The sequence below is a fragment of the Nocardioides yefusunii genome (genome assembly GCF_004014875.1).
Lineage (GTDB): Bacteria > Actinomycetota > Actinomycetes > Propionibacteriales > Nocardioidaceae > Nocardioides > Nocardioides yefusunii.
In genome coordinates this window covers 3,090,925-3,321,610 of the sequence record NZ_CP034929.1, presented here as the reverse complement: position 1 = coordinate 3,321,610, position 230,686 = coordinate 3,090,925, and the positions used below count along the sequence as shown (strand labels likewise).

199 protein-coding genes, 7 tRNA genes, 1 other RNA gene and 1 pseudogene (1 of these 208 cut by a window edge) are annotated in these 230,686 nt (G+C 69.4%); 110 read left to right on the top strand and 98 right to left on the bottom strand.

Translation table 11 applies throughout. From position 1 onward, the window contains the following. Window positions 1-179 precede the first annotated feature (179 nt). The 8 genes from rpmH to EOV43_RS15205 all read left to right on the top strand — a co-directional run bounded on the left by rpmH (window position 180) and on the right by EOV43_RS15205 (window position 6,000). Window positions 180-317 (top strand): 50S ribosomal protein L34, encoded by a 138-nt coding sequence (gene rpmH, locus EOV43_RS15240; RefSeq protein WP_128222047.1) that lies wholly within the window; start codon window positions 180-182, stop codon window positions 315-317. 35 nt (window positions 318-352) lie between these two features. After that, window positions 353-703 carry a ribonuclease P protein component gene (rnpA, locus tag EOV43_RS15235; RefSeq protein WP_128222046.1) on the top strand — a complete coding sequence of 117 codons (351 nt, stop codon included), beginning with the start codon at window positions 353-355 and terminating at the stop codon, window positions 701-703. Further along, window positions 700-951 carry a membrane protein insertion efficiency factor YidD gene (gene yidD, locus EOV43_RS15230; protein ID WP_128222045.1) on the top strand — a complete coding sequence of 84 codons (252 nt, stop codon included), beginning with the start codon at window positions 700-702 and terminating at the stop codon, window positions 949-951. Before rnpA ends, yidD begins: the two co-directional genes overlap by 4 nt. A gap of 36 nt (window positions 952-987) precedes the next feature. Beyond that, window positions 988-1,941 (top strand): membrane protein insertase YidC, encoded by a 954-nt coding sequence (gene yidC, locus EOV43_RS15225; protein WP_239022330.1) that lies wholly within the window; start codon window positions 988-990, stop codon window positions 1,939-1,941. A gap of 69 nt (window positions 1,942-2,010) precedes the next feature. Continuing rightward, the gene (locus EOV43_RS15220) at window positions 2,011-2,532 is read left to right on the top strand and encodes a Jag family protein (protein ID WP_378529078.1); all 522 of its coding nucleotides are present in this window, start codon (window positions 2,011-2,013) and stop codon (window positions 2,530-2,532) included. Then, window positions 2,529-3,302, top strand: coding sequence for a 16S rRNA (guanine(527)-N(7))-methyltransferase RsmG (rsmG, locus tag EOV43_RS15215; protein ID WP_239022151.1), 774 nt, complete (start codon window positions 2,529-2,531; stop codon window positions 3,300-3,302). Before EOV43_RS15220 ends, rsmG begins: the two co-directional genes overlap by 4 nt. A gap of 665 nt (window positions 3,303-3,967) precedes the next feature. Further along, window positions 3,968-4,963, top strand: coding sequence for a ParA family protein (locus EOV43_RS15210; protein ID WP_128222042.1), 996 nt, complete (start codon window positions 3,968-3,970; stop codon window positions 4,961-4,963). Continuing rightward, the gene (locus EOV43_RS15205) at window positions 4,960-6,000 is read left to right on the top strand and encodes a ParB/RepB/Spo0J family partition protein (protein ID WP_128222041.1); all 1,041 of its coding nucleotides are present in this window, start codon (window positions 4,960-4,962) and stop codon (window positions 5,998-6,000) included. Before EOV43_RS15210 ends, EOV43_RS15205 begins: the two co-directional genes overlap by 4 nt. Window positions 6,001-9,084: 3,084 nt before the next feature. On the opposite strand, the gene EOV43_RS15200 is transcribed toward EOV43_RS15205, so the two are convergent. Both EOV43_RS15200 and EOV43_RS15195 read right to left on the bottom strand, forming a co-directional pair. Continuing rightward, on the bottom strand, window positions 9,085-9,861 hold the full coding sequence (locus tag EOV43_RS15200) for a lysophospholipid acyltransferase family protein (protein ID WP_128222040.1): 777 nt from the start codon (window positions 9,859-9,861) through the stop codon (window positions 9,085-9,087). Window positions 9,862-9,962: 101 nt separating this feature from the next. Further along, on the bottom strand, window positions 9,963-11,177 hold the full coding sequence (locus EOV43_RS15195; protein ID WP_128222039.1) for a pyridoxal phosphate-dependent aminotransferase: 1,215 nt from the start codon (window positions 11,175-11,177) through the stop codon (window positions 9,963-9,965). A 120-nt stretch (window positions 11,178-11,297) separates the two neighbouring features. Here EOV43_RS15195 and EOV43_RS15190 point away from each other — a divergent pair, with 120 nt between their 5' ends. Beyond that, window positions 11,298-11,984, top strand: coding sequence for a GNAT family N-acetyltransferase (locus EOV43_RS15190; protein ID WP_128222038.1), 687 nt, complete (start codon window positions 11,298-11,300; stop codon window positions 11,982-11,984). Window positions 11,985-11,987: 3 nt separating this feature from the next. Here EOV43_RS15190 and trxA read toward each other — a convergent pair whose 3' ends face one another. The 5 genes from trxA to EOV43_RS15165 all read right to left on the bottom strand — a co-directional run bounded on the left by trxA (window position 11,988) and on the right by EOV43_RS15165 (window position 19,490). Next, window positions 11,988-12,311, bottom strand: coding sequence for a thioredoxin (gene trxA, locus EOV43_RS15185; protein WP_128222037.1), 324 nt, complete (start codon window positions 12,309-12,311; stop codon window positions 11,988-11,990). A gap of 97 nt (window positions 12,312-12,408) precedes the next feature. Beyond that, window positions 12,409-13,371 carry a thioredoxin-disulfide reductase gene (gene trxB / locus EOV43_RS15180; RefSeq protein ID WP_128222036.1) on the bottom strand — a complete coding sequence of 321 codons (963 nt, stop codon included), beginning with the start codon at window positions 13,369-13,371 and terminating at the stop codon, window positions 12,409-12,411. A 115-nt stretch (window positions 13,372-13,486) separates the two neighbouring features. Further along, the gene (locus tag EOV43_RS15175; RefSeq protein ID WP_128222035.1) at window positions 13,487-15,451 is read right to left on the bottom strand and encodes a protein kinase domain-containing protein; all 1,965 of its coding nucleotides are present in this window, start codon (window positions 15,449-15,451) and stop codon (window positions 13,487-13,489) included. Between the two features lie 140 nt (window positions 15,452-15,591). Beyond that, window positions 15,592-17,436 carry a murein biosynthesis integral membrane protein MurJ gene (murJ, locus tag EOV43_RS15170; protein ID WP_239022150.1) on the bottom strand — a complete coding sequence of 615 codons (1,845 nt, stop codon included), beginning with the start codon at window positions 17,434-17,436 and terminating at the stop codon, window positions 15,592-15,594. Continuing rightward, window positions 17,433-19,490, bottom strand: coding sequence for a DUF6049 family protein (locus EOV43_RS15165; RefSeq protein WP_128222034.1), 2,058 nt, complete (start codon window positions 19,488-19,490; stop codon window positions 17,433-17,435). The genes murJ and EOV43_RS15165 overlap by 4 nt, the downstream gene beginning before the upstream one ends. 292 nt (window positions 19,491-19,782) lie before the next feature. Here EOV43_RS15165 and EOV43_RS15160 point away from each other — a divergent pair, with 292 nt between their 5' ends. Together EOV43_RS15160 and EOV43_RS15155 are read left to right on the top strand one after the other, a co-directional pair. Then, complete coding sequence (locus EOV43_RS15160; protein ID WP_128222371.1) at window positions 19,783-21,204, top strand: CCA tRNA nucleotidyltransferase; 1,422 nt, start codon at window positions 19,783-19,785, stop codon at window positions 21,202-21,204. Between the two features lie 96 nt (window positions 21,205-21,300). Next, window positions 21,301-22,260 (top strand): oxygenase MpaB family protein, encoded by a 960-nt coding sequence (locus EOV43_RS15155; RefSeq protein ID WP_128222033.1) that lies wholly within the window; start codon window positions 21,301-21,303, stop codon window positions 22,258-22,260. Window positions 22,261-22,323: 63 nt separating this feature from the next. On the opposite strand, the gene EOV43_RS15150 is transcribed toward EOV43_RS15155, so the two are convergent. After that, window positions 22,324-25,071, bottom strand: coding sequence for an Ig-like domain repeat protein (locus EOV43_RS15150; RefSeq protein WP_128222032.1), 2,748 nt, complete (start codon window positions 25,069-25,071; stop codon window positions 22,324-22,326). A 184-nt stretch (window positions 25,072-25,255) separates the two neighbouring features. Between EOV43_RS15150 and EOV43_RS15145 the strand changes: the two genes are divergently transcribed. Continuing rightward, window positions 25,256-25,738 (top strand): SRPBCC family protein, encoded by a 483-nt coding sequence (locus tag EOV43_RS15145; RefSeq protein ID WP_128222031.1) that lies wholly within the window; start codon window positions 25,256-25,258, stop codon window positions 25,736-25,738. Window positions 25,739-25,789: 51 nt separating this feature from the next. After that, complete coding sequence (locus tag EOV43_RS15140) at window positions 25,790-26,782, top strand: 1-aminocyclopropane-1-carboxylate deaminase/D-cysteine desulfhydrase (protein ID WP_128222030.1); 993 nt, start codon at window positions 25,790-25,792, stop codon at window positions 26,780-26,782. 200 nt (window positions 26,783-26,982) lie between these two features. Here EOV43_RS15140 and EOV43_RS15135 read toward each other — a convergent pair whose 3' ends face one another. The 3 genes from EOV43_RS15135 to EOV43_RS15125 all read right to left on the bottom strand — a co-directional run bounded on the left by EOV43_RS15135 (window position 26,983) and on the right by EOV43_RS15125 (window position 30,353). Then, entirely contained in the window at window positions 26,983-28,380 is a 1,398-nt protein-coding gene (locus tag EOV43_RS15135; protein WP_128222029.1) for a hypothetical protein, read from the bottom strand. A 239-nt stretch (window positions 28,381-28,619) separates the two neighbouring features. Continuing rightward, window positions 28,620-29,702: an inositol-3-phosphate synthase gene (locus tag EOV43_RS15130; RefSeq protein WP_128222028.1), complete on the bottom strand. Its 1,083-nt coding sequence runs from the start codon at window positions 29,700-29,702 to the stop codon at window positions 28,620-28,622. Window positions 29,703-29,771: 69 nt separating this feature from the next. Further along, a complete protein-coding gene (locus EOV43_RS15125; protein WP_128222027.1) occupies window positions 29,772-30,353 on the bottom strand; it encodes a PadR family transcriptional regulator in 582 nt (193 codons plus the stop codon). A 127-nt stretch (window positions 30,354-30,480) separates the two neighbouring features. Between EOV43_RS15125 and EOV43_RS15120 the strand changes: the two genes are divergently transcribed. The 3 genes from EOV43_RS15120 to EOV43_RS15110 all read left to right on the top strand — a co-directional run bounded on the left by EOV43_RS15120 (window position 30,481) and on the right by EOV43_RS15110 (window position 36,709). Then, window positions 30,481-32,808: a transglycosylase domain-containing protein gene (locus EOV43_RS15120; RefSeq protein ID WP_164878742.1), complete on the top strand. Its 2,328-nt coding sequence runs from the start codon at window positions 30,481-30,483 to the stop codon at window positions 32,806-32,808. Window positions 32,809-32,862: 54 nt separating this feature from the next. Then, window positions 32,863-34,380: a glycosyltransferase family 87 protein gene (locus EOV43_RS15115; RefSeq protein WP_239022149.1), complete on the top strand. Its 1,518-nt coding sequence runs from the start codon at window positions 32,863-32,865 to the stop codon at window positions 34,378-34,380. Window positions 34,381-34,462: 82 nt separating this feature from the next. Further along, on the top strand, window positions 34,463-36,709 hold the full coding sequence (locus EOV43_RS15110) for a hypothetical protein (protein WP_128222026.1): 2,247 nt from the start codon (window positions 34,463-34,465) through the stop codon (window positions 36,707-36,709). A 106-nt stretch (window positions 36,710-36,815) separates the two neighbouring features. On the opposite strand, the gene EOV43_RS15105 is transcribed toward EOV43_RS15110, so the two are convergent. The 5 genes from EOV43_RS15105 to EOV43_RS15085 all read right to left on the bottom strand — a co-directional run bounded on the left by EOV43_RS15105 (window position 36,816) and on the right by EOV43_RS15085 (window position 41,186). After that, complete coding sequence (locus EOV43_RS15105; protein WP_128222025.1) at window positions 36,816-37,907, bottom strand: alanine racemase; 1,092 nt, start codon at window positions 37,905-37,907, stop codon at window positions 36,816-36,818. Between the two features lies 1 nt (window position 37,908). After that, window positions 37,909-39,090 (bottom strand): lipid II:glycine glycyltransferase FemX, encoded by a 1,182-nt coding sequence (locus tag EOV43_RS15100; RefSeq protein ID WP_239022148.1) that lies wholly within the window; start codon window positions 39,088-39,090, stop codon window positions 37,909-37,911. 126 nt (window positions 39,091-39,216) lie between these two features. Next, window positions 39,217-39,696 (bottom strand): hypothetical protein, encoded by a 480-nt coding sequence (locus EOV43_RS15095; RefSeq protein WP_128222024.1) that lies wholly within the window; start codon window positions 39,694-39,696, stop codon window positions 39,217-39,219. Window positions 39,697-39,875: 179 nt separating this feature from the next. Beyond that, on the bottom strand, window positions 39,876-40,289 hold the full coding sequence (locus EOV43_RS15505; protein ID WP_164878741.1) for a hypothetical protein: 414 nt from the start codon (window positions 40,287-40,289) through the stop codon (window positions 39,876-39,878). 69 nt (window positions 40,290-40,358) lie between these two features. Beyond that, window positions 40,359-41,186, bottom strand: coding sequence for a deoxyribonuclease IV (locus EOV43_RS15085; protein WP_128222023.1), 828 nt, complete (start codon window positions 41,184-41,186; stop codon window positions 40,359-40,361). Window positions 41,187-41,454: 268 nt separating this feature from the next. Between EOV43_RS15085 and rpsF the strand changes: the two genes are divergently transcribed. The 4 genes from rpsF (at window position 41,455) to rplI (ending at window position 43,224) form a co-directional block, all read left to right on the top strand. Continuing rightward, on the top strand, window positions 41,455-41,745 hold the full coding sequence (gene rpsF / locus EOV43_RS15080; RefSeq protein ID WP_128222022.1) for a 30S ribosomal protein S6: 291 nt from the start codon (window positions 41,455-41,457) through the stop codon (window positions 41,743-41,745). Between the two features lie 117 nt (window positions 41,746-41,862). Beyond that, window positions 41,863-42,459 carry a single-stranded DNA-binding protein gene (locus EOV43_RS15075; RefSeq protein WP_128222021.1) on the top strand — a complete coding sequence of 199 codons (597 nt, stop codon included), beginning with the start codon at window positions 41,863-41,865 and terminating at the stop codon, window positions 42,457-42,459. A 73-nt stretch (window positions 42,460-42,532) separates the two neighbouring features. Next, entirely contained in the window at window positions 42,533-42,769 is a 237-nt protein-coding gene (rpsR, locus tag EOV43_RS15070; protein ID WP_128222020.1) for a 30S ribosomal protein S18, read from the top strand. Between the two features lie 14 nt (window positions 42,770-42,783). Then, the gene (gene rplI, locus EOV43_RS15065; protein WP_128222019.1) at window positions 42,784-43,224 is read left to right on the top strand and encodes a 50S ribosomal protein L9; all 441 of its coding nucleotides are present in this window, start codon (window positions 42,784-42,786) and stop codon (window positions 43,222-43,224) included. A 94-nt stretch (window positions 43,225-43,318) separates the two neighbouring features. Here rplI and EOV43_RS15910 read toward each other — a convergent pair whose 3' ends face one another. Continuing rightward, a complete protein-coding gene (locus tag EOV43_RS15910) occupies window positions 43,319-44,476 on the bottom strand; it encodes a collagen-like triple helix repeat-containing protein (protein WP_128222018.1) in 1,158 nt (385 codons plus the stop codon). A 147-nt stretch (window positions 44,477-44,623) separates the two neighbouring features. Next, a complete protein-coding gene (locus EOV43_RS15055) occupies window positions 44,624-45,958 on the bottom strand; it encodes an MATE family efflux transporter (RefSeq protein WP_128222017.1) in 1,335 nt (444 codons plus the stop codon). Between the two features lie 486 nt (window positions 45,959-46,444). Here EOV43_RS15055 and dnaB point away from each other — a divergent pair, with 486 nt between their 5' ends. Next, entirely contained in the window at window positions 46,445-49,042 is a 2,598-nt protein-coding gene (dnaB, locus tag EOV43_RS15050) for a replicative DNA helicase (protein ID WP_128222016.1), read from the top strand. 102 nt (window positions 49,043-49,144) lie between these two features. Here dnaB and EOV43_RS15045 read toward each other — a convergent pair whose 3' ends face one another. Beyond that, on the bottom strand, window positions 49,145-50,437 hold the full coding sequence (locus tag EOV43_RS15045) for an oxygenase MpaB family protein (RefSeq protein ID WP_128222015.1): 1,293 nt from the start codon (window positions 50,435-50,437) through the stop codon (window positions 49,145-49,147). Window positions 50,438-50,716: 279 nt separating this feature from the next. Between EOV43_RS15045 and EOV43_RS15040 the strand changes: the two genes are divergently transcribed. Further along, window positions 50,717-51,709 carry an esterase/lipase family protein gene (locus tag EOV43_RS15040; protein WP_128222014.1) on the top strand — a complete coding sequence of 331 codons (993 nt, stop codon included), beginning with the start codon at window positions 50,717-50,719 and terminating at the stop codon, window positions 51,707-51,709. A gap of 11 nt (window positions 51,710-51,720) precedes the next feature. Here EOV43_RS15040 and EOV43_RS15035 read toward each other — a convergent pair whose 3' ends face one another. From EOV43_RS15035 to EOV43_RS15020, 4 genes are all read right to left on the bottom strand, one after another. Continuing rightward, window positions 51,721-52,515, bottom strand: a complete 795-nt coding sequence (locus EOV43_RS15035) for a hypothetical protein (protein ID WP_128222013.1) — start codon at window positions 52,513-52,515, stop codon at window positions 51,721-51,723. Next, window positions 52,512-53,072 (bottom strand): RNA polymerase sigma factor, encoded by a 561-nt coding sequence (locus EOV43_RS15030; RefSeq protein ID WP_239022147.1) that lies wholly within the window; start codon window positions 53,070-53,072, stop codon window positions 52,512-52,514. Before EOV43_RS15030 ends, EOV43_RS15035 begins: the two co-directional genes overlap by 4 nt. A gap of 246 nt (window positions 53,073-53,318) precedes the next feature. Then, complete coding sequence (locus EOV43_RS15025) at window positions 53,319-54,968, bottom strand: hypothetical protein (protein ID WP_128222011.1); 1,650 nt, start codon at window positions 54,966-54,968, stop codon at window positions 53,319-53,321. Further along, a complete protein-coding gene (locus tag EOV43_RS15020; protein ID WP_128222010.1) occupies window positions 54,968-55,474 on the bottom strand; it encodes a SigE family RNA polymerase sigma factor in 507 nt (168 codons plus the stop codon). Before EOV43_RS15020 ends, EOV43_RS15025 begins: the two co-directional genes overlap by 1 nt. Before the next feature lie 199 nt (window positions 55,475-55,673). Here EOV43_RS15020 and EOV43_RS15015 point away from each other — a divergent pair, with 199 nt between their 5' ends. Beyond that, the gene (locus EOV43_RS15015) at window positions 55,674-56,186 is read left to right on the top strand and encodes a 2'-5' RNA ligase family protein (RefSeq protein WP_128222009.1); all 513 of its coding nucleotides are present in this window, start codon (window positions 55,674-55,676) and stop codon (window positions 56,184-56,186) included. Between the two features lie 66 nt (window positions 56,187-56,252). Here the strand turns inward: EOV43_RS15015 and EOV43_RS15905 are convergent, their stop codons facing one another. Both EOV43_RS15905 and EOV43_RS15010 read right to left on the bottom strand, forming a co-directional pair. Next, window positions 56,253-56,384, bottom strand: a complete 132-nt coding sequence (locus EOV43_RS15905; protein WP_277745797.1) for a hypothetical protein — start codon at window positions 56,382-56,384, stop codon at window positions 56,253-56,255. Between the two features lie 99 nt (window positions 56,385-56,483). Beyond that, window positions 56,484-56,897, bottom strand: coding sequence for a hypothetical protein (locus EOV43_RS15010; RefSeq protein WP_128222008.1), 414 nt, complete (start codon window positions 56,895-56,897; stop codon window positions 56,484-56,486). 448 nt (window positions 56,898-57,345) lie between these two features. Between EOV43_RS15010 and EOV43_RS15005 the strand changes: the two genes are divergently transcribed. The 9 genes from EOV43_RS15005 to EOV43_RS14965 all read left to right on the top strand — a co-directional run bounded on the left by EOV43_RS15005 (window position 57,346) and on the right by EOV43_RS14965 (window position 66,346). Then, complete coding sequence (locus tag EOV43_RS15005; RefSeq protein WP_128222007.1) at window positions 57,346-58,311, top strand: ABC transporter permease; 966 nt, start codon at window positions 57,346-57,348, stop codon at window positions 58,309-58,311. Further along, a complete protein-coding gene (locus tag EOV43_RS15000) occupies window positions 58,311-59,201 on the top strand; it encodes an ABC transporter permease (RefSeq protein WP_128222006.1) in 891 nt (296 codons plus the stop codon). The genes EOV43_RS15005 and EOV43_RS15000 overlap by 1 nt, the downstream gene beginning before the upstream one ends. A gap of 65 nt (window positions 59,202-59,266) precedes the next feature. Then, a complete protein-coding gene (locus tag EOV43_RS14995) occupies window positions 59,267-60,835 on the top strand; it encodes an ABC transporter substrate-binding protein (RefSeq protein ID WP_128222005.1) in 1,569 nt (522 codons plus the stop codon). A gap of 8 nt (window positions 60,836-60,843) precedes the next feature. Beyond that, entirely contained in the window at window positions 60,844-61,857 is a 1,014-nt protein-coding gene (locus EOV43_RS14990) for an ABC transporter ATP-binding protein (RefSeq protein WP_128222004.1), read from the top strand. After that, the gene (locus EOV43_RS14985) at window positions 61,854-62,915 is read left to right on the top strand and encodes an oligopeptide/dipeptide ABC transporter ATP-binding protein (protein ID WP_128222003.1); all 1,062 of its coding nucleotides are present in this window, start codon (window positions 61,854-61,856) and stop codon (window positions 62,913-62,915) included. Before EOV43_RS14990 ends, EOV43_RS14985 begins: the two co-directional genes overlap by 4 nt. Next, window positions 62,912-63,364, top strand: coding sequence for a DUF3598 family protein (locus EOV43_RS14980; protein ID WP_128222002.1), 453 nt, complete (start codon window positions 62,912-62,914; stop codon window positions 63,362-63,364). Before EOV43_RS14985 ends, EOV43_RS14980 begins: the two co-directional genes overlap by 4 nt. After that, on the top strand, window positions 63,364-64,395 hold the full coding sequence (locus EOV43_RS14975; RefSeq protein WP_128222001.1) for a nitrilase-related carbon-nitrogen hydrolase: 1,032 nt from the start codon (window positions 63,364-63,366) through the stop codon (window positions 64,393-64,395). The genes EOV43_RS14980 and EOV43_RS14975 overlap by 1 nt, the downstream gene beginning before the upstream one ends. Window positions 64,396-64,497: 102 nt before the next feature. Further along, the gene (locus EOV43_RS14970) at window positions 64,498-65,235 is read left to right on the top strand and encodes a VOC family protein (protein WP_128222000.1); all 738 of its coding nucleotides are present in this window, start codon (window positions 64,498-64,500) and stop codon (window positions 65,233-65,235) included. A gap of 46 nt (window positions 65,236-65,281) precedes the next feature. Then, the gene (locus EOV43_RS14965; protein ID WP_128221999.1) at window positions 65,282-66,346 is read left to right on the top strand and encodes a VanZ family protein; all 1,065 of its coding nucleotides are present in this window, start codon (window positions 65,282-65,284) and stop codon (window positions 66,344-66,346) included. 39 nt (window positions 66,347-66,385) lie between these two features. Here the strand turns inward: EOV43_RS14965 and EOV43_RS14960 are convergent, their stop codons facing one another. The 10 genes and pseudogenes from EOV43_RS14960 to EOV43_RS14920 form a co-directional block, all read right to left on the bottom strand. Next, window positions 66,386-68,047, bottom strand: a complete 1,662-nt coding sequence (locus EOV43_RS14960; protein WP_128221998.1) for an alpha/beta hydrolase — start codon at window positions 68,045-68,047, stop codon at window positions 66,386-66,388. 136 nt (window positions 68,048-68,183) lie between these two features. Further along, window positions 68,184-68,951, bottom strand: a pseudogene (locus EOV43_RS14955) (YitT family protein); the annotation flags it as partial. Window positions 68,952-69,104: 153 nt separating this feature from the next. Then, on the bottom strand, window positions 69,105-70,007 hold the full coding sequence (locus EOV43_RS14950) for an S-4TM family putative pore-forming effector (protein WP_128221996.1): 903 nt from the start codon (window positions 70,005-70,007) through the stop codon (window positions 69,105-69,107). A 12-nt stretch (window positions 70,008-70,019) separates the two neighbouring features. Beyond that, complete coding sequence (locus EOV43_RS14945) at window positions 70,020-70,889, bottom strand: nucleotidyltransferase domain-containing protein (RefSeq protein ID WP_128221995.1); 870 nt, start codon at window positions 70,887-70,889, stop codon at window positions 70,020-70,022. Between the two features lie 97 nt (window positions 70,890-70,986). After that, window positions 70,987-71,544, bottom strand: a complete 558-nt coding sequence (locus EOV43_RS14940) for a hypothetical protein (protein WP_128221994.1) — start codon at window positions 71,542-71,544, stop codon at window positions 70,987-70,989. Next, the gene (locus tag EOV43_RS14935) at window positions 71,525-73,657 is read right to left on the bottom strand and encodes a hypothetical protein (protein WP_128221993.1); all 2,133 of its coding nucleotides are present in this window, start codon (window positions 73,655-73,657) and stop codon (window positions 71,525-71,527) included. Before EOV43_RS14935 ends, EOV43_RS14940 begins: the two co-directional genes overlap by 20 nt. Further along, window positions 73,644-75,296, bottom strand: coding sequence for a hypothetical protein (locus EOV43_RS14930; RefSeq protein WP_128221992.1), 1,653 nt, complete (start codon window positions 75,294-75,296; stop codon window positions 73,644-73,646). Before EOV43_RS14930 ends, EOV43_RS14935 begins: the two co-directional genes overlap by 14 nt. A 37-nt stretch (window positions 75,297-75,333) precedes the next feature. Next, window positions 75,334-76,833 (bottom strand): tyrosine-type recombinase/integrase, encoded by a 1,500-nt coding sequence (locus EOV43_RS14925; RefSeq protein ID WP_128221991.1) that lies wholly within the window; start codon window positions 76,831-76,833, stop codon window positions 75,334-75,336. 83 nt (window positions 76,834-76,916) lie between these two features. Beyond that, the gene (locus EOV43_RS15495; RefSeq protein ID WP_164878740.1) at window positions 76,917-77,090 is read right to left on the bottom strand and encodes a hypothetical protein; all 174 of its coding nucleotides are present in this window, start codon (window positions 77,088-77,090) and stop codon (window positions 76,917-76,919) included. 125 nt (window positions 77,091-77,215) lie between these two features. Continuing rightward, the gene (locus EOV43_RS14920) at window positions 77,216-78,052 is read right to left on the bottom strand and encodes a hypothetical protein (RefSeq protein ID WP_128221990.1); all 837 of its coding nucleotides are present in this window, start codon (window positions 78,050-78,052) and stop codon (window positions 77,216-77,218) included. A gap of 303 nt (window positions 78,053-78,355) precedes the next feature. Between EOV43_RS14920 and EOV43_RS15605 the strand changes: the two genes are divergently transcribed. The 4 genes from EOV43_RS15605 to EOV43_RS14905 all read left to right on the top strand — a co-directional run bounded on the left by EOV43_RS15605 (window position 78,356) and on the right by EOV43_RS14905 (window position 80,583). Beyond that, window positions 78,356-79,051 carry an alanine:cation symporter family protein gene (locus EOV43_RS15605; protein WP_206611352.1) on the top strand — a complete coding sequence of 232 codons (696 nt, stop codon included), beginning with the start codon at window positions 78,356-78,358 and terminating at the stop codon, window positions 79,049-79,051. Beyond that, the gene (locus EOV43_RS15600) at window positions 79,033-79,800 is read left to right on the top strand and encodes an alanine/glycine:cation symporter family protein (protein ID WP_206611351.1); all 768 of its coding nucleotides are present in this window, start codon (window positions 79,033-79,035) and stop codon (window positions 79,798-79,800) included. Before EOV43_RS15605 ends, EOV43_RS15600 begins: the two co-directional genes overlap by 19 nt. Before the next feature lie 76 nt (window positions 79,801-79,876). Continuing rightward, the gene (locus EOV43_RS14910) at window positions 79,877-80,098 is read left to right on the top strand and encodes an amphi-Trp domain-containing protein (protein ID WP_128221989.1); all 222 of its coding nucleotides are present in this window, start codon (window positions 79,877-79,879) and stop codon (window positions 80,096-80,098) included. A gap of 95 nt (window positions 80,099-80,193) precedes the next feature. Beyond that, window positions 80,194-80,583: an SRPBCC family protein gene (locus EOV43_RS14905; protein WP_128221988.1), complete on the top strand. Its 390-nt coding sequence runs from the start codon at window positions 80,194-80,196 to the stop codon at window positions 80,581-80,583. A gap of 81 nt (window positions 80,584-80,664) precedes the next feature. Here the strand turns inward: EOV43_RS14905 and EOV43_RS14900 are convergent, their stop codons facing one another. Genes EOV43_RS14900 through EOV43_RS14890 form a run of 3 tightly spaced genes read right to left on the bottom strand, consistent with a single transcriptional unit; the run spans window position 80,665 to window position 82,010 of the window. After that, window positions 80,665-81,060 carry a DoxX family protein gene (locus tag EOV43_RS14900; protein ID WP_128221987.1) on the bottom strand — a complete coding sequence of 132 codons (396 nt, stop codon included), beginning with the start codon at window positions 81,058-81,060 and terminating at the stop codon, window positions 80,665-80,667. Window positions 81,061-81,094: 34 nt separating this feature from the next. Further along, window positions 81,095-81,484, bottom strand: a complete 390-nt coding sequence (locus EOV43_RS14895; protein ID WP_128221986.1) for a hypothetical protein — start codon at window positions 81,482-81,484, stop codon at window positions 81,095-81,097. A 13-nt stretch (window positions 81,485-81,497) separates the two neighbouring features. Then, window positions 81,498-82,010, bottom strand: coding sequence for an FBP domain-containing protein (locus tag EOV43_RS14890; RefSeq protein ID WP_128221985.1), 513 nt, complete (start codon window positions 82,008-82,010; stop codon window positions 81,498-81,500). A gap of 62 nt (window positions 82,011-82,072) precedes the next feature. Here EOV43_RS14890 and EOV43_RS14885 point away from each other — a divergent pair, with 62 nt between their 5' ends. Together EOV43_RS14885 and EOV43_RS14880 are read left to right on the top strand one after the other, a co-directional pair. Further along, a complete protein-coding gene (locus EOV43_RS14885; protein ID WP_128221984.1) occupies window positions 82,073-83,383 on the top strand; it encodes an SGNH/GDSL hydrolase family protein in 1,311 nt (436 codons plus the stop codon). Between the two features lie 101 nt (window positions 83,384-83,484). Then, window positions 83,485-83,712 (top strand): hypothetical protein, encoded by a 228-nt coding sequence (locus EOV43_RS14880; RefSeq protein ID WP_128221983.1) that lies wholly within the window; start codon window positions 83,485-83,487, stop codon window positions 83,710-83,712. Window positions 83,713-83,756: 44 nt separating this feature from the next. Here EOV43_RS14880 and EOV43_RS14875 read toward each other — a convergent pair whose 3' ends face one another. Continuing rightward, a complete protein-coding gene (locus EOV43_RS14875; protein ID WP_128221982.1) occupies window positions 83,757-84,200 on the bottom strand; it encodes a dihydrofolate reductase family protein in 444 nt (147 codons plus the stop codon). 99 nt (window positions 84,201-84,299) lie between these two features. Between EOV43_RS14875 and EOV43_RS14870 the strand changes: the two genes are divergently transcribed. Continuing rightward, window positions 84,300-85,058, top strand: a complete 759-nt coding sequence (locus EOV43_RS14870) for an acyltransferase (protein ID WP_206611350.1) — start codon at window positions 84,300-84,302, stop codon at window positions 85,056-85,058. A 213-nt stretch (window positions 85,059-85,271) separates the two neighbouring features. Then, window positions 85,272-86,750: an MFS transporter gene (locus tag EOV43_RS14865; RefSeq protein ID WP_128221980.1), complete on the top strand. Its 1,479-nt coding sequence runs from the start codon at window positions 85,272-85,274 to the stop codon at window positions 86,748-86,750. A 79-nt stretch (window positions 86,751-86,829) separates the two neighbouring features. Here the strand turns inward: EOV43_RS14865 and EOV43_RS14860 are convergent, their stop codons facing one another. After that, on the bottom strand, window positions 86,830-87,522 hold the full coding sequence (locus EOV43_RS14860; RefSeq protein WP_128221979.1) for a GNAT family N-acetyltransferase: 693 nt from the start codon (window positions 87,520-87,522) through the stop codon (window positions 86,830-86,832). A gap of 206 nt (window positions 87,523-87,728) precedes the next feature. On the opposite strand from EOV43_RS14860, the gene EOV43_RS14855 reads away from it, so the two are divergent. The 9 genes from EOV43_RS14855 to EOV43_RS14815 all read left to right on the top strand — a co-directional run bounded on the left by EOV43_RS14855 (window position 87,729) and on the right by EOV43_RS14815 (window position 98,774). Then, a complete protein-coding gene (locus EOV43_RS14855; RefSeq protein ID WP_206611349.1) occupies window positions 87,729-88,652 on the top strand; it encodes a methylenetetrahydrofolate reductase in 924 nt (307 codons plus the stop codon). Between the two features lie 359 nt (window positions 88,653-89,011). After that, a complete protein-coding gene (locus tag EOV43_RS14850; protein WP_128221978.1) occupies window positions 89,012-89,524 on the top strand; it encodes a hypothetical protein in 513 nt (170 codons plus the stop codon). Between the two features lie 461 nt (window positions 89,525-89,985). Continuing rightward, complete coding sequence (locus EOV43_RS14845; RefSeq protein WP_164878739.1) at window positions 89,986-90,744, top strand: metal-dependent hydrolase; 759 nt, start codon at window positions 89,986-89,988, stop codon at window positions 90,742-90,744. Window positions 90,745-90,871: 127 nt separating this feature from the next. Continuing rightward, on the top strand, window positions 90,872-92,419 hold the full coding sequence (locus EOV43_RS14840) for an ABC transporter substrate-binding protein (protein ID WP_164878738.1): 1,548 nt from the start codon (window positions 90,872-90,874) through the stop codon (window positions 92,417-92,419). Then, window positions 92,416-93,498, top strand: a complete 1,083-nt coding sequence (locus EOV43_RS14835; protein WP_128221975.1) for an ABC transporter permease — start codon at window positions 92,416-92,418, stop codon at window positions 93,496-93,498. The genes EOV43_RS14840 and EOV43_RS14835 overlap by 4 nt, the downstream gene beginning before the upstream one ends. Continuing rightward, the gene (locus tag EOV43_RS14830) at window positions 93,495-94,409 is read left to right on the top strand and encodes an ABC transporter permease (protein ID WP_128221974.1); all 915 of its coding nucleotides are present in this window, start codon (window positions 93,495-93,497) and stop codon (window positions 94,407-94,409) included. Before EOV43_RS14835 ends, EOV43_RS14830 begins: the two co-directional genes overlap by 4 nt. Next, the gene (locus EOV43_RS14825; RefSeq protein WP_128221973.1) at window positions 94,409-95,473 is read left to right on the top strand and encodes an ABC transporter ATP-binding protein; all 1,065 of its coding nucleotides are present in this window, start codon (window positions 94,409-94,411) and stop codon (window positions 95,471-95,473) included. The genes EOV43_RS14830 and EOV43_RS14825 overlap by 1 nt, the downstream gene beginning before the upstream one ends. Beyond that, window positions 95,470-96,441, top strand: coding sequence for an oligopeptide/dipeptide ABC transporter ATP-binding protein (locus EOV43_RS14820; RefSeq protein ID WP_128221972.1), 972 nt, complete (start codon window positions 95,470-95,472; stop codon window positions 96,439-96,441). The genes EOV43_RS14825 and EOV43_RS14820 overlap by 4 nt, the downstream gene beginning before the upstream one ends. A 212-nt stretch (window positions 96,442-96,653) precedes the next feature. After that, window positions 96,654-98,774: a methyl-accepting chemotaxis protein gene (locus tag EOV43_RS14815; RefSeq protein ID WP_128221971.1), complete on the top strand. Its 2,121-nt coding sequence runs from the start codon at window positions 96,654-96,656 to the stop codon at window positions 98,772-98,774. 146 nt (window positions 98,775-98,920) lie between these two features. Here the strand turns inward: EOV43_RS14815 and EOV43_RS14810 are convergent, their stop codons facing one another. From EOV43_RS14810 to EOV43_RS14795, 4 genes are all read right to left on the bottom strand, one after another. Next, window positions 98,921-99,733, bottom strand: a complete 813-nt coding sequence (locus tag EOV43_RS14810; RefSeq protein ID WP_128221970.1) for a class I SAM-dependent methyltransferase — start codon at window positions 99,731-99,733, stop codon at window positions 98,921-98,923. A 71-nt stretch (window positions 99,734-99,804) separates the two neighbouring features. Beyond that, the gene (locus EOV43_RS14805) at window positions 99,805-100,917 is read right to left on the bottom strand and encodes an NAD(P)-dependent alcohol dehydrogenase (RefSeq protein ID WP_206611348.1); all 1,113 of its coding nucleotides are present in this window, start codon (window positions 100,915-100,917) and stop codon (window positions 99,805-99,807) included. Continuing rightward, on the bottom strand, window positions 100,914-101,429 hold the full coding sequence (locus EOV43_RS14800) for a thioesterase family protein (protein WP_128221968.1): 516 nt from the start codon (window positions 101,427-101,429) through the stop codon (window positions 100,914-100,916). Before EOV43_RS14800 ends, EOV43_RS14805 begins: the two co-directional genes overlap by 4 nt. A gap of 211 nt (window positions 101,430-101,640) precedes the next feature. Next, a complete protein-coding gene (locus tag EOV43_RS14795; RefSeq protein ID WP_128221967.1) occupies window positions 101,641-102,501 on the bottom strand; it encodes a prephenate dehydratase in 861 nt (286 codons plus the stop codon). A 140-nt stretch (window positions 102,502-102,641) separates the two neighbouring features. On the opposite strand from EOV43_RS14795, the gene EOV43_RS14790 reads away from it, so the two are divergent. After that, window positions 102,642-103,040, top strand: coding sequence for a DUF4446 family protein (locus EOV43_RS14790; protein WP_239022146.1), 399 nt, complete (start codon window positions 102,642-102,644; stop codon window positions 103,038-103,040). A gap of 72 nt (window positions 103,041-103,112) precedes the next feature. Here EOV43_RS14790 and EOV43_RS14785 read toward each other — a convergent pair whose 3' ends face one another. Together EOV43_RS14785 and EOV43_RS14780 are read right to left on the bottom strand one after the other, a co-directional pair. Continuing rightward, window positions 103,113-104,018 carry a hypothetical protein gene (locus EOV43_RS14785; protein WP_128221966.1) on the bottom strand — a complete coding sequence of 302 codons (906 nt, stop codon included), beginning with the start codon at window positions 104,016-104,018 and terminating at the stop codon, window positions 103,113-103,115. A gap of 113 nt (window positions 104,019-104,131) precedes the next feature. After that, a complete protein-coding gene (locus EOV43_RS14780) occupies window positions 104,132-105,709 on the bottom strand; it encodes a bifunctional phosphatase PAP2/diacylglycerol kinase family protein (RefSeq protein WP_239022145.1) in 1,578 nt (525 codons plus the stop codon). Window positions 105,710-105,743: 34 nt separating this feature from the next. On the opposite strand from EOV43_RS14780, the gene serS reads away from it, so the two are divergent. From serS to EOV43_RS14760, 4 genes are read left to right on the top strand one after another with little or no spacing between them, the layout of a single operon-like run. Continuing rightward, window positions 105,744-107,027 carry a serine--tRNA ligase gene (gene serS, locus EOV43_RS14775; protein ID WP_128221965.1) on the top strand — a complete coding sequence of 428 codons (1,284 nt, stop codon included), beginning with the start codon at window positions 105,744-105,746 and terminating at the stop codon, window positions 107,025-107,027. A 4-nt stretch (window positions 107,028-107,031) separates the two neighbouring features. Continuing rightward, window positions 107,032-107,916 (top strand): HAD family hydrolase, encoded by an 885-nt coding sequence (locus EOV43_RS14770; RefSeq protein WP_164878737.1) that lies wholly within the window; start codon window positions 107,032-107,034, stop codon window positions 107,914-107,916. Continuing rightward, the gene (locus EOV43_RS14765; RefSeq protein WP_128221963.1) at window positions 107,916-108,752 is read left to right on the top strand and encodes a Cof-type HAD-IIB family hydrolase; all 837 of its coding nucleotides are present in this window, start codon (window positions 107,916-107,918) and stop codon (window positions 108,750-108,752) included. The genes EOV43_RS14770 and EOV43_RS14765 overlap by 1 nt, the downstream gene beginning before the upstream one ends. 46 nt (window positions 108,753-108,798) lie before the next feature. After that, window positions 108,799-109,476 (top strand): hypothetical protein, encoded by a 678-nt coding sequence (locus EOV43_RS14760; protein ID WP_128221962.1) that lies wholly within the window; start codon window positions 108,799-108,801, stop codon window positions 109,474-109,476. A 23-nt stretch (window positions 109,477-109,499) separates the two neighbouring features. Here the strand turns inward: EOV43_RS14760 and EOV43_RS14755 are convergent, their stop codons facing one another. The 3 genes from EOV43_RS14755 to EOV43_RS14745 form a co-directional block, all read right to left on the bottom strand. Beyond that, the gene (locus EOV43_RS14755; RefSeq protein ID WP_128221961.1) at window positions 109,500-109,988 is read right to left on the bottom strand and encodes a hypothetical protein; all 489 of its coding nucleotides are present in this window, start codon (window positions 109,986-109,988) and stop codon (window positions 109,500-109,502) included. A 37-nt stretch (window positions 109,989-110,025) separates the two neighbouring features. Then, window positions 110,026-110,673: a bacterial proteasome activator family protein gene (locus EOV43_RS14750; protein WP_128221960.1), complete on the bottom strand. Its 648-nt coding sequence runs from the start codon at window positions 110,671-110,673 to the stop codon at window positions 110,026-110,028. A gap of 113 nt (window positions 110,674-110,786) precedes the next feature. Then, window positions 110,787-111,770 (bottom strand): NAD(P)H-quinone oxidoreductase, encoded by a 984-nt coding sequence (locus EOV43_RS14745; RefSeq protein ID WP_128221959.1) that lies wholly within the window; start codon window positions 111,768-111,770, stop codon window positions 110,787-110,789. Between the two features lie 140 nt (window positions 111,771-111,910). On the opposite strand from EOV43_RS14745, the gene EOV43_RS14740 reads away from it, so the two are divergent. The 3 genes from EOV43_RS14740 (at window position 111,911) to EOV43_RS14730 (ending at window position 114,984) form a co-directional block, all read left to right on the top strand. Next, complete coding sequence (locus tag EOV43_RS14740; protein WP_128221958.1) at window positions 111,911-112,750, top strand: carbon-nitrogen hydrolase family protein; 840 nt, start codon at window positions 111,911-111,913, stop codon at window positions 112,748-112,750. Between the two features lie 9 nt (window positions 112,751-112,759). Further along, window positions 112,760-114,613, top strand: a complete 1,854-nt coding sequence (locus EOV43_RS14735; protein WP_128221957.1) for a hypothetical protein — start codon at window positions 112,760-112,762, stop codon at window positions 114,611-114,613. A gap of 140 nt (window positions 114,614-114,753) precedes the next feature. Then, a complete protein-coding gene (locus EOV43_RS14730; RefSeq protein WP_128221956.1) occupies window positions 114,754-114,984 on the top strand; it encodes a biotin/lipoyl-binding carrier protein in 231 nt (76 codons plus the stop codon). 110 nt (window positions 114,985-115,094) lie between these two features. Here EOV43_RS14730 and EOV43_RS14725 read toward each other — a convergent pair whose 3' ends face one another. From EOV43_RS14725 to EOV43_RS14715, 3 genes are all read right to left on the bottom strand, one after another. Beyond that, entirely contained in the window at window positions 115,095-115,295 is a 201-nt protein-coding gene (locus tag EOV43_RS14725) for a hypothetical protein (RefSeq protein ID WP_128221955.1), read from the bottom strand. 65 nt (window positions 115,296-115,360) lie between these two features. Beyond that, window positions 115,361-116,173, bottom strand: a complete 813-nt coding sequence (locus EOV43_RS14720; protein ID WP_128221954.1) for a sulfite exporter TauE/SafE family protein — start codon at window positions 116,171-116,173, stop codon at window positions 115,361-115,363. After that, complete coding sequence (locus EOV43_RS14715; RefSeq protein WP_128221953.1) at window positions 116,170-117,534, bottom strand: MBL fold metallo-hydrolase; 1,365 nt, start codon at window positions 117,532-117,534, stop codon at window positions 116,170-116,172. Before EOV43_RS14715 ends, EOV43_RS14720 begins: the two co-directional genes overlap by 4 nt. Before the next feature lie 180 nt (window positions 117,535-117,714). Here EOV43_RS14715 and EOV43_RS14710 point away from each other — a divergent pair, with 180 nt between their 5' ends. The 8 genes from EOV43_RS14710 (at window position 117,715) to EOV43_RS14675 (ending at window position 126,630) form a co-directional block, all read left to right on the top strand. Then, a complete protein-coding gene (locus tag EOV43_RS14710; RefSeq protein WP_128221952.1) occupies window positions 117,715-120,081 on the top strand; it encodes an SCO7613 C-terminal domain-containing membrane protein in 2,367 nt (788 codons plus the stop codon). A gap of 179 nt (window positions 120,082-120,260) precedes the next feature. Continuing rightward, the gene (locus EOV43_RS14705; RefSeq protein WP_164878736.1) at window positions 120,261-120,869 is read left to right on the top strand and encodes an RNA polymerase sigma factor; all 609 of its coding nucleotides are present in this window, start codon (window positions 120,261-120,263) and stop codon (window positions 120,867-120,869) included. Continuing rightward, window positions 120,862-121,872: a hypothetical protein gene (locus EOV43_RS14700; protein ID WP_128221950.1), complete on the top strand. Its 1,011-nt coding sequence runs from the start codon at window positions 120,862-120,864 to the stop codon at window positions 121,870-121,872. The genes EOV43_RS14705 and EOV43_RS14700 overlap by 8 nt, the downstream gene beginning before the upstream one ends. Window positions 121,873-121,895: 23 nt before the next feature. Next, window positions 121,896-122,783, top strand: coding sequence for a hypothetical protein (locus EOV43_RS14695; RefSeq protein ID WP_128221949.1), 888 nt, complete (start codon window positions 121,896-121,898; stop codon window positions 122,781-122,783). After that, on the top strand, window positions 122,776-124,050 hold the full coding sequence (locus tag EOV43_RS14690) for a peptidoglycan-binding protein (RefSeq protein ID WP_128221948.1): 1,275 nt from the start codon (window positions 122,776-122,778) through the stop codon (window positions 124,048-124,050). The genes EOV43_RS14695 and EOV43_RS14690 overlap by 8 nt, the downstream gene beginning before the upstream one ends. Continuing rightward, the gene (locus tag EOV43_RS14685; RefSeq protein ID WP_206611346.1) at window positions 124,047-124,742 is read left to right on the top strand and encodes an ABC transporter ATP-binding protein; all 696 of its coding nucleotides are present in this window, start codon (window positions 124,047-124,049) and stop codon (window positions 124,740-124,742) included. The genes EOV43_RS14690 and EOV43_RS14685 overlap by 4 nt, the downstream gene beginning before the upstream one ends. Next, window positions 124,730-125,947, top strand: a complete 1,218-nt coding sequence (locus EOV43_RS14680; RefSeq protein WP_206611345.1) for an ABC transporter permease — start codon at window positions 124,730-124,732, stop codon at window positions 125,945-125,947. Before EOV43_RS14685 ends, EOV43_RS14680 begins: the two co-directional genes overlap by 13 nt. 239 nt (window positions 125,948-126,186) lie before the next feature. Next, complete coding sequence (locus tag EOV43_RS14675) at window positions 126,187-126,630, top strand: hypothetical protein (protein ID WP_128221947.1); 444 nt, start codon at window positions 126,187-126,189, stop codon at window positions 126,628-126,630. A 172-nt stretch (window positions 126,631-126,802) separates the two neighbouring features. On the opposite strand, the gene EOV43_RS14670 is transcribed toward EOV43_RS14675, so the two are convergent. Continuing rightward, complete coding sequence (locus tag EOV43_RS14670) at window positions 126,803-127,117, bottom strand: hypothetical protein (RefSeq protein ID WP_128221946.1); 315 nt, start codon at window positions 127,115-127,117, stop codon at window positions 126,803-126,805. A 371-nt stretch (window positions 127,118-127,488) separates the two neighbouring features. On the opposite strand from EOV43_RS14670, the gene EOV43_RS14665 reads away from it, so the two are divergent. Both EOV43_RS14665 and EOV43_RS14660 read left to right on the top strand, forming a co-directional pair. Then, window positions 127,489-127,755 carry a metal-sensitive transcriptional regulator gene (locus EOV43_RS14665; RefSeq protein ID WP_206611344.1) on the top strand — a complete coding sequence of 89 codons (267 nt, stop codon included), beginning with the start codon at window positions 127,489-127,491 and terminating at the stop codon, window positions 127,753-127,755. A gap of 184 nt (window positions 127,756-127,939) precedes the next feature. Continuing rightward, window positions 127,940-128,833, top strand: coding sequence for a hypothetical protein (locus EOV43_RS14660; RefSeq protein WP_128221944.1), 894 nt, complete (start codon window positions 127,940-127,942; stop codon window positions 128,831-128,833). 70 nt (window positions 128,834-128,903) lie between these two features. On the opposite strand, the gene EOV43_RS14655 is transcribed toward EOV43_RS14660, so the two are convergent. The 3 genes from EOV43_RS14655 to EOV43_RS14645 all read right to left on the bottom strand — a co-directional run bounded on the left by EOV43_RS14655 (window position 128,904) and on the right by EOV43_RS14645 (window position 130,066). Next, window positions 128,904-128,993, bottom strand: a tRNA-Ser gene (locus EOV43_RS14655). 92 nt (window positions 128,994-129,085) lie between these two features. Next, window positions 129,086-129,544 (bottom strand): tRNA adenosine(34) deaminase TadA, encoded by a 459-nt coding sequence (tadA, locus tag EOV43_RS14650; RefSeq protein WP_277745801.1) that lies wholly within the window; start codon window positions 129,542-129,544, stop codon window positions 129,086-129,088. A gap of 6 nt (window positions 129,545-129,550) precedes the next feature. Next, entirely contained in the window at window positions 129,551-130,066 is a 516-nt protein-coding gene (locus EOV43_RS14645; RefSeq protein ID WP_128221943.1) for a tRNA adenosine deaminase-associated protein, read from the bottom strand. Between the two features lie 176 nt (window positions 130,067-130,242). Between EOV43_RS14645 and upp the strand changes: the two genes are divergently transcribed. From upp to pntB, 3 genes are all read left to right on the top strand, one after another. Continuing rightward, window positions 130,243-130,884 carry a uracil phosphoribosyltransferase gene (gene upp, locus EOV43_RS14640; RefSeq protein WP_128221942.1) on the top strand — a complete coding sequence of 214 codons (642 nt, stop codon included), beginning with the start codon at window positions 130,243-130,245 and terminating at the stop codon, window positions 130,882-130,884. 267 nt (window positions 130,885-131,151) lie between these two features. After that, window positions 131,152-132,681 (top strand): Re/Si-specific NAD(P)(+) transhydrogenase subunit alpha, encoded by a 1,530-nt coding sequence (locus EOV43_RS14635; protein WP_128221941.1) that lies wholly within the window; start codon window positions 131,152-131,154, stop codon window positions 132,679-132,681. Window positions 132,682-132,683: 2 nt separating this feature from the next. Next, on the top strand, window positions 132,684-134,120 hold the full coding sequence (pntB, locus tag EOV43_RS14630; RefSeq protein WP_128221940.1) for a Re/Si-specific NAD(P)(+) transhydrogenase subunit beta: 1,437 nt from the start codon (window positions 132,684-132,686) through the stop codon (window positions 134,118-134,120). Window positions 134,121-134,241: 121 nt separating this feature from the next. On the opposite strand, the gene EOV43_RS14625 is transcribed toward pntB, so the two are convergent. After that, window positions 134,242-134,976, bottom strand: coding sequence for a VIT1/CCC1 transporter family protein (locus tag EOV43_RS14625; protein WP_128221939.1), 735 nt, complete (start codon window positions 134,974-134,976; stop codon window positions 134,242-134,244). Window positions 134,977-135,160: 184 nt separating this feature from the next. Next, the gene (locus tag EOV43_RS14620) at window positions 135,161-136,306 is read right to left on the bottom strand and encodes an acyl-CoA dehydrogenase family protein (RefSeq protein WP_128221938.1); all 1,146 of its coding nucleotides are present in this window, start codon (window positions 136,304-136,306) and stop codon (window positions 135,161-135,163) included. Window positions 136,307-136,600: 294 nt separating this feature from the next. Between EOV43_RS14620 and EOV43_RS14615 the strand changes: the two genes are divergently transcribed. After that, window positions 136,601-138,262, top strand: coding sequence for a sensor histidine kinase (locus EOV43_RS14615; protein WP_164878735.1), 1,662 nt, complete (start codon window positions 136,601-136,603; stop codon window positions 138,260-138,262). Window positions 138,263-138,272: 10 nt separating this feature from the next. On the opposite strand, the gene EOV43_RS14610 is transcribed toward EOV43_RS14615, so the two are convergent. Further along, window positions 138,273-138,905: a pyridoxal 5'-phosphate synthase gene (locus tag EOV43_RS14610; RefSeq protein WP_128221936.1), complete on the bottom strand. Its 633-nt coding sequence runs from the start codon at window positions 138,903-138,905 to the stop codon at window positions 138,273-138,275. A 106-nt stretch (window positions 138,906-139,011) separates the two neighbouring features. Further along, window positions 139,012-139,704, bottom strand: coding sequence for an NAD-dependent deacylase (locus EOV43_RS14605; protein ID WP_128221935.1), 693 nt, complete (start codon window positions 139,702-139,704; stop codon window positions 139,012-139,014). Window positions 139,705-139,839: 135 nt separating this feature from the next. On the opposite strand from EOV43_RS14605, the gene EOV43_RS14600 reads away from it, so the two are divergent. Then, on the top strand, window positions 139,840-140,697 hold the full coding sequence (locus EOV43_RS14600; RefSeq protein ID WP_164878734.1) for a DUF1707 SHOCT-like domain-containing protein: 858 nt from the start codon (window positions 139,840-139,842) through the stop codon (window positions 140,695-140,697). Window positions 140,698-140,702: 5 nt separating this feature from the next. On the opposite strand, the gene EOV43_RS14595 is transcribed toward EOV43_RS14600, so the two are convergent. Next, the gene (locus tag EOV43_RS14595) at window positions 140,703-141,467 is read right to left on the bottom strand and encodes a DNA alkylation repair protein (RefSeq protein ID WP_206611342.1); all 765 of its coding nucleotides are present in this window, start codon (window positions 141,465-141,467) and stop codon (window positions 140,703-140,705) included. A 114-nt stretch (window positions 141,468-141,581) separates the two neighbouring features. Here EOV43_RS14595 and EOV43_RS14590 point away from each other — a divergent pair, with 114 nt between their 5' ends. The 5 genes from EOV43_RS14590 to EOV43_RS14570 all read left to right on the top strand — a co-directional run bounded on the left by EOV43_RS14590 (window position 141,582) and on the right by EOV43_RS14570 (window position 147,755). Beyond that, a complete protein-coding gene (locus tag EOV43_RS14590) occupies window positions 141,582-142,082 on the top strand; it encodes a SigE family RNA polymerase sigma factor (protein WP_128221933.1) in 501 nt (166 codons plus the stop codon). Further along, entirely contained in the window at window positions 142,079-143,035 is a 957-nt protein-coding gene (locus EOV43_RS14585) for a hypothetical protein (protein WP_128221932.1), read from the top strand. Before EOV43_RS14590 ends, EOV43_RS14585 begins: the two co-directional genes overlap by 4 nt. A gap of 124 nt (window positions 143,036-143,159) precedes the next feature. Beyond that, the gene (locus EOV43_RS14580; RefSeq protein WP_164878733.1) at window positions 143,160-143,597 is read left to right on the top strand and encodes a SigE family RNA polymerase sigma factor; all 438 of its coding nucleotides are present in this window, start codon (window positions 143,160-143,162) and stop codon (window positions 143,595-143,597) included. A 35-nt stretch (window positions 143,598-143,632) separates the two neighbouring features. Beyond that, a complete protein-coding gene (locus tag EOV43_RS14575; protein WP_128221930.1) occupies window positions 143,633-144,445 on the top strand; it encodes a (2Fe-2S)-binding protein in 813 nt (270 codons plus the stop codon). A gap of 142 nt (window positions 144,446-144,587) precedes the next feature. Next, window positions 144,588-147,755 (top strand): DEAD/DEAH box helicase, encoded by a 3,168-nt coding sequence (locus tag EOV43_RS14570; protein WP_164878732.1) that lies wholly within the window; start codon window positions 144,588-144,590, stop codon window positions 147,753-147,755. A gap of 52 nt (window positions 147,756-147,807) precedes the next feature. Here EOV43_RS14570 and EOV43_RS15900 read toward each other — a convergent pair whose 3' ends face one another. The 4 genes from EOV43_RS15900 to EOV43_RS14560 form a co-directional block, all read right to left on the bottom strand. Then, window positions 147,808-147,939 carry a hypothetical protein gene (locus tag EOV43_RS15900; protein ID WP_277745796.1) on the bottom strand — a complete coding sequence of 44 codons (132 nt, stop codon included), beginning with the start codon at window positions 147,937-147,939 and terminating at the stop codon, window positions 147,808-147,810. A 196-nt stretch (window positions 147,940-148,135) separates the two neighbouring features. Further along, on the bottom strand, window positions 148,136-149,278 hold the full coding sequence (locus EOV43_RS14565; RefSeq protein ID WP_164878731.1) for a N(5)-(carboxyethyl)ornithine synthase: 1,143 nt from the start codon (window positions 149,276-149,278) through the stop codon (window positions 148,136-148,138). Further along, entirely contained in the window at window positions 149,275-149,409 is a 135-nt protein-coding gene (locus EOV43_RS15895; RefSeq protein ID WP_277745795.1) for a hypothetical protein, read from the bottom strand. The genes EOV43_RS14565 and EOV43_RS15895 overlap by 4 nt, the downstream gene beginning before the upstream one ends. Window positions 149,410-149,780: 371 nt before the next feature. Further along, window positions 149,781-150,725: a 1,4-dihydroxy-2-naphthoyl-CoA synthase gene (locus EOV43_RS14560; RefSeq protein WP_128221928.1), complete on the bottom strand. Its 945-nt coding sequence runs from the start codon at window positions 150,723-150,725 to the stop codon at window positions 149,781-149,783. Between the two features lie 56 nt (window positions 150,726-150,781). Here EOV43_RS14560 and EOV43_RS14555 point away from each other — a divergent pair, with 56 nt between their 5' ends. Then, window positions 150,782-151,222 (top strand): nitroreductase family deazaflavin-dependent oxidoreductase, encoded by a 441-nt coding sequence (locus tag EOV43_RS14555; protein ID WP_128221927.1) that lies wholly within the window; start codon window positions 150,782-150,784, stop codon window positions 151,220-151,222. Between the two features lie 74 nt (window positions 151,223-151,296). On the opposite strand, the gene EOV43_RS14550 is transcribed toward EOV43_RS14555, so the two are convergent. The 5 genes from EOV43_RS14550 to EOV43_RS14530 are packed head-to-tail and all read right to left on the bottom strand — an operon-like array spanning window position 151,297 to window position 166,084. Continuing rightward, entirely contained in the window at window positions 151,297-152,502 is a 1,206-nt protein-coding gene (locus EOV43_RS14550) for a glycosyltransferase (protein ID WP_128221926.1), read from the bottom strand. Window position 152,503: 1 nt separating this feature from the next. Continuing rightward, window positions 152,504-153,460, bottom strand: coding sequence for an alpha/beta fold hydrolase (locus EOV43_RS15775; RefSeq protein WP_239022325.1), 957 nt, complete (start codon window positions 153,458-153,460; stop codon window positions 152,504-152,506). Window positions 153,461-153,469: 9 nt separating this feature from the next. Then, window positions 153,470-153,850 carry an acyl carrier protein gene (locus tag EOV43_RS14540; RefSeq protein ID WP_128221924.1) on the bottom strand — a complete coding sequence of 127 codons (381 nt, stop codon included), beginning with the start codon at window positions 153,848-153,850 and terminating at the stop codon, window positions 153,470-153,472. Continuing rightward, the gene (locus tag EOV43_RS14535; RefSeq protein ID WP_128221923.1) at window positions 153,831-158,537 is read right to left on the bottom strand and encodes a type I polyketide synthase; all 4,707 of its coding nucleotides are present in this window, start codon (window positions 158,535-158,537) and stop codon (window positions 153,831-153,833) included. Before EOV43_RS14535 ends, EOV43_RS14540 begins: the two co-directional genes overlap by 20 nt. Then, entirely contained in the window at window positions 158,534-166,084 is a 7,551-nt protein-coding gene (locus tag EOV43_RS14530; RefSeq protein WP_128221922.1) for a type I polyketide synthase, read from the bottom strand. Before EOV43_RS14530 ends, EOV43_RS14535 begins: the two co-directional genes overlap by 4 nt. Window positions 166,085-166,576: 492 nt before the next feature. On the opposite strand from EOV43_RS14530, the gene EOV43_RS14525 reads away from it, so the two are divergent. Beyond that, on the top strand, window positions 166,577-168,112 hold the full coding sequence (locus tag EOV43_RS14525) for a wax ester/triacylglycerol synthase domain-containing protein (RefSeq protein WP_128221921.1): 1,536 nt from the start codon (window positions 166,577-166,579) through the stop codon (window positions 168,110-168,112). After that, window positions 168,112-169,551, top strand: a complete 1,440-nt coding sequence (locus EOV43_RS14520; RefSeq protein ID WP_128221920.1) for a wax ester/triacylglycerol synthase family O-acyltransferase — start codon at window positions 168,112-168,114, stop codon at window positions 169,549-169,551. The genes EOV43_RS14525 and EOV43_RS14520 overlap by 1 nt, the downstream gene beginning before the upstream one ends. 3 nt (window positions 169,552-169,554) lie before the next feature. On the opposite strand, the gene EOV43_RS14515 is transcribed toward EOV43_RS14520, so the two are convergent. From EOV43_RS14515 to EOV43_RS14485, 7 genes are all read right to left on the bottom strand, one after another. Then, complete coding sequence (locus EOV43_RS14515; RefSeq protein WP_128221919.1) at window positions 169,555-170,211, bottom strand: ACT domain-containing protein; 657 nt, start codon at window positions 170,209-170,211, stop codon at window positions 169,555-169,557. Between the two features lie 140 nt (window positions 170,212-170,351). Further along, window positions 170,352-172,226 carry an exodeoxyribonuclease V subunit alpha gene (recD, locus tag EOV43_RS14510; protein ID WP_128221918.1) on the bottom strand — a complete coding sequence of 625 codons (1,875 nt, stop codon included), beginning with the start codon at window positions 172,224-172,226 and terminating at the stop codon, window positions 170,352-170,354. Then, the gene (locus EOV43_RS14505) at window positions 172,223-175,747 is read right to left on the bottom strand and encodes a UvrD-helicase domain-containing protein (protein WP_128221917.1); all 3,525 of its coding nucleotides are present in this window, start codon (window positions 175,745-175,747) and stop codon (window positions 172,223-172,225) included. The genes recD and EOV43_RS14505 overlap by 4 nt, the downstream gene beginning before the upstream one ends. After that, complete coding sequence (recC, locus tag EOV43_RS14500; RefSeq protein WP_128221916.1) at window positions 175,747-179,157, bottom strand: exodeoxyribonuclease V subunit gamma; 3,411 nt, start codon at window positions 179,155-179,157, stop codon at window positions 175,747-175,749. The genes EOV43_RS14505 and recC overlap by 1 nt, the downstream gene beginning before the upstream one ends. Before the next feature lie 75 nt (window positions 179,158-179,232). Next, the gene (locus EOV43_RS14495) at window positions 179,233-180,006 is read right to left on the bottom strand and encodes a hypothetical protein (RefSeq protein WP_128221915.1); all 774 of its coding nucleotides are present in this window, start codon (window positions 180,004-180,006) and stop codon (window positions 179,233-179,235) included. Window positions 180,007-180,108: 102 nt separating this feature from the next. Beyond that, window positions 180,109-180,184, bottom strand: a tRNA-Arg gene (locus tag EOV43_RS14490). Window positions 180,185-180,339: 155 nt separating this feature from the next. Beyond that, window positions 180,340-180,415, bottom strand: a tRNA-Arg gene (locus tag EOV43_RS14485). A gap of 634 nt (window positions 180,416-181,049) precedes the next feature. Between EOV43_RS14485 and EOV43_RS14480 the strand changes: the two genes are divergently transcribed. Then, a complete protein-coding gene (locus tag EOV43_RS14480) occupies window positions 181,050-182,888 on the top strand; it encodes a phosphoenolpyruvate carboxykinase (GTP) (protein ID WP_128221914.1) in 1,839 nt (612 codons plus the stop codon). A 304-nt stretch (window positions 182,889-183,192) separates the two neighbouring features. Next, complete coding sequence (locus EOV43_RS14475) at window positions 183,193-184,368, top strand: IS30 family transposase (protein WP_128222061.1); 1,176 nt, start codon at window positions 183,193-183,195, stop codon at window positions 184,366-184,368. Window positions 184,369-184,643: 275 nt separating this feature from the next. Here EOV43_RS14475 and EOV43_RS14470 read toward each other — a convergent pair. Then, window positions 184,644-184,736, bottom strand: a tRNA-Ser gene (locus EOV43_RS14470). Window positions 184,737-184,823: 87 nt separating this feature from the next. Further along, window positions 184,824-185,270 (bottom strand): hypothetical protein, encoded by a 447-nt coding sequence (locus tag EOV43_RS14465; protein WP_128221913.1) that lies wholly within the window; start codon window positions 185,268-185,270, stop codon window positions 184,824-184,826. 194 nt (window positions 185,271-185,464) lie between these two features. Here EOV43_RS14465 and EOV43_RS14460 point away from each other — a divergent pair. Then, a tRNA-Ser gene (locus tag EOV43_RS14460) sits at window positions 185,465-185,552 on the top strand. A gap of 63 nt (window positions 185,553-185,615) precedes the next feature. Here the strand turns inward: EOV43_RS14460 and EOV43_RS14455 are convergent. Then, entirely contained in the window at window positions 185,616-185,930 is a 315-nt protein-coding gene (locus EOV43_RS14455) for a hypothetical protein (protein WP_128221912.1), read from the bottom strand. A gap of 101 nt (window positions 185,931-186,031) precedes the next feature. Between EOV43_RS14455 and EOV43_RS14450 the strand changes: the two genes are divergently transcribed. Further along, window positions 186,032-186,937 (top strand): AAA family ATPase, encoded by a 906-nt coding sequence (locus EOV43_RS14450; RefSeq protein WP_128221911.1) that lies wholly within the window; start codon window positions 186,032-186,034, stop codon window positions 186,935-186,937. A 1-nt stretch (window position 186,938) separates the two neighbouring features. Then, window positions 186,939-188,366 (top strand): vWA domain-containing protein, encoded by a 1,428-nt coding sequence (locus tag EOV43_RS14445; RefSeq protein WP_128221910.1) that lies wholly within the window; start codon window positions 186,939-186,941, stop codon window positions 188,364-188,366. A 30-nt stretch (window positions 188,367-188,396) separates the two neighbouring features. Here the strand turns inward: EOV43_RS14445 and EOV43_RS14440 are convergent, their stop codons facing one another. Both EOV43_RS14440 and EOV43_RS14435 read right to left on the bottom strand, forming a co-directional pair. After that, entirely contained in the window at window positions 188,397-188,951 is a 555-nt protein-coding gene (locus tag EOV43_RS14440; protein ID WP_128221909.1) for a LytR C-terminal domain-containing protein, read from the bottom strand. Next, a complete protein-coding gene (locus EOV43_RS14435) occupies window positions 188,948-189,280 on the bottom strand; it encodes a type II toxin-antitoxin system VapB family antitoxin (protein WP_128221908.1) in 333 nt (110 codons plus the stop codon). Before EOV43_RS14435 ends, EOV43_RS14440 begins: the two co-directional genes overlap by 4 nt. 79 nt (window positions 189,281-189,359) lie before the next feature. Between EOV43_RS14435 and EOV43_RS14430 the strand changes: the two genes are divergently transcribed. Then, window positions 189,360-191,024 carry a helicase HerA-like domain-containing protein gene (locus tag EOV43_RS14430; protein WP_128221907.1) on the top strand — a complete coding sequence of 555 codons (1,665 nt, stop codon included), beginning with the start codon at window positions 189,360-189,362 and terminating at the stop codon, window positions 191,022-191,024. A 15-nt stretch (window positions 191,025-191,039) separates the two neighbouring features. On the opposite strand, the gene EOV43_RS14425 is transcribed toward EOV43_RS14430, so the two are convergent. Both EOV43_RS14425 and eccCa read right to left on the bottom strand, forming a co-directional pair. After that, on the bottom strand, window positions 191,040-191,696 hold the full coding sequence (locus EOV43_RS14425; RefSeq protein WP_128221906.1) for a hypothetical protein: 657 nt from the start codon (window positions 191,694-191,696) through the stop codon (window positions 191,040-191,042). Window positions 191,697-191,772: 76 nt separating this feature from the next. After that, on the bottom strand, window positions 191,773-195,456 hold the full coding sequence (gene eccCa, locus EOV43_RS14420) for a type VII secretion protein EccCa (RefSeq protein ID WP_164878652.1): 3,684 nt from the start codon (window positions 195,454-195,456) through the stop codon (window positions 191,773-191,775). A gap of 298 nt (window positions 195,457-195,754) precedes the next feature. On the opposite strand from eccCa, the gene EOV43_RS14415 reads away from it, so the two are divergent. The 4 genes from EOV43_RS14415 to EOV43_RS14400 are packed head-to-tail and all read left to right on the top strand — an operon-like array spanning window position 195,755 to window position 198,003. Next, window positions 195,755-196,084, top strand: a complete 330-nt coding sequence (locus tag EOV43_RS14415) for a WXG100 family type VII secretion target (RefSeq protein WP_128221904.1) — start codon at window positions 195,755-195,757, stop codon at window positions 196,082-196,084. Between the two features lie 11 nt (window positions 196,085-196,095). Further along, window positions 196,096-196,389, top strand: coding sequence for a WXG100 family type VII secretion target (locus EOV43_RS14410; RefSeq protein ID WP_164878653.1), 294 nt, complete (start codon window positions 196,096-196,098; stop codon window positions 196,387-196,389). A 22-nt stretch (window positions 196,390-196,411) separates the two neighbouring features. Beyond that, the gene (locus EOV43_RS14405) at window positions 196,412-197,779 is read left to right on the top strand and encodes an EsaB/YukD family protein (protein ID WP_164878654.1); all 1,368 of its coding nucleotides are present in this window, start codon (window positions 196,412-196,414) and stop codon (window positions 197,777-197,779) included. Then, on the top strand, window positions 197,776-198,003 hold the full coding sequence (locus EOV43_RS14400) for a hypothetical protein (protein WP_128221901.1): 228 nt from the start codon (window positions 197,776-197,778) through the stop codon (window positions 198,001-198,003). Before EOV43_RS14405 ends, EOV43_RS14400 begins: the two co-directional genes overlap by 4 nt. Window positions 198,004-198,084: 81 nt before the next feature. Here the strand turns inward: EOV43_RS14400 and EOV43_RS14395 are convergent. Then, window positions 198,085-198,172: transfer RNA gene (locus EOV43_RS14395), tRNA-Ser, on the bottom strand. A 197-nt stretch (window positions 198,173-198,369) separates the two neighbouring features. Between EOV43_RS14395 and ffs the strand changes: the two genes are divergently transcribed. The 6 genes from ffs to EOV43_RS14365 all read left to right on the top strand — a co-directional run bounded on the left by ffs (window position 198,370) and on the right by EOV43_RS14365 (window position 204,477). Beyond that, window positions 198,370-198,459, top strand: an RNA gene (ffs, locus tag EOV43_RS14390) — signal recognition particle sRNA small type. A gap of 77 nt (window positions 198,460-198,536) precedes the next feature. Beyond that, on the top strand, window positions 198,537-200,867 hold the full coding sequence (locus tag EOV43_RS14385) for a DNA polymerase III subunit gamma and tau (protein WP_128221900.1): 2,331 nt from the start codon (window positions 198,537-198,539) through the stop codon (window positions 200,865-200,867). Between the two features lie 72 nt (window positions 200,868-200,939). Further along, window positions 200,940-201,290 carry a YbaB/EbfC family nucleoid-associated protein gene (locus EOV43_RS14380; protein ID WP_128221899.1) on the top strand — a complete coding sequence of 117 codons (351 nt, stop codon included), beginning with the start codon at window positions 200,940-200,942 and terminating at the stop codon, window positions 201,288-201,290. A gap of 4 nt (window positions 201,291-201,294) precedes the next feature. Beyond that, the gene (gene recR, locus EOV43_RS14375; RefSeq protein ID WP_128221898.1) at window positions 201,295-201,903 is read left to right on the top strand and encodes a recombination mediator RecR; all 609 of its coding nucleotides are present in this window, start codon (window positions 201,295-201,297) and stop codon (window positions 201,901-201,903) included. Window positions 201,904-202,162: 259 nt separating this feature from the next. Continuing rightward, a complete protein-coding gene (locus EOV43_RS14370) occupies window positions 202,163-203,440 on the top strand; it encodes an aspartate kinase (RefSeq protein ID WP_128221897.1) in 1,278 nt (425 codons plus the stop codon). Further along, on the top strand, window positions 203,437-204,477 hold the full coding sequence (locus tag EOV43_RS14365) for an aspartate-semialdehyde dehydrogenase (protein WP_128221896.1): 1,041 nt from the start codon (window positions 203,437-203,439) through the stop codon (window positions 204,475-204,477). Before EOV43_RS14370 ends, EOV43_RS14365 begins: the two co-directional genes overlap by 4 nt. Window positions 204,478-204,789: 312 nt before the next feature. Here the strand turns inward: EOV43_RS14365 and EOV43_RS14360 are convergent. Next, a tRNA-Pro gene (locus EOV43_RS14360) sits at window positions 204,790-204,863 on the bottom strand. A 113-nt stretch (window positions 204,864-204,976) separates the two neighbouring features. Next, window positions 204,977-205,912 (bottom strand): metallophosphoesterase, encoded by a 936-nt coding sequence (locus EOV43_RS14355; protein WP_206611340.1) that lies wholly within the window; start codon window positions 205,910-205,912, stop codon window positions 204,977-204,979. A 26-nt stretch (window positions 205,913-205,938) separates the two neighbouring features. Between EOV43_RS14355 and EOV43_RS14350 the strand changes: the two genes are divergently transcribed. Then, on the top strand, window positions 205,939-206,403 hold the full coding sequence (locus tag EOV43_RS14350) for a GatB/YqeY domain-containing protein (protein WP_128221895.1): 465 nt from the start codon (window positions 205,939-205,941) through the stop codon (window positions 206,401-206,403). A gap of 136 nt (window positions 206,404-206,539) precedes the next feature. Here EOV43_RS14350 and EOV43_RS14345 read toward each other — a convergent pair whose 3' ends face one another. Beyond that, window positions 206,540-208,963 (bottom strand): transglycosylase domain-containing protein, encoded by a 2,424-nt coding sequence (locus tag EOV43_RS14345; protein ID WP_128221894.1) that lies wholly within the window; start codon window positions 208,961-208,963, stop codon window positions 206,540-206,542. A 313-nt stretch (window positions 208,964-209,276) separates the two neighbouring features. Between EOV43_RS14345 and EOV43_RS14340 the strand changes: the two genes are divergently transcribed. Next, entirely contained in the window at window positions 209,277-209,594 is a 318-nt protein-coding gene (locus EOV43_RS14340) for a WhiB family transcriptional regulator (RefSeq protein ID WP_128221893.1), read from the top strand. A 73-nt stretch (window positions 209,595-209,667) separates the two neighbouring features. Here the strand turns inward: EOV43_RS14340 and bagB are convergent, their stop codons facing one another. From bagB to EOV43_RS14325, 3 genes are all read right to left on the bottom strand, one after another. Then, window positions 209,668-210,879, bottom strand: a complete 1,212-nt coding sequence (gene bagB, locus EOV43_RS14335; RefSeq protein WP_128221892.1) for an ArsA family ATPase — start codon at window positions 210,877-210,879, stop codon at window positions 209,668-209,670. Beyond that, entirely contained in the window at window positions 210,876-211,922 is a 1,047-nt protein-coding gene (bagA, locus tag EOV43_RS14330; protein ID WP_239022144.1) for an ATPase BagA, read from the bottom strand. The genes bagB and bagA overlap by 4 nt, the downstream gene beginning before the upstream one ends. 121 nt (window positions 211,923-212,043) lie before the next feature. Continuing rightward, window positions 212,044-212,835, bottom strand: a complete 792-nt coding sequence (locus EOV43_RS14325; RefSeq protein WP_128221891.1) for an IclR family transcriptional regulator — start codon at window positions 212,833-212,835, stop codon at window positions 212,044-212,046. A gap of 156 nt (window positions 212,836-212,991) precedes the next feature. On the opposite strand from EOV43_RS14325, the gene EOV43_RS14320 reads away from it, so the two are divergent. Continuing rightward, entirely contained in the window at window positions 212,992-213,771 is a 780-nt protein-coding gene (locus EOV43_RS14320; protein ID WP_128222357.1) for a CoA transferase subunit A, read from the top strand. A 1-nt stretch (window position 213,772) separates the two neighbouring features. Continuing rightward, window positions 213,773-214,408, top strand: a complete 636-nt coding sequence (locus EOV43_RS14315) for a CoA transferase subunit B (RefSeq protein WP_128221890.1) — start codon at window positions 213,773-213,775, stop codon at window positions 214,406-214,408. Window positions 214,409-214,481: 73 nt separating this feature from the next. Here EOV43_RS14315 and EOV43_RS15890 read toward each other — a convergent pair whose 3' ends face one another. After that, the gene (locus EOV43_RS15890; RefSeq protein ID WP_277745773.1) at window positions 214,482-214,610 is read right to left on the bottom strand and encodes a hypothetical protein; all 129 of its coding nucleotides are present in this window, start codon (window positions 214,608-214,610) and stop codon (window positions 214,482-214,484) included. 200 nt (window positions 214,611-214,810) lie between these two features. On the opposite strand from EOV43_RS15890, the gene EOV43_RS14310 reads away from it, so the two are divergent. Next, window positions 214,811-215,890 (top strand): LLM class flavin-dependent oxidoreductase, encoded by a 1,080-nt coding sequence (locus EOV43_RS14310; RefSeq protein ID WP_239022143.1) that lies wholly within the window; start codon window positions 214,811-214,813, stop codon window positions 215,888-215,890. A 71-nt stretch (window positions 215,891-215,961) separates the two neighbouring features. Here the strand turns inward: EOV43_RS14310 and EOV43_RS14305 are convergent, their stop codons facing one another. From EOV43_RS14305 to EOV43_RS14295, 3 genes are all read right to left on the bottom strand, one after another. Then, the gene (locus EOV43_RS14305) at window positions 215,962-217,320 is read right to left on the bottom strand and encodes an MFS transporter (protein ID WP_128221889.1); all 1,359 of its coding nucleotides are present in this window, start codon (window positions 217,318-217,320) and stop codon (window positions 215,962-215,964) included. Between the two features lie 21 nt (window positions 217,321-217,341). After that, window positions 217,342-217,851, bottom strand: coding sequence for a Cys-tRNA(Pro) deacylase (ybaK, locus tag EOV43_RS14300; RefSeq protein WP_128221888.1), 510 nt, complete (start codon window positions 217,849-217,851; stop codon window positions 217,342-217,344). A gap of 117 nt (window positions 217,852-217,968) precedes the next feature. Then, on the bottom strand, window positions 217,969-219,066 hold the full coding sequence (locus EOV43_RS14295) for an NAD(P)H-binding protein (RefSeq protein WP_128221887.1): 1,098 nt from the start codon (window positions 219,064-219,066) through the stop codon (window positions 217,969-217,971). A gap of 133 nt (window positions 219,067-219,199) precedes the next feature. On the opposite strand from EOV43_RS14295, the gene EOV43_RS14290 reads away from it, so the two are divergent. From EOV43_RS14290 to EOV43_RS14270, 6 genes are all read left to right on the top strand, one after another. Next, window positions 219,200-219,691, top strand: coding sequence for a hypothetical protein (locus tag EOV43_RS14290; protein WP_128221886.1), 492 nt, complete (start codon window positions 219,200-219,202; stop codon window positions 219,689-219,691). A 108-nt stretch (window positions 219,692-219,799) separates the two neighbouring features. Then, complete coding sequence (locus EOV43_RS15490; protein WP_164878655.1) at window positions 219,800-219,955, top strand: Sp36 family protein; 156 nt, start codon at window positions 219,800-219,802, stop codon at window positions 219,953-219,955. Next, the gene (locus EOV43_RS14285) at window positions 219,955-220,425 is read left to right on the top strand and encodes a RidA family protein (RefSeq protein WP_128221885.1); all 471 of its coding nucleotides are present in this window, start codon (window positions 219,955-219,957) and stop codon (window positions 220,423-220,425) included. Before EOV43_RS15490 ends, EOV43_RS14285 begins: the two co-directional genes overlap by 1 nt. Before the next feature lie 143 nt (window positions 220,426-220,568). Continuing rightward, a complete protein-coding gene (locus EOV43_RS14280; RefSeq protein ID WP_128222355.1) occupies window positions 220,569-221,423 on the top strand; it encodes an NUDIX hydrolase in 855 nt (284 codons plus the stop codon). After that, window positions 221,420-222,241, top strand: a complete 822-nt coding sequence (locus EOV43_RS14275; RefSeq protein WP_338323501.1) for an MBL fold metallo-hydrolase — start codon at window positions 221,420-221,422, stop codon at window positions 222,239-222,241. Before EOV43_RS14280 ends, EOV43_RS14275 begins: the two co-directional genes overlap by 4 nt. Window positions 222,242-222,532: 291 nt before the next feature. Beyond that, window positions 222,533-224,053 (top strand): acetyl-CoA hydrolase/transferase family protein, encoded by a 1,521-nt coding sequence (locus EOV43_RS14270; RefSeq protein WP_206611339.1) that lies wholly within the window; start codon window positions 222,533-222,535, stop codon window positions 224,051-224,053. A gap of 111 nt (window positions 224,054-224,164) precedes the next feature. On the opposite strand, the gene EOV43_RS14265 is transcribed toward EOV43_RS14270, so the two are convergent. From EOV43_RS14265 to EOV43_RS14255, 3 genes are all read right to left on the bottom strand, one after another. Further along, window positions 224,165-227,128 (bottom strand): hypothetical protein, encoded by a 2,964-nt coding sequence (locus EOV43_RS14265; RefSeq protein ID WP_128221884.1) that lies wholly within the window; start codon window positions 227,126-227,128, stop codon window positions 224,165-224,167. Then, entirely contained in the window at window positions 227,125-227,634 is a 510-nt protein-coding gene (locus EOV43_RS14260; protein ID WP_128221883.1) for a SigE family RNA polymerase sigma factor, read from the bottom strand. The genes EOV43_RS14265 and EOV43_RS14260 overlap by 4 nt, the downstream gene beginning before the upstream one ends. A gap of 143 nt (window positions 227,635-227,777) precedes the next feature. After that, window positions 227,778-228,455, bottom strand: a complete 678-nt coding sequence (locus tag EOV43_RS14255; protein WP_128221882.1) for a Crp/Fnr family transcriptional regulator — start codon at window positions 228,453-228,455, stop codon at window positions 227,778-227,780. 357 nt (window positions 228,456-228,812) lie between these two features. Between EOV43_RS14255 and nth the strand changes: the two genes are divergently transcribed. The 3 genes in view from nth to EOV43_RS14240 are tightly spaced (each overlapping or abutting the next) and all read left to right on the top strand, a layout consistent with a single transcriptional unit that may run on beyond the window. Then, on the top strand, window positions 228,813-229,472 hold the full coding sequence (gene nth / locus EOV43_RS14250) for an endonuclease III (protein ID WP_128222352.1): 660 nt from the start codon (window positions 228,813-228,815) through the stop codon (window positions 229,470-229,472). After that, window positions 229,469-230,089: a TlpA family protein disulfide reductase gene (locus tag EOV43_RS14245; protein WP_128221881.1), complete on the top strand. Its 621-nt coding sequence runs from the start codon at window positions 229,469-229,471 to the stop codon at window positions 230,087-230,089. Before nth ends, EOV43_RS14245 begins: the two co-directional genes overlap by 4 nt. Beyond that, window positions 230,086-230,686 carry the 5' portion of an NUDIX hydrolase gene (locus EOV43_RS14240; protein WP_128221880.1) on the top strand. It continues 176 nt past the right edge of the window, so 601 of the gene's 777 nt are visible here — the first part of the coding sequence; its start codon is at window positions 230,086-230,088; the stop codon falls past the right edge of the window. Before EOV43_RS14245 ends, EOV43_RS14240 begins: the two co-directional genes overlap by 4 nt.

Genomic DNA, 230,686 nt, shown 5'->3' with positions numbered 1-230,686 from the left:
GCGTACATTTGCAAGGTCACCCGATGTCCACTTGTTGTCGACCGGTGCCGCACGTCCACGGAAAGAATCACTCCCACATACGGGCGTGTTCCGCGGGAGAGCGGTGCCAGCCGAAACCTCGGCGGTACAGCTTTTCGTCGGAGTGGACACCCGTTGAAACCAGACCCTGGAGAACTCTCGTGAGCAAGCGTACGTACCAGCCGAACAACCGTCGCCGTCACAAGGTGCACGGCTTCCGTCTGCGCATGCGCACCCGCGCAGGCCGCGCCATTCTCTCGGCGCGCCGCAACAAGGGCCGCAAGAGCCTGACCGTCTGACGGCCGGTCCCACGACCGACGTAGACGTGTGATCCGTGCTGCCACGTTCAGCGCGTCTCACGCGCAGTGAGGCATTCCGGCTCGCGACCCGCAGGGGTACGCGGGCCGGTTCTCGCACGTTGGTGCTCCACTGGCTCCCCGACGCAGACCTCGAGTCCGCGGAGGTGGGCTTCGTGGTGAGCAAGGCCGTGGGCAACTCCGTCGTTCGCAACCGCGTCAAGCGGCGACTGCGACACCTGACCCGGGAGCACCTCAAGGAGCTCCCGGGTTCTGGCGTACTCGTGGTCAGGGCGAATCCGGCATCAGCAGAGGCAGATCACGAGACACTCACCAGAGACCTCGTGAAGTCACTCGGACGCCTGGTCGCTGACGGGCACAGGTCGTGAAGTACCTCCTCATCGGGCTGTTGAAGGTCTACCGGACCCTCATCAGCCCTTTGTACGGTCAGGTCTGCCGCTATCACCCGAGTTGCTCGGCGTACGCGCTCGAAGCCGTCACCGTGCACGGGAGCCTGAAGGGCTCCTGGCTCGCCGTACGCCGCCTCGGTAGGTGCCACCCGTGGTCCCCCGGCGGATACGACCCTGTTCCTCCCCGCCGCGACAAGGCGGGAACGACCCCTACACGAGGAGCCTGAGTGTTCTCCTTCTTCGGAGCCATCGGCAGCGCCATCATGACGCCGCTCTACTACGCCATCTCCGTGGTGATGGTGGCCTTCCACAAGCTTGCGAGCCAGGTCTTCGCACCCGACAGTGGTGCAGCCTGGGTCATCTCGATCGTCGGTCTGACGCTCGTCATCCGCGCGGCCCTGATCCCGCTGTTCGTCAAGCAGATCAAGTCCACGCGCAACATGCAGGAACTGCAGCCCAAGGTCAAGGAGCTGCAGAAGAAGTACGGGCACGACCGCGAGAAGCTCGCCCAGGAAACGATGGAGCTCTACCGCGAGGCGGGCACCAACCCGTTGGCCTCGTGCCTGCCGCTCATCATCCAGATGCCGATCTTCCTGGCTCTGTTCCGACTCCTTGACCACGCTGCTGACGGCAAGGCCAAGGGCATCATGAGCGTCGAGCAGGCCGAGCAGTTCGCCTCGGCCGAGCTCTTCGGCCACATCCCGATCAAGCTGACCCTGATCAACAATGACGGCAACCTCTGGGTGATCATCGCCGCCGTCGCGCTGGTCCTCGCCATGACCGCCACCACGTTCCTCACCCAGCGTCAGCTGATGACGAAGAACATGTCGAAGCAGGCCCTCGAGGGCCCGATGGCGCAGCAGCAGAAGATCCTGCTCTACGTCCTTCCGCTCGTCTTCGGCATCGGTGGCATCGCGTTCCCGATCGCGGTGCTCATCTACTGGACCACCTCGAACCTGTGGACCATGGGCCAGCAGTTCTACGTCATCCGCAACAACCCGACGCCCGGTACTCCGGCCGCCGAGGCCAAGGTCAAGCGTGACGCCGAGAAGCGCGCCCGCAAGGGCCTCGCCCCGCTCGAGGGTGACGTCGTCGCCGGCACCGTCGTCCTGGAGAAGGACGACGAGCGCCGCCCGGCCCAGCGCCAGCAGCCGAAGAACCAGCCGCGTTCGCAGCGCACCGGTGGCCAGAAGAGCCCCAACAAGAAGAAGCGCTGACCCACACCGATGTCCGCGGCGGGTGCCTGTGAAGGCCGAGCCGCAGTTCCCTACACAGCAGGAGCAGTTGTGAGCGAGACCATCAACGACGGCGTCGTCGAGGAGCAGGTGGAGACCACCCCGCGTCCGAGCAAGCTCGAGCGACTCGAGGCGGAGGGCGACATCGCCGCCGACTACCTCGAGGAACTCCTCGACATCGCCGACCTCGACGGCGACATCGACATGGACGTCGAGGGCGACCGTGCCTCGGTGTCGATCGTCGGTGGCGACCTGTCCCAGCTCGTCGGCCGCAACGGCGAGGTGCTGGAGGCCCTGCAGGAGCTCACCCGTCTCGCGGTCTACCGCGAGACCGGCGAGCGTTCCCGCCTGATGCTGGACGTCGCGGGTCACCGCGCCGCCAAGCGTGAGGAGCTCATCGCCCTCGCCACCACGCTCATCGCCCAGGTGAAGGAGACCGGCCAGAAGGTCTCCTTGGAGCCGATGAGCTCGTTCGAGCGCAAGGTCGTCCACGACCAGGTCACCGCCTCCGGACTCGTCTCCGAGTCCGAGGGTGCTGAGCCCCGTCGCCACGTGGTGATCCTGCCGGCGTGAGCAACGAAGCTGCCTCGGGCGCGGCTGACGACGCCCGCGTGACGCCCCCCCTGCCGGCTCTTCCGGAGTCGGTGCGGGGGGTGTTCGCGTCCGACCGACTCGACGACCTCACCCGCTACGCAGAGATGCTGGCGACCGACGGCGTCGTGCGTGGCCTGATCGGGCCTCGCGAGGTCCCGCGACTGTGGGACCGACACCTGCTCAACTCCGGCGTCCTGATGGCCGAGCTGCCCGAGGGCTCCTCGGTCGCCGACATCGGCACCGGTGCGGGCCTGCCCGGCATGGTGGTGGCGATCGGTCGCCCCGACCTGCGGGTGACCCTGGTGGAGCCGCTGCTGCGTCGCACCACGTTCCTCAACGAGGTCGTGGAGACGTTGGGACTCACCAACGTCGAGGTGGTCCGTGGCCGCGCCGACGCGCTGCACGGAGAGCGCACCTTCGACGTCGTCACCTCGCGTGCGGTCGCTCCGCTGGACCGCCTCCTGGAGTGGTCGATGCCGCTGGTGGCCCCGCACGGTCGCCTCGTCGCCCTCAAGGGTTCCTCGGTGAGCGAGGAGATCGAGATCGCGCGCCCGGTGCTGGAGAAGTTCCTGTGCGCCGAGCCCGTCGTCACGGCTCTGGGCGAGGGCATCAGCGAGGTCCCCACCAACGCGATCCACATCAGCTGGGCGGACCCGGGTCGTCTTCCGTCGCACCTGATCCGCAAGGCCGGTGCGTCGAAGAAGGCGAAGAAGAAGTCCGGCAAGGGCGGCAAGAAGCGCGTCGTGTGACGCCCTTCGTCGCCTGACGTCGACATGGAAGGGCCGGCCATCTCTCCCGAGGTGGTCGGCCCTTCGGCGTTCGGCACGCAGGACCAGGAAACCCCGGTACCTGAGATTGGTGAAGCACGCCTGCGCCGTTGCATGGTGTGACGGGACGTGTGGTTCCCCGAGGTATCTCTGGGCACGCAAGTAGTTGAATCACAGATCACTCTGATTGCGCCATGCACACCTTCGCGTCCATGGGGCAAGATGTCAGTGAGCCGGACGCCTCACAGGGGGACGCGGGCGGCTGTGTCGACATGGCGATCAAGGGTTTTCCACCGCTCACCTCCGGCCATCGAGCGTAACAATCCACAGATTTAGGGAGTTATCCACAAGTGGAGTCTCGTCAGTACTCACTGGACTCGAAGATGGAGGACGCCACGGTTTCACGTGAAACCACGGCCCATCTGATCGATGCGCTGGGCGGCCTCGGAGCCGAATCAGCAGACGACCACGAGATCGACCCTGGACTGGGCATGCGCCAGGCGCGTCGTCCGATGAGTGATCCCTATGATGCTCTTCTCTCGGGATTGCAGCCCGAACCGTCTGCGGCGCCCGCACATGGTGGAGAATTGCGCAGGACGGCCGGCGGCGGCGCCGGTCGAAATGATGCCACCCCAGGAGTGTCCTCCATGACTTCCAGCGCCCAGGCGACGCCCGCTCCCGCGGCCAAGCCCGCCCGTCCGGCCTTCCGGACCGCGGCCCAGATCGCCGAGTCTGGGAGCACCGGCTTTGACGACAGCACTCCGTTGGCCCGCGCTGCGGAGCACTCCGTCCTCGCGCGTCACGGCAAGCTCTACCTCAACGGCCCGCCGCGCGGTGACCGCACGCGCATCATGGTGGTGGCCAACCAGAAGGGTGGCGTCGGCAAGACCACCTCGACGGTCAACCTCGCCGCAGGCCTGGCACAGCTCGGCCAGCGGGTCCTCGTCATCGATCTGGACCCGCAGGGCAACGCCTCCACGGCACTCAACGTGGACCACCACCGTGGCACCCCCTCCACCTACGACATTCTGGTCGAGGGTGCGGCACTCGAGGACGTCATCACCGACTGCCCCGACCTGCCCAACCTGAAGGTCGTCCCGGCCACGATCGACCTCGCCGGCGCCGAGATCGAGCTGGTCAGCGTCGTTGCCCGCGAGAGCCGTCTGCAGCGAGCCATCGAGGCGCACCCGCTGGTCGGCACCGCGGCCGAGGTCGGCGAGGACCGCTTCGACTTCGTCATCGTCGACTGCCCGCCGTCACTGGGACTCCTCACGCTCAACGCACTGGTCGCAGGCCAGGAGATGGTCATCCCCATCCAGGCCGAGTACTACGCGCTGGAGGGTCTTGGACAGCTCCTCGAGACCGTCGAGATGGTCCGTAAGCACCTCAACCAGCGCCTGCGCGTCTCCACGATCCTCGTCACCATGTACGACGGCCGCACGAACCTCGCGGCCAACGTCGCCAGCGAGGTGCGTGAGCACTTCCGTGACATCGTGCTGGACTCGATGATTCCTCGCTCCGTTCGTGTCTCGGAAGCGCCGTCCTACGGGCAGACTGTGATGACCTACGACCCGGCCTCGCCGGGAGCGCTGGCCTACCTGGCTGCTGCGCGCGAGATCGCTACACGGGGGAGCAAGGCATGAGTGGGCAGCCCAAGCAGGCTCGACGCGGTCTGGGACGTGGTCTCGGTGCGCTGATCCCGACCGCCGTGGTCGAGGAGGAGCAGCCCGCTGTCCACTCCGTCGCTGCCGTCACGATCGCTGAGTCGCGTCCGGAGGCGTTGGACGCCACCGGCACTCCCGTGCCGCCCCTGAAGGCCGCCAAGCCCCGTCAGACGCGCTCTGGGCGCCCGCAGATCCCGCCGATGGAGATCGCGACCCCCGCCGTCGGAGCGCACTTCCGAGAGCTGTCGATCACCTCGATCCGCCCCAACAAGTGGCAGCCGCGAGAGGTCTTCGAAGAGGAGGCACTCGCCGAGCTCGTCCACTCGATCACCGAGGTGGGTCTGCTCCAGCCGATCGTCGTCCGTCCTGACGGCGACGGTTCGTTCGAACTCATCATGGGTGAGCGCCGTTGGCGTGCCTCCCAGCTGGCCGGCCTCACCGCGATCCCCGCGATTGTCCGTGAGACCGAGGACGGCGACATGCTCCGGGACGCGCTCCTGGAGAACCTCCACCGCGCCCAGCTGAACCCCCTTGAGGAGGCGGCTGCGTACGGCCAGCTCCTGGAGGACTTCGGGTGCACGCACGAGGAGCTCGCCCAGCGGATCGGCCGTTCGCGTCCGCAGATCTCCAACACGCTGCGTCTGCTCAAGCTGACTCCGGCCGTGCAGCGCCGCGTTGCTGCCGGCGTCCTGTCCGCCGGGCACGCGCGTGCACTGCTGGCGCTGGACGACGGCGTCCTGCAGGACCGCCTCGCACAGCGCGTGGTCGCTGAGGGGATCAGCGTCCGTGGCCTGGAGGAGATCGTTGCCCTCGGCGTGGAGGACGTGAAGGAGCCCGTCAAGCGCGAGCCGAAGCAGATCGCGCCCCAGGCACTGGAGCTCGCGGACCGTCTCGGCGACCGCTTCGACACCCGTGTGAAGGTGGACATGGGCAAGAACAAGGGCAAGATCACCGTCGAGTTCGCGACGCTTGAGGACCTCCAGCGGATCGTCGACCTGATGGACCCCAACTCCTGAAAGGTCTCTGACCTGCAGTTTCATCGGAGGGTGCTCGCAGTGCGGGCGCCCTCCGATGCATTTTCGCCTACATGGCAGCGAATCGATTAGTACATGAACAGATAAGACGGCTTGCATATAAATCGACAAAGAGATGTATGCATGTGTGGCTACCGCGGGTGGCCCTGTGATGGCCCCGTGGTGGCCCCGTGGTGGGCTGCTCCAGGGGGCGGGCCGCGTCCTGATCGGCCCCGAAGTAGGCCTGGATGGCGCACGTCGGAGTGCCGCGGGGCAGAGGTGGGCGTGCGAGGCAGGTCCGGGGTGCACGTGAGGAGAACTCGCACCGGGAACTGCGCCCGTGAACACGGACCGTCGAGGATGCCTTCGCGCGCCGAGACGCCTTGGGGTCGAGCTTCGTGCACCGTTGGATTCGTGCACCACTGGATTCGTGCACCACTGGATTCGTGCACCACTGGACCTTGGCGGATGCCCAGGCGTGATGCGTGATCGAGAGGCTCAGTGGACACGGACCCAGAATGACTCCATTGCTTGATCGATGTGTCGACAAAACGTTTGATGGTGGCATCGACAAGTGCTGCGGTGACATCTCTCCAGTGGTCCGGGTGGCGGCGAGGGCTGGAGTCGCGGCCGTGGTTCGCACGGTGGTGCCAGGGCCATACCAAGGCGATGCCGCCGTGATGCCAGGGTGACCGCGATCCGTGGGCGACGATGTCATCGCCCGCTGACAGCATGGAACTGGATCTGCTCCCCGGCTGCTCCCCGGCGGTGCACTGAGTCCATGAAGTCAATTGAGAATCATTCTCATAGTTCTCTCAGGGCCATTTTGAGGCGAGTTGACCACGTGCCCCAGGGGTGCAACTCGGCTCAGTTTCGAGGCGCTTTCAGGGTGTTTTGTTGAGCAATGCAACAGATTTAGCGTTGATCAGTGTGGCTCGGTTGAAGTGGCAAGAGGTCGCCGAGAGCTGATGGCGTCGTCCGGCAGATGCCTCGACTGTCTCGAACGAGGTGCCGGAGTACCCGCCACCTAGCTGGTCGGCACTGCGTCCGAGCCACTCGGGCTCGAATCTCCCGGGGCCTGCGGGGCCTTGCGGGTTGCCCGGCGGGGGCGCGAAACCTCTGTCGACGAGGCCTGGGGGCAGTTGGTTCGGGATGAAAAGTCGTGTCAGATCGCGGTGCGCGTGCCTTCGATGCGCCTTGGGAGGAGTCCACTGAGGGCCGCGAGCGACCCGGGTGGGGATTCGAATTGGCCCTGTGAAGTCGAGCGGAGTCCTCGCGACGGGCGTCGCCCGTGGCCTCAGGGGGTCACTTTGCCAGGGGGATGCCGGGATGGGTGGAGGTCGCGGGGGAGGCGTTGGATGCCCCAAGTAGCCCGCGTGGAGGGCAGTGAAAGACCTCTGGGGATGTGCTCGAGGGTGAAGGAGAGATGTGACGAGTCATGCCTTCGGCGCCTTTCGGGCCCTCAAGGACTGACAGGGAGCCCCCCTCCAGGGCGATGTGAGGGCCCTGTGTCCCGTACTCGGACGCAGATTTCTCGGGCCAAGCGGGGACGCCTGAGGGTATCCGGTGCGCCGTGGGCGACGCCATCGATGCGTGTGTGGGGTCCGGAGTGGCGTGTGTCGGGCACGCGCGAGGTCGCGGTGGGGCCACGGGAGGGGCTGGTTCAAGGAGGGGTGGATGGGCTGAAGGCCTCTGGTTGGGACGATCGAGGTGCTGTTGAAGCGGGAAGTGGCAGGGAAACGGGACCGCGAACGTGGCCAGTTCGGCGTTCTGGCAGGCCGGTCACCGGACCCCCGGAGACGCAGGCCGAGGGCTCTGCGCGGCTCCGGCGGACAGTGGGGCAGGTGGTGTCGCGCTCGCGTCTGGGCACCTGGAGGGTGTTCGAGTGCAGGGCCGAGGGATCGAAATGGGGTGACCGAAAGCGTCGTGGGATGCGGTGTCAGGAGTTCACTGGGGCTCTCTATGTGTGCGTGTTTCACGTGAAACATTGCGACCTGAGCGGGTGTCGGCGGCCCACATGCAGCGAGTGTGGACCAGTGATCGGCGCCCGGGGGGGGGCTGATTGGGCGGGCACTCGCGGGGCACTCGGGTGGCTACCTGGCCCGTGTTTCACGTGAAACATCGACTGTCGTCGTGCATGAAGGAGCAGAGATTCGCCGCTTCGCGGACGCCATTCGGGGCACCGAAGGGAAGGGATTGAAGGCCGCATTCAGGGGAGTGGGTGACGACAACGGACTGGCTTCCGCATGGCCATCGGAACACCTGGGAAAGGCCGGAGCGTCGTCTGGTGACCGACAGTGAGGCGCGCTGTGGTCCGTCGGATCGGAGAGTCGGAGCTGATCATCAGGGGGCGCGAGGGTGGCCGGGTCACGCCGAGTCGCGCCATAGTGCCGTGTTAGGAGGCCTTGGTGGCGGTGATGCGCTGAACCGATGTGGTCGGTCGAGCCCTCTGAACTCGCTTGCCGCGAGTCCCCAAGGTCGCTGCGGGGAGATCCATGAGGGCGTGGATCCGGGTCCGCTGTGCCCGCGCGAGGAACACGGATCGGCGCGGTGAACATCTGGGTGCACTGCGCAGGGGGCGGGGAGAGGTGCGCTGACGACCGCGCCAGAGTGCGATGTTGATGCCTGCGAGGGCGCGTTGGATCCGGCAGGGAGGACTCTCCCGCGCTTCCGGGGAGGGGCAATCGGCGGCGCGCCCTGGTGTCGCAGCAAGTGGACCGCGTGAGCCTCGCGGACGCTCTCAGGGCGTCCGGATCCGGTGCGGGTCAAGGGGCGATCGCCTGTCGAGTGCGGGGCCGTGACGAGAAGGGGAGGGGAGCATGGTGCTCCCGGTGCATCACTGGGCGGTGGGTCACGGAGAGAGAAGTAGGGGCCAGGAGAGAGCCCGAGAGCGCTCTACCGATGGGCAGTGGCACGCATCAGAGGGTGGGTCCGTGGTGCTGGCGGAGTGAGGCAGTAGGAACGACGGAGCCCCTCACCGCGGTGGCGGCGAGGGGCTCCGTCATGAGAGGTCTCGGGCGACCCGAGTGCTCTGACCATCAAGCGGGCATTCGATGTTTCACGTGAAACATGCCCGCCCGGTGGGCTTCACTTCTTCTTCGCAGCGCGCTTCTCTGCACGTCGACGGGCGCGCTCGCGGCGCTCTTCGTCGTCCATCTCCTTGGCGCGCTCCAGGGTCGGGGCGCCGCCGCCGAGGCGAGCTGGAACCCACCAGGAACCAGCCGGCTGCTCGGACTCAGGGAAGGTCGCGACGGCCTCGTCAACCAGTCCGGAGAGGATGCCGTGGAGGCGTTCGGTCTCAGCGTTGGCGTCGTCGCCGGTCGGGACGAAGGGCTCGCCGACGATGATCGAGATGCGCTTGCCGCGCTTGAAGTCCTTGGGGCGGTCCTTCGTCATCATCATCTGGGTGCCCCACAGGGCCACCGGAATGATCGGGACGCCGGCCTCCTGGGCGATGCGGACGGCACCGCTCTTGATCTCTTTCAGTTCCATCGCACGCGAGATGGTGGCTTCGGGGAAGATGCCGACGAGCTCACCCTTCTTGAGGAAGTCGACGGCGTGGTGGAAGGAGGCGATGCCGTCACCGCGGTCCACCGGGATGTGGTGCAGGGAGCGCATGATGGGGCCGCCGACGGGGTGGTCGAAGACCTCCTTCTTGGCCATGAATCGGACCAGGCGACCGCCGGCGGGCTGGGCCGCGAACCCGCCGTAGACGAAGTCGACGTAGCCGATGTGGTTGAAGGCGAGGAGCGCGCCACCCTCGCGCGGGATGTTCTCCGCACCGGTGACGGTGATCTTCTGACCCAGGACCTTGAAGAGGGTCTTGGCCGCCACGATGACGGCGGGGTAGGTGATGTCGCGCATGCGTCGAGGAACTCCTGCACTCGGGGACGAGGGCCCTGGGCCCTGCGCGGCGCCGTGTGGCGCCTGCGCAGAGCCTAGGGCAGGGAAGGGGGCCGATACCGTCAGCGTCGGGTGGCGAGGAAGTCGGCGATGCGGCCGATCGCTTCCTCGAGCACGCTGGCGTCCGGCAGGGTGACCAGTCGGAAGTGGTCGGGCTTGATCCAGTTGAAGCCCGTGCCGTGGGTGACGAGCAGCTTCTTGGAACGCAGCAGGTCGAGGACGAACGCTTCGTCGTCGTCGATCGGGTAGACCTCGGGGTCGAGCTTCGGGAAGACGTAGAGCGCACCCATCGGCTTCGTGCAGGAGACGCCGGGGATCTCGTTGAGCAGGCGGTAGGCCAGCATCGACTGCTCGTAGAAGCGGCCGCCGGGACCGATGTACTCCTCGACCGACTGGTAGCCGCCCAGTGCCGTCTGGATGGCGTGCTGGCCCGGGACGTTGGCACACATACGCATGTTGGCCATCAGAGTCAGACCCTCGATGAAGTCGGACGCGAGGTCCTTGGGTCCGTTGATCATCACCCAGCCGGCGCGGTAGCCGCAGACCCGGTAGGCCTTGGAGAGACCCGAGAAAGTGAGGACCAGGACGTCGTCCCCGGCGATCTTCGCGAGGTGGTGGTGAACCGCGTCCTCGAAGAGGATCTTCTCGTAGATCTCGTCGGCGAAGATGACGAGGTCGTGACGACGAGCGATGTCGACGAGGCCGCGGAGGGTCTCTTCGGAGTACACCGCGCCCGTGGGGTTGTTCGGGTTGATGACGACCAGGCCGTGGGTGTTCTCGGTGATCTTCGATTCGATGTCGGCGAGGTCGGGGTTCCAGCCGTTCTCCTCGTCGCAGACGTAGTGGACCGGGGTGCCACCCGAGAGCGACACGGCGCCGGTCCAGAGCGGGTAGTCCGGGGCCGGGACGAGGATCTCGTTGCCCTCGTCGACGAAGGCCTGCAGCACCATCGTGATGAGCTCGGAGACACCGTTGCCGATGAAGATGTCGTCGACGCCGACGTCCAGCAGGCCGTGCGACTGGTAGTAGTTCATGACGGCGGTGCGAGCCGAGTAGATGCCCTTGGAGTCGGAGTAGCCCTGGGCCTCCGGCAGGTGGGCGACCATGCTCGACAGGATCGCGGGCGGCGCCTCGAAACCGAACGGGGCCGTGTTGCCGACGTTGAGCTTCAGGATCTTGTGACCCTGTGCCTCCATCCGCTTGGCCTCTTCGAGGATCGGACCGCGGACGTCGTATCGGACGTTCTGAAGCTTCTTGCTCTGTCGAATCGGGCGCACGACCTCATCCTCTCAGGTGCAGGTCCATCTACGATCGAATGAGCACGTCTGACGTGTCACAGGGCGTGTCACAGGGCGTGTCCCCGGAGTCACCTCCGGTGACGCGAGAAGGAGGACGCGATGAGCCGCACCACCGTGCCGTTGACCCCCGCGCTGTGGGACGCGCTTCCCGACGATGTCGCCGGTGCGCTGCCGTGGACCCGCCTCCGCGAGGACCCCCGTCATGCAGAACGGGACGGGCGGGAGTGGATCGAGGTGGTGCTCGCGGAGCGCGGAACGTGTGGCCGGGCTCTGGTGTGGGACGACCGCGTCGTCGGAGCGCTCGTGCACGCACCGGCCTCGCACCTGCCCGGACTGGCCCAGGTCCCCGCAGGGCCCCCGGCGGACGACGCGGTGGTGCTGGTGGCCGTCTGGATCGCTCCGGAGGCTCGTGGTGGTGGTGGCGCCCGAATGCTGCTGCAGGCGACCGCACGCGACCTCGTCGTGCGCGACGTCGCCGGACTGGAGGCGTACGGGGCGAGCCGCCGGTGGCGTGGCCGGGCAGCGCGTCACGGCGTCGTCCTGTCGACCCGGTTCCTGGGGGCCGTCGGCTTCACCCCGCGACGACGACGCGGTGGCGTCACCCGGATGCGGATGGAGTTGCGCGGGACTCGGTGGTGGACCACTGAGCTTCAGGCCGTCCTGGCGCGGACGTGGACGGCGCTGCGACCGGGAGGTCTGCGACCCGGGGCCGTGGGCGCAGAAATGACACCGGCCGCCGGTCCCGACACGAGGTCGGGCACGGCGGCCGGTGGAAGATCCGGGTGAGGATCAGATGAGGCCCTCGAGCTCCTTGAGGATCATCGACTTCGGCTTGGCGCCGACGATCGACTTCACGAGCTCACCACCGGAGTAGACGTTGATCGTCGGGATGCCGGTGACGCGGTACTGGGCCGGGGTCACGGGGTTCTCGTCGACGTTCATCTTCAGGAAGGTCATCTTGTCGCCGTGCTCGCCAGCGATCTGGTCGAGGATCGGGGCGACCTGACGGCACGGCCCGCACCACTCGGCCCAGAAGTCGACGAGGACGGGCTTGTCGGACTTGAGCACCTCGGCGTCGAAGGTGACGTCGGTGACGGCGGAGAGGTTGGACATCAGTGTTCCTCACTGGTTGGTTCGTCTGGGGCGCGGTGACGCCCACGTACAAGTGAACACCACGGCGGGGAGGTGTGTTCCCCGCCGTGGTGGGAAATCAGTTGGCGGCGGCCTCGGCGGCAGCCTGGTCCAGCATGGCGATGTGGCGCTCGGCGTCCAGCGCAGCGGTGCAGCCGGTGCCGGCGGCGGTGATCGCCTGCTGGTAGGTGTGGTCGACCAGGTCGCCGGATGCGAAGACGCCGGTGAGGTTGGTGGCCGTCGACGGGGAGGCGACCTTCACGAAGCCCTCGTCGTCGAGCTCGACCTGTCCCTTGAACAGCTCCGAACGCGGGTCGTGGCCGATCGCGATGAACAGACCGGTGATGGCCAGGTCGCGCTTCTCGCCGGTGACGGTGTCGTTGAGGACGACGCCGGAGAGCTTGTCCTCGCCCTGGATCTCGGCGACCTCGGCGTTCCAGATGATCTCGAGCTTCGGGTCGGCCTCGGCACGGTCGACCATGATCTTCGAGGCGCGCAGCTCGTCGCGGCGGTGGATCAGGTAGACCTTCTTCGCGAAGCGCGTCAGGAAGGTGGCCTCCTCCACGGCGGAGTCGCCGCCGCCGACGACGGCGATGGTCTGGTCACGGAAGAAGAAACCGTCGCAGGTCGCGCACCACGAGACGCCGCGGCCCGAGAGCTCGTCCTCGCGGGGCAGACCGAGCTTCCGGTAGGCGGAGCCGGTGGCGAGGATGACGGTGCGGGCGTAGTGCGTCGCGTCGGCGGTCTTGACGACCTTGATGTCGCCGGTGAGGTCGACCTCGACGACGTCGTCGGTGACGAGCTCGGCACCGAAGCGCTCGGCCTGGGCGCGCATCTCGTCCATCAGGGCCGGGCCCATGATGCCGTCACGGAAACCGGGGAAGTTCTCCACCTCGGTGGTGTTCATCAGGGCGCCACCGGCGGTGACCGAACCCTCGAAGACGAGGGGCTCGAGGTTCGCGCGGGCTGCGTACACGGCTGCGGTGTAGCCCGACGGACCGGAACCGATGATGATCACGTTGCGGGGCTGGATGTCGCTCATGGCGCGGGGAGTCTCCTGGGTCGAACGGCGGTGCGGGTCGTCTGGTGCAACCGATCGTAGGCGCTCGGTGTTCCCGCACCCGAAGGATCACCGCGCCCCGTCCCCGGGGAACGGCTCAGGCGGTGACGCGGATCTCCGCGATCTTGCCGCGGTAGCCGCCGTCCTGGACGGGCAGCTGGGTCAGCCACACCACGGCGTAGCGACCGGACGCGGACTCCGGGGGAGTCAGGTCGAGGGTGCCCTCACCGGCCGCCTCGGCGACCGAGTCGAGCCCGGCGACGTCGGCGGGCTTCCCGTCGGTGAGGAAGAGCTGCAGCGTGTGGGAGCCGCCCAGGACGTCGACCTCGAAGGAACGCACCGACCGGCTCTCGCCGAGGTCGACCACCAGGCCGACGCCGTCCTTGAGACCACCGGGGCCGAACTGCTGCAGGTAGGTGGAGGTGCCCCAGAACGTTGCCACGTCCCCGTCGACGGACTTGGGGGTGTCGGCGGGGTACTCGACGCCGGCGGAGTCGGCCGGGTCGAGGTCGGTGACCACGAGGTCGCCGAGCGGACCGGTCACCGAGGGGCTGGGGGTGCTGGTGGGGACAGGTGCTGCCGAGGGGGCAGGGTCCTTGTCCCCGTCACCCTGCGGGTGCAGGACGAGGACGACGACGAGCAGCACGAACGCGGCGATCCCCACGCCCCAGGCCAGACGCAACCAGGTGCGTCCCGGAACGGGGGTGGGCGCAGCGTCGATCGGCGGGATCGCACCCGACGTGGTGGAGCCGGGGCCGGTGGAGTCGCTGGACCAGAAGTCCTCGGGCAGACGCGGTGGGGTGGAGTCGCCGGTGCCGAACTCCTCGCGCTGACGTTCGTGGTGCTGGCGTCGGGCGAGGTCGGCGGACTCGGGCGCGAACAGCGGACGCGGTGCTGCATCCGCCGGGGTCTCCGGTGCTGGACGTTCGGGGTTGTGGGTGCGGACCCACTCGACGTCGTCGTCCTCGTCGTGGAAGACCGGCAGGCCTGCCTCGGTGGGAGCTGTGATGCTGCTGGGCCCGGCCGGGACGGTCTGGTGCACCGGCGTGGCCGGAGCCTCCTGGGGGACGACCTCGACGGCCCCCTCCGGTGCGGGCTCGGTGACGGCTGCCGGTTCGACCGCGGCTGCGGGCGTGTGCCGGCGGTCGGTGGGCAACGGCTGGATCACCGGCGGGGGCAGCACGAAGCCGCTGCGTTCGGCGGTCTCGTCCTCCGCCGGGGCGAGATGCCACGGCGCGGGGCTGAGACCGGCCGGACGGATCGGAGCGGAGTGCGTGGCATGGGCGGCGAGGTCGGGTTCGTACTCGCCCAGGAACTCCTCCAGGGCGTCGCGCAGGCCGGCGGCGGTGGTGAGGTCGTGCGCCTCGCGTCCGCCCAGCACGGCGTTCAACGCCGGGATCGGGATCGAGCCGGTGGAGGTGCTGGAGAAGCCGTTGAGCCCTTGGTCGCAGATCTGGTCCAGGGGGCGCGGGATCCCGGCACGCACCTGACGCGGACGCAGGAACCGTCCGCCTTCGCGCGGTGCCTGGGGGACCTGCGAGGTGAGACGGCCGGGCCAGCGTCCGGTGAGTGCGGCATGCAGCAGAGCGACGAGATGGGTGACGTCGTCGGCGGGGACGGAGAGATGGCCCATCAGGGCGGCCTCGACGCCGGAGCCGATGATCCGGATCGAGCCGTTCTCGTCGATCAGGACGTTCTCGGGGACGAGGCGTCCGTGCACGGTGCCGGCGGCGTGCGTCGAGGCGACGGTGTCGGCGGTCTCCGCGACCAGCCAGGCGGCGCGGGCCGGGGAGAGGGGGCCGTTGACCTCGAGTGCGACGTCGAGCGAGGTGCCCTTGCCCCACTCGTTGACGACGTAGGCGTGGGTGTCGGTGCGGTTGCAGTCCAGGACCCGCAGGGTGCGCTGGTCGGTGAGGGTCGCCGAGCGGCGGGCCGCACCGATGACGGCGTCGGCGCGGACGTCGTCGACGGGGAGGACGTGCACGCTGACCGGGCGGTGCAGGAGTTGGTCGTGCGCGTTCCAGAGACAGGCGCCGTCGGCCTCGACCAGCAGGTCGACCATGCGGTACCTGCCGGCCAGTACGTCCCCAGCACGTACGGTCCCGGCCACGTCTTCACCCCGGATCTCTCGACGCCTCCGCCCGCGGAGCTGCCCGTGCCCGGATCGCACTGATCCGGGTCACGAGCGTCATCCTATGCCCGTCACCGGCGCTTGAGGCGGCGACGCACGGAGTGGACCACTGGGTCGACGAGCTCGCTGACCTCGGTGATCCGGAACAGGCGGGTCAGGACGTAGTACACGACGAGGTGGACGACGCCCACGACGCCGCCGCGGACCAGCGAGAGCGCCGGGGCCGGGTCGTCCTTCCATCCCAGGAACGCCCACCACACGGCGGTGGCCACGGCCAGGGCGATGCCGACCGCGAGCAGCATCCGGACGGCGTAGCGGATCATCCGGGAGCCGTCGAGCCCGCCGAGGGTGCGGCGCAGCACGAACCAGCTGACGAGTGCTCCGGCGGCGTAGGCCAGGGCGTACGCGGCGGCGAGTGCGCCGGCTCCCTGGTCGCTGTCGAGGGCGTGCACCAGGGTGATCGCGGCGACCACGTTGACGGTTCCCACGACGAGCTGGATCAGGAACACGGTGCGGGTCTGCTCCAGGGCGTAGAAGCCGCGGAGCATGAAGTAGTGCAGGGTGAAGAAGACCAGCGCGACACCGAAGAAGGTCAGGGTGGGGCCGTAGGCGTCGGCGGACCCCTTGGAGGCGCCGTAGCCGTAGAGGACGTTGCCGATGTCGGTGCCGACCACCGCGAGGATCGCGGCGAACGGCAGCGTGACCACCAGGGCGGTGCGCAGCGTCGAGGTGAGCGTCAGGGCCAGGTCGCGGTGCTGGGACCCGGCGGCCTGGGCGGAGAGCCGGGGCAGCAGGGCGGTCACCAGGGAGACCGTGATGACCCCGTGCGGGAGCAGCATGATCATGTACGAGTTGGCGTAGACGGTCTGTCCGGCGAGGCCTTCGGCGGTCTCGCCGGAGAGCAGTCGCACGACGACGGTGTAGGCGATCTGGTTGACGACGATGAACAGCACCGTCCACACCGCGAGCTTGGCGGTGTGGCGCAGGCCGGTGCCGCGGAAGTCGAAACGAGGACGGAACCGGTAGCCGGCCTTGCGCAGGAACGGCACCAGCACGAGCAGCTGGACCACGATGCCGAGCGTCGAGCCGCCGCCCAGGAGGGCCATCTCGCCGGCGGTGTAGGCGAGGTCGGTGCTGTAGACGCCGCCGTCGGGGACGGTCGTGACGGGACCGAACGCGACCAGGTAGCTGACCAGCATGACCACGGAGATCACGTTGTTGGCGATCGGCGCCCACATCATCGGGCCGAACGAACCGCGCGCGTTCAGCACCTGACCCACGAGGGTGAACATGCCGTAGAAGAAGACCTGCGGCAGGCACCAGCGCGCCAGGGTGACGGTGCGGTCCAGCGCGACTGACATGTCGGCCTCGTACCACTGCGGCGAGAGGAAGATCTTGAGCAGCAGCGGCGCGAGGGCCACGAGCAGCAGGGTGACGGCGCCCAGGAACAGCAGCGCCAGCGTCATGATCCGGTCGGTGTAGGCCTGACCGCCGTCGTCGTCGTTCTTGAGGGAACGGACCAGCTGCGGGACGAGGACGGCGTTGAAGACGCCTCCGGCCAGCAGGATGTAGAGCATGTTGGGGATCGTGTTCGCGACCTGGAACGCGTCGGCGGCGACCCCGACGGAGCCCAGTGCTGCGGCGAGCAGGATCGAGCGGATGACGCCGGAGAAGCGGGAGAACACGGTGCCGACAGCCATGACCGCGCTGGACGCGAGGATCGATTGCTTGGTTGATTTGTCGACATGTGTACTCGTCGATTCATCGTCGACGTGGGGGGCGGGCTGACCCGGCTCGGGCGTCAGCACCTCGACGTCGACCGCCTCCATCACGCGGGTGGCAGTCACCTCGTCCTCGCCCGAGGAGTCAGCGGGAACGTGCGGGGGGTGGGGTCCGGACGGACCGCTCGTGGTCATGCGACTCCTTGATCGCGGCGCGACGCCAGTCCCCGACGGAACAGGCGCACGCCGATGGCACCGAACAGCAGGGCGGCACCGCCGCCCATGAACAACAGGAGGATCCCCGACACCTGCGAGGAACGGACCGGGAAGTCGCCCTCGGCACCGATCGGAACAGCGTCCTGCGACTTCACCTTCATGGTCACCCGCGAGACACCCTGTTGGACGTCACTGGCGTCCAGGAGCAGGCGCTGTCGCGACCTCGCCGCGATCCGCACCTCCTCGGGAAAGTCCAGTGTGATCGAGTCACCCGAGTCGGCCTCCAGCTGCACCCGCACCGCGACCCCGAGGTCGTTGTGCAGGGTCACACCGATCCAACCGCTCGAACCGGACAGCGTCGCCACCGGCGGGACAGTGATGTGGACCCCGGAGATCAGTTCCGTCAGGTGTGCGCGGGCAGCCCGGGTCCGGGAGCGCGACGCCTCCACGGCGTCGCGCGAGTGGTAGGACAGGTTGCTCCACGCGACCTCGCGGGCCTGCGTGTCCATCGAGGCAGGCTTGTCGAGGATCGACTCCAGCAGCACGCCCTTGTCGTACAGGGAGGCCCCGATCTTGACGTTCTTGCGCGGCAGCAGTGCCTCGCGCTGCTCGTCGCTGAGCCGGAACGCCGCGGTGGGCAGCACCGGGTCGGAGCCGCCGGGCGTGGCGACCTGGGTCAGGGTGCGGGCCTTGAGGAGCTTGTCGGAGAACAACGACAGCAGCGCGTCCGCGCCCTCGCCGGCGTCCCACGACGCCGGAGGCACCACGACGAGCGGAGTGTCGTTCCCGGCCAACGTGCGCAGCACCGCCTCGCTCGCGGTGCGCTGACGCACCGCGATCGGCGAACCGACGTCCTCAGGGCCGGGGCCACCGTCGGTGACACCACCCGAGGTGGTCACGAACCGCAGTCCGTCGACGGTTCCGGTGCCGGGCATGGGGGAGAAGTCGTCACCCGAGACGGCGCTGTCCTCGACCAGGACCACTGTCTCGGGCAGGAGCTTCGCCAGGCTGGTCGCCGGCAGGATCCCGTCGACGGGAGCGACCACGGGGGTCGACTCGATGCCGAGAGCCGTGAGGGTGGAGAGACCGCGCTGCTGCGAGGCGAGCATCGACTTCGGCGCCTGACGCGTCATCGCAGCCACGTCGACGTCGCCGTAGGGGAGCGCGAACACGTCGGCGTCCTCCGAGCCCAGCACCCGACGGAAGTCGACGAGCCAGGCACGGGCGGCCCTGGTGAGGTCGTCGAGTTCTTCGTCGGCGTCGGTGTCGGTGCCGGTACCCGCCTCGGAGGGACTGAGGTCGAAGCCACGGTTGCCGGTCGCCAACTGCTGGACGGCCCGGGGGACGGCCGGGTCGACCAGCCACGAGAAGGGGGAGTCGAGGGTCTCGGCGAGCGCGAGCAGCTCGCTGAGCTGACCGTCAGGAGCCAGCGCGCGCGCCCATGCCCCGACGTCCTCGATCGATCCGTCGGCGGCGTGACTTACCTGCATCCGCATGGGGAGCACCAGTGCCGCGGGCAGCGCCTTGGTCTTCGCGGTGGCGACCGGCACGAAGGTGCGTGCCCGCCCGTCGGTGAGCCCGTCCCGCGGCACGGTCGCGGTCTCACCGCTGGCGTGCACGCCCACCCAGTAGACGCCGGCGCTCGACGAGAGCGCGCTGCGCGGAATCGTCGCGGTGTACGTGGCGGTCTCGCCCGGCGCGAGGGAGTCGACGGTGGTGAGGGAGGCGGGGTCGGTGAGTCGGTCCCCGACGTACTCGGAGTGTCCCAGCGCGGCGTCAGCAGCCAGCCCGATCCGGTCGGTGGTGGGCGTCGCGGATCGGAACGGCGCGACGTTGACGGCCGTCCAGGTCTCGTTGCTGGTGTTGGTGACGGTGCCGCGGATCTTCAGCGGGGTGTCGTCGTCGGGCTGCACGACGGACGGGGTGAGTGCGTCGATGGTGAGGGTCAGCGGGTCGGCCTCACGGTCGACGGAACCGTCGTGGTCGGCGTGGGCCACGCCGGTGGCGCAGGTCAACGTGAGGAGCGCGGCCACGGCGAGTGAGGCGGTGGACCTGGCGGCGGATGCACCCGGGCGCAAGGGTCCCCCGACCCTGTGGGCGCGACGGGGGAAGGCGGTACGGGGCACGGGACGACTCTAGTTGTTGCACCCCCGAGCCGTACGTCGTCCGCGCTGGCGCGCGCGGGGCAGAGGGGTGCGTCACGCGGGGTCGGGCACGGGGGCTCGCCCCGGGGTGGGACGCAGGACGCAGTGAGTCGCGTGCCGACCGGTGGGACACCTAGACTTTCTCGACGTGTCGGATCCCGTTGAGCTGCCCCCGTTGAACATGGTCGAGGTCCAGCAGGCGGTCAATGCCGAGCTGGACCGCGTCGGCTCCGTCCTCGACGAACTCGGTGCCCGTTTCGCGGCCGCCGGTCACGCCCTGCACCTCGTGGGCGGTCCGGTGCGTGACGCGATGCTGGGTCACATCAAGAACGACCTCGACCTCACCACCTCCGCGATGCCCGAGCAGACCGAGAAGCTGCTCAAGGGCTGGGCCGAGGCGACCTGGGACATGGGTCGCGCCTTCGGCACCATCGGTTGCCGCAAGGGTGAGTGGGACATCGAGATCACCACCTACCGCGCCGAGACCTACGATCCGGACTCCCGCAAGCCCGAGGTCGACTTCGGCGACAACCTCGCCGGAGACCTGGGCCGCCGTGACTTCACCGTCAACGCGATGGCCGTCTCGATCCCGGACCGTGAGTTCGTCGACCTCTTCGGCGGCATCAACGACCTCGCTGCCCGCGTCCTGCGCACCCCGGGACGTCCCGAGGACTCCTTCTCCGACGACCCGCTGCGGATGATGCGCGCGGCCCGTTTCGCCGCGCAGCTCGGCTTCGACGTCGCCCCCGAGGTGGTCGAGGCGATGACCGCGATGGCGTCGCGGATCGAGATCATCTCCGCCGAACGCGTCCGCGACGAACTGGTCAAGCTGATCTGCTCCCCCTACCCGCGCAAGGGCCTCACGCTCCTCGTGGAGACCGGTCTGGCCGCACTGGTCCTGCCCGAGCTGCCGCGTCTGGCGCAGGAGCGCGACGAGCACGAGCGCCACAAGGACGTCTACGAGCACACCCTGACGGTGCTGGAGCAGACGATCGAGCAGGAGGACCGCCTCGGCGGCCCCGACTTCATCGCTCGTTTCGCCGCCCTCATGCACGACGTCGGCAAGCCCAAGACCCGCAAGTTCGGCGACGACAACACCGTCACCTTCCACCACCACGACGTGGTGGGCGCCAAGATCACCCGCAAGCGGATGCGTGCGCTGCGCTTCTCCAACGACGAGATCGACGCGGTGGGCAAGCTCGTCGAGCTGCACCTGCGCTTCCACGGCTACGGCACCGGTGAGTGGACCGACTCCGCGGTGCGCCGCTACGTCCGCGACGCCGGCGACCAGCTGCTGCGTCTGCACATCCTGACCCGTGCCGACTGCACCACCCGCAACACCCGCAAGGCCAACCGTCTGCGTCGCATCTACGACGAGCTGGAGGCCCGGATCGCGGAGCTCGCCGAGAAGGAGGAGATGGAGTCGGTCCGTCCCGACCTCGACGGCGCGCAGATCATGGCGATCCTGGGGATCAAGCCCGGCCCGGTGGTCGGTGAGGCCTACAAGTTCCTCCTCGAGCTGCGTCTCGACGAGGGTCCGCAGTCCTACGAGGCTGCCGAGGCTGCACTGCGTGCCTGGTGGGAGCAGCGCTCCGAGGGCTGAGCGCCGTCCGCGGTGGTCTGCGTCGTCGCAGGTCACCACTCAGATCGTTGCGAATCACGGTTCACATGGGCACCTCGGCTGCCCTACGTTGGCTGCATGGGACGACGTACCGGAAGCGACCGACGTACGACGCGCGGGCGCCTGCCCGGCGACCACTGGGCGCGGTACGTCCGCACCCTGGACCCCGACACTGACCACGTCGAGATCCAGCGCAAGATCGCGATGCACGAGTTCCCCTGGGACATGACGCAGGCGCTGAGCTTCGCGCTGTTCCGCACCTACGCGGTGCCCGGGATCGGCCGGCTCCTGCACGAGACGGGGCAGTTCACCGGCGACACCCAGAAGCGGTACGACGACACGACGCTGCTCCTGGAGCCGCCGGTGCGGTACGGATTCTCCGACCCCACCGCGCGGGCCGCGATCCGTCGGATCAACCAGATGCACCACGCCCACGACATCCCCGACCACGAGATGCGGTACGTGCTGAGCACGTTCGTGGTGGTGCCCAAGCGGTGGCTCGACGTCTACGGCAAGCGGCCACTGACGGCCCGTGAGGTCCGGGCCAGCGTCAACTACTACCGCGAGCTGGGTCGGCACATGGGGATCCGGGAGATCCCGGAGAACTACGCCGGGTTCGCCCGCCTCATGGACGAGTACGAGGCCCAGCACTTCGCCCACGACGCCGGGGGAAGGGCGGTCGCCGACGCCACCCTCGACCTGCTGACGACGTTCTACCCGCGCCCGTTGCGGGGCGCTGTGCGGCTCTTCAGTCTGGCACTGATGGACGACCCGCTGCTGGAGGCGTTCGGCTACTCCAAGCCTCCGCGGGCGGTGGTGGCGATCTCTCGCGGCGCGCTCCGGGCGCGGGGGCGGCTGCTGCGCCACTTCCCTGCGCGCAAGGAACCGTTCAGTGTGGAGCAGAGCCCCAACGTGAAGGGGTACCCGCAGGGATACCGGGTCGAGGAACTCGGCACGTTCGGTGCGGCGTCCGGCCTGCCCGGGGTACCCGGCTGCCCGGTCGCGCACGACGTGCGGCCGGCCTCTCCGGCTGCCTGAACCCACCGACTCCCGTCCTGCCCCGGCTGCCGGGCCGTGGCAGGACGTGGCAGGACGGAGTGCTCACTTCTTCGCGGCGGCCTTCTTCGCGGCGGCCTTCTTGGCGGCGGCCTTCTTGGCGGCGGCCTTCTTGGCGGCCTTCTTCTTCGCCTTCTTGGGCGCCGTGACCTTGACGTTCTTCGTCACCGTGAGGGGCTTGAACGACGACGTGCCCAAGTAGGAGATCGTCACCTTGCGGGTGCCGGCCTTCATCGTCGGCAACGTCACCGAGAACTTGCCCGCCGAGGTCAGCTTCGTGGTCGCGACCTTCTTGGAGCCGACCTTCACCTGGACGGTGCCGGTGACCTTCTTCCAGTCATTGGTGAAGCGTCCGGTGAGCTTCACCTTCTGCTTCGTGGTCGCCTTCTTGGCGAGCGTGAGGGTGCGCTTCGGCGTCAGCTTCGCGCCACGGACACCGTCGGAGGTGACCTCGACGGGGTAGCGCCCGGTGGCACGCACCTCCACCCGGACCCGGAGCACTGCGTTGATGTCGGAGACCCGGACGTCGTACTCAGGGCCGGTGGCACCCGAGATCGCCTTGCCGTTGCGGAGCCACTGGATCCGGACGTCGGCGTCACGCAGGTTGGTCCAGGTGCCACGGTCGGCGACCAGCGTCGTGCCGGCCGCGGCGGAGCCGGTGATCCTGGGTGCCTTGGTGTTGACCGGGGCCGGCGCCTTGCCCACCACGACGGTGCGCTGGGCGACGGCACTGTTGCCGTGCTCGTCGGTGACGGCGTAGAAGAGCGACGAAGCGCCGGGGAAGGCGGTGTTCACCTGGCCGGTGATGTCGATCTTCGAGGTCAGGTCAGCGCCGCTGCTGGACCGGGCGTGCACCGAGGCCAGCGGGTCGAAGGTGCTGTCCGCGCCGACGCTGCTGCGCAGCGGGACGGAGAGCCGCGGCGGGGTGGTGTCGTCGCCGCGTCGGGCCACGAACCAGGTGGAGGCGGCGTCGAGCAGCAGGTCACCGGTGGCGTCGTCGGTGCTGGACGCGGTCCAGGCGTAGGTGGTGCCCGGGGCCAGACCGTCCCACCGGACGACCGCCGGCTCGGAGCCCGTCGTGGTGACGGTCCCGATCGGGGTGGACGTCGGGTCGAGGCTCAGGAGACCGTCCGTGCCGAACGACGTCGCACGGGAGGTGAGCTGCACCGGGACCCGGAAGTCGTCCTCGCGACCGTCGTACCGGTTGTGGGTGTCGGCGTCCGTCGACCCGAAGCGGCCACGGTAGGGGGAGTAGGTGTCGACGCTGATCTCGGAGCGCTCCACGTCGAACTGCAGCAGCCGGACGAACGAGGCGCCCAGCTTCTGCAGCGAACGCGGGCTCTGACCGCTCAGGGTGTCGAAGCCGACCTGGCTCGCCTGCCACCCGTGGTTCTGGTAGTTCGCCAGCATCTCCACGACGTGGTTGCCGGTCTTGCCGATGTCGGTGCGCACGTCCACCGCGACACCGGACTTGTGGCCGTACAGGACCAGCGCGATGTTGGGGTTCTTGGCGACCACCGAAGTGCGCAGGCGCGGGCCGTCGCCGAGCAGTTCGCCGCCGCGGCCGTTGGGCTGGACGCTGGCGGTGCCGTAGGCGTGAGTGAGCAGGATGCCGTTGCGGTCGGGGAAGCGCGCGAAGACCTGGTTGGCCCACGCGATCTCGTCCCAGTTCACGCTGAACCCGAGGGAGACGGCGACGAAGTCGAGGCCACCGGCGGTGAAGGTGACGTAGGAGTTGTCGTTGTCGCCGGGCTTCCACGGCTCGTAGGTGGCATTGGCAGCCCGCCAGGCCGCGCTCGACTCCTGGGCCTTGAACCGGTCGGGGCCGAAGTACTCGTTGTAGAGGTTGCCGCTGCCGTTGTCGGTGCCCGAGAGGTTGTCGTGGTTGCCGGGCAGGACGGAGGTGATGATGCCGGCGTCGTCGAGGATCTTCTGCGCCTTCGACGCGGTCGCGAACTCGGAGCGTCCCACGGCAGGCTTCTGCTGCTCGGTGGTGGTGCGCCACTGGTCGACGAGGTCACCGGTGTGGGCGGAGTAGACGATCTTCTTCGACGCCGCGTTGTCGGCGATCCACTGCGTGGCGGAGGTGAGGCTGCGGGTCCACTCGGCACGCTCCAGCGCGTTCGCACGGGAGTTGGCGGCGCGGGCCAGTGACTGGGTGTCGGAGTGGTGGGCGATCGCGAAGTCGTAGTCGGACGGGTTCTCCAACGCCGGGCGGACGGCGTTGTGGAGGTCGTCGGTGAACGGGTCGACGGCGTGCAGCAGCAGGTGCACCGTGCCGTCGCGGTCGTGGGCGTCAGAGAGGCCTGCCTCGAGGGTGAGGTCACCCGAGGCGGTGCCGCGCCCACTGGCGAGGGTCTCCCACGACGTGCCGTTCCAGGCGCTCATGACCAGGGTGCGGGTGGAGTCGATCCGGCCCGAGAAGACGATCCGCTGGCCTGCGCCCGTCGCGTCGACGTCGAAGCGCTGGAACGCGATCTCGCCTTCGTGGGCGCTGGGGGAGTCGGTGAAGGTGCCGTCCATGCGCTGGGGGGAGCGAGCGGCGTCCTGGTCGTCCTCGGCGGAGGTCGCCCCGGTGTGGTCCTCGGGGTTGCGCGGCAGCGTGGCTGCCAGCCCTTGCCAGCCGTCGCGGGCTGCGGTGACGGTGTTGGCGCGGAAGGTGGTGGTGACCGCACCGCCGGTGGGGCTGGCGACGGCGGCGCTCAGGGTCTGGGAGGTGTCGGCGTCGACGGCTCCGGCCGGGCCGGTCATCGCGAACACCGACGCGGTCAGGGAGAGTCCCAGGATTCCCACCCCCGTTCTCCTTCTTCCTGCGTCGCGCAGTTGTCGGTCGGTGCCGTGGGTGTTCAACGTACGAGCTCCTGAGTCTCTCGGTGTCGTCCTGTGTGGGGCCGGACGACTGCCCACGGTAGACACCGGGTCGATGTTTCACGTGGAACCTTGAAGGCGTGTGGCTGGGTGGTGATACTGCCGAGGTATGGGAAAGACCACACGCCACCTCGTCCTGGCCACGATCGAGCAGTCCGTCGACGTGGCGGCGCCACCTTCATCAGTGTGGCCGCTGGTGAGCGATCTCAAACGCCTCGCCGAGTGGAGCCCGCAGGTGATGCGCTCCTTCGTCACTGGCGGTGGGGAGATCGGGCAGGGGACGCGGCTGCTCAATCTCAATCGCCGTGGACTGCTCGTGTGGCCGACGCACTCACAGGTGGTGCGCTTCGATCCTGAGCGTGAGATCGCGTGGCGAATCAAGGAGAACGGCGCGACGTGGTCGTTCAGCCTGGAGGCGCACGGCGCCGGCACCCGACTGGTGCAACATCGTGAGCTCCCCGACGGTCTCTCCGAACTCTCGATCAGCCTGACCGACCGGTTCCTCGGCGGCCAGCCGACCTTCCAGGCCGAACTGCAGCAGGGGATGCGAGACACCTTGGCGTGGATCAAGAGCGTCGCGGAGCAGGGGTGAACCCAGCCCGTGACGCGGCTTCCTGTGGGGCTCGGTCCGTAGCCTTGGTGCATGTCTGAGACCACCTCCCTGATCCAGCAGGCCTGGCCCGACGTAGATCTCGATCGGGTCGTGCTGGGCGCCGCGCCGACGCCGGTGCAGCGGCTCGTTCTCGACGGTGTCGACGCTGGCGTCGAGCTCTGGGTGAAGCGCGAGGACGCCTACGGCGACGGCGCGTGGGGTGGCAACAAGGTCCGCAAGCTGGAGTGGATCCTGGCTGAGGCGAAGCGTCGTGGGGTGACGTCGTTGCTGACCCTGGGCGGGATCGGGACGCACTGGGGACTGGCCTGCGCACGCTACGGAGCCGAGCACGGACTGCGCACGACGCTGGCCCTGGTGGACCAGCCGATCGACGACCACGTGCGTCAGCAGTGGGCGCTGCTGCAGTCCTCGGGTGCGGTGATTAATCGCTTTGTCGACATGGAGACTGCGCGACAAAGCATCAAATCGATTGAGGAAGAAATGTCCTCTGAGCAGGGAGAACACGTCTGGTCGCTGCCGATGGGCGGCTCCAACGAGTACGGGACCCTGGGGTACGTCGAAGCCGCACTCGAAATCGCAGCCCAGGTGGAGGCCGGGGAGATGTCCGCCCCCGGCACCGTCGTCGTGCCCGTCGGATCGGGCGGAACCGTGGCCGGCGTGCTGCTCGGTCTCGCCGCCGCAGGGCTGCGCACCCACGTCCTCGGCGTCGTCGTCAACGACGGTCTCGACCTCTCTGCCGAGGCTGTCGCCGCCCTCGCCAACCGCACCGCCGATCTGCTCCGCGAACGTGGGGCCGTCGACGTTCCGGTCATCTCTCCCGACGACGTCGAGGCCCGCATCGACTGGCTCGGCGCCACCTACGGCGACCCCACACCCGCGTCGGTCGCGATGGTCGAGGCAGCAGCCCGGGCCGGCCTGGAGATCGAACCCGTCTACACCGGGAAGGCGCTCGCCGCCGTCGCCGCGCTCGGGACTGCCCTCACCGGGCCCGTGCTGTGGATGAACACGCACGGGCCACGCTGAGACGTACTCGGCGCGATCACTGCGTGGGCGTGTTGCCCCGCGTCGAGAGCCACACCGCGACACCCAGGCCCACCGCGACGAGCAGGACGACGAGGGTGACGACGGCCAAGGTCACGTTCTGGTCCATGACCTCGAGTCTGCCACTACGTGGCGTCGTCCGGGCTGCACCCGGAGCCCGAACGACGCCACGCAGGTGTCGGTCAGGCGCAGCCGGTGACGAGGTAGTCCACGTTGGTCGGCACGTCGTTGGTCATCGGGTGGGTCAGGTCCCCGGAGGCAGCGCGGGCCACCGAGTTCACCGCCCTGAAGGTGCCGAGATCCAGGTACCAGAGCCTGCCGGTCGGGGAGTGGGCGACACCGTCGCCGAGCACCACCGCGTCTGAGGAGACCGTGGTGGTGAACACCGGTGCAGTGGGCACGCCCGACTGGGCGCCGGAGTAGTAGCGCAGGGCGGTGCCGGCGAGCAGGGTGAGTCGTCCGCTCGACGACACGTGGGCCGAGGTCACCCCGGTGAAGGCCTTGGTGTTGCCGCGCCACAGGTCGGTGCCCGAGAGGAACCAGTCCAGGCCGACCGGCGTGATCGCCGGGCCGGGGATCGAGGAGAAGGTGGTGGGCGTCGTGAAGTCGAGGCGGTAGACGGAGTGGAAGTTGGGGCGAGCCGCCGTGGTCACCGCCGCGACCCCGTTGCGGACGAGCCCGATGGTGACGGTGCCGGTGTTGGAGTCCGAGAGGTCGGCGTGCGCAGCCCGGACGGTCGCGGCGCTGACACCGTCGGTGATCTCGCGAAGGATCCCGACGCTGACCGTCTGCAGCCGGTCGCCGTCGAGCGCCACCTGGTCGTTGAGCAGGCGCGCCGTGGGTGCGAACGGGAGGGTCTCGCCCTCGCCCAGGGTACTGCCTGTGAGCGGGTGGCGGGTGTGGACTCCGTCGCGGGTGGTGATGCTGACGTAGTCGGTGTTCCAGGCGGTCTGGTTGGTGATCGTCGACTGCCGGGTGCGGGTGACCAGTGCGTGCCGCACGGACGAGGCCACCTGGTTTCGACCCAGCCAGAGCTGGTGCGCGGGGTCGAGGAAGAGGCCCAGGCCGAGCGGGGTGGATGTGGTGGGCGGTCCCGTCACCGAGGTCCGGGTCCCGTTGGCGTAGCGCAGCAGGCGCTCTTGCGCTGCGCCGCCCGTCGGCACCAGGGAGACGTTCCAGGAACGCTGGACGGTCTCGCCGTAGCTGGAGAAGGACGCAGTCACGGTGGCGACACCCGGCTGCGGGTCGGCAGGCGCGGTGAAGCCGGGGATGAGGATCGACCCCGCTCCCGTCTGGGACTTGGTCCGGGTGCCGTCGGGGAACGTGTAGCCCTCAGGCAGGCTCAGCGTGGTGGTGATGGCGACCCAGAGGACGCCTCCTCCGGCGGGGTGGACCGCGCCGCCACCCAGGACGGGCGCGCTGCAGGCCATGACCGGTACGGATGAGGCGACGGAGGGGAACATGTAGTCCGCTGAGCTGGCGAACGCTGGGGCTGCCGTGCTGAAGGCGACGGCGGGCGCGGTCCAGGCGGCGGTGCGGACCAGGGTGCGGCGGCTGGGGTGGGAAGTCTCGGGGCTCATGGGTTCCTGGGGTCGACGGAGGGGGGCAGACCCACACGAGGTGGCCGAGACGCCTGCAGCGCGACATTACATGATTCGGGTCCAACGTTGGACTTGAGTCGTTAGTGCACGTCGCGCTGGCAAGGACCATGTACGACGAGACCGGGGCGACCGGGCGGGGAACGACGGAACCCCGCCACCCACGAGGGGTGACGGGGTTCCGTGCTGCCGGAGCAGTGAAGAGCGGTTGCTCGTCAGACTCAGACGCCCTTGATGAAGGCCTCGAGCTGCGCGCGACCCTCGTCGTCGTTCATCTGGACCGGCGGGGACTTCATCAGGTAGGCCGAGGCCGGGAGGATCGGGCCACCGACGCCGCGGTCCTTGGCGATCTTCGCGGCGCGCACGGCGTCGATGATGATGCCGGCGGAGTTCGGGGAGTCCCAGACCTCGAGCTTGTACTCGAGGTTCAGCGGGACGTCACCGAAGGCGCGACCCTCGAGGCGGACGTAGGCCCACTTGCGGTCGTCGAGCCAGGCGACGTAGTCGGACGGGCCGATGTGGACGTTCTTGTCGTAGACCTTGCCGGCCAGCGGGCCGGTGAGGTTGGACGTGACGGCCTGGGTCTTGGAGACCTTCTTGGACTCAAGACGCTCACGCTCGAGCATGTTCTTGAAGTCCATGTTGCCGCCGACGTTGAGCTGGTAGGTGCGGTCCAGCGTCACGCCGCGGTCCTCGAACAGCTTCGCCATCACGCGGTGGGTGATGGTGGCGCCGACCTGGGACTTGATGTCGTCACCGACGATCGGGACACCGGCGTCCTCGAACTTCTTGGCCCACTCGGGGTCGGAAGCGATGAAGACGGGGAGAGCGTTGACGAAGGCCACGCCGGCGTCGATGGCGCACTGGGCGTAGAACTTGTCAGCCTGCTCGGAACCGACCGGGAGGTAGGAGACGAGGACGTCGACCTCGGCGGCCTTGAGCGCGGCGACGACGTCGACGGGCTCGGCGTCGGAGAGCTCGATGGTCTCGGAGTAGTACTTGCCGATGCCGTCAAGGGTCGGGCCACGCTGGACGATGACGCCGGTCGGCGGCACGTCGGTGATCTTGATGGTGTTGTTCTCGGAGGCGTGGATGGCCTCGGAGAGGTCGAAGCCGACCTTCTTGGCGTCGACGTCGAACGCAGCGACGAACTCGACGTCCTTGACGTGGTAGTCACCGAACTGGACGTGCATGAGGCCCGGAACGGTGCTCGACGCGTCAGCGTCCTTGTAGTACTCCACGCCCTGGATGAGCGACGTGGCGCAGTTGCCCACGCCCACGATTGCAACGCGTACGGAACCCATGAGGTTCTCCTTCTGGTTTCTGGATCAAGTGCCGCGTCCCGCGAGGGACGTGGCCGGTGGATGGCTCTGTCAGGAGGTCTGGGGGGCTGTGCCCCGTTCGTCCTGTCGGTCTCGCTCGGCCTGGATCAGGTCCGAGAGCCACCGGACCTCTCGCTCTACCGCTTCGACCCTCTGCCGCCGGAGTTCGATGGCGTAGTGGTCGGAGCGGACGGGACGCTTCTGCTCTCCCTCGAGGTCGCCGCGCACGCGGGCGAGACGTTCCTCCAGGCGGGTACGGCGACCCTCGAGGACCCGCAGGCGGGTCTCCAGGTTCGTCGAGGAGAAGAAGTTGAAGCGGATGCCGAAGGCGTCGTCTTCCCATGCATTGGGACCCACCTCCGCCATCAGGCGGTGGAACTCCGCGGTGCCGGCGTCGGTGACGCGGTAGACGATGCGGGGGCGGCCCGTGACGGGCGCCGGGACGGAGTCGACCTCGGTGATGAGGCGCTCACGGAGCATCTTCTTCAGCGTCGGGTACAGGGACCCGTACGACAGCAGACGACCCCACCCGAGAATCAGGTTGAGGCGCTTGCGGAGCTCGTAGCCGTGGAGGGGTCCCTCGTGCAGCAGTCCGAGGACTGCGAGCTCGATGGTTTCTCCGCGACGTGCCACAGATGCATCGTAGCGATATATCCGCGAGAACAGCCAGTGGGCGCTCCGGCCACGCCCGAAACGTCGTCCCGAGCAGCCTCGGGACGACGAACAGGGTGTGACTGGCGCGTGCCTCTACCCTTGCAAGGTGACGAATCAACGCAGAGCCCCGGGCAAGGCCGTCACCAGTCGCTCGGGCAAGCAGAAGCAGAACAAGCCGCAGCGCACCCGTGGACAGAAGGTCCGCCGCGTCCTGCTGTGGATCGCTGCGCTGGGCCTGGGCGGACTGCTCGCTGGACTCATCGCGTTCATCGCGCTGTACGTGATGATCGACATCCCGGAGGAGAACGAGGAGTTCAAGTCCGAGACCTCGTTCGTCTACTACGCCGACGGATCCAGCGAGGTCGGGAAGTTCGCGAAGCAGAACCGCGTCCCGGTCTCGCTCGACGAGATGCCGCAGACGCTGCAGGACGCCGTGGTCGCCGCCGAGAACAAGTCCTTCTGGACCGACTCCGGCCTCGACCCCAAGGGCATCGTGCGCGCCGCGTTCTCCAACGCGAAGGCCGGTCAGACCGTCGGTGGTGGCTCGACGATCACCCAGCAGTACGTCAAGATCCTCTACCTGTCCTCCGAGCGCTCCATGACCCGCAAGGTCAAGGAGGCGATCGTGTCGCTGAAGATCCAGCGCGAGATGGACAAGCGGGAGATCCTCGAGGGCTACCTCAACACCATCTTTTTCGGACGTCGTGCCTACGGAGTGCAGGCTGCCTCGCGCGCCTACTTCAACACCGACGTCGAGGACCTCACCCTCAAGCAGTCGGCCGTCCTCGCCTCGGTGCTCAACAGCCCCAACGGCATGGACCCCTCCAACGGTGACGACGCCAAGGCGGAGCTCAAGGAGCGGTACCAGTACACGCTCAACCGGATGGCTGCCGACGGCATGATCACCCAGGCCGAGGCCGACAAGGCCAAGGCCAAGCTGCCCAAGTTCGCCAAGGTCAAGACCGAGAACACCTACGGCGGCCAGCGCGGCCACATGCTCAAGCTGGTCCGTGACGAGCTGCTGCGTGAGGGCTACACCGACGAGCAGATCGACGGCGGTGGCCTCCGCGTCACCACCACCTTCGACAAGCAGATGATGGCCGACATCGAGGAAGCCGTCGCCGAGCAGCGCCCCGAGGGCCTCTCCGACGCTGACCTGCACATCGGTGCAGCGACCGTCGAACCCGGCACCGGCGCCCTCAAGGCGTTCTTCGGCGGCCAGGACTACCTGGAGTCGCAGATCAACTGGGCCGCCACGGGCGGCATGGCCGGATCGACGATGAAGGCATTCACCGTCGCTGCCGCCCTCGAGGACGGCTACTCGCTCAACGACTACTTCCAGGGCTACTCGCCCTACGTCTTCCGCGGCGGACTCAAGGTCAACAACGCCGGCGAGGGTTCCCACGACATGGGCACCAGCGTCTCGATGATCACCGCGACTGCGAACTCGCTCAACACCGCGTTCGTCGACATGAGCGACTCCATGACCGACGGCCCCAAGAAGATCTACAAGGTCGCCCGCGCCGCCGGCATCTCACCGGAGGAGCGGAGCGAGAAGTACCCGGGCATCCCCACCCGCTCGGTCGACTTCAACCCCGAGGACTCCCTGATCACGCTGGGCAAGGCGCGCATCAGCCCGGTCAACATGGCCAACGCCTACGCGACCTTCGCCAACGACGGCAAGCGTGCCGACGTCCACGTCGTCAGCAAGGTCGTCGACGAGGCCGGCGAGACCTGGGAACGCGACAAGAAGACCCGCCGCGTCATCGACTCCGACGTCAACAACGACACCATCCACGCCCTCCAGCAGGTCGTGAACCAGGGGTCGGGTCGCAAGGCACTTGCCCTGGGCCGTCCGGCTGCCGGCAAGACCGGTACCGCGACCGCAGGATCCGACAGTGACAACACGCACGTGTCGTCGTCGTGGTTCGTCGGTTTCACCCCGCAGTACTCCACCGCGGTGATGTACGTCCGCGGTGACGGCGACGACCCGCTCGACGGCGGCTGGATGCCGAGCTACTACGGCGGGACCTACCCGGCCGCGACCTGGACGGCTGCGATGCAGCGCATCCAGTCGCAGCTCCCGGTCGAGCGTTTCCCGTCGCCCTCCTGGGTCGACGGCAACAAGTCCAACCCGGGCAGCGGCGGACGCACCTACTCGACCTGGACGCCCAGGCCCAGCGCGAACCCCGAGCCCAGCGCCGAGCCCGACAGCGAGGACAAGGGCAAGGAGAAGGAGAAGGGCAAGGAGAAGGACAAGGAGAAGAAGCCTTCCGCGCGTCCCTCGCCCACCAGCACTCCCAAGCCCACCGTGCCGCCTGCTCCGACGCAGACCCCGACGCCCACCCCGACCCCGACGCCCACCGCGCCGCCGGTCGAACCCACGCCGACCACTCCGCCGGTCTCGCCGCCCGAGGAGGGTCCCGAGGAGTGAGGCAACCGCCGCCGGGCCTCCCCAGATGAGGCCCGTGGTGGCAGGCTCGCCTGCGTGACCAGCGAGCCGAACAATGACAACCCCGTGGGGGCCGTCCCGGACCGGGACGGCCCCCACGGTCGTCTCCCGGTGGCCACGGTGCCCGCTGTCGGAGGTACGACGCCCGACGACGGTGGGACCGTCCGTCCCACCCTCGACGATCCGTTCGTGGCCTCGCTGTCGGCGGTGCTCGGCGGCCCGGCCGGGGCGCATGTCGGGGGAGCACCCCGTGACCCGGCCGCCCGACGTCGCTGGTGGGCACCGGTGCAGGTGCTGGTCCTCCTGACCGCGGTGGTGTTCGCCCTCGGGATGCTCACCAAGGCGCCCTGCGCCGTCGACGACTGGCAGGACGACACCGTCCGCTACACCCACGGCTGCTACTCCGACATGCCCTACCTGTACTCGTGGCGGGGTCTCTCCGACCTGGCCTGGCCCTACAGCCAGGACCCCGCGGTGCGCGCCGAGTTCGAGGTGATGGAGTACCCCGCCGGCATCTCCTACTGGGCGTGGGCGACCGGGTACGTCACGTGGCTGGTCTCCGGTGCCCCCGACGTCGACGACCCCGAACGCGACCTCGTCGCCGAGAGCACCACCTACGTCGCGGTCAACGCCGTCGGGATCGCGGTGATCGCGATGCTCACCACGTGGCTGCTCGCCGGCGTCCACCGCCGTCGACCATGGGACGCGGCCGGATGGGCGCTCGCACCGACGATGGCACTGACCGCCCTGGTGAACTGGGACCTGCTGGCGGTCGTCACTGTCGCCGGTGCAGCCTGGGCGTGGTCCCGGGGCCACCCGCGGCTCACCGGCGTCATGATCGGGGTCGGCACCGCGATCAAGCTCTACCCGCTGCTCCTGCTCGGGGCCGTCCTCGTGCTCTGCCTGCGGCACTGGCGCTGGCGGACCTTCCTGCTGACGCTTGCCTCGGCCGTCGTCTCCTGGATCCTCGTCAACGCGCCCGCGTTCCTCACCGGCCCCGCGGAGTGGAAGCACTTCTTCACCTTCAACTCCGAACGCGGCGCCGACCTCGGTTCGATCTGGCTGGTGCTGCGGGACTGGCGCTGGCCCGACCTCTCCGTCGAGACGGTCAACGCCGCCTCCTGGGTGTTCCTGCTGCTGTGGTGCCTCGGGGTGCTGCTGGTGGGGCTGCGGGCTCCCGTCACGCCGCGGTTCGCGCAGTTGGCGTTCCTCGTCGTCGCCGGGTTCCTGATCGTCAACAAGGTCTACTCGCCCCAGTACGTGCTGTGGCTGCTGCCGCTCGCCGTCCTCGCCCACCCGCGCTGGCGCGACCTCGTGCTCTGGCAGCTCGGTGAACTCGTCTACCTGGTGGCGGTCTGGTGGTACCTGGGCGGGCTGCTCGCACCGACCTCCGGGGGCGCGTGGCTCTACTGGCTCGCGATCGGGGTGCGGATCGCGGCGCAGCTCTGGTTCGTCGCCGTCGTGGTCCGGGCCGTACTTGACCCGGACGAGGACGTCGTCGGAGAGGAACGCGGCGGACTCCACGGCCGTCCGGAGGTCGGTCAACCGGCCTGAGCACCCCGACGCGTCCCTACCGTGACTCCCCACGGCCGGCGTGCGCCGTGCAGGTGTGGGTGGGTGTGGGTGGGAGACGAACGTGGACACAACACGAGTGGGGGCCGTCGCGGTGGCGGTGGTGCTGCTGCTGAGCGGGTGCACCGGTCAGGCCGAGCCGGCCGGCACCGCGCCGGTCTGGACGGAGGTCGACGCGACCGCCGCCGGCGGCCCCACGACGTGGGTCGACGTCACCGACTCCGCGTCCCGACGCAAGGTCGCGGGCGAGAAGGTCCCGGTGCTGCACGTGGGTCGGGTCGCCACCGGGACCGGACCGCCCGTCGCCGCGGTCTGGGAGGGCCCGGTCGTCGACGTCGACTCCGCACACCTGGTGGGGAAGCGGGGGCGTGACTCCGTCGTCGTCGACCTCGACGCCTCCGCCGCCAGCACCCACCTGCTGGGGCGCGAACGCGTGGAGGGCCGCTGGCGCCACTTCGTGCAACGCCGCGACGCCGCCGGACGGTGGTCGCGGGTGGACGTCCCCGAGGTGCTCGACACCCGTGGCGTCCTCGCCACCGGCCTGGGGTCGCTTCCCGACGGCGCGCTCGTCGTCGTGGGCGTCGACGAGGCCGGTGCTCACGTCGCGGTCCACCTCGGCACCGGGGACGTGAGCGAGGTGCCGCTGCCGGTGAGGGCAGGGGCAGGAGACGTCCAACTGGTGCAGATGGTCAGCACCGGATCCCACGTCGTCCTGCTCGTCCAGGACGTGGGGGAGGACGCCCGTGCCTGGACCGTCCACACCGACGACGGTCGCACCTGGTCCACCCCACGGAGGGTCGGACCGGCCGGGGTCCGCGTGCGCGCCGCAGGGATCACGAGCCCCACCTCGGGCACCCTGGTGGCCGCCGTCGAGGTCGCACCCCGCCCCGGTGCGAAGAAGGAGGGCCGCGCAGGCGATGTCGTGTACACCACCCGCGACCTGGGCGAGCACTGGCGCGAGGAGGTCTTCGTGGCCGACGAGAAGGGCAGTGCCGGGGCAGTGCTGTCACGCCCCGCGACCGGGCGCGACGGGGAGGTCGTGGTGGCCCACACCGGCATCGGCCAGGGACACTCGGCGATCTGGCGCCGTTCGACGGAGGGGGAGTGGGAGGCCGGCCAATCCGTGCCCGGTTGGTGGTACCACGGCATCTCCCCCGTACTCGCTGTCGACGGCGACGCGGTCGTGGCGTACCGCCAGATCGGCACCACCAGCGAGGTCCGCCGCGGCGCGAAGGTCACCGCCCGTACCCACGTCGACACCACCGGGACCGGCGACGAGGTCTGGGCCACCGACGCCCGCCTCGGCGGGTGGGCCGGCACCGAACGCGTCGTCGTCCGGGACCAGGTGGGCGCCACCTCTGACGCCCGGGTCTCGGGGCGCGTCCTCACCGTCACCGATCGCACCCTCACCCCAGGACGCTGGCCCCGCGTCGACTTCGAACGGACCCCGCCGCACGTCGTTGCCTCGGCAGGCGACGCCAGCGGAGCCGTCGCGCTGAGCAACGAACTCTCCGGCGACGGCTGGGAGTCACTGGTGCGAGCCAGCTCGACCGACGGCCAGCAGTGGCGGGTCGTCCCGGTGCAGGGCAACACCCGGATGCTCCTGTTCGACGGCGCCCGCCACGACCCTGCTGACACCGGCACCTGGTGGTTGACCGGTACTGACCTCGAGGGGTACCCGCAGGTGTGGCGGGCCGAGAGCGACCTGTCCCGGTTCGCTTCGGTGGCGTTGCCCAGCCAGGCCCGGAGGACGCAGGGCTCGATCTCCGCGAGCTGCACGTCGACGCAGGGTGACTGGTTCGTCATCAGCCCCCGTGACGTTCCCGACGACCCCGGCACGGTGCTGCTGCGTCAGGGCAACGGATGGCGCGACGTGGCGGCGCTGCCGTCGGGGTTCTCGCCACCGCACGCCTGTGCCGGGGTGGGGGACAACGTCCTCGCGCTGGCCCGCAGCACCGGCAGGGACGGGTCCGCCGGGTCTCGCCTGCTGCTGTCGTTCGACGGATCCGCGTGGGACCCCGTGGCGCTGTCTGACGACGTGCGCTCGGTGCTGGGTCTCTGGAACGTCGACGGGACCGCAGTGGCCCGCGTCGTCGTCGGGGACGGAGCCCGCCAGCGGGAGGCGCTGCTGCTCAGCAGGGACGGATCCGAGTGGGTGACGGTTGCCCTGCCCGACGTCGACGTCGAACAGATCGAGGACGTGGCAGCGCGAGGACCGGCGCTGAGCGTGCTGGTCCGGACTCCGGTGGGGCGTCGGCTGTGGCGGTGGGAGAACCCCGCTGCCGTGGCCGCCGCGGCCGCACGAGGGTGAGGCGCAACGACGCAGCAGGGCCCGGGCTCCGTGCGGGAGTCCGGGCCCTGCTGGGTCAGCGCTGGGTCAGCGTGAGTCAGTGTGAGTCAGCGTGGGGTGAGCTGCGTCAGGAGACGACGACGCGGTCGAAGGTGGTCGCGGTGTAGCGGACCCGGACCTCCACCTCGTCGCCCACTGCCGGAACCCGCGAACCGGCCGGCAGGAACAGCATCGAGGCCTGCATGTGCGGCGGCTCGGCGAAGAGACGCTGCTTGCCGTCGATCGCGAACGGCGAACGCACGAAACCGACGGCGTCCATGCCGCCACGGGCCAGCGTCGCGGCCCGCGACTTCAGCGACAGATCACCGCTGGGAGCCTCCAGGCCGATGCCGTGCGCGGTGCCGCCGGAGACCACCAGGACGTGGCCGTTCTTCGGAGCCGTGCGACCGCGGTAGCCGAACAGGTCACCCCGCTCGACGGGGTGCACGTCGAGCACCTGTGCGGTCACCGTGAGGGCCGCGCGCTCGCCCAGCCACAGCTGGGTGCCGATCCGGGGACGGATCGTGAAGTCCGAGTACGACGCACGCAGCGCGGCGAGTTCGATGGAGGTCAGATGGCTGACCCACAACGTCGTCGTGGGCAGGCCGGCCGAGATCGCGTCGGTGATGAGGCGACGCACCTGACCCAGGTGTGAGCCCTGCGCGAGCGGCAGGTGCAGCGCGACGCCTTCCAGACGACCGCGGTGGGCGAGGTCGCCGAGGCTGCGCAGGCCGCGGGCATCCATGCCGTGACGCAGCATCGAGGTGACCACCTCGAGCACGTAGCGGGCGTCGGACTGACGCTCCAGCAGAGCGGCGAGGTCCTCGGGCCGGGAGACGGTGTGGATGACGCGGTCGGCCAGCTTCGGGTCCACCTCGAGCGCGGCACCGAACGGGCGCCACGGGGTGAGGACCAGCAGCGAGCCGTCGAAGCGGTCAGCGACCTCGGCGAGCTCGTCGTAGGTCCCGACGGCCAGGACGTCGCCCCAGGCCTCGCCCGGTGCGGTGTGTCCCAGCGCGGCGCCACGCTCGGCCAGCCACTGCGCGCGTCGGGCCAGTCGACCCAGGCCGAAGCCGTAGCCGTTGCCCTTGGCGACGGGCACGAGGCCCGGGGTCGCCTCGGCGACGCTGATGAGGTGATCGCGCCAGCGGTCACCGTCGACGGTCAGGGTGAGGGTCATCTCAACGCCTCTTCATGTAGATGTCGAACGCCGTGTAGAGGAGCTTGTTGATCGGCATGTCCCACTCGCCGACGTACTCGACGGCCTCGCCGCCGGTGCCGACCTTGAACTGGATCAGGCCGACGTGGGCGTCGTCGGCGTCGAGGGTGTCGGTGATGCCGCGCATGTCGTAGACCTTCGCGCCGGCCGCGAGGGCGGAGCGGATCATCTGCCACTGCACCGCGTTGGAGCCGCGGACCTCACGCTTCTCCGTCGACGAAGCGCCGTAGGAGTACCAGGAGTGAGCACCGACGCGGACCGAGATGGTCGCCGCGACCAGGTCGTCCTCGTGGTGGGCCAGGTGCAGGACGAACCGGTCGTCCTCCTCCGGCGTCAGGGAGTCCCACATCTTCTGGAAGTAGCTCAGCGGGCGCGGGGTGAAGTGGTCGCGCTCGGCGGTGTGGACGTACAGCGCGTGGAAAGCGGCCAGGTCGTCGCGTGTTCCACGTGAAACAACGACGCCCTCCTTGGCTGCCTTCTTGATGTTGCGGCGCCAGAGCTGGTTCATCGACTTGAGGACTTCGTCCTCGGTCTTCGCGCGGCCGTCGACCGTCAGTGGGACGTGGAAGTTGTACTGCGGCTGACCGGCGGCGAATCCACCCTCGACCGACTGCGGGATCCAGCCCAGCTCGTTGAGCTGGGAGACCACCGCGGCGCCCGTGACCGAACGCTCCAGGGGTGCGATGTCGTCGAGGCGACGCACGTTCTCGTCGGCGATGCCGTCCTTGATCTGGGACGAGGACCAGCGGCGCGTCACCACCGGCGGGCCGATCCGGACGCCGAAGGCGCCCTTCTTCTTCAGGTGCGCGAGCAGCGGAGCGGTGTAGTCGCCCAGGTGCACGTCGGGGGAGGAGAACGACGCCCAGTCCAGGACCGGACCCTCGGGCAGGTACGCCAGGAAGCGCTTGACCTTCGGGAGTTGGCGGTAGAGCACCAGTGCGGCACCGACCATCACCTCGGCAGCCTCGTCGCCGGTGCCGGGGCGGAACCAGCCCACGGACTCGCGGCGCCACTCCGACTTCACGGGTCCCCAGGCCGGAACCTGGAGGAACGACGCGGACTCCTGCGCCCGGACGAACGCGAGGTGTTCCTCGGGGCTCACCGACCTCAGGACGAGACGTACTGCTTGATCACGGGAAGACACGGCGTCGAGGCTACCCCTTGGCGGCGCGCGGGGCGGGGTGCGCGACGGCCCCGGCGGTGTGACGTCCGGGGGCTCGGCGGCAGGGAGCGACGAGAGAGTGCTCGTGGAGCGCTGCAGGAGTCGAGCTCAGCCGTTGGTGGCGTACCAGGTGCCGTCGATCAGCACGAGGTCGATCTTCTCCGAGCCGAGCCCCTTGTAGGTGACGGTCGCGGCGCCCTTGGCCTCGAAGACCTCACTCGGGCCGGCCTTCAGGGCGGCCTTGGCCTGCGCGGCGACGTCGTCGGTGAAGACGCCGTCCATGAAGGTGGCGCAGTCCTCGACCTGCTCCGTGGTCGGGGCCTCGCCCTTGGCGTCGAACAGGGCGCAGTAGCCGGTGTAGTCCTTCTCGGCCATCGCCTTGACCGCGGCGCGCGCCACCGCGGCGGGGCCGTCGGCGTCCTCCGCCGACTGGGGGGTCCGGGAGGCTGCGGGGGCCTCGGTGTTGTCGGCCGACATCGTGAGGCGGCTCGTCGGCTTCGCGGCCGGCTCGTCGTCGGCACCGCAGGCAGCGGTGAGCGAGAGAGCGGCGACGACACCGAGTCCGGCGAGGGCACGGGTGAGCGACATGGAACCTCCTGGTGATCTGTCCGTCGTCGCGGACGTTAGCCCGCGCGGCCCTTGCTCACCGGCGCTCTCCGTGACGTCCTGCGCGGAAGGGGCACAGGTCTGGACCGTTGATTGCCCAGCGGCTCGTCAGGGAAGGAGGAGGGGGATCTCGCCGAGGTGTGCCCCCGACGCAGGACGCCTCAGGAGTGGGACTCGACGAAGTACCAGCGACCCTCGAGCTGCTTCATCTCCACGACCCACTTCGTGTCGTCGTTGACCGTGTAGGTCAGCGTCGCCCGGTCGTCGTCGGTCTCGACGTCGGCACCGTTGGCCGTCATCTTCTTGTACTCCTCGCGGGCCGCGTCGCGGCTCTTCTCGTCGGGGAAGACGTCGACGGACTCCAGGCACGTGGTGCGCTCCTGGCCCTCGACGGGCTTGCCGTCGCTGCCCAGGGTCCAGTCGCAGACCTTCTCGCCGTCACCGTCGACGAGCGCCTGGATCATCGCCTGGACGGCCTTCTCCGGGTCGGACTGGGCGTAGCCGCAGGCGGTGCCGGCCAGGACCAGGGCAGTACCGGTGGCGGCGAGGGCGGCGGTGCGGAGGACGTTCTTCACGGGAGGGCTCCAGGAGAGGGATGGGGCGGGAGGGCGCTGGCCGGGCGTCGGGCGTCGGGGCGTCGGGCGTCAGAGACGCGCGCGCAGCCAGGCCACGTCGGCGATGTGGGCCTCGGCTCCGCCGGGGGTCTCCAGCAGGGCCGGTGCGCCGGCCTCGCGGGCGATCGCGACGAGCAGCTCGGGGTCGACGTTGCCGTCCCCGAGGTTGGCGTGCCGGTCGGCGCCGGAGTCGAAGGCGTCGCGGGAGTCGTTGAGGTGGACCAGGTCGACCCGGCCGGTGATCGCCATGACGTCGGCCACGACGGTCTCCAGGGCGTTGCCGCCGGCGTGGGCGTGGCAGGTGTCGAGGCAGAAGCCGACGCGGTCAGCGCCCTCGGCGCCGTCGATCGCGTCCCAGACGCCTGCGATCCGCTCCAGGTAGCGGGTCATGGCGTTGTCGCCGCCGGCGGTGTTCTCGATCAGCAGCGGGACCTTGATGTCGGTCGCCTCGACGGCCTTGCGCCAGTTGTCGAAGCCCTTGGCGGGGTCGTCGGCCTTGTTGACGTGACCGCCGTGGACCACCAGGCCCTTGGCTCCGATCGAGGCGGCGAGGTCCATCTGGGCCTGCAGCAGCTTGCGGCTGGGGATCCGGATGCGGTTGTTGGTGGTGGCGACGTTGATGACGTACGGGGCGTGGACGTAGACGTCGATCCCGGCTGCCTCGGCCGCTTCCTTCAGCGCCTCGGCGCCACCGGGGTAGGCCACCTCGTGGCCCTTCCAGGCCTGCGGGTCCCCGATCATGATCTGGACGACGTCGAGGCCGCGGGCGGCCGCCTCGGCGATGGGGTCGCCGGCGTCGACGTGGGCTCCGACCCGGACGGACGCGGGGCTGGTCGACGAAGCAGGCGCAGCGGTCATGGGGTCAGTCTAGGAAGGTCGGTGCCGCGGGGAGAACCCGCACGCGTGCGCGGTGCTCGCGCGCGCGGGTGCTGAGGCCGGTCCTGCCGGGATTGCCCCGGCCGTCGAGCCCACTGGTAACCTGCTGGAGTTCTCTGTGTGTCTGCCCCTTCTCGGGTGTGCACCAGGGAAACTCGGCCCGGCGTCCGTAGTCGGTAGCCGTGAACGCAAGCCCTCCTGCCGCGGAAAGTCCGTGGCCGTATGAGTCCACAGGAGGTGGAGACCCGCTATGCGTGCATACGAAGTGATGGTCATCCTCGAGCCCAGCATCGACGAGCGCACTGTCGAGCCGTCCCTCGAGAAGTACCTGAATGTCATCACCGCCGACGGTGGCACCGTCGACAACGTTGACATCTGGGGACGTCGTCGTCTCGCTTACGAGATCAAGAAGAACGCCGAGGGCATCTACGCCGTCCTCTCCCTGACTGCCGAGCCGGCAACCGTCAAGGAGCTGGACCGCCAGCTGACCCTCAACGAGTCCATCCTGCGCACGAAGGTCATCCGCCCGGGCAAGCGCTGAAGCGCTGCCTGACGAATTTCCTTCATAAGCGTCGGCAGTCTCGGCAACGATGACGATCGACGTGCAGCGGTGAACAACCGCAACAACCTCTGATGGATCAGAAAAGGGAGTCCTGACATGGCAGGCGAGACCGTCATCACCGTGGTCGGCAACCTGGTCGACGACCCGGAGCTGCGATTCACCCCCTCGGGTGCACCCGTGGCCAACTTCCGGATCGCTTCGACCCCTCGGACGCTCGACCGCGCCACCAATGAGTGGAAGGACGGCGAAGCTCTGTTCCTGTCGTGCTCCATCTGGCGCCAGGCCGCTGAGAACGTGGCCGAGTCGCTCCAGAAGGGCATGCGGGTGGTCGTTCAGGGCCGCCTGAAGCAGCGCTCCTACGAGGACCGTGACGGCCAGAAGCGCTCGGTCATCGAGCTCGAGGTCGAAGAGATCGGTCCCTCGCTGAAGTACGCGACCGCCAAGGTCCAGCGCGCCTCCCGTGGTGGTGGCGGCGGTGGCTTCGGCGGTGGCGCTCCCCAGGGTGGCGGCGGCTTCGGCGCCCCCCAGGGTGGTGGCTTCGGCGCTCCCCAGGCTGCCCCCGTGCAGCAGGACCCGTGGGCACAGCAGCCCGCTCAGCCCCCCATGGGTGGCGGCGGCTACGGTGCCCCGGCTGGTGGCCAGCCCGACCCGTGGGGTGCCCCCGGTGTCGGTGGCGACGAGCCCCCGTTCTGATCCAACAGATTTCCCGATCAACACCTCAACCATTCCGGCTTCACGGCCGGGCTTCTAGAAAGGAAGCACCACAATGGCCAAGGCAGTGATTCGCAAGCCCAAGAAGAAGGTTTGCCAGTTCTGCAAGGAGAAGGCGACCGGTGTCGACTACAAGGACACCGCTCTCCTTCGCAAGTTCATCTCCGACCGTGGCAAGATCCGCGCGCGTCGTGTGACCGGCAACTGCGTCCAGCACCAGCGCGACGTCGCCATGGCGGTCAAGAACGCCCGCGAGGTTGCCCTCCTGCCGTACACCTCGACCGGACGCTGAAGGGAGCCAGGAATATGAAGCTCATCCTGACCCAGGAAGTGACCGGCCTCGGTTCCGCTGGCGACATCGTCGAGGTGAAGAACGGTTACGGCCGTAACTACCTCATCCCGCGCGGCGACGCCATGCGTTGGACCAAGGGCGGCGAGAAGACCGTCGAGCAGATCCAGAAGGCCCGCCAGGCCCGCGCTGCTCGCGACGCTGCTCACGCTGCTGAGATCAAGACCACCGTTGAGGCTGCCAAGGTTGTCCTCAAGGTCCGCTCCGGCGAGAACGGCCGCCTCTTCGGCGCCGTGACCGTCGCGGACATTGCTGGCGCGATCTCCGAGGCTGCTGGCGAGACCATTGACAAGCGCACCGTCGTGATCGGTAACCCGATCAAGACCACTGGCACCTACACGGTGTCGGTCAAGCTGCACGAGGACGTCACCGCTTCGGTGGCCGTCACCGTCGCCTGACGTTCGCTTTTCAGCACCGAGGCCCGGCCTCCCCTTCGTGGGGAGACCGGGCCTCGGTCTGTGTGGGACCTACCTCGGGGTCAGCGCTTGACCGTCAACCAGGTCTGGGCCATCGCGCGCTGGCTGGTGCCTGCCTTGGCGGGGGGACGAAGGTGACCCGGACCAGCTTCTTGCCACGCTTGAGCTTCTTGGAGAGCTTGATCGTGTAGGTCTTGTTTCCGTTGACCTTCACGGTGTTGAAGACCTTGCCGTTGACGCGCAGGACGAGGGTTCCCTTGGCCTTGCCTGTGGTGGCCTTGACCTTGATCTTGGCCTTGGCGGGGGCCTTGCCGACGCGCTGCGTCTTCTTCGTGAGCTTGATCGTGAGCTTGGTCTTGACGGCGGAGGGGCCGTTGGTACCGTTCTGGCCTGGCTTTCCGGGGGTGCCTGCCTGACCGTCGGCACCGGGCTTGCCCGGCTTGCCCGGCGTCGTGGGCGTGGTGGGCGTGGTGGGCGTGGTCGGCGTGGTCGGCGTCGTGGGCGTCGTGGGCGTCGTGGGCGTGGTGGGCGTGGTCGGCGTCGTCGGTGTGGTGGGCGTGGTGGGCGTCCCAGGCGTCACCGGGGTGAACGGGTCCTCGGGCTTGATCTCCACGGGAGTGGTGTCGGAGGAGACGTCGATGGTGTTCGTGAGGAGGGTCAGGCGCCCTTCGTTGACGTCGGAGAGCCCACCGGGGTAGAAGTCCCGCACCACGGCCGAGTTGCCGTACTTCTGCTGCGCGGTGACGTTCAGCCGGATCTTCGACGGGGAGCCGAGCAGGAGACGGTTGATCTCCACCGCGATCGCGCCGTTGAGGCCGGAGGTGACGCTGTAGGTCACCGGACCCTGGCGGACGTCGCCGGTCGAGGTGCGCTTGAACAGGGTCGCGGTCTTCGACGACTCGTCGACGAGGACGTAGTGGTCGATGATGCCGTCCGCGTCGGTGTCGAGGTTGAGGGTCAGGGTGTCCCATGACCAGCCGGAGACGGCGACGGCGGAGTTGAAGAAGCTCTCGACCCGGATGGACGTCGTCGTGGTGGTGAGCTCGATGCGCGCGAGGTCGATCAGGATGTCGCCGGTACCGACGGCTCCGGCGTTCCACGCGGTGTCGTTCAGGGCATCGGTGAAGGTCACGGTGGTGGGTCCGGCCGGATCTGCCGCGTTGGCCTGCAGGGCGGTGAACGAGGCGGCACTCAGCGCGAGAGCGGCGAGTCCAGTGGTGAGGGGGTGGCGCATGCGCGCTCCTTGGGTGAGGATCTGAGAAGTGTCGGTTACCCAAAATGAGGCAGTCCGCACCGAGGGAGACCCTTCGATCCATTGACATCTCACTCAGCGAGCATTCTTTCCGCCTGGACTGGACCGGTGAGTGGACGTCGCTCGGGTTCAGGAGGCTCCGAGCACCATCCAGCCGCCACCGCGGACGCGGTGCAGCAGGAACGCACAGCGCACCCCCATGAAAAGGGACGCGAAGAGTACCCAGACCGTCACGAGTGCCGCGGTGCCGTCGAGCAGGGCTCCTGCCAGCAGCACGAACGGCGCGTAGGCCACGAGCGTCCCGACGCCGGCCCGCGCGAGCCACCTGCCGTCGCCGGCACCGATCAGGACGCCGTCGAGGACGAAGACGACGCCGGCCACCGGCTGCCCCACGGCGGCGACCAGCAGGATCGGGAGCAGCAGGTCGCGCACGGCGTCGTCGCCGGTGAAGAGGGCTCCCAGGAACGGGGCGAGTGCGGCGAGCACGACGCCGGCTGCGACTCCGCTCCACAGGCCCCACGCGATCATGCGTCGGGTGAGGAGCTCGGCGCGGGCACGATCGCCTTCACCGAGGGCGCGTCCGGTGAGGGCCTGGGCGGCGATCGCGATCGCGTCGAGGGCGAAGACGAGGAACGTCCAGACGGTGAACGCGACCTGGTGCGCCGCGATCTCTGCGCCGTCGGGGCTGCTGGAGGCCGCGACCGACCAGGTGCCGACCAGGAGGGCGGCCCGCAGGGCCAGGGTGCGCACCACCAGCGGGACGCTGGCGCGGGCGGCGGAGCGGATGCCGGGCAGGTCGGGGCGCAGCGAGGACTGGTGGCGTCGGGCGGCGAGGACGACGACGGCGACCAGCGCGAGCGCGCTGAGCAGTTGGGCGATCACCGAGCCGAGCGCGGAACCGGCGACGCCCATCTCCGGGAAGGGCCCGATGCCGTAGACCAGCAGCAGGTTGAGGACGACGTTGACGAGGTTGCCGCCCACCGCCACCCACAGTGGGGTGCGGGTGTCCTGCAGGCCGCGCAGGACGCCGGTGGCGGCCAGCATCACCAGCAGCGGGGTGATGCCGAGGACCGCGACGGTGAGGTAGTCGTGGGCGGACCCGGCGACACCCGCGGAGACGTCGAACGCTGCGATCAGAGGATCGAGGACGGCGAGCAGCGCCAGGGTGGCGGCCACCCCGATCCCGATCGCGAGCCAGATGCCGTCGACGCCCAGAGAGATCGCGCGTCGGGTGTCACCCGCGCCGAGACTGCGGGAGACGCCGGCGGTGGTGCCGTAGGCGAGGAAGACGCAGAGCCCGACGACGGTCTGCATGACCACGGCGGCGATGCCGACACCGGCCAGTTGAGCGGTCCCGAGGTGGCCGACGACGGCCGTGTCCGCGAGCAGGAAGAGGGGTTCGGCGACGAGGGCGAAGAAGGCCGGAACGGCCAGTCTGACGATCTCGCGGTCTGTCGTTCTCACTCCCCGAGTCTAGGTATGCGGAGGGGGCGGTTCGAACCTCTGTGCAAATGCGCAGGTCAGCGGCGAAATTTCGGGTACGGCACGGTTTTCCGGCCTGTGGACAACCGGTGGATAACTCTTCGGCAACGCCTCGCGGTCGAGCTTGTCGACAAAACTGCAGAGCGACGAGCGAGTCGGTTCCGAGTGGAGAAGTATTTGTTGTGCACAACTGTGAAAACTCATTTCCGCAGGTCAGGGCCAGTGCAGAGTGAGTTGATCCACGGTTGTCCACAGCTGTGCACACAGTTGTGAACTGTTCTTCCACTGTCATTTCACAGTTTTCCACAGGGGGTGTGGAAAACGGGGTCTCGTCGCTTCGTTCGGTAGGACCCTCAGGACGTATGTTCCGCGAGAACGCGGGGGTCTCCCGGCGGCACGCAATGATGGTGATCTGCGGACCGCGAGCACGGCGTCCCGCTCGAGCAGACGTACTTCCCCGGAGGACCCATGAGCACTGGCGAGACGAACCTCCCTCCGGCCGAGGAGCCCGGTTTCGACACCGCGTTCGACGCGTCGTTCGACGCAGGCTTCGAGCCCGCGTTCGACGGCTGGGGCGACGGCCCCGCGGCCTACGAGCCGGGCAAGGCCCCTCGCGCCGCGAATGACCGCACCCCGCCCCAGGACAATGCCGCCGAGCAGTCCGTCCTCGGTTCGATGCTGCTGTCCAAGGACGCCATCGCCGAGGTCGGCGAGATCATCCGCGGCACCGACTTCTACCGTCCCGCACACGAGTCGATCTTCGACGCGATCATCGACCTCTTCGGACGCTCCGAGCCCGCCGACCCGGTCACCGTCGCCGCCGAGCTCCAGCGTCGTGGTGAGCTGGTCAAGCTCGGTGGCGCGCCGTACCTGCACACGCTGGCCGCGAACGTCCCGATCGCTGCGAACGCCGCGTACTACGCCGAGATCGTCCGCGAGAAGTCGGTCCTGCGCCGCCTCGTCGAGGCCGGCACCAAGATCGTCCAGATCGGTTACGCCGGTGAGGGCCAGGTCGACGACATGGTCGACCAGGCGCAGGCCGAGGTCTTCAAGCTCACCGAGAAGCGCTCCACCGAGGACTACGTCCCGCTGAGCGACATCATGAACGACGTCCTCGACGAGATCGAGGCGATCGGCAACCGTGAGAAGGGCGTCTACGGCGTCCCGACCGGCTTCGCCGACTTCGACGAACTCACCAACGGTCTGCACGGCGGTCAGATGATCATCGTCGCAGCTCGTCCCGCCATGGGTAAGGCGCTGGCTCTCGACACTCCGCTGCCGACGCCGACCGGGTGGACCACCATGGGCGAAGTCTCGGTGGGCGACGAGCTCATCGATGCGGACGGCAGGCCGACCAAGGTGGTGGCAGCCACCGAGGTCATGCTTGAGCGGCCCTGCTACGAGGTCACGTTCTCCGACGGCACGGTGATCGTCGCGGACGGTGAGCACCAGTGGCTCACCGAGACGCGGGCTGCACGGAAGTCGAAGTGGGCTGCGGAGAACGAGTACAACCGTTCGAAGAACCAGCGCATCCATGCCTCGGTGGTCACCACTGAGCAGATCGCTGCAACGGTGCGGGTGGGCGCCGACGCCCGTGCCAACCACGCGATCGTCAACGCGGCGCCGTTGGTCGGCGCGGAGCAGAACCTGCCGATCGACCCGTACGTCCTCGGCGCCTGGCTCGGCGACGGGCATTCCGCCAGCGGCCGGATCACCTCGGAGACTCCCGAGATTCCGATGCTCATCGAGGGCAAGGGATACGTCGTCACTCACCGTGGCGACATGCTGTACTCGATCACCTTGCCGGACGCGGTCGCCGCGGTGGACGGAATCTGCCCGGGCTGCGGCAAGCCCTGCACCGGCCAGTTCACGTGCGCGGCCTGCCGCGAAGACCACGGCACCATCACCGCGCTCCTGCGCGGACTGGGTGTCCTCAACGCCAAGCACATCCCCGCCGCCTACCTGCGTGCTTCCGAGGCCCAGCGTCGTGAGCTGCTCGCCGGACTCATGGACACCGACGGCACTGTGGTGCGCGGTGTGGGGTCCTGCCAGTTCGCGGTCACCGATGAGCGTCTGGCTCGTGACGTGTACGAACTCGTCGTGAGCCTGGGTTACCGCTGTGGCTTCCGCACGAAGGCGGTCGCTGGGCGTGACGAGTCGCGGTCCACGGCGTTCATCCTCAACTTCTCCACCGTCGACGACGTCTTCAAGCTCGAGCGCAAGCACCTCCTGCACAAGGAGGAGCGTCCGGCGAACACCAGCAGGATCGGGCGTCGCTACGTCACCGACGTCAAGCAGATCGACTCCGTACCTGTGCGCTGCGTCCAGGTCGACAACGACGACCACCTGTACCTTGCAGGCCGCTCCATGGTCCCGACCCACAACTCGACGCTCGCGCTCGACTTCTGCCGTGCCGCGTCGATCCACAACAACATGGCGTCCGTCTTCTTCTCCCTGGAAATGACGCGCGCCGAGATCGTCATGCGTCTGCTGTCCGCCGAGGCGAAGGTGGCCCTGAACCACATCCGCAACGGCAACATGCAGGAGGACGACTGGGACAAGCTCGCCCGCAAGATGGGCGAGGTCTCCGCGGCCCCGATGTACATCGATGACTCGCCCAACCTCACGATGATGGAGATCCGCGCCAAGGCGCGTCGCCTCAAGCAGAAGCACGACCTGCGCCTCATCGTCATCGACTACCTGCAGCTGATGAGCTCGGGCAAGAAGGTCGAGTCCCGTCAGCTCGAGGTCTCGGAGTTCTCCCGCCAGATCAAGCTCCTCGCGAAGGAGCTCGACGTCCCCGTCATCGCGCTCTCGCAGCTGAACCGTGGTCCTGAGCAGCGTGCCGACAAGCGCCCCGCGATGAGTGACCTGCGTGAGTCCGGCTCGATCGAGCAGGACGCCGACATGGTGATCCTGCTGCACCGCGAGGACGTCTACGAGAAGGAGTCGAACCGTCCCGGTGAGGCCGACCTGCTCGTCGTGAAGCACCGTAACGGCGCGACCCGCGACATCACCGTCGCCTTCCAGGGTCACTACTCGCGCTTCGTCGACATGGCCCACTGATGCTCGCTGGCTCGCTCCGCTCGCCTGCGCAACTGTCGGATTGATGCCACGCCGACGGCGTGTCACCGCATCAATCCCACAATTGCGCGGGCTGGGCAGGGGTCACACCCTCGCGGTGTACTCCGGGTGCCCGTACCCGCGGATGCGTCGTTCCAGGGTCGCGACGACGTAGCGGTCCGCGAGACGTTCGACGCCCGGCACCCGTGAGAGACCACGCACGGCCAACGTCCGCCCGATGACGAGCGGCAGCATCGCCACCGCCCTGGCCCGGTCGGCGCGCGTCACCTCGACCCCCATCGCAGCGGCGCGGGCGTAGTCGTCGGCCAGGAACGCCTTCACGAACGTCACCGTCGAGAAGCTCCGCTCCCAGCGCTCCTTCACCGCACCCCAGCGTCCGGCGTCGGGGTGCAGGGTCGCGGCCAACGTCGAACGGACCAGCGCCCCGCAGGTGTCGTCGTCGAACGCGGTCCGCAGCGTCGCGGCGCGCGCCGACAGCACCCGCAGCACCTCGGTGGGGGAGTCGGGCAGGAGTTCGTCGGGCAGACCCAGCAGGAAGCAGCGGTAGCGGGCCAGTTCGACGCCGGCCTGCTCCCGGGCGTTGAACTCGGTGCGTCCCTGACGCAGCACCTTCATCGAGGTCAGCGCGATGTTGATCATCCCGGCCGGCATCTGGTCGGCCTGCGGGATCGGCAGGCCATGCGTGGTGACGTCCCACTTCTCGCTGCGCAACGCGTGCACCCGCACCGAGGAGTGCATGAGCCGCACCATCGCCGCGGCCTCGAACCCGGGACCGGTGCGGTCGGTGCCGCCGGGCAGCACCGTCGCCCCGAAGAACGACGCCGTCTCCTTCACCCGCCGCCCCGACGTCCGCCCCGAAAGAGTTCCGGTGAGCGCCATCGGGAGCGCGGCGTAGGCGTTGAGGAACGTCGCCAGGAACGCCCCACGGATGACGTACGGCGTCACGAACGCCGCCTCGATCCGCTCCCACCGCGCACCCTCACGGACCAGGTCCATGTCGATCCACGACGGTGTCGCCTCCATCGCGGCGATGAACGTCCGCAGCTCGGCCGGAGCGTCCGGCACCGCGTCGACGCCGTCACGGCACGCCGTGCGCAGCATCTCCACCAGCCCACGCATCCCGTACGTCGGCAGCAGCAGCGCGTACGCGTCAGCGACGACGTCCCCGAGCCGGGTGGCGGTGACGAGCAGGTCCACCAGGTCGGTGTCGGCCAGGATCTCGGCCCGGTCGACCCCCTGCACGACGTCGAGGTCGCTGGGGTCGTCCGGGCCCAGGGCCAGACGTTCCGGGATCGCCTCGGGATCGAGGCGGGCGTACATCTGCGGCAGCAGTTCGGCCTGCCTGCGAACCTGCGCGACGAGCGCTTCGTGAGCCATGTCCCCTCCGACCGGTCAGACCTCCAACCTAGGGCGAGGGTGTCGCACGGACCAGCGTCTGCCCGGTCCGTCTCATCCGAGTTCGCGAGCGCCCGGCCCGGAGAACGAGGCCGAGGTACTTCGGACAGACGTAGGGACGGGGGCAAGCCGTACCGGAGACGGGTAGGTGTCGTCAGGCCGACTCCTGGCCGGTGGCCGTCCCAGTACTCCCCGTCGCCTGAGTCGTCGTCGAAGCTCACGGCGCTGTCGCCCTGACAGCGCCTCGCGAAAGGCGCCACGATGCCCCTGAGAACCCTGACCCAGCGACTTCTGCGAGGCGGTCTCAGCGCCGCCCTCGCACTGACCCTCGTGAGTGCGCTCACCGCTCCGGCACAGGCCGATCCGCCGAAGAAGCCGCTCCCGGTCTCCTTCAACGTCACCCCCATCCTGTCGGGGATGGCCGCGCGCACCTTCGTGCCCCACTGGAGTCCTGCGGGCTCCAACGACCCCACCTGCAAGCTCACCCCGAGCCGTCCCCGCCCCGTCGTGCTGGTGAACTTCACCTCGGGTGCCGGCTGGGAGTGGAGCACCGGGTCGCCCTACCTGCGCAACAACGGTTTCTGCGTCTTCCACTTCAACTACGGCAACATCACGCCCTTCGAACGCTTCCCACTCCAGGGACTCGGTGACATCCGCACCTCGGCCGTCGAACTCGCGACGTTCGTCGACCAGGTGCGGGCCACAACCGGCAGTGACAAGGTCGACCTCGTCGGCTGGTCACAGGGCGGCGGGATGCTGCCGCACTACTACATCAACTTCCTCGGCGGCGCCGCGAAGGTCAACGAGCTCGTCGGCATCGCGCCGGGCAACCACGGGACCGACGGGTCCGGGATCCTGCGACCGGACACCCTCGCGCCGATCGTCTACCCGATCCTGCGCCACGTACTGCCGTCGTTCGGGCAGCAGATCGCCGGCACCGAACTGGCCGAGGAGATCTACCGCGACGGTGACACCCGTCCCGGACCGCACTACACCGTCATCGCGTCCAAGTACGACTGGATCGCCACCCCGACGCAGAACCAGTTCCTGGTCGGCGACCCCACCGCGTTCGGCGGCCAGGGCAACGTCACCAACATCCTGCTCCAGGACGGCTGCGCCAAGGACAGGTCCGAACACATCTCCACCGGGTTCAGTGAGCGCACCTGGCGGCACGTGCTCAATGCACTGGCACCTGCCGAGGCGAAGAAGGTGCCGTGCATCGCGGTGCTGCCCTACCTGGGGTCCGGGCTCTGAGCCGTCACCCGTCAGGATTCCGGGGCGCCGGGGACGTTGCCGCGGCCGGCGTAGTCACGTCCGACGACCGAACCGTCCTCGGCGTACCCGACCACGTAGCCGGCCTCCTCAGCTGGGAACCACCCCCAGAACATGCCGTCCACCAGGACGCTCGGATAGGTCGTGTCGTCCGGGGTGACGACCTCGACGCGGACCGCGTCCCCGGCGTTGCCCGTGTACCCCGCCAGGCCGTACTCGGGGGACAGGTCGACGCCCGGGATGTCGTAGGCGAACGAGGTGCCGTCCAGCTTGAAGGCTCCTCCCGACCAACCCTCGCCGTCCGGATCCGAGGTGCAGAAGTTGTCGGAGGTGGGCACGAACGAGGTCGGCTGCGGTTGGGCGGCGCTCGCCGCCGTCTCCAGCACCGACGTGTAGCAACGGGCGTCGCCGGGCGTCGTCATGACGCTGAAGACCGTCCCGTCCGGACCGGGCAGGGTGGCGGCCCGGGTGGCCGTGGCGGGGCCTGTCGACCCGGCCTCGGAGTCGTCGCCCCAGTGACTGAAGACGGCTGAGAACGAGTCGTAGCCGAGGGCGAGGTCGCCGGTTGCGGCCGCCACCCCGGCGAACCCGACAGCGAGGGTCCCGACGAGTGCGCCGCCGACCCTGGCGGTGCGGCGTCGGGGGGCATGCGTCCGTCGGGCTGCTGCGGTGTGTTCCTGCAGCTGTCGTCGGGCGGCGGTCAGGACGTCGTCGTCGGGGCCGGTCGGGGCCGGGCCGAAGCGGTCCACGAGGCGGAGGTCGGTGTCGGTGGGGTCGGTGTGCGTCATCGGAGTGCTCCTTGCAGGTCGTCGAGGACGGGACGCAGCTGGGTGCGTGCCCGGTGGAGGCGGGACCGGACGGTCCCCGGAGGGAGGTCAAGCGCGGCCGCGACCTCGGCGTGGTCCAACTGCGCCCACGCCACCAACAGCAGGACCTCGCGGTCGGCCGGCTTCAGCCGGGCCAGTGCCTCGGCGATCCGGGGACGGACCGCGGCGGCGTCGGCGGAGTCGACCGCGCGTGGTGAGTCGTCGGGGGAGACCAGGGCCAACGGAACCCGGGCCAGCGCCCGGTAGCGTGCCGCCTCGGAGCGGTGGTGGGTGCGGACCACGTTGGACGCGATCCCGTAGAGCCACGGGCGGGCGTCGGCGAGCTCGGGCCGGTACCGGTCACGACGCTCGAACGCGGCGACGAAGACCTCGCCCAGCAGGTCGTCGGCGAGGTCCCCGAGACGTCGGGAGAGGAACCTGTGCAACTCCCTGGCGTGGCGCTCGAAGAGTTCGCCGAAGCGGTCGGGGTGATCCAGCGAGGCTGCGATCACGGCATGGTCGTCGAGGTCGGGAGGCACTGACACCTCCGGTGGACGGGGGACTGGAAGGACACTCATGCCCAGTTCATCGCGCGAGTCCCCGATCGCGTTCACGCACCACGGCGTGGATCAGACCAGCTGCTCCACGGCCGGGCCGGGGACCACGCGGTCAGTTTCCTGCGGAAACGTGCCTCAGCCTGAGGAAACTGTGGGATTGATGCGTGGACACGCCGGTGGCGTGGCATCAATCCCACAGTTTGCGTACGAGACGGTGCGCAGGGGCGCTCAGCCGCCGGGGACGGAGGGAGTGCGCAGGGGCGGCTCGGGCCGACTGTCCTTGAGTTGGACGTCGACCGTGACGGTGGCGGTCGAGGGTTCCACCATCGTCCCGGTCTCCACCCGCTCGTCGGCGACCCGCACGGTCGCGGTGACACGCAGCTCGTCGGCGTCCTCCCACCCGTCCTCCGCGCCGATGGCGACGTCGGCCAGACCGAGCTCGTTGAGTTCGGCGAGGTAGGCCGTCACCTCCGCAGGCGTGGCGAACCCGTCGCGTCGTTCCGGGGCCGGGGGCACACCCACCAGGGTGTCGCTGCGACGCAGCGTCGAGATCAGCGCCTCGGCGCGTGCTTTCGTCGGCGCCTCGACCACGACGTACGCCTTCGAGTCGTCGCCGTTGAACCACACCTGCGCGGTGCAGACCTCCGGGCCCGTGCCGTCGTAGGGCGCGCACTGCGTCTCCCACCGCGTGGTCTTCACGCCCAGGAACTCCTCGGTGCGGACCGGTTCGCCCACGAAGTCGGTGAACACCTCCACCCGCGTCCAGCGGACCACCTCGACGTCGTCCGGACGCGGCACCGAGGCGAAGCAGCCCCGCGACGCGGGCAGCCCGACCACGAAGGTGCTCATCACCGGGACGTCGCACTTGACCATGTCGCCGGCCCACGCCTCGGGGACGTCCATCATCAGGTCGCCCAGACCGATCTGGCGGGTGCCGGTCGGTGGCGCATCGTCGGTGTCGGCGGTGGTCCGGATGAGGCCGTCGGGCAGGTCGATTCCGTGGGTGGTCACGGTGACGGTGTCGCCCGCCGCGAGGACGCTCGTCGGTTCGGGGGAGACCGAGAACGTCGGTTCTTCCCACTCGTCCAGTTCCGTGGCGTCCTCGACGATCTCGACCTCGAGGTCGTAGGCGTCCAGGAGGGTCACGTAGGCGTCGATCGCGGAGAGGTACTGATCGGCGGAGAGCTCGTACCGTCCTGACGCGGCGTTCAGCGTCGGAGCGAGCGCGTTCAGGGTCGCCGATGGTCCGGGCAGGCCCACCGGCCCGTCGACGAAGCGGACCCACGAGAGCATTTCGGTGGCTCGTTCCGGGGTCCACGCCTCCGCGACGACCCACACGAAGCCGCCCTGCGGCGTCTCGAAGCGGGCCGACGCCGAGCAGAAGTCGTTGCTCGAGTACTCGTCCTCCGGGTCCAGGCTGGGGTCCTCGGAGGTGAGGAAGAGCAGCGACTCGACGCCGTCGGGTCGCGTGTGTTCGGGGCGCAGATCGGCTCTGCACTCCATCGTGAAGTTCGAGACGTCGACGTAGCGAACCACGCTGCTCTGCGGTTGCTCATGGCACGGAGAGGTCGGCTGGACGCCCCACGCATCAGGGACCTCCGCCACGACCGGGCCGAGTCCGGCCAGACGCTTCCCCGGCGCGGCGACCAGGCCTTCTGAATGACCGTCGTTGCCGTCGTTGCCGTTGCCGAGCACCCCGAGCCCGACGCCGGTGCCGACCACAGCCAGCACCGCGGCGGCTGCCGCCAGCGGCCTGAACCAGCCGCGACGCTCCGCAGGCTCCTTGATCGCGGCCAGTGGCACCGGACCGACCTCGGTGCGCGCGGCGACCTCGCCCAACGTCCGGGCGATCTGCTCGTCGTCGATGAACCTGTCCATCACTGCACCTCTTCGTTCACGGCGACCAGCGCCGGGTCGTTGCGCAACGCCAGCAGCGCACGCGCCACCCGGCTCTTGACGGTGCCCGGGGCCACCCCGAGCACGACGGCCATCTGGGCCTCCGAGAGATGCGCGTAGAACCGCAGCACCACCACCGCGCGATGATCCGGTTTCAGTCGCTCCAACGACCGCCACACCGCGTCGCGCAGCACCACGGCGTCGGTGGCGTCAGGCTCGGAGCGGTCCGGGATGAACTCGGTGGGGTGCTCGCCGCGCCACATCCGTCGTCGGGAGTCGTTGAAGGCGTTCAGCAGGATCCGGTACACGTAGGCGTCGGTGTCGTCGGCCTTCTGCACCCGTCCCCAGGCACGCCACACCTTGGTCAGCGTCGTCTGCGCGACGTCCTCGGCCTCCTGCGCGTGGGCGCCCAGCAGCACCGCCGAACGCACCAGCCGTGGCCAGCGCGCCGCCGCGTACTCGTCGAACTCCTGCTCAGCAGTCGTCACGTCCACCCCATCGCGTCCGGTCGGTGATTCTCTCGCCCGACCCGACGAGGTGGGCCCCCGCCCTGGTTCCCAGGACGGGGAGGGTTTCGTACGCGGACAGGCAAAAGGCCCTCAAAGGGGCTTGATCGGGGCTCAATGGCGAGTTGTGCATGTCCGACTACGGTCGTGGGGTCACGTCAGTCGTCCGTAGGCTTGGTCCATGCCCGACCACGCCCTCGAACTCTCCTTCGACGCCGCCTCCGAGGCCGGCGTCGTCGCGCAGTGGGAGGCGCTGAAGGCAGCCGGGATCCCGTCGCAGGCCGACCACCGCTCCATGACGAACGCCCCGCACCTGACGCTCGCCGCGGCGGTGGGGATCGACCCGGCGGTGGTGCCACAGGCGGTCGAACTGGTCGCACCCCTGCTCCCGACGACGCTCCGCCTCGGCGGCCTGATCCTGTTGGGCCACGGGCAACGGATCACGATCGCCCACCTCGTCGAGCCCGACGCCGCACTCGCGGAGGCGACCGCTGCGATCCGGGCTCTCGTCCCGACGTTGCGTCATCCGGTCTGGACGCCGCACGTCACGCTCGCCCGACGGGTGTCGCGCCGGTTGTTGGCCGACGCGTTGGACGTCCTGCATGCCACCCCGGCGCCGCGCGAACTCGTCGCGGACCGGCTGCGCTGGTGGGACCCAGAACTCGACCTGATCGAGGACGTCGCCCGCGCCTGAGCAGTGGTGGTGGAGAGCCCGCACGCACGAAGCCCCGGCGTCCGGTCGGGGCTTCACGTGGCTGGATCAGATGGAGACCGGTCCGGTGATCGCTGCGACCACCACGAGGAAGAACAGGAACGCGATGGCGGTGATCACCGCGGGCTCGACCCACGGAGCCGGCGTGACGTCAGAGGTAGGGGTGTGGGACGGGTGCATGGGGGCCTCCTCGGTGAATCAGGAAACTCATTGTGACCCAAGCCACATATTTGCGCCAGATTTCTGCGTGACCGACGGCTTCCGAGTGGTCGGACCCGCTCAGGCCTTGCGGAGCAGGGCGAAGGCGCCGGACGCTGCGACGGCGACCCTGGCGAGCGTGGTGAGCATGAGTCCGAAGCCCACGGAGACGCTGAGGTCGATGATCTCGGTGTCCAGCCCCGAGATCGCACTCGACATGCGAGTCCAGTTGTAGATGCCGATCGCTGCGATCACGCCACCCAGTGCGATCGCAGCGACCGGGACCGCGACCAGCCAGGTGCCACCGCGCAGGTCGAGTCCGCGGAGCACGCCGAGGGCGATCGTCACGAGCGCCAGGAATGCGGTGATCTTGCCGTCGCCACTGAAGCCGCTCACTGACATGCCGAGCACGCTGGCCCAGGGCAGGAAGGCGCCGAGCAGTGCCAGCGCGCCGGTGCCGGTGATGATCCAACCCTGGAGGCGTCGCAGCTCCATGCCGCCGAGCGTCGTCGGTGTGCCTGGCGCCTGATTCGGCGCCTGATTCTGCGTCGTGTTCTGCGTCGTGTTCTGGAGTCCCTGTCCGTGCTGCTGTTCCATGCGTGCCCCCCGAGAGTGTGTGGCGTCCGGACCTCCCGAACGAGGTCACCGTAGTGGGGTCGAGCGACGCCGGGGGCGGGGTCCCATGGGCCGTGGACGACGCCGCAGGGCGGGACGTTGTTTCCGGTGGCGCGCGGACGTCGTCGCAGGTCGGGTGCCCATGTGCTCCCCGCGGTGGTTGCGTGTACCCCCGCATGTCGCTGTGCGAAACCTTGTTTCGAAATCCGCTGCTTTATGTACGACTTTATTCCGGTGTGGCGTGGGTCATACCTAGTGTCCGGGATCACAGCCTTGGCACTGACGGTGCCCGGGCACTTCCCCCACACGGCACCCCACGGAGGTCAGCTTGCTGGCGTACACACTGAGGCGGATCGGAGGCGCAGCAGTCGTCCTGCTGCTCGTCCTCACGATGGTCTTCCTGATGCTGCACGCCACCCCCGGCGGCCCCGAGAACGCCTACCTCGGCAACAACCCCACCCCCGAGAAGCGCGAAGCGGTGATGGCCCAGCTCGGCCTCGACCGTCCGCTGTGGGCCCAGTACCTCTCGTTCGTCCTCAGCATCGTCACCCTCGACCTCGGCACCTCGCTCACCACCGGCACCCCGGTCTCGGAGCTCCTGGGCGACCGGATGCTGATCACCCTCGAGCTCGGCCTCGTCTCGTTCGTCGTCTGGACGGTCGTCGGCATGGTCTTCGGCGCGGTCGCAGCAGCCCGCCGCGGTCGAGCCCTCGACGGCATCGTCAGGGTCGGCAGCGTCGTCGCGCTCTCGATCCCCAGTTTCTGGCTCGGCCTGGTGCTGGTGATGGTCTTCGGCCTCTACCTGCCCGGCGTCCTGCCCAGCTCCGGTTGGGTCGCGTGGGGCGACGGCGTGGGTGAGCACCTCAAGGCGCTCGTCCTGCCCGCCTTCACCCTCGGCCTCGGCGCCGCCGGCGTCATCGCCCGCACCCTGCGGACCTCGATGATCGAGGCGCTCGACGCCGACCACGTCACCTTCGGACGCGCCCTCGGTCTGGGGGAGCGGACCCTGCTGACCCGGATCGCGCTGCGCAACGCCGTCATCCCCACCGTCACCGTCGTCGGCATGATGCTCGGCACCTTCATCGGCGGCGCGGTGCTGATCGAGAACGTCTTCAACATCCCCGGCGTCGGCCAGCTCGTCGTCAGCTCGTTCCTGGCCCACGACTACCCCGTCGCGATCGCCGCGACCGTGTGGACGGCCGGAGCGTTCCTCATCTCGACGCTCGTCGTCGACCTCCTCTACTTCGCGATTGACCCCCGCATCCGCATCCAGTTCCTCGGGAGGACCCGCTGATGAGCGCCCCGGCCATCCCCGCCGCCGCCCCCCGCGTGCGCCGCCTGCAGATCCCGCACCTGTCCGGCCTGGGCTGGGTCGGAGTCGCGTTCGTCGCCGTCTTCGTCCTGCTCGCCGTCGTCGGTCCGCTGATCGGGGTCGACCCTGACGAGCGCACCGGCGGCGCCCTCGAAGCCCCCTCCGGTGCGCACTGGTTCGGCACCGACGACCTCGGTCGTGACGTCTTCGCCCGCACCGCGGTCGGCGCCCGGCTCTCGCTCGCTGTCGCCGTCGGATCGGTCGCGGCCGGACTCCTGATCGCCGTCCCGATCGGCCTGCTGGCCGGTTACCGCGGCGGCTCCAAGCTCGACGCCGTCCTGATGCGCGTCATGGAGGCCCTGCAGGCCCTGCCCGTCTTCGTCCTGGCGCTCTTCGTGGTCGGCATGACCGGCACCGGCTCCAGCGAACTCGGACCGTTCACGTTCACCCCGGCGGTCAAGGTCGTCATCCTGCTCGCGGTCTCGTTCCTGCCGCTCTTCGCCCGCGTCACCCGCGCCGCCACCCTGGTGGAGGTGCAGGAGGAGTACGTCGACGCGCTGCGCGTCGTCGGCGTCCCGAAGCGAAAGATCCTCTTCGGCGAACTGCTCCCCAACGTCCTCCCGCCGGTCCTCGTCCAAGGCTTCCTGTGGATCGGCATCGCGGTCTTCGCCGAGTCCGCGCTCAGCTTCCTGGGCCTGGGCATGCAGCCCCCGCAGGCCAGCCTCGGCAACCTCCTCTCCGACGCGACGAGCTCGCTGATGATCGGCGGCTGGTGGCTCTCGGTCCTGCCCGGCGCCGCGATCCTCTTCGTCACCATCGGCGTCAACCTGCTCGGCGACGAGGTCGAACGCCTCGTCTCCGGCCGTCGCTGAGCTCCGTCGTTCGCCCTCTTCGCAGTCCCCTTTCCCTCGTTCCACCCGCACCTCAGGAGATCCCCATGAAGGCACTGTTCGTCCCCTCGGCTCCGCGGCGCCTCGTCGCCGGTGTCGGCATCGCCGCGATGGCGCTGCTCGCCACCGCCTGCGGCTCCGACTCCTCCACCGACGGCCCCGTCGGTGACCCGGTGGCGGGTGGCACCGTCGTGGTCGGCATGCCGTCCCTCTCGGACTACGCCAACCCGCTGGTGGCCACCACCAGTTCGCTGGCCTGGGTGACCGACCCGATCACCGACACCCTCTACGAGACCGACGGCAAGGGCGGTTCGACCCCGTCACTGGCCGCCGCCGAGCCGGAGATCTCCTCCGACGGCCTCACCTGGACGATCAAGCTCGCCGAGGGCGTGAAGTTCTCCAACGGTGACGCGTTCACCGCCGACCACGTCGCCGCCGTGATCAACCACGTCGCCGACCCGACCGCCTACACCGACTGGACGTCGTACTTCGCCTACTTCGTCAAGGACGCCAAGGCTGTCGACGACACCACCGTCGAGATCCACCTCTCCACCCCGTACGGCGTGCTCCGTTCGCACCTGGAGAACCTGCCGATCATCCACTCCTCGACCCTCGACACCAACGACACGACCATCGGCACCGGCCCGTTCGTCCTCGGCAAGATCACCCAGGGCCAGTCGGTCACGCTGATCCGCAACGACAACTACCGCGCCGAGTACGACGGCCCCGAGACCATCGAGTTCCGCGCGATCCCCAACGCCGGCACCCGCCTGGTCAACCTCCGCGAGGGCAAGATCGACGTGATGACCGACGTGCCGGCCAGCAACGTCACCCAGCTCGAGAAGGACAAGAAGCTCGACGTCCAGGTCGTCGACTCGCCGACGTCGGTGCTCACCTTCTTCAACGCCAAGAAGGGCCCCTTCAAGGACGTCAAGGTCCGTCAGGCCCTCGCCTTCGCGATGGACCGCGAGGGTGTCTCCGAGCTCGTCTACAACGGCACCGCCACGACGGCGCAGGGTCCGGCCGGTCCGGCCCTCGACGCCTACGACGAGGCCCTCGACCTGTACCCCGCGACGCCCGACGTCGAGAAGGCCAAGGCCCTGCTCGCCGAGGCCGGTTACGCCGACGGCCTGAAGTTCAAGCTCTCCATCTCGAACTCCTCCGAGGCCACGGTCAAGATGGCCGAGGCGCTCGCGCAGGGCTGGAAGAAGGCCGGCATCGAGGCCACCATCGACTCCACCGACGCCGGCACCTGGGCGGCGAACTGGGTCGCGGGCGAGTACCAGCTGTCGATGACGACGTTCGTCACCGGTGTCTCCGCGGGCGACTCCTCGTTCCCGCTGTTCACCTCCTACGCCTCCACCAACACGCTCAACCAGGGCTACGCCAACGCCGAGGCCGACACGCTGATGAACCAGGCGTGGGCCACCACCGACAAGGCCGAGCGCGCCGAGCTGACCAAGAAGGTCAACGGCATCCTCGCCGCCGACGCGATCGCGGTCCCGCCGGTCTACCCCTCGACGATCGTGGCCCAGCGCGACGACGTCACCGCCCTCGACGCCGACCAGCTCTCGCTGGGACGCCTGGACGCAGCCTCGCTGCGCCGTCTGGGCTGAGGCCGGTCATGGGACGCACCGAACTCCAGCAGGCACCACTCCTCGAGGTGAGCAACCTCGACGTCACCTACCGCACCGCCCGGGGGACCGTCCCGGCCGTGCGTGGCGTCTCGTTCCACGTCGAGCGTGGTGAGGTCTTCGGCCTGGTCGGCGAGTCCGGCTCGGGCAAGAGCAGCCTCGTCACTGCGCTGATGCGCCTGCTGCCCCGCGGCACGCAGATGCGCGCCGACACGCTGGAGTTCAACGGCGCCGACCTGGCGTCGATGTCGGAGTCGGGGCTGCGTGCCCTGCGCGGCAGCGACATCGGTCTGGTGCCGCAGCGTCCCATGACCTCGTTGTCCCCGGTGACGCCGGTCGCGGCCCAGCTGCGCCGGCTCACCGGGGGACAGGTCGACGACGAGCGGCTCCACGCACTCCTCGCCGACGTCGGCCTCGGAGGCCTCAAGAAGCGTCTGGGCGACTACCCGTTCCAGTTCTCCGGCGGGCAGCTGCAGCGGATGCTGATCGCGATCGCCGTCCTGGCTCGTGAGCCGCAGCTGGTCCTCGCCGACGAACCCACCACGACGCTCGACGCCACCGTCCAGGCCCAGGTGCTGCGGCTCCTGCTCGACCTGCGCGAGCGTCTGGGCAACACCGTCCTGCTGGTCACCCACGACCTGTCGGTGGTCGCGCAGGTCTGCGACCGCGTCGGCGTCATGTACGGCGGACGTCTGGTCGAGGTCGCCACCACCCGTCAGCTCTTCGAGGACCCCCAGCACCCCTACACCAGGGCGCTGCTGCGGGCGATGCCGAGCAACCGTGCCGTCGGCGAACGACTGATGCCGATCCCCGGCTCGGTCTCCGGCGCCCAACTGCTGCCCGGCTGCCCGTTCGCTCCGCGCTGCGACCGCGCCACCGACCTGTGCCACCGCGTCGACCCCGAGTCGGTGACCACCTACGACATCACCCCCCACCAGAGCGATGCCGGTCAGACCGACGTCGGCCGCACCGTCCGTTGCCACCACCCCGGGAGCCCCGCATGAGCACCACTCCCATCGTCACCACCGACGCAACTGTTGACACGGCGCTCGTCCAGATCGACGGCCTGGTCAAGCACTACCCGCTCACCGGCCGCCGCAAGCGCGGCGAAGAGCCCGCGCTGGTGCACGCCCTGGACGGCATCACCCTCGACGTCCCGCGCGGCCGTTCGCTCGCCCTGATCGGTGAGTCCGGCTGCGGGAAGTCGACGGTCGCCAAGCTGCTCGTCGGCCTCACCACGCCGACGTCGGGGAGCGTGAAGATCGCTGGTCACGAGGTCGTCCCCGTCACCACCCACGACCCCGCCGCCCGACGACGCGTCCAGCTGGTCTCCCAGAACCCGTGGTCTGCCCTCAACCGGGCCCGCACCGTCGAACACATCCTCGCCCAGCCGCTCACCCTGCACGGTGGGGTCAGCGGCAAGGCGGAGATCCGTCGTCGGGCCGGGGAACTGCTGGAGATGGTGGGCCTGCCTGCCAACTACCTGAGCCGTCGCCCGCGCGACATGTCCGGCGGCGAGCTGCAGCGCGTCACCGTGGCCCGCGCCCTGGCCGGTGAACCCGACGTCCTCGTCCTCGACGAACCCACTGCCAGCCTCGATGTCAGCGTCAAGGCGACCCTGGTCAACCTGCTCTCCGACCTGCGCGCCCGCCTCGGCCTCACCTACGTCCTGATCACCCACGAACTCGACATCGCCCGGCACCTCGCCGACGACGTCGCGGTGATGTACCTCGGTGAGATCGTCGAGAGGGGCCCCTCCGAGCGCGTCTTCACCGCCCCCGAACACCCCTACACCCGGGCCCTCCTGGCCGCCGCGCCCACCGAGCTCGTCATCGGCAAGCTCCACGGCGACGGCCTCACCGGCGAGGTTCCCTCGGCGATCGACCCGCCCGCGGGTTGCCGCTTCCACACCCGGTGCCCGTTCGCCACCGACGAGTGCACCACCACGATTCCCCCCGCGCTGACCCGGCCCGACGCTCGCGTCGTCGCCTGCCTGCGCACCGAAGAACTGGCCGCCACGCTCACCGCGGGCGCCCACCCCACTGAGAGGAACGCACGATGAACGCCTGGGACGAGACCTTCCCGATCCTGAACAAGCACATCGGTGAGTGGGAGGGCGAGTACGTCCACCTCGACCCCGACGGCAACGAGATCGACCGCCACGCGTCCCACCTCAAGATGTGGGCTCCCACCGACGGTTCGGCCGACATCAAGCAGATCAACACCTACACCTGGGCCGACGGGCGTCAGCACGCGTTCGAGTTCCCCGGCACGCTCGACGGCGAGAAGGTCCGCTTCGACGACGACCGGATCGCCGGGTACATGTACCAGACCGACGAGCGCACCATCATGCTCACCTGGACGTACAAGGAGCTCCTCAAGGAGGGCAACTACCTCTACGAGCTGATCCAGCTCTCCAGCGACGGCCAGCAGAAGGTCCGTACCTGGCACTGGATGGAGGACGACCGCCTCGTGAAGCGCACCGTCATCCGCGAGAAGAAGATCGCCTGATGACGACCCCGGACGTTGCCGCCGGCGCTGTCGCTCCCGGCCGCTACGAGGTCGCGCCGCTGGGCAAGGACGCCTGGACGTTGGGCGTCGCCCAGTCCCGGATCCACCCGGCGGCGAACAAGGAGGAGATGGACGACAACCTCGCCCACATGCTCCACCTGATCGACAACGCCTACCACTACGGCGCGGGCCCCGACCTCCTGCTGTTCCACGAGTTCCCCATCTCGGGGTGGGACCTCTGGACCCGCGAGGAGGCGTTGGAGCGGTGCATCACGCTCGACGGACCCGAGATCGCGGCGATCGCGGCGAAGGCCAAACAGTACAAGGCCCACATCGCGTTCGGTGCGTACGTGAAGGACCCCGACTGGCCCGGCCACGTGCTGAGCCTGACCAACCTGATGGGTCCGGACGGCGAACTGATCGCGAGCCACTGGAAGGCGCGCAACGTCCGGGGACTCTTCCCCCACTTCGAGCTCTTCACGACCACCATCTACGACGTCCTCGACGAGTACGTCGCCAAGTACGGAGCTGACGCCGTACTGCCGGTCGCGAAGACGTCGTTGGGCAACATCTCGTTGTCCTCGACGCAGCTGGAGCCCGACCTGATGCGGGCCCTGGCGATCAAGGGCGCCGAGGTCATCCTGCGCACGGCGTCGGGCAGCTTCACCGAGGTCGACGTCGCCTCCACGGCCCTGCACAACAAGGTCTACGTGGCGATCGCCAACAACGCGCTGCTGCTCCGCAAGGGCCCCTACTTCGAGGACACCGGTGCTGGTGGTTCCGCGATCTTCGGCCCCGACGGCAAGGCGATCGTGCGTGCCGAGGGCAAGCACGAGGCCCTGATCCAGGCCCGGATCCCCATCGCGGAGTTCCGGGCCCGGCACCTGCAGCCCGACATCCACTGGGACCTCTACCGCGACGTGTACGCGGGCTACGTGAGCCGGTTTCCTCCGAACCTGTTCGCCGAGGTCCAGCCGGCGTCGCTGTACGAGACCGCCGAGCACGTCGGAGCGTTCGACCGCTGGAAGTGAGCTCTGCTCGCCCTGAGCGGGAGTCGACCGGGCCGGTCGCGGGGAGACCTGCGGCCGGCCCGTTCTGTTCCCTGATTGCGACCCACCACCTACGGTGGTCGGGTGCATCTGGAGAACGTCGTCTTCGACGCTGTCGACCCCCGGGCCCTGGGCCGCTTCTGGGAAGCCGCCCTCGGCACCCAGAACCTCACCGACTCACCCGACGGGTTCGAGACCCGGTTGAACATCGGTCCGGGACAGGACCTCGACCTCTGTTTCCAGCCGGTGGGGCACGTCCCGGCCGAACCCCTACGGATGCACCTCGACCTCGCCGGCGGGCTGGTCCCCGAACTCGTCGTCGAGCGTCTCGAAGAACTCGGTGCCACCCATCTCGACGTCGGGCAGGGCGAGGTCGCGTGGACGGTGATGGCCGACGTCGAGGGCAACCCGTTCTGCGTCCTGGAGGACCGTGCCGCCTACGCCGGGTCCGGTCAGGTCGCTGCGTTCCCGCTGGCCTCCGCCGTCCCCGAGCGTGACCAGGAGTTCTGGAGCTGGCTCACCGGCTGGCGGCCCGCCCGGGGCACCGTCGAACACTCGCTGCGCCACCCCACCGGGGTCGGCCCGGTCATCGAGCTCGTGCCCGAGACCCGACCGCAGGGCGCCTGGAAGAACCGGATCCATTTCGACGTCCGCCTCGACGAGTACGACGACGCCGAGTACGTCCACGCCGAGATCCTGCGTCGCGGTGGCACCGAGCTCGTCACCGACTGGGGCGACCTGCCATGGACGTGTTGGCGTGACCCGTCGGGCAACGAGTTCTGCGTCCTGGGGGCGGTCTCGGAATTCGCGGCACTCGACTGAGCGCGACATCCTTCGGCCAGCCGGTGGGCTCGCCTAGGTTGGAGCCATGTCGCAACAGGCCTCCAACGCGTTCCTCGCGATCCTGGTCGGGGCGTTCCTCGCCGTCCTGCTGATCACCCCCGTCGCCGCGGTCATGTACCGCCGCAACGGCCGTCTCGGGCTGGGGGCGGTGCTGACCCTGGTGGCCGCGGCCGTCTACGGCGTCGCACTGTGGACGTACACGCTGCTGCCGTTGCCGTCGAGCAACGAGTTCAGCTGCCAACCTGCCCAGACGACGCTCTTCGCGAGTTGGGCCGACGTCAAGGAACGCGGCGTCGGGTCGTTGGGTCAGCTGGCCCGGAACTCGATGTTCATGCAGGTCGTGCTCAACGTCGTCCTGTTCGTGCCCTTCGGGTTCTTCGTCCGACGGGTGCTGCGCCGCGGCTTCCTCGTCGCCGGCGTCCTCGGCTTCACGACGTCGCTGCTGATCGAGACCACCCAGTACACCGGAGTGTGGGGCGTCTTCGAGTGCGCCTACCGGCTGTTCGACGTCGACGACCTCGCCACCAACACCCTCGGGGCCGTGGTCGGGTCGCTGCTCTCGGCGTTCGTCGTCACCAAGGATCCCGAACGACGCCCGCTGCCCACCCACGTCTCCCGCGGACGACGCTGGACGGGGATGCTGCTCGACGCCCTCGTCACCTCGATCGTCGCCGTCGGGGTCAACATTGCTTGGCGCTGGTACCACCTCTACGGTCCCGGCGACGCTGCCCGACTCGACGACCACCTCGACGCATGGATCGCCTGGGGAGCCGCTGGCCTGCTGCAGCTCGTCGTCGTCCTGCTCGCCGGACGCACCATCGGTGAGTGGGCCGTCGCGGTCCGCACCCGGGCTCGCCGTCCCGCCCTCGCGCTGCCCGGACGCGTCGTGAAGTGGGCCACCGGCGTCGGCGCGTTCGCCGCCCTCACCGCGTGGGACGGCCCGGGCTGGGCCTACGTGGTGTTCCTGGTGGTCACCGTCGTCGCGGCGTGGTCGGGCCGGGAGCACCGAGGGCTGTCGAACACCCTCGGCGGTCTCGACCTGGAGGTGCAGGGCGTCCCCACGTCAGCCCGGGAGCCGGTACGGGGCTGAGCCAGGGGTTGAGTCAGGGGCTGGGGTCAGGCCTTGGGGTCAGACCAGCTCGCCGCGCACCTCGTCGTCGGCCAGGGGTTCTTCCTCGGGCAGCAGACCGCGTTCGTCGAGCCACGCGAGGGCCTTGGCGATGATCTGCAGGCGGGCCTTGAGTTCCTTCACCGTCGCCGACCCCGGGTCGCTGACCGCCTCGAGGTCGTTGAGGTGGGCGGCGATCTCGCTCGACCACGCCTGCAGCGTCATCCAACCGGCGGTGCGGTCGCCGGGCAGGTCGAGGGAGCGGTGCGCCTCGGTGAACGCGGTCAGGCGGAGGACCTGGGAACGCACCTGGTCGGTGGGGGTCAGTGGCGTGACCAGCCCCTGACGTTCCTCGCCGAGCATTGACGAGACCCGCGTGGAGCCCAAGATCGTGTCGCCCATCAGGTGCCGGTGCCAGGCGGTGCGGGAGAACTGCCCGGCGGACTCGCGGACCGCGGTCGCGACCCGCTTCGCCTCGGGACGGGTGTAGCCGTACGCCGTCCACAGCGCTTCGACGGCGGCGAGGTGCTCGGCCGCGAGGTCGACGTCGTAGGGGGCCAACGGGTTGGACGTCGCCATCAGCACCGCGAAGAAGAGCTGCTCCTCCAACGGGCGGTGCGAGAACCGGAACTCGGGTTCGTCGCCGGACTCCAGGACCGACACCATCGCCGGCATCGGCTCGCCGCGTTCCTCGCGGGCCAGGCGCATGGCGCGGCCGGTGCGTTCACGCAGGCCCTGCAGCGCGAGCCGGACCCGGACCGTCTTCTCCTTGCCGGGAGTCATCTGTTCACCGACGAGGTGTGCGAACGCGAGCGCGTCGAGCTGGTCGGTCTCGTGGGCGGAGAGCGCGACCTCGAGCGCCTTCTCGTCGCTGATCTGGGTGCGCGGCGGTCGCAGCACCTCGGCGAGCACCTGGCCGGCCACCGGATGCCCCAGGTACATCGCGGCCGAGTGCGAGGCTCCGAGCTGGATCCGGACGTCGGCCGCTGCGGGGAAGAGGCGGTTCACGCCCGCACCGCGGGTGATCACGTCGAACGGGTTGAGGACGTTGATCCAGCCCTCGACCTGGTGGAACGGGAAGTCGTCGCGCTGGAAGGGCAACGACTTCCACAGCCCCAGCACGCCTGCCGGCGACCCGAACGTCACCAGACGACGGATCCGCACGCCCGGCGGTAGGTGACGCAACAGGTCGATCGCGACCAGCGAGCCGAGCGAGTGGCCCACGACGACGAGGTCACGGTGCCCGCCCAACGAGCCCAGGACGCGGTGCAGGACCGCACGACGCAACGCCTCGTTGCGCAGGTAGTGGCGGCTGTCGCGGAGGTCGCGCGGCAGCGGGACGCGGGCCAGGTCGATGCCGCCGGCGATGTTGCGCAGGCCGCGGGAGTCGACGGTGCCGGTGAGCTCGGAGACCGACCGTGCCTGACGTCGCGCGTACTCGGCCCGTCGGGTCAGGGCTTCGTCCTTGGGGGAGGTGTCCTTGACGGTGCGGGTCGGCGCGGAACCGCCCTCGGCGGGCGGGAACTTCAGGAGCTCGACGTAGTCGGGGGCGATGATCCTCGACGACGCCCGGGGCGGCACCTCGATGCCGTGGCGTTCGAGCGAGGAGTGCAGCGAGTCGTACCAGGCGTCGTTGCGGACCGCGTCGCCGACGCCGTGGAGGTAGAGAAGTGCCCAAGCCATGACTCACGGTCTACCAGCCGGCTGCGACAACCACGTGACGTGCGGGTGTCGTCAGCGTCGCAATTGCGCCGCACCCCACCGGTTCGAGTCGTCATTTCGTCCGAAACACGACTCAATCCGGTGGGGTGCGAGGGGGTCAGTGGTGACCGTTGGCCAGCTTCTCCGCCACCGGACCGTGCAGGTTCGCGATGTCGGAGAAGGTGATGTTGGCGCGCGGGTCGATCTCCTCGATCTCCTCCGCGATCGCCGCCTCCTCCAGGCGCGTCGTGGCGAAGGTGATCACCCAGACGTCCTCCCAGAGGTCGATGTCGCCGTGGTACTTGAGCTGCTTCGAGACCACGACGGGACGCTTCGTGTGGCCGGTGACGAGCTTGGCGATCTCGTCGCGGTGACGGGTGGTGACACGGACCTGTCGGGCTCCGGACTCACCGTGGGCGATCTGGTCGACGAGGTCCTTGACGACGACGTAGAACAGCACCGCGCTGAGCAGCGCCGACTCCCAGGAGATAACGAAACCGGCGAGGGCGAAGATCGCCAGGTTCACGTAGAGGATCAGCTGACCGACGGTGAACTTGGTCTGCGCCGCCAGCACGGTGGCCAGCACCTCGGTGCCGTCGAGCGCGCCACCGTGGTGCAGGGCCACGCCCACGCCGACGCCGATCATGGCGCCGCCGCAGATCAGCGCCAGCCACGACTGGTCGGTGATCGGGTGCATGTGGTGCAGGAGGGTGGTGGCCACCGACAGCGTGATGATGCCGACCGCGGAACGGACCGCCGAACGGTGTCCGACGGCCTTCCACGCCAGGATCAGGAACGGCAGGTTGAGGACGCCGATGTAGACGCCCATGGGGATGTCGATCCAGTAGGTGGCGATGATCGAGATGCCGACGATGCCGCCGTCGAGGAACTCGTTGGGGTAATCCCGAGTGCTGGCGAGCGTTCAGTGAACCCGGCTTGGTGTTCTCCACCGGCCCCCACACGCGAACACCGGAGCACCTGCATCCGAGCCCGAGCGCAGGTGCCGTCTACCGCTCGTGCAGGACTCTGGCTGGGCCCCTCAGCGGGCCTTGCCCTGACGGAGGGCCTCTTCCACAAGGTGTTCGGCACTCTGCTGCATCAACGTTTCGCTGTGGCTCCGTCGCAAGTTATCCAGCCAGTCCGGGACGTGGGCGTTGGTCTGGCGGATGCCCAGGATCAGGTCCTGCACCGCACGGCAGTCGGAGACCGTGATTGCGCTGCCGGGTCGAAGGGCTTGCTCCCAGAGGCGATGGACTTTCATCTCTGCTTTGGCCTTGGTCTCGCTGCTGTCTCGGTTGCTACGGATCATCTCGATGAGTTCACGTGCGGGTCCTAGCAGGGGGACGACGAGGGAGACCAGCGCGTCGGTGGCGTTGAGGTCACCGATGAGCGCAATAGCGACCCCGAGGAGGACGAGAACGACGAGGCAGCCGGTGAGGACGGCTCCGTAGAAGCGGTGGATCGAAGCACCCCAACCGAGGTTGCTTCGCTGGCAGATGAGGATGTCGAGGGGGCGCTCGACGGCCCCGGTGTCGGGGTACCAGTCTTTGGTTCGGTTCCCTTGGTACCGGTTGGCGGCCTCGACTATGAGCGTCGGCGAGGGGTGCTCGGCCGCCATCACATTCCAAGGCAGGTCGAAAACGTAGGTGTCGAACTCCTCTTGCGTGAAGGCGGCCTGCTTCCGGCACCGTTTCTCGCGTCCGCCACCGAGCAATGACCAGAGGAAGGTGGTGGCACCGCCGACGGCTCCGACTACGACCCGTGCTTCCGGAAAGGCGAGCGCCACAGTAACGGTGACGGCTGCCAGTAGCACCACGGTGAGGAACCGGGTGTCATGGAGTCGCTTGGCGTCGGTGTACAGCCGGGACTGCGCGGCGAGAAAGCGCTGGGCACGCTCGGTGTTCTGCCGGACGGAGATCGGGGGCCGGGGACTGTCGGTCATCGCGGCAGGAGCCTACGTGTCGCTGTACGGAAAGTCGCTGCCCCAGATGGCTTGCAGGGCCTCGTTCATTTCCCACCGGTCGTTGGTGAGCCATGCCGAGTGGGCGGCGTCGATGCTCTTCTTGAACCTCCGGAGGTCGGCCATCGCCGATGCGCGTGCTGATTCCCCGGAGCATGGGCTGATCCGCGCAACCAGTCGGGCGGGATCGTTCATGGCAGGCAGCCCTTGGTTGACCAGCGTCGTCACGATGGACCGGACTGCAGTGAAGGGGTAAACCGTGTCGTGGTTCTTGGCGAACTCGGCGGCGCGCATTTCCAAGTAGAACGAGGAGATCGAGACGCTGTGCTGGTACTTCCATGCCTTGAGGAGGCGGGCAGTCTCGCGGACGTCGCCGTCGTGCTGGCGGTCGAGACTGGCGACGATCTTGTTGTGAGCCTGGGGTGCTGCTTCCCGCCAGCCGCCACCCGGAGCCGGAATCAGGAGGACGCGGTCCTCGTCGGTGGTGCCGCGTTCGAGGTATGCAGGTGTGATCTCGTAGTACGGGAGGAGGCCGGGGAAGTTCAAGGTGACAGCCGGGCGGCTCACCGTGACGGTGGCTTCCCATAATTCGCTCCGCAAAAGGTCCCGCAGGTTGTTCAGGATCGTGTTGGAAGACTGAGGGCGATCCTCGTAGTGGATGCGGGCGATGTAGTCGACGTCGCTGTAGGGCATCACTGCGGTGCCGTGCTGGAACGAGCCGCTCTGGAAGAAGCCCATCAGTCGGTGCTTGCTGCCGATGATCTCCCGCACTCGCTCGCGGTGCTGGCGGACCTCGGCCTTGTGCCACTCTTTCGGAGCGCGCGCTTCGAGGTAGCGGTCTATGCCTTCGGAAAGCGTCGTCATGGTTCCCCCCACGGTGTTCAACGGCCGATGTCGCGGGTCACCCTACGGTGGAGTGCCGACACTCATTCGCTGCATCTGGCCGAAGAGCGGTCTCGGCTCAGGCCTCGTCGATCCACTTGTGCAGGGACTCATCGTTCAGGGTTGGCTCTGGTTCCTTGTCGAAGCCGAAGGCATTGGGCCGAGGTCGCGTCGCGTGAGGTGTCGGCCGACCGGTCAGTTGGGCGCGGGTCTGCTCCAGGCTCCTGTGGAGGGCCACGTTGGCCGTGTAGAGCCGTCGTGCCTCCTTTTTCGCTGCGTTGGCAGTGCGGAAAGCGACCGTCGCGGCTTCCTTCCAGCGAGTCTGTGCCTCTTGGGACTGCCGGTACCTATCCTCAAGTTCGGCGTACTGGGCGCGCACCTCATCCAACTCGTCACGCATGGCCCGTTCCTGCGGTGTGGTGGGTCGGTCGGGGCTTTGGAGGTGCTCGACGCGTTGGAGAAACTCATCCGCGAGAGGCTTGTACTGGCGGTACAGGCTGGGTCGCGACACCCCTGCCTCCTGCGCCAGTCCCTTCAAGTTGAGACTGGCAGGGTGCACCGTCTGTGGGGTGCCGTTGAGGAGACGCTCCATGGCGGCACGTACGTCACGCGACTGGTCAGGGTTCTTCTTCGCCATGGGCCTCTTCCAGTTGGACGAATCGGGCGTTGTCCCGGTGGTCTTCGACGACTCGCAGACGGTCCGCCGCGAGTGCCTCCTGACGGAGCCGAAGCGGCTCTGGCAGGAGCGGATTCCGCAGGGACTGCCGAAGGCGTTCAAGGTCAGCGACCAGCGGCGCCACTGTCTCGTCTGTTCGAGCGTGGTTCGGGCAGTTGCTCTTGCACCGCAAGGTGTCGGGCCCATCGGGGCTCTGCGGGCTACAGAGCGCCGTTGAAGGGTTATAGACACACAGGCTGAACGCGCGGCGGTTGTCGAAGACCGCGAAGGCGCTGTCGCGTGCTAGCGCTTGGGCGGCACGGCTGCTCGTGACCGTGGCCAGGTAAACGCGGCTCTGGCCAACCTGGTCCACGAGACGATCAGCGGCGGGGCCTGAGACGTGGGTGCCGGAGGTAGCAAATTCAGTCACCGAGTCCAGCAGATCCAAGTGTGCTCGCGCTCGTTCCTCGTCCATCATGTTGGCCATGCCGACGGTGCCCGTGGCGGCGTAGCCGTCTCTGCCGAGCGAGTGTTCCAGGTGCTTGAACTGCATGCCGAGCGCGACTTCGCCGTCGTCTTCTTGATAGATGAACCAGGCGATGCTGCGACGGAATCGGGACGGAGCAAGGCTGCCGTGAGGGTCGGCAGGGATGAGGTGTGCCCCGTTGTGTCCCTCGCGGCGGACGAGGTCATTGACCCAATTGGCGTAGTCGTTGATGGCAGCGTTGGCAGTCCCCAGATTCAGTTTGCCCGCGTGCGGGGTGGTAAAGAGGTAGTCCGCCCCCGCGTTGATCCGCTCCGCAACCCGGATCGCGTCGACCACTGGTTGCGAGGCCACCCAGGTTGCGTCCCGAGCGCCTAGCGATTCCGTGTGTGCCTGGTCCCTGGTCTTCAGAACCGTGCCGTGGACCAGGTAGGTCAGTACGCCCTCGGGCCTTTCGGGGTTGGGTGGGACTTCTTCTACGCAGCCAGGGCGCAACGACAGGGCCTCCCCCGGCCTCATGCCAGTCAGGTAGGTGACAACGATCAGCGCGGCCGTCTGGAGGTGACTCACCCAGTACGGCCACCCGCCACGTGAACGCCCCGCGACGAGGTCGTAGAACGAAGCCTGCGTAGCCCAGGGGCGTCCGTCAATGACGGCGCTTCCCACGAAGGAGATGGGAGCGCCGAAGGTCCTGTCCTCACGGAGTTCGGCACGTACATCCTTGAGGGCGGTCTTGACCTGGTTCTCGGAGCACCCCGCAAGATAGGCGAGGTACCGCTGGTCAACACCTGACTTGTTCGCGGGCAAGGTCCCATCGTGGCAGTCGAGCCAGTTGCGGATGAACCTCTTCGCTGCACCTCGAACGGGCGTGGTCTTGACTGGCTCCCGCTGCCAAGCATCAAGGATGTCGTCGGCACACTCGCGGACCATCCGGAGGGACCAGTTGAGGAGGGCGTCCATCGTCTCTGGGTGGACGATCTGCGTGCGGTTCTCGCCACTAGGGCCAGTCCTGAACGGGGTGGCGTCCCCCCAGCCAGGCATACAGAGGCGCTCGTGATCCTCGAACACCGGTCCCATGTGGTGCAGCCGGTAGAGCACGCGTGTGAACGCCTGCTTATAGCCCGTAGAGAGGTCCTGTGCTGCGATGTCCTGTGCGTACAGGTCGAGCAGGTCTGGCGTGCAGGCGGACAGGGTGCTGACCCCCATCGAGTCCAGCCAATCCAAGAACCGCTTGATGCCCTGCATGAAGGTGTTGACGGTTCCTGCGCTGGGCTGGTTGGCGTACCTGGCCCCCTGCTTGCTGTACATCGCCAGCGGAGTGGGGTGGTTGATCAGCGCCCAGGCGATGCGCTTGTACGTGACGAGCCAGTCGTCAGAGACGTGGTACTCGCTGGCGCGCCTGGCTGAGGGGGCCCCGAAGAAGAGCGTGGGGTGCTTCCGGTCGGGGTGGCTGACGGCTTCCAACGGCCACGCGTCAGCACTGACCGGCGCGATGCGCACGCCTTCTCTGACAGTGCGGGCAGAGGTGATGGACGGAGCCCGCGATGCCATGTCAGGGATAGCAGGCAGGTCGCTAAGGGTCGTCTGCCGGACGATGTCACTGAGCAGCATCGAACTCACCCTTCAGCAGCAAGCGGACGTTCTCACGATCAGTGCGCGTTGCGCGGGCCGCCAACATGCGGGCCTCGTCGTCGTCGAGTTGGGCCTTCTCCCTGAGGAGCGTCTCGATGAGGGTGTATTCGTGCTCCCACCGAGTCCATTGGCCGGGCGTAAGCGCGGTACGCAGGTCCCTGAGCGCGTCCCGGATGAGGACCAGTCGAGGCAGATGGACGGGCGTGATGATTGCGTTCTCGCACGTCAGACACGCGAAGAAGGTCTCAGTACAAACGCCTCCCGTCTGTGGGTGGCGATGCACGTCCTTGCACGAGGCGGTGACGGTGTCCTGGGAGCCGTTCAAGGCCTCAGGAGGAGCGTCCTCCACTGGTGTGAGCGACACCAGTCGCTCCTCGGCACGCCGGATAGCCGCAATCTGGGCCCGCGCCACCTGCTGATGGATCTTGGCCTTGGCCTCGTCCGACTTGCTCAGGTAGTCGCGCACCCACGTCTCCTGGGTGTGCTGAGAGGGAGACCTCTGGATGACCGTCACGTACGTCTGTCGTAGTTTCGGGAACGACAAGGGGAGCCCATTCGGCATCCACGGAAGGTCCTCCCGCCGCGACCCTCCGCTCGGTACGCCCGAGCGAACGTACGGTGCAGGACGCTCGACGTCGTTGCCGTATCGGCGGGTCTGGGCGTCGGGCGTGGTGAACGTGCTGCGGCTCAGCAGCAGCAGAGGTGTCGGGGCCCCGACGTTCTGACACATGACGCGTGCGGGCTCGGTCGCTGCCTGGATACGCCGCCATAGTGCGCTCGACGGACCCACGAGGACCGTGGACTCGCGTTCGAGTCGCGGAGACCTTCGAGGCTTGATCTCCGTGACTCGCACCTCGTCCGGGTGGTCCCCCAGTTGGATCTCGTCAGTGGCCAGCCGGTTGATCACTGACAAGTTGTAGCCCTCGGCACAGACTAGGAGCGCAGCCGCCGCGAGCGCTTCGCTGTTGCCGAGCAGCAACGCCTGCGGGAGCCGAGGAAGCCCCTCCAACTGCTCTCGACTCAGCGGCGTCACCTCGCCGGTCTCCAGGAGGTGACGGAGGGCCTTGTCGAGCGCCGGTGACTCGTCGGTGGCGCGCTGCGCTCGCTGGTAGTACGTGGAGATGCGCTTGCGAGCCTTGGCAAGGTGTCGCTCCGCCGCCTGGCGGATCTCGTGGAATTCAGCCGTCGTGTAGGCCTCCTTCATGCCGGAGTCGTTCACCGGGCGACCGATGCGGATGTTGGCGAGGCTGTCCTTGACCGCCTGAGGCACGTCAGGTGAAGCGGCCAAGATGATCCGGGCCTGGTGGAGCATGCTCTTCGCCGATGTTTCGGCATAGCCCTCGAACTCATGTCGGATGTAGTCCTGCCACCGAGCGACAGTGAGCCCTGACAGGCTCTCCAGCCCGGCAACCTCGCTCCATGCGAGGAAGCGGCTTGCGGCGTAGAACTTGGTTTCGCTCGTCTTGATGGTGAGCCACTCGGTGCCGAGCATCTCTGCGAACACATGGGCGACCTGCTTCTTCGCCAGCGACGCCCCAGGCAGCGAAGCCAGGTCCGTGGTGACGGGAGAGCCAGCGTGACGGGGGGTCCATACGACCTTCAAGTCGTGAATGGCCACGCGGGGGACCCGAACCCCGCTGCGGGGCATGACTGCTCTAGGCATCGTCTGACGTCCTCACGGCCTTCGTCTCGTAGACCAGGTCTGGGTTGGCAAGCCTTGCGATGACGTCCTCGATTTCCATGTGCTCGGTTCCCGACAGCAGGTCGTCCATCCGAAGCGTGCGGACAGGCGCCAGGTAGGTGTCCTTCGTGATGCCAACGTGCGCGTGACCGAGGGCTTCCTTCACCCGGTCAAAGGCGCGCTCGTACCGCTTGACGTCGTAGCGCTCAACGCCTGAGAGCCCCAACCCCCGGTCGATGCTGCGGTGCTCAGCGGCGAGGAGCCACAGTGCGAACGTGTGGCGGAGGGTGTGGGGGGTCACCTCAGGCACGCTGTGTGGATTCAGCCCGAGATGTCCAGCCTGCGCGAGGAGACGCTCGTTGGCGCTCGCGAACACAGGCGTCCATGTGTCGGGGGTTGTGGGCGTGCCTCGTTCGGTGAGGAACCAGGACAGCGGTTCCAGAGCGCCGTCGCGGCCTCGCGCATAAAGCCGCTGCCGCTGGTCCTCGCCCATGGCTGAGAGGCGGACACGACCGCGCCCCTCGATGTTGAGCAAGAGGTCGGAGCCAGACGGTTCGACGCTCTGTGCGACCAGAAGCGAGGTCCGCCACTCCAGGTCCTCATAGAGGCCGCCTCGCTGTGCTCTCCGGATCGCGGCGTCGCGGAACTTGATGTAGCGACGCTGGACATCCGCTGTTCCTGGGCTGACTCGAACGGGCCGGTCACGCTTGCTCTTGGTGATGATGGCAGGCAGGACCATCTCGTACCTGCCAGGAGCCTCCTGAAGCACTTCCCACGAGGTGAGCGCGCAGGCCTCACCGATGCGCATGCCGGTAGTGACAAGTAGGTCCACCATCGCGGTGTTTCGGGGCTCCAACTGGCCACGCCAGGTGGTGTCCATGCCGCCAATCACGACCTCCGAGCCGTCGATCCGTGCACGGTGGCCCTGAATCCCGACGGCCTTCCACAGGCGGTATGCCCTCGGGTTGAGCCAATTCTTGTGCTTGACGGCTGCCGAGGACTTGCTGGCCCGAGGCCCAGATGAAGGGATGGGGTTGTCCTGAGCGAGGCGGCGCTTCACGGCCCAGTCGTACAACGCACGAAGCGCCACCCGAGTCTGCTCGAACGACTCCTCACTCACGACTGCCCCGGGGCTACCGGGGAGGTTCGGATTCGTGCGCCAGCGCCGGAAATCGGCATAGAGGTCCTCGTGCGCGGACCGCCAGTCGGTCAGCCCCTGGGAGTCCAAGAAGTCGAGCCAGGTCTTGATCGCATGAGCCCGGGACCGTCGCGTCGAGGGGGCGAGGTCGGTGAATGACAGCGCACTTGAGAAGTAGTGGCACAGGTCGTCGTCTAGTTCCAGCGAGGGCGACACGATGATCGGTGTGCCTGCGGGGATGTGGAGGGCCCCCTCGATGTCACTGATGGACCGCATCTCGTCCAAGTCGGGATGCCAGTTCTCCGGTGGACGCGTGTAGGGGTCGGTGAAGAGCACCAACCAGTGCTCACCCGGGACGTTCCGAAGGTCCTCCACACAGTCAGTATCGACTGAACACAGTCAGACTGAACACAAAAGTTCTAAAGATTATTGGGGAGGAGGAATCCTTCGAGGCCGATCGCGAAGACGACGGCGCCGACCATGATCGAGGCGAGCTTGTAGAGCTCCACGAGGACGGGGTGTCCGCCCGCGCGTTCGACCAGTCTGTCGGCGGGGGATCCCTTGCGGACGGGTGGGCTGATGTCGACGCTCATGGGCCCATTTTTCCAGACGTAGATTGACCTTTCCGCGACAGGACGTCCCGCGGACTGGTTCGGATAGTCGCCCGGGTTCTGCTCCGCGGCCCCGGAAGCACCCGCTGACGTGCGCCGATTCCGTCTCAGTCGGCCTTGGTGTTGCAGTCCGCCAGTGCGGCGTCGGACTTCTTCGCGCCGCGCGTGCCGACCACCACCACCACAGCAGGGTCAGGCGCGGAGATGCTGACCTCCTCGCCCACGCGCGAGAAACCGGCCAGCACCGTGACGTCGAGACCCTTGGCACCGAACGGTTCGAGGAGCGCGGACGTCGCGCCGCCCGACTGACGCACCGCGGAGAGGATGTCGGCCATGGTGGTGCGCAGCGCCGTCACGGACTTCTCGTCGAACTGGATCGACGCCGGTATGGACTGGTCCGTCGGGCCCAGGGTCACGTCGGAGGCGAGGTCCCCGAGTGTGGCGACCGCCGCGTGCATCGACGTGGCGCCCACTGCTGTGATGCCTTCGGTGGCCCAGTCGCGCGCCGTGGCCTGGAGTGCCATCCGGACCGCGCCCGGAATGCTCTCGTAGCCGGCCGGGAGTTCTTCGGAGAACCAGCACGGGCCCGCCGAGGTGTCGGGCTGGGTGAAGAGCTGGTTCCCGATCTGGACGGTTGCCGTCGTCGAGCGTTCGTCGCCGGTGTCGTAGGTGGTGGTCCACGAGCTGGCACCGGCGTCGAGGTCGTAGTCGCCCTCGCTGCGCAGCAACGGTGAACCGGACGCCTCGAGGGTGTTGACGAAGCGGCCGGTGTTCTCCGCGCGGATCTCGGCCACCGCGTCAGCGATCGCGACGTCCGCGGTGGGAGTGCCGCCGCAGGCCGCGAGCGGGACCAGCAGCACCGTGGCGCACAGAGCGCCAGCACTCCGTCTCCTGCTGCTGGTGTGGGTGGTGACGGGCGCGGTCGAACGACGAACGATCTGCATGGGTTTCCCTCCCCGATGCGACCCCTCCGGTCGCGCACGCAGCGTAGCGGTCAGAAAGTTTCACGCGGAAGGCAACTCTGCGGGTGGAAGGCGGCAGGAGGAGACCCTGAGCGGGACGCCACTCCCGCCGACGGATCCGCTGAGTCGCGTACGGCAGGCGTCCCCCGCGCTCGTCCCGATGGTACGGATTTATGACTTCGTGACCCGTCGGACGGCCTCGCAGGGGGTTTGACCCGCATGTGGCGTCTTAAGGTCAGGGAATCGCGCGCCCGCGCGTTGAGCGCTCCCAGATCTGAGGCCCCCATGCTCGACTTCATCCACGAGGACCTGATCCTCCCGGTCAGCGACGTGCTGTGGAACTACGTCCTGATCTACGTCCTGATCGGAGCCGGACTCTGGTTCACGATCCGGTCCCGGGCCGTCCAGGTCCGGATGTTCCCCGCGATGCTCACCGGCCTCAAGGGCTCGCGTGGGCAGACCGACGGCATCTCGTCGTTCCAGGCCTTCGCGATCGGTCTCGCCTCCCGCGTCGGCACCGGAAACATCGCCGGCGTCGCGATCGCGATCACCCTCGGCGGGCCGGGAGCGGTCTTCTGGATGTGGGTGGTCGCCGCGGTCGGCATGGCCACGGCCCTGGTCGAGGCGACGCTCGCGCAGGTCTACAAGCGACGCAAGGGCGACGCCTTCATCGGCGGCCCGGCGTACTACATCCACCGCGGTCTGGGCTCCTGGAAGGGTGCCGTGCTCTTCGCGGTGATCCTGCTCTTCACCTACGGCATCGTCTTCAACATGGTGCAGATCAACACCATCTCCGGGGTCGTGGAGTCCGCGCACGGCATCGACGCCGTGTGGACCTCGCTCGCCCTGGCTGCGCTCGGAGTGCCGATCCTGTTCGGCGGCGTCAAGCGCGTCGCGAAGCTCGCCGAGGCCGTCATGCCGGCCCTCGCCGGCCTCTACCTCCTGCTCGCGCTGGTGATCCGGTGGTCAACAGCGACATGATCGGCGAGGTCTTCTCCTCCATCTTCACTGCTGCGTTCGGCCCCACCGAGGCGTTCGCAGGCACCACCGCCGGCATCGTCGCGGCGATGATGAACGGCGCCAAGCGCGGTCTCTTCTCCAACGAGGCCGGCATGGGTTCGGCTCCCAACGCAGCCGCCACGGCGTCGGTCACGCACCCGGTGCGTCAGGGTCTGATCCAGTCCCTGGGGGTCTTCGTCGACACGATGATCGTGTGTTCCTCGACCGCGTTCATCGTCCTCGCCTCGGGTCTCTACAACCCGTCCAACGACGACTCCAGCGTCGGTGCAACTCTCACCCAGGACTCCGTCGCGGCGTCGTTGGGTGACTGGACGATCCCGGTGATGACGTTCCTGATCTTCGTCTTCGCGTTCTCGTCGCTGCTGGGCAACTACTCCTACGCCGAGGTGAACCTGCAGCTGCTGACCGACTCGACGCTGGCGCTGACGATCTTCCGTTGGGTCGTGATCGTGTTCGCGTTCATCGGCGGCATCCTGTCGCTGCAGACCGTCTGGGACCTCGCCGACGTGGCGATGGCCTGCATGGCCCTGGTGAACCTGGTGGCGATCCTGCTGCTCAGCAAGGTCGCCTTCGTGGTCCTGGCCGACTTCGAGAAGCAGCGTCGTGAGGGCAAGGAGCCGGTCTTCGTCCTCGACGACCACCCCGAGCTCGAGGGACGTGTCGACCCCGACGTCTGGAGCCGCGCCGCGCAGGCCAAGAACCCCACCTGATCCGGGTTGCTCACGGGTGCGTTCGGGGGCGGTGGCTAGCCTCGGCGCAACATCACTGACGACCCTCGGAGGACCCATGAGCGACGACCTGTTCGACATCGACGAGAAGCAGAAGCTCAGCCGCGAGGCCGCTGCGGCCAAGCTCCGCGAGCTCGCCGACGCCATTGCCAGCAACAACTCGGTCCGTTTCGAGAAGGCCGGGAAGACGATCACCGTCGACATCCCCGCCGAGGTGGAGCTCAAGGTCGAGGTCGAGCTCGGTGACGAGAACGAGCTGGAGATCGAACTGACCTGGTGACGCACCCGACGTCCCTGGTGAGCGTCCTCACCTGTACGCCTGACGCCGCACCGTCCGAGGTTTCGCCCCGGGCGGTGCGGCGTTAACGTCGAAGGATGCCCAGTCGCCACGTCAGCGAGGTCATCCGCCTCGCTCCTGCCCTCGTCTATGCCTGGACGCGAGACACCGCCCACCTCCCGCTCTGGGCCTCCGGGCTGGCCAGCGCACCCGGTCGTCGCGACGGGCACGACTTCGTCGTCCGTTCACCGATGGGTGAGGTCCGGGTGCGGTTCACGCCCCGCAACGAGTACGGCGTCCTCGACCACACCGTGACGCTGCCCGACGGCACGCAGGTGCTCAACCCGGTCCGCGTGATCGCGCACCCCGAGGGTGCCGAGATCGTCTTCACCGTGCGCCAGCTCGGGTCGAGCGACGCGCAGTCCGCTGCCGACGTCGCCACCGTGACTGCCGACCTGCGCCGTCTCAAGGAGCTCTTGGAGGCCTGAGCGCCGCCCGGACCACGCAGACCCCACCGGTTTGGGTCGTTGATTCGCAAGAATCACGACCCAAACCGGTGGGGTTCGGCGTCAGTCGCGCTTGCGACCCACGAGGCCTCCGGCCCAGAGCGCCCACAGCACCAGGACGGGCTGGAAGAACAGACGCACCAGACGCTTGCGGTCGGTGTCGAGGCCGAACGCGTCGGTGCCCTCCACGTACTGGCCGATGTTGCCGGGGAAGATCGCGACGAAGAACGCCGCCAGCAGGCCGCCGAAGAGACGCTTCTTCTTCGGCAGCAGCGCGAGACCGGCGCCGAGGCCGATCTCGACGACGCCGGAGCCCAGGACGACGAGGTCGTCGTCGACGGGAACCCATTCAGGGACCTGGGCCTGGAACTCCTCGCGCTGCGAGGTCAGGTGGGTGACGCCGGCGAACACCATGGTGGCGCCGAGCAGGACGCGTGCAGAGGAGGACAGGAAGCTCATGTCCAGCAGCGTAGGGCGGGCATGGTGATGCCGGTCACGCCTCGCGGATCCAGACGTGGCCCTGCTCGTCGATGCCGAGCAGTTTGCGGCGAGGGCGTCGCGCGTCCGGCGCGAGCAGCGCGAGCGTCCCGAGGGTCAGCAGCCCGAGCAGTGACGGTCCCGCAGCAGGACCCCGCAGCGTCACGGTGTGAGCGGTCCGATGGACGGCGTCCCAGCCCTTCAGTGACTCCTGGGCGACGACGCGGTCGAGCAGGTACTGACGTTGCTCCGGGGTGAACACCGGGCCCTTGGCCGGGTCGTGAGGCTGACGCAGCAGCGACATCTCGTTGGAGTACGCCGCGGGAGCCCAGCGCTTGCCGGTCCAGGACTCCCAGCGCTTGCGGATGCGATTCCAGCGCTTGGTGCCCGCTGCTCGTCGTGACATGCGGCGAAGTGTGTCAGACCGCGACGACGCGTCGGACGAAGGCAACCAGGTTGGCCCGGAGGCGTTCCACCTTCGCCTCCACCGAGATCGTCTCGTGCGGTTGCGCCCGGGCCGGACGCTTCAGCCCGCGCGCGTAGAGCGAGCAGGCAAGGTCGGCGCAGACGTAGTTGCCCACGGTGTTGCCCCGGCGCCCCGACGGTCCGGCCAGCGGCGCGACCAGCAACGCCATGTCGGAGGCGGAGTGGGTGGTGAAGCAGAGCGTGCACATGTTCTTGCGGCCAGCGCTGCCTGCGGAGGACACCTTCATCGCGATCCCGACCGGTTCGCCCTGCCCGACGACGTCGCCCCCCACCACCATCCACGCCGCCTGCGGGTGGCCCGGGTCGCGCCAGCCGAAGAAGTCGAGCTCGGCCCACCGGGAGGCAGGCGGCAGGGCTGCCTCAGACGGCACCGGCATCCGCTTGGCGTCGCCCTTGGAGCAGTTCACGAACGACGCACGCAGCGCCTCGGGGGAGAGGGGATCCACGCCGTCAGCCTCGCACGACCGGGCCCTCGTGCCTGCGTCCGGTTCTTGGTAGTTTCCTGGACATGATGCACCGAAGCGCTCCCGTCGCCAGCCGTTCACGTCGCCGCATCGGAAGGGCCGTGGCTGCCGTCCTCGGCGCTGGTGTCGCCGTGGCGGCGCTGCCCGCTGTCGCGCACACCCCGGTGTGGGACAAGCCGACCGGCCAGGGCAACGGGGACGTCTACGTCGCGCTCGGTGATTCGTTCACCGCCGGAATCGGCATCCAACCGGAACGCTCCGACGACACGGGCTGTCACCGGAGCACCAAGAACTTCCCCTCGCTGGTGGCTGCCGACCTCGACGTCTCCACCTTCACCGACGCTTCGTGCAGCGGCGCGGTGGTCGCGGACCTCGCGACGGCTCAGCGGCGCGGGGAGTACGACAACGACGCCCAGTTCGACGCGATCACCGAGAAGACCACGCTGGTCACGTTCGGCACCATCGGCGGCAATGACATGGGGCTCGTCGGTCTCGCCACGGATTGCGTCAAGGGCGACTGCGTTCCTGCCGCTGGCACTGACCCGCTCGCGAGGGAGTTCACCCAGCTGCGCACCGACCTCACTGCCGGCATCGAGAAGGTCAAGGAACTCGCTCCGCTGGCCGACATCGTGGTGGTGGGCTACGGCATCTACCTGCCGAAGGACGGCTGCCCGCAGAACTTCTTCGACCTCGTCACGGCCGAGGAGTCCAACTACCTCCAGGGCCAGATCGACCGTCTCTCCGATCTCCTCGCAGAGATCGCGGCCGAGAACGACGTCGCGTTCGCCGACCAGCGTCTGATCCCCGGCGCGCTCGACCACACCGTCTGTCAGTGGGACAGCCGACAGTGGATCCGCGGGCTCTACCCGGAGGGCGGCGGCGACGGGTTCACGTTCCACCCCTCCAGCGCGGGCATGAAGGCCACCGCCGGGCTGGTCGCAGGCGTCGTGCGTGACCTCCGCGGCGTCGAGCCGGAGCCGACCCCGAAGCCCGAGACGACGCCCACCCTCAAGCCGACCCCGAAGCCGACCCTGGCCCAGCGCAAGGCCGAGCTGGCGAAGAAGGCCAAGGCCGTGAAGGTCGCCGCCACCTGTGCGGGCACCAAGAAGAACCGCAAGGTCGTCGTCAAGGCCACCACCGCCAAGGGCGGCGTCACCAAGGTCGTCCTCAAGGCCGGTGGCAAGAAGGTCGTCACCGACGCCAAGGCGCCGTTCACGATCAAGGTGAAGGCGACGACGCTGAAGAAGAAGCTGAAGAAGAAGTCCTCCACGCTCAAGGCCGTCGTCACCGTCAAGCACTCGGGTCTGAGCACCTCCCGCACCGTCACGCTGAAGCGTCCCGGCTGCGTGAAGTGACGCCGTCGTTCGTCCCGGCGGTGTGACCGGCGAGACGACTTGACCCCCACCGGGACCCCTCGACGGATGACGTCGGCGGGTCCCGGTGCCATGCTCGGTGCATGGCCCAGGGCGCAATACCGCACCAGTTCAACGTTCCCGCACCGATGATCGCGATCATCCCCGGCGTGATCGCCGTCGCGGTGGGCATCCACCTGATCGTCGCTGACTCCGCCGCATGGCTCGGGGCGGTGCTGATCCCGGTCGGCGCGATGCTGATGATGATCGGCGGCGTCGCGAAGGCGGTCGCGTGGGGCATCAGCCTGGAGCGTCAGCACTCGGGCGAGTAGCAGGCCTCGCCGGCCCGGACCGCCGCACAGGACCGCCGCGCAGATCAGCGTCCGGGTCGGTAGCCCAGGTAGAGCACTCCGTTGTCGTAGACGTCGGCCGCACTGCGTTCGAGGTCGAAGGCGTCAACTCCCTCGGGAAAGAGCCGCGGCCCACCACCCCGCACCGTCGGGAACACGCACAGATGGAGTTCGTCGACGAGACCGTCGGCGAGCATCGCGCGCACCAACGTCGCCGAGCCGCTGACGTAGAGGTTCCCGACCTCGTCGGCCGCACGACGGATCGTCGCCGGGTCGTAGGCGCCCAGCACCGTGCTGTTGGCCCATGCGGTGTTGGCCTCCACGATGCCGAGCGTGGAGGAGACGACGAACTTGGTGGAGTCGTTGAAGAACGGGGCGCCGGGGTCGTCGTCGGCCGATCGCGTCGACCATGCCGGGGTGTCCACGACGCCGTCGAGGCTCATGAAGGCGTGGACGTGGATCTCTCCCATGGCGCTCCTCGGGGCAGGTGGCGGAGGAACCATGCTGCTCCCGCGTCGTGCCGCAGGTCCAGAGAGGTGTCAGACCCGGTCGCGCCTATGCTCGACACCGTGCAGACCGTGACCACCTTGGCTCCCTACGAGGACGACCGGGGAAACCGCATCATCGTTCCCGACGGATTCGTCCACACCGGCCGCGTCAGCGTCGTCTTCAAGGGGTCGAACAACGTCCTCAAGGTGGGGCGACGTCCCAACCTGCGCAAGCTGCACGTGCAGTTCGACTGCAGTGACGGACGCTGCGTCATCGGCAGCGGGAAGTGGGGCTTCGCGGCCACCATCCGCGTGGGCCAGGACTCCGTGGTGCGGATCGGCGACGACACCTCGATGACCGAGGTCGTCGGGATCTCCGCGGTCGAGGGCGCGAAGGTGATCATCGGCAAGGACGTCATGATCGCCACCCAGGTGCAGTTGCGTACCGACGACGGTCACCCGATCTTCGACGTCCGGACCGGGGAGCGCGTCAACCCGGCCCGCACGGTCCGGGTCGGTGACCACGTCTGGCTCGGGTGGGGGTCGGTGCTGCTCGGCGGCGCGAAGGTGGGCTCCGGCTCGGTCGTCGGCATGGGTTCGGTGCTCAAGCGCTCGATCCCCAACAACGTGATCGCGGTCGGTTCGCCGGCCAAGGTGGTGCGTCGTGACATCGCCTGGGAGCGTCCGCACCTCTCGCTCACCGAGCCGTTCTACAAGCCCGACTCCTCCACCGTCACCACCCACGACCAGTGGTGGAACCTGACCGAGGACCCCGTCGTGACGACGTCGCCGAAGCCGTCGTTCGTGGCTCGGGTCAAGCGCCGTCTGACGCGTCGCTGACCCGTCGCTGGCCCGTCGCTGACCTGTCGCGGCGACAGTGTGTCCGGACTCACCACGACGCACGTCCCCGTGCCTCCCTGATTTCCGGTTGAATTGGCAGTCTGCCCGGTTTCTGTACGCCGGGGTGGCCCGAGGCCACACAACGCTCGTCGTTCGCCTCGCGTCCGAGGCTCGAAACCTCCAGCTCCCCCCATGGACCCCGGAGGTTCCTGCATGTCCGACGCAGTACGCACGCCCACCCCTGACGCGGCGGAGGTGAACGACGCCCCGTCCTCGACCCGCTGGTGGGCCCTCGTCGTCCTCGGTCTGACCCAGCTGATGGTCGTCCTCGACTCCACGATCGTCGCGATCGCCCTGCCGTCGGCCCAGGCCGACCTCAACATGGCCGACGACCAGCGTCAGTGGATCATCACCGCCTACGCCCTCGCGTTCGGTTCGCTGCTGCTGCTCGGCGGCCGCATCGCCGACTACTGGGGACGCAAGCGCTCCTTCATGGTCGGCATGATCGGCTTCGGCGCCGCCTCCGTGTGGGGTGGCCTCGCCGGTTCCGCCGGTGAACTGATCGCCGCCCGTGGCCTCCAGGGCCTCTTCGCCGCCGTGCTCGCCCCGGCCGCGCTCGCGATGCTGACCGTCCTGTTCTCCTCCGGCAAGGAGCGCACCGTCGCGTTCGCCGTCTTCGGCATCATCGCCGGAACCGGTGCCGCGTTCGGTCTGCTGCTCGGTGGTGCCCTCACCCAGTACGCCGACTGGCGCTGGTGCCTCTTCGTCAACGTCTTCTTCGTCATCGTCGGCGTGATCGGTGGCGCCAAGCTGCTGGTCGAGTCGCGCGCGGAGGGCCGCAACACCTACGACCTCGTCGGTGCCGTCCTGGTGACCCTGGGCCTCGGCTCGCTGGTCTACGGCTTCTCCCGCGCCGAGCACGGCTGGGTCGAGACCGACACCCTCGGCTTCATCGCCGCCGGCGTCGTCCTGGTCGCACTGTTCGTGTTCGCCCAGACCAAGGTCTCCAACCCGCTGCTGCCGCTGCGCGTCGTCACCGACCGCGTCCGGGGCGCCGCGTTCCTGCTGCAGGCCATCATCGGTGCCGTCATGATCGGCGCGATGCTCTACCTGACGTTCCACTTCCAGATCGTCATGGGCTTCGGCCCGCTGCGTGCTGGCTTCGGCTCGGTCGCGATGACCGTCGTCATCATGGCCACCGCCCCGATCGCCACCAAGATGTTCGAGGCCCTCGGCGCCCGCGTCGTCCTCACCCTCGGTGCGGCCCTGGCCGGCGCCGGCCTCGTCGTGCTCTCCTTCATCACCGCTGACGGCGGCTACTGGACGCACGTCTTCCCGTCGCTCGTGATCATGGCGCTCGGCTTCTCGCTGATCTTCGTCCCTCTGCAGAACCTGGCCCTGGCCGGTGTCGAGCCGCACGACGCCGGTGTCGCCTCCGCCGTCGCCAACTCGGCGATGAACATCGGTGGATCCATCGCGGTGGCCGTCTTCACCGCCCTGTCGCTGTCGAAGACCGAGGACGCCCTGGCCGGCGGTGCCGACCCGATGACTGCCCTCGTCGAGGGCTACACCGTCGTCTTCCTCGCCGGTGCCGGTGCGATGTTCGTCGGCGCGGTCCTCTGCTTCCTCATGATCCCGCAGAAGAAGGACCTCGTCCTCGACCCCACCCAGGTCGCGGTCGGCGCTCACTGATCTGCATCCGTCCCACGTGACGAGGCCCCGCACACCGTGAGGTGTGCGGGGCCTCTCGCGTCCGCGATGCTCGGTCGTCTCAGGCAGGGGTGAGCCAGGGGCACACGGTGTCGCGGGCCTGCAGGGCCTGCTGACGTCGGCGGTCGATGCTGGGACGACGACGGTGCTCTTCGCTGCTGCGCGGGCGTGCCAGCGGGATGCCCGCGGACGGCAGCTCGGCCGGGGCCTCGTCGGCCTCCGGCGCGACCGCGCCAGCCACCCACAGTTCGACCTCGACGTCATAGGCGCCGTAGCCGTTGGCCTCGACCTTCGTCGGGCCCAGCCGCTGCAGCATCGCCAACGAGGCGGCGTTGCCGGCGACGACCTCGGTGACCACTCGGGTGACGCCCTCGGGACGCTGGTCGGCCAGCACCTCCAGCAGCGCCGAGGCGATGCCGCGTCCCTGGTGCGCGTCCTTGACGGTGACGGCCACGTCGGCGGCCTCGGGGACGTCCTCGTAACGCACCATCCGCCCGATCGCGACGGGGTCGAAGGTCTGTGGGTCCTCGGGGTTGGCCACCGCGAGGACGAACGCGACGTGGTCGATGAAGTCGACGTCGTCGACGAGGTGGTTGAGCATCGACTCCGACAGGTGAGCGGTGGGCGTGAGGAAACGCTGACGGCGAGCCTCGTCGGAGAGTTCCTCGAAGCCTTCGACCAGGCGCTCGCGGTCCTCGCGGCGCAGGGGCAGGACGATGGCCGGTGTCCCGTCGCGCAGGGTGACGTCGAACATCGGACCTCCCGAGGGGCTCGTGCGGCGTGTGGGACCAAGGATAGGTGAGGTGTCCGCACGCTCCCGCGCAGGGACGACGTCGCGCAAGGCTTTCGGGCCAGCGATTGAGACCGCTCATGCAGCCGGTGCCAGACTTGACCCGGTCGTGACCTCTCCGTGACTCGGACGCGGAGGGCTGGACGGCGACGAGAACGAGGAGAGTGGTCGTGGACCTGCGTCAGCGGATCAGTGAGCGTCGAGGCGGAGCGGTGCTGTTCGGCATGACGCCCCCGCGCGCCACCACCAGCGCCGAGGGCGTCCAGCAGGTCGCCGAGCGCACGATGGCGCGTCTCGAGCCCCTCGACCTCGACGGCCTGATCGTCTACGACATCACCGACGAATCCGACCGCAACCCCGTCGAGCGCCCCTTCCCGTTCATGGAGACCCTCGACCCGGCCGCGTTCGTCGACGAACTGGAGGGCTGGAAGAAGCCCGTCGTCGTCTACCGCTGCGTCGGCAAGTACGAGCCCGAACACCTCACCACCTGGCTCGGCGCCCAGGACACCAACCGGGTCCTCAGCGTCTTCGTCGGTGCGTCCTCGCGCGACAAGCAGGTCCAGGTGACGCTGCCCAAGGCGCAGGAGCTGTGGCGTGAGACCAGCCCCGAGCTGCTGCTCGGTGCCGTCGCGATCCCCGAACGCCACCTCGCCAAGGGCGACGAGCACGAGCGCCTCCTCGCCAAGCAGGACGCCGGCGTCGGGTTCTTCGTCACCCAGGTCGTGTACGACGTCAACGCCGCCAAGGACCTGATCAGTGACTACCACTACGCCGTGAAGGCGCGTGGCGAGGAGCCGGTCCCGATCATCTTCACGCTCTCGGTGTGCGGCTCCCTGAAGACGTTGGAGTTCCTGCACTGGCTCGGTGTGAAGGTGCCGCGCTGGCTGCAGAACGACCTCGAGCACTCCGAGGACACCCTCGCTCGCTCCTACGAGCAGTGCTTGGACACCGCCGACGAACTCATCGCGTTCTCCGCGCGCCTCGGCATGCCGATCGGCTTCAACATCGAGTCCGTCGCGGTCCGCAAGGCCGAGATCGAGGCGTCGGTGGAGCTCGCCCGTGAGGTCTGCGAGCGGATGGCTCACCTGCGCTGACGCGCTTCCCGACGCTTCCCCCGCGGACGTCATCACATGTGGTCGCCATGGCGACCACATGTGATGACGTCCTGCTGGTTTTCGGGCTCTGTCGCTCCGCTCCCGGACGTCATAGGAATCGTGGGCCAGAGGCCCCGATTCCTATGACGTCCGGGAGGTCTAGTTGAACCTCTTCCTCGACGAGACCGAGATCGACGGAGTGTTCTCGGGTGTGCCGTTCAACATCGAGAAAGCGCGGAAATCCACGCTTGGGATGGGCTCGCTGTGGCCTTGGCCTGCGCGTGCAGAGCGCCCGATCCATGCTCAGCGACGGCTTTTTCCGGATGTGGCGTCGGTGGCCCACGGCAAGATGATCGGCGATGACGACCTCCACCGCCTTCGTCGACGAGTCCCTTCGCAACGGACTACACCTGTGTGGCGTCGTCGTGCCCGACGGCCGACTGGGCGAGATCCGGGCCGCGGTCCGCTCGCTGGCGCATCCACGCACCCAGTTGCACATGAAGTCGCGCAGCGACCGTGAGCGAGTCGCGTACCTGCGCGGCGTCGCGGGCATGGGGCTGACGGCGGCCGTCGCCTCACGCAGAGCGCGAGTCGGTGAGAACGACCGCGATCTGCGCGACGACACCTTGACCCGGCTGGGCCAGCACCTCGCGAGGGAGGGAGTGGCACGCATGGTGATCGAGACCTGCGGCCAGGACGATGCCGACCGTCGAGTCCTGCGTCGGGCGTTGGGAGCGTCGCCGGCGTTGGTCTACGAGTTCTGGGACAAGTCCGAGGTCCTGCTGGGGCTCCCGGACGTCGTCGCCTGGGCCTATCCGTACAGCAAGAAGTGGCGCTCGTACGTGGAGGCGATGGTCACGCAGGTCCGCTGAGTTCCCGAGAATGCGAACAGCCCCGGAGGACCGGGGCTGTTGGTGGGCGGACAAGGCTGGAAACCACGTCGGTGAGGCTGCCTGCGAGAGGTGCTTACGCCTCGGAGACCTCCTACGGCCACCGCTTCCGGCCGCTAGTGCGGCCGACATCTCCACGGTAACCCCGTCCGTGGCCTGCGGCAACGTGAGTTTCCGCAGTTGCCGTTGAGTCTCCCGTGACGTCATAGGAATCGTGGGCCAGAGGCCCCGATTCCTATGACGTCACGCGGGGTTTGGAATCCGATACACCCCCTAGAGGGACGCTGCTCGCGAAAGTGTCGGGGGTCCTCGTTAGCGTTCTCCTGCGCGTCCTTCCCCTTCGACGACGCGGTTGCTCCTGCGCGCCCCCACGCGTCCGGCGTGGCCGCGGCGCCGCACCGTCCGACCTCGGGGTCGGTAGAAATGAGCACCTCAGCCCCATGATGGGTGTCACCCATGCGACCAGTGGCGCAGCCCTCTGGATCGCCACCACCGGTGTCCTGCCGTACCTGGACACCGGCATCCATCCGCTGCCGGCCTCAGCGGTGCTCGCGGGATCGATCATCACCGCAGGTGCGGCGCTCCTGCCCGACCTCGACCACCACTCCGCGACGATCGCGCACTCGGTGCCGTTGGTGGGCCGCACGATCGCAGCGATCGCCAACAACGTCGGTGGCGGTCACCGGCAGGGGTTCCATGCGCCGCTGATGTTGGTGGGTGTCTGGTTCCTGGCCTCCTGGATGAGCCGTTGGCAGTGGGACATCGGCGAGTTCACCGTCGCCGCCGGTGCCGGACTCACCGCGCTCGCGCTGTGCAGCTTCGGGGTCAAGGCCCGTCGCTACGTCTCCAGTTGGGCCAAGGCCTGGGCCGTCGGTCTGGCCTACGCGGCCCTCGTGCTCGCAATGTCGCCGCAGGGTCCGTCGTGGCTGCCGCTCGCGGTCACGATGGGGTACGCCGTCCACCTGGTCGGCGACATCCTCACCACCGGCGGCCTGCCGGTGTTGTGGCCGATCACGATCCGCCCCCCGCGGTGGGTGCGGCGCACGCCGGTGCTCTCCGCCGTCTGGCGTCCGGGCGGCCACGTCGCCGTTCCGCTGCTGGGCGACGCCGGGTCGCGTCGCGAGAAGGTGCTGGGTGTCCTGATGAGCACCTACGTCAGCTTCGGCGTCGTCGCCGAGACGTGTCGGATGTTCGGTCTGTAGACGTCAGACATTTCGGTGCACTTCGGCGCGTCAATGCCGCCCAAGTGGCCTGAGTCACAGTAAGAATTCGTTCACAGCGCGCGACGTGAGGATGCGTCGTGCCCGAGCGAAACAGGGGACCTTTCGCATGCTCTTCTCCAGGCCCACCTCCGGTGGATCCCGCCGTCGTGTCACGACCGCGATCGCCGGTCTGGCCGTCGCCTCCCTCGCGCTCACCGCATGCGGCAGCAGCAGCGGCGACGACGCCAGCGGCAAGGCCACCAAGGACGCCACCGTCGTCTTCGGTTCCAGCGCCATCACCAACACCCTCGACCCGCACGCCGTGCTCTCGTCGTCAGGTCGCTCCTACTCCAAGCAGGTCTTCGACACCCTGCTCACCTTCGACGCCGACGGCAACCTCGAGCCCGGCCTCGCCACCGAGTGGAACCGCATCGACGACACGTCGATCGAGTTCAAGCTGCGCGAGGGCGTCACCTTCCACGCCGGCGGCGCCTTCACCGGTGACGCGGTGAAGAAGAACGTCGAGCGCGTCACCTCCGGCGACCCCCAGTTCGGCACGATGGCCGGACGTCTCGCCTCCATCGAGGGCGTCGAGGTCAAGGACGACACCACGATCGTCATCACCACCAAGGACCCCGACCCGATCCTGCTGAACCGCCTCACGCTGTTCGACATCATCGACCCGGCCTCCTTCGACAAGGCCGCCGAGGAGCCGTCGGGCACCGGCCCGTTCCAGCTCACCGAGTACAAGCCGGCCGACTCGATCACCCTCGACCGCTTCGACGCCTCGTGGCGTGCCACCGAGAACGTCAAGACCGTCACCCTCAAGCAGATCGCCGACCCGGCCACCCTGGTCAGCGCCCTCAAGACCGACGCCATCGACATCGCCTTCGGCCTCCCATCCGACATGGCGATCCAGCTCGAGGGCGCCGGCTTCGAGAACACCACCCGTTCGGCCGGTTCCGCAGCGATCAACTCCCTCGTCGCCGACGCCGAGCCCAAGCTCGCCGACGTCCGCGTCCGCAAGGCCATCAACCTCGCGATCAACCGCGAGGAGTTCGTCGACGCCGCACTGGGTGGCTTCGGCAAGCCCAACGGTTCGCAGCTGCTGCAGGAGGGCTACATCGGCTTCGACGAGGACCTCGAGTCGTACGACTACGACCCCGAGGAGGCCAAGAAGCTGATCAAGGAGGCCGGTGTCGAGGGCCTCGAGCTCCCGATCGCCACCGCCCCGCTGTTCAAGAGCCAGGCCGAGGCCGTCGCCGGCTACCTCAACGCCGTCGGCTTCAAGTCGGAGGTCGTGATCGAGGAGTTCTCCGCCTTCGTCGGAACGCTCCTGCAGAAGTCGAAGTACCCGCTGCTCTACTGGCAGACCGACTACTTCGACCTGCGCGACATCTCCTCCGTCGTCCGCCTCGGACCCCAGGGCGGCAAGGCGCAGGAGCACATCGACAACGCCGAGTACCAGAAGCTCTTCGTGGCCCAGGGCAAGGAGATGGACGCCGACAAGCGCGAGGACCTGATCGAGGACATGGCCGAGACGCTCAACGAGAACGCTGACGTCCTGTTCCTGGCCTGGCCCGAGAACGTCTACACCGCGGGCAAGGACCTGGGTGACCTGCCGCTCGGCGGCGACAGCCTGGTTCGCTTCGAGAAGCTGGTCGTCACCGAGTGACCGATCCGCTCGGCACCGTGCCGTCGTCCGCTCCGGCGGACGGCGGCACGGTGCGTTACCCCCTCGACCCCCCGCCCCCCTCCGACCCCACCCGCTCCACCCCGGCTGTTCCGCGTCGACGTCTCGTCGACGGCTTCACCGACGGTGCGTTCGCTTACCGCGCCCGACGCCTGGCCGGCACCGTCGTCCGACTCCTGCTGACCGTCCTGGGCCTGCTCACGTTGCTGTTCTTCCTGGTGCGGCTCTCCGGCGACCCCGCCGCGGTGCTCGCCGGAACCAGCGCCAGCGCCGAACAGCTCGAGGCGATCCGCGTCCAACTCGGTCTCGACGCGCCGCTGCTGCAGCAGTACGTCGCGTTCCTCGGTGACGTCGTCCGTCTCGACTTCGGCGTCTCGATCTTCTCCCAGCTCGACGCCATGGACCTGGTGCTGGAGAAGCTCCCGGCCACGGTGCTGCTGACCGTCACCACCGTCGTCCTCGCCCTGGTGTGCGGCATCCCGGCCGGCGTCACCCTGGCGCGCGGACCGCGCCCGGTGAAGGTGCTGCTCGACATCGTGATCACGCTCTTCCAGGCGGTTCCGCCGTTCGTCCTGGGCGTCCTGCTGGTCTGGTGGTTCGCGGTGAAGGCCGGCGTCCTGCCCGCCTTCGGTTCAGGGTCGTTCGACACCGTCATCCTTCCGACGCTCACCTTGGCGGCGTTCACGATCGCCCGGATCGCGCGGATGCTGTGCGCCGAACTCGAGGCCGGTGTCGACTCCGACCACCTGCGCACCGCGCTCGCCAAGGGCGCCTCCCGACGACGGGTGCTGTGGCGTCACGCTCTGCCCAACGCGTTCCCGCCCGTCGCCGCGATGCTCGTCGTCGAGATCTCCTACCTGCTCTCGGGTGCCGTGGTGGTGGAGGTCCTCTTCTCCTACAACGGCATCGGCAAGCTCCTGGTCGACTCCGTCTTCGCCCGTGACTACCCGCTGGTCCAGGCCTGCGTCTTCGTCATCGGCATGCTCGTCGTGGTCGTCAACGTCGTCGGTGAACTCCTGATGACGCGTCTCGACCCCCGCACCACGAGGGAGGGCGCATGAGCACCCCCGTCACCGTCACTGCTGCGGCCGACACCGCAGCCACCGGTACGCCGCGCCGACGTCGCACCGACCGCAAGGCGCGCTGGATGCTCGGCGGGTCGGCCGGCGTCCTGCTGTTCGTCGCGCTGGCCTGCTTCGTCGGCCCGCGTCTCATGGACCCCGCCCGGGGCCAGCAGGCTCTCGGCGACCGCCTCACGGGCCCGTTCTGGTCCGACGGCGCGATCGACGGACGCCCCCTGGGCACCGACAACTTCGGTCGCGACCTCCTGCACCGCACCCTCGAGGGCGGCCAGGTCTCGTTGCAGATCGCGTTCCTGGCGGCCACCGGCGCCGTCGTCGTCGGGATGCTGCTGGGCCTCGCCGCCGGCTTCCTCGGCGGCTGGGTCGACAAGCTCGTCACGGGCCTGTCCGACGTGTGGGTCGCGTTCCCGTTCCTGGTGATCTGCCTGGCCACCGTCGCCGTCGTCGGCTCCGACGTGTGGGTCCTGACCGGCCTGCTCGTCCTGGGCGGCTGGGTGCTGCCCACCAAGGTGACCCGCACCGTCGCGATGCGGGTCCGCAGCGAGGACTACGTCGCCGCAGCCCGCGGCGCCGGAGCGTCCAACCTCTACCTGGTCCGCACCCACGTGCTGCCCCAGGTGCTGCCCGCCAACCTGGTGGTGTGGTCGTTCACGGTCGGCACGCTGGTGATCATCGAGGGCGCGCTGTCGTTCCTCGGTCTCGGCGTCCGTCCGCCCCAGGCGTCGTGGGGAAGCCTGCTGTCCGACGGACGCGGCTTCCTCGAGACGGCCTGGTGGATCAGCCTGTGGCCCGGTGTCCTGCTGGTGGTGACCGTGGTCGCCACCAACGTCCTGGGCACGGCGTTGCGCCGCGTCTGGGGAACCGGGTCCGTCGACGAGAGGGGTGCCTGATGGGTCTCCTGAGCACGAAGTCCGACCGCGCCACCTCGGTGCGGGACCTGCCCGGCTGGTCGCTCGACGCGCCGGCCCTGGAGGTCACCGACCTGCACGTCGTCGCAGGGTCGGAGAACGACCCACTGACGTTGGTCCGCGGTCTGTCCCTGACCGTTCCGCGCGGGGAGGTGCTCGGCCTCGTGGGAGAGTCCGGTTCCGGCAAGACCGTCTCCACGATGTCGGCCCTCGGCCTGGCCGGACGGGGCGTCCGCGTCGCGTCGGGATCGGTGAAGGCTGCCGGTGTCGAGCTCGTCGGTGCCGACGACGCGACCATGCGTCGGGTCCGTGGTGGCCTGGTCGGCACCGTCTTCCAGGACCCGCTGAGCTCCCTCAACCCGCTGATGCGGGTGGGGGACCAGGTCGCAGAAGCGCTCGCACTGCACCAGCCCGGACGGAAGGGCGGGTCCCTGCGTCAGCACCGCGACCGGGTCGTCGAACTGTTCCGGGCCGTCGGCATCCCCGCTCCCGAGCAGCGCCTGCGGGCCTACCCGCACGAGCTCTCCGGCGGTCTGCGTCAGCGGATCGCGATCGCGACCGCGCTGGCCAACGACCCGCCGCTGCTGGTCGCCGACGAACCCACCACCGCACTCGACGTCACCGTCCAGGCGCAGGTGCTGGGCGTCGTGCGCCAGGCCACCCGGGAGCAGGGTCGCGCTGCCCTCGTCATCACCCACGACCTCGGCGTCGTCGCCGAGGTCGCCGACCGGGTCGCGGTCATGTACGCCGGCCAGGTGGTCGAGGAGGGCCCCGTCGAGGCGGTCTTCCACGACCCCCAGCACCCCTACACCCAGGGACTGCTCGCGTCGCGTCCTCGCCTGGTGGCCGACCGGACCCGGCTGAACGCCATGCCCGGACGGCCGCCGCTGGTGGGTCAGTGGCCCGCCGGGTGTGCGTTCGCGCCGCGCTGTCCCCGTGCCACCGAGCAGTGCGCCACCGCGCCCCCGCTGGTCGAGGCCGGTGCCGGAAAGGCGCGCTGCTTCTTCCCCGGAGCCGCACCCACCACCGAAGGGGGACAGGCATGAGCACGCCCACTGCCGGGAGCGTCCTGGACGTCACGTCGGCGTCCAAGCGCTACAAGGTCAAGGGCCCGGGCGGACGCACCGTCCTGACTGCACTCGACGACGTCAGCCTGCGGGTCGCCCCCGGCGAGACGTACGCACTGGTGGGGGAGTCGGGCTGCGGCAAGTCGACCCTGGCCCGCGTCGCGTCGATGCTGGTCGCCCCCGACGAAGGTGCGGTCGCGTGGTCGGGCGAGGACGTCACCGCGCTGGGTGCGAAGGCGTTGCGCGGACGACGCGGCCACACCCAGTTGGTCTTCCAGGACGCCTCCTCGGCCTTGTCGCCGCGGATGACGGTGGCCGACGCCGTCCTGGAGCCGTTGCGGATCCAGGGCCGGGCAGGCGCCGACGGTGGCGCCGGGGTCCTGGACCGCCTGCTCGCCGACGTGGGGCTCGACCCGCAGTTCGCCTCGCGTTACCCGCACGAGCTCTCCGGCGGTCAACGTCAGCGCGTCGTGATCGCACGGGCGCTCTCCCTGGAGCCGCAGCTGCTGGTGCTCGACGAACCCGTCGCCTCGCTCGACGTCTCGGTCCAGGCGCAGGTCCTCAACCTGCTCGGCGACCTCCAGACCGTGCACGGGTTCGGGTACCTGCTGATCGCCCACGACCTCGCGGTGGTCAGTTCGGTCGCGGACCGGATCGGGGTCATGTACCTGGGGGCGCTCGTCGAGGAGGGGCCTGCCGGTGAGGTGTTGACCGCACCGAAGCATCCCTACACGCGGATGCTCACCGACGCGATCCCGGTCGACGACCCCGCTCTGCGCGACGTCCGTGAACGCGTCGTGGCCCAGGGTGACCCGCCCTCGCCGACGCAGCGGTTCACCGGCTGTCGGTTCGCGACGCGCTGCCCGTTGCGGACCGAGCTCTGCGACACGACGCCTCCGGAGCCGCGTCAGGTGGATGCGGTGACGGTTCGCTGCCATCACGCCTGAGCGGGCCGAAACCTCCTGGAGACACCCAGCACTTCGCACCCCCAAATGGGGGTGCGAAGTGCTGGCGCATCTATACCCACATCAGATAACTTCCAATCGCGTGGTTATGAAAAAGATATAAAAGCACCAGCAGAATCGGTGGTTGAGGCCGTTTTGTTGCCGAGGGTCTTTGAAGGTTCGGTTTTCACCCACTCCTTCGAAAGCTGCTCGCCATGCGCATCGTCACCCTCGCAAGCTCCGCCCAGCTCCGGCACAAACTCGCCGCCCTCGGCACCGGAAGCGTCATCGGTACCGCCGCCGTACTGGCCACCGTGGGCGCCTGGCAGACCGGCCAGTTCACCGCTGACGCCAGCGTCAGGGTCGAAGAGCTCGTGGAGGCCGACCTCCAGCACGTCGTCGAGGGCATCGAGCGCGTCACCACGTCGGTCGGATCCTCCGTGCGTGATCGACAGGACGACAACATGCGCTTCCTCTCCCTGATCGCCGCGCAGCAGGGCGGGTTCTCGCTCGACCCCACCCGTACCGTGCGTTGGACGGCCGTCGACCAGGAGAGCGGCGAGAAGCGCACCGTCACGCTGCCGCGGATGAACGTCGGCGACACCTGGCTCGGCCAGAACGCCGACACGAAGACCCGCACGCCGCTCGTCGACGTCGCGGCCGGGGCGGTCGGCTCGTGGGTGACCGTGTTCCAGCGGATCAACGACGACGGCGACATGCTCCGCGTCGCGACCTCCGTCGAGAACGACGGCAAGCGCGCGATCGGCACCTACATCCCTGCCGTCGGTGCCGACGGCAAGCCCAACCCCGTGGTCAGCGCACTGCTGGACGGCGAGTCCTACCGCGGGTCCGCACAGGTCATCGACGCCTGGAGCATCACCGCCTACGACCCGATCAAGGACAGCCGTGGCCGCGTGACGGGCGCCGTCTTCACCGGAGTCCCCGAAGCCGACGTCACCACGGCGCTCCAGGAGACCCTGGCCGACCTCACCGCGGGCGAGCACGGCAACGCCGCGATCGTGAGCACCGCGTCCACCGACCGAGGCCGGGTCATTGCTTCGCGCAACCCCGACCTGATCGGGCAGCCGTTCGGACGCGGAGCGGCGTGGGTCGACGGCCTCCTCGACGAGACGGCAGCGCTCGACGAGGGCGAGCACGGACGCCTCGAGGTGACGCTCGCCGGTGTCGGCGACGCCCCCGCGGACGACAGCGTCATCCACAGTGCGTTCTACCCCGAGCAGGAGTGGGCCGTCGTCGTGCAGGAGTACGGCCCCGACTTCGAGGTCGAGGCCCTCGCCAACGGCCGTGCCCAGGTGGCGTGGACGCTCGGGGTGCTCGGCGTGCTGATGTCGCTGGTCAGCGCCGGTGTCGCGTGGTGGATCGCCCTGCGGATCTCGCGTCGCGTCGCCCTCGTCAACGACGCCGTCGCCTCCCTCGCCCAGCGCGACCTGACTGTCGCGGTCCCCGACCTCGGGCAGGACGAAGTGGGGCAGATGGGACGTTCGGTCAACGACGCCGTCGTCGGTCTGCGTGAGGTTCTCACCCGGATCACCGCGCAGGCGGGGCAGGTCGAGGACGCTGCCCACCGCCTCGCCGCCGGCGGCGAGCAGACCAACGCGAGTGCCGAGGAGACCGCCGAGCTCGCCGTCCGCGCGGCCGGTCTCACCACCGAGGTCAACGACAACGTCGCACTGCTCAGCGTCGCGTCGGAGGAGATGACCGCCTCGATCCGAGAGATCGCGTCCAGCGCGCACGAAGCCGCGAGCGTCGCCCGCGACGGCGTGCACCTGGCCGGCGACGTCGACCGGGTGGTCGCGACCCTGGAGGAGTCCACGGCCCGGATCGCGGAGATGGTCGACGTGATCGCCACCATTGCCGCGCAGACCAACTTGCTCGCCCTCAACGCCACCATCGAGGCGGCGCGCGCCGGGGAGTCCGGCAAGGGCTTCGCCGTCGTCGCATCCGAGGTCAAGGAACTTGCCCGCCAGACCGCCGTGGCCACCCAGGAGGTCACCGACCGGGTTGCAGCGATCCGCGCCGACACCCGTGGCGCCAGCACCGCAGTGGCCGGGATCGCCGAGACCATCGGCCGCGTCAACGACTACCAGGCGGCCATCGCCGCCGCCGTCGAGCAGCAGACCGCCACCACCAACGAGATGGCCCGCAGCGTCTCCTCCGCCGCCCGCGGCACCGGGGACATCGCCGAGACCGTCGACGGGGTCGAGTCCCGGATGCAGGGCACCAAGATCGCCCTCGAAGGCTCGGTGCAGGCCGTGGCCAGCCTCGCGGGTTCGGTCGAGGAGCTCGGCGACCTCGTGAACAGTTTCCGGGTCTGAGCCGGTCGCGTCCCTCGTTCGACCGCATCCCCGCAGGCAGTTCACGAACGACCCCGGCCCTCTCACGCGCATGCGGAGAGGGCCGGGGTCGAACTGCCTGCGGAGTTGGGGGTGCACCGGTGCGGCAGACAGCAGGTGGGGTCGACTCAGTCCTTGATGAGCATCAGTTCGCCGTGGACCATCGTGAAGTAGGCGTCCGGGTGCGCTCCCCAGGAGCGCCAACCCTCGGCGATCGCTTCGACCTGGACCTCGCTGCGTCCCGTCGCCAGGATCCGGTCGTGCCACTCTGAGTAGGTCACCCGATCGGCCTGGGAGTTGCCCCACCAGGAGGTGGCGTCGTCGTCGGCGTAGGTCCAGGTCGAGGTGGTGACCTCCAGGCGTCCGGCGCGGTGCAGGCGGGCGGCGCGGGCCCACGCCCGCAGGTGGCGTCCGGCGTCGGGTTCGCCGCCGAGCGCACGGGCGGTCTCCTGGTAGACCTTCAGCCACGCCGTCATGCCGGGGTTCTCGGGGTACCAGTGCATCGCGGCGTAGTCGGCCTCGCGAGCCGCGACCACCTTCTTCGCGACGCGGTTCATCTCGGCCAGGACCGCGACCGGGTCGCCGACGTGCTGCAGCACCTGGTGGCAGTGCACGACGTCGAACTCACCGTCGGCGAACGGCAGGGCGTAGGCGTCCCCGACGCGGAGTTCGACGGTGGTGATGCCACGCTCGTCCAGCACTGCCTGTGCAGCGTCGAGGGCACCTTGGGCCTGCTCGACGCCCGCCACTCGCCCCGGCGCGACGAGCTCGGCCAGGTCTGCGGTGATGGTTCCCGGACCGAACCCGACGTCCAGCAGTGTGGTGCCGGGCGTGAGGTGGGGCAGCAGGTAGGCGGCGGAGTTCGCGGCGGTGCGGGCGCCGTGGGAGGCGAGCACGGTGGGGTGATGGCCGTGGAGATAGCCCTGCTCGCGTTCGCTCATGGGACAGATTGTCCCCTCGAGTGACGGCGCTCACGTCACGGCGCCGGATGCTGGTATCCGTGGGGAAGGAATCAGAAATCTGCCGCCTCGAAGAGGAGGACCGCCTTCACGGACCGGCCTGACGTGGTGTCGGCGACGGCGGTGGCGAGCTCGTCGAAGGGGTAGGTGCGGACCAGTTTCTCCACCGGTAGTTGTCCCGCGGCGTGCAGGGCGAGCATCTGCGGCACGAACGTCTGCGGTACGGAGTCGCCCTCGATCGCCCCGACGACGGTGCGGCCGGAGGCGGAGACCAGCCCCAGGTCGATGCTGGCGCCGGGCTTCGAGACGCCCACCAACGCCACCGATCCGCCGAAGACGGTCGCGCGCAGCACCTGCTCCACGACCGCCGGGACGCCGGTGGTGTCGACCGCGTACGACGTGCCGCCGCCGGTGAGACGTCGGACCTCACGGACCAGGTCGACCTCCGATGAGTTGAACGTGTGGGTCGCCCCGAGTTCGCGCGCCAGAGCGAGACGTTCTTCGACGACGTCGACGGCGATGATCGTCGTCGCCCCAGCGAGCACTGCGCCCATCACCGCCGAGAGTCCGACTGCGCCGGCGCCGGTGACCAGGACGCTCGCGCCGGCCGGTACCGCGAGTGAGTTCAGGACCGTTCCGACGCCGGTCTGCACGCCGCAGCCCAACGGTCCGGCGAGCGTCAGTGGGGCGTCGTCGGGCAGTTTCACGACGTCGTACTCGCTGACCAGGCAGTGCGTCGCGAACGACGACTGCCCGAAGAACGAGCCGTTCACCGGCGTGCCGTCGAGGGTGCTGAGGCGGGTGGAACCGTCGGACCGCGTCCCGCCGAGGTTCTGCTGCGGTGTGCGAACGCAGTACGAGCGACGTCCGGTGAGGCAGTGCGGGCAGCGTCCGCAGGAGGAGAACGACAACGCCACCCGGTCCCCGACGCCGACCGTCCTCACCGCGTCGCCGACGGCCTCGACGACGCCGGCGCCCTCGTGCCCCAGGACGACGGGGAACAGCGTCGGGAGATGCCCGGCCTGCACGCCGAGGTCGGTGTGGCACAGGCCTGCGGCGACGATCCGGACCCGCACTTCGTCCGGACGGGGGTCGTCGAGGAGGAGGTCGACGAACTCGAACGGCGCGCCCCGCTCGGGGACGACGGCGGCGCGGACCCGCTTCACAGCCCCACCCGCACGGTGCCGGCCCATTCCTTGACCCACTCGGGGAGTTCGAGCTCGGGGACGTCGTCGCCCAGGACCGCCAACGTCTCCTCGATCGGGACGCCCTTGCCGCGGCGCACCGCACGCGACTGCACCACTGCACGGGCGGAGAGCTCGCCGTCGACGAGGAAGTCGTGGAGGTAGTAGAACGCCTTGTCGTCCCAGCCGATCACCTGCGAGGTGAGGGTGAACTTCTCGAACGCCTTGAGCGAACGGCGGTAGCGGATCGACTGCGACGAGACCACCGCGAACCCGCCGTCGGTGGAGATCTTCTGCCAGAAACCGGAGCGGAACCACAGGTCGATCCGGCCGAGGTCGAGCATCGCGACGTACTTGGCGTTGTTGACGTGCCCGGCGGTGTCGAGGTCGGTGGGCCAGACCCGGAACGTCATCTCGGTGCGGTCGAAGAAGGAGACCTTCGGACGCAGGTTGAGCATGACCAGCAGCTTGAGCAGGCGTCCGTAGAGGTTCATCCCGGCAGTGTGCCCAGATCTGGGGTGAGGCGTGGGACGTGTCCGCAAAACCGAACGCGGGACGTCATCAGGATCGTGGGCCAGAGGCCTCGATTCTTATGACGTCCCGGCGCAGGCTCCTGCGGACGTCATAAGAATCCCGGGTCAGGAGACCCGATTCTTATGACGTCCGGGAGCGAAGCGGGGGCGGCGTCCCGCGAGGGAACGAAGGTCAGCTGTTGCGGACGCGGTCCGACGACGCTGGGAAGACACCCAGGACGCGGACGTCGGTGGTGAAGAACTCCAGTTCCTCCAGCGCACGCGACAGGGCCGGGTCGTCGGGGTGGCCGTCGACCTCGCAGAGGAACTGGGTGGCCGCGAACTCGCCGCCCACCATGTACGACTCCAGCTTCGTCATGTTGATGCCGTTGGTCGCGAAACCGCCGAGCGCCTTGTAGAGCGCGGAGGGGATGTTGCGGACGTTGAAGACGAACGACGTCACGACCGGGCCCTCGCCGACGGGCGCGCGCACGAAGTCGCGGCTCAGGACGACGAAACGGGTGGTGTTGTGCTCCTCGTCCTCGACGTCCTCACGGAGCACGTCGAGACCGTAGATCTCGGCGGCCAGCGGCGGCGCGAGGGCCGCCTGCGTGGTGTCGCCCGACTCGGAGATCTCGCGGGCCGCACCGGCGGTGTCACCGGCGATGACGGGCGTCAGACCGAGCTCGGCGATCACCTTGCGGCACTGACCCAGGGCGTGGACGTGGGAGTGGACGCTCGTGATCGACTCCTCCGTCGCACCGGGCAACGCGACCAGGTGGAACCGGATCCGCAGGAAGTGCTCACCGATGATGTGCAGCGGCGAACGCGGCAAGAAGTGGTGGATGTCGGCGACGCGACCGGCGAGGGAGTTGTCGGTGGGGATCATCGCGAGGTCGCAGTCGCCACCCTCGACCGCGGCAAAGGCCTCCTCGAACGACGCGCACGGCACCGGCTCGAAGTCCGGAAACTCACGTGCGCACAGGATGTGGGAGTTGGAGCCCGGCTCACCCTGGTAGGAGATGCGCTTCTTGCGGTTGGTCGTCTCGCTCACGCCTCAACTGTCCCACGCCGTCACTGTGGCAGGAGCACGACCTCCGCACGCGGCCCGCTCGGACGGTGGCGGCACGTCAGCAGGGTGGTCCTCCGCGTGGGACCGTCCGGAGGCCGAGCCGGAGAACTAGGCTCACGCTCGTGTGGATCGTCGTGGTGTTCTCCCTGCTCGTGGCCGTCGCCTCTCTCGCTGTTGCTGCGCTCGCGCTCAAGCGCGCCGCGGAGATGACGCCGGTGGTGATCCCCGACGCCGTTCCCGAGGACGTCATCGGTCTGCGTCAGGAGGTCGCCGCGCTGCGTGCAGCGACCACCGGGACCCTGCGCAACGTCGCGGTGGTCCGCTACGACGCGTTCGGCGACATGGGCGGGCACCTGTCGTGGTCGGTCGCGCTGCTCGACGACTCCGGCTCGGGCGTCGTGATGACGTCGATCCACGGTCGCAGCGACTCCCGCACCTACGCCAAGACCGTCACCGACTGGACCTCCGAGGCGCAGCTCGCGCCCGAGGAGGAAGAGGCGATCGGGCGCGCGCGCCCCTGACATGCGCCAGACCCCACCGGTTCGGGTCGTCGAAACGTCTGTTTAACGACTCAAACCGGTGGGGTCTGCGGTTCAGCGGCGGACCCGGAGCGCCCTCGACGTCGACGGCTTGAGGTTCGCCGTTCCCAGGTAGCGCGCCTTCACCGTCACCGGGCCCGAGCCCGCGCGCACCTGGTGCGGCAGCGTCACGGTCGCGATGCCGCGTGCGGAGACGCGGGCATGGAGCCTCGCGACCGTTCGGCCTTCACGCTTCACCACGACCCGAGCCTTGCCGCCCAGATGGACCGTGCCCGATGCGGCCACGCGGACCTTCACGGTGCGGCCCTTCGACACCGACGCCGTCGTCGTGGTGGTTGCCTTCGCCACGAGCGGACGGTACGTCTGCACGAGGCTGTAGGTGACGACGTGGTCGTCCTCGACGTGGGCGGTCACCGCCACCCGTCCGGCCTTCGTCGTCGGAACCTTCACCGACCCGACGCCGCGGACCAACTCGGTGCGGTAGGTCTTCCCGCCGACCCGGACCACGCCCGTCATCGGGATCCAGGGACCGACGAACGGGCGCTGCGCCCGCACCGTCACCTGCATCGGCCGGCCGTGGACGGCGCGCCCGATCGCGACGCCGAACGAGACCTGCTGCTCGCCCGGCACCTGGGCGGGCTCGGTGGCCCGACCCTCACCGTCCAGGGCGCGGAACTCCTGGTGACCGGGGACGTCGTGGGCGTGAGGCTTCAACGGGCCGGCGTACGTGTTCCAGCCGGCCGTCGCACCGCCGGCCAGGACGGTGCGGTACTCGATCCTCGCGGTCCTCGGGCCCGCAGGCGTCAGCTCGATGCCCTGCGGGGTGATCGTCCACGACGCCCCCACGCCGGGGCCGGGGTGGGAGTCGATCGCCGAGGCCGGCAGCGCCGCACCGAGGGAGATCGCAAGGAGGCCGGCCACGGAGGCCACGGCTGGACGGGTCGAACGAGAGACGGGCACGAGGGGCCTCCGGGCAGGGAACGAGTCCGCCGACAGTAACGAGCGTGGGCCTCGGCCGTCGGCGACCGCGTGCGCGGTGCAGACCAGTTCCCGTCCCGGGGCGCGCCTCCGGATCAGCGCGGGACGCGGACGGTGACCCGGCCCGGAAGGCACTCCATCGTCAGCTCGCGACCCTCGCCGACGGTGTCGCCGTCGAGTTGACGCGGAGTGGGCTTCTCGGCCCGGATGACGACCTTCGCGCCGGTGAGGCGGTCGATGGTGGTGTCGGTGCGCTGGGACTTGCTCAGCACGCGCATCGCCAGCGGCACCCAGGAGCCGATGTGCTTGGGGTGCAGGATCACGACGTCGAGCAGACCGTCGTCGATCGCAGCGTCGGGCAGCAGCGGCATCCCGGCCTGCAGGTAGCCGACGTTGCCGACCACGACGGTGCGGGCGCGGTGGGTGGTGAAGGGGGCGTCGTCGACGGAGATCTCGACCTTCACGGCCGGGAACATCAGCGACTTCATGCCGGAGGCGAAGTAGGCGGCGTACCCGATCCGCTTCTTCAGTTCGTCGTTGACGCCGTCCATGATCGCGGCGTCGAAACCCATCCCGGCCATCACCATGAAGTGACCGCTGGGCACGCCGTCACCCTCGACGGCGACGAGGTCGATCGGCTTGTCGGTGCCGTTGAGGCCGACGTCGATCGCGGACCGGATGTAGAGCGGGACCGAGAGGTTGCGGGCCAGCAGGTTGCCGGTGCCGGCCGGGATGATCCCGACGGGGACGCCGGTGCCGGCCAGGGTCGCGCAGACCTCACGGACGGTGCCGTCGCCGCCGCAGACGAGCACCAGGTCGACACCGTCGGCCAGCGCGGCCTTCGCCATGCCGACGCCGGGGTCCTCGACGGTCGTGTAGTGCCAGGACGGTTCGGCGTAGCCGGAGTCCTTGGCCATCTCGGAGACGAGGTGGCGGAACGCGCCGACGTCCTCGACCTTGATCGGGTTGAGCACCACCGCGACCTTCTGTTCGTGGTGCACCTGGTGGCGTTCGGGTTCGCTCCGGCTCTCCGCGATCGTGCGGGGGCGCGGGTCGAGCCAGTTGAGCGAGACGAACAGCACCGCCAGTCCGAGGAAGCCTCCGGCCAGGACGTCGGTGGGGTAGTGGCGACCCAGCAGGACCCGGTCGGCGACCACCACCAGCCACACCAGGACCAGTCCGGTGACGGCCAGACGTCGCATCGTGCGGCGTCGGACGAACGTCAACGTGAACGTCGCCAGGATCGCGCAGAACGCGGCCGTCGACGTCGCGTGGCCCGAGGGGAACGACATCGTCTGGTGCAGCCCGACGAGCTCCTGCCAGTCGGGGCGGTCACGGTTGAGCAACACCTTCAGACCACTGGTCAACACCGCGGTGCCGGCCATCACCACCACCGTCACCAGCGCGGCTCTGGAGTGTTTCTTGACCAGCAGCACACCGGCCACGATCACCGTCATGATCGTCATGCCGAGCGTGCCGAAGACGTCCTCGATGACCAGCAGGACGTCGTGCAACCAGCCGATGCCGTTGGCCCAGCGGGCGGCGTCACGGCCGAGTTCGTCGATCCACTGCACGAAACCGGGGTCGGTCAGCACGAGGACGGTCAGCACGACGAACACCGCGAGGCAGCCGCCAGCGAGGGTGAGTGAGGTCTTCCGTGATCGGTCCAGCACGCGTTTGAGTATGCCCAACGGCTAGCCTTGACACATGATCGATCCACGTCTGCTCCGCGAGAACCCCGACGCTGTCCGTGCCTCCCTTGCGAAGCGCGGTGCATCAGACGCGATCGTCGACCAGGCACTGGCCGCCGACACCGCCCGACGCGACGCGATTGCCGTCTTCGAGGAGAAGCGCGCGGAGCAGAAGCAGCTCGGCAAGCTGATCCCGAAGGCGTCCCCGGAGGAGAAGGTCGAGCTGCTGGCTCGCACCAAGACCCTGGCTGCCGACGTCAAGGTCGCCGACGACGCCCAGAAGGCCGCCGAGGTCGAGTGGGTCTCCCTGCTCAAGAGCTTCCCCAACATGACTCACCCCGACGTCCCCGAGGGCGGCGAGGACGACTCCGTCGTGCTCGAGTACGTCGGCACCCCGCGTGACTTCGCGGCCGAGGGATTCGAGCCCCGCGACCACATCGAGCTTGGCAAGATCCTCGGCGCGATCGACCTCGACCGCGGCGCCAAGGTGTCGGGTTCGCGCTTCTACTTCCTCACCGGCGTCGGCGCCGAGCTCGAGTTCGCCCTGGTCAACATGGCGATGGAGCTGGCCCGCGAGAACGGCTTCACCCAGGTGATCGCCCCGTCGCTGGTCAAGCCCGAGGCGATGGAGGGCACCGGCTTCCTGGGCCAGGCTGCCGACGACGTCTACCGGATCGAGGGCGAGGACCTCTACCTGGTCGGCACCTCCGAGGTCGCCATGGCCGCCTACCACTCCGGCGAGATCCTGCCCCCCGAGACGCTGCCGCGCCGTTACGCCGCGTTCAGCCCCTGCTTCCGCAAGGAGGCCGGCTCGCACGGCAAGGACACCAAGGGCATCATCCGCGTGCACTGGTTCGACAAGGTCGAGATGTTCGTCTACACGACGCTCGACCAGGCCGAGGCCGAGCACGCCCGCCTGCTGCGCTGGGAGCGCGACTTCATGGACAAGCTGGAGGTGGCCTACCAGGTCGTCTCCATCGCGGCCGGCGACCTCGGTGCCTCCGCGCACCGCAAGTTCGACCTCGAGGCGTGGATCCCCACCCAGGGCAAGTACCGCGAGCTCACCTCGACGTCCAACTGCACCGACTTCCAGTCGCGTCGCCTCGACGTCCGCACCCGCGACGAGGACGGCTCGACCACTCCGGTCGCCACCCTCAACGGCACCCTGACCGCGATCACCCGCGCCATCGTCGCCGTCCTCGAGACGCACCAGCAGCCCGACGGCTCGGTCCGCGTCCCGAAGGCACTGCAGAAGTGGCTCGGCCGCGAGGTCCTGACCCCGGTGAACCCCCTTGGGTGACGGCGTGGCGGCTGGCCCGCTGCCGGGCCAGCCCGGGTGGCAGCCGAAGGTCGTCGCGCTCGACATCGACGGCACGCTGCTGGCGTGGGTGGACGGCCAGACCGAGGACTACGAGACGATCCGACCGGTTGTCTACGACGCGATCCACCGTGCCCGTGCCGCGGGTGCGCACATCGTGCTCGCCTCGGGTCGTTCCCCGCACGGCATGACCACCATCGCCGACCTCCTCGACCTCCCGCTGGAGGGCAGCCCCGAGGACCCGACCCCCGACGTCGACGACCGCCTCTGGGTGGTCGCCGCGAACGGGTCGATCCTCTTCCGCTACCCGCCGCAGGAGGTCGTCCACGAGGAGACGTTCGACGCCGCTCCCGCGGTCCGGGCCGTGCTCGCCGCACACCCCAACGCCCGGGTCGCGGCCGAGGAACGCGCGATCGGCGGCTACCTGGTCAACCGGGAGTTCCCCGAGGGTGAACTCTCCGGCGTCCAGGTGGTCACCCCCGTCGACGAGATCATCGGCCAGCCGGTGAACCGCGTCGTGATCCGTGACCCCGAGGCCACCGCGGACGAGTTCGTCGAGCTCGCCCAGCGTCTCGGCCTCGACTCCACCGAGTACGTCGTGGGCTGGTCGGCGTGGATGGACATCGCCCCGGCCGGCATCAACAAGGCCTCCGGACTCCAGCACGTCGTCGACGCCCTCGGCCTCACCGCTGCGGACGTCCTCGCCATCGGTGACGGCCGCAACGACCGCGAGATGCTCACCTGGGCCGGTCGCGGTGTCGCGATGGGCCAGTCGATCGACGAGGTCAAGGTCGTCGCCGACGACGTCACCGCATCCGTGCTCGACGACGGCGTCGCCGTCGAGTTGGCCCGCTGGTTCGGCGAGGGCTGATGACCGTGTCCGAGACCTCTCCCGTCGACGTCCCTGCGCAGCGCCCCCGTCTGGTCGCCACCGACCTGGACGGAACGCTGCTGGACGCCAACGGCGAGGTCTCGGGACGCACCCGTGAGGTGCTCGCGGCACTGGACGACCTGGGCGTTCCGGTGGTCTTCACCACCGGCCGTCCGATCCGGTGGATGGAGTCGCTGTGGGAGTCGGTCGGTGGGCACGGCCTGGCGATCCTCTCCAACGGCGGCATCGTCTTCGACGTCCCCACCCACACGGTCCGCTCCCAGCGGGTGATCCCGCGCGAGGTGCTGCTGGAGATCGGTGACGTGCTGCGCACCGAGATCCCCGGCACCACGTTCGCGGTGGAGAAGACCACCGGGTTCTCCCGCGAGTCCGCGTTCATGACCCGGATGCACCGCAACGCCGACCCGTCGCAGTCGTGCCGCGTCTTCGAGGACATCGTCGACGACGACGTCGTGAAGCTCCTGGCCCGGCACGAGGAGCTCGGGCCGGAGGACTTCTGGAACACCGTGGAGAAGCACGTCGGCGACCGCGTCACCACCACGTGGTCCTCGCTGGGGACGCTGGTGGAGATGAGCGGACACGGCGTCACGAAGGCCTCGACGCTGCAGATGCTGTGCGACGAGCTCGGCATCGACCGCAGTGAAGTGGTCGCCTTCGGCGACATGCCCAACGACCTCCAGCTCCTGGAGTGGGCCGGCGCGTCGTACGCGATGGCCAACGCCCACGCTTCCGTCGTCGACCGGGCCCGCTTCCGCTGCGGCCACCACGACGAGGACGGGGTCGCGGAGGCCCTGGCCGCGATCTTCGATCTCTGACCCGTCCTCCCGGGTCGACCACCGTTCCGGCGTTAGGCTCACCGACATGCTGCACTCGACTCGACCGACGACGTTCCGCGCCGCAGCGTCTGCTGTGGTGCTGGCCGCGACCGCCGGGATCGGCCTGACGCTGGCCGCGCCTGCTGTCGCCGCCCCGGCGTCGTCCTGCACGGCCGACTCACTGAACGAGTCCTTGAAGGCAGCCACGACCGTCGTCGTCGCGACCCTGACAGCGGAGCCCGCGGCGGAGCCGTCCGCCTCCCCGACCGCTGCCCCCTCTGCCTCTCCGTCCGCGACCCCGAAGGGCGAGCCGAGGGCGGGTGCGAAGGCCGCTGCACAGCCGGTCGACGAGAGGCTCGAGGTGGTCGCGAGCCGGCTCTACAAGGGCACCGTCACCGATCCGCGCCTCAGCGTCGTCGCCCGGGCCGGAAAGGAGGCGTACTGGTCCGGTGCCAGCGACCAGAAGCTGTTGCTCCTGATCGACGCCGACGGCCGCGCTGACCGGTGCAACGGAAGCAGGGTCGCGGACGCCGCGACGATGGAGAAGGTCCAGACCAAGCTCGGTGTCGGCGAGCGCCTCGCAGTGCCCCTCGACGAGGTCGAGCGGACCCAGCTCGCGACCAAGGCCCCGCAGGACTTCGCACGACTCGCCGCCCCCGGCGCCGCCGTGGTGCTGTTGGCGCTGCTCGGTCTGGCCGTCGTCAGCCGCGTCCAGAAGCACTGACCCCGGGACTCGTCAGCGGCGGTTCACCACAGGCCGGGCGGAAACGGCTTGGCCTGACCCTGCGTGACGCCGGAGATCTCCTCGATCTGACGCCACGAGATCTCGACCGGGACGCGGATCTCGTCGGGCTCGTCGAACGGGCTGATCGGCACGAAGTGCATGGCGAGGGCCTCGTCCAGGAGCGCGCGCAGCGACTCCTTGTACTCGACCTCGGCGTCGTCGAGCTGCGCCCGGTGGTCCTGGTAGAGGTCGGCGACGGCACGCGTCGTCTCCAGCAGTGAGGCGAACGGGCTCATCTCGCGGGCGATCCGGGTGGTGAGGTCGGTGGCCAGCCACTGCAGTCCGGCGTCGACCTGCGGCTGCAGCTGCGCGAACGCGTCCAGCACGTGTTCGCCCCAGGCCGTGCTGGGGTCGGGGCGCGAGTACACGGGCTGACGGTGGCGTCGGGCGTCCTCGTAGGCCGCCGCGAGGTCGGAGGGACGGAACGGGGCGTCGGGATCGATCGGCTGCATGGGGTTGAGGCTAGGGCTCGACTCCGACACGTTCGCCTCAGAGGTACAGGCCGCCGCCACCGTCGTCGTCGGGCTGGTTCGGGCCCTGACCGCCCTGACCGCCCTGGCCGTGCTGGGCGCCGGGGTGTCCGAAGTGGTCGCCGGGCGCGGCCATCCCCGGCAGCGCGCGCCGCAGCTGCTCCATCTGGGCTTGCGTGGCCATCTGCTGGGCGTAGATCGCGGTCTGGATGCCGTGGAAGAGGCCCTCCAACCACCCGACCAACTGGGCCTGGGCGATCCGGAGTTCACCCTCCGACGGGGTCGCGTCGTTGCTGAACGGCAGTGCGATGCGTTCGAGTTCCTCGATCAGTTCGGGAGCGAGACCGGTCTCGAGCTCCTTGATCGAGGCCTGGTGGATGTCGCGCAGGCGAGCACGCGACGCCTCGTCGAGCGGAGCCGCCTTCACCTCCTCGAGGAGCTGGCGCACCATCGAGCCGATCCGCATCACCTTGGCGGGCTGTTCGACGAGGTCGGTGAGCGCCCGCTCGGCCTTCTCGTCGGCCTTCTGCTGCTCCTGGGCGTGTTCGACGACGCTGGCCGGGACCGTGCCGAGTGCGCCTCCGTCGGGCCCGATGACGACGCCGTGACCCTCCGGCACCTCGACCTCGATCTCGTGGACCTCGCTCTGACCGTCCTGCTCGCTCATCCCTCCACCCTAGGGCCTGGGTTGCCTCCTGCGGAGGCGTCGAACCCCACCGGTTTGGGTCGCGAAAACTGCGTTTCGACGACCCAAACCGGTGGGGTTCGCGGGGCGGCGGGTCAGTCGGCGACCTTGATGACGACCTTGCCGACGTGCGTCGAGGCGTCGACGATCTCGTGGGCGCGAGCGACCTCGTCGAGGGTCAGCACCTCGTGGATGATCGGCTCGATCCGACCGTCGGCGACCAGCGGCCAGACGAAGTCGACGACCTCGGCGCAGATCTGCGCCTTCTGGTCCTCGGGACGACCACGGAGCGACGTCGCGATGACGTGGGCGCGCTTGTTGAGCAGTTTGGCGATGTTGAGCTCCGCCTTCACGCCTCCCTGCATGCCGATCACGACCAGACGACCGTCGAACGCGAGGGCGTCGAGGTTGCGGTCCAGGTACTTGGCGCCCATGTTGTCGAGGACGACGTCGACGCCGCGACCGTCGGTGGCTTCGGCGATCACCTCGGCGAAGTCCTCCTCGCGGTAGTTGATCGCGACGTCGGCACCCAGACCCGTGCAGACGTCGAGCTTCTCCCGCGAACCGGCGGTGGTGAAGACGCGGCAGCCCAGGGCGCTGGCGATCTGGATCGCGAACGTGCCGATGCCGCCTGCGCCGCCGTGGACCAGGAACGAGTCGCCCGGCTCCATCGCGGCGGTCATGAAGACGTTGGACCACACCGTCGTGGCGACCTCGGGCAGAGCAGCGGCGCTGACCAGGTCGATGCCCTCAGGCACCGGCATCAGCTGTCCGGCCGGGACGACGACCTTCTCCGCGTACCCGCCGCCGGCGAGCAGCGCACAGACCTCGTCGCCGACCTCCCAGCCCTCGACGCCCTCGCCGAGTGCGGCCACGCGGCCCGAGCACTCCAGGCCGAGGATCTCCGAGGCGCCGGGCGGCGCGGGGTAGAAGCCCTTGCGCTGCAGGGTGTCGGCCTTGTTGACGGCCGTCGCGACGACGTCGACCAGCACCTCGCCCGGTCCGGGCGTGGGGTCGGCGACCTCGATGACGGTGAGGACCTCAGGGCCTCCGGGAGCGGTGACGTGAACTGCGCGCATGCGGCGAGCCTAGTCGTGGTGCCCCGGCTGCCTCCGCCGTCGTCTCCCGGGCCCCGGACGTCATCACATCTGGTCGCTCCAGCGACCAGATGTGATGACGTCCGCAGGGGGTGGGGGTGAGTTCGTGGCAGGGTGGACACATGGCTGAGCACTCCACCGCCGACGCCGGACGGCTGCACGTCGTCCTGGTCCAGGCTGCTTCGTCCCTCGACCCCTCGGCGAACGCAGCGGCGCTGCGCGACCTCGTCGACCGGGCCGCCGCCGAGGCCCGGGAACGCAACCCGCTCGTGGGGGAGGTGCTCGTGGTCCTCCCGGAGGTGTTCCAGCGCGACTTCGGCAAGCCCGACACCGACCTCGCCGCGTTCGCAGAACCGCTCGACGGCGAGTTCGTCGGCGCCCTGACCGCGGCCGCGGTCGAGCACGGCGTCAGCGTCGTGGCCGGGATGTTCCGGGCCGTCGAGGGCGGACGACCGCTCAACACCCTCGTGCTGCGTCGACCCGACGGCACCGGCGTCGAGTACGACAAGATCCACCTCTACGACTCCTTCGGCTACAAGGAGTCCGACCGCCTCGCCGCAGGGGAGTGGAAGCCGGTCACCGTCACCGTCGGTGGTCTGCGGCTGGGCCTGATGACCTGCTACGACCTCCGCTTCCCCGAACTGGCCCGCGCCCTGGTCGACGACGGCGCCGACGCGATCATCGTGCCGGCCGCGTGGGTGGCAGGGGACCGCAAGGTCGACCACTGGCGCACCCTCACCAAGGCCCGCGCGATCGAGAACACCGCCTACGTCGTCGCGGTCGGGCAGCCGGCCCAGCGCTACAGCGGTCATTCGCTGGTGGTCTCCCCACTCGGTGACGTCCTCGTCGAGGCCGACGCAGGCAAGGCCGAGGAGCCGACGCTGCTGCACGCCGTGCTGCAGACCACGGACGTGACGTCCGCCCGCAGCGTCAACCCTTCGCTGGCGAATCGACGACGGTAACCTCGTCGGGTGTCACAGACGCCCGGTCACCACACCGCCCTGCCTCCCGAGCCTGACGGCCCCGACCCGACTCCGGGCCCTCCACCTGCCGCGTCCGACTACGTCCCGCGTCGGGTGAGCGGCAAGCGCGCCGCTGAACCCACCACGGGCACGTTCCCGGCGATCGACGCCCCGCTCTTGGGCGACGCCCCGGCCGGTCGTCGCGTGCGTCCCACAGGTGGCAAGCGTGCCGCGGAGCCCATCACCGGCACCTTCGCCGCGATCGACGCCCCGCTGCTCGGCGACGAGCCCGGCGGACGTCGGATCAAGGCGGTCGCTCCGGTCTCATCGGCCACCGGAACCCAGGAACGGGTGGCGATCAGGTCCTTCGACCACACCGACGAGATCCCGGCCGTCCAGGTGGTCGTGCCCGACGACCGCCAGCGCTTCGTGCGGCAGCCGGTCGAGGGTGCGGTCGCCGTCCCGGCACCGGTCGTGCCCGCGCAGGCCGAGGGGAAGGTCGGCGCAGCCGAGAACGGTGAGGACACCGCCTCGATCGAGGCTTCCCAGGGCTCCGGTCCCGCGTCGGCAGGCCCGACCCGTCCCGCGCGCACGCCCCGCAAGCCGGTGGCGAAGAAGCTGGTCATGCCCGAGCCGCTGCCGGTCTCCACCGAACAGCACCCGGTCGTCTCCGAGTCGGACCTGCCCGAAGCCGAGCGTCGTGGCGAGTTCACGGCGTTCACCCCCGAGGCAGCCGCGGTGGCTGCTGCCGCGGTGGCCGCTGGTGACAAGGCCGCTGCGGAGAACGCCTCCACCGACGAGGCTGACCGCCCGACGTTCCTCGCTCGGCTCACGGCGCTGCGTCCCTCTGGCGACGCCGAGGGAGCGAGTCTCCTGGAGCGTCTCCGGATCACGGGCCCCGAGGGTGCCTCGGCCCGTTTGAAGGCACTCAGCGGTGCCCTCGCGGTCGGAGTCCTGTTGCTCGCGCTCGCTGCGCTGCACGTCGGACCGGGCTGGTTCGACGGCCTCGGCGCGGTGTTGGTGATGGCGACCTACTGCTGGGCCGCTGCGGCTCGCACGGGTGGGCGTCAGGTGGTCTTCTCGGTGCTGGGCCTGGTGATCGCGGTGGCTGCGCTCGTCGTCGGAGGTGACGTGCTGCGCAGTGGTGCGTCGGTGATGATGACGGTGGTCGCCGGTGTCCTGGCGGTCCTGCTGACGGTCCCGGCGAAGACGGTGCTGATCGCGGTGCGTGAGGTCGCGATCGCCACCGCGGTGGCCTCGATCGGTGCATTCGCATCGATCGGGTTCGAGCCGGTCGCGAGCACCGCGAGCTTCGAGATCGTCACCCTCTGCATCGGCATGGCCGCGATGGTGACGCTGGTGTGGCGCTTCGCCGCGGGCCTGCACGGCCTCGGCACGCGTGGTCTCGTGATCGTCGTGGTCGGCACGGTCCTGCTCGGTGCCGGTCAGGTCTACTCCGAACTGCTGCGCACCTACACCGACGGCGGTCCGCTGCCCACCGGTGGCCTGAGCGAGTGGGTCCGCGACACCTTCGGTGCCGCCCCACGCACCACGACGGTCCTGCTCGGCATCCCGGCGCTGCTCTACGGCGTCCACATGCGTGCACGTCGTCGTCAGGGCTGGTGGGTCTGCACGTTCGGTGTGGCCGCGATGGTCCCGGTGGCGGGTCGCCTGGTGAACCTGGAGACCTCGTACGTCGAGGCCGGTCTGCAGACGTTCTACTCGGTCGCCCTGGGTTGCCTGCTCGGCTTCGTGGTGATCCGTCTCGACCAGCGCCTCACCGGCACCCGCGGTTCGCGGGCCCGGGAGCTGGAGGAGGAGACGGCGATGCGCCCCGAGCCGCGTCGTTTCGCCTCGCTCTGAGTCCCTGCGCCACCTCGAAGGCCTCTCCCGGCACCGCGCCGGGGGAGGCCTTCGTCGTCGGGGAGCACTGCAGATGCTGGTTACCGACGGGTGTTGGCACTGGTTACCGGTACCTACCGGTAACGCTTAGCGTCGCTGGCATGGCACGAGTGAAGACGACGAAGATCGCGGCCGAGATGGTCGCCAACATTTTGGAGATCCCGGTCGCGGTGGGTGACCGGATCGAGGTCGGTGAGACCGTCGCGCTGCTCGAGTCGATGAAGATGGAGATCCCCGTCCTCGCCGAGCAGGCAGGCGTGGTCACCGAGGTGGTCGCGCAGGCCGGCGACGTCGTCCAGGAGGGTGACGTCCTCGTCGTCGTCGAGGGCTGACGCCCTCGAGGACCGGCTCCGTCGAGAACAGAGTTCTCCGGAAGCATCACGAGCCGCCTGCCCCGGCGTGGGGACGGGCGGCTCGGTGCGTTCCCCGAGTGGGGGACGGGTCAGGAGTTCTTGCGCATCCAGCCCAGCAGGCCCTTGCCGGGAGTGAGCTTGCCGGCGGGCTTCACGTCAGCGGGCGCGGCGTCGTCGTGACCGTCGCACCACATCTCGGCCGGGACGGCGCTCTTCACGTCGTCGACGTGCATGCCGCATCCGGCCCAGGTGGTCTTGCCGCACTTCTTGCAGGCGGTGGGTCGGCACATGAGGGGGCTCCTTGGGTGTGGGTGGGGGAGGGTCCCGGCTGCTGCCGGGAGCGGACGGTTCGGGGTCAGAGGTGGGCCAGGACGGACTCGCCGAGCACGAACACGGCGATCGTCAGCACCAGGACGGTGAACGCCCGGTGCAGCAGGGCGCGGTTGACGCGTCCTGAGAGGCGGGTGCCGACGACGGTCGCGACGGCGGTGGCGCCGGTGAGCGCGGCGACGACGTCCCAGTCGGGGTGGACGCCGGTGCCGGAGCGGATCATCAGCGCCGCGCTGGAGGTGACGACGATGACGAGCATCGAGGTCGCGGCGGCGTTGCGCATCGGCAGGCCGAGCGCCATCACCAGCGCGGGCACCACCAGGAACCCGCCGCCGACGCCGAGGAATCCGGTCAGGAACCCGACGAGCGTCGCGGTCAGCACGATCTGCAGGGCGCGCGGCCACTCCAGGTGAAAGGTGGGCCGGAAGCCGATCACGGGGGTGTCGAAGCCGGACTCGCCCGCACCGGCGCCGGGGCGTCGGGCCCGCACGGCCATCGAGATGCCGACCAGCAGCATCACGACGCCGAAGCAGAGCATCAGCACGTCCTCGGAGACGTGTTCGGAGGCGAGCGCGCCGATCGTGGTGCCGCCCAGGGCGACGGCGCCGAAGGTGAGGCCGCGCGCCACCATCACGGTGCGGTGGCGCAGCGAGGTGAGCACGCCCATCAACGACGAGACCCCGACGACGACGAGGGCGCCGGTGGCCGCCTCGGTCCCGGACTGCCCCAGGACGTGCGTCAGCACCGGGATGGCCAGGATCGATCCACCGGCTCCGAGCATTCCCAGGCTCAGGCCGATGAGTGCTCCGAAGAGCACGGCTGCCAGCACCGTGGTCATCGGACCAGTCCCACCTCGCGTGCGGAGTCGAAGGAGTCGTCGACGGCCACGACGTCGAGGCCGGCAGCGGCCAGGATCGAGGCGGCCGCGGCGGCACGGTATCCGGCGGCGCAGTGCACCCAGGCCTGTCCGGCCGGAATCTCTCCGGCGCGCTGGACCAGTTCGGGCAGCGGGACGTTGACGGCGCCGTCGATGTGGGCCTCGGCGAACTCGTTGCGGTTGCGGACGTCGACGACGACGACGTCGCGGTGGTGCAGGACGTCGGCGAGGTCGGCGAAGGTGGCGGTCGGGTAGGAGCCGGTGACGCCGTCGGTGGTGAATTCGGCGGGCGTGCCGGTGGCGTGTGCGGCGGGTCGGTCGATGCCGATCCGGACCAGTTCACGCTGCGCCTGGGCGACCTGCTCGACGCTCTCACCCAGCAGCGTCAGCGGGGTGCCCCACGTGATGATCCAGCCCAGGTAGGTCGCGAACGGGCCTTCGATGCCGAAGTTGAACGTGCCCGGCGCGTGCTCGGCGGCGAACGCGGTGCGGTTGCGCAGGTCGACCACCCATTCGCCGTCGGCGAGACGACGACGCAGCTCTTCGGCGTCGGCGCGTTCGGGCAGTGTCAGGTCGGGGGCGGCCGGGCCGGAGGAGTTCGCGGGCGCCATGTGGGCGTAGTAGGCGGGCCAGGCGTTGAGTCCGGCGAGGATCGCCTCCACCCAGTCGTCCTCGTCCTGGGTGAGGGCCGGGTTGCGGAGGCGTTCGTCGCCGATGGTCGACGACGTCGCGTCGGACTGGGTCGCGGAGCAGAACGAACCGAAGCCGTGGGTGGGGTGCACGGTCGCGGCGTCGGGGAGCAGGTCGGCGAGGCGGTGCACCGAGGCGTGCTGGCTGCGCACGAGCGTGTCGGTGTGCTCGGGGCCGAGCAGGTCGGGGCGCCCGGTGGCACCGAAGAGCAGGGAGCCGCCGGTGAGCACGGCGGTGGCGGCCTCGAGGCCGGCGCCGGCGGGGGAGACGGCGTAGGCGAGGTGGGTGAAGGTGTGGCCCGGCGTCGCGAGGACGGTGACGTCCATCGTCCCGACGGTGATGACGTCGCCGTCGTGGACACCGTGGTGGTCGAAGGTGACGTCGTCGTCGGCGTTGAGGGAGTACGTCGCGTCGACGGCGTGCGCGAGGGCGTGGCCACCGGTGACGTAGTCGTTGTGGACGTGGGTCTCGAAGACGTGGGTGATCCGGACGCCGGCATCGGCGGCTGCGGCGAGCATCCGGTCGATGTCGCGTTGAGGGTCGACGACGAACGCGACCTCACCGTCGTGGACGAGGTAGCTGCGGTCGCCGAGGCTGGGCGTCTCGACGGTGATCACGGTGCTCGGGGTCATTCCGGACTCTCCTCTCATAACCCCCAGGGGGGTTGCGTTCAACGTAGCACTAACCCCCCAGGGGGTTCCATTTCGTCGTTCCGGAACCGGTCGTCGACCTCCGGCTGAGGACGACTGCCGACCCGAAATGAGTACGTGCACCCATGCCCACCATGCGCTGCGCGGGTGAACATTCGGAACATGACCACCTCTGCGACCTCCTCCGGTGACGACGTCCGGGCGCCCGACGGGCTCGTCTACGGCACCGCGCACGCCCCGTTCACCTGCCCCGGATGCTGGGCACGGGTCGCGGCGGGCACCTCGATCTGTCCCCGCTGCCACACTCGCTTCACCGGCGCCCTGGCCGGACGCCTGTGGTGGCTCGAAGGAAACCTCGACCGGCTGGCCGCCGAACGCGAGCGCGTCGCCGCCGAGGCCGGACGGACCCGGCATGCACTGATGCAGGAGTCCGGGACGGTCCTCGACGACCGCCCTGCTGCCTCTGCCGCCCCTGCTGCTCCGGCTGCTCCCCGTGCGTCGACCGTGGTGCCGCCGCTCCCGCCGACCCGCTATCCGGCTACCCCGTACCCGACCACTGTGGGTGCGCAGGCGTCGTCGACGTGGGGCGGCCAGCAGTTGCTGCTCGCCCTGGGCGGATTCCTGCTGCTCTCGGGCAGCGCGTTCTTCCTCGCCGTCATCTGGGACCTGATCGGCCTCACCGGTCAGGCGATCGTGATGGCCGTCCTCACCCTGTCCGCCGCCGGGAGCGCTCGCGCCGCCACCCGCCGCGGCCTCGGTGCCGCCGCCGAGACCGCCGCCTGCCTCGCTCTGGGACTCCTCGTCCTCGACGTCGTCGCGGCTCGCAACCTCGGCCTGTGGGGGCTCGACGACGTCGACGGTGCGCTCTACTTCGGCGCCGCCGCGTTGGGCTCGGCGCTGCTGATCACCGGCTTCGACCTGATCGTCCCGACCAGGCGTGCCGTCGTCTACCGCCCGGTCGCGGCGCTGCTCGCCGCCGGATCGGCCTGGTCGCTCTACTCCCTGGGCGACGAGGCCCGCCTGCTGCAGGTCAGCGCCGTCGCCCTCGTCGTCGGACTCTGGGGTGGCCTGGTCGCCCTCGCCGCTCAGGCCTACGAGCGGTTCCGTGGGTCCGCGGACGGTGCTGCGAAGCCCCGCCTCGGTGCCCCGGCTTGGCTCGCCCTGATCCTCGGCGGCCTGTCGGTCGCGACCCACTGGTTCCTCGCGCTGGTCGTGGCCTACGGCCCGAGTGGTGACGACTCGCGCTGGCTCGCCACGCTGGTGCTCGTTCCCCTCCCCGCAGCAGTGCTGGTCGGATGCGCGGTGCTGCGTCGTCGTGGTGTCGCCCTCGACCCGACCTGGTGGTGGCTCGCAGGGATCGCCCTCGCGGCCGTCGTCGGAGTCCCGATCTGGGCTGCCCCGCGGGGTTGGCTGCTCGGGGTGGCCGTCGTCGTCGCCGTCGCGCTCGTGGTCCTGGTGATCGCCCCCGGTCTCGTCGCCCCGGCGCGGGCCTCGGCCCGTCACCTCGAACTCGCCGCGCACCTGCTGGGCTTCGCCTCTGCCGGGCTCTGGCTGCTCCTGCTGGTCCTCGACGGTTCGGGTGCGACCTCCATGCCGGCCCTGCTCGACGGCGAGGAGTACGCCGGCGAGATGGCCTGGTGGGCGCCCGCCGTGCCCGTCGCCGGTCTCCTCGTCACGGCTGTGGTCCGGGCTCTGCGCTCGGTGAACGCGACCGGTTGGGTGGCTGCGAGCTGGGTGCTCGCAGGTGTCGGACTGGCCACCTCGATGCGGCAGCAGTCGCTCGAGGACGCACTCCTCCCGACGACGGCCCTCGCTGTTGCCGCCCTCGTCGCCGCGACGCTGACCGCGCTGGCGGAGCGCCGGGGTGCCGCCACTTCCGGCGGTGACGTCGAGGCACTGCACCTCGGGGCTGCTGCGGTCTACGGTCTGGTCGCCCTCGTCGCCGCCGGAATGACCGGGCAGGGGGAGCTGCAGGTGGTCGCGGCGGTGCTCGCCGCTGGCCTGGTCCTGCACGCCTGCGCCCCGCGTCGTCTCTTCTCCGCCGACATCGCGGTCGCACTGGTTGCCGGGGCCGTCGTCCTCGAACTCGCCGAGGCCGACGTCGACCTCGTCGAGGCCTACTTCGTGGTCCCGATGCTGGGGTGGCTCGCCGTCGGGATCGTCCGCAAGCTGACGGGCGGCGCCCGGTCCAGCTGGGCCGTCGTCGGAGTTCCGATCATGGTCGGCCTCTACCCGAGCCTGCTGATCTCACTGGTCGGGGACGACGACGCCCGCACCCTGCTGGTCACGCTGGGCGCAGTGATCCTGCTGCTCGCCGGATGCGCCTACCGCTGGATGGCGCCGGTGGTCCTCGGCGCCGTCGCGCTCGGCGTGGTCGGGTGGACCTGGGGCGGCATGTGGGTCTCCTACGTGCCGGGCTGGATCAACCTGACCGTCGCCGGAGCAGTGCTGCTCACGGTGGGTGTGTGCTGGGAGAGCGCAGTGAAGGCAGGTCGGGCCGGGAGCCACTGGGTCTCCAGCCTCTGGTGACCCTGCAGGCAGGGGTCTGGTCGAGGAACCCGTCACCGGCTCAGGTGACGGGTTCCTCGGTGCGCAGGGTGCGTCCGGTTGCACACTGACGGGGACGCCCTCGGACATGCTGAACAGAAAAGTTGTCGTCATCGGGAACCGGAGTCGTTCCGGGGGCAATACCTGATGTGAGGACAACAGTGGAACGACCCGACGGACGTGATCAGCACGTCGGCGGCAGCGACGACGGAGAACTGATCCGTCTCTCGCTCGACGACCCGTCCGTCTTCGGGGAGCTGTTCGAACGCCACGCGACCAAGGTGCAGTCCTACCTGCGTACCCGAGTCCCCGACGTGGTGGCCGACGACCTGTTGGCGCAGACCTTCGTGACCGCCTTCGAACGCCGTGACGGGTTCCGTGCCGACGCCTCCAGCGCGCTCCCGTGGCTGTTGGGCATCGCAACCAACCTGGCGCGGGGACACTGGCGCACCGAGGCCCGCCGCACGTCGTTGACGGCGCGGCTCAGCGGACGCCGCGAAGTCTCCCTCGAGGGGCACTACGAGATCGACGCGGTGCTCGCCCGCGTCGACTCTCCCCACACGCGTGCCGTGATCGGGGAGTCCCTGGCTCGGCTGCGTCCGGCCGAACGGGACGTGCTGATGCTGAGCGCCTGGGAAGGCCTGAAGAACCCCGAGATCGCCGAGGCACTCGGCATCCCCGTGGGCACGGTCAAGTCGCGGCTCAGTCGCGCCCGTGCCGCCGTCGCGACCTCGCTGTCGGACCTGACCGAAGGGACCTGGAATGCGTGACGCACTGGAGTGGTTCGAGGAGCAGCGTCCCCCGAGCGAGCAGGCCAAGGACGACCTGTCGCTGGCGCGGGCCCGACGCACCCTGGACCAGTACCTGTCCCTGCAGGCCGCCCAGCAGCCTCCGGCCCAGCCCGTCCTGGTGGTGTCCGAACCGATCACCGAGATGCGCCCCCGTCGTGCTCACCGAGTGGTTGCGCTCGCGGCCGCGGCCGCGGTGATCGTCGGGCTCCTCGGTGCCGCAGCTCCTCGTTTCGCGACGCCGCACGCCGACGCTGCTGTGGTCCAGGTGCTCAACGCCGCCGCCCAGAACGTGTCGGAGCCGGTCGGGACGGGTGCCCACCGCCGCGTCCGCAGTGTCGCCGTCACCTGGAGTGGCGCCTACGACCAGGATCGCGAACTGATCCGGGACGGCCGGGGTGCTCCGCTCCTGTGGCAGGAGGAACGGGTCGTGGAAACCTGGATCCCCACGTCGGGTGCGGGCGACTGGGTGGTGCGGGTGACCACCACGCCGCGTTCGTTCCAGAGCGAGGCGGCACGGTCCGTCGCAGATGCGCCGAAGGAGGAGACCAGGCGTGCCCCGGGTGGGCAGTTCGCCGACGGCTGGAGCGTCTCCGCGCCTGACCACTACGACGACCACCCGCGTGATCCCCGTGCCCTGATCGACCATCTGCGTGAGCACCCGCGCGGCGCGAATCCTGCCGACTCGCAGGCCTTCACCGACGCCGCTGACATCCTCATCGCTCCCGGAGCCCCGGACGACCTCAAGGTGTCCCTGCTGCGCGCCCTCTGCCTGCTGGAGGGGTCGAGCCTCGAGCCGTCGATCACCCTGCCCAGTGGCGTGAACGGTGTCGGTATCGCGTTCCCGGGCAGCGACACCTTGGTCTTCGACCCCAGCACACACCGTCTCCTCGGTCTCGTCTCCCCGGACGAGTACCCGGGGCAGGCCTCGCCCGTCCGAGTCGTCGAGTACGTCGACGAGTTCACCGACCAGGTTCCGCAGTGACGAACCGGAAGCAGAGGAACACCATGCGCACCTCTCGAGCAGTCCGCCTTGCCGCCGTCGCGGCTCTGCTGGCCCTTGCCGCCGGTTGCAGCGGGAACGCCGCGGACGACGGAACTCCGCTGGACGTCAACGACGCCCCGGCTGTCACGTCGAAGGAGCAGATCGTGCTGCCGTTCGACGCCTACTCGCTGAGCACCGAGCAGGACCGGCTCAACCTCCAGGCGATCAGCATGCTGCTCTCGCAGTGCGGTGAGAAGTACGGCGTGCCCGTTCAGGTCCCGGTGGGCCAGAACCCGGCGTTGGAGGAACTCAACGCTCGCCGCTACGGCATCATCGACGGCCGCCGCGCCCAGACGCACGGCTACCGGCCCGAGCTCTCCTCCGCCGAGACGGCTCCGCGCAACGGCTGGGACCCGACCCCGCTGCAGCAGGCGGTTCTCACCGGTGACGTCACGGGCGTGACCGGTGCGGACCTGAGTGCTGTCCCCGTGGGCGGTTGCTACGCCGAGGTCAACGCGCAGTTGGGTGGCGACGAGCCGTCGTTGGTCCAGGACCTCGGGGCCGGGATCTACGCCGAGGCCGAGCAGGACGAGCGGGTGCAGACGACCTGGCAGGAGTGGTCGGACTGCATGGAGGAGAAGGGCTACGAGTACTCGTCGCCGTGGGAGCCGAACAACGCGGACTGGCCGACCGAGGTGAGTGGCGACGAGGTGCGCACGGCCGTCGACGACGTCGAGTGCCGAGAGCGCACCAACCTGGTCGGTGTCTGGATGGCCGTGGAGACGGCGCTCCAGCGTGAGGCCGTCGAGCGCAACCCCGAAGGCTTCTCGGCTGCCAAGGAGTGGCACGAGACCCGGGTCCGTTCCGTCTCCGAGGCACTCGGTGCGACGGGCGGTGCGGGGCGTGGCTGACGCGCTCGAGGGCCTTGACGAGCAGGCTCCCCGCTCCCGCCGACGCGCGTTGGTGCTGCTGGTCTCGTTGACCGTTCTCAGCACGGCCGTCAGCCTGGGCGCGATGCGTCTGGTGCGTTCGCCCGCCCAGGAGGCTGCGGACGCGGCGCCGCCGCCGCGCTCGGTGCTGAGCGCCGAGGTCGTGCGGCAGGAGGTGAGCGACGAGATCGTGGCGCGCGGCACCGTGAAGGTTCCGCGGCGCACGGCTGTCGCTCCGGAAGCGCCTGCAGGTGCGGCGCGCGCGGTGGTGACCGAGCTCGAGGTGGGTTCCGGTGACCGGGTGCGCAGCGGACAGATGCTGCTCGAGGTGTCGGGGCGTCCGGTGTTCGTGCTCGAGGGAAAGGTCCCGATGTTCCGCGAGATCCGCAGGGGCGACCAGGGACGTGACGTCCGTCAGCTCCAGCAGGCGCTGGCGGCGCTGGGACACCGCAACACGGACGCTGTGGGAGTGTTCGGTCCTTCGACCCAGGCTGCGGTGACGCGCTGGTACGCAGCGGCCGGTCACACGCCGGTCGGCTCGCTGGAGGTCGCTGCGGCGGCCGGTGACGCACCTGTTGCTGACGCAGGTCGGACGCCGGCTCGGGACGGTGACGGCGAGGAGGGCGATGCGTCTGCCGAGGTCGTGCGCGACCCGGCGGTCGTGCTGCGTGAGCAGATGGCTGCCGCCGTCACCGTCCCGATGGCTGAGGTGGTCTTCGTGCCGCGCCTGCCGAGCCGGGTCTCTGCGGTGCGGGTCAAGGTGGGATCGACGCTCAGTGGCAGTGCGCTCACGTTGAGCGACACCGCTCCGGTGGTCGTCGCCCAGCTCAACCCGGCGGACGCGGCTCTCGTCGAGGTCGGACAGCGCGCCGACCTGACGGACCCCGGCACGGGCAAGAACGTCGCAGGCACCGTCGTCCGGGTGGGTGCCGCGGTGCGTGACGCTTCCGGGGGCCTGTCGGTGCCGGTACGGATCGAGCCCGACGACCGGCTCGCCTTCGGGCTGGCCGGCACGGAGTTCCAGGTCTCGGTGGTGAAGAGCGCCGGTGCTGCGGCCGCGCTGGCGGTGCCGTTGAGTGCGCTGACCACCAGCGCCAACGGTGAGACGTCGGTGTCGGTGTTGTCCCAGGACGGATCACAGCGTCGGGTGAAGGTTCGCGCGGGCGTGGTGGGCGGTGGCTTCGTCGAGGTCGCCGGCGACCTCGCGGCGGGCCAGCGAGTGGTCGTGGGCGAAGGACGTGTCTCGTGACGCCTGCGGTGGTGGAACTCGTCGCGCTGGGGCGCACCTACCCGGGGCACCCTCCGGTGCGGGCGCTGCGTCCCTGTTCGCTGCAGGTCCGGGCGGGCGACTTCGTCACCGTCGTGGGGCCTTCGGGCTCGGGCAAGAGCACGTTGCTCAACGTGCTGGGGCTCCTCGACCGTCCGTCGGAAGGGGTCTACCTGCTCGACGGGGAGGACGTCGCGGCGTTGTCGGAGCGGCAGCGCACGCGGGTGCGGGGCACCCGGATCGGTTTCGTGTTCCAGTCGTTCCAGTTGTTGCGCCACCGCAGTGCGGTGGAGAACGTGATGCTGCCGCTGGCGTACCAGGGGGTGCCGCGGGCGGAACAGCAGGAGCGTGCCGAGCAGGCGCTCGTGGACGTCGGTCTGGGGCACCGTCGCCAGGCGTTGCCGTCGCACATGTCGGGCGGTGAGCGTCAGCGGGTTGCGGTGGCGCGGGCACTGGTCACCAGACCGAGCATCCTGCTGTGCGACGAACCGACCGGCAACCTCGACTCGACGACGACCGGTGCGGTGCTGGGGCTGTTCCGGGAGCTGAACTCTCGCGGCACGACGATCGTGCTGATCACCCACGACCCCGCGGTTGCTGCCGAGGGCACACGCCGTGTGGTGATCCGCGACGGTCTTCTCGAGGAGCCCGAGGCGGCGTCGTGGGCCTCGTGAAGGGTGGGGGGATCCCGCTGCGGATGCTGCTGGCCGAGGGGCTCGCGGGCATCCTCCAGAGACCGGGCCGGTCAGCCTTGACGACGCTCGGGACGCTGCTGGGCGTCGGTTCGTTCGTGGCGGTCCTGGGCATCACCGGGTCTGCGGACGGCCAGATCTCGAAGCGGTTCGACGCCTTGTCGGCGACCGAGGTCAGCGTCGAGTCGAACGGTGTCGCTGACCCGGTCTCGGGGCGGGTGTCGTCGGAGTTCCCCTCGGGTACGGAGGAGCAGGTCGCCCGGATCAACGGTGTGGTCGGCGCAGGCCGGCTCTGGGACCTCGGCGCGAGCGTCCGTGTCGGTGCGCGAGCGCCGGGCAGCGGGGTGCCGGCGCAGAGCGGTGCCATCTCGGTGACGGCTGCGTCGCCCGGCCTGTGGGACGTCGTGCGCCCGCAGGTGGAGGGCAGGGTCTTCGACGAGGCCCTGGCTGAGCACGACGTCGCGGTCGTGGGGCGCAGCATCCACCGCCAGTTGGCGCTGGGGCCGTTGGAGACCGCTCCGGCCGTCTTCGTCGACGACGTCCCGTTCACCGTGATCGGGATCGTCGACGACGCGGAGCGGCTGACCGACTCGTTGCTCTCCGTCATCGTCCCGGCCGACCGGGTGACTGCCCGCTGGGGTGAGCCCGCAGGGACGGACCGCATGCTGGTGGAGACGAGTCTGGGGGCGGCTGCCCAGGTCGCGGAGCAGGTCCCGGTGGCGTTGCGTCCCGACCACCCGACCGCCCTCCGGGCGACGGCTCCGCTGGATCCGCGGAAGCTGCGGGAGACGGTCTCGGGAGATCTCGACGCACTGTTCGTTGCGCTGGCCGGGATCTGTCTCTTCATCGGTGCGGTGGGGATCGCCAACACCACGCTGGTGGCGGTGCTGGAACGCATCCCGGAGATCGGACTGCGTCGGGCGCTGGGGGCGTCTCCGGCTCAGGTGGGGACCCAGTTCCTGCTGGAGAGCATCCTGCTGGGGACGTTCGGTGGGTTGCTGGGGACGATGCTCGGGACGCTGGTGACCCTGACGGTGGCGTTGGCCAGGGACTGGACGGCGCTGTTGTCGCCCTGGATCGTGATGGGCGCTCCGGTGCTCGGTGCTCTCGCCGGGCTCCTGGCGGGCGTCTACCCGGCGTTGCGCGCCGCACGGATCGAGCCGGTGGAGGCCTTCCGGCGCGACTGACGAGGACCGCCGCCGCGACACGGAACGACCGTGAGGAGCTGCGCCGCTGACGGAAGTGAATCTCCTCATTGATTCATTTCCGTCGAGAACGCTGCCCTTTTACTTCTTGTCGTGTGATCCGGGGGAAGTCGAAGAAAATGCAAAAGAATTCGAATCTCGGTGTGATCCAAAGCCTCTTCTTGCGATGAATGATTGAAGGTCCGGCCACAAAGAAGAGTCGGCTCGAGATTGGAGCAAAAATGTCGCACAAGAAGATCACTGCTGCTGTTGGTGTCGCTCTGGGGATGTTGGCCATTGCGGGAGTCCCGCAGTCGGCCCACGCTCTTTCGGGCAACCAGACCCTGCACCCGGACACCGGTGCCTCCGGTACGAGCCTCAACATCGGAACGATCTGGCAGAACGCCAACCAGGGCGGCTACTGGATCAAGTTCAAGGGTGGCGCCCAGTGCACTGCCTCCTACGCCAACCTCGACTACACGGAGCGTTCGCTGGCCGAGGAGGACTTCGACAACAGGGCGTCCTCGATCGCCGACTACAACAGCTGTGACACTGCGCTGTTCCAGTACGCGAACTTCCTCGGCGACCGCAGCGGTGGCGCGGACGGTTGGTTCGACGCGGGTGACAGCGGCAACTACAACCTCTCCGCCTGGAACGACAAGGCCAGCTCGATCCAGTGGACCTGATTTGAGCCGATGGGCGCCGAGGATTCTCGGCGCCCATCCGTCGTGTGCGCGTGTCGAGGTGGCATTCGTGCAGGTGGGGCGGCGTTCGTGACGGCCTGGTGGCTGTCGGGCGCCGCCCCTTCGGCGTGCCCGTGGCGGGCGCCCCCGCGGGCACGGGGGGCGCCCGGGAATGTCAGTCGGCGTCCTGCAGAGCGGCGATCCGGCGGCGCAGGCGGAAGACCTTCGTGGTGAAGGAGGAGGGGGAGATCTCCAGTCTGGCGGCACCATGTGAGGGGGCGAGTCCTTGCATGAAGGCGACCTCGAAGAGCCGCTTCTCCGTGCTGCTCAGGCTCTGGTAGGTGAGGTGTGCGCGATCGCGCTCGGCCACGTCCGCGGAGACGTCGCCCTCGCCCACGGGCTGCATCTCGTCCCAGTCACTCAGGAAGCGGTGGTCGTGGTGTCTGCGTGTGCGGCGCTGGAACTCCTGGAGAACCTTGTTGCGGGCCACGCCGATGGCCCAGGGGCGCCACTGGGGGCGCTGTTCGGGAATTCGTTCCCTGGAGCGTCAGAGACTTTCGAAGGTGTCGGCGCAGATGTCCTGCGTGGTCTGGAAGTCGAAGTGTCTCGAGATGAATGCATAAATGGTGGATTCAGTGTCTTGATAGAACAGGGAGAATTTCTCTTCGTTCATGCCGACGAGGATAGCTGGAACTCGGTTCCGGAGGTGTCGAAAAAAAACATTTTGAATTCATGTTTGAAGTCGCATCGCGGGTGTCTTCGAGGGGCGTTGTCGCAGGTGTGCGTGAATGCCGGAGCACGCGTGTCGAGCAATCCCCCCAGGGGGTTGTAGGGTGGACGGGAACCTGTCGAGGAGGAACCGTGCAGCTGGACGCCGCCGATGTGAAGCCCGTCGTGACCCGGATGAAGCGGGCCCACGGCCACCTGGCCACCGTGATCCGCATGCTCGAGGAAGGGGCCGAGTGCGAGGACGCGCTCACCCAGCTCGCAGCGGTCAACAAGGCACTCAGCAAGGCCGGCTTCGCGCTGGTTGCCACCGGCATGCAGGAGTGCATGCGCGCCGCCGACGGTGACGCCGACGCCGTCGACACCGCGCGCATGGAGAAGCTCTTCCTCTCCTTCGCCTGACGCTCCGTACCGCTCCTTGGCTGCGGCAGTAGTTGCCTGATTTCGGGGAGTCGGAGAGGCCCAAGACGCACGTACTGTCGGGGTGTCGGCTGAACCGGAGTCAGCGACTCGTCGGTGTTCGGAGGACGTCATGGTGCGCAACGGTCTGGGGGGACTGGGAGTTCTGCGCAGGTGGACGGCAGCCGTGGTTGGCTCAGCCGCTGTCTCGCTGGTCATGACGTCCCCGAACCCGGCTGCCGCACGGCCCGCGCAGGCCGCGCCATCGGCCACCACCGTGCAGGTCAAGAACCTGGGCATCTCCCAGGCTCGCCCGGTCGTCGGCAGCACCGTCGCCGTCACCGGCCGGATCGCCGTGCCACGTCAGGCGCGCACGGCCCGCACCGTCACGCTGCAGACGAAGACCACGTCGAAGAAGTGGCGCACCGTCGCCCGATCCCACGTGAAGGGGAACGGGACGTTCCGGTTCGCCCGGCCCGTCACCACCACCGGACGTCGGACGTTCCGGGTGGTCGTCACCGGCAAGCAGACGAAGCGGACCGTCAGCCGCAGCGTCGTCGTGAACGCCCGGGCCGCGAAGGCGCCGGCCGTGAGGCGCGTGACGCCGTTTCCCGCCGCTCCCGTCGTCCCACTTGCAGGATCCAGCGCGGTGCGCGACGAACTCGGCCGCACCGTGGTCACCTACCGCGCCGCCCACGGCCGTCGAGCCGCCGGCACGAACGTCTGCCTCGACGACTGGGCCACCTACTTCGCAGACCGGATGGCCACCACCGGCTTCTTCGTCCACTCCGGCGCCCCGGACTGGCGCGTCCAGGGGCCCGGTCACGTCCGGCTCCAGATCGCCTGCGTCGACCAGGCTCCCGACGTCGTGCGTCAGGAAGCGATCGCCCACGTCACTGACCTCGGCCCCGACGCCGCCCCGTCTGCAGTCGCGGCAGCTGCCTTCGCCGAGCTCACCTCCTGGTGGGCCCATGACGACGTCCTGCTCGACGACTTCGGCTCCGAGCGCGTCATGTCCGTCGGCGTCGCGCACCGGGCCGGGGACGGTTGGTACGTCGTCATCGCCTTCGCCGCCGCCTGACGTCGCCGCCCGCCCGGGTGGGCGCGGAAATGCAAAGAAACCCCGCTGGCGAACCAGCGGGGTTTCTCCATGGCGGTGCCGGAGGGATTTGAACCCTCGGTGGAGTCACCCCCACAAACGCTTTCGAGGCGTTCTCCTTAGGCCGCTCGGACACGGCACCGAGAGGAACGTTACTGGAGAGAGGCCCTCATGGGTAATCCGGGGTCACGCCGAAGTGACGACGCCGGCCACCGTCGGAGGCGTCGTCGCAGGTCAGGAGCGGTGCTGGGAGAAGAAGTCGACCAGCATGCGGGTCGACTCGTCCGCGAGGACGCCCGAGATCACTTCGGGGCGGTGGTTGAGGCGACGGTCCCGAACGACGTCCCACAGACTCCCGACGGCTCCGGCCTTGTCGTCGAAGGCACCGAAGACGATCCGCTCCACGCGCGAGAGCACCGCCGCGCCGGCGCACATCGTGCACGGCTCCAGCGTCACCACCAGGGTGCAGCCCTCCAGGCGCCACTCGCCGACGGCCTGCGCCGCCTGACGCAGCGCCACCACCTCGGCGTGACCGGTCGGGTCGGCGTCGGCCTCACGGACGTTGCGACCGAAACCGATCGGCTCACCCGTGGGGGAGAGGACGACCGCACCGATCGGGACGTCGTCGGTGGCCAGGGCCTCGTGCGCCTGTGTCAGGGCGAGCCGCATCGCGGCCTCCCACTGCTCGTGCAGCACGGCTCAGAGGGAGTCGAGGCCCGCGGCCTCGTCGAACTCGCGGCCGAAGCCGAGGCGGGTGGCGATCGTGGAGAGCATCTCGTCAGGGTAGAGCTCGACGTCGTCGAGCAGCACACCCATGTCGACCGGGTGCATGCCGAGGTCGGCGACGATCCCGAGGTCGCCGGCCGGGCCGTCGTCGTCCTCGTCGGGGTCGGGCAGGGCGAGGTGGTCGAGCACGGACGCGGCGAGGTCCCACTCGGTGCTCGCGGTGACGTCGGAGAGCAGGACCCGGGTCCGGGAGCCGTCGACGCGGACCAGCACGAAGAAGTCGTCGTCGACGGTGACGAGGGCCAGTGCTCCGGCGTCGCCGTCGAACTCGCGCAGGGCTGCACCCAGGGTGGCGACCGACTCGACGTCGTCGTCGTCCAGGTCATCCACCTGCCACTGCCCGCCGACGCGGAACGCAGCGAAAGCGAGGTCCACCGGCTCGGACTCGTCGAGGTCGGGGACGTCGGGGCGGGGGTCGAGCTCGGTCATGGCTGCTCCGGAGTCGAGGACGGCACGCGTGGGGTGTGCTGGAGGTGCTGAAGTGGCCGAGACGGGCGCCGGGGACGGCGTCCTCGCCAAGCGTGACAGAACCGAGACCGTCGGCCAAGGGGAGGGGGCGTTCTTCGGCTCCGGGAGACGCGGTCGGGTCGACTAGGCTGGGGTCCATGCGCATCCAGGTCGTCGACCACCCGCTCGTCTCCCACAAGCTCACCACGCTGCGGGACGAGAACACCGACTCCCCGACGTTCCGTCGGCTCGCCGACGAACTGGTGACGCTGCTGGCCTACGAGGCCACGCGCGGCGTCCGCGTCCGTGAGGTCGAGATCAAGACCCCGGTCGCCCCGGCCACCGGTGTGAAGCTCGAGACCCCGACCCCGCTGGTCGTCCCGATCCTGCGCGCCGGTCTGGGCATGCTCGACGGCATGGTCCGTCTGCTCCCGACCGCCGAGGTCGGCTTCCTGGGCATGGTCCGCGACGAGGAGACCCTCGAGGTCTCCACCTACGCCGACCGTCTCCCCAAGGACCTCTCGGGTCGTCAGGTGTACGTCGTCGACCCGATGCTCGCCACCGGTGCGACCCTCGCGCAGGCGATCCGTTTCCTCGTCGAGCGCGGCGCCAACGACATCACCGCCATCACCCTGCTCGCTGCGCCCGAGGGCATCGCCGTCCTCGAGAACGAGATGGCCGACCTCGAGGTGCCCGTCACCCTGGTCACCGCCGCCGTCGACGAGAAGCTCAACGAGAAGGGCTACATCGTCCCCGGTCTCGGTGACGCCGGCGACCGCCTCTACGGCGTCGCCCACTGACCCAGCCTCGCGAGCGGCCCGGTCACGGGTCGCCCAGGCGCCCAGCTGAACACCACAGCGCCGGACCCGAACGGGTCCGGCGCTGTGGTATTTCTGGACGGAAACAATCGTGTGGGATGCGCCACTTCGTTGCCGAAATGACGCCTGTGAGGGTTGTGTAACTCGCGCGTAACCTGAGACCCCCGCGGCGCCCCCCTCGGATGGGGGTACCTTGTGCTGGATTCGGCCTACCCACACTCCGGGGCCGGATCCGAACAGGAGGTAGTCGTGCGGATCGGCATCCCGCGAGAAACGAAGCCCGGCGAGTCACTCGTCGCGGCCACTGCGAAGACCGCAGAACAGCTCCAGAAGCTGGGCTACGACGTCGTCGTGGAGTCCGGCGCAGGAGCGTTGGCGGACCAGTCCGACGAGGCGTTCACCGCCGCCGGCATCACCGTCGCCACCGGCGACGAGGTGTGGGCCAGTGACGTCGTCGTCAAGGTCAACGCCCCCAACGACGAGGAGATCGGACGGCTGCGCCGCGAGGCCACCGTCGTCTCCATCATGGCTCCGGCCCGAAGTCCCGAGCTGATCGAGAAGTTCCAGGCCGCCGGCGTCACCGCCCTCGCCATGGACGCCGTCCCGCGCATCTCGCGCGCCCAGTCGATGGACGTCCTGTCCTCGATGGCCAACGTCGCGGGCTACCGCGCCGTGATCGAGGCCGCCCACGAGTTCGGCCGGATGTTCACCGGCCAGGTCACCGCCGCCGGCAAGACCGCCCCTGCGCGCGTCTTCGTCGTCGGAGCCGGTGTCGCCGGACTGGCCGCCATCGGTGCCGCCTCGTCGATGGGCGCGATCGTGCGCGCCTTCGACGTGCGTCCCGAGGTCGCCGAGCAGGTCGAGTCCATGGGCGCGGAGTTCGTGCGCGTCGAGATGGAGCAGGAGGTCTCCACCGACGGCTACGCCAAGGAGATGACCGCCGAGCAGGAGGCCGCGACCGCCGCGATGTACGACGAGGAGGCGCGCAACGCCGACATCGTCATCACCACCGCGCTGATCCCGGGCCGTCCCGCGCCCAAGCTCATCTCGGCCGAGACCATCGCCGGGATGAAGCCCGGATCGGTGATCGTCGACATGGCTGCCGCCAACGGTGGCAACGCCGCCGCGACCGTCACCGACCAGCGCGTCGTCACCGACAACGGCGTCGTCGTCCTGGGTTACACCGACCTCGCCGGTCGCCTCGCCGCCCAGACCTCGCAGCTCTACGGCACCAACATCGTCAACCTCTTCAAGCTGCTGACCCCCGCCAAGGACGGCGTCCTGACGCTCGACCACGGCGACGTCGTGCAGCGCGGCATCACCGTCACCCTCTCGGGTGAGTCGATGTGGCCGCCGCCGCCGGTGCAGGTCTCGGCTGCCCCGAAGGCTGCCGAGGCCCCGGCCCCGGTGGTCAAGGAGGAGAAGAAGCCCGTCGACCCGAAGGTGAAGCTGTACGCAGCCGCCGCGGGTGCAGTGCTCTTCGGCGCGGCCGCGATGTTCATGTCGTACGGCCTGCTGACCCAGCTGACCGTGCTGATGCTGGCCGTCTTCGTCGGCTACTACGTGATCAGCAACGTCGCGCACGCCCTGCACACGCCGCTCATGGCCGAGACCAACGCCGTCTCCGGCATCATCCTGGTCGGCGGAATCCTGCAGGTCGGCAGCGACAACATCGCCGTCACGGCGCTTTCCGTCGTCGCGATCCTGGTGGCCTCGATCAACATCTTCGGAGGCTTCCTGGTGACCGTCCGCATGCTCGAGATGTTCAGGAAGGACTGAACGTGGACTTCCTGACCTCCGAGAAGCTGTACAACCTCATCCAGGGGGCGTACGTCGTCGCCGGCATCTGCTTCATCGCAGCCCTGGCCGGCCTCTCCAAGCACGAGACCGCCAAGCGCGGCAACCAGGCCGGCATCGTCGGCATGACGATCGCGCTGGTCGCGACGATCCTGCTGGCCCTGCAGAACGCCGAGTTCGGCTTCGGCCACGGTGTCGGCCTCACGCTCGCGCTGATCCTCGTCCCGATCGCGGTCGGTGGTGCCATCGGTGCCCGCAAGGCGAAGACGGTCGAGATGACCGGCATGCCCGAGCTGATCGCCCTGCTGCACTCCTTCGTCGGTCTCGCGGCCGTCCTGGTGGGCTTCAACTCCTACCTCGTCGCGCCCCAGCACCTCGACGGTGCGCACGCGGTGGAGATCTTCCTCGGCGTCTTCATCGGTGCGGTCACCTTCACCGGATCGATCGTCGCCAACCTCAAGCTCAGCGCGAAGATGAAGTCCAACCCGATCGTCCTTCCGGGACGGCACTGGCTCAACCTGGGCGTCATCGTCATCTCGCTGGCGCTGATGATCTGGTTCATGAACTCCACCGGCGGTGCCGAGTACATCGGCCTCGTCCCGCTGGTCGTCATGACCGCGCTCGCGCTGTTCCTCGGCTTCCACCTCGTGGCGGCCATCGGCGGCGGCGACATGCCCGTCGTCGTCTCGATGCTCAACTCGTACTCCGGATGGGCCGCGGCCGCGGCCGGCTTCATGCTCGGCAACAACCTGCTGATCATCGTCGGCGCGCTCGTCGGATCCTCCGGTGCGATCCTCAGCTACATCATGTGCAAGGCGATGAACCGTTCGTTCGTCTCCGTCATCGCAGGTGGGTTCGGTGACGCCCCGGCGTCCACCGAGGCCCGCGACTACGGCGAGCACCGCGAGATCCTGGCCGACGAGGCCGCCGACCTGCTGGCCGGCGCCAAGTCCGTCGTGATCACCCCGGGCTACGGCATGGCCGTGGCCCAGGCGCAGTACCCGGTCGCCGAGCTGACCCGCAAGCTGCAGGCCAAGGGCGTCGAGGTCCGCTTCGGCATCCACCCCGTCGCCGGTCGTCTGCCGGGCCACATGAACGTCCTCCTCGCGGAGGCGAAGGTGCCCTACGACGTCGTCCTGGAGATGGACGAGATCAACGACGACTTCCCCGACACCGACGTCGTCCTCGTCATCGGCGCCAACGACACCGTCAACCCGGCTGCGATCGAGGAGCCCGACTCCCCGATCGCCGGCATGCCGGTGCTGGAGGTCTGGAACGCCCGCGAGGTGATCGTCTTCAAGCGGTCGATGGCCACCGGGTACGCCGGCGTCCAGAACCCGTTGTTCTTCAAGGACAACAGCCGCATGCTGTTCGGTGACGCGAAGGACCAGGTCGAGAAGATCGTCCAGGCGCTCGGCTGATCCACGTCGGCTGACCCCGACGCCCGGGGCCGTGGGAGAGCGGCCCCGTTGACCCCTCAGGGGAGCCCAGAAGGCCCCGCACCTCTTCGGAGGTGCGGGGCCTTCGTCACGCCGGGCCAGGTCAGCCGACGGTGACGCCGAAGAGCATGCCCACTGCGTAGGTGACACCCATCGCGAGGAGGCCCCCGACGACGTTGCGGAACACGGCGCGGCCCTTGGGGCTGAGGCCCAGGTGAGCGCTTCCCGCGCCCGTGGCGGCCAGCGCGATCGCGACCACGACGACGGTGGCCGGTACCCGGATCGCAGCCGGGAGCAGGGCCAGGACGAGCAGAGGGACCAGCGCGCCGAGAGTGAAGGAGAGCATCGAGGCCCAAGCGGCGTGCCAGGGGTTGGTGAGGTCGTCGGGGTCGATCCCGAACTCGACCTCGGCATGGGCAGCCAGAGGATCGTTGGCATGGAGTTCGGTGGCGACCTGCTGGGCGGTGGCTGCGCTGAGCCCCTTCTCCTGCAGCATCTCCACGAGCTCGGCCTTCTCCGTCTCCGGCATCCGTTCCAGCTCGCGTGCCTCGAGGGCGAGGATGGAGCGCTCGGAGTCGCGTTGGGTGGAGACCGAGACGTACTCCCCGGCCGCCATCGAGATCGCTCCGGCCGTCAGCGCGGCGACGCCGGCCAACAGGATCGCGGTCTCGTCGGTGGTCGCACCTGCGACACCCATGACGACACCCGCGGTGGAGATGATCCCGTCGTTGGCACCCAGGACCGCGGCGCGCAGCCAGTTGAGCCGGCTGCCGGTGGGCGCGGAGATCTCGTCGTGCCAGTGCTGCGGAGCGTCGTCGGTGCCGATCTCGTGGCTCATGGAGGCATCGTCACCCGGGGAGAGCAGGAGCGCAACGAAGGTGATGCAGTCCTGAACTGCACCGGCCGCGCGGGCAGGTCAGGACGTGGTCAGGACGTGCTCAGGACATGGTGTGGACGTCGGACGGTGCAGGGGTCAGGCCCACCACACCGCCCGACGTCCAGGGGACTCCGGCGTCGAGCGCTCAGAGCCCCAGATCGCGGGCGATCAGCATCTTCATGATCTCGTTGGAACCAGCCCAGATCTTGGTGACGCGGGCGTCGCGCCACGCCTTCGCGACCCGGTACTCGTTCATGTAGCCGTAGCCGCCGTGGATCTGGACGCAGTGGTCCAGGACCTCGGACTGCACCTGGGTGGCCCACCACTTCGCCTTGGCGGCGTCGATCGCGGTGAGTTCCTTGCGGGTGTGCTTGATGACGCACTGGTCGACGTAGGCCTCGGTGACCTCGATCTTGGTGACCAGTTCGGCGAGCAGGAACTGGGTGTTCTGGAACTTGCCGATCGGGACGCCGAACGCGACCCGGTCCTTGGCGTACTGGATGGTCTCCTCGAGGATCTGCTTCGCGTGGGCGACGCCGGTGATGGCGGTGCCCAGGCGCTCCTGCGGGAGGAACTCCATCATCGCGATGAAGCCGGTGTCGAGGGGGCCGACGAGGTCGTCGTCGGAGACGCGGACGTTCTCGAAGGCGAGCTCGGCGGTGTCGGAGCCGTCCTGGCCGACCTTGTCGAGGACACGACCCACGGAGAAGCCCGGCGCCTTCGTGTCGACGGCGAAGAGCGAGATGCCCTTGGCCTTCTTCTCCGGGGCGGTACGGGCAGCAACGAGGACGATGTCGGCCGAGCCGCCGTTGGTGATGAACGTCTTGGAGCCGTTGAGGATCCAGCCGTCGCCGTCCTTGACCGCGGTGGTCTTGAGGTTGGCGAGGTCGGAGCCGCCGCCGGGCTCGGTCATGCCGATCGCGAGGACGATCTCGCCCGACGCGACGCCGGGCAGCCAGCGGGCGCGCTGCTCGTCGTTGGTCAGGTGCACCAGGTAGGGCGCGGTGATGTCGGCGTGGATGCCCAGACACGACGGCAGCGCCATGTTGACCTTGGCGAGCTCCTCGGTGAGGACCGCGTTGAAGCGGTAGTCGCCCGCCTCCGAGCCGCCGAACTCCTCGGGGATCTCCAGGCCGAGCAGGCCGGCGCGTCCGGCCGCGAGCCAGAACTCCCGGTCCAGACCGTGGTTCTCGTCGTAGGTGTCGAGGTGCGGGACGACCTCGCGGTCGAGGAACTCCTTCACCGAGGCACGGAACGCTTCATGGTCCTCGTCGTAGATCTCACGCGTCATGGAGCGGGACTGTATACCCATCGGTAGAAATCCGGGTGCCCAAAATGTGGCACAGGCAACATGGGGCGTGGCACGGTTGTCACAGGTCAGGCGGCCTGCGGGCGCGTTCTGTCAGGTGCTGGGTGCTGGGTGCTGGGGGGCAAGGGGAGAGACGTGTCGGGCTCGGGGGACGTACGTGCGGGGACGTGGGGGCAACCCAACGACCGCAGTGCAGTGGGGCACATCGCTGGGGACGTGGTGCGGCGCACCGGGTTCTCGTCGTGTGTGGTCCTGGTCCCGCGTGGGGACGGGCTGATGGAGGTCGTCGCCGCCCGCGGACTGACCGAGGACGTCGTCGGCAGCGCCACTGACGCCACCCCCCTCCTCCATGCCCTCCACTGCGGTGCCCGGTACGGATCACTCGTCTTCTGCGCCGAGGAGTGGCAAGGCAACGAGCACGGCCTCCCCACAGCCACCGGCGACCTGGCCTGGACGAGCGCCGACCTGCTGCTCGCCGACGTCGTTGACGCCGCCGGCGAACTCCGTGCCGTCCTCAGCCTGAGTGGTCCCGTCTCCGGGCTACGTCCCGCACCGCACGAACTGCTCCGCTGCTCCGACGAACTGCAGCAGCCGCTGTCCGCGCTCCTCGTCGTCGTGGAGAACGAACTCATCACCTCCCAGCACCGGGTGGGACGCGCGATGCGTGAACTCGCCCGCGACCTCGACCGCCGGATCACCCCCGAACAACTCGTCGAGATCATCCGCGACGAGCTGACCGGCCCGTTCCGTGCCGACCGTTCCTTCGTCAACCTCGTCGGCGACGGCGAGGAACCTCCGGTCGGCGTGGTCGGCGTCAGCGGGGCCCTGCACGAGGACATCTCCGGGGCGTTGGTGCGCGCTCTGCGCAACCGGGACGTCGTGATGATGGAGAACGGCCGAGTCTGGGGCGAGGACGCGATCACGGCGCGTCATGCCGAGGAGGTGGAGCGACTCACCGGATCGCCGGACCAGACGACGATGGTGCTGGTCCCGATCGGCATCGACAACCGCCTCCTGGGTGTCTTCACCATCTGCCGCTCGGCGCGGCAGCCGCGCTGGACCGAGAGCGAGTCCCACGGCGCCGTCGAGGTGGGACGTGACCTGGCTCGGGTGGTGCTGAACGTTCAGGCCATGAGCCGTCACGAGCGGGTGCTCCGGGAACTGGAACTGCTCGACACCCGCCGCAGTCAACTGATCGCCACGATCGCCCACGAACTCAAGAACCCGATCGGAGTGATCCGCGGGCACGTCGAACTCGCCCAGACGGCCGAAGGCGACGACGTGCCCCGGTCGTTGGCAGTGATCGACCGCGGCGCGAAACGGCTGGAGATGCTTGCCGACGACCTCCTGGTCTTCAGCAAGGCCGACAGCATCGACCGCCCGGTCTCACGCGAACTCGTCGACGTCGGTGCGCTCGCCCGGGAGGCCGTGGAGTTCGCCCAGGTCACCGCGGACCGAGCCGGGGTCGACCTTGACCTCGTGGTCGAGGGGGTCGTCACCGTCCTGGGAGACCACGAGGCGCTCTCTCTGGTGATCACCAACCTGCTCAGCAACGCAGTGAAGTACTGCGACGCCGGCGACGAGGTGACGCTGGCCGTGCGAAGGATTCGCGGCAGCGTGGTCCTGACCTGCCGAGACACCGGAATCGGGATCTCGGAGAACGACCAGGAACAGTTGTTCGCGGAGTTCTTCCGCTCGACGAACCCTGCGGCGTTCAACCGGCCCGGCACCGGACTCGGCCTTGCCATCCTGCAGCGCGTCGTGGGCCGTCACGGCGGGAAGGTCGACGTGCGCTCGAGGCTGGGAGAGGGCACGTCCTTCGTCGTCACCCTGCCGGTCGCGACGCGAGACGTGGTGGAGGCCGCCCGCGGGGAGGCGAGTTCCCTGGTGGCTGCGGTGCGCAGTCGGGGGCAGGCGTCGACGCTCGTCGTCGAGTGACGAGCGGGCGTCAGGGCTGAAGACGGCGCGAGATCCAGCCGTCCTCACCGCACACGTACTCCAGACGGCGGTGCAACCGGGACGCCCGCCCCTGCCAGAACTCGACCCGCTCGGGCACGAGGCAGTAGCCGTGCCACGTCGCCGGACGGATCAGGTGCGGCCGGCGCAGTGCGGCCTCGGCCCGCGCTGCCAGCGCCTGTTCGTCCTCGAGCACCGCGCCCTGGACCGACACCACTGCGGTGGCACGGGCCTCCCGGCCGCGGGACTCGAAGAGGGCGTCGGAGGCGTCGTCGTCGAGCAGCACGACCTGACCGGTGACGTTGACCTGTTGCACCGTCTCGCGCCAGTGGAAGGTGATCGCTGCGTGCGGGTTGACGGCCAGGTCGCGGCCCTTGCGGCTGCTCTCACGGGTGGTGAAGACCAGCCCGGCGGGGGAGACCTGCTTGACCTTGACCACCCGCGAGGACGGTCGGCCCTGCGCGTCGGCGGTGGCCAGGGTCGCGGCGCGTGGCTCGGCGACCCGTCCCTGGGCGTCGCGCAGCCACGTGACCAGCAACGTCATCGGGTCTGACGGCGGGGCGTCGAAGGCGGGCAGGACGAGTGATTCGTCCCCGGTGAGGGCGTGGTCGTCGGCGGGCAGCATGTGGTCTCCACTCGTCCTGGGCGGGATGTCCCCGCGGCCGATGCCTGCGACCGTAGCAGTCGGGACCAGCCCCGCGGGGCCCTCGCCGGGGGCGGGCGAAGCGTCCTCAGCGGGCGGCGATGACCTCGTCGACCCAGACCGGGACGAGGTCGCCGGCACGCCCCTGACGGGACTCGTCGAACGACTCCGAGGCACCTGTCCTCTCCAGGTTGAGCTCGACGGTGCGGGCTCCGCGCTGGGCGGCCCACTCGACGAACGCCGCAGCCGGGTAGACCTGTGCGGACGTCCCGATCGAGCAGAAGACGTCGGCCTCGCTGAGGGCGAAGAGGATCTCGTCCATGTGGTACGGGATCTCGCCGAACCAGACGATGTCGGGACGCAACGCCTTGCGGTCGCAGCCCGGGCAGCGCGGGTTGTCGGCCAGCGTCGTGTCCCAGCCGAAGCGTTGCGCGCAGGAGAGGCAGAGTGCCGAGCGCAGCTCGCCGTGCATGTGCAGGACGCGGCTCGCGCCGCCGCGTTCGTGCAGGTCGTCGACGTTCTGGGTGACGATCACGAGGTCGTCGCCCAGCGCCTGTTCCAGCCGCCCCAGCGCGAGGTGGGCGGCGTTCGGCTCGACCTTGTCGAGGTGAGCGCGGCGCAGGTCGTAGAAGGTCTGCACCAGGTGCGGGTCGGCGTCGAAGCCCTCCGGCGAGGCGACCTCCATGACGTCGTGGCCCTCCCACAGGCCGTCGGAGTCGCGGAAGGTCGGGACTCCGCTCTCCGCAGAGATGCCAGCTCCGGTGAGGACGACGACCTTCATGTGCACCTGCTCTGATCGGCGCCGTCGTGGCGCAGGACGAGGCCTCCGTCACATCGAGGGGCCGGGACGAACATAACTGCCCGCCGCTGAGGTCGTCAGGCCAACCGTCCCTCGGGAGGGTCTAGCGTGGCGTCCGTGGCGGACAACGAGATCAGGGCCCGGGACGTCGACCGCGACCGCGCTGTCGAGTTCGTCGAGGACGCGTGGGTCGACGGCCAGCTCGACGTCGACGAGTACCGCGCCCGGATGGACCGGCTCCTCGAGGCCCGCACACTCGCTCAGTTGGAGCACGAGGTGCGTGACCTGCAGGGACGCAACGGCGTCGCGTGGAGCCCCGAACCCCTTCCCGCGCCGGTTCCGGTGCCGGTCGTGGAACCCACTGTGCCGGTCCCTGTCCCGACGGCGGTCGGTTCGACGCCCGCGAAGACCGACGACCGTGAGGTGATGGCGGGCATCGTCGTCGGGGTCCTGGTCCTGATCGGATTGCTGCTCCTCTTCGGCTGGAAGAGCACCGACACCGAGGACGAGACGGACTCCGCCGGCTGGGACGCGCCCAGTTCCGTGGGCGAGGTCGAGGAGTGGACGCTCTTCGACTCCGACCACTTCGACGCGATGATCGAGGCAGCCACGGAGGGGTTCGGTGCGACCGGGGTCCACGAACTCACCGTCACCGAGGAGAGCGCCGTCGCGGTCCTGGACACTCCCGATGGTCCGATGCGTTCGGACTACGACGTGAACACCGAGGAGTGGAACGGCGCGGTGGCCGTGAGCGGCGACGCTGCGTCGCAGCGCCCGCCGCTGGCGTGGGAGGCGATCGACCCGGTCGTCGTGGAGGAGGCGGTCGCCGGTGAAGAGGCCGTGTCACTCGAACTGGACCAGGTCAGGCTCCGGATCGCCTCCGAGGGCGAGGAGTGCTTCCGGATCGACGCCCGCGACCCGCAGGACCGTGACGATCCGGCGCGCTTCACCTGCGACGGCGATCGGGTGGACTGATCGGCTCAGAGTTGCCGTAGGTGCGTCCGGAGCGAGGCGTCGAGGTGCTCGGTGGCGTAGGAGAGCGTCGTGCGGCCCATGCCTGCGGCGTGCTCGGTCAGGAACTCCACGAGCAGGTCGCGGCTGATCCTTTTCCCGACCTCGCGCAGCATCCAGCCCGACGCCTTCTGGATGAGGTCGCGACGGTCGTCGAGGACCGCGACGGCGGCGTCGAAGGTGGGTTCGGCCTCGCCGGCCTTGACGAACGCGAACGTCGCCACGATCCCGGCCCGACGTCGCCACAGGTGTTCGTCGGTGACGAGCTCGGTGAGCAGGGTCGTGTCGTTGCCGACGGGGTCGAGGCTGCGTAGGTGCTCCCCGACGAGCGCCTCGACGGAGGAGTCCACGAGGTCCCAGTTGTCGATGCAGCCGGCGCGCAGGGCGTCGAGGTACAGCTCGTGCCAGCGTCGTCGGGCGTCGTCGTCACGGGTGCGCGGTTTCCCGGCCTTCCGGAACGCACCGACCGCGATGAACAGCGCGGTGAGCCGGTGTTCGTGCTCGACGTCGTCCAGGAGGTCGCGGACCTCGTCGTACGCCAGGTCGGCGAACTCTTTCGCGACGCCGCGTTGGGTGGGGACGTTCAACCCCAGGAAGACGTCGCCCTCGCCGTAGCCGCCGGGCCTGGCCTGGAAGAACGACGCGACCCCGACGGCGCGCTCGGGGTCGGCGTGGCGCGTCAGAGCGCTGCGGACGTCGGAGGCGGTGGCCGTGGCCGGCAGGGGTGGGGTCACGCCTCGATCGTGGCAGGGACCACGGACATTTTCGACGGAACCCAGCGCCGGTTCGTGGCATCGAACAGAGTGAAGGCCGCCTCCACTCCGGACGGTCGCGACGGAAGGACACCCATGAGCAGGGACGAGGAGTTCACCGACTTCCTCACCGTGCGGTGGTCGCGGCTGGTGCGTCAGGCCCAACTGATGGGCTGCACGCACGCGGACGCCGAGGACGTCGTGCAGACGACGTTCACTCAGGCCTACGTCCACTGGCGCAAGGTGAGCCGGGCCGACAACCCCGACGCCTACCTGCACCGGATGCTCGTGAACGCGTTTCTGGCTTCGCGTCGTGGACAGAAGGGCCGTGAGCAGGCCAGCGACGAGGTCCCCGACGGGGTGGTCGCGGACCGCACCGGAAACGTCGACACCACCGACGCGCTGCTGCGGGCGTTGGGTCGACTCGGCACCGACCAGCGACTCGCGGTGGTGCTGCGCCACTACGCGCACCTGGGCGAGCACGAGATGGCGCAGGTGCTGGGGGTGGCGCCGGGGACGGTGAAGAGCAGGTTGGCACGGGCGATGAAAGCGCTCGCGTCCGATCCGGGACTGTTGGCGTTGGAGGGACAGGCATGAGGGACGACCAGATCGATCAACTGATGGCGGCGAGCGTCCGGGACCTTCCCGCCGACGTGCCGCGGGTCGCGGAGGTGCTGGCTGCCGGGCGTCGTCGTGGACGGCTGCGTGCATTGGCCACGACGGCCGGTTCGGTCGCGGTGGTGCTCGCGGTGGTCGGGGTGCTCGGCGGCGTCTCGGGCCGGGTCGGGAGCGACGCCGGTCCTGCCGCGCTGCCCACGCCGCAGGGCAAGTGGATCGGGATGGGGCACGTCTTCCTCGACGTCGGGACCGACTGGGAGGAAGGCCGCGGCTGCGCGTCCGGTCTGAAGAGTGACAAGCGGTACGACGTGTCCACGTGGGCGATGGTCGACGTGATCTGTGGTGCGGGCGGGCCTCCGGGGATGCAGGTCATGTTCACCCCGTTCGAGGTCGGGAACGACGACCACGCGCGCGCCCAGGCCCCTGCACACTCCGGCTCACCGGTGCGAGAGGTCGAGATGGACGGCCACCGGGTGCTGCGCAGCGACGTCACCTGCGTCGAGGTGGGGGAGTCCAACTCGGGCAACGGGTTCACGCCCGCGACCGAACGCCGCTGCTTCGCCGGACTCTCGGTCCCTGACCAAGGCGTGTCGATTCGGGTGGCCGCCGCCGCGGACGAGGCAGACGTGAACGCACTCCTCGACACCCTGCACGTCGCTCCCGGACACGTGGCTGTCCCCGGCGTGACGTCGTCGCCGGACGGCTACCTCGACGCGCTCCTCGCGACCGGGCTGCAGGTGCGCGTCGTGGGTGATCCGGTCACCCAGGACGTCCTGCTGGCCGAGATCAGACCCGTGCCCGGCACCGCCGTGCACGCGGGTGACGAGGTCACGCTGACGGTGTACGACCGCGACCGCTTCCCCGAGGATGACCTGTCGGCGATCACGGTGGTGCCCGAACTCGGCGACTTCGAGAAGGTCTACGTCCCCTGAGCGGCAAGGCGCGGCGGTGACGTCGTCGGGAGATGAAAGGTCCGGGCCGACGGAACGTCGTCGGCTCTCCACGTTGTCGGTCGGTGTGCAGGACACGAGAGTTGAGCAGTGGAGAGGGGGCGCGATGTCGACACACGACGACTTCGAGGCGTACGTCCGGGCCCGGTGGACGCACCTGGTGCGTTCGGCGGTGCTGATGGGCAGTCCGGTCGCGGACGCCGAGGCCCTGGTGCAGAACGTACGGGCGAAGGTCTACGCCAACTGGCGCAAGGTGAGCCGGACCGACAACCCCGACGCCTACGTCCACCGGATCCTGATGAACACCCACGTCACCGCCCGACGCCGCAAGTGGCACGGCGAACGTCCCACCGAGGTGCTGCCCGAACGGGCCCGCACCGACGTCACCGACGAGGGGGACACCTCCGACGTGGTGGCCCGCTGCCTGCAGCGGCTCACGCCCGAACACCGGGCGGTGGTGGTGTTGCGGCACTTCGCGCACCTCGGCGAGGCCGAGGAGATCGCCCGCAGCATCACCGTCCTCCCGGAGCCGATCGACGACTGACGGGTTCGACCGCATCTGGCCGTAGGGTCGCCGACGTGAACGAGCACCACGCGTCGGCGACCCAGCAGCCGCCCCGACCCCAGCCGTACGGACCCTGGTTCGGGGTCGCACGGTTCGGTGTGGCGGAGTTCAGGTCTGCGCCTGGGCGGGACGAGGGCTGGCTGACGTTCGACGAGTTCTGCTCCGACGCCTGGCTCGACGCCCTCGTCGACGACGCCCACGCCCGACTGGCCGTCCGCGGTCCGTTGGGACGTACCGCTTCCGACCTGCGTGCGGTCGCCTCGACCGTCGTTCTCGGGTTGTTCTCCCGGGCGGTCTCGCCCGCCGTGGGCACAGAAGTCGCAGGCCAGCACTCCGCAGCGCCACACTTTGCGGGACTGACGGGGTACGTCGCTGACCCCGCGACGACGTTCTGGCGTCCGGCCCGGCCAGGAGAGGGCGGGCCGGGGGAGATCGCGACCACCGCACCGGTCGGGCCGGGGGCAGGGGCGGGGAGCGGCGTGAGCAGCGCCGAGGAGGTCCTGGAACGGATCTGCGTCCCGCTCGCCGACGCGTTCGCCGCCCGGTTCGGGGTGCCGGAGAAGGTGCTGCGCGGCAACCTTGCCGCCGCCGTTCTGGGCACCCACGACGTGGTCCGTTCGACGACGCCGCAGCTCACGCAACGCTCCGGAGCCGTCGTGAGCCGAGTGCTCGCGCACCCGCTGCTGACCGGCACTCTGGAGCAGACGCCGCGCGGGATCATGCGGACCTCGTGCTGCCAGATCCACCGGTTGCCGGTCGGGTTCGTCTGCGGGAACTGCCCGCTGGTCGCCGCCGACACCACGACTGCACGCCGGCTGCGCGGCTGAGTATTCGGAGCGAACACCCCCGAAGTGGGAGTCTTGTCGGATGGCCAGAGTGACGATCAGCGACGTGGCACTCTTCGCGACCTTCGATCCGGGGACGATCGCTCGAGGACGCGGGTACTCAGCGTCGCGCAGGGTTCGACAGGTGACGATCACCGACCTCGCGAACGGTGCGTTCGAGGCCGGCGGCATCGTCGTCGGTTCCCGCACGGCGCCCTACCGCGTCCGCGTCACCGTGAAGCCCGCCAAGGGCCGGGCCGGCGCCACGATCTCCACCAAGTGCGACTGCCCCGTCGCCTACGCCTGCAAGCACGCCGTCGCGGTGCTGCAGGACATCCGTCAGGCCGAACTCCTCAAGCCGACCGTCGCGCCGCCCGCGTGGCGTCGCAGCCTCGACGCCGTCCTCGCGCCACTCGAAGAGGCGAAGCCGGTGGTCGCCGAGCGCAAGAAGCTCGCGCTGCAATTCGAGATCCCCGTCCCCACCCGTCGCCGCTACCGCGGTCACGCCGACGCCGGGCAGAAGCTGTGGCTGCGCCCGATGCGTCAGGGCGCGCGCGACAACTGGATCAAGACCGGCATCAGCTGGGCCACCGCCGAGAACCACGCCGTCGACGAGGCTCACGACCTCGACCAGCTCGCGGTCCTGTCCCGGTTCGTGCGGGCCGTCACCGGCGTCGTGAACAAGGACGTCATCGACCTCACCACCATCGGTCCGGCGCTCCCGGACCTGCTCGCCCAGGCCGTCGAGGCCGGGATCGCGTTGGTGGGCGGCGAACGGATCTCCCAGGTGCGGCTCGCCGACCCGGTCGAGGCCGTCGTCGACATCGGTGAGGCCGACTCCGACGGAGACGCCAAGAACGCCAAGGGCGCCACCCAGCTCCGCGTCGGTGTCTGGAACGAGTCGCACCTGCACGTCGACGACGAACTCCTGCTGCTCGGCAAGGTGCCGCACACCGCCGCGCTGGTCACCCCGGTGCGCGCCAACACCACCGCCGAACACCCCAAGGTCCACCTGACGCTCGCGCCGCTGGCCCGACGTCTGCCCGAAGCGTTGGTGCAGGTCCACCAGCGCGGCGAGATCCTCGCGATCCCCGCCGAGGACAAGGCTGCGTTCGAGAAGGAGTACCTGCCACGGCTGCGTCAGCAGCTCGTCGTGACGTCCTCGGACGCCGCGATCGAGATCGCCGAGGAGGCCGCTCCGCGCCTCGAGGCCGTCGTGGCCTGGGAGAGCGCGACGGCTGAGGTGTCGTGGCGTTGGCGCTACGAGTCCGCCTCGGGCCAGGTCTCCACCTACCCGATCGTCGGCGGTGACCGCGCCCTCGCGGTGCGTCGTCCTGTCGTCGAACGTGATCTGTTGGCTGCGGTCGCCGAGTTCGCACACCTGCAGCCGCACGTCACGGTCACCGGCTCCCCGGTGGTCGACTTCGCCGCCACCGACCTCCCCGCACTGGAAGCCCACGAAGGCGTCGACGTCGTCGAGACGGGCGACCGTCCCGACTTCCGTTCCGCCACCGAGGCACCCACGTTCGAGTTCGCCACCGGCCCTGCCGAGGACGGCGACGAGGACGACACCACCACCGACTGGCTCGACCTGCGCGTCGTGATCGAGGTCGAGGGTGAGCAGGTGCCGCTCACCGACCTGCTGACCGCGCTCACCACCGGACAGCCGCTGCTCGTGCTCGCCTCGGGCCTGCACATCCCCACCGACCGTCCCGAGTTCCGCCGGCTCGCTGCGCTGGTCGCCGCTGCCGGACAGATCGAGGGCGGACGCGGGGACGCGTTCAGCGTCGCGCACTCCGACCTGGGCCTGTGGGCCGAACTCGCCGAGCTCGGCATCGTCGACGCCCGCGCCGCCGAATGGGTCGAAGCAGCCCGCGCACTGATCGGGCACGAGACGCTGCCCGAGGTGGAGGTCGCCGGACTCGTCTCGACGCCGCGCCCCTACCAGCGCGAAGGCATCAACTGGCTCGCCCACCTGTGGAGCCTCGACCTGGGCGGCATCCTCGCCGACGACATGGGTCTGGGAAAGACCCTGCAGACCCTGGCCCTGATGAGCCACGCCCGCGCCCACGGCGCCGCGCCGTTCGTCGTCATCGCCCCCACCAGCGTCATGACGGCCTGGACCTCCGAAGCGGCCCGGCACACGCCCGGGCTGGTGGTGAAGGTCGTCGACGCCTCCGCGTCGCGTCGCAAGGAGACGTTCGCCGAGGCGATCGAGGGCGCCGACGTCGTCGTCACCTCCTACACGCTGCTGCGCCTGGAGGCCGACGAGTACGCCCACCGCACCTGGGGCGGACTCGTGCTCGACGAGGCGCAGGCGATCAAGAACCACCACTCCAAGACCTACCAGGCGGTCGCGCGGATCAAGGCGCCCTTCCGTCTGGTCGTCTCCGGCACCCCGTTCGAGAACCGGCTCATGGAGCTGTGGGCGCTGCTCTCGATCGCCGCACCGGGCCTCTACCCGTGGCCGCACACCTTCGTCGACCAGGTCGTCGCACCGGTGGAGAAGCGTGGCGACACCGACGCGATGGACCGGTTCCGGGCCCGCGTGCGCCCGTTCGTGCTGCGTCGCACCAAGGACCTCGTCGCCTCCGACCTCCCGCCCAAGCAGGAGCAGGTCCTGGAGGTGCCCCTGGGCGCTGAGCACCAGCGGATCTACGACACCTGGCTGCAGCGTGAACGTCAGGCGATCCTCGGACTCGTCGACGACTTCGCCGGCAACCGGGTGCAGATCTTCACCGCGCTCACCCGCCTGCGTCAGCTCTCCCTCGACGCCGCACTGGTGTCGGAGGAGCACGACGAGGTCGGCTCGGCCAAGCTCGACGTCCTCGTCGAACACCTCACCGAACTCGCCGCCGAGGGCCACCGTGCGCTCGTGTTCAGCCAGTTCACGTCATTCCTCAAGCGGGCCCGCGAACGCCTCGAGGACGCCGGGCTCACCGTCCGCTACCTCGACGGCTCCACCCGCAACCGCGGCGCCGAGATCGAGGCGTTCAAGAACGGCGACGGCGACGCGTTCCTGATCTCGCTCAAGGCCGGCGGCGTCGGTCTGACGCTCACCGAGGCCGACTACGTCTACGTCCTCGACCCGTGGTGGAACCCGGCCGCGGAGAACCAGGCCATCGACCGTGCCCACCGCATCGGTCAGCAGCGTCCGGTCAACGTCTACCGGATGGTCTCGGCCGGCACCATCGAGGAGAAGGTGATGGCGCTCAAGGAGCGCAAGGCCGCGCTCTTCGACGCCGTCTTCACTGGTGAGGGCGCTGTCGGTTCGGGTCTCGACGCCGACGACGTGCGCGCGCTCTTCGACTAGGCCCTCTGCCGACTGGGCACGCTGCCTCCGACTCAACAACAGGACCGGTGCGTCACCTCTTGCGTGACGGATCGGTCCTGTCTGCTTCGGTGGCCGGGGCGGCCTTGGCGCGTTTCTCGGCGCGCTTCTCCTTGATCGACTTCGTCTTCTTGCTCATGGTGTGGCGAGGCGACTTGTCACTCATCTGGATCTCCTGGGGCGGAGCTCGTACGGCTCCCTCCCACGAACGTACGTCCGTCCTCGGGATGAGGGAACCGGGGTGAGTCCGCTCAGCGACCGTCCGTCCGTCGTTGTCTCCGCTGAGGGGACGCAACACACCGTTCTGTGGAGGATTGCTGTCACCAGGTGACAGCAATCCTCCACAGAACGTGCTGCTGGGATCAGACCAGCGCGTACGGCTCAGCCGGGCTGCGGCCCTGGAACGCCAGGATCGCCGGGTTGATGATCCGGCCGTCGCGGATCTCGATCGCGCGACTCAACGTCGGGTCGGCGTCCCACGCCTCGGGGCCCTCGAGCACCGGACGCAGGAACGGGATCAACGCGTTGCTGTTCTCCCACGTCGCGGAGTTCCACAGGTGCGACGGGCTGTGGTCGACGCCGTAGTAGGTGACGGTGTCGCCGACGGTGAACGTCGGGTCGTCGAACGTCGTCGGGCGGGCCCAGCTGAAGCCCATCCCGCGGTCGCAGGAGACGTCCACGACCAGGCTGCCGCGACGGAACGCGGTGACGTCGTCCTCGGTGAGGTAGACGAGCGGGTTCGCGGTGTCCTGCAGGGTGCAGTTGACGACGATGTCGTTCTCGGCGAGATACGCCGCAAGGGGTTCGCGACCTCGCTCGGTGATGACGTGGCTCAACTCGGGGTCGCCGGGCGTGTGGTCGAACTGCCGCATCAGCACCGAGTGGATCGGTGAGCTGACCGCCGCGACCTCACGATGGGTGAGCACCGCGACGTCGTGCACACCGTGGGCCTTGAGTGCTGTGACGGCGCCACGAGCGGTGGCCCCGAAGCCGATCACGACCGCGCTCAACCGGCGGCCGTAGTCACCGGTCAGGCCGGCCAGTTCGAGGGCGTGCAGCACGGAGCTGTAGCCGGCGATCTCGTTGTTCTTGTGGAACACGTGCAGACCGAAGCTGCCGTCACGGCGCCAGTGGTTCATCGCCTCGAAGGCGATCAACGTCAGCTTCTGGTCGATGGCGAGCTGGGTGAGTTCGCGGTCCTGGACGCAGTGCGGCCAGCCCCACAGGACCTGGCCGGAGTGCATCGCGGCGACGTCGGTGAGCTGCGGCTTGGGGAGCAGGACGACGTCGGAGGTCGCGATCAGCTCCTCACGCGACGCGAACCCGGCGACGAACGGAGCGAGCGCCGCATCGGCCACGCCGAAGCGGGCGCCGTAGTCGTGCTCGAGCGTGATCCGGGCGCGCAGGTCGGCGTCCAGCAGGGGGAGGTGGTCCGGGTGGAGAGGGAGCCGACGCTCGTTCTCCATCGAGGAGGAACCGATGACGCCGAGCCCCAAGGACGTCACTTCTTCTTGACCGTCGCAGCCTTGGCGGCATCGGAGGCGGCAGTTGCCTTGTCGCGCTTGTCGGCGCGCTTCTCCTTGATGGACTTGCTGGACTTCTGGGTCATGCCTTGACGTGGCGACTTGTCGCTCATGTGTTTTCTCTCTGAGAGGGAACCTGGACGGCCCCGTCTTGCGACCCTACGCGCATTCCGGTGGGGCGGTTGATCGCCGCTCACACCGGAGGCGGGGAGGCCAACGACCACGGCGGGACCCCGCCCGGAGCACACCGGACGGGGCCCCGCCTGCGTCCACTCTGCCGAGAACCGGTCTGGACCGGCAGGCTGTCCCGGAACCGACGTGGGTCGTCATGGGGCCTGCCCCTACTCCTCGCCCGTCCGGTGCAGCGCCAGTGTGCCCCTGCCCGACCGTGGGCGGTGGTGCTGATGCACTCGATCGACGGACGAGGGCCCCGACCAGTTCGTGCAGGTCGGGGCCCTCGGTCCAGCTCGGGTGAGCGAGAGGCTCAGTAGTACCAGGGGTAAGGCGACCAGTCGGGCTCGCGCTTCTCGACGAACTGGTCGCGACCCTCCTGGGCCTCGTCGGTCATGTAGGCCAGACGGGTGGTCTCACCGGCGAAGAGCTGCTGGCCGACCAGACCGTCGTCGAGCAGGTTGAAGGAGTACTTCAGCATCCGCTGGGCCGTCGGGGACTTGCCGTTGATCTTGGCGCCCCACTCCAGGGCGACCTTCTCGAGGTCGGCGTGGTCGACGACCTTGTTGACCGCACCCATGCGGTGCATCGTCTCGGCGTCGTAGGAGTCGCCCAGGAAGAAGATCTCGCGGGCGAACTTCTGACCCACCTGACGGGCCAGGTAGGCCGAGCCGTAACCGCCGTCGAAGGAGCCGACGTCAGCGTCGGTCTGCTTGAAGACCGCGTGCTCGCGCGAGGCGATCGTGAGGTCGGCGACCGCGTGCAGCGAGTGACCGCCACCAGCAGCCCAACCGGGCACGACGCAGATGACGACCTTCGGCATGAACCGGATCAGGCGCTGCGCCTCCAGCACGTGCAGACGTGCCAGACGGGCCTTGTCGATCGGCGACGGCGGCTCGGCACCGGTGTCACCGGCCTCGATCGTCTTGTCCTCGTACTGGTAGCCGGCCTTGCCGCGGATCCGCTGGTCGCCGCCGGAACAGAACGAGTACTTGCCCGACTTCGCCGACGGACCGTTGCCGGTCAGCAGGACACAGCCGACGTCGGCGCTCATCCGCGCGTGGTCCAGGGTCGCGATCAGTTCGTCGACCGTGTTGGGGCGAAACGCGTTGAGCACGTCCGGCCGGTCGAACGCGATCCGGACCGTTCCGTGCGCCTTCGCGCGGTGGTAGGTCATGTCGGTCAGGTGTTCGAAGCCCGGGACGACGTCCCACGCGTCCGGGTCGAAGGTGTCGCTCACTCCGTCGATCGCACTCATGCAGCGCAGGCTATCGCCGTTGGCCCACGAGCTGAACGGGGACGTAGGTTCGAGCCATGGCTCTGACAGGAACGTACGTCCCCAGCCCCGCCCAGTGGGTCCGTGACCAGGTCGCCGAGTACGAGGCGTCCGGCGGCACGCGCGCCACCACCCTGCCCGGCACCGACGACAAGGTCGTCGTGATCACCTCGCGCGGCGCGAAGTCCGGCAACCTCCGCAAGAACCCCGTCATGCGGGTCACCCGAGACGGCAAGTACCTCGCGGTCGCGTCCAAGGGCGGAGCCCCCGAGCACCCGTCCTGGTACGCCAACTTCGTCGCGCACCCCGAGGTCGACCTGCAGGACGGCCCCGAGAAGCACACCTACCGCGCCCGCGTCCTCGAAGGTGCCGAGCGTGCTGAGTGGTGGGACCACGCCGTCGCGACCTGGCCCACCTACGCCGAGTACGCGGTCAAGACCGACCGGGAGATCCCGCTCTTCCTGCTCGAGCGCGTCTGAGACACGTACCCAAACATGCAAAGGTCGGGCCGGGGCCTTACAGGGGGCTCAGCGACCGACCTTTGCATGTTGGTCTACGGGCCAACCACGGCGGCTGACAGGAGCAACTGCTCCAGCGCCTCAGCCGCGGCGGAAGCCCCACCCAGACCGGCGAACTCGTCGGCCAACGCCTGCGCGTTCGCCCGCATCGTGGCGTCGGTCAGCGTCTGTGCCACGGCGGCACGCAACTGCTCAGCACGCACCCGCGCGAATTTCACCCGTACCCCCGCGCCGGCTCGCACCACTTGGTCAGCGATCACCGGCTGGTCGTCGCGGATCGGGGTCACCACCAGCGGCAGCCCGGCTGACAGCGCCTCACAGACCGTGTTGTGGCCCGCGTGCGAGACCACCGCTGCGGCCCGTTCCAGGAGCGCCAACTGCGGCACCCGCTCGGCCACCACCACGTTGGCGGGCGCGTCGGGAACCATCTCCGGCGGCGCGACGAAGACCGCCTGCCACGGCTGGCCGCGGAACGCCTCGGCCGCCATGGGCCAGAACTTCTCGCCCGTGTTGGCGTTCAACGTCCCCAGACTCACCAGTACCAACGGCAGGTCGGGGTCGAGAAGGTCCATGTCGAACGGCGTCGTCTCAGTACGTCCGGTCGTCGCCGAACCCACGAACGCCACCGCCGCGTTCCCGGTGACGTCCTCCAACCCGTCACCCACCAACGTCGGCGAGGTGTAGGCCAGCACCAAGTGCTCCGAGATCCGCATGTCGCCACGCTCGGCGACCTCGGGATCGACGCCGTACTGCACCTGCAACGCCACCCGTGAGGCGTGGATCTGCTCGGTCACCTTCGGCAACCCCGCCAACGGATCGACCAGCTCGGCCGACGTCGTCGCCGACGTCACCCACAACATCTGACGACGACGCCCCACCACCGCACCCGCCCACGTCTGTTGGTCGACGACGAGGACGTCCGGCTCCCATGCGTCGACCGCGTCCTCGACGCCCGGAACCATCAGGTGGCACAGCGGTTCCAGGACCTCCTCGGTGAGGAACTTGTACGCCGCGGCGCCGCGCAGGTCGGGGCGTCGGGCGAACCGTTGGTCCACTGCCTCGGTCCATTCCTGCCCGCCCGAGGGGAGGAACGTCGCGCCCGTCGGCAGCAACGCCTCGACCTTGCCGGGGAAGCCCGTCCACGCCACCTCGTGACCGCGGCGGGTCAGCTCGGCGGCGACCACGACGGTCGGGTTCACGTGCCCCGTCAACGGCGGGACGACGAACAGGAAACGTGCCACGTCAGGAACCCACGGCAGCAGCCGACGCAGCAGCCTCGGTTTCCGCCTGCTTCCGGGCCATCCCCTGCGCGCTCTCGGCCTTGATCTGCTCGATCTGTTCCATCCGCTCCACCGCGCCGTAGGTGCCCAGGTGCTTCGGTGCGACCTCGACGATCTCGTAGGTGGTGCCGGCCTGCGCATTCAGCCACGCCATCGCCCTGGCCTTGATCAGCCCCGGGTTCTCGATCAGCAGTGCGTGCGAGGAGTCCGGGACGATCTCCAGGGTGGAGTCGGGCACCTCGGCGTCCAGTTCACGAGCGCGGTCGAGGATGTCGGACTCCGATCCGTAGATCGCGTACAACGGGCGCGACACCTCGGCCAGCCACCCGATCGACGGCTCCGCCTTGAGATCGGCGATCAACGACGTCTGGAAGAACAACTTCTCGGCCCGCATCGCCAGCCGCGACATCTTGCGGTCCGCCTCCGCGTCGAGCCAGGCCCGCACCGCGCCCTCGTCGAGCCCGAACGCAGCCATCTCCAACGAACCCGCCATCTGCTCGCCCCAGCCGGGCACCGAGAAGTGCGCCTCGATCAGGAACAACGACGCGATCTTCTCGGGGAACCGCTGCGCCACCGTCAGCCCGACGACGCACCCGAACGAGTTGCCGAAGAAATGCACCGGCTCGTCGTCGAGACCCCACTCGGTCAGCATCGCGAGCAGGTCCTGGACGTTCTCCTCGACGCTGTACCCGGTGTCGGGGATCGTCGTGCGGCCGTGGCCACGCATGTCCATCAGGTACACGTCGGCCTGCGCCGCCAGCGGGTTCGCGAGCGTGTAGAACCAGCTCGACAGGTTGTCGATGACGAGCCCGTGCAGCATCACGATCTTGGGGCGCTTGACCGGGTTGCCATCGGCGTCGACCGCCGGCTCCCCGGTGAGCACCTGCGTGTGGAACTTCAGCCCGCGGGCCTCCACCATCGGCACTGATCAGCCCTCCGACGCGACAGCAGCGGAGGCAGCGGCGGGGTCGGCCAGCGACGTCACGACGAAGTCGACCACCTGCCCCGCGGTCAACGCGACCACCTGATCGAGGTCCATCGCCGACATCCACGACACGAAGTCGACCTTCTCGCCGTAGGCAGCCAGCAGTTCCTCCGACAGCGCCACGAACTCGATGCTCTCCAGTTGCAGATCGTCGCTGAACGAGGTGTCCATGGCGAGCGGGCCGTCGAGCATCAGGTCGTCGCCGACGATCTCGGTCAGGATCTCCTCCAGCTGCGCGAGCACGGCCTCGGGGGAGGTGTCGGCGGCGGTGCTGGTGGTCGTGCCGATGGTGGTGTCGAGGTTCTCAGCGGTCTGTCCAGGCAACGATGTACTCCTCATGAGGCGTGACGTCCGGCGTCACGGTGATGGCTTCTGGGGTGGGCTCGACGACGCGGACGCCGTCGAGGACCAAGGACGTGGTGGCGATCCAGCGGTCGCCGACGAGCAGGTCGACGCGGAGCGGGTCCTCGGCGCTGGGGGCCGGCCGGACCTCGTGGACCTCGAAGTCGTGCGGGCGTCCCTGCAGGCCGGTTCCGTTGGCCTTCGCAGCGGCCTCCTTGGCGGCCCACCAGCGGGTGAGTTCGCGGTCGCGGCAGAGCCGTCCGGTGTCGGCGTCGAGGCTGCGGACGTACGTCCCGACCAGCGATTTCTCCGCCGCGGTGAGGGCGGCGTTCTCGAACGTCGTGGAGCGTTCCGCGACCCGTTCGACGTCGATCCCCGGTAGTCCGTCGCGGGACGCGATCGCGACCCCGACACCGACGGCCGCCGCGTTGCCCGCGACCTTGCCGGCCGGCGGACGTCCACCCAGGGTGTGCGAGATCGACACCTCGACCCTGTCGGTGCCGGGCAGTTCGGTGCGCACCACAGGGCGTCCGGCGTCGTCGTTGTCGATCGCGACCTCGGCCGGGAAGACCCGGGCCACACCCGCGTCGAACGCGAGGTCGCGGACGGCGTCCTTCGCTGAGATCCGGCCCAGCAGGCGTGCGCGCTGACTGCGCGGGTTGCGGGACATGTGGTCGCCGCGTTCGTCCTGCCGCAGGAATCGCCGCATCACGACCTCGCGGGAGGCGGAGTCGGGCCAGCCCTCGACGGTGAGGAACCATCCTCCCGGGCGCGGCAGGGCCAGGAGCCGTTCACCGGGTTCACGCAGCACCATGAAGAGGCGGTCGTCGGACTGGAAACGACGGTCCTCCCAGCCCGAGATCCGACACCAGACCCGTCCCTCGACGGTGAGTTCGAGATCCGCGCGGACGAACGTCTCGGCGACCTCGGTGATCGTGACGACGCAGTTGACCCGCGTGCCCGTCGTCGGGTGTTCGCCGAAGAACGCGAACTCGTCGACGCTGGTCGGCAGCACCAGACGGTCCTTGTCGGCGCGCGCCGCGACCCAGAGGCCGAAGATCTGCCCGGCGTTGTCGAGCAGCGACCCCGGGTAGGGCTTGGTGAGCAGGTGGCCAGCAGCGCCGTTGACGCCGAACGCCTCCATCGAGACGATCCCTTGGTAGGCGGGACCGTGGAAGAGGTGCCCGTCGGGGTAGATCGTCTCAGGGGTCCACGCCCGGTCGATCACGCCGGTGACCGGGGGCGCAGCGGGGGCCGGCGCGGCCGGGTGCGCGCCGCTGAGGGTGACGACGGCGCGGCAGTGCCCCTCGAACGACGTCCGCACGACGAACGTGTCCGGGCCGTGGACGGCGCGCGCGGCGGCGCTGGCGTCGTCGTCGATCTTCGCCACCAGACGGGCCTCGACCGCCGGTTCGACGGCGAGCCACCGGAACGCACGGACGTCACTGATCGACACCACGACGCTGCCCGGCACGAGTTCACGGGCGGCGTCGCCCATCATCTCGACCAGGCCCGTCAACGGAACCAGCGGGAAGCGGTCCTCCAGCACCGGCCAGCCGGGCTGCTGCGGGTAGAAGGCGTGGTCGCCCCACCACGGCTGGGCCTCGACCGAGAGCGGCACGAGGGTTTCGCGTTCGCTCGCGACGGGCGTGAGCCGGCGGGCCGGCGGTGCTGCGACCGGCGTGGGACGGGGACGCACGGGTGCGGCCGCAGCGGCCGCGATCACCTGCTGCGCCGCGGCTGTGGCCTCTTGGACCAGCGCGGCGAACTCCGAGACCACCGGCCCCGAGCCGTTCACGTCGGCGGACGTCATAGGAATCGAGGGCCCTGGCACCGGAATCTGATGACGTCCCGCAGCGGCAGCGGCAGGGGTGGCAGGGATGGCAGGGGTGGCAGGAACAACCGCGCCGAGGTCGAGCGGCGTCAGGTCCCGCACCAGCGGCGCCCCCATCCGCAGTCGCGTCGCACGCCCCACCGGGACCGGCCGCGGGCCCGCCCCAGTCGCAGCGACCTCCGCCCCCGGGTGGCCGAGCAGCGACAGGTCGAGGTCGAGGCCAGCCGACCAGAGCGCCGCCGCCACCCGACGCAGCTGTCCCAGCCCGGTGGTGCTGACCCGCGCGCCGGGGGCGCTGAGAGCGGAGACGGTGAGGACGTCGACGTCGCGCAGGGTGTCGTCGAGGAAACCGGTGAGGCTGCCGGAACCGACCTGCACGAACGCGCGTACGCCCCCGGCGTGCAGCTTCTCGGTGAGTTCGCGGAACCGGACCTGCTCCACCAGATGACGTCCGCCCAACGCGAGGATCTCGTCGCGGTCGTCGGGGTAGGGCGCCAGCGTCGTCGCCGACCACATCGGCACCTGCGCCGGGTTCAGCGGCACGCTGCCGAATTCGCGCAGCACACCCTGGGCGAACGGTTCGAAGAGCGGGGAGTGGAAGCCCGAACGGAACGGCAGTTCCTGCGCCATCACCTTGCGGGCCTTGGCGTTCTCCAGCACCGCGGGAGCCTGCTCAGGACGGCAGCAGATCACCGACTGGCGGGTGCAGTTGTCGTGGGAGACGTAGGTGTCAGGGAGGGTGTCGGCGATCTCCTGGGCCACTCCGGCGCCGCCACCGAGGGCGACGAAGACGACGTCGGGCACCTCCAGGGCGTCGGGGCGCAGGGAGGCGAGCAGATCGTCGACGCTGGCGTGCGGGACGATCCCGGACACGATCTGACCGGTCCACTCACCGAGGCTGTGGCCGGCCATCAGGTCGGCCTGCACGCCGAGACGGTCGAGAGCGGCAGCCAGGAGACGTCCGACGTTGACGATGCCGCGGCCCTGGGTCTGCAGCCCGGCGTCGGTGGAACTGAAGCCTTCCCAGACCAGCCCGAACCGCTCGGCGACGTCGTCGACCCGGGGGTCGAACTCCGGCTCGACGCCGGGGAAGAGGAACGCGACCTTGCCGTCGCCTGCGTCGGGGTGTAGCAGGCCGGTCGGGTCGAACCAGACGTCGTTGCGGCCCCGGAATGCGGTGCCGCGCGCCAGCACCTTGCGGGCCAGCGTCATCCGCTTCGCATCGGGGGCGACCACTGCCAGACGCGCCGGTCCACCGGTCGGGACAGACGACGACGTCGCGACTCCGTCCGGCGAGGCAGCCACGAGGGCGTCGAGCTGGGCGATCAGGTCGTCGGCGTCGACACCGGCCAGCATCAGCACCGTCTCGTCGGGGTCGACCGCGCGGGAGTTCGCGCCCGGGAACGCCGCCGAAGCAGCGCTGGTGGGGGCTTCGGACAGCACGACGTGAGCGTTGATCCCGCCGAATCCGAACGCGTTGACACCGGCCAGGCGCGGGCCCTGCGTGGGGATGTCCCACGGGCGCAGTGCACCGACGAGTTCCAGACGCGACCCGGCCAGATCAGGGTGCGGGGTGTCGGCGTGCAGCGTCGGGGGAAGCACCTTCTCGTGCAGCGCCAACGCCGTCTTCACCAGCCCGGCGGCGCCCGCAGCAGGCATCGCGTGCCCGATCATCGACTTCACCGAACCCAGCCCGATCGGGGCGCCGGAGTCGCCGAACACCTCACGCAGGGTCGCGATCTCGGTGCGGTCGCCCAGCGGGGTCGCGGTGCCGTGGGCCTCGACCAGGCCCGCTGCGGCGGGGTCGAGGCCGGCCTGACGCCATGCGGCGGTCACCGCGGCGACCTGGCCCGACTGCACCGGGCTCATCGGGGTCGAGGCGCGTCCGTCGGAGGCCACACCGGATCCGCGGATCACCGCGTAGACCCGGTCACCGTCACGCACGGCGTCCTCCCAACGACGCAGCGCCAGGATGCCGGTGCCCTCGCCGATCAGGATCCCGTCGGCGTCGGCGGAGAACGGGCGGATCCCGCCCGAGGGGGACAAGGCGCGGAGTTGGGTGAAGACGCTCCACAACGTGAGGTCGTGGCAGTGGTGGACGCCGCCGGCGAGCACCAGGTCGGCGCGGTCCGAACGCAGCAGGTCGCAGGCCTGGGAGACCGCGATCAACGACGACGCGCACGCTGCGTCGACGGTGTAGGCCGGGCCGTGGAAGTCGAAACGGTTCGCGATCCGTGACGCCGCGAGGTTGGGGACGAGACCGATCGAAGCCTCAGGGCGCTCAGGCCCCAACGCGTCGTGGAACTGCTCCCGGACCTGACGCAACTGCCCCTCGGTGACGCCGGGGACCACTGCTCGCAGCACCTCGACGACCTGCTGGGCGGTGCGGACCCGCTGGTCGAGGCGGGCGACGCCGTCACCCAGGTAACCGCCGCGTCCCAGCAGCACCGCGACACGTGAGGGGTCGAGGCGTGCGTGCACGTCACCGGCGTCGGACAGTGCTGCCGCCGCCGCGGAGAGAGCCAGCAACTGGTCGGGTTCGGCGTACTCGGCAGCGTTCGGCATGATCCCGAACGCCAACGGGTCGAAGGTCGCGACCTCGTCGACGAAGCCGCCACGTCGGGTGTAGAACCGGTCCGCGCTCTTGCCGTCGACGTCGTGGAAGACCGGGTCCCACCGCTGGGCCGGGGCATCGCTGATCGCGTCGACGCCGTTCTTCACGTTGGACCAGAACGTCGCCGCGTCCGGTGCGCCGGGGAAGACACCCGCGACCCCGACGACGGCCACGTCGTCGCGGTGCGGATCCGCACCGGTGCGGTGTCGGCGTCGGCTCACGGCTGTCCGACCGTGTCGGCAGCACGACGGCCCCGACCTGCCACTGACGGTGCGAAGGCGGCGGGCTCGCCGGCCATCACCACGATCTGGCTGGGACGGCCCCGACCACCGGCCACCTCGTTGAGGAGTGCGGTGACACCGTCGTCGGAGTCGAGGAGGCCGACGCCGCGGCGTGCGTACTCCCGCTCGAGCTCGGGCGACACCATGCCGCCGCCGGCCCACGGACCCCAGTCCAGGGAGACCACGTGGCAGCCGTGCCGGCCGTCGTGGATCTGGGCGAGGGTGTCGAGGGCGTCGTTGGCGGCCGCGTAGTCGACCTGGCCCTTGTTGCCGAAGACCCCGGAGACCGAGCCGAAGAGGACCACGAACCGCATCCCCAGGTGCTGCCGGTCCAGGATCGCGCGGGCGCCCTCGACCTTGGTGCCGAACACCCGATCGAAGCCCTCGGCGGTCTTGTCGCGGACCAGACGGTCGTCGAGGACGCCAGCGCCGTGGATCACGCCGTCGAGGCGTCCGAAGGTGCCGTGCAGGGCGTCGAGCAGTGCACCGAAGCCGGGGGAACGCACGTCCATCGAGACGTACTCAGCATCCGAACCCAGCTCGCGCAGCAGCGCCAGGGTCGCGGTCACCTCGCGGTCGGCGATCACCGCGGAGACCTGCTTCTCGACCTCGGCGGGGGTCAGTTTCACGCCGTCGGAGGAGGCGTTCTCGAGGATCCGTCGGCGTAGCGCGAGCGCGTCGTCGGTGCCGCGAAGACGGGGGTCCTCGGCGCCCGACGGGGCGGGCGAACGACCCACCAGGACGAGACGGCACGGTGTGGTCCGGGCGATGCCCTCCGCGATCCGGGCGGTGATGCCCCGGGCGCCGCCGGTCAGGACGACGACGGACTCTGCATCCAGACCGAGCGACGAAACTCGCTGTTCGAGGTCGATCGCCGGGCCCGCCACGCGGGCGGTACGGACCCCGCCGGTCCAGGAGACCGCCGCAGGGGCATCGAGGTCGAGGAGCTCGTCGACGAGGCAGACGGCCAGCGCGTGCAGGTCGCCGGCGAGGTCGCCGGTGGTCACCTCCACGGCGCGGACCAGGAGGTCTTCACGCTCACGGGCCAAGGAACGGAAGAGACCGGGTAGGCCGGTCGGGACGGCTGCCCCGACGGCGTCGTCGGCGGCGTGGGCGGCCACACCGACGCCGAGCAGACGCTGGGCCCGACCCAGGAGGGCAGGACGCAGGGCGGCGAACACGTCGCGGGCGTCGATCCGGGGGTCGCCCGAGGTGGTGGAGAGATCAACGACGACGTCCACCTCGGCCAGCAACGCGGTGTGGGCGCTGACCTCCTCGAACGGGACTCGGACGACGCGGGCACCGCGCTCGGTGAGAGCGGAGGCGACCACCGGCGTGAGGTCTGAGTGTCCCTCGACCAGGGCGACGCTGGAGCCACTGATCCGGCCCAGGGAGACGACCGGCCCGAGGGGTTCGACGACCACCTCGTACAGACCGGTGGAGAGGTCCATGACCTGCTCCGGTGCCGCTGCTGACGGGGTGGGCTGGGCAGGAACCACGACGGCGTCACCCACGGACGTCGTGGCGGAGGCGGAGACGGACGACGCGACAGCAGCGGGCGTGCTCAGGCCTTCGATCCAGGTGACGATCGCGGCGAGGGTCTTGTGGCGGGAGAGTTCTTCGACGACGTTCTCGTCGAGTTCGGCGCCGCCTGCGCCCGGTCCGCCTGAGCCCAGCCCGATCTTCTGGGCGAGTTCTCCGACGATCTCGATCCGCTTGATGGAGTCGATGGAGAGGTCGGCCTCGAGGTCGAGGTCGGGTTCGAGCATGTCGACGGGGTAGCCGGTGCGTTCGGAGACGACTTCCTGGACCGCCAGCAGCAACGCGTCGCCGCTGAGACTCGTGGCCGTGGCCGTGGCCGTGGGCGTCGCGGCAGCCGGAGCAGCGCCGTCGGTGGCGGCCGCCGGGGCAGAGGTGCCGGGCGCGCTGCTCACACCCTGCATCCCTTCGATCCAGGTGACGATCGCGGCGAGGGTCTTGTGGCGGGAGAGTTCTTCGACGACGTTCTCGTCGAGTTCGGCGCCGCCTGCGCCCGGTCCGCCTGAGCCCAGTCCGATCTTCTGGGCGAGTTCTCCGACGATCTCGATCCGCTTGATGGAGTCGATGGAGAGGTCGGCCTCGAGGTCGAGGTCGGGTTCGAGCATGTCGACGGGGTAGCCGGTGCGTTCGGAGACGACTTCCTGGACCGCCAGCAGGAGGTCCACGGTCGCAGCTGGTGCCGCCGCGACGGGTTCGGGCGCCCGCTGGGCCGGAACCAGGGAAGCAGGTGCCGGAGCAGCAGCCTGCCGGGCAGCCGGAGCAACGGCCGAAGCAGCCGTGACCGAGGCCGGAGCTGCCGTCACGGCGCTGGACGGAGCAGCGGCCGTCACGGCGCCGGACGGGGCAGGTGCCGGGGTGGCTCCCAGGTAGCGGAGCACGACGTCACGCTCGGCCGCGACCACCTGACGCATCGACCGCAGGTACTCGGTGAGGACCACGTCGGCTCCGGTCCCGGCGAGAACGGGGGAAGCGGAGACGTCGTCGAACGAGGTCTCGACCGGGGCGCTGCTCATCGTGAAGACCTCCGGTGTGGCGACGGGGGAGAGGGCCGGCATCGTGTCGGCCGGCTGGTGACTGTTGGGAAGCACGGTGCCGTCGGCCCGACGCACGAACGCGCCGCTGACGGTCCAGCCAGGGGCCTTGAGTGGCCAGGTGCGCAGGTCGACGTCCTCGGCGCGTTCGAGGAAGAGGCTGCGGGTGTCCACCTCGACGCCGGCCATCGCCAGATCGGCGACTGCCTGCAGGAAGCGGCGGACCCCGTTCTCGCCGTTCACGTCGGTCGCGACGACGGTGTGCGGGCGGTCGCCGAGGATCTTTGCGACCTGGCCGCCGAGGACCCGTCCGGGACCTGCTTCGACGAAGACGCGGACGCCGGCGGCGTACATCGACTCGATCTGGTCGACGAACCGGACGCCGTCGCTGACCTGCGAGGACAGCAGGCCCTTGAGGACCTCGACCGCGTCGTCGCCGGTGCTGGATCCGACACCGGGGTACGGCTCCGCGGTGACGTTGGACCACACCGGGAACTGCGGCGCGGAGAGGTCGAGAGCAGCGAGTTCAGCAGCCAGCGACTCGCTCGCGCGGGCCACGAGCGGGGAGTGGAAGGCACAGGCCACCGGGATCAGCGTGGCGCGGACCCCGTCGGCCTCCCACGCCTCGACCGCGGCGTGGACGCTCGCCGTCGGGCCCGAGACGACGACCTGACGCGGGGCGTTGTGGTTGGCCACCACGACGCCGTCGAAGGCGGTCAGACGCGGCAGCAGTTCCTCGATCGTCAGCGAGACCGCAGCCATCGTGCCCGGGTCTCCGCCCGACGCCTCGACGGCGTCCAGCACGGCCTGGCCGCGCACCGCGGAGAGTCGCAGCAGGGTGGCGTCGTCCATCACGCCGGCAGCAGCCAGCGCCGCGAGCTCACCGTAGGAGTGGCCTCCGGCGACGTCGGGCTGCACGCCGACGCTGCGGAGCATCCGGGTCATCGCGAGCGCTGCTACCCCGAGGGTCGGCTGGGCGACTTCGGTGGCGGTGATCGCGGCCCGCTGGGCGGCGCGCTGGGCGGCGGTGAAACCGGCCGGCGGGAACAGTTCCGCTGCCCACGGCTCCGCGAGCGCGGCGACGTCGTCGAGTGCGGAGAACGTCACGAAGAGGTCGTTGAGCATGCCCGGACGCTGGGAGCCCTGACCCGGGTAGAGGAACGCGACCTTGCCGCGTTCGGCGGCGTCAGGGGCAGCAGGTAGGCCGTACGACCCGGCCTCGTCGAGCAGCCGGTCGAGTTCCTGGCGCAGTTCCAGGAACGACCCGGCCACGAAGGCTGCCCGCACTGCACCACGGCCCGAGGTCGAGACGGTCCGGGCGAGGTCACGCAGACGGTGACGCTGGGCGCCCGGGTCGGAGGCGAGGACGCCGTCGACCAAGGCGCGCAGGTCGTCGAGCCGATTGGCTGCTGTGGCCTCGTCGACCGCCCGGACGACGAACAGTTCGGCGGGCCACTGCGCGACCTTGTGCGCGGGACGGTCCCCGCCCTCGTAGGCGGAGACGACGGCGTGGAAGTTGGTGCCGCCGAAGCCGAAGGCGCTCACCCCGGCCCGACGCGTGGCCGCGGCCCAGGGGCGTGCAGTGTCGTGGAAGCGGAACGGGGACGCCTGGGCGTCGTAGTACGGGTTGGGGTCGTCGAGGTTGATCGTCGGCGGGAGCACCGCGTGGTGCAGGGCCTTGGCGACCTTCACGAGTCCGGCGAGCCCGGCTGTGCACTTGGTGTGCCCGATCTGGGACTTCACCGAGCCCAGGACCACTGATCCCGGCTCGACGTCGGCCTCGGCGAAGAGTTCGGTCAGGGTCGCCATCTCGGTGCGGTCCCCGACGACGGTGCCGGTGCCGTGCGCCTCGACCAGACCGACCTCGGTGAGCGAGACACCGGACGCCTCCAGGGCGCGCGCGACAGCACGCTGCTGCCCCTCCTTGCGGGGAGCGGTGAGGCCCAGGTGCCGGCCGTCGGAGGATCCGGCGACGGCGTCGATCACGGCGTAGATCCGGTCGCCGTCACGCTCGGCGTCGACGCGACGCTTGAGCACGACCGCGGCGATGCCCTCACCGAGCGCGATGCCGTCGGCGTCGGCGTCGAAGGTGCGGCAGCGTCCGGTCGGGGAGAGCGCGTGCACGGAGGCGAACATCAGGTAGTCGTTGAGGCCGTTGTGCAGGTCGGCGCCACCGGCGATGACGAGGTCGGAGGACCCCTGACGCAGTTCCTTGCAGGCGGCGTCGAGTGCGGCCAACGACGATCCGCAGGCGGCGTCGACGGTGTAGTTGACCCCGCCGAGGTCGAGTCGGTTGGCGATCCGGCCGGCGATCACGTTGGCCAGGACGCCGGGGAAGGAGTCCTCGGTGAGGGAAGGGAGCCAGTTCTCCAGCTCGTCGGGAACCTGACCGAAGAGCTGCGGCAGGAACGCGCGGATCCCGTAGGCGCCGCCCAGTTCGTTGCCCGACTCCGCGCCGAAGACCACCGAAGCGCGCTCACGGTCGAAGGAACGCTGGGCGTACCCGGCGTCGGCCAGCGCACGCGAGGCCACCTCGAGGGCGAGCAGTTGGACCGGTTCGATCGCTGCCAGGGAGGCCGGCGGGATGCCGTGCGAGAGCGGGTCGAAGCCGATCGCGTCGACGAAACCGCCCCACTTCGACGGGGTGGTGCGTCCGCCCTGACGTTTGTCGTAGGTCTCGGCGTCGAAGTAGAGGTCGGTGTCCCATCGCTCGGCGGGAACCTCGGTGACGTGGTCGGTGCCGGCGACGACGTTGGCCCAGAACTGCTCCGTACCGACCGCGCCGGGCAGGAAGGTCTCCATGCCGATGATCGCGATGTCGAACGGGTCGGCCTCGGTGGCGACCTCGTCGTCCGTCTCGACGTCGAGGCCGAGGTGTTCGTGCACCCACGAGACGCTGCCGACGCTGACGGAGGCGTGCAGGGCGGCGATGTCGGTGACCTCGTCGCGCAGGGTCGCGACCTCGCCGATCATGTACATGCCCTCGGCGATCTGACGGTCCACGTCGACGCTCTGGAGTGTGCCGTCGGTGCGGACCAGTCCCTTGGAAGCGATCCGGAGGCGGCCCAGGTTGAGCTGCTCCAGCTCGGCCCACCGACTCTTGGCGTCGACCCCGGCAGACTCCAGTTCGGCCTTGCGCTCGGCGAACGCGCGCGCGAACTCGGTCTCGACGCAACGGGTCGCGTGGCCGGGGGCGGTCTCCACGAGCATGGTCCGCTCGCAGTCGACGGCGACTTCCTGGAAGGTCTCCTGGATCGCGCCGGAGGCCACGGCCTCGGTGGTGAAGAGGTAGGCGGTGCCCATCAGGACGCCGACCTGGGCGCCGCGGGCGGCGAGCGGCGCGACGGCGGCGGCAGCCATCGCGGCCGAGCGGGCGTCGTGGATGCCACCGGCGAGCAGGATCCGCAGGTTCTGCGGGTCGTTGACCTGCAGCAGCCTCTCCACCTGGGCCTCCCACAACGCGAACGACGAACGCGGCCCGACGTGGCCGCCGCACTCACGTCCCTCGAAGACGAACGAACGGGCGCCGTCGGCGAGGAAGGCGTCGAGCAGGCCCGGCGAAGGGACGTGCAGGTACGACGCGATGCCGTCGGCCTCCAGCGCCGCGGCCTGCGAGGGGCGGCCACCGGCGATCAGCGCGAACGGCGGTGACACTTCGGTGACGACCTCCAGTTGGGCGGCGAGGAGGTCGGCGGGGGCGAAACCGAGCAGCCCGACGCCCCAGGGGCGATCGCCCAGCAGGGCTGCGGTCTCGGCGAGCAGGGAACGGACCTCGGCAGCGGGCAGCAGCGCGAGGGCGAGGAAAGGCAGACCGCCACCCTCGGCGACGGCAGCGGCGAACTCGGCGCGGTCCGAGACCCGCGTCATCGGGCCCTGGGCGATCGGGTACTGGGTGCCGTGGGTGGCGGCGAGCGCCGATCCGGGAGCCAGCGGGTCGCCAGCGCGGAGCGCGTCGAGGTGGGTGGTCACGGACTCGCGCAGGGCCTGGACGACGCCGCCGACGGTGACGAAGCGGGTCGCCCAGTCGGAGGCGACGCCGCAGTCCTGTCCGAGGGGGACGAGGTCGGAGTGCAGGTCGGCGCCGAGGCGGGCCGCGACCTCCGCGCTGGTGACGGCGTCGTCGAGTGCGGCGACCTCGAGGTCGGGGCGGGTGTAGAGCCGGTGTCCGCCGACCACGCGCGTCTCGGAGCCGTCCATCAGGCGCAGCGCGGCGGCGGTGGTGGCGGGCAGTGCGGCTTCGCGGAGCAGTCCGAGCTGGGTGTCGACGACGACGCCTGCACCACCGCCGGCGACGACGGCAGCGGTGGTGTGCAGACCGGTCCCGCCGCGGACCCAGACGGGGACGCCGAGGTCGACGGTCTGCTGCAGTAGCACGAAGGACTGGGTGGTGCCGACGCGTCCTCCGGCCTCGCAGCCGACGACGACCAGACCGTCGGCCCCACCCTCGACGGCAGCGACGGCTGCGTCGCGCGAGGTCACCTGGGCCAGGACCCGGCGGCGGGGGGTGCGCCACAGGGCGGCCGTGTCTTCCCAAGGGGCGCCGAGGTCGTCGAGCAGGGTCGCGTCGAGCACGACGGCGCTGAACGCGTCGTCGAGGGCGGTGTCCAGGGCGTCGTCGTGCCCGACCCCGCGGGAGAGGAGGCCTGCGCCGGGGCGCATCCAGCCTCCGGTGCTCCGCCGTCGGGCGAGGTCGGCGAGCACGTCCTGCAGTGCGGTGAGGTCGGGTGCGTCGACCAGGCCGGTGCCACCGGCGCGCTGGGCAGCGGTGACGAGTGCGGCGTTGGTGCGGCCGACCGGGTCAGCGGCGACGACCAGTTCCGGTGTCTCGGTGCGATGGTGAGCGGCGCTGTGGTGAGCGGCGCTGTGGTGAGCGGCGCTGTGGTGTGCGGCGGCTCCGGCGGTGGTGACGTGCGGCATTGCGGGACTCCCTCTCCCTGTTGCAGTCCCTGATGACCGGTGCGGACGAGGATCCCTCCCAAGATCGTTCGTCCTCCCCGTCGGCCGCCGAGGCGGTTCGTGTGGGGCCGGTCACTTCGTGGTGAATTGCGACTGTAAACCGCTGTTCGGAGTGGTGGTCAAGGCTCATACACCAAAGCAATGAAGCCCTTGGGACGTATCAAGGGGGCTGGTCCAGCCCGCTCCGGACGTGGGGTCTCGGGGCATCCCCCATTGGGCGTAAATACGACTCGTTGGCGCACTGGAATGGCGTCAGGGCGACCGCTGTCACCGTGGAACAAATGGGGTCGCGATCAGACAAAACCACTGGTCGAAGGCGCTGCCCGAGCCAGACGCCAACGTCGGTCGCCGCTGTGACAACGGCCCAGAATCGGGGGTGACGCACGCCACTTCGCATGCCATGCTCGCGGTCCGGTCACGGGAGAGACCGGTTCGTCGAGGAAGGAACGGCCAGTGGCTGCAGCGTCACGGGAGAACCTGAACATCACGCCCGGCATGCCGCCGGCGAGCCGTCGACAGGGGCGACGTGTCCGTGGCGTCGACGCAGGGTTCCTCTACGTCGAGAGTGCCGTGCAGACCTCGGCGTGCGTCGACGTCGTCCTGCTTGCCGCACCGGAGCACGGCAGCCCCGCGCTGACCCGCGACGCGCTCCTGGAACGCCTCGCGGCCCGCGCCGACCGTGTGCCGCACCTGCACCGACGACTGCACCACGTCCCCGGAGGGCTCGGTCACGCCGTCTGGGCCGACGATCACCGCTTCGTGCTGGACGACCACGTCCACCACGCCACGATGCCTGCGCCCTCCGGTGAGGCCGAGTTCCTCGACGTACGGGCCGCGGGGGACCGGATGCTCGACGAGTGGCTCGCGGCCGAGGTCACCGCCAGCCACCTGCCGCTCGACCGCCCGCTCTGGGACGTCACCCTGCTCGACGGGTTCCCCGACGGACGTCAGGCCCTCGTCCACCGGTTCCACCACACCCTGGGAGACGGCACCGCGACCATCGCGATGCTCACCGAACTCCTCGACGACCGCGCGATCGAGGTGCCCTCGCCGGCGTTGCCCGCCGACCACGCCAGACAGCGACCACCCAACGGGATCGTGCTCCTCGTCGTGGCTCTGCTGCGTCTGGTCGTGCTGCTCACGACCATTCCCGCGCTCGTGCTGCGGACGAGCCGACGAGCCAAGGCGGTCAAGGCCCGTCGGGCCCGTGCCGAGCACCGGGTCCCGGGGATGGCAGGGGATGCTCCCCGCACGGTCCTCGACATCTCCCGCGACACCGAACGCCGCCTCGGCCGGGCTCACCTCCACCTCGACGACGTGCGCAAGGTGCGCGACGCAGTGGGGGTCTCGCTCAGTGACGTCGTGGTCAGCCTCGTCGCGGGTGCGCTGCGCGACCACCTCGCCGAGCGCGACGCGCTGCCTGAGGCCCCGTTGGTGGTCAACGTGCCGCTGGGCAACGACCCCGTCGGGGCCCGACCACGTCTGCGCGGCAACTGTTTCGTCAACTACTACGCGCTGTTGCCCACCCACCTCGACGACCCCCGCGACCGGCTCCGCTCCACCGCGGACCACGCGCGTGAGGCCAAGCTCCAGCTCGAACTCCAGGGGCGCACCCTGATTCCCACGTGGCTCGACCGGATCCCGCCACGGCTCGCGGCCGCTGCTGCCCGAGGCATGGGGGAGAAGGCTGCGTCGGGGGAGAACCCACCCGACTTCAACGTCCTCGTCTCCAACCTCAAGGTGCCACGCAGCGGCTGGACCCTGGACGGCCGGACGATCGAGTCGGTCTTCCTGCTCGGTCCGCTCACCTCCGGCAACGGCATCAACATCACCGTCACCGGCTACGGCGACGTCCTGACCTGCGGCGTCCACACCAACCCGGCCGCCGTCCCTGACCCCAGCAGCATCGCCCGCGCGATGGAGGCCGAACTGGCGAACCTGCTCGCCGTTCACGGCCTCTCCTGCACGACCTGCGCGAAGGTGGCCTGATGCACCGGCTCAACGGCGAGGACGCCGGGTTCCTGATCATGGAACGTCCCGACGAGACGCATGCCCAGCCCATGAACTCGATGGCCGTGGGCGTGCTGGAGGCCTCTGCCGATCCGCTCACCGTCGACGAACTGCGTCGGCACATCGGGTCCCGACTCGACGAGCTCCCGTCGTGGCGCTGGCGGATCACCCCGGTACCGGGCAACCTCCACCACCCCGTCGCCTGGACGCCGGGTGAGCCTGACCTGACCACGCACGTCCGTGAGGCGACGGTGCGCGGAGGGGACGAGGCCCTGGACGCCTTCTTCGCCCGCCTCGCGGAGGAACACCTCGACCCTGACCTCCCGCTGTGGCAGGTGTGGCTGGTCAACGGCCTCGACCAGGGCCGTCAGGCAGTGGTCATGAAGTATCACCACGCGCTCGCCGACGGCGTCGGAGCGATGACGACCATGCTCCGGCTCTTCTCCGACGCCACCTGTCCGCCGCCGCACGACGCCGGACCGGCCCGCCCCGAACGGCGCCCGCACACGGTGCGCCTGGTTCTGGCTGCGTTGTGGGCGCACCTGCTGGCGTTGCTGACCCTGCTGCCGCTGCTGCTGCGCACCCGCCGCGGTACAGCAGCCGTCAAGGAGCGCAGGGCGGAGTCGGAGATCGAGCTCCCCGCCTACTCAGCAGGGGCACCCCGCACCCTGCTCAACGACGCCTTCGGCCCGGGCCGCTGCTACGTCCGGGCCGAACTGCCGCTGGCACAGGTCAAACAGGTCAAGGACGCAGCCGGCGTGACGCTCAACGACGTCGTCCTCGGGATGATGGCAGGGGCGTGCGTGCGCTACCTGGCCCGTCACCAGCCCGACTTCGACCCGTCCACGTCACGGTCGCTGCTCACCACCGTCCCGATGGCGTTCGAGGCCCCCGACGCTCCGGTGCGGCAGCACGGCAACCGGTTCTGGTCGTTCACGACGACGCTCGCCACCGACGTCACCGACCCGTGGGAACGTCTCCGGGTCATCTCCGCGACGGCCCGGGAGGGGAAGGCCCAGCTCGACGCGTTCGGCCCTGACCTCGTCCCGGACTGGCTCGACCGGATGCCTCCGGCGCTGGCCCGACGTGGCGTCGCGGGAGTCCTGGAGCGCCTCGAAGCCTCCACCGACGACGCCGACGCCTCGATCCTGGTCTCCAACATCCGGGGCCCGGCCGCCCCGTTCACGCTCGGTGGACGCGAGTTCACCCGGATCCACATCGACGGGCCACCGTCCAACGGAGTCGGGATCAACGTGATGGTGTGGTCCTACGCCGACGTGCTCACGTTCGGGATCCTGGGCCACGACCGCGCACTCGCCCACCCGGGTGACTTCCGGGAGGCGTTGGAGGAGTCGTTCGCCGAACTCGCGCGGTTGGCCATGGTACAACCGGAGGACGCACCGAGCAGCGTGGTCTGAAGGTCAGTCCGCGACCCAGCCCGAGGGCGGGGTGCCCTTGGCCGTGTGGGTGCGGTGGATCGACCGGGTCAGACCCACGAGGTGGTCCATCCGGGCGATCTCGGAGTCGAGGAACTCCGGGCCACCTCGGCGCCCCACCACGATCAGTTCGTCGTGGGACGGGATCGCGCACAGGACCTGGTTCTCGTCGTCGCTGTCGATCCGGGCCGGGGAGTCGATCTCGACCCACTCGACCGTCTCCGGTGCAGCCTCGGTGGAGTCGACGACGGTGACCACACCGTCGAGGCCACGGCGGGCGCGCACCGCCCAGTCGACGCGGAACGTCACCGGCATCAGGCTCAGCATCCGCTCGAAGGCGTGCTCGGGCTCGACGGTGATCTCCTCGACCATCTCCAGGTCGAGGAACAGGTTGCCGCCCGCGGCGTAGCGGCTGATCCACAGCACCCTGACGTCGTCGAGGGCGCTGCAGGCCGAGACCACGGAGTCGGGCATCTTGCCGGGCTGCAGTTCGAGCAGCACGTCGTCGACGACCGTGCCGGCCGAGGTCTTCTGGACCACCTGGATGGCCTCGATGTCGGCTCCGGCCTCACCGATCGCGCTCGCCACCCGACCCAGCGAACCGGGGATGTCGGGCAACTCGAGGCGGAGCAGGAACGGCATGGGGTGACTCCAAGGTGTCGACTGTGAGCATCGGGCGATGCGGGGATCGTTCGGTGGGTCGCGCGCCTCGACCCTAACCAATCCCTGTGACGGACAGGTTGCAGGTGCGGGACCGTCCGTGCAACGGGGTGCGCTCGCGATCAGGCCGTCAGGGCGCCCAGACGGCTGGAAAGGCGCTCGGCCAGACCGCTGGCTCGACGGGCCGTGCGCCCCACGGCGGCACGCACCATTGCCTCGGACCCGACGACGGTGACGGTGTGCTGAGCACGGGTGACGGCGGTGTAGAAGAGCTCACGGGTCAGCAGCCGGGACTCCTCCGAGGGCAGCAGCACCGTGACGTGTGCGGCCTGCGACCCCTGGGACTTGTGGATCGTCATCGCGTGCACGGTGTCGACGGAGTCCATCCGGGACGGCGAGAAGTCGCGTGGCGCTCCGGGCGTGTCCACCACGACCCGGCGTCCTCCAGGGGTCTCCACGACGACGCCGGAGTCCCCGTTGTGGATCCCGAGGCCGTAGTCGTTGGCGCTGACCAGCACCGGGCGTCCGACGTAGAACTGCTCGAAGGTGGGGTGCCCGGCAGCGGTGAGCCACTGCTCGACGTGCAGGTTCCACCGCTTCACGCCGTAGGAGCCGTCGCGGTGGGCGCACAGCAGGCGGTGCCGGTTCATCGCGTCGAGCGCCTGTTCCTTCTCGCCGGCCAGGGCGTGCTCGCGCACTGCCAGGGCCCCGGCGAGCAGGGTGGGTCGCAGCAGGTCCGCGGCCTGGGTGTCGTCGTCGGTGTCGATCCAGGCCACGTCGGACAGGCCGCGGCCCAAGACCTCCAGGACCGCGTCGGCGTCACCCTGACGCAGCGCGACGGCGAGCTCGGCGATCCCGGCGGTGTAGCGGTGCGTGGTGACGAGCGCGGCCACCGGTGAGCGGTCTCCGGCGCCGGCGTAGCCGTGCACGAGGTCACCGAGCACCGCGCCTGCGTCGACGGAGGAGAGCTGGTCGGGGTCGCCGACCAGCACCAGACGGGCGTCGGGACGCATCGCTTCGAGGAGTCTGGCGGTCATGGTCAGCGACATCATCGATGCTTCGTCGACCACGACGACGTCGTAGGGCAGGTGGTTGTGGCGGTTCTGCCGGAACCGGGTGGAGTTGCCCGGATCGGTGCGTAGCAGTCGGTGCAGGGTGCCGGTGGTGAGGTCGGCGAGACGCGCCTGGTCGGTCGGCGCCAACCGGGCTGCCGCGTCACCGACGGCTTCCTTCAGGCGCGCAGCGGCCTTGCCGGTGGGGGCAGCCAGCGCGATCCGGGCCGACGCCGCGCGGCCGGTCTCGGCGAGGCTGCGGTTCTCGTACTGCTCGTGCAGGGCGACCAGCAGACCGGCGACGGTGGTGGTCTTGCCGGTGCCTGGGCCGCCGGTGATGACGGTGGTCCAGCGCGCAGCGGCACGACGGCAGGCATCGCGCTGCTCCACCCAGGTGTCGACGCCGTCCGTGCCGACCGGGAAGACCCGGGCCAACGTGGATTCCAGCAGCGCGAGATCGTGGGCGGGGGCGGTGACGTCGCGGGCCAGCAGGTCGTCCAGGACCTGACTCTCCTGCTCGTGGTACCGGTCGAGGTAGAGCAGGGAGCCCTCCAGACGCAGCACCCCCTCGGCGACCAGTGGAGACGCAGCGAGCAGTGCCAGCCAGTGCTGCGTCTCGGGCCAGGCGAGTTCGGCCAACGCCTGCTCGTGAGCGTCGTCGGACGAGGTCAGCGCAGCGAACTCGCCGGCCACGGTCCCAAGGTCCACGCAGACCGAACCGGTGCGCACCGCGCGGCAGGTCAGCGCGACGGCCAGCAGCACCTCATCCGCACTGGGGTGCGTGGCAGCGAAGAGTTCACCGAGTGTGGTCGCAACGTGGACGTCTCCGGCGGTCACCACACCGGCAGCGTTGAAGGCGGCCAGCAACGGTGAAGCGCCGTCGCCCTGCAGGCCGAGGGCGATCCGCGGATCGTGGGAGTCGAGCGGGGTGAAGACGTCACTCATCGGGTTCCTCCCGGGGACGAGGCGAGCGCTGCGGCGCCGGGACTGGGGACGGAGCCGTCGAGCAGGTCGGAGAGTTCGAGGACCAACGGCACCGGTGCCTGCCAGGAGAAGACACCACACGGGTGTCCGTCCACGAGCGGGGTCTCGGGCCCGCACATGCCGCGCAGGTACAGGTAGAGGACGCCGCCCAGGTGGGTGGCCGGGTCGTAGTCGGGCAGTCGCCAGCGCAGGTAGCGGTGCAGGACGACGGTGTAGAGCAGCGCCTGCAACGGGTAGTCGGAGTGCGCCATCGCCTCGACGAGTGCCTCGGGCCGGTAGGTGTGGGCCGTCAGCGGCTGGTCGTAGGGACCGAGCCAGTTCGTCTTGTAGTCGACCGTCAGGTACTTGGTCGCCCCGTCGGTGTCGGTGACCCGCAGGACGACGTCGATGGATCCGGTCAGGTAGCCGCGCAGTGACTGCTCGGCCAGCCCCGGATCACGCTCCAACTGGTCGGCGTAGCTGAGGACTGCATCGCCGGGAGCGAGGTGGCGGCGCAGCAGCGGGGCGAGGTCGCCGAGGCGGACGTCGGAGGAGTCGTCGGCGTCGTCACCGCCCGAGAGCGGCACCTCGAAGTCGAGCTCGCAGAGCCGGTCCCGGGTGGGGACGTCGAGCAGCGTGCGCTGGCCGGTCAGCGGCCCCATCGGGCTGGAGACGACCTGCACGAGCGCGGCGGCCAGGGTGTCGGGGTCGACGTCGACGGGCCAGTCGACGAGGTGTTCCTCGACCAGCGCGCGGAGGTCGGCGTGGACGTCCTCGGCGCTCGGATCAGCGTGCTCCAGCACGGCGTGGACCAACGATCCGAAGGTCGCACCCATGGGTAGGCCGTCCATCGGGGACGGCACCGCGGCCAGTGACGCGTCGTCGCCGTCCGCTACCGCGGGCACGGTGTCGGGGAGCGGATTGACGGCGTCGGCCTCCTCGGGCCGTTCCTCCGGCTCGCTGGTCAGCTCGACGGCAGGTGCCGCGGCGTGGCCGTGCGGGTCGGACGCGGCCGCGGAGAGCGCCGAGTACGAGGTCCGGCGCCACGCGGTGTCGACCGAGCGGGTGAACCGGCGTACTGAGAGCGGCGTCGTGTCCGGGTGCGGTTCGATCGGGTCGACGTCGCGCCACGTCCCGAACTCGGGAGTGAACGCGCCGGCGTTGCGCCACCCACCGAAGATCGCCGGGAGGCGGGAGTCGTCGACGAGGGCCTGCTCGTCCGGCACCTTCGCTCCGCCAGGCAGGCGACCCATCAGCATCCGGTGGAGCTCGGAGGCGGGACTGTTGTAGCTCGGGGCGTACCAGGCGACGACCTGGCTGCGAGCACGCGTCATCGCCACGTACAGCAGACGCAGCGACTCCCCGGCCTCCTCGGCGCGGTTGCGCTCGAAGGCGCGGGTTCGCCACGGATCGGCGCCGGAGACGTCGAGACAGCGGACGCCGTCGGCGTCGTGGAACAGCTGCACCTCGCCGGCCTTGCCGACCCAGCGGTCCCAGGCCATCGGAAGGTAGACGATCGGGTACTCCAGGCCCTTCGAGCCGTGGATCGTGACGAGCTGGACCGCGGCGTCGTCGGAGTCGAGACGGCGGGTGCGTTCGCCGGAGACGTCGGTGCGTTCGTCGTCGACCTGTTCGCGCAGCCATCCCAGCAGGCCGACGACGCCGAGGCGCTGCTCGACCGACACCTTGTGCAGCAACTCGCCGATGTGGCGCAGGTCGGTGAGGGTGCGTTCGCCGCCCACGGTGGCCAGGACCCGGGCGGTGAGCCCGTGCAGGACGCAGTGCTCGGTGACGGCAGCGACGCCGCGGGTGGCGAGCAGACCCACCAGAACGCGCAGACGCGAGGCCAACTGGTCGGTGAGGTCGCTGCCCTCGGCGCTGGCCCCGGTGCCAGCAGCGTGCTGGGGGAGGTCAGCGTCGAGCGCGGCTGCGTCCACACCGAAGAACGAGGTCAGTGCCGCGGCTCGGACCCGTTCGGCCCGGTGCGGCTGCTCGAGGGCCTCGAGCAGGGTGATCCACTCGGTCGCGGCGGCGGTGTGGAAGACCGACCCGCCGGCGCCGACGACGGAGGCGATCCCGAGGTCACGCAGCGCGGACTGGGTCGCGGCCAGCACCTTGCGGGTGCGGGCCAGCACCGCGACGTCACCGGCGCGGACCGGACGGGTGCCGTCAGGTCCAGCGTCAGGGGAGTGGGCGTCGACGATCCGGGCGTCGCCGGTCAGGAGCACCGCGATGTCGCGGGCGAGGTCGGTGATGACGTGCTCACGCCACTCGTCCATCTTCGGCTTGCTGCGCTCGCCCTTGCCGAGTTCGACGCGACGCACCAGACGCATCCGCACCGGCGGGCCTGCGTCGTGCAGGCGGGAGGTGGGGTGGTGGGCCTGCACCGGGTGGACGACGATCTCCTCGTCGCCGAGCTGGGCACCGCCCAGCATCGCGTGCACGGACTCGACCAATGGGGCGTCGGAGCGGAAGTTGGTGGCCAGGGTCTGGCGGGTGGTGGCGCTGCGGGCGGCCTGCAGGTACGTGGTGACGTCGCCGCCGCGGAATCCGTAGATCGCCTGCTTCGGGTCGCCGATGAGGACGACGGTGCAGGGGTTCGGGGCGCCGTCGGGGGTCGGTTCGACGAACGCCTTGCGGAACACCTCCCACTGCACGGGGTCGGTGTCCTGGAACTCGTCGACCAGGACGATCTTCCAGCGCTGCTGCATCCGGGAGCGCGCGGCGTGGCCCTCGGGGTCGGTGGGTCCGGTGCCGAGTGCGTCGGCGAGCTCGGAGAGCAGGTCGTCATAGCTGAGCAGGCCCAGACGGCGCTTGCGCTCGGCGACCTCGTCGCGCACCTGCATCGCGAACCGGTACCGCACGGCGGCGGGGGAGTCGGGGGCGACCTCGTCGGCCTCCTGCGGCTCGATCCGGGCCCGCGGATCGGAGATCACCGACCGCCCGATCGTGCGCGCGGTGGAGATGTCGAACGGGGGAAGTTCGAGCTGGGCGAAGTCGCGCAGGAAGAGGTCCTCCACCACCTCGGTGGTGAGGTCGGAGAGGTCCTCGACCAGGACCGCCTCGCGGTCGCTGTCCCCGGCGACGCCGAGGCTGCGCAGCACCAGCTGGCAGAACTGGTGGATGGTGGCGATGGTCGCGGCGTCGAACGCGGTGACCGCGTCGGTCAGCCGCTCCAGACGGACCCGGCGCTCGTCGTCACCCACAGGGGCATCGGCCGGCCCGAGGAGCCACGTGTGCAGCGCGTTGCCGCCCTGCGCGGCGCGGGAGGCGTCAAGGACACCGACGGCGTCGACGAGCTGCTCGCGGACCCGCTGACGCAGTTCCTGGCTGGCGGCGCGGGTGAAGGTGACCACCAGCAGCTGGTCCAGGGTCGCTTCGCCCTGTGCGACGTAGCGGGTCACCAGCGACGCGATCGTCCAGGTCTTGCCGGTGCCGGCGCTCGCCTCGAGCAGCGTGGTGCCGCTGGGCAGAGCAGGGGCAGAGATGTCGAAGTGGTCCATCAGGCGCCCCTCACCAGTTCACGGTCGTTGCTGAGCAGCGGCCCCCACAGGGCCCATGCGTACTGGCCCAGCCGGTGCGGGGCTTGCTGGACGACGCCGTCAGCACCCGGCGCGAGTGCGGCCAGTTCGTCGGGACGCAACGGTGCGGTCAGCACCCGGTACGGGGCGCGCTCGCCCCACACCCGCACGTGTGCGGCGTCGGCGTCCTCCTTCGGGAACCCTGAGTCGGAGAACGTCGGCGTCGCCCACTCCTTCCAGGCCCACTCGTCGGGGTCGGCGTCGCGCCCGCGCAGGACGTGGGCGTGGTTCTCGGCCCAGGCCAGCGAGGTCTTCAAGGGCAGCGGCAGCGGCTCGCGCAGGCCACGGTCGCGCAACCCCACCAGGGAACGCAGCAGCGTCCGGGCGTCGGGTTCGCTGATCGGCTTCACCATCGCCGACTTCCCGCCCGAGCGGTACTTGCCGATCGAGTGGACCGTCCAGTTCTGGTCGGGGGCACCGGCGGCGAGGGCGAGCGCGTCGACCCAGCCGGCCAGACGCTGCTTCGCACCGAGCCCGGAGTAGCTGACGCTGACCCGGTGGTTGCCGAACACCTCGGCGACCGAACCGACGACGCGGACGTCTCCGAGGTCGATGTCGACGTCGATCGTGCGAGCCCGGCGCTGACGCAGCGGTGCAGCAGCACCGACGAGTGCCTCCACGGCCCGGCCGATCTCGCGCAGGGTCGTGGTGCCGAGTGCGCCGGGTGGCAGGCTGCCGCGCAGCCGCTCGGCGACGGCAGCGTCGAAGGGGGACTCACCACGCAGCAGCGCCCCGACCAGGCGGTCGCCGATCGCCCACTTCTCCAGTCCGTCCAAGGAGACAGGGAGGGCGTCGTGGGTGTCCTTGACGTCGCGCGGCGTGGAGACGCGCAGACGCTGGCGCAGGAACGCCTGGACCGGGTGCCGCAGGAATTCGTGGAGCTCCGACAGCAGCACGACGCGCGGGCCGTTGCTGGGCTCGGCGGTGGGTGCGGGCAGCGGCGTGCGGAGCAGTTCACGGACGTGCGGCGTCGCGTTCCGGGCTGCGCTGGCCCCGGCGAGGGCCTGCTCGTCGAAGGTGAACGGCGCCGATGGCGAGACCAGACCTGCGGTCATGTTCTTCTCGTCGAAGGGCTGCAGCGGGTGCTCGACCACCAGGTCCCGTCCGTGGGGAACGTCTGCGGTCAGGTGGAGGGCGTCGACGAGTTCGCCGAGCGGCACCGACGGGGGCTTGTCCGAACCGGTGTGTTCACCGCGTCCGGAGTAGGTGACCACGAGCGTCTCGGTGGCTGCGTTGACGGCGTCGAGCAGGAGCTGACGGTCCTCGGCGCGGACGTCGCGCTCGCCGGTGAGCGGGTGGCGGGACAGGACGTCGTCACCGTCCACGCCGTTGACGCGGGGGAAGACGCCGTCGTCGAGTCCCAGCAGCGCGATCACGCGGTGCGGCACCGAGCGCATCGGGACCAAGGTGCAGACGGTGAGGGTGCCGGTGCGGAAGTTGGCGCGGGTGGGACGACCGCGCAGGCGGTGCGCGAGCAGGGCCCGGACGTCGGCGTGCCGCAGTCGGGTCGCGGCGGCACCCGGCCCGGCCGCGATCTGCTCCATCTCGCGGTCGAACTGGGAGCGCTGCCATGCGTCGTCGCCGCTCACCAGGGTCAGACCGGCCACGGCTTCACGCAGCGCCCCGGTCCAGTCGGTGACGGTGGCCGCGGACCGGGCTCGGACGGTGAACGTGTGCAGACGCTGCAGGAACTCCGCGAAGCGGCCCAGCAGGTCGAGGTCACCGTCACCGACGTCGTCGAGTGGGAGGGTGTTGCCCACGACGCGGGTGGTTCCACCGGAGACTGCGGCACCCAGGAGCATCCGGCGCAGGCCTGCCAGCCAGGTGTTGTCGGGCAGCTCGAGACCGAACTCGGCGCGGTGGGCAGGGTCACGGCCCCACCGGACGCCGGAGGAACGGACCCAATCGGTGACGCGTTCGAGCTGCTCGTCGCTGAATCCGAACCGGGCACGCACCGGGGCGCTGGCGGCGAGGTCGAGGACCTCGGTCACGCCCATCCGGGAGCCGGAGAGTTCGACCACCGCGGCGGCGAACCCGAGCAATGGGTTGGTGGAACCGAGGGCGCGGTCGGCGAGACGGACCCGGAGCCGGTGTCCGGGATGCCCTGCACCCTCCTCGACGTCACCGAGACCGAAGGCGGCCTGGATCAGCGGTGCGTAGGTCTCTACGTCGGGGCACATCACCAGGATGTCGCGGGGCTCGAGGGTGGGGTCGTCGGCGAGCAGACCGACGAGGGCGTCGCGCAGGACCTCCACCTGCCGGGCCGGGCCGTGGCAGGCGTGGACCTGGACGGAACGGTCGGTGGGCGAGAGCGGACGGGTGCCACGCAGCGCCGCGTCGGGACGGACGTCGTGGCGCAGGTCGTGCTGGAGCCATCCGAGCAGCGTCGACGGAGTGGTGGGTTCGGTGGCGGCAGCGACCGCAGGGAGATCGCCCAACTGACGACGCAGCTCGCGGGTGTCGCGTCCCAGCGAGGCCAACAGAGGGTGCCGGACGAGCCGGGCCGAGGCGTCCTCGCTGCGGGCCACCGGCCCGGCGACGGCGGTGGGGGAGAGGGCCTCCCACAGCTCTGTCGAGGGCAGTGGCAGCCACAGGTGGACCTCACGGTGCTCGGCGAGGGCCTGCAGGAGCTCGATCTCGGTCCGCGCGAGCCGAGTGTGGCCGAAGAAGGAGAGCCGTGCGGGCAGGTCGAGGGTGTCCCCGCCGGCTCGCAGCCGGGCGAGGGTCTCGGTGTGCCGGACGTCGGGCGGGGTGGCGTCGACGCGGCCCAGGACCCGACGCCACAACTCGGCCTGCCAGACGAGGTCGGGGTCGAGGGCGTGACCGGCGCCGTCGGTGTCGCGGCCCTCGCGCCAGTCGGTCAGGAGGGTGGGGCGCTGGAGCGCGTAGGAGGAGTAGAGCCCGGCGAGGTGGCGGGCCACGGAGAACCGTCGGGCCCGCCGCGCCTCGTCCCCGGCACGGGGGTGCGGCGACTGACCGAGGTGTCGGGCCAGCTGGGCGAACGCGGGCTCGTCGAGCGAGGCGTCGATCGCGTCCAGCAACGGCCAGGTGAGGTTGTCGGCGCGCCACGGGTCGTCACGGTCGCGGTCGAGCAGCAGCCCCACCAGGGAGTGCGGTGCCACGAACCTGACGCCGGCGCACACTCCGTCCCCACCGCGGGGCCCTGCACCGAGCCAGTGCGAGAGGCGCTGGGTCAGCCACCGTTCGATGCCCTTGGCAGGAACGACGACGACCTCCTGCGCGAACGGGTCGGGAAGTGGCGTCGCCAGCAGTCCGGCGAGCTCGTCGGCGAGCAGGTCGGTGCGGTGGGCGTGGTGCAGGGTCAGTGGCACGACAGCAAATGTGCCACGGCCCACCGACAGGATCGGAGGGCCGTGGGGTGTGCCTGGGGAAAACCCGCAGGGACGTCAGGAGATGCGGCGCGCGACGACCGTCGGCGGATGGAGCGCCATCCGGTCGTTTCCGCCTCCCGGCGCGGCGACGGGGTGCAGCTCGAAGGTGTGGACCACCTCGACGGTCCGGGCCGAGGAACTGTCGCCGAGCAGGACGAGGTCGACCGCGGCGGTGTTCCACGTGAACGTGCGGCATCCGCACGACGTCGTTCCGCCGGGAACCACGGAATACCCCTGGGCCACCAACTGCTCGTCGTCGTCCGGGCGCAGTTCGGGGCGGGCAGCGGTCAGTCCCCCGAGGTCGACCGTCCCTGCGTAAGGGTCGACCACACGTGCCCGGAGCGTCTGGCGGGCCGACGTCGCCCCGGACGCCCCCGGCTGCAACAGGACGTCGGCACTGATCGACACCGTGACGGTCCCGCTCACGACGAACGAGTGGCTGACGTCGACGACGACCGGTCGGGTGGGTGAACGGTTGGAGGCCCAGGAGGTGAACGCACCCGTCGGGAGGTTGCTGTGGCTGCACGACGAGCAGGCGCTGTCGCTGCCCCGGAGGTTCGTCCTGGGGGTGGCCCACCCGGTGGAGCGGGCGAGTCGTGGCGCGCCTCGACGTCTCGGTGAGGTGTCGCGGATCGACCACCCGCCCCACTCGGGCGTCAGGACGGTGGTCTCGTCAGAGGTGAGGGACGTCGCGAAGGCGGGCGCCGACGCAGCGAGTTGGACCGCGGGGGCGTGCCATGCGGCTGTGTCGAACGAGCCGACTGGAGTGGGCGCGGCGTGGCGGGTCATGTCCTCTGGACGGAGACCCGGCATGGCGATGACACCATTCCGAGATCTTTCTGATCTGGAGAAATGCGAAAAACCCCCGCCGCTGGCGAGGGTCTTCGTGTGTGGTGCGGCTGTAGGGATTCGAACCCCAAACCTTCTGATCCGTAGTCAGATGCTCTATCCGTTGAGCTACAGCCGCCCGCCGCATCGCTGCGACTCGTCAACCTTAGCCCAAGGCCCTGGAAATGCGCGATTCGGGGATGGGGTGGCGGCTGCTCCGCGTGTGGCCCCCGGGCAGTTGTGTGGCCAGGGGAAATGCGAAAGACCCCCGCCGCTGGCGAGGGTCTTCGTGTGTGGTGCGGCTGTAGGGATTCGAACCCCAAACCTTCTGATCCGTAGTCAGATGCTCTATCCGTTGAGCTACAGCCGCCCGTCGCATCGCTGCGACTCGTAGAGATTAGCCCAGGGTGATGCCGGATGCGAAATCCGGGCCCGGATCCGAGGGTTGGTCACCCGTGGTGCGGCGCCGGCCAGGGGCCAGCTGGGGCGCCCTGGGGGCGCGGATCCGGTCTCCTACCTCGCGCGCGCGCGCAGAAAGTGGAGTGTAGTCGTTCACTCGGTGAGAGGGTGGCCGGTCTCACGTTCGCGGATCTGGTCACACCCTGTGCCGCTCCCGTTCGTGGGCGTACTGTGACAGCGGAAGGATGCCGAAGCGCACAGCGACCCACCCGTCTCGCTCTGCCGCTCCACCTCTTTTCGCCCGGGTGTCGGACGTGATCGCGTCGTGACATCGCCCGCTCACCAGCGGTCCGGGGTGATCGAACGCCCACCCCCCGATGGGGGTGCTGGGCGTTTGGCGCCGCGCGTGGCGACTGCCATGATGCGAGCCACCCTCCCCTGCCGTGTGGGTGAAGTTGCGCTCCCGTTACATTGGGCGCGGACCTCCACGTCCTTGGTAGGGGTCCCAAGGGTCGAAGGCGTTACTCCCGTCGTCATGACGACGGGCGCGTTCGTCCAAGCCCTCCGGAAGAACCGGCACATTCCTGAAATTGGAGCAAGGCACGATGGCAGACGTTTTGGCAGCCCTGGATGCTGCGGGCATCACTAACCCGCGAGTCCGTGAGTACGTCCAGGAGTACGCGGAACTCACCGGCGCTGAGCGCGTCGAGGTGGTCACCGCCGCCGACGACGCTCGACTGATCCAGGAGTCCCTGGAGGCAGGTGAGCTCCTGCCGGCCGGCAAGGGTCGCTACTACTCCCGCTCCTACCACAAGGACACCGCTCGCTCCGAGGAGCGCACCGTCGTTGCGACCAACGACGAGAAGGACAAGGGCGTCTACAACAACTGGCGTCCCGCGTCCGAGATGAAGCCGATCCTTCTCGAGAAGATGAAGGGCGCTTCGGCCGGCAAGACCATGTACGTGATCCCCTACCTCATGGCTCCCGAGGGCAACGCCCTCGCTGAGTACGGTGTGGGTGTCGAGCTGACCGACAACCGTCCGGTCGTGCTGCACATGATCCGCATGGCTCGCGTCGGCGTCGAGTACGTCAACAACCTCGTCGACCCGAACTCGTTCGTGCGCGCGGTCCACGTCACCGGCGACCTCCCCAACCTGGGTCAGGGCACCGACGACGACAAGCGTTGGTTCGTGACCGTCGCCGACGAGCGCACCATCCTGCACTTCGGCTCCTCGTACGGCGGCAACGCTCTGCTGGGCAAGATCGCCCACGGTCTGCGCCAGGCTGCCTACGACGGCTGGGCCTCCAAGAAGTTCCTCGGTGAGCAGTACATGCTCATCGGCATCAAGGACAAGGAGACCGGCAAGAGCTACCACATCACCGGTGGCTTCCCGTCCGCGTCCGGCAAGACCAACCTCGCCATGATGCTGCCGCCCGAGGCTCTCGGCGACCGCTACGAGGTCTACTTCTACGGTGACGACATCGCGTGGCTGTGGGTCGACGAGACCACCGGCAAGCTGATGGCGATGAACCCGGAGAACGGTGTCTTCGGTGTCGCCAAGGACACCAACGAGACCACCAACCCCACCGCTCTCGGCTCGATCGACGAGAACTCCGAGGCGATCTTCACCAACGTGGCCTACAACCCGGTCACCCAGGAGGTCTGGTGGGAGGGTCGCACCAAGAACCCGCCGGCTGACGTCACCGACTGGGAGGACTGGAAGGGCGACAAGATCGCCGACCGTACCCCCGAGCAGGCGAACGACCCGTGGGCGCACCCCAACTCGCGCTTCACCACCACCCTCACCAAGGTCCCGAACATCGCTCCGGACTTCAACGAGGCCGCTGGTGTCGAGGTCGACGCGATCATCTTCGGTGGTCGTACCCGCGACCGCGAGCCGCTGATCCGTGCGATCAAGGACGTCGCCGAGGGTGTCTACGACGGTCTGACCCTGGGCGCCGAGGCCACCTTCGCCGCTGAGGGCAAGGAGGGCGTCCTCCGCTACGACCCCATGTCGAACCGCCCGTTCATGGCGTACGGCGAGGGCGAGTACGCCGAGCACTACCTCAACATCATCAACGCTGCCGCAGAGAAGCCGCTGTTCGCTCACGTGAACTGGTTCCAGCGTGGCGAGGACGGCCGCTTCCTGTGGCCCGGATACCGCGACAACCTGCGCCCGCTCCTCTGGCTCATGCAGCTGAAGAACGGCGAGGTCGAGGGTGTCCAGACCCCCGTCGGCATCCTTCCCAAGAAGGAGGAGCTCAACCTCGAGGGTCTCGTCATCGACGAGGCCGACCTCGACACCGTGCTCTCGATCGACAACGCCCGTTGGCAGCAGGAGATCGGCTACCGCGCCGAGCACCTCGAGCAGTTCCCGAACATGCCCGACGCCATCTGGGAGGCCCACAACCGTGTGAAGGCCGCCCTGGAGGCAGACGCCTGAGAGTGACTGCTCACGCAGCCGCCTGACGGTACGCGAAGGCCCCGGAACCCTGATGGGCGGGTTCTAGCGGTCCTCGCAACACCCAGTGATGGGAGTTGCGAGGACCGTGGTCATTTCGCAGGAGTTGAAGCAGGCGTTCTTTGATCGGCTGGACGTGGTGGGCAGTGTGACGGTCGCTGCGCGTGATGTCGGGCTGAACCGGCACACAGCGGCTGGCCTGGCTCGTCGCGCGGGTCGGCGTTCGGTGGCGGTGCGGCCGGGGCATCCGGGGCGCGTGTTGTACGAGGAGTTGCGGCGTTCCGGGGTGTCGCGCCGGGAGGCCGCTTCCCGAGTCGGGGTGCACGTGCGCACCGCGCAGGACTGGGATCACGGTGTCCGCCACAGCGGTGGGGCCAACGTGCGGATCTATCCCGATGGACGCCGTGTGGACTACACGAGCCGGCGGACCACTATGGGATGTGTGGCCCCTGTGTTGAGTGTTGTCGAGAAGCCGTTACACCCGCGGTTTCTGTCGCTGGCTGATCGCGAGCGGATCCGTGACCTGTTGAGCGAGGGGCGTTCACGTCGCGAGGTCGCTCGCCGGTTGGGGCGTGCACCGTCGACCATCACCCGGGAGATCGCGGCCAACACGGTGTCGGGTGTGTATCGGCCGTACGCTGCCCAACGGGCGTCGGCTGCACGCCGGCCGAGACCCAAGACTCGCAAACTGTTGCTCGACGGTCCGCTGCGTGAATTCGTGTCCCAGGGACTGCGCCAGGAGTGGTCGCCTGAGCAGATCAGTAACGCCCTTCGCAAGGAGCATCCCGATGACCAGGCCATGCGCGTGAGCCACGAAACGATCTACCAGGCGCTGTACTTCCAGGCCCGTGGCGGGCTCAAGAAGGAAGTCCAAGCCGCCATCCGGACCGGACGCACGCGCCGCAAACCGCACCGCGATCCGAACCAACGCACGAGCAGGTTTGTTGATCCGATGGTCATGATCAGTGAGCGTCCTGCTGAGGTTGCTGATCGTGCGGTCCCGGGACACTGGGAGGGCGATCTGATCACGGGCGCGTTTAACAAGACCGCGATCGGGACCCTGGTCGAACGCACCACCCGCTACGTCATGTTGCTGCACCTGCCGAACGGGCACACCGCTGAAGAGGTCAGGGACGCGTTGACGGCCCAGATCGAGACGTTGCCGGCGCACCTGCGGGGATCGTTGACCTGGGACCAGGGCGCGGAAATGGCAGGCCACAAGCAGTTCACGATTGCCACGGGTGTGCCGGTGTACTTCTGTGACCCCGCGTCACCGTGGCAGCGCGGGAGCAACGAGAACACCAACGGGCTCCTGCGTCAGTACTTCCCCAAGGGAACCGATCTGTCGATGTACGGGCCAGAGGATCTGGAGCACGTCGCGCAGAAACTCAATGGCCGTCCACGCAAAACGCTCGGCTGGGATACCCCAGCCGAGCGTCTGCGTGTTCTACTCACCAGCTAAGAAACCGGTCGGTGTTGCGATGACCCCTTGAAACCGCCATGGGTTCCGGGGCCTTCGGCGTTCAGGTACCGACCTTGGCGGAGGTGGAGAACGGGAACGGCGGGGGACCGTGGGGTCCCGTCCCTGGTACCTGTCGCAGAGCGCCCGTCTGCGCTCTCGTATGACGTTTACCCGGGCTCTTGCGCGGATAAACCAGCGCACGCGCGCTCTCAGGGACTGGGGCGGCAGAAATGCAGTTCGGCCCCCGGCAGGAGCCGGGGGCCGAACTTCTGAACTGGCGGAGGCGGCGAGATTTGAACTCGCGAGAGGGTATTACCCTCAACCCGCTTAGCAGGCGGGCGCCATAAACCGGACTAGGCGACGCCTCCAGTGCAGCGGCATCAGGCTAACTGATCCCGGGGCTGAATGTCGCATCAGCCCCCCATTCGGGACCAGGAACCTGAGCAGCGGGTCGATCAGCCCAGCTTGCGCAGGCCGTGGGCACGGTTGAGGTGCTCGGCGACCGTGTGGGTGAACTCGTTGCTGTTCACGTGCAGCGCACCCAGAGCGAGGGTGGTCGTGCCGCCGTCACGCAGGCGCAGGGTCACGCAGGGGACACCGTCGAGCTCGGTGGCCACCATGTCCTCGACCGCGCGCCAGTGGGCGTTCTGCACGCCGATGTTGCGCAGGCGACGGACCTGGTAGCCGTCCTCGGTGAGGCGGACCACCCACGAGTTGCTCCACGCCATCAGACCGACCATCGCGACGACCACGAGGATCACCGGAACGATCAGCGCGGCGCTGTGGAGATCTGCCACGGCGACCAGCAGCGTGGCCACGGCGACGAGCACGGCACCACCCAGCATGGTCAGGCCGAGCAGGCGGGCGGTCAGGGCAGGCGAGAGGCGGTAGTCGGACGTCACGCCGCCGATTCTCCCAGACCGCCGAGGTGCCGACGCAAAAGCCGGACCGTCGTCGATTCCGGGGAGCTCTCTCCTCTCGGCTGGCTGGCCGGGACGACCACTGCAGGGAGATGTCCTGCGGCTCCTTGGAGCGGTCCGTCGTCATCTGGGGCCCGAGTCTGCCTAAACTGGTCCCTGCGTCCGCGAGGGCGCGAGGAGGAGTGCCGGAGCGGCCGATCGGAACCGCCTTGAAAGCGGTCGTGGGGCAACCCACCGCGGGTTCAAATCCCGCCTCCTCTGCCAATGCACGAGCCCCCGCCCTCCAGCAGGAGGACAGGGGCTCGTGTGCGTTGCGGGGGAGAGGACTCAGTCCTCGTCCTCGTCGCCCTCTTCGATGGCTTCCTCGAGGAACTCCGCAGCGACGCGCAGGAGCTGCGCGGCGATCTCGGGGTCCAGGCCACCGATCAGGATCTTCAGACCCTTGTCGGCCGGGAGGTCGAAGTCCCACTCGTCTGCCTCGTCCTCGGCAGAGATGCCGTTGGACAGGTCGACGAGCTCCAGGTGGATGCCGGGGCGGTCGTCGCTGATGACAGCGGTGTGCTCGGCAGTCTCCTCGACCAGCATCTGGGCTGCGATCGAGACGACCTGGTCTTCTTCTTCGTGCACGTGCTCGTTGCTCATGTGGGTCTCTCTTCTCTCGACACTCGACTCCGGGAACGAGCCTATCCCCGGACTCCACGACTGCACTGTTCCCGTGGGAGATGGCCTCTAGAGTCACCCCCATGACGCAGGCATGGTTCACCTCTCCGCAGGACGTCGTCGACCGTTTGGGTGCCGTCGGATACCTCGCCGACGCCGCCACCGCGACGAGTGTCTTCCTGGCCGGGGCGCTGGAGAAGCCGCTCCTGGTGGAGGGCCCCGCGGGTGTCGGCAAGACCGAACTGGCCAAGGCGGTCGCTCGGGCCACCGACGCCGAACTGGTGCGGTTGCAGTGCTACGAGGGGCTCGACGAGTCCCGAGCGCTGTACGAGTGGAACTACAAGAAGCAACTCCTGCGGATCCAGGCCACCGGGCAGTCCACCGGCACCGGCGCGGGGGACGGGGCCGGTGAGGGCTGGGACGCCACCCACGACGACATCTTCTCCGAGGAGTTCCTGCTGACGCGGCCGCTGCTCACCGCGATCCGACGCGACGACCCCACCGTGCTGCTGATCGACGAGGTCGACAAGACCGACGTCGAGTTCGAGGGCCTGCTGCTGGAGGTCCTCAGCGACTTCCAGGTGACCGTCCCCGAGCTCGGCACCGTCACCGCGACCCGCAAGCCGTTCGTCCTGCTCACCTCCAACGCCGCGCGTGAGCTGTCGGAGGCGGTGAAGCGTCGTTGTCTCTACCTGCACCTCGACTACCCCGAACTGGAGCGCGAACGCGAGATCGTCGCCCGAGCCGTCCCCGGACTGGACGACGCCGTGGTGGGCGAGGTCGTCGAGGTGGTGTCGCGTCTGCGTGGCCTCGACCTGAAGAAGTCGCCCTCGATCGCGGAGTCCATCGACTGGGCGCGCACTCTGGTGGCGCTCGAGATCGACCACCTCGACGCCGAGACAGCGACGGCGACGTTGGGCGTCGTCCTCAAGCACGTCTCCGACCAGAAGCGTGCGGTGACGGAGCTGAAGTCGCGCCGGAGGCTCTGAGATGGCGCTCCTGGACCGGCACGTCTCGTTCGTGCAGGCGCTGCGCGACGCCGGACTGCAGGTCTCGCTGGCGGAGGGCCTCGACGCGGTCGCGGCGTTGCGGACCGTCGGGCTGGCCGATCGGGAGACGCTGCGGGCGGCGTACGCCGCGGCGGTGGTGAAGCGGCAGTCCCAGCGCATCACCTTCGACGAACTCTTCGACCTGTGGTTCCCGCGGATGCTGGGCGACGGCGTGGCGGCGGCCTCCTTCGTCGACGACCGGGGACGTCTCGACTCCCCGGCACAGCTCGACGACGTGAGGGACCGGATCGCCCGTGCCATGGAGACAGAGCTCGACGCCCGTGACGGCGGCGCCGACGGTGACGGTGACGGCGACCCGCACGGATCGGGGAGCGGTCAGGACGGACTGCGTGACCTCGCCGTCGAGGCGGTGGCCCGCTTCGGCCGCATGCCCGGACGTGCGCCCGGACAGCAGGGGTGGTCGGGTCACAACACGATGCGTCGGGTCAACGGCCACGATCTCGTCCGCCGGATCGTCGAGGCAATGACCGCACAGGGACGCCCCGCCCACGAGGCCCGCGCGTCGGCGGAAGCAGTGCTGGCGAGGTTCGACGCCTACGTGAAGGAGGACGTCATGCGTCGCCTCGCCGCCGAACGTCCCCCTGCTGACCTGGCGCGCACCACCGTGCGGCCCACCATCGACAAGCTCGACTTCGCCGCCGCCCGTACTGAGGACCTCGACGAGATGCGTCGGGCATTGGCTCCTCTGGCTCGTCAGCTCGCGGTCCGGCTCACCAAGGAACAGCACTCCCGACGACGCGGCCAACTCGACTTCCGACGCACCGTGCGGGCCTCGATGGCCACCGGCGGGGTCCCCGTCGTCACCCACCACCGCCCGCGTCGGCCGCACCGGACCGAACTGGTGGTGCTGTGCGACGTCAGCGGATCGGTCGCGAAGTTCGCGCAGTTCACGCTGATGTTGGTCTTCGCGCTGCGCGAGCAGTTCACCGGAGTGCGAGCGTTCACGTTCGTCGACGACGTCACCGAGGTCACCGACGTGTTCCGTCCCGGCGCCGACCCCGTCGAGGTGCTCGCCGACCTGGCGGCCCGGTCGGCGCACGCAGCGAGGTTCGGACGCACCAACTACGGGGCGGCGTTCGGCCACTTCCTGGAGCGTCACCCCGACGCGCTCGGACCGCGCTCGACGCTGCTCGTGCTCGGCGACGCGCGCTCCAACTACGCCGATCTCAACGAACAGGCGTTGGCGACGATGGTCGACGTGGCCAAGCGCGCGTTCTGGCTCAACCCCGAGCACCCCCGGCACTGGGGAAGCGGGGACTCGGCAGCGTTCACCTACGGCGAGGTGTTGCCGATGACGGAGTGCCGCAACCTGGGGCAGTTGGGGGAGTTCGTCCACGACCTCGTCTGAGGCGTGCCGCACGGGACGTGGACAGGTGGGTCAGCTGGCCGAGGTGGGGGAGTCCACCAGCGAGGCGTGACCGGGAGGCGTGCAGATCGTGCCGGGGCTGGTCGCGACGAAGCTGTCAGGGGCCTTGTTGGCGGTGCGCAGCGAGGCTTCGTTGCCGATCACGACGATCACGCCGGGGCCGAGGTCCTCGGTGCCCTTCTTCGGGCCCTCGACGATCTTGGCGTTGCGGAACTGACCAGCGACCAGCTGGACGCCCGGGTTCGCCGGGTTGGCGGCCCAGATCTGGACGCCGCGCTTGATCTTCTTGGGGGCGTTGCCGCCCTCGCCGCGCACGAATCCGCGTTCCACCAGGTCGGCGAGGGTGCGGGAGGCCAGACCGGCCTTCGACGAGCCGTTGTAGACGCTGACCGTCACCTGGTCGGCGAAGATCTCCTCGTTGGCCTCGACCTTCGTCTTCACGCAGACCGGGATTTCCTCCTGCTCGGGCAGGGGGGCGGTCAGTGCGGTCCAGCCGATGGCTCCACCACCCAGGACGAGCCCCGCCAGTGCGGTGAGGGTCAGCGCGGAACGGCTGCGGGGGGTCATCGGTTCTCCTGGGCGTGCGGAGGCGCGTCGGGGGCGCCGTCGAGGTCGTGGATGCGGGCGTGCAGGACGGTGCGTTGGTGCAGGGCGGTGCGCAGCGCCCGGTGCAGGCCGTCCTCGAGGTACAGGTCGCCGCGCCAACGCACGACGTGGGCGAACAGGTCGCCGTAGAACGTGGAGTCCTCGTCGAGCAGGGTGTCGAGCTTGAGGGTGTCCTTGACGGTGACCAGCTGGTCCAGACGGACCTGGCTGGGAGGGATCGCTGCCCACTGGCGCGACGTCAGGGCGTGCTCGGGGTACGGCCGACCGTCCCCCACCCGCTTGAAGATCACTGTGTGAGTGTAACGAGCCCGGGAGCGGCATGCCCCGAAGTGACTGCCGCTGGGTTCCGTGCCTCGCTAGGGTGCCGTCATGGAGGACTCGACGACCCCGGTCAGCAGCACGCCCGAACCCACTGCTCCGCCTGCGCTTGCGGAGCAGCACCCTGTGGTCGCCGAGGTGAGCAAGGGGTACGCCTTCGAGGGGCCGGCCGTCGAGGTCGGGGCGTTGCTGCTCGACGCCGACACGATCGTTCCGCAGGCGCAGGTGCGGATCCCGCTGGGCATGTTCAACCGGCACGGGCTGGTGGCCGGAGCCACCGGAACCGGCAAGACGGTGACGCTGCAGCTCCTCGTCGAACAGCTCTCCCGCAACGGTGTGCCGGTGCTGGCCGCGGACGTCAAGGGCGATCTGTCGGGGTTGAGCGTCGCCGGTGACGGCGGCGAGAAGCTGCTGGCGCGGACGTCGAAGATCGGGCAGGAGTGGGTCGGGGACTCGTTCCCGGTGGAGTACTACGCGATCGGCGGCGACGGGGTGGGCGTGCCGTTGCGCGTCACGATGTCGGCCTTCGGTCCGGTGCTGCTCTCCAAGGTCCTCGACCTCAACGACACCCAGGAGTCGAGCCTGGGGCTGGTCTTCCACTGGGCGGACCAGAAGGGTCTGCCGCTGCTCGACCTCGCCGACCTGCGCAGTGTGTTCACCTACCTGCTGGGCGAGGGCAAGGAGGAGCTCAAGGGCCTGGGCGGTCTCTCCACGGCGACGGCCGGGGTGATCCTGCGGGAGCTCGTGGCGCTGGAGGCCCAGGGCGCGGACGCGTTCTTCGGGGAACCGGAGTTCGACTCCGCCGACCTCGTCCGCCTCACCGACGACGGCCGCGGCATCGTCTCGTTGGTCGAACTCCCGACGTTGGCCAGCCGTCCGGCGGTCTTCTCGACGTTCCTGATGTGGCTGCTCGCCGACCTCTTCCACGACCTGCCCGAGGTCGGCGACCTCGACCGCCCCAAGCTGGTCTTCTTCTTCGACGAGGCGCACCTGCTGTTCCGTGACGCCTCCAAGGGGTTCCTGGACCAGGTCGCGCAGACGGTGCGGTTGATCCGGTCCAAGGGCGTCGGCGTCTTCTTCGTGACCCAGAACCCCACCGATGTGCCCGACGAGGTCCTGGCCCAGCTCGGGTCGCGGATCCAGCACCAGCTGCGGGCCCACACGCCCAACGACGCCAAGGCGCTCAAGGCGACCGTCAACACCTACCCGACGACGTCGTACGGGGACCTCGGCAACGTGATCACCTCCCTCGGCATCGGTGAGGCCGTGGTGACGGTGATGAACGAACGGGGTGCCCCGACGCCAGTGGCGTGGACGAGGTTGCGGGCACCGCAGTCCCGGATGGGAGCTGCGGCCCCGGAGACGATGGCTGCGACGGTCGCCGCGAGTGCGCAGCAGGCCAAGTACGGCACCGAGGTGGACCGCGAGTCCGCCCACGAGATCCTCACCGCCAAGCTCGAGGAAGGCGCGAAGGCGGCTCAGGCGGAGGCCGAGGCGAAGCAGGCTGCGAAGGACGCCGCCCAGGCGGAGAAGGACGCCGCGAAGGTCGAGCGGGAAGCAGCGAAGAAGGCCCCCGCCTCCCGGCGGAGGACCGCCAAGGAGGACGAGGGCCTGATCGACCAGGTGGTCGGATCCGCACCGTTCAAGGACTTCATGAAGACCGCTGCGCGGGAGATCGCCCGGGGGATGTTCGGGTCCGGGCGACGACGTCGCTGACCGAGGAGCCCAGATTCACTTGCCGACGACGACGTGTCCGGTGCGGTAGTCCTTGACGTTCCCGCTGAGGTACGCGTAGCCCGTGTTCTCGCGAAGAAGCCTGAACTGGTGTACAGGCTGGCCGGGGGAGGTGAAGGTGAAGGTGCCGAGGTCGTCCTCCAGGGCGGATGGGTCGTAGGAGGCGCCTCCGAGGTAACCGACGGAGTCGAGTTCGAAGGAGAGGTTCTTCGAACCAGCAAAGGGTCCAGCAGTGAAGACGAACTTCGAGCAGAGGTGGCTGCCGGGTGACATAGGTTCTTGGCGGTCAGTGGTCCATCCGTTGACGTTTCCTGTCACGCCGCCGTAGATCTGCGTTCCCGCGCGGTTCGTGTTGAGCTCGAGGGTGGCGATGGCGCCATCGGCGATCACATCGGCGGGCGGAACGATCGTGAACCGGAGGACGAAGTAGGCAAGGCTGTCGCTGCGCATGCCGTCGAGGCCGCCGCGCCAGGAGTTGCTGCTGATGGTCCACGTCGGTGTTGGCGTTGAGGAACCCGGGCTCGTGGCGAAGGCGGGCGTTGCAGAAGCCACCGTCACGGCGGGAATCGCCCACGCTGCGGTCCGCAGGGCGGTACGACGCGTGGGTGCGTCAGGCTGGTCGGAGTTGGTGATGGCGGTGCGGTGATCGTGCACGAGTCCCCCCCAGAGGTACGTACCTAGAATTGATGAGACCTTCACCGTAGGGAGTGACTTGCCAGTAGTGCGGCTTTCAATGATGTCGGTGGGCAGAGGTCTGGACCGGTAGTTGTGCCCTGGCCTCGGTGCCCCCGGTCGCCCACACTGATGCGCGACCCGCTGGCATGCCCGTCAGACTGATCCGTGTCGCCCCCAGATCGCCCAGGAGCCCCACCAGACGGTCCGGTGCGCGGTGCGGCGAGGTCCGGGCAGCCACGATCACCGTCAACCCGAACGACTCCGCCCGGGCCAACAGCGGCGTCAACGGCGTCAGGTCGCCACCGAGGTCCCGCAGCAGTTCGAGGTCGTCGACCGCCACCAGGACCGGAACCGGCGGCGTCTCGGCCTCAGGGGCTCGCCGCAACAGGTGCTCGGCAACAGCCCTGACCACCGAGGACGCTTCGGTAGCCGTGGTTGCGTGATCCAGTAGGTGGGCGTCCTCGACCACGCCGTCCAGGGTGCCCCGCGGGTCGAGGAGCACTACCTGCCCGGACGGCACCGCCTGCATCCACTCCGCCACCAGATGGCGCACCGAGGTGGTCCGCCCAGACCCCACCGGCCCCTGGACGACGAGGTGTCGTCCGGCAGCCGTACTGATCGTGCGCCCTGCCTCGTCCACCCCGAGTCGGAGAACGCCGGGAGCGGGAGCGGTCAGGTCGGCCGGCGTCACCGTCTCGGGCAGCTCCCTGAGACGCTCCGGGAGCGGGCCGTGCCAGTGGTGCGCGACTGCCCTGCACGTCACCTCCACCGGTGGGGCGGTGTGCTCGCCGGCGAAGAGGCGCGGATGCGCCAACCGTGTCGTGACAGCCCCGGAACCACCCGGATCGGCCGCGATCCCACGTCCGGGCAGGTCGACCGGAACCACGGCGGCGGCACGCCTGTCCACCACCGACTCGTAGGCATCACCCAGACGCAGTTCGAGCCGCGACCCCACGACGTCGAGGAAGGCCGGGCGGAGTTCGCTCCAGCGCACCGCGGTGACGACCAGATGCACCCCGGCGCCGAGTGCCCGCGCTGCTAGGTGCACGAGACGTCGTTCGAGGTCGTCGTGCTCGGCGCGCAGCACACCCCATCCGTCGATCACCAGGAACACCTCAGGCTCGATCTCACGGGGCAGCCCCTCGGCACGACGGCGCTCACGCTCCTCGACGACTCCCTCCACCACGTCGACCACACGTGGCAGCAGATCCGCACTGTCCCGGGTGACGTGGGAGACCACGTGCGGCAGGAGCGCCAACGGGCTCAACGACCCACCGCCGAGATCGACCAGGTGCAGGTGCGCCTCGGCCGGGGTCCGTGCCAGGGCCAACGCCGAGACCAACGTCTGCACAGCGGTGCTGCGTCCCGAACGGGGAGCCCCGACCACCGCGACATGCCCTCGAGGCCCGGTGAGGTCGAGCCCCAGGGCGTCGTGGCGCTGCATCCGCGGACGGTCGACCAGACCGACCGGGAGTCGGAGGCCGCCCTGACTGCGCAGGCGCGGGGAGTGCAGACCCAGGTCGGGGTCGACCGTCACGTCGGGCGTCAGACTCCCCAGATCGACGGTGAAGTCCAGCGGCGGAAGCCAGATCCGTCGAGCGGGAGCGAGATCGGCTGCGGCGTCGTGCAGATGTGAGAGCAACTGCTCGCCCAGCGTGGTTCGGTCCAGGGTCGTCCGATCCTGCTGCGGTGCGCACACGTCCAGGAGAGGAGCCGAGTGGCTGCTCGGTCGGGTCAACGCAGTCAGCACCTCGACTCGAGGCCGGGGACCTCGCGCCGGGGAAGCGTCGGGGGCCGGAGCACCCAGATGCACCGCGTCGAACCGGACCGGGGCCTCGGCACCGCTGCGGAAGAGACCCACGCCGGGGCGTCGCGGCAGTTCATGGGCGTCGGGAACGCCGATCGCGGCGCGGGACTCCGAGGCGGAGAAGGTGCGCAACGCGATCCGGTACGACAGGTGTGCCTCCAACGCGTGCAGTCGGCCCTCGTCCAGACGCTGCGAGGCCAGCAGCAGGTGGATTCCCAAGGACCGGCCCAGACGGCCCACGGCGGTGAACAGCTCCACGAACTCCGGCCGGGCGGCCAGCAGTTCGGAGAACTCGTCGACGCAGACGAACAGATGTGGCAACGGTTCCAGTTCAGCGCCGGCGGCGCGTGCAGCGCGGTAGTCGGTGACGTTGGGGAAGCCGGTGGCGTGCAGCAGCTCCTGACGCCGTTCCATCTCCCCGCCGACAGCGTCCTGCATCCGGTCCACCAGCCCGACGGCCCCGGAGAGGTTGGTGACGCAGGCGGCGACGTGGGGCAGGGCGTCGAGGTCGCTGAACGTCGCGCCTCCCTTGAAGTCCACCAGCACCAGTGCGACGTCCTCGGGCAGGTGGGTGGTCACGATCCCCATCACCAGCGTGCGCAGGAACTCCGACTTGCCCGAGCCGGTCGCGCCGACCAGCAGACCGTGCGGCCCGTGGCCACCGTGCGCGGACTCCTTGAGGTCCAGATGCACCGGGTCGCCCGCGGGGGTGTGAGCCACCAGCACCGTCAACAGGTCGTGGCGGGGTCGGGTGACCAGGTCGACCTGCATCGCGGCAGGGGTGTGGGCCGGGGGCGCTGCGGGAGCGCCCCGGGACGCGAGCCGACGTGCCACCGCGGTAGCGAGGGCCGGGCTGCAACGGTCCGGGACGAGGGCGTTCACCCCGTCGACGTCGGGGACGGCCTGCGCGAGACGGGTCCCCGAGGCTGTGGTGATCCGCAGGCTCCGGGACTCGGGGGTGACCGGTCTGGGGCCGGTGACGAGCGTCGTCCGGTCGATCCTCTGTGCCGGAACTTCGGGCAGGTGGGCGCGGGCGTCGACGAGGACGAGGTGACGTCCCGGCGGGCGAGCCGCGATCAGGGGCTCAGCCTCGAGGTCGAGGAGGACGTCGCCGGTGCTGAGGTCGCGGGCGTGCGGCAGCCACTTGAGCCAGTCCCACCGGGGAAGGGCCTCGGCGTCGGTCATCACGGCGACCGCGACCTCGGCGGGGGAGAGGCGCGCGCTCTGCAGGACGAGGGCTCGTAGCGTGTCGTCGCGGTCGGGAACATCGACGACGAGCTGGTCCACGGAGGCGAGGTCCACCACCACGGGCATGGCGTCCACGCTGTCGTGCGCCGCCTCGAACCGCTCGGTCGCGCGACGGCAGACGGGGTCGACGACGCCGGGAGCGGGCGGGTCGACGAGCACTGTGGTGGGTGCGCGGCGGGTGCTGAGCCCGAGGCGCACCTGCAGGGCCGACCCACGAGCGGCGTCCTGCGGGTCGGTGTGTGGGACGGCGTGCGGGACGGTGTGCGGGACGGTGTGCAGCGCGGCGGGTGCCGGCCAGACACGTCGCTGTTCGTCCGCCTGATGACGACGCCGCTCCCGGAGGTCCTGCCCGCGTGCGGCCAGGAGCCGCAGGTGCTCCTCGCGGGCCCGGCTCACGACGCGGGCGCGTTGGGTGCGCTGGCGGGTCACCTGGACGAGCACCATCAGTCCGGCCGAGACCAGCACCGACCCGGCCATCAACAGCGCCCGTGACGCACTCCCACCCGGTGCCACACCCATCACCATCGCCACCGAGCCCAGCGCACCGGTGAGTGGCATCAGCACCGTCAGGTTGGCACCAGCCTCCGGCTCGGGCAGAACCGGAGCTGACGGCAGCAGCACCTCTTCGGTCGGCAGGGCGCGCGCGGACGTCGTCTCGGGGTCTTCGACATGGGCGACGCTCACGGGTGTCTCCTCTCCTGACCTGCGGAAAGGAGCAGGCGGACGTGACCGTACGGCGGTGCTGTCGTGGAGTGTGGAGGTCGGCGGGAGACCTGTGGACGAGCCTCGCGGAGGCCGTGCGACGCAGTCCTGTGCACAACTCGTGGCCGGATCTGCTCGCGGTTCTCCACAGATTCCGGCGACCCCACGCCGCGCGCCCCACGAGTCCGTCCCGCCGCTCCAGAGTGGGCGTCGTGCCCCGACGCGGGACACACCTCACGTGCACCACGACAGCCGCAGCAGGCGGCGAAGGAGAGTGAAGATGAGCGACGCCAGCCGGTCCGCGAACCAGGTCAGCGCCACAGCAGGGGCGCTGGCCACCGCCACCCAGCACGTCGAGTCGGCCCGCGCCGACGTCACCAGCCTCTGCACCACCCTCGGCAGCCAGATCGAAGGCATCGGCAGCCGCTGGGCCGGCGAAGGCGCCCGCGCCTTCCACCAGGTCCACCAGACCTGGCAGCAGAAGCAGAACCGCCTCGTGAGTGCCCTCGACGACTTCGCCGAGTCCCTCACCCAGACCGACCGCGACAACCTGGCCACCGACGCAGCGCGCGCGGAGGTCTCCCAGCGCCTGCTCGCCCGCCTCGGATGAAGGAGAACAGCATGAGTTTCGACGGAATCATGGTCGACCACGGCAGCCTCGACCAGGCCAGCGCCGACCTCGGGTCGGCCGCCCGCAAGATCCGCTCCCGACTCGACGAACTGGAGAGCCAGCTGGCGCCCCTCGCCGAACAGTGGAGCGGTGAGGCACGCGAGTCCTACGCGACCGCCAAGCGCACCTGGGACCAGGCCCTCGCCGAGATGGTCACCCTCCTGAGCGACGTCTCGCTGGCCGTGGCCGACTCCAATGACGCCTTCCGTGCGGCGGACCGACGTGGCGCAGCCCGCTTCAGCTGAGACCGCCGGGACGCAGACGCAGGTGGCCCTCCTCGCGGGCCACCTGCGTCTCGACCTCGCGGTCCCCGCACACCTCCCACTGCTCGAGGTCATCCCCGACCTCGTGGCCCTGGCGCGCCGGGCCGGGGCCGACGTCACCGGTGATCTGGGCGGTGACGTGGGCGCTGAGATGGGCGCCGACGTCACGCTCGTCGAGGTGGGCGGACAGCGGCTCCGGCCCGACGCCACCCTGGCCGAGCAGGACGTCCGCGACGGGGCGCTGCTGGTGCTCGACGCCGCCCACGCCCCGATCCCGCTGACGTTGCACCACGACCTGGTCGGCGCAGTCGCCGACGTCGTCGAACGACGTCACGTCCAGGTGGACGACCGGGTCCGGCGCACGGCCGCGCGCGCCGCGACGACAGCCCTGGGACTTGTGCTGGCGCTGGTCCTCGTCGCCGGAGCCGGGGGCGGGGGCGGAGTTCTCGGGGCCCTGGCGGCGCTGACGGTCGCCGTCGTTGCCGCGGTGCTCCTGCGCAGGCGGGAGGAGCCCACGGGCGGCGGGAAAGAGGCCGGCGACACGGCAGTGGCACTGGTGCTGCACCTCGTCTTCGCCCCGGTCGCCGGACTGCTCTGGGGATGGACGTGGGCGCTGCGGGCCGGGGGAGACCCGGTCGTCGCCGGCTGGTGCGGGGCAGCGGTGGGAGGTGCGCTCAGCGTGCTGGTGCTGTCGTGGGCAGAGGCCGGACGTCGGGAGTGGGCGCTCGTGCCAGCCGTGGTGCTGGTTGTCTCCGGCAGCGCGGCCGCCGCGGGACGCCTCGAGGTGGGCGGAGTGTCGCTGGGCTGGGCCGACGCGCTCTCGGCGGTGGTCGTGCTGTGCGTGCTTGCCGTCGCCCCGTTGGTCTCGGCGTTGGTACAGGCGGTCGCGGTGCGAGGAGCGCCGGAGGATCCGCGTCCGGTGCAGATGGCCGAACTGTCCGTGCGGATCGACAGCGCTGTGCGCTGCGTCCTCGCGCTCGACGTCGCCGTGATGCTCCTCATCGCCTGCGTGACTCCGATCTGGATGACGCGAGGCGCTGTCGGAGTGGGCGTCTGGGGCAGCGTCGTCCTGCTGCTGTGGGCCCGTACGCGGGGGGAACGACTGCAGGTGAGGCACCGCTGGGGGCTCGTCGGAGTCGGCGTCCTCGTGCTCTGGGGCGTGGTGCAGTGGTGCGCCGTGGGGGCGACAGGACTGACGACGACGGCGATGACGGTCGTGGCTGGACTGGCGTTGGCGGGGTCCTGGCTCGCGACCGTCTGGTCGAGCGGCTGGTCCCGCCGTCCGGTGGCGATCGGTGAGCGGCTGCTGCGCCTCGCCCTGCCGTCGTTGTGGCTGCTCAGCAGTGGGCTGTTGCCAAGGTGGCCGCGGTGACGGGACCTGGGAGCGGGGCGTCGTCGTCGGACCTGGTCGCGGCGTCGCGCTGGGTGCGCGCGCAGGTGGTCTCGACGCTCTTCGCCTCGCCCGACGCCGGTGTGGACGCCACGCCGTTGAGCCGGTCGGGTTGGATCGCCGGTCCACTGCTGGCACTCGTCGTGGTTGCGGTGGTGCTGTGGGGAGACGCCGGGCTCGACTGGATGCGAGCACGGTTCCGGTGACTGCTCGGCCTGACTGGCTCTGAGCGTTCCGCGTCGTGAAATGACTGAAGGCCCCGGCGAACCGGGGCCTTCAGCCTCACATGGCGGAGGTAGAGGGATTCGAACCCTCGAGGGCTTTCACCCAACACGGTTTCCAACCGAGCGCCATAGGCCACTAGGCGATACCTCCGAGAAGAACGTTACCCAAAGGGTGCCGTCGACGGAAATCCACCCCCCTTGGTCGAGTGATCCCGAGTCGTCCAGTGCCGGTTCCAGGGCCTTGGTGGACGCTGGGGAGCCTCGCCGGGGAGGGGCGTCAGAAGAACCGTTCGTCCCGATCGGTGACTCGCTTTGTCGCTGCCCCCACCCCTGACCTATGCTTCACGCAACCCCCCGTGCGGCGGTATCTCACTGAATCCCCCAGGGCCGGAAGGCAGCAAGGGCAGGTGGGCTCTACCGGGTGCACGGGGGGCCTTTGCATTTCCTGACACCTTCCCCGCGTCTGCGCGCCGATCAGGTGGGTGGTTGTCGGTGCTGGTGGTTAGGGTTCAGGCGTGGACTCACCCCTCGCTCTCTACCGGCGCTATCGCCCGGAGACGTTCTCCCAGGTCATCGGCCAGGACCACGTCACCGACCCGCTGCGCAACGCCTTGGCGAACGACCGGGTCAACCATGCCTACTTGTTCTCCGGCCCGCGCGGCTGTGGCAAGACGACGTCGGCACGCATCCTTGCCCGCACGCTGAACTGCGCCCAGGCCCCGACGGCAGAGCCGTGCGGTGTCTGCGACTCCTGCGTCGACCTCGCGACCGGCGGCCGCGGATCGATCGACGTCATCGAGATCGACGCCGCCTCGCACGGTGGTGTGGACGACGCCCGTGACCTGCGCGAGAAGGCGTACTTCGCGCCCGTCCGGGACCGCTACAAGATCTACATCATCGACGAAGCGCACATGGTGACCAACCAGGGCTTCAACGCGCTGCTGAAGCTGGTCGAGGAGCCCCCGCCGCACCTCCGCTTCATCTTTGCGACCACCGAGCCGGAGAAGGTCATCCCGACCATCCGCTCGCGCACCCACCACTACCCGTTCCGGCTGATCCCGCCCCGGATGCTCTCGGACTACGTCGCCGAGCTCTGCGGCCGTGAAGGCGTCGCGATCGAGCCTGCTGCCGTGCCGCTCGTCGTGCGTGCCGGTGCTGGTTCGGCCCGAGACACCCTGTCGGTGCTCGACCAGCTGATCGGCGGCTCCGGCCCTGACGGCGTCACCCATGCACTGGCCGTCGCGCTCCTGGGCTTCACGCCTGACGCCCTGCTCGACGAGATCGTCGACGCGTTCGCCGCCTCCGACGGCAACGCGGTCTTCCGCGTCGTCGACAAGGTCATCGAGTCCGGTCAGGACCCGCGCCGTTTCGCCGAGGACCTGCTCCGCCGCCTCCGCGACCTCGTCGTCGTGGCCGCTGTGCCAGACGCTCCGTTCACCGGACTGATCGACTGCCCCCAGGACCAGGGCGAGCGCCTCGTCGCGCAGGCATCCGGCTTCGGCAAGGCCGACCTGTCGCGGGCAGCTGATCTGCTCGCGTCGGGTCTGATGGACATGAAGGGTGCGGTCTCGCCGCGCCTGCTCCTCGAACTCATCTGCGCTCGGGTGCTGCTGCCGGCCGCCGACCACAGCTCCGACGGCGTCCAGGCCCGCCTCGACCGTGTCGAGAAGCGTCAGGCGATGGGCGGTGGGATGCCGATGGCATCCGCGCCCGCTGTTGCCCCTGCCCCTTCTCCGGTCGCCCCTGCCCCGGTCGCCCCTGCCCCGGTCGCCCCTGCACCGGTTGCTGCGACGCCGGCACCGGCCGTCCAGGCTCCCGTCCAGCAGGCTCCTGCTCCGGTCGCTCAGGCGCCCGTTGCTCCCGTGGCCCAGGCGCCGGTCCAGCAGGCACCCGCGCCGGTTCAGCAGGCTCCCAGCCCGGCTGCCGAGCCCGAGGGGTGGGGACGTCCGCGGGCCGCAGCCCCGGCGCCCGCCGCTGTTCAGGCGCAGGAAGCCGCCGCGTCGGCACCGAGGGCCTCGCTCACGCTGGGTGACGTGCGACGTCTGTGGCCCGCCGTCGTCGACGCCACGAAGTCGCGTCGTCGTCTGGCCTGGATGCTGCTGACCGCCAACGCGCAGGTCAGCAGCGTCGACGGCAACACCGTCACGGTCGGGTTCAACAACGCCGGTGCGCGTGAGTCCTTCGTGAAGGGCGGCAACGACGAGATCCTGCGCCAGTGCGCGATCGACGTCGCCGGTGTGGAGTGGAAGATCGAGTGCGTCGTCGACAACGGCGCCACGCCGCCGGGTTCTGCGGCAGCGAGCCACACCGTCGTGCAGCAGGCTGTGACGCCCGTCGTCCAGCAGCAAGCTCCCGCTCCGGTGCAGCAGGCTCCCGCCCCGGTGCAGCAGGCTCCGGTCCAGCAGCAGGCACCTCAGGCAGCACCTCAGGCAGCACCTCAGGCGGCACCCCAGGCGGCAGCGCCGGCGCCCGCCCAGGCGCACGCACCGGACTGGGCCCCGCCGTTCAACGACGTCCCGCCGCCGGACTGGGACGCCGCGCCCCCGCCGGAGGACCCCTACGACTCCGGTCCGCCGTCCGGCTACGGCCAGCCCACGGCTGCCGCTCCCCAGCAGGCCCCCCAGCAGGCACAGCCGGGCGGTCGCGGTGCGCTCGAACGTGCCCGTGAGGCGATCCAACAGACTCGCACCGGCGACATGCCGGCGCAGGCCGAGGACGACAGTGCCCTCGCCGACGCCGCGGTCAGCCTCGACGATGTGAAGGTCGACGAGTCCGGCATGGACTCCACCGAGCTGCTCAAGCGCACGCTCGGCGCCCGCGTGATCGACGAGATCCCGCACTCCTGACCCGGCCGGGACGCACCCGCGTCCCGCGTCCCCCCGCACGTCCCACCCATCCCACCTCAACCGGAGGAACCCATGTCCCAGAACCCGTTCGAGGCACTCGGCGGCGCAGGCGGCTTCGACATGAACGCCCTGCTGGCCCAGGCCCAGGAGATGCAGGCACAGCTCACCGACGCGCACGAGAAGCTGCAGGCTGCTCGGTTCACCGGTGCCGCTGGCGGTCAGGTGACCGTCGAGATCGCAGGTTCCGGTGAGCTCACCGGCGTCACCATCGCCCCCGGTGCGTTCGACGGCACCTCGGCCGACGACCTCGAGGTCCTCGGCGACCTCGTCGTCGCCGCCTACCGCGACGCGAAGGCCAAGGCCGACGTCGAGGCCCAGGCCTCCCTCGGCCCGATGGCCGGCGGCATCCCCGGACTGGGCTGACGTCTTGTACGAAGGTGTCGTCCAGGACCTGATCGACGAACTCGGTCGGCTCCCCGGCGTCGGGCCCAAGAGCGCCCAGCGCATCGCTTTCCACATCCTCCAGGCCGAACCGGAGGAGGTGCAGCGCCTCGCCGACGTCCTCACGGTCGTGAAGCAGAAGGTGAAGTTCTGCACGATCTGCTTCAACGTCTCCGAGGACGCCCAGTGCCGCATCTGCCGTGACCCGCGTCGCGACCCGAGCGTGCTGTGCGTCGTCGAGGAGTACAAGGACGTCGTCGCGATCGAACGCACCCGTGAGTTCAAGGGCCGCTACCACGTGCTCGGCGGAGCGATCTCCCCGATTGACGGCGTGGGTCCCGAGCAGCTGCACGTGCGGGAACTGATGATGCGTCTGGCCGACGGCTCGGTCACCGAGGTCATCCTGGCCACCGACCCCAACCTCGAGGGCGAGGCCACCGCGACCTACCTGACCCGGATGCTCTCGCCGCTGGGCCTGCGGGTCACGCGTCTGGCCTCCGGTCTCCCGGTGGGTGGCGACCTGGAGTACGCCGACGAGGTGACGCTCGGTCGCGCGTTCGCCGGACGTCGCTCTGCTGACGGCAGCGAGGGCTGAGCGCCGACGGCAGCGACCTGACCCTGGAACGACACCCGCGAGGCCCCGTACGTGACACGTTCGGGGCCTCTTGCGTCGTGATGTGACATTCCCGAGGCGTGCTCGCGATACTCCTGTGACAGAAGTGACGTGGTGGACGTCTCGTCGTGCCCGGTGAGATCGGCCGAAGGCCAGAAAACATGCCCGGTTAGACTTTCATCCGTCGAGTCGACACGCCGTGTCGACTGTCTCCAGCGATACAGATCAGGTGGTACCTCGCGTGGGCATTGTCGTGCAGAAGTACGGAGGCTCCTCCGTCGCCGACGCAGCCGGGATCAAGCGGGTCGCCCAGCGGATCGTCAACACCAAGAAGGCAGGCAACGACGTCGTCGTCGTCGTCTCTGCCATGGGTGACACCACGGACGAACTGCGCGACCTCGCCGAACAGGTCAGCCCGCTCCCGCCGCCGCGTGAGCTCGACATGCTGCTCACCGCGGGTGAGCGCATCTCGATGGCCCTCGTGGCCATGGCGATCGAGCAGCTCGGTTACAAGGCTCAGTCCTTCACCGGCTCGCAGGCGGGCGTCATCACGACCGCCGAGCACGGCAAGGCGAAGATCCTCGGCATCAAGCCGGGTCGCATCGAGCACGCCATCGAAGAGGGCGCGATCGCGATCGTCGCCGGCTTCCAGGGTGTCTCCCAGCAGACCAAGGACGTCACGACGCTCGGTCGCGGTGCCTCCGACACCACCGCAGTCGCTCTGGCCGCCGCTCTCGGCGCCGACTTCTGCGAGATCTACTCCGACGTCGACGGTGTCTTCACCGCCGACCCGCGCATCGTCCCGTCCGCGCGCAAGCTCGACAAGGTCTCCTACGAGGAGATGCTCGAGATGGCTGCGTCCGGCGCGAAGATCCTGCACCTGCGCTGCGTCGAGTACGCCCGCCGGTACAACATGCCCGTCCACGTGCGCTCGTCCTTCTCCACGAAGGAAGGCACCTGGATTCTGCCCGCTTCCTCCACCGAGAACGAGGGAACCATGGAACAGGCCATCATCTCCGGCGTCGCCCACGACAGCTCGCAGGCCAAGATCACCGTCGTCGGCGTCCCCGACAAGATCGGTGAGGCCGCGCGCATCTTCGAGTCCCTCGCCGAGACCGGCGTGAACATCGACATGGTCGTGCAGAACGTCTCCGCCGCCGCCACCGGCCGCACCGACATCTCCTTCACCCTCCCCAAGGAGGACGGTCAGGTCGCGATGAGCGCGCTGGCCAAGCTGGAGTCGGCCATCGGCTACGAGCGTCTGCTCTTCGCCGACACCATCGGCAAGGTCTCCGTCATCGGTGCCGGCATGCGTTCCTTCCCCGGCATCACTGCGAAGTTCTTCGCTGCGCTGGCTGGTTCGGGCATCAACATCGACATGATCTCCACCTCCGAGATCCGCATCTCCGTCATCGTTTCCGACGCTGACCTCGTGAACGCCGTCCAGGCTGCGCACACCGCGTTCGGTCTCGACGCGGACGAGGTCGAGGCCGTGGTCTACGGCGGTACCGGCCGATGACCGCGATCGGAATCGTCGGCGCCACCGGTCAGGTCGGCGTCGCCATGCGACAGATCCTGGAGCAGCGGAACTTCCCCGCCACCCAGGTGCGTTTCTTCGCCTCGGCCCGCTCGGCCGGCAAGGTGCTCGAGTTCCAGGGCAAGGAGGTCGTCGTCGAGGACGTGGCCACCGCTGACCCGACCGGTCTCGACATCGCTCTGTTCTCCGCCGGTGCCACCACCTCGCGTGCCCAGGCCCAGCGCTTCGTCGACGCCGGCGTCATCGTCGTCGACAACTCCTCGGCCTTCCGCAAGATCGACGAGATCCCGCTGGTGGTCTCCGAGGTCAACCCGCACGCCTTCGCCGGCGTCGTCGAGGCTGGTCGCGGCATCATCGCGAACCCCAACTGCACCACCATGGCCGCGATGCCGGTCCTGAAGGTGCTGCACGAGGCCGCCGGTCTCGAGCGTCTCATCGTCTCCACCTACCAGGCCGTCTCCGGCTCCGGTGTGGCTGGCGTCGAGGCCCTCGCCTCCGGTGTCGAGTCGATCGAGGACCCGCGTCCGCTGGCCTACGACGGCCGCGCGGTCGAGTTCGGTGAGCCCGCTCCGTACGTCGAGACCATCGCGTACAACGTGCTCCCGTTCGCCGGAAACCTCGTCGAGGACGGCCTCAACGAGACCGACGAGGAGCAGAAGCTCCGCAACGAGTCCCGCAAGATCCTCGAGATCCCGAACCTCAAGGTCTCCGGTCTCTGCGTGCGCGTCCCCGTCTTCTCGGGTCACTCGCTCGCGATCAACGCCGAGTTCTCCAAGGGCATCACGCCCGACGAGGCCCGCGAGCTCCTCAAGGACGCCCCGGGCGTCGCGCTCGAGGAGATCCCGACCCCGCGCAAGGCTGCCGGCCAGGACCCGTCCTACGTCGGTCGCATCCGTCAGGACGAGGGCGTCGAGGACAACCGCGGTCTCGCGCTGTTCATCAGCAACGACAACCTGCGCAAGGGCGCTGCACTCAACACCGTGCAGATCGCCGAGCAGCTCGTGGCCGCCCAGGCCTGAGCGTCTCGTGTGCGGCGCTGTGGCCGCTGAGCGTGGTACGAACGGCGGTCCTCTTCGGAGGGCCGCCGTTCGGCGTTCTCCGGGGCCCTGGGCGCGTTCAGAGCGCCCGCCGCTGCCCGCCGGACGTCATAGGAATCGTGGGGTGGAGCCCTTGATCTTTATGACGTCCCGGGGTTGCCCCTGCGGGACGTCATAAAGATCAAGGCCCATGGGCCCGGATTCTTATGACGTCCGGGGACGCGGGGGACCCCTGAAATGCAGAAACTCCCCGGATCCAGTGGATCCGGGGAGTTCGGGAATTCTTGCTTGCTGTCGGGCTGACAGGATTTGAACCTGCGGCCTCCTCGTCCCGAACGAGGCGCGCTACCAAACTGCGCCACAGCCCGTCCGCTCGTTTCGCCACCGGAGTGACTCACGAACGAGACAACCATACCCATGCGGGGTGGCCGAGCGGAAATCGGGTCCGTGTTCGGGATCTCAGGCCCTACGTCATGGCTGGTCAGGGACGTGCGACGAAGGTCAGTAGCGTCGCTTCGGGACGGCAGGCCACCCGGACCCGGACGAACGGGTTCGCACCCAGACCCGCTGAGACGTGCATCCACGCCGAGCCGGGATCGCCGGGGGAGGAGTCGGCAGGGTGGCGGTGCAGCCCCTTGACCCGTTCGGGGTCGAGGTCGCAGTTGGTGGTCAGGGCACGGCCGCGGCCGTCGAGCGTCGGTAGGCACACCTGGCCGCCGTGGGTGTGGCCCGCGATCACGGCGTCGTAGCCGTCGGCGGCGAACTGGTCCAGCACCCGCAGGTACGGCGCGTGCACGACGCCGAGGCGCAGGTCGGCGGACGGGTCCGCGGGCCCTTGGACGGCGACGAGGTCGTCGAGCCCGATGTGGGGGTCGTCGACGCCCGCGAACGAGATCCGGGTGCCCTTGATCGTCAGTTCGCCGAACGTGTTGGTGAGGTCGAGCCAGCCGCGGGAGTCGAAGCCGTGTTTGAGGCCCTCCCAGTCCAGGAACGGGCGGTCGATGTGGCGACGGCCGTGGTCCTTGCCCAGGTAGGCGAACGGGTTGCGCATGCCCGGGTCGTAGTAGTCGTTGGAGCCCAGGACGTAGGCGCCCGGGACGTCGAGCAGGTCCCCCAGCGCGTCCAGTGTGGGACGCACGGCGTCACGGTGGGCGAGGTTGTCGCCGGTGTCGATGACGAGGTCCGGTTCCAGCGCGGTCAGGGACCGCAGCCAGGCCTGCTTCTTCGACTGCCCGGGCGTCATGTGGATGTCGGAGAGGTGCAGCACCTTCAACGGCGCGTGGCCGGGTGGCAGCGCGGGGATCTCGACGTGGCGCAGCGTGTACTGGCGCGCCTCCCAGAGTCCGTAGGCCAGCGCGGAGGCGCCCGTCAGGACCCCGGCGGCGACGGTTCGGGCAGCAATGCGTTGCAACGACACCCGGCAAGGCTGACACACTGGAGCACATGAGCACCCTCAAGGAACGACTCCGCGACGACCTCACCACTGCCATCAAGGCCCGCGACGACCTGCGATCCTCCACGATCCGCATGGTGCTGTCCGCGATCACCAAGGCCGAGGTCGCCGGCAAGACGGCCAAGGAGCTCACTGACGCCGAGGTCCTCGACGTCCTCTCGTCCGAGGCCAAGAAGCGCCGCGAGGCCGCCACCGCGTTCGCCGACGGCGGCCGTGAGGAGATGGCAGCCAAGGAGACCGCCGAGGCCGCGATCCTGGCCGACTACCTCCCCGCCCAGCTGAGCGAGGACGAGGTCGTCGCGATCGTCGCCGCCGCGATCGCCGAGACCGGTGCCGCTGCCGAGGGCATGCGCGCGATGGGCAAGGTCATGGGCAAGGTGACCCCGCAGGTCAAGGGCCGTGCCGACGGCTCGTTCGTCGCCGCTGAGGTCAAGCGTCAGCTCGCCTCTGCCTGATCTTCGCCTGAACCACGCCCGGTGCCGCCACGGCGCTGGACGACGAGAGCCCCCACCGGATCATCCGGTGGGGGCTCTCGTGCCTGCTGAGACGTGCGCACTGAGACGTGCGCACTGACCCGTGCGTGCTGGGACGTCAGTCGTCGTCGTTCTTCTTCTTGGGCTTCTTCGCGTCGTCGTTCTTCTTGCCGTCGGAGCCCTTCTTGGATCCGTCGCCCGCGGGCTTCTTCTCCGGCTTGGGCGGGACGTACCCGGTGGAGGGGTAGACGTAGACGGTGTCGCCAGAGCTGAGGCCTGCGCCCGAGCCGGGCGAGGACCACGCGACGAGGCCCTCCTTGACGTCGGAGTTGACCCGCGAACCCTCACGGGCGTCGAAGCCGGCCTTCTCCAGAGTGCGGATCGCCTTAGCGACGGTCATCCCGGAGACGGAGGGGACGCGGATCTGGACGCCGAGGACGTCGGAACCCGACGGACGACGGAAGTCCTCGTCCTTGAGCTTGCCCTGGATCGCCTTCATCGCGTCGCCCCAGATCGGGCCTGCGCGGCCCGAGCCGGACGCGGTGTTCCAGTAGGAGCCACCGATGGTCTGGCCGGCCAGCGGGATCGGGGTTCCGGCCTGGTTGGCGCCACCGATCATGGCGGCGGCAGCGAGGTTGGGGGTGTAGCCGACGAACCAGACCGACTTGTTGCTCTGCGAGGTACCGGTCTTGCCCGCGGAGGGCTGGTTGAGCGCGATGCCATTCTGGTAGCCGAAGCCGCCCGGCTCCTGGACGCCGCGGAGCACGTCGTTCACGGCGTCGGCAACGGCGCCACGCAGGACCTGCTTGCACTTGGAGGGGTACTTCTTGAGGGTCTTGCCCTCGGAGTCCTCGATCGAGGTGACCGGGCGGGAGTCGCAGTGCAGGCCGCGTCCGGCGAAGGTCGCGTAGGCCTCGGCCATCTCCAGCGGGCTCGCGTTGGCGGCACCCAGCACGAAGGACGGGGTGCGCTCGGCGCCGATGCCCTCGGTCGGGTTGTCGAGGTCGACGCCCATCTTGCGGGCCAACTTGAACGGCTCGCACAGGCCGGTCTTCTGCTCGAGCTGCACGTAGTAGGTGTTGACCGAGTTCCGGGTGGCGGCGTACATGTCCATCGGGCCCGAGGTGGTGGAGTTGTTCACCGTCCACGGGGCGCCGCCGCCGTAGTAGCCGTCGCAGTCGGGGAACGAGCGCTGGTCGAAGGTCTTCTGCTTGGGGGCGTCGATGATCTGGCGCATCGACACCTCGCCCTGGGTCAGGGCGGTGGCCATGACGAAGAGCTTGAACGTCGAGCCGCCGGGGAAGCCGGCGGAGTCGCCGTACTTCTCGTTGACGACGTAGTTCAGGTACGTCTCGCCCTTCTTGACGTTGTCGCCCATCGGGCGCGACTGGGCGATCGCCCGGACGTTTCCGGTGCGGGGCTCGACCATCGCGAGCGCGCCGATCGCGTCGTCCTTGGGGAAGACCTTCGAGGAGACCGACTTGTCGGCGGCCTTCTGGGCGTCGAGGTCGACGGTGGTGTGGATCGTGAGGCCACCTGAACGCATCAGGTCGCGGCGCTCCTCGGGCGTCTTGCCCAGAGCGGGATCCTCGAGGAGGTAGCGGTAGACGTAGTCGCAGAAGAACGACGCGGGGGAGTTCACGCAGCCGTTCGCGGCGGCCCGGACGTCGAGCCCGAGGGACTTGTCCTTGAGGCGCTTGGCCTCGGCGGCGGGGATGACGCTGAGCTCGGCCATGCGGTTGAGGACGATGTTGCGTCGGGTCAGCGCACGGTCGGGGTAGGTGGTGGGGTCGTAGCCGACCGGGTTCTTCACCAGGCCCGCGAGCGTGGCGGCCTCCTTGATGGTGAGCTTGGAGGCGTTCTTGTTGAAGTAGTGGCGGGCCGCGGCCTGGACGCCGTAGGCACCGTCGCCGAAGTAGGCGATGTTGAGGTACCGCTCCAGGATCCAGTCCTTGGAGTAGTTCTGCTCGAACGCGATCGCGTAGCGCAGCTCACGGATCTTGCGCTCGTAGCTGTCTTCGGTGGCCTTGTCGCGCTCCTCCTTGGTCTCCGCCATGTCGACCAGGGTCAGCTTGACCATCTGCTGGGTGATGGAGGATCCACCCTGGACGTTGCCGGCGCTGGCCTGGTTGGTGAGGAGTGCGCGCAGGGTGCCCTTGAGGTCGATCGCGCCGTGCTCGTAGAAGCGGTAGTCCTCGATCGAGACGATCGCCTGGATCATCGGCTTGGCGATCTGGTCGAGGGAGACGCTGACGCGGTTCTCGTCGTAGAACGACGCGATCAGGTTGCCGTCGGTGTCCAGGACGTTGGTCTTCTGGGCGAGCGGCTTGGTGTCGAGGTCGAGGGGGAGTTCCTCGAGGGTCTCGGCGACGTTCTTGGTGGTGCCTCCGACGGCGCCGATGATCGGCATCGCGAGGCCGGCAGCCAGGACCCCGAGGACGACGGCGGTGGCCAGGATCGCCGAGACGAGGGTGGCTGCACGCCTGCCCCTGCCGGGCTGTTTCGTGGTCCCCTGCACGTCCTGCTCCTGAGGTGTTGCCATGCGCTCACCCTACGTGAGCGGCGGGTACCCGGACAGGTTGCTGCGCGTGAGTGGCCGCGCGCATGACGCCGATGGCCCGTGGCGGCTCGGTGGCGTTGCGTGACATTCATGTTTCAAGGACATGTCCGTATACGCATCGCGACACGTTTTGGGGCCGTAACCATAAAGATCTAGTCATTCTGGACTACATGAACTGGGCTAAAGGTGTCTGCCAGACTGGGGGTGGCATCCCTAGTTTTGGGTTCGCAGCACCAGCGGTAGTGGGTTTCATGGGGACATCCACCCGCAAACTGATGATCTTGGGGAGACACACATGTGGGTTGAGGACTGGAGCGCGAAGGCGGCCTGCAAGGACGCCTCACCGGACCAGCTGTTCGTGCGGGGGGCCGAACAGAACAAGGCGAAGCAGCTCTGCAACGGTTGCAGCGTCCGTACCGAGTGCCTGGCCGAGGCGCTCGACAACCAGATCGAGTGGGGCGTCTGGGGTGGCATGACCGAGCGTGAGCGCCGCGCGCTGCTCCGCCGTCGTCCCGGTGCCTCGTGGCGCACCGTGCTCGAGACCGCCCGTCAGGAACACTCGCGCAGCGACGTGGACCTCGACGCCGAGGTCGACACCGTCGCCGGAGTCTGACCACCAAGTTCGTACCTTTTTCGTAGCGGCCCCCGGAACTGATCCGGGGGCCGAACGCATTTCCGGAGGTGCCTCAGGACGCCTTCACCGGTTCGGGAGCGACGTCGTCGGGACCTGCTGCGAGGAGACCTCCGACCATGCGCAGGCCGTCCAGGTCGTGCACGTCGGTGGCCAAGGCCCGCACCGTCGTCACCGTCACCTGCGGGTGCGCCACCGCGAACCGACGCACCACCCGACGCTGGGTCTGCGCCGCCCGGGCCCGGTCGGCCTGGATCTGTAGGAGCCCCGACGTCACCCCCGGTCGCAATTTCAGCGCCGCGGCGCCGGCGGCGTCCGCGCCGATCGAGGGCACCGGCACGTGTGTTGCCCGGTTGACCACCAGACCAGCCAACGGCATCCGGTCCTGTGCCAGCCGTTCCACGAAGTAGGCGGCCTCGCGCAGCGCGTCCGCCTCGGGGGATGCGACCACGACGAACCGGGTGGGGGAGTCCTTCAGCAACGCGTACGTCTGCTCGGCCCGCGCCCGGAACCCGCCGAAGAGGGTGTCGAAGGCAGCGATGAAGACCTGCAGGTCGCCCAGGAACTGCGCTCCCAGGACCTTCTGGATCGCACCCGTCACGATCCCCAACCCTGCTGTCAGCAGCTTCGCCGGCCCCTTCGCAGGGGCCAGCAGGATCCTCAGCAGCCGCCCGTCCAGGAACGACGAGAGCCGTTCAGGGGCGTCGAGGAAGTCCAGCGCCGAACGTGAGGGCGGGGTGTCGACGACGACGAGGTCGTAGGTGCCGGCCTTCGCGGCGTCGCGGTGCACCTGGCCCAGCTTCTCCATCGCCATGTACTCCTGCGTGCCCGCGAACGAGCTCGACAGCGCCACGTAGAAGGGGTTCTCCAGGATCGCGCGGGCCTTCTCCGGCGACGTCTGGGAGAGCACCACCTCGTCGAAGGTGCGCTTCATGTCGAGCATCATCGCGTCGAGCGAGCCGCCCGCAGACGTGTCGAGCCCCTGCACCGGACGCGGCGTGTTGTCGAGGGTCTCGATGCCCAACGACTGCGCCAGGCGTCGGGCCGGATCGATGGTCAGCACCACGACCTTGCGGCCCCGTTCGGCAGCGCGCAGAGCCAGCGACGCCGCCGTCGTCGTCTTCCCGACGCCGCCGGACCCGCAGCAGACCAGGATCTCGATGCTGCGGTCGTCGAGGAGAGCGTCGACGTCCCAGGCGCCGCCGGGTTCGGTCACGGGCTTCTCGGGGGCGGTGGCCAAGGGCCCCACCCGATGACGCCTGCTCATGCCTGACCTCCGGTCGCGTCGAGGGAGCCCTTGACCTCACTGACGCCGGTCGCCACGAGGTGTCCTGCGAGTTCGTAGAGCCCGGCGAGGTCGACCGCGGCGCCCGCGTCGGGGCGGTCGGTCGCGCCCAGCAACGGGAGCTCGGCGTACGGCAGGCCGGTCTCGGTGAGGAGTTCGCGTTGGGAGTCCTGCAGCCCGATCCTGGCCGCGTGCTCACCGGCCAGGGCCACCAGCGCCTCGACCGCGCCCGGCGCTGCGAGACCCACGTCGTCGAGCTCGGCGGCGAGTCGGATCGGGTCCAGCTCGCCACGTCGGGTGCGCTCCAGGTCGGTGGGGGAGAGAGCCGAGGCGCCCACCCGGTTCGCGATCAGCGCGCCCACCGGCAGCCCGACCGCACGCAGCTCCGCGATCCCGTCGATCGTCTCCTGCACCGGCATCTCCTCCAGCAGCGTCACCAGGTGCACCCGGGTCGCGTCGGAGCGGAAGAGCTCCATCACCTTGTCGGCCTGGGAACGGATCGGCCCCACCTTGGCCAGACCGGCGAGCTCGCCGTTGACGTTGAGGAACTGCGTGATCCGGCCCGTCGGGGGCGCGTCCATGACGACCGCGTCGTAGGTGATCGCGCCCTTGTTGCGGGCGTTGCGGATGACCGCCTCGTAGACCTTGCCAGTCAGCAGGACGTCGCGGACACCGGGCGCGATCGTGGTGGCGAACTCCAGCACCCCGAATTTCTCCAGCGCCTTCCCGGCCTTGCCGAGGCGGTAGTACATGGCGAAGTACTCCAGGAGTGCCGACTCCGCGTCGACGTGCAGGGCGTTCACCGAGCCGCCGACGCCGTCGTCGCCGGGGAGTCCGGTCGCGAGCCGCGTCTCCGCGTAGGGCAGCGGGTCGACGTCGAACATGCGGGCGATGCCCTGTCGCCCCTCCACCTCGCAGAGCAGCACCCGACGTCCCGAGGACGCCAGGGCCAGTGCCAGTGCGGCGGCGACCGTCGACTTCCCGGTCCCGCCCTTGCCGGTGACGATGTGCAGGTCTGCGCTCACCCGCCCGACCCTAGGGGAGCACGCGGCCGTCGAACAGGGCTGTGGACGTGCCGCGGGTTACATGTGCGTGAACGCTGGGGGAGACCGCCGTGAGGCTCACCCGGGCTGCGTCGTGGGACGCCTATCCGCGCTGTGCGATCGCCTTCGACAACGCGTGCGCCTCCCGCAGCAGCAGCGGCCCGAGTTCACGCTGACGTTGCGCCGAGAACCGGTGCTCGATCCCGGTCAGGCTCAACGCCCAACGCGGCTGCTCGTCGGCGTCGAAGACCGCAGCGGCCATGCCCCAGGACCCCTCGACGATCAGGCCCGGGTTGAGGGACCAGCCGTCGCGTCGGGTCGCCGCGATCCGCTCGCGCAGCGCGGTGGCCGAGTGCGCCTCGCCGTACGACGTCGTGAGTTCGAGGCGGCGCAGGATGTCGGAGACCTCGGAGTCGGGCAGGAACGCCAGCAGCGCGAGCCCGGCCGACGCGACGCCCAACGGGAATCGGATGCCCTCGTGCAAGACGTGCGAGCGGATCGGGAACGAGCCGTCCTCGCGGGCCAGACAGACGGTGTCGTCGCCGCGGCGCACCGACAGGAACGCGCTCTCCCCGGTCGCGGCGCTGAGCCGACGCAGGAACGGCACCGCCACCGACGTGACGTCGTAGCGCTGCGCGGCGGCGTTGCCGAGCAGGAACAGTTCGGGGCCCAGCAACCACGCGCCGTGCTCGTCGCGTTCGGCCAGACCGGCGGTGGCCAACGACGTCAGGAGCCGGTGCGCGGTGGGCCGCGCCAACCCGCAGGCGCGAGCTGCGGCCGAGGTGGTGACGCCGGCCGGTTCGCCGTCCGACAGCACCCGCAGCAGGGCCGCGACCCGTCCGACGACGTCGACGGGAGGCGGGGTGTCACTGGTGCGCGCCGCGGGGGTGTCCACTCAGCGAACGATAGCGTCCATCAGTTTTCGTCTGCCGAGAGATCAGCGGCCGATCCGGACGAAACGCTCGATCGTCGAACGATCGAGGGGTCGAATGCAGGCTGACAGACGTGCACCTGCAGGAGCCCTGGGGTGCGGAACAACATGGAGGTCCACATGGACAAGGTGGTGGCCAGCGCCGCCGAGGCAGTCGCAGACATCCCGAGCGGTGCGACTCTCTCGGTCGGTGGCTTCGGTCTCTGCGGCATCCCGGCAGTGCTCATCGACGCACTGCTCGACGCCGGAGTGACCGACATCGAGGCGTACTCGAACAACTGCGGCGTCGACGACTGGGGTCTCGGCAAGCTCCTCAGGGAGAAGCGGATCCGTCGCATGGTCTCGTCCTACGTGGGCGAGAACAAGGAGTTCGCCCGCCAGTACCTCTCCGGCGAGCTCGAGGTCGAGCTCAACCCGCAGGGCACCCTCGCCGAGCGCATGCGCGCCGGCGGTTCGGGCATCCCGGCGTTCTTCACCGTCACCGGTGTCGGCACCCAGATCGCCGAGGGCGGTCTGCCGTGGCGCTACGACGCCGAGGGCAACGTCGCCGTCGCCTCCCCGGCCAAGGAGACCCGCGTCTTCAACGGCCAGGAGTACGTGATGGAGGAGGCGCTCGTCGCTGACTTCGGCCTCGTGCGTGCCTGGAAGGGCGACCGCCACGGCAACCTCGTCTTCCGTGACTCCGCACGCAACTTCAACCCGCTCGCGGCGATGTGCGGACGCATCACCATCGCCGAGGTCGAGGAGCTCGTCGAGCCCGGCGAGCTGGACCCCAACGAGATCCACACCCCGGGCGTCTACGTCCAGCGCGTCGTGGCCCTCACTCCGGAGCAGGCGGCCGAGAAGCGCATCGAGAAGCGCACCGTCACGCCCCGTACCGACGCTGGACAGGAGGCCTGAGATGGCTTGGACCCGTGAAGAGATGGCAGCGCGCGCGGCTTCCGAGCTCGCCGACGGCCAGTACGTCAACCTCGGCATCGGCCTCCCGACGCTGGTGCCCAACTACGTCCCCGAGGACGTCGAGCTGGTCCTGCAGTCCGAGAACGGCATCCTGGGCGTGGGCGCGTACCCGCTCGAGGGTGACGAGGACGCTGACCTGATCAACGCCGGCAAGGAGACCGTGACGGTCCGTCGTGGCGCGTCGTTCTTCGACTCCGCGACGTCGTTCGGCATGATCCGCGGCGGCAAGATCGACGCCGCGATCCTTGGCGCCATGCAGGTCTCGGCCGCGGGTGACATCGCCAACTGGATGATCCCCGGCAAGATGGTCAAGGGCATGGGCGGCGCGATGGACCTGGTCCACGGGGCCAAGCGCGTGATCGTCCTGATGGAGCACGTCGCCCGCGACGGTTCCTACAAGATCGTCAACGAGTGCTCGCTGCCGTACACCGGCAAGCGCGTCATCGAGCGGATCATCACCGACCTCGCGGTCATCGACATCACGCCCGAGGGTCTCGTCCTGCGCGAGCTCGCGCCGGGTGTGACCGAGGACGAGGTGCGGGAGAAGACCGAGCCGGAGCTCATCTCCGCGCTGTGATCCACCTGCTGCGGGAGCCCTGACGGACGTGTGCTGTCGGGGCTCCTGTGCGTTCTGCGGTGGAGCGGGTGGATCAGCGTCGGTTGCGACGCTCGTCGGAGATGATCTGCGCCGACCACATGGCGGCGGCGACGGTCGCCGTGATCATGACGACGACGAGGAGCGAGAAGAGGCTGCTGGAGAGACCGAAGACTGTGTTCATGAGGGTGAACCTAGGGACCGGGTGAGCCGAAGTGGCGGATCGCACGTCACGTTCCCCAGCATTGGGTAGCGCAGCGCCGTGACACGCGCTCGCAGATGCTTGCTCTCTCGCGTCGGTCATCGAAATCCGTGACGCTGCTCGGGGCGGTTCGCTGGTGGCCACGGCGGAATGGATCGTCCGGCGTCGTTGTTCACGCGTCCGTGACGACTCCTGACGTTTCCCCCGCCGAGACCCCCGCAGCCCCGATGCCGACGCTCTCGGTCCTCGACCTGATCCCGGTGCGTTCCGGGCAGAGCACCGGTGAGGCCCTGCGTGCCTCGACCGCGCTGGCCCGCACCGCCGACGAGCTCGGCTACCACCGCTACTGGGTCGCGGAGCACCACAACACCACCTCGGTGGCGTCCACCAACCCGCCGGTCCTGATCGCGATGCTCGCCTCGGCGACGCAGCGGATCAGGCTCGGTTCGGGCGGCATGATGCTGCCCAACCACTCGCCGCTGGTGGTCGCGGAGCAGTTCTCGCTGCTCGAGGCGGCCTTCCCCGGCCGCATCGACCTCGGTCTGGGCCGCGCGCCCGGCACCGACGCCCTGACCCGTTTCGTCCTGCGTGGACAGGAGATGGAGGACGCCGACCAGGCCGTCGCCCGCTTCCCGCAGTACGTCCAGGACATCGCGATGCTGATGCGTCCCGAGGGTGTCGAGATCTCCTACGGCCAGCGTCGTCAGGGCCTGCGCGCTACCCCGAACGCCGTCTCGGTGCCCACCACCTGGTTGCTCGGCTCCTCGGACTACTCCGCCGCCCTGGCAGCGCAGCTGGGCCTTCCGTACGTCTTCGCCCACCACTTCTTCGGTGAGGGCACCGCGCAGGCGATCGCGCGCTACCGCGACAACTACCAGCCCTCGGAGGCCTTCCCGGAGCCGACGACGTTCCTCACCGTCAACGCCTCTGTCGCGGAGACCGCCGACGAGGCGTTCCGGATGGCGATCCCGCACATCCAGTCGATGATCGCGCTCCGCACCGGTGGCCCGTTCAACGCCCAGCGCACCGTCGACGAGGCCGAGGAGATCGGCTTCCCCGACGCCCACCTGTCGATGGTCGAGCAGATCCGCGAGAAGTGGATCATCGACGACACCACCAACGCCCAGCGTCGGATCGCCGAGTTCGCGGCAGAGCACGGGGTCGACGAGGTGATGGTGCAGCCCGTCGGTGGCGCACTCGCCTCCGACCCGATCGACGCCGCGCCGTCGCGGGAGAAGACCCTGCGTCTGCTCGCCTCCTGATCCGCCAGACCCCACCGGTTTGAGTCGCAGAAACGGTAGTTTCGCGACTCAAACCGGTGGGGTCTGCGGCTTTAGGCGGTGCGGCGTGCGGCCAGCAGGCTGAGGACGGCCAGCGCCGCGGCGAACGCGTAGAGCGGGAAGAACGGCTCGACGTCAGCCGACTCGGCGACGCCCATGATCAGACCCGCCACGGCGATCGAGAGGGCGGCGCCCATCGAGTCGGCGGCGTTGATCGCAGCGGAGTTGGAGCCACGGTCGGCGTCGGTGCTCAGGGCGAGCATCGCGACCGTCGTGCGCGGGTAGGCCAGACCCATTGCGCCGGCAGCGACGACGAAGACGGCTGCGGCGAGCCAGACGTTGGCGTCGAGAGCGATCACCGCGGTCATCGCGACGAACGCGACGGCGAGCAGGGCGGTGCCGGCGGTCATCACCAGAGCGTGCGCCTTCTCGGAGTTCTTCGCCTGCAACGACGACCCCAGCCACCACACGACGCCCACTGCAGCCAGGACGAAACCGGCCGTGGTGGCGTCCATGCCCCACTGCTCCTCGAACATCAGCACGACGTAGGCCTGCGCGGTGAAGAACGACCCCGCCAACAGGCCACGCGTCGAGATCACCGACGGAAGGCCGCGGCCCAGGCGCAGCGCGCCGGCGGGGAGCAGCTTCGAGAGCGCGAACAGCACCACCGCGGCACACGCCAACGACGCCACCTCGACGTCGAGCAGACGCACGCCCATCACGGCCGCGGCAGCGAGCAGCGCCCACCACAACGGACGCAACGACGTGTGCATCGGTGCGCCCTCGGAACGCGGCACGGCCAGCGCACGTCGGGCCAGGACGGCGGTGACCGCCGCGACCAGGGCGACCGTCCCGATGAAGACCCAGCGCCAGCCGAAGGCGTCCGCGACCCACGCGGCCAGCAACGGTCCGAAGAACGACGGCAGCACCCAGGCCGCCGCGTACGCAGCGAACAACGACGCCTGCAGACGTCCCGGGTAGAGGATCCCGACTAGCACGTACAGCACCACCATCGAGGCGCCGCCGCCCATGCCCTGCAGGAACCGTCCGGCGACGAAGAGTTCCATCGTCGGGGCGACACCCGCGACCAGCAGACCGGAGGCGAAGACGCCCAACGCCGCCAGCAGCGGACGTCCCGGACCGACCCGGTCCGACCACATCCCGGCCAGCACCATCCCGATCACGCCCGAGGCCAACGGCGCCGCGAACCCGAGGGCGTAGAGGCGTCGGCCGTCGAGGTCGTCGGAGACGTCGGGCATGACGGTGATGACGGCCATCGTCTCGAAGGCCACCAGCACGATGACCGCGACCGTGCCGAGCGTCGTCGCCAGGTAGGTCGGCGACAGCACTCCCTCGCGCTTGCCGGGCGCTGTCGTCACAGCAGGAACGTCAGGGGCAGGTGCGTCGGTCACGGGACTCCGATGATGAAAGGGCTAACGAGCGATGGGTGCATAGCTGCCCCGGGTCAGGGCGAGCAGTGCGTCAGGGGCGAGCTCGACGTCCATCCCACGACGTCCGCCCGAGACCAGGACGGTCTCGTGCAGGATCGCGGACTCGTCGAGCACGGTGGGGAGCAACGTCTTCTGGCCGATCGGGGAGATCCCGCCGACCACGTAGCCGCTGCTGCGGGCCGCGAGCGCCGGGTCGGCCATGACGGCCTTCTTGACGCCCAGCGCACCGGCCAGGGCCTTGAGGTCGAGCTGGGTGTCGACCGGGACGATCCCCACGGCCAGTTCCGGACGCCCCGAGGTCGCGACGTCGACGAGCAACGTCTTGAAGACCTGCGCAGGAGGCTTCCCGAGCGCCTGGGCGGCCTCCAGTCCGTAGGACGTGGAGCGCGGGTCGTGGGTGTAGGTGTGAACGGTGAAGGGCACCCCGGCCGCGCTCAACGCGTCGGTCGCCGGGGTGCCCCCACCGGTGCTGCCAGATGCCTTCTTCGCCACCCTGGAATCGTAGGTGGGGAGAGGGGCAGGGCTCAGATGTCGGTTTGGTTGGCCGACATCCTGCGGGGCTCGGCTGCGGTGGCCTTCGCTGCGCTCAGGACACCTTCACCTCACTCCTCAGATGTCGGTGGGCATCATCTGCGTGCCCGACTTCATGCGCTCGCGGAACGAACCCGTCGGGAACTCGCGGTCCTTGAGCTTCTCCATGAAGCCACGCAGGGTGCGGGTGCCGTAGGCGGGAGCGACGTGGTCGACGACCGACCAGTACTTCGCAGCCTCGAGGTAGTACGCGACCGGCGCCATCTTCTTGTAGAGCTTGCCGGCGCGGGTCAGGTTGGCGATCTTCTTGTCCCACGACGCCATGGTCACGACGTCGAACTCGGCGGGCTTGCCGAGCACGTCGAACATCATCTGTCCGGCGTCCTTGAGAGTGACGGTGTTGTCGGGGGTCCACGGGCCGCCGACGGGCAGGATGCGACCGATCGCGTCGTCGTTGAGCACCTGGTTGACGATGAACTCGGCCAGGTCCTCGCGGGCGATCGGGTTCACGACGGAGTACTCGCCGTGGTCGAAGATGCGGTACTTCTCGCCGTTCTTCACGTCGCCGAAGGTCATCGACATGTAGGGGTAGTAGGCGGTGGGACGAATGATCGTCCAGTCGAGGTCGCCGTGGTGGCGGCCCATGAGCTCGCCCTCGACCTGCAGCTTGTAGACCTGCGGGATGAGTTCGGGGCGGTAGGCGCCGAAGTCGGAGATGTGGATGAACTGCTTGACCTTGCCTTCGACGGCGGCCTTGATGCCGTTGCCGATGGCCTCGTGGTCGACCTCGCGGCACTCCTCGGCGTCGTTGGGGCGACGGCCCGAGAGCAGGGAGATGACGACCTGCGGGTTGGTCTGCGCGACGGCGCGCTGCACGTCGGCGATGCGGGTGGGGTCGCCGATGACGACGTCGGCGCCCTCGAACTCCTTCTCACCCTGCGCGGACTCGGAGCGGGCCAGCACGACGGGCTTGTAGCCGCGGTTGACCAGCTCGGGGACGACGGCGCGGCCGATGTAGCCGGTGCCGCCCAGAAGCATGACGACCTCGCCGTTGCCGTTGCCCGTGGGGCCGGTGACGTAGGTGGTGGACTCGCTCGCGTGGAGGCGGTCGCGCAGGGCGATGCTCTTCTTCTGGTGCGCTGCGACATCGAGGTTGGTGATCGTGCTGAAGGCCATGAGTAAAAGGATATATGATCTAGCACACGTTTTCGGGCACACGGAAACAACGGTGTGCGGCTCATGTGGGGGAGCCGCACACCGGCATGCGGACGTCTGTCCATGAGGGCTGTCCCCGTGTAACGGTGGGGTGGTGAGTACGCCACCCCACTGTCACGACGACGAACCCCGCCTCGCCGTCGACCCGGGCCTCAGCGTCGTCGTCGACCTCGCCGGCGCCCCGCAGGTCCGGATCGAACGCGACCCCGCGTCTAAGCGACAGGAGTTCGTCCCGATCGGCAGCCGTCGCCCCGAGGACCTCACTCTCACCGTGGGAGGCGCCGTGGGCGAACTGCGTCCGTCCAGGGCTGCCATGACGCGACGTTCGCACCGGGTCCACGCCGTCGTGGGTGGCAGCACCTACCTGTTCACGCCCGTCAGCGTCGACGAGAGCGCGTTGCTGCGTGACGACGTCCGCCTCGGCACGTTCGCACGGGACGACGACGGCCTCGCCGCCACCCCGGACTCGGCCGAGGTGACTCCGCTGGAGACGGCGCTGGGGTACGCGTTGGCGGAGGCGTTCGGGACCGGTGCGCGCAGTCTGGTGGCCGGGCTCTTCGAGGTCGCCTCCCTCACCCCGGACTGAGCACCTGGCTGGGCGCACGGACTGAGCACCTGCTGCGTGCGCTGGACCGGCCCGTTCACGGCCCGCTCGGTGGAGCCTCGCGCGGGCGCGCGCAGGTAGGGTTCTCCCATGACCAAGTGGCAGTACCAGGTGGCGCCCATTCCGCTCCACAACGAAGCGCTCATGCTCAACAACTTCGGTGCCGACGGCTGGGAGCTCGTCGCCATCCACACCAACGCCCAGGGTGGCCTCGTCGCCTTCCTGAAGCGCCCGCTGGACGACTGATGGGTCTCTACGAGATCCACCCCGAGGACGCTCTCGCCGAGCTCGGTCTGGCGGTCCCCGAGGTCGCCAAGCCCGTCGCGGCGTACGTCCCCGCGATCCGCACCGGCAACCTCGTCATGACGTCGGGCCAGATCCCCGTCCGTGCCGGCGTCCCGATCGCCACCGGCAAGGTCGGCGACACCGTCTCGGTCGAGCTCGCCGTCGAGGCTGCCCAGCAGTGCACCCTCAACGCCATCGCCGCGGTGAAGGCCGAGATCGGTGACCTCGCGCTGGTGAAGCGCGTCGTCAAGGTCGTCGCCTTCGTCGCTTCCACCCCCGACTTCACCGGTCAGCCGCAGGTCGCCAACGGCGCCTCCGAGCTGCTCGGCAAGGTCTTCGGCGAGCGCGGCGTCCACGCCCGTTCCGCCGTCGGCGTCGCGGTGCTCCCGCTCGACGTCCCGGTCGAGGTCGAGATCACCGTCGAGGTCTGATCGAACCGCCTGCTTCGGCAGCACCAGCACGTCCGTCAGGGGCAGGTCCGATCACCGGGCCTGCCCCTGACGCGTTGGCGTTAGTCTCCGGGCAGTGCGGCCGTAGGCCGTCCCCCGTCGTGTGAGGAGCCCCCGTGAAGCGCATGCCCCTGCCCGAGCCGCTCAAGAGCGCGATCCTCGCGTACGCGTCGGGGGAGAAGACCCCCGTGGAGCCACGCAACGCCGCCACTGTCGTCCTGATGCGACCGGGCGCGGACGGTGCGAGCCCGGAGATCTACCTGATGCGGCGGCAGAAGACGATGGCGTTCGCCGGCGGCATGTGGGTCTTCCCCGGCGGCGGCGTCGACCCGCGTGACGCCGACGCGCACGTGAGTTGGGCCGGTCCGGCGCCTGCGGAGTGGGCGGTCCGCCTGGGCACCGACACCGACACCGCCCGCGCGCTGGTCTGTGCAGCAGTGCGGGAGACGTTCGAGGAGTCCGGCGTCCTGCTCGCCGGGCCCGATGCGACGTCGGTGGTCGCCGACACCAGCGGTGACGACTGGGAAGCTGACCGTCGCGCGTTGGAGGCGCACGAACTGCACTTCGCCGACTTCCTGAGCCGCCGCGGTCTCGTCCTGCGCAGCGACCTGCTCGGCGTGATCTCCGGCTGGACCACCCCGGAGTTCGAGCCCCGACGCTTCCGCACCTGGTTCTTCCTGGCCGCTCTGCCCGCCGGTCAGGTGACCCGTGACGTCTCCACCGAGGCGTCCGCCGTCGAGTGGCACGCCCCGCTGACAGCGTTGGCCGAGGCCGAGGCCGGACGCGTGATGATGCTGCCGCCCACCTACCTGACCTGCCTGGACGTCGCTCGGTTCGGTTCCGCGGCAGAGGCGCTGGAAGCCACCGCGTCGCGCACCGTCACGATGTTCACCCCCACCCCCGAGACGGACGAGGACGGCGACGTCGTGCTGAGTGAACACCCCGAGTTCGTCGACCTGATCCTGGAGCGTTGGTCGTGAGCTGGAACCAGTCCGGTGCGGTCCCGTTCGGGGAGTGGGCCGGCGGCGCGTTCGGTGAGCGTGCGCAGTGCGTCCTCGCGCCCAACCCGACCATGATGACGCTCGACGGCACCAACACCTGGGTGCTGCGCGAGCCGGGGGCGCGACGCAGCGTCGTCGTCGACCCAGGACCGTCGATCCTGACTCACCTGGACGCAATTGCCGAGGTCGCAGGGGATGTCGGTGCGGTTCTCCTGACTCACCACCACCTCGACCACTCCGAGGCGGCGAGGGAGTTCGCCGAGCGGATGGGCTGCGGTGTCCGGGCCCTCGACCCCGCGCACGTCCTCGGTTCCGAAGGTCTCGGTGACGGCGACGTCGTCGAGGTCGACGGCCTCGAGGTGCACGTCGTCGCCACGCCCGGCCACACCGCCGACTCCCTCTCGTTCTGGCTGCCCGGCGACAGTGCCGTCCTCACCGGCGACACCGTGCTGGGGCGCGGTACCACCGTCGTCGCGCATCCTGACGGCCAGCTCGGCGCCTACCTCGACTCCCTCGATCGGCTCCGCGACCTCGCCGAGGCCCACGACGTCGCCCGGGTGCTGCCCGGGCACGGTCCGGTCATCGACGACGCCCTGGCGGTCCTCGACTTCTACGTCAGTCATCGCCAGGCGCGGCTCGCGCAGGTGGAGGCCGCAGTCGTCGCGCTCGACGCACACGTCGCCGAGGTGGACGCCCGCACCGTCGTCGAGAACGTCTACGCCGACGTCGACCCGGTGCTGTGGGGAGCGGCCGAACTCTCCGTGCGGGCGCAGCTGCAGTACCTCGCGACCCGCTGAGGGCCCCGGGCAACGGATCGTCCGGTCACGGAACGGGGTGCGCGCCGGTCACGCAGCGGTCACCTTTTCGCGCGTGATCCCATACTGGGTGGGCACTTGTCAGTGGTGCCGGTCACCGGGGCGGAGTGACCGTGGTCATGGTCCACCCGTTCGGGGGGTTCGTGTTCGGCCGAACAGTGGCTGAATGGTTCCTTCAATCGTGTCAGCGTCGACACGTGTGCCCTCACGAGGGGCGTGCGTTCGCGCCGTCCGACTGCTTACAAGTAGTCAAGTGAGTGAGAGGATCAACAGGTGAGCGAGCGCATCTCCTGTTCCGTGCTGCAGAACAAGGTCATGTCTGCTGAGCAGGCAGCGACCTTCATCCAGGCGGGTGACCGCGTCGGCATGAGCGGTTTCACCGGTGCCGGCTGCCCCAAGGAACTGCCGACGGCCATTGCCGAGCGCGCGAAGGCTCACCACGCCCGGGGCGACGAGTTCCGCATCGACCTCTGGACCGGTGCCTCCACCTCTCCCGTGGTGGACGGTGTCCTCGCCGAGGCCCACGCGCTGAACCGTCGTCTGCCGTACGCCTCGGACCCGACGCTGCGTCGCGCGATCAACTCCGGTGAGGTCGACTACCTCGACCCGCACCTGAGCCACTCCGCCCAGCACATGTGGTTCGGCTTCTACGGCAACCTGGACGTCGCCGTCATCGAGGTCGCTGCGATCCTGCCCGACGGACGCCTCGTGCCGTCGTCGTCGGTCGGCAACAACAAGACGTGGCTCGACCAGGCCGACAAGGTCATCATCGAGGTCAACGACTGGCAGCCGCGGGCGTTCGAGGGCTTCCACGACGTCTACTACAAGACCGCGCTGCCGCCGCACCGTCAGCCGATCCCGCTGACCCAGGTCGACCAGCTCATCGGTGAGCCCTACCTGCGCGTCGACCTCGACAAGGTCGTCGCTGTGGTGGAGACCCACGCTCCCGACCGCAACTCTCCGTTCGCGCCGATCGACGCCGCCTCCACCGCCATCGGTGAGCACGTCGTCGACTTCCTGCGCCACGAGGTCGCGGCCGGCCGCATGCCCGCCTCCCTCCTGCCGATCCAGTCCGGTGTCGGCAACGTCGCCAACGCGGTCCTCGCGGGCCTGGGCAACAGCGAGTTCAACGGCCTCTCGGCCTACACCGAGGTCCTGCAGGACGGCATGCTCGACCTGCTCGACGACGGCACCCTGGCGTTCGCCTCGGCCACCTCGTTCGGTCTCTCCGACCTGGGCGCAGAGCGCTTCAACCGCGACATCGAGAAGTACCGCGGCAAGCTCGTCCTGCGCGCCGAGGAGATCTCCAACCACCCCGAGCTGATCCGTCGCCTCGGCCTGATCTGCATGAACGGCATGATCGAGGCCGACATCTACGGCCACGTGAACTCCACTCACGTCATGGGCTCGCAGATGATGAACGGCATCGGCGGCTCGGGCGACTTCACCCGCAACGCCTTCCTCAACATGTTCCTCTCGCCGTCGACGGCCAAGAACGGCTCGATCTCCACGATCGTCCCGATGGCCTCCCACGTCGACCACACCGAGCACGACGTCATGGTGATCGTCACCGAGCAGGGTCTTGCCGACCTGCGCGGCCTGTCGCCGCGTCGCCGTGCCCGCGTCGTGATCGAGAACTGCGCGCACCCCGACTACAAGGACGCGCTGCTCGACTACGTGGAGCGTGCCGAGAAGGCCCGTCCGAACGCGCTGCACACCCCGCACCTGCTGGACGAGGCCCTGAGCTGGCACCAGCGTTTCGTGGACACCGGCACCATGCAGAAGCAGGCCTGAGCACCACCAGGTTCGCTCCTCTGCTGACGACGCGTCGCTGACACGCAGGCCCCTCACCCGGGAACGGGTGAGGGGCCTGCGTGCGTTCTGCGGCTCTGCCGGGATGACGCGTCAGGAGCCGGTGCGTCGCCTGCGTCGGACGGCGCCGCCGAGGTCGCGTCCCAGCAGGACCAGCAGCGCGAGCGTGCCGGCAGCCCCGATCCCGATGCCCCAGAGCCGCTCGTCGGTGACGGGCCACCGCTGCTCACCGAAGTCCACCGGATCGAGGTGGGCCAGGTCGGTGGCGACCCACAGCGGGCGCTGGTGCGGGAGTTCGGCGGTGCTGAGGAGGCGGGCGTCGCCGATCTCGCCCGCGTCGATCCGCAGCGCCTGCACCTCGACGAAGGACGGGCTCAGGTACGACCCCAGACGCTGGTGCGACGTGGTCTGCACGACGAGTTCGTCGAGACGAGACCATCCCAATGGCCGCACTCCGAGCGCGCCCGTCGGCGCCCAGTCGAGCGGGGTGGCCGTGGCGTCGGCGGTGGTGAGGTCGACCTTCCACAGGCCCTCTTCGATCAGGTCGAGCGAGTCGTTGTTGCCGACGCCGAGCACCAGGCGGGTGCCGTCGGGGGAGACAGCGGCGCCCTCCCAGACGGGTGTGGTGGGAACGAAGCGGCGCACCTCGGGTGCGGTGGTGGCGGTGAAGGTGGCCAGGCGTCGACCCGTCACGAACCGGCCGACACCGTCGTCGGAGACGGCGATCGCGGTGTTCTCCGAGGCCTTCGCGATCCGCCATCCCCCGGCGGTGAGGTCGTCGACGCGGGTCACGCCCACAGTGCGCGCTTCGCCGCTCCAGGACGAGCCGCCCTCGTCGAACTGGTTCATCTCGTCGCCCACCCACGCCAGATGACTGCCGTCGGCGGAGAACGTGACCTGCTCGACCGTGACCGGGCGACCGTGCTCGCCGGTCAGGGCGAGGTGACGCTCAGGACCCCCGGTGACGTCGATCAGGCGCAGGCCCGCGGAACTCTCGGCGGTGGTCGTGCCCAGGTCCTCCCAGGGCGCCACCACGAGGAGGCCGTCGGGGGAGAGGGCCAACGCCGGAGACTCGGTACGCATCCCGAACTGCTGGGTGTCGACGTCGAGAACCATGTGGCGCCCGTTCGTCGCCGAGACGCCCATCAGCATGTCGCGCGAGGTGGAGGTGAGGGCGGAGAGTCGGCCGACCTCGTCGAGCGGGGTGGTTCCGCGGGTTCCGGGGAACACCTCGTCGACGCGCCCCTGCGGCGCCTCCACCGTGACGGGCAGGGCCCCCGGCGCGAACTCGACGCCCTCGACGGGGGCCAGCGGTGCGGCTGCCCACGCGGTGACACAGCCGACGACGGCGAGAGCGACGACGGTCCTCGCCGTGCGTCGCCGTGGACTCGACGCGGCGGGAAGCCACACCTTCCGGCCCCAGGCGAACGCCAGGAGCGCGAGGCCGATCGCCATCGGCACGCCCAGAACGGGCGGGACGACGCTGAGCGCCATCGTCACCAGCAGCGCACAGGTGCCCAGGAAGCCGAGCGTGAACATCGTCGTCGGTGCCACTCGGACTGCCGTGACGGGAACCTCTGCGTTCTTCTCCGAGGAGGGCCGCGAGGTGCGGGACCGAAACACCGCCCACACCAGCGCCACGGCGGCAGCGCCGGAGGCCAGAGCCCACAGCACCCAGGTGTGGCTGCGTTCCCACTCGGGCGCGGCGAACTTCACCGGTGCACGGTCGCCGAGATCGACGGCGAGGGAGAACTCCTCGGGTGACGCCCCGTACAAGGACGTGAACTCCAGGAGTACGGGAGCGTCGATCGCGGAACCGCCTGACGCGTCGCCGTCGTCGGCTCCCCGGTACACGGAGCCCGCCGCGAACGACGGCTGCAGCAGCAGCGCGCCTGCCGGGGTCACGCCCAGCAGTGCGACTCCGGTGTCGGTGTCGGCGTCGATCGACCACGCCTGCGTGACGCCGGAGACCGGATCGTCGGAGGAGTCGTTGAGCAGGCTGCGGGTGTCGTGGGCGACGGTCGTCTTCTTGCTTGCGGTGTCGCCGTGCGACCCCAGACCGGCGATCACGCTCGCTCCGTCGCGGCTGAAACCAGCGCCGGCCATTTCGGGAACGTCGGGTTCGGAGCTCTCCTGGTCGGACTCGGAGACCACGGCGCGACGGGTCGCCCCGACGACGATCTCGTCCCCGACCAGGCGCCAGGTGCTGCGCACGTCCTCGTTGGCCAGCACGACCACGTCGTCGCTCGACAGCGCGAGGGCAGGGAACCAGCCGACGGCCTCGTCGGGGACGGGCACGGAGGTCCCGACGGGGGACTCCGCCGTGCCCCGGCCCAGACGGACGGCCGTGTCCTCGGTCGGGTTCGCGGTGTCGAACGCAGAGGCCGTCCACACGAAGTGGGTCGAGTCCGGCGACCACGCCAGGTCGGTGACCTGCCATCCCGTTGCCGCGGCCGGCCCGGTCGGAGCGCTGACGGTGCCGCCGGTGCGCAGGTCGACGACGCTGAGGCCGGCCTCCCGTGTCCCGACGCCGGTGCGGGTCAGCGTCGGGTACGCGAGGTGCCAGCCGTCGGGGCTGAGCCACACCGAGCCGGTGCTGGTGTCGTTGCGCAGGGGGAGGCCTGGGACGGAGACGACGGTGTGGGTGCCGTCGACGGCGTCGACGAGGAGCACCAGGGCGGTGCCCCGGTCGGATCCGATCATCAGCGCGATCGACGCACGTCCGGTGGGGAACTCGCTCTCGATCGGGACGTCGTCGTCGATCTCAGGAACGTGCACCCGGGTCGGGAACGCGCCCGCGTCGGGATCGCTGGGGTCGGGGGTCGAGGCGGGCAACACCTGCACCGGCGCGGCGAGTGCGGTGGCGGTCAGCAGGAGCACCAGCACCACGGCTGCGGCGACCACCTGGAGCAGGTCGCGACGGCGTTCGTGGCGTCCGCGCTGCCAGAGGTCGGCGGCGTCGAGCGGTGCAGGCGTGAAGTCGGCGGTGAGCGCGTCGAACGTCCGGGTGAGGTCGGCGGTCAGCGTCTCGTCGTCGAACGGGGTGGGTGTGCTCATCGGTGGCCTCCCATCAGGTCGACGAGCTCGGGGGAGCGCTCGCGCAGGCGGGCCAGCGCCTGACGGTGGGTGGACTTCACGGTGTTCACGGAGACGCCGAGGGTCTCGGCGGCCTGCGTCTCGGTGAGGTCCGACCAGTAGCGCAGCACCAGGACGGCGCGCTGCTTGCGGGTCAGGGCGTCGAGCGCCGCGGCAAGGGAGAGCCGGGCGTCGTGGTCGCCGTCGTCGGCGGGGCGCTGGGGGAGCGCGTCACCCGCGGGGTGTTCGGTGAGGTTCTTGCGACGACGCCACGAGGAGACGTTGGCGGTGAAGATCGAACGCCGCACGTACGCCTCGGGCGAGGTGTGGATCTTGGTCCAGTGCTTCGCGGCCTGCATGAGCGCGCCTTGGACGAGGTCCTGGGCGAGGTGGTGGTCGCCGGTGAGCAGGAACGCCGCACGTTGCAGTGACGGTCCGCGGGCGGTGACGAAGGCGGTGAAGCCTGCTTCGTCGGGTGTGAGTGACATCGTCTCCCCCTTTCACAGCCCTAGACGCACGACGCACGACGTACGGGTGGCATCGTCCCCGAAGTTCTTTCGGCCGGGGGCAGGAGCGAGAAATGCGAGAGGCCCCCGGCAGGTGCCGGGGGCCTCTCGGGTGACGGTGCGGGTCAGCGCGCGCGCTTGCCCAGACGGTCGATGTCCATGATCACGACGGAGCGGGGCTCCAGGCGGATCCAGCCACGCGACGCGAAGTCGGCGAGGGCCTTGTTGACGGTCTCACGGGAAGCGCCGACCAGCTGGGCGAGCTCTTCCTGGGTGAGGTCGTGGTGCACGTGGACGCCGTCGTCGGCCGAGCGACCGAAACGGTCGGCCAGGTCGAGGAGGGCCTTGGCGACGCGGCCGGGCACGTCGGAGAAGACGAGGTCAGCGACGACGTCGTTCGACTTGCGCAGGCGCGAAGCGAGCTGGTTGAGGAGGGAGCGCGCCACGGTGGGGCGACCCTCGAGCCAGCGGAGCAGGTCGTCGTGCGTGAGGGACGCGAAGGACGCGTCGGTCACCGCGGTGACGGTTGCCGAGCGCGGGCCCGGGTCGAAGAGCGAGAGCTCACCGAACATCTGGCCGGGGCCCATGACGGCGAGAAGGTTCTCGCGACCGTCAGCGGCCGAGCGGCCGAGCTTCACCTTGCCGTCCAGAACGATGTACAGGCGGTCGCCGGAGTCACCCTCGTGGAACAGGACATCGCCTCGGCGGAGCCGAGACTCCGCCATCGATGCACTGAGCGCAGTGGCTGCCTCGTCGTCGAGCGCACTGAACAGCGGTGCCTGCCGAAGCACGTCGTTGTCCACGGATCCTCCATGTCGTTGCCTCGTTGCACCTGTGCGGCGCAACACCCAATCCTAACCAGTGGTGCACTTCACATGCCCAGTCCGCGACTGGTTCGAGGCTGTTTTGTTGCAAGTTCTGACCCTTTTTGGGTACTTGCGCCCGAAATCGCTGGTTCTTGTCCTGATGATTCCCTGAATCCGACGGGCCCACTCCCCCTGAAAAGGGGGACAAAGCGAGCCAGGTCACGCCCACCCGTCCTTCCGAGGGAGTCGCGGCTGTGGCTCGGCGCGTTCGTCGGTGCCCTCACCTAGGCTGTTCGCGTGCCTGCCCCTGCCCGTCCCAAGCCCGACACGTCGCTCGTGCGTCGTGCACGCAAGATGAACCGCGTGCTCGCCGAGACGTACCCCGAGGCCCACTGCGAGCTCGACTTCGACGACGCGTTCCAGCTGCTCGTCGTCACCGTGCTCAGCGCCCAGACCACGGACCGTCGGGTCAACGCAGCGCGTCCCGCGCTCTTCGCCGCCTACCCCGACCCGCGTTCCATGGCTGCTGCCCCGCGCGAGCACCTGGAGCAGTTGGTCGGCCCGCTCGGTTTCTTCCGGCAGAAGACCACCAGCCTGCTCAACCTCTCGGCCGCGATCGTCGACCGTTTCGACGGTGAGGTTCCCGGGACGCTGGAAGAGTTGGTGACGCTCCCGGGCGTGGGCCGCAAGACCGCCAACGTCGTCCTGGGCAACGTCTTCGACGTCCCCGGCATCACCGTCGACACCCACTTCGGACGTCTCGTGCGCCGCTTCGGGTGGACCACCGAGACCGACCCGGTGAAGGTCGAGTTCGCGATCGGGGACCTCTTCCCGAAGAAGGACTGGACGATGCTGAGCCACCACGTCATCTGGCACGGACGTCGTCGCTGCATGGCGAAGAAGCCGGCCTGCGGTGCCTGCCCGATCTCGCAGTGGTGTCCCTCGTACGGCGTCGACGGTCCCACCGACCCGATCGAGGCGGAGAAGCTCGTCCGCACCCAGGGCCCGGCATGAGTACCCGCACCGGTCTACGCGCCCGCAGGCGTGCCACGGCAGCAGCGGCGCTCGTCCTCGCCGGCGTCCTGAGCAGTGTCCTGAGTGCCTGCAGCACCGACACGTTCAAGGGCACCGACCCGGGCGCCACCGACGTGCCCGGCCTCGTCATGGACCCCACGCCGCTGCCCGACGTCGAGCTGCCCGGGATCAACGGTGCCGCCACCCAGAACCTCGCCGACGTCACCGGCCCGACGCTGATCAGCGTCTGGGCGACGTGGTGCACCCCGTGCCGCAAGGAGATGCCAGTCCTGGGGGAGTTCGCCCAGACCCACGGCGGAGTCGTCGACGTCCTCGGCATCAACTACCAGGACCGCGCCGACGGCCGCGCGGAGAACTTCATGCACGAGGTCGGGGCCACCTACCCCTCGCTGCAGGACACCGACGGCAAGATCGACGCCCTCGCCCCGTTCCCGCGGATGAAGGCGCTGCCGTTCCTGGCCGTCGTGGACGCCGAGGGCCGGATGGTCGGCGCGGAGTTCTCGGTGATCACCGAGGTCTCCCAGCTGGAGACGTTCGTGGAGAAGAACCTTCCCGGCGTCCTCGGCGCCACCGCCCCCGTCGAGGAGACCGAGTGAGCGACGCGTCCCCGCAGGCTCCTGCACAACTTCCTGAGTGGTTGCAGCCCGTCGCTGACGGCCTGGCCAGGATCACCGTCGACGACCTCACCCGCTTCGCGGTCCCCGACGACGCCGACCCGCGCCTCGGCGCGGTGCTGATGCTGTTCGCCGAGTCCGAGACCGGTGAACCCGAGCTGCTCTTCACCGAACGCAGCCACACCATGCGCAGCCAGCCCGGCCAGGTCTCGTTCCCCGGCGGCCACGTCGACCCGGGCGAGTCCGCCCACGACGCCGCCCTGCGCGAGGCGTGGGAGGAGATCGGTCTGGTCTCCGCCGAGATCGACGTCATCGGTGAACTCCCCGTGCTGTACCTGCCGCCCGCGAACTTCGCGGTCACCCCGGTGATCGGTTGGTGGCGCGAGCGCGGTGGCGTGCACGTCGCCAGCCCGGCCGAGGTCCACGCGATCCACCACGAGAGCGTCGCGGACCTTCTCGACCCCGAGAACCGCGTCAACGTGCGGCACCCCAGCGGTTTCGTCGGGCCGGGCTTCCTGATCGGTCCCGAGCGGGACGTCCTGCTGTGGGGCTTCACCGCCGGGATCGTCTCGCGGCTCT

Excerpts from the sequence above, each read along its gene's own strand:
- yidC (WP_239022330.1), top strand. The coding sequence starts at position 988 with ATGACGCCGCTCTACTACGCCATCTCCGTGGTGATGGTGGCCTTCCAC.
- EOV43_RS15210 (WP_128222042.1), top strand. The coding sequence starts at position 3,968 with ATGACTTCCAGCGCCCAGGCGACGCCCGCTCCCGCGGCCAAGCCCGCC.
- EOV43_RS15205 (WP_128222041.1), top strand. The coding sequence starts at position 4,960 with ATGAGTGGGCAGCCCAAGCAGGCTCGACGCGGTCTGGGACGTGGTCTC.
- EOV43_RS15200 (WP_128222040.1), bottom strand. The coding sequence starts at position 9,861 with ATGCGCGACATCACCTACCCCGCCGTCATCGTGGCGGCCAAGACCCTC.
- EOV43_RS15190 (WP_128222038.1), top strand. The coding sequence starts at position 11,298 with ATGAGCCGCACCACCGTGCCGTTGACCCCCGCGCTGTGGGACGCGCTT.
- trxA (WP_128222037.1), bottom strand. The coding sequence starts at position 12,311 with ATGTCCAACCTCTCCGCCGTCACCGACGTCACCTTCGACGCCGAGGTG.
- trxB (WP_128222036.1), bottom strand. The coding sequence starts at position 13,371 with ATGAGCGACATCCAGCCCCGCAACGTGATCATCATCGGTTCCGGTCCG.
- EOV43_RS15175 (WP_128222035.1), bottom strand. The coding sequence starts at position 15,451 with ATGGTCGACCTGCTGGTCGAGGCCGACGGCGCCTGTCTCTGGAACGCG.
- murJ (WP_239022150.1), bottom strand. The coding sequence starts at position 17,436 with ATGACCACGAGCGGTCCGTCCGGACCCCACCCCCCGCACGTTCCCGCT.
- EOV43_RS15160 (WP_128222371.1), top strand. The coding sequence starts at position 19,783 with ATGGTCGAGGTCCAGCAGGCGGTCAATGCCGAGCTGGACCGCGTCGGC.
- EOV43_RS15155 (WP_128222033.1), top strand. The coding sequence starts at position 21,301 with ATGGGACGACGTACCGGAAGCGACCGACGTACGACGCGCGGGCGCCTG.
- EOV43_RS15145 (WP_128222031.1), top strand. The coding sequence starts at position 25,256 with ATGGGAAAGACCACACGCCACCTCGTCCTGGCCACGATCGAGCAGTCC.
- EOV43_RS15140 (WP_128222030.1), top strand. The coding sequence starts at position 25,790 with ATGTCTGAGACCACCTCCCTGATCCAGCAGGCCTGGCCCGACGTAGAT.
- EOV43_RS15135 (WP_128222029.1), bottom strand. The coding sequence starts at position 28,380 with ATGAGCCCCGAGACTTCCCACCCCAGCCGCCGCACCCTGGTCCGCACC.
- EOV43_RS15130 (WP_128222028.1), bottom strand. The coding sequence starts at position 29,702 with ATGGGTTCCGTACGCGTTGCAATCGTGGGCGTGGGCAACTGCGCCACG.
- EOV43_RS15105 (WP_128222025.1), bottom strand. The coding sequence starts at position 37,907 with ATGACCCTCACCCTGACCGTCGACGGTGACCGCTGGCGCGATCACCTC.
- EOV43_RS15095 (WP_128222024.1), bottom strand. The coding sequence starts at position 39,696 with ATGTCGCTCACCCGTGCCCTCGCCGGACTCGGTGTCGTCGCCGCTCTC.
- EOV43_RS15085 (WP_128222023.1), bottom strand. The coding sequence starts at position 41,186 with ATGACCGCTGCGCCTGCTTCGTCGACCAGCCCCGCGTCCGTCCGGGTC.
- rpsF (WP_128222022.1), top strand. The coding sequence starts at position 41,455 with ATGCGTGCATACGAAGTGATGGTCATCCTCGAGCCCAGCATCGACGAG.
- EOV43_RS15075 (WP_128222021.1), top strand. The coding sequence starts at position 41,863 with ATGGCAGGCGAGACCGTCATCACCGTGGTCGGCAACCTGGTCGACGAC.
- rpsR (WP_128222020.1), top strand. The coding sequence starts at position 42,533 with ATGGCCAAGGCAGTGATTCGCAAGCCCAAGAAGAAGGTTTGCCAGTTC.
- rplI (WP_128222019.1), top strand. The coding sequence starts at position 42,784 with ATGAAGCTCATCCTGACCCAGGAAGTGACCGGCCTCGGTTCCGCTGGC.
- EOV43_RS15910 (WP_128222018.1), bottom strand. The coding sequence starts at position 44,476 with ATGCGCCACCCCCTCACCACTGGACTCGCCGCTCTCGCGCTGAGTGCC.
- dnaB (WP_128222016.1), top strand. The coding sequence starts at position 46,445 with ATGAGCACTGGCGAGACGAACCTCCCTCCGGCCGAGGAGCCCGGTTTC.
- EOV43_RS15045 (WP_128222015.1), bottom strand. The coding sequence starts at position 50,437 with ATGGCTCACGAAGCGCTCGTCGCGCAGGTTCGCAGGCAGGCCGAACTG.
- EOV43_RS15040 (WP_128222014.1), top strand. The coding sequence starts at position 50,717 with ATGCCCCTGAGAACCCTGACCCAGCGACTTCTGCGAGGCGGTCTCAGC.
- EOV43_RS15035 (WP_128222013.1), bottom strand. The coding sequence starts at position 52,515 with ATGACGCACACCGACCCCACCGACACCGACCTCCGCCTCGTGGACCGC.
- EOV43_RS15025 (WP_128222011.1), bottom strand. The coding sequence starts at position 54,968 with ATGGACAGGTTCATCGACGACGAGCAGATCGCCCGGACGTTGGGCGAG.
- EOV43_RS15015 (WP_128222009.1), top strand. The coding sequence starts at position 55,674 with ATGCCCGACCACGCCCTCGAACTCTCCTTCGACGCCGCCTCCGAGGCC.
- EOV43_RS15905 (WP_277745797.1), bottom strand. The coding sequence starts at position 56,384 with ATGCACCCGTCCCACACCCCTACCTCTGACGTCACGCCGGCTCCGTGG.
- EOV43_RS15010 (WP_128222008.1), bottom strand. The coding sequence starts at position 56,897 with ATGGAGCTGCGACGCCTCCAGGGTTGGATCATCACCGGCACCGGCGCG.
- EOV43_RS15000 (WP_128222006.1), top strand. The coding sequence starts at position 58,311 with ATGAGCGCCCCGGCCATCCCCGCCGCCGCCCCCCGCGTGCGCCGCCTG.
- EOV43_RS14995 (WP_128222005.1), top strand. The coding sequence starts at position 59,267 with ATGAAGGCACTGTTCGTCCCCTCGGCTCCGCGGCGCCTCGTCGCCGGT.
- EOV43_RS14990 (WP_128222004.1), top strand. The coding sequence starts at position 60,844 with ATGGGACGCACCGAACTCCAGCAGGCACCACTCCTCGAGGTGAGCAAC.
- EOV43_RS14985 (WP_128222003.1), top strand. The coding sequence starts at position 61,854 with ATGAGCACCACTCCCATCGTCACCACCGACGCAACTGTTGACACGGCG.
- EOV43_RS14980 (WP_128222002.1), top strand. The coding sequence starts at position 62,912 with ATGAACGCCTGGGACGAGACCTTCCCGATCCTGAACAAGCACATCGGT.
- EOV43_RS14975 (WP_128222001.1), top strand. The coding sequence starts at position 63,364 with ATGACGACCCCGGACGTTGCCGCCGGCGCTGTCGCTCCCGGCCGCTAC.
- EOV43_RS14965 (WP_128221999.1), top strand. The coding sequence starts at position 65,282 with ATGTCGCAACAGGCCTCCAACGCGTTCCTCGCGATCCTGGTCGGGGCG.
- EOV43_RS14960 (WP_128221998.1), bottom strand. The coding sequence starts at position 68,047 with ATGGCTTGGGCACTTCTCTACCTCCACGGCGTCGGCGACGCGGTCCGC.
- EOV43_RS14950 (WP_128221996.1), bottom strand. The coding sequence starts at position 70,007 with ATGACCGACAGTCCCCGGCCCCCGATCTCCGTCCGGCAGAACACCGAG.
- EOV43_RS14945 (WP_128221995.1), bottom strand. The coding sequence starts at position 70,889 with ATGACGACGCTTTCCGAAGGCATAGACCGCTACCTCGAAGCGCGCGCT.
- EOV43_RS14940 (WP_128221994.1), bottom strand. The coding sequence starts at position 71,544 with ATGGCGAAGAAGAACCCTGACCAGTCGCGTGACGTACGTGCCGCCATG.
- EOV43_RS14935 (WP_128221993.1), bottom strand. The coding sequence starts at position 73,657 with ATGCTGCTCAGTGACATCGTCCGGCAGACGACCCTTAGCGACCTGCCT.
- EOV43_RS15495 (WP_164878740.1), bottom strand. The coding sequence starts at position 77,090 with ATGAGCGTCGACATCAGCCCACCCGTCCGCAAGGGATCCCCCGCCGAC.
- EOV43_RS14920 (WP_128221990.1), bottom strand. The coding sequence starts at position 78,052 with ATGCAGATCGTTCGTCGTTCGACCGCGCCCGTCACCACCCACACCAGC.
- EOV43_RS15605 (WP_206611352.1), top strand. The coding sequence starts at position 78,356 with ATGCTCGACTTCATCCACGAGGACCTGATCCTCCCGGTCAGCGACGTG.
- EOV43_RS14910 (WP_128221989.1), top strand. The coding sequence starts at position 79,877 with ATGAGCGACGACCTGTTCGACATCGACGAGAAGCAGAAGCTCAGCCGC.
- EOV43_RS14905 (WP_128221988.1), top strand. The coding sequence starts at position 80,194 with ATGCCCAGTCGCCACGTCAGCGAGGTCATCCGCCTCGCTCCTGCCCTC.
- EOV43_RS14900 (WP_128221987.1), bottom strand. The coding sequence starts at position 81,060 with ATGAGCTTCCTGTCCTCCTCTGCACGCGTCCTGCTCGGCGCCACCATG.
- EOV43_RS14895 (WP_128221986.1), bottom strand. The coding sequence starts at position 81,484 with ATGTCACGACGAGCAGCGGGCACCAAGCGCTGGAATCGCATCCGCAAG.
- EOV43_RS14885 (WP_128221984.1), top strand. The coding sequence starts at position 82,073 with ATGATGCACCGAAGCGCTCCCGTCGCCAGCCGTTCACGTCGCCGCATC.
- EOV43_RS14880 (WP_128221983.1), top strand. The coding sequence starts at position 83,485 with ATGGCCCAGGGCGCAATACCGCACCAGTTCAACGTTCCCGCACCGATG.
- EOV43_RS14875 (WP_128221982.1), bottom strand. The coding sequence starts at position 84,200 with ATGGGAGAGATCCACGTCCACGCCTTCATGAGCCTCGACGGCGTCGTG.
- EOV43_RS14865 (WP_128221980.1), top strand. The coding sequence starts at position 85,272 with ATGTCCGACGCAGTACGCACGCCCACCCCTGACGCGGCGGAGGTGAAC.
- EOV43_RS14860 (WP_128221979.1), bottom strand. The coding sequence starts at position 87,522 with ATGTTCGACGTCACCCTGCGCGACGGGACACCGGCCATCGTCCTGCCC.
- EOV43_RS14850 (WP_128221978.1), top strand. The coding sequence starts at position 89,012 with ATGACGACCTCCACCGCCTTCGTCGACGAGTCCCTTCGCAACGGACTA.
- EOV43_RS14845 (WP_164878739.1), top strand. The coding sequence starts at position 89,986 with ATGGGTGTCACCCATGCGACCAGTGGCGCAGCCCTCTGGATCGCCACC.
- EOV43_RS14840 (WP_164878738.1), top strand. The coding sequence starts at position 90,872 with ATGCTCTTCTCCAGGCCCACCTCCGGTGGATCCCGCCGTCGTGTCACG.
- EOV43_RS14830 (WP_128221974.1), top strand. The coding sequence starts at position 93,495 with ATGAGCACCCCCGTCACCGTCACTGCTGCGGCCGACACCGCAGCCACC.
- EOV43_RS14825 (WP_128221973.1), top strand. The coding sequence starts at position 94,409 with ATGGGTCTCCTGAGCACGAAGTCCGACCGCGCCACCTCGGTGCGGGAC.
- EOV43_RS14820 (WP_128221972.1), top strand. The coding sequence starts at position 95,470 with ATGAGCACGCCCACTGCCGGGAGCGTCCTGGACGTCACGTCGGCGTCC.
- EOV43_RS14815 (WP_128221971.1), top strand. The coding sequence starts at position 96,654 with ATGCGCATCGTCACCCTCGCAAGCTCCGCCCAGCTCCGGCACAAACTC.
- EOV43_RS14810 (WP_128221970.1), bottom strand. The coding sequence starts at position 99,733 with ATGAGCGAACGCGAGCAGGGCTATCTCCACGGCCATCACCCCACCGTG.
- EOV43_RS14800 (WP_128221968.1), bottom strand. The coding sequence starts at position 101,429 with ATGAACCTCTACGGACGCCTGCTCAAGCTGCTGGTCATGCTCAACCTG.
- serS (WP_128221965.1), top strand. The coding sequence starts at position 105,744 with ATGATCGATCCACGTCTGCTCCGCGAGAACCCCGACGCTGTCCGTGCC.
- EOV43_RS14765 (WP_128221963.1), top strand. The coding sequence starts at position 107,916 with ATGACCGTGTCCGAGACCTCTCCCGTCGACGTCCCTGCGCAGCGCCCC.
- EOV43_RS14760 (WP_128221962.1), top strand. The coding sequence starts at position 108,799 with ATGCTGCACTCGACTCGACCGACGACGTTCCGCGCCGCAGCGTCTGCT.
- EOV43_RS14755 (WP_128221961.1), bottom strand. The coding sequence starts at position 109,988 with ATGCAGCCGATCGATCCCGACGCCCCGTTCCGTCCCTCCGACCTCGCG.
- EOV43_RS14750 (WP_128221960.1), bottom strand. The coding sequence starts at position 110,673 with ATGAGCGAGCAGGACGGTCAGAGCGAGGTCCACGAGATCGAGGTCGAG.
- EOV43_RS14745 (WP_128221959.1), bottom strand. The coding sequence starts at position 111,770 with ATGCGCGCAGTTCACGTCACCGCTCCCGGAGGCCCTGAGGTCCTCACC.
- EOV43_RS14740 (WP_128221958.1), top strand. The coding sequence starts at position 111,911 with ATGGCTGAGCACTCCACCGCCGACGCCGGACGGCTGCACGTCGTCCTG.
- EOV43_RS14730 (WP_128221956.1), top strand. The coding sequence starts at position 114,754 with ATGGCACGAGTGAAGACGACGAAGATCGCGGCCGAGATGGTCGCCAAC.
- EOV43_RS14725 (WP_128221955.1), bottom strand. The coding sequence starts at position 115,295 with ATGTGCCGACCCACCGCCTGCAAGAAGTGCGGCAAGACCACCTGGGCC.
- EOV43_RS14720 (WP_128221954.1), bottom strand. The coding sequence starts at position 116,173 with ATGACCACGGTGCTGGCAGCCGTGCTCTTCGGAGCACTCATCGGCCTG.
- EOV43_RS14715 (WP_128221953.1), bottom strand. The coding sequence starts at position 117,534 with ATGACCCCGAGCACCGTGATCACCGTCGAGACGCCCAGCCTCGGCGAC.
- EOV43_RS14710 (WP_128221952.1), top strand. The coding sequence starts at position 117,715 with ATGACCACCTCTGCGACCTCCTCCGGTGACGACGTCCGGGCGCCCGAC.
- EOV43_RS14700 (WP_128221950.1), top strand. The coding sequence starts at position 120,862 with ATGCGTGACGCACTGGAGTGGTTCGAGGAGCAGCGTCCCCCGAGCGAG.
- EOV43_RS14695 (WP_128221949.1), top strand. The coding sequence starts at position 121,896 with ATGCGCACCTCTCGAGCAGTCCGCCTTGCCGCCGTCGCGGCTCTGCTG.
- EOV43_RS14675 (WP_128221947.1), top strand. The coding sequence starts at position 126,187 with ATGTCGCACAAGAAGATCACTGCTGCTGTTGGTGTCGCTCTGGGGATG.
- EOV43_RS14645 (WP_128221943.1), bottom strand. The coding sequence starts at position 130,066 with ATGACCGAGCTCGACCCCCGCCCCGACGTCCCCGACCTCGACGAGTCC.
- upp (WP_128221942.1), top strand. The coding sequence starts at position 130,243 with ATGCGCATCCAGGTCGTCGACCACCCGCTCGTCTCCCACAAGCTCACC.
- EOV43_RS14625 (WP_128221939.1), bottom strand. The coding sequence starts at position 134,976 with ATGAGCCACGAGATCGGCACCGACGACGCTCCGCAGCACTGGCACGAC.
- EOV43_RS14620 (WP_128221938.1), bottom strand. The coding sequence starts at position 136,306 with ATGACGCGTGAGATCTACGACGAGGACCATGAAGCGTTCCGTGCCTCG.
- EOV43_RS14615 (WP_164878735.1), top strand. The coding sequence starts at position 136,601 with ATGGAGGTCGTCGCCGCCCGCGGACTGACCGAGGACGTCGTCGGCAGC.
- EOV43_RS14610 (WP_128221936.1), bottom strand. The coding sequence starts at position 138,905 with ATGCTGCCCGCCGACGACCACGCCCTCACCGGGGACGAATCACTCGTC.
- EOV43_RS14605 (WP_128221935.1), bottom strand. The coding sequence starts at position 139,704 with ATGAAGGTCGTCGTCCTCACCGGAGCTGGCATCTCTGCGGAGAGCGGA.
- EOV43_RS14590 (WP_128221933.1), top strand. The coding sequence starts at position 141,582 with ATGAGCAGGGACGAGGAGTTCACCGACTTCCTCACCGTGCGGTGGTCG.
- EOV43_RS14585 (WP_128221932.1), top strand. The coding sequence starts at position 142,079 with ATGAGGGACGACCAGATCGATCAACTGATGGCGGCGAGCGTCCGGGAC.
- EOV43_RS14580 (WP_164878733.1), top strand. The coding sequence starts at position 143,160 with ATGTCGACACACGACGACTTCGAGGCGTACGTCCGGGCCCGGTGGACG.
- EOV43_RS15900 (WP_277745796.1), bottom strand. The coding sequence starts at position 147,939 with ATGAGTGACAAGTCGCCTCGCCACACCATGAGCAAGAAGACGAAGTCG.
- EOV43_RS15895 (WP_277745795.1), bottom strand. The coding sequence starts at position 149,409 with ATGAGCGACAAGTCGCCACGTCAAGGCATGACCCAGAAGTCCAGCAAG.
- EOV43_RS14560 (WP_128221928.1), bottom strand. The coding sequence starts at position 150,725 with ATGAGTGCGATCGACGGAGTGAGCGACACCTTCGACCCGGACGCGTGG.
- EOV43_RS14555 (WP_128221927.1), top strand. The coding sequence starts at position 150,782 with ATGGCTCTGACAGGAACGTACGTCCCCAGCCCCGCCCAGTGGGTCCGT.
- EOV43_RS15775 (WP_239022325.1), bottom strand. The coding sequence starts at position 153,460 with ATGGTGGAGGCCCGCGGGCTGAAGTTCCACACGCAGGTGCTCACCGGG.
- EOV43_RS14530 (WP_128221922.1), bottom strand. The coding sequence starts at position 166,084 with ATGCCGCACGTCACCACCGCCGGAGCCGCCGCACACCACAGCGCCGCT.
- EOV43_RS14520 (WP_128221920.1), top strand. The coding sequence starts at position 168,112 with ATGCACCGGCTCAACGGCGAGGACGCCGGGTTCCTGATCATGGAACGT.
- EOV43_RS14515 (WP_128221919.1), bottom strand. The coding sequence starts at position 170,211 with ATGCCGTTCCTGCTCCGCCTCGAGTTGCCCGACATCCCCGGTTCGCTG.
- recD (WP_128221918.1), bottom strand. The coding sequence starts at position 172,226 with ATGAGTGACGTCTTCACCCCGCTCGACTCCCACGATCCGCGGATCGCC.
- EOV43_RS14505 (WP_128221917.1), bottom strand. The coding sequence starts at position 175,747 with ATGGACCACTTCGACATCTCTGCCCCTGCTCTGCCCAGCGGCACCACG.
- EOV43_RS14495 (WP_128221915.1), bottom strand. The coding sequence starts at position 180,006 with ATGACCCGCCACGCCGCGCCCACTCCAGTCGGCTCGTTCGACACAGCC.
- EOV43_RS14480 (WP_128221914.1), top strand. The coding sequence starts at position 181,050 with ATGGCAGACGTTTTGGCAGCCCTGGATGCTGCGGGCATCACTAACCCG.
- EOV43_RS14455 (WP_128221912.1), bottom strand. The coding sequence starts at position 185,930 with ATGAGCAACGAGCACGTGCACGAAGAAGAAGACCAGGTCGTCTCGATC.
- EOV43_RS14450 (WP_128221911.1), top strand. The coding sequence starts at position 186,032 with ATGACGCAGGCATGGTTCACCTCTCCGCAGGACGTCGTCGACCGTTTG.
- EOV43_RS14445 (WP_128221910.1), top strand. The coding sequence starts at position 186,939 with ATGGCGCTCCTGGACCGGCACGTCTCGTTCGTGCAGGCGCTGCGCGAC.
- EOV43_RS14440 (WP_128221909.1), bottom strand. The coding sequence starts at position 188,951 with ATGACCCCCCGCAGCCGTTCCGCGCTGACCCTCACCGCACTGGCGGGG.
- EOV43_RS14430 (WP_128221907.1), top strand. The coding sequence starts at position 189,360 with ATGGAGGACTCGACGACCCCGGTCAGCAGCACGCCCGAACCCACTGCT.
- EOV43_RS14415 (WP_128221904.1), top strand. The coding sequence starts at position 195,755 with ATGAGCGACGCCAGCCGGTCCGCGAACCAGGTCAGCGCCACAGCAGGG.
- EOV43_RS14410 (WP_164878653.1), top strand. The coding sequence starts at position 196,096 with ATGAGTTTCGACGGAATCATGGTCGACCACGGCAGCCTCGACCAGGCC.
- EOV43_RS14380 (WP_128221899.1), top strand. The coding sequence starts at position 200,940 with ATGTCCCAGAACCCGTTCGAGGCACTCGGCGGCGCAGGCGGCTTCGAC.
- EOV43_RS14365 (WP_128221896.1), top strand. The coding sequence starts at position 203,437 with ATGACCGCGATCGGAATCGTCGGCGCCACCGGTCAGGTCGGCGTCGCC.
- EOV43_RS14350 (WP_128221895.1), top strand. The coding sequence starts at position 205,939 with ATGAGCACCCTCAAGGAACGACTCCGCGACGACCTCACCACTGCCATC.
- EOV43_RS14345 (WP_128221894.1), bottom strand. The coding sequence starts at position 208,963 with ATGGCAACACCTCAGGAGCAGGACGTGCAGGGGACCACGAAACAGCCC.
- EOV43_RS14340 (WP_128221893.1), top strand. The coding sequence starts at position 209,277 with ATGTGGGTTGAGGACTGGAGCGCGAAGGCGGCCTGCAAGGACGCCTCA.
- bagB (WP_128221892.1), bottom strand. The coding sequence starts at position 210,879 with ATGAGCAGGCGTCATCGGGTGGGGCCCTTGGCCACCGCCCCCGAGAAG.
- EOV43_RS14320 (WP_128222357.1), top strand. The coding sequence starts at position 212,992 with ATGGACAAGGTGGTGGCCAGCGCCGCCGAGGCAGTCGCAGACATCCCG.
- EOV43_RS14315 (WP_128221890.1), top strand. The coding sequence starts at position 213,773 with ATGGCTTGGACCCGTGAAGAGATGGCAGCGCGCGCGGCTTCCGAGCTC.
- EOV43_RS15890 (WP_277745773.1), bottom strand. The coding sequence starts at position 214,610 with ATGAACACAGTCTTCGGTCTCTCCAGCAGCCTCTTCTCGCTCCTCGTC.
- EOV43_RS14295 (WP_128221887.1), bottom strand. The coding sequence starts at position 219,066 with ATGGCCTTCAGCACGATCACCAACCTCGATGTCGCAGCGCACCAGAAG.
- EOV43_RS15490 (WP_164878655.1), top strand. The coding sequence starts at position 219,800 with ATGACCAAGTGGCAGTACCAGGTGGCGCCCATTCCGCTCCACAACGAA.
- EOV43_RS14285 (WP_128221885.1), top strand. The coding sequence starts at position 219,955 with ATGGGTCTCTACGAGATCCACCCCGAGGACGCTCTCGCCGAGCTCGGT.
- EOV43_RS14280 (WP_128222355.1), top strand. The coding sequence starts at position 220,569 with ATGCCCCTGCCCGAGCCGCTCAAGAGCGCGATCCTCGCGTACGCGTCG.
- EOV43_RS14265 (WP_128221884.1), bottom strand. The coding sequence starts at position 227,128 with ATGAGCACACCCACCCCGTTCGACGACGAGACGCTGACCGCCGACCTC.
- EOV43_RS14260 (WP_128221883.1), bottom strand. The coding sequence starts at position 227,634 with ATGTCACTCACACCCGACGAAGCAGGCTTCACCGCCTTCGTCACCGCC.
- nth (WP_128222352.1), top strand. The coding sequence starts at position 228,813 with ATGAACCGCGTGCTCGCCGAGACGTACCCCGAGGCCCACTGCGAGCTC.
- EOV43_RS14245 (WP_128221881.1), top strand. The coding sequence starts at position 229,469 with ATGAGTACCCGCACCGGTCTACGCGCCCGCAGGCGTGCCACGGCAGCA.